223 protein-coding genes, 4 tRNA genes and 2 pseudogenes (2 of these 229 running past the window's edge) are annotated in these 220,962 nt (G+C 69.2%); 127 read left to right on the top strand and 102 right to left on the bottom strand.

What is annotated here, in order from left to right:
- Both AC4GYY_RS04955 and AC4GYY_RS04950 read left to right on the top strand, forming a co-directional pair.
- A protein-coding gene (locus tag AC4GYY_RS04955) for an O-antigen ligase family protein (RefSeq protein WP_491119105.1) crosses the window boundary here: on the top strand, positions 1-1,078 show its 3' portion. Its footprint begins 302 nt before the window's first position; 1,078 of the gene's 1,380 nt are visible here — the last part of the coding sequence; its start codon lies beyond the left edge, outside the window; the stop codon is at positions 1,076-1,078.
- A complete protein-coding gene (locus AC4GYY_RS04950; RefSeq protein WP_491119104.1) occupies positions 1,075-2,277 on the top strand; it encodes a glycosyltransferase family 4 protein in 1,203 nt (400 codons plus the stop codon). Before AC4GYY_RS04955 ends, AC4GYY_RS04950 begins: the two co-directional genes overlap by 4 nt.
- On the opposite strand, the gene AC4GYY_RS04945 is transcribed toward AC4GYY_RS04950, so the two are convergent.
- Positions 2,274-3,119, bottom strand: coding sequence for a DUF1521 domain-containing protein (locus AC4GYY_RS04945; protein WP_491119103.1), 846 nt, complete (start codon positions 3,117-3,119; stop codon positions 2,274-2,276). The two genes, AC4GYY_RS04950 and AC4GYY_RS04945, sit on opposite strands and share 4 nt — an antisense overlap.
- 221 nt (positions 3,120-3,340) lie before the next feature.
- Between AC4GYY_RS04945 and AC4GYY_RS04940 the strand changes: the two genes are divergently transcribed.
- Complete coding sequence (locus AC4GYY_RS04940; protein ID WP_491119102.1) at positions 3,341-5,218, top strand: calcium-binding protein; 1,878 nt, start codon at positions 3,341-3,343, stop codon at positions 5,216-5,218.
- A gap of 16 nt (positions 5,219-5,234) precedes the next feature.
- Here AC4GYY_RS04940 and AC4GYY_RS04935 read toward each other — a convergent pair whose 3' ends face one another.
- A complete protein-coding gene (locus AC4GYY_RS04935; protein WP_491119101.1) occupies positions 5,235-6,146 on the bottom strand; it encodes a JmjC domain-containing protein in 912 nt (303 codons plus the stop codon).
- Complete coding sequence (locus AC4GYY_RS04930) at positions 6,143-7,222, bottom strand: GNAT family N-acetyltransferase (protein WP_491119100.1); 1,080 nt, start codon at positions 7,220-7,222, stop codon at positions 6,143-6,145. Before AC4GYY_RS04930 ends, AC4GYY_RS04935 begins: the two co-directional genes overlap by 4 nt.
- 250 nt (positions 7,223-7,472) lie before the next feature.
- On the opposite strand from AC4GYY_RS04930, the gene AC4GYY_RS04925 reads away from it, so the two are divergent.
- Positions 7,473-7,652 (top strand): hypothetical protein, encoded by a 180-nt coding sequence (locus AC4GYY_RS04925; protein ID WP_491119099.1) that lies wholly within the window; start codon positions 7,473-7,475, stop codon positions 7,650-7,652.
- A gap of 38 nt (positions 7,653-7,690) precedes the next feature.
- Here AC4GYY_RS04925 and AC4GYY_RS04920 read toward each other — a convergent pair whose 3' ends face one another.
- Both AC4GYY_RS04920 and AC4GYY_RS04915 read right to left on the bottom strand, forming a co-directional pair.
- Positions 7,691-7,975 carry a hypothetical protein gene (locus AC4GYY_RS04920; protein ID WP_491119098.1) on the bottom strand — a complete coding sequence of 95 codons (285 nt, stop codon included), beginning with the start codon at positions 7,973-7,975 and terminating at the stop codon, positions 7,691-7,693.
- Between the two features lie 40 nt (positions 7,976-8,015).
- A tRNA-Cys gene (locus AC4GYY_RS04915) sits at positions 8,016-8,089 on the bottom strand.
- Positions 8,090-8,249: 160 nt separating this feature from the next.
- Between AC4GYY_RS04915 and AC4GYY_RS04910 the strand changes: the two genes are divergently transcribed.
- The 6 genes from AC4GYY_RS04910 (at position 8,250) to AC4GYY_RS04885 (ending at position 16,270) form a co-directional block, all read left to right on the top strand.
- Complete coding sequence (locus AC4GYY_RS04910; protein ID WP_491119097.1) at positions 8,250-8,921, top strand: protein-L-isoaspartate O-methyltransferase family protein; 672 nt, start codon at positions 8,250-8,252, stop codon at positions 8,919-8,921.
- 2 nt (positions 8,922-8,923) lie between these two features.
- On the top strand, positions 8,924-10,441 hold the full coding sequence (locus tag AC4GYY_RS04905; RefSeq protein ID WP_491119096.1) for a TolC family outer membrane protein: 1,518 nt from the start codon (positions 8,924-8,926) through the stop codon (positions 10,439-10,441).
- A 71-nt stretch (positions 10,442-10,512) separates the two neighbouring features.
- Complete coding sequence (locus tag AC4GYY_RS04900) at positions 10,513-10,944, top strand: DUF2497 domain-containing protein (protein ID WP_491119095.1); 432 nt, start codon at positions 10,513-10,515, stop codon at positions 10,942-10,944.
- 53 nt (positions 10,945-10,997) lie between these two features.
- A complete protein-coding gene (locus AC4GYY_RS04895) occupies positions 10,998-13,856 on the top strand; it encodes a valine--tRNA ligase (protein ID WP_491119094.1) in 2,859 nt (952 codons plus the stop codon).
- Between the two features lie 278 nt (positions 13,857-14,134).
- Positions 14,135-15,577, top strand: coding sequence for an MATE family efflux transporter (locus tag AC4GYY_RS04890; RefSeq protein WP_491119093.1), 1,443 nt, complete (start codon positions 14,135-14,137; stop codon positions 15,575-15,577).
- 123 nt (positions 15,578-15,700) lie between these two features.
- Entirely contained in the window at positions 15,701-16,270 is a 570-nt protein-coding gene (locus AC4GYY_RS04885) for a hypothetical protein (protein ID WP_491119092.1), read from the top strand.
- On the opposite strand, the gene AC4GYY_RS04880 is transcribed toward AC4GYY_RS04885, so the two are convergent.
- Positions 16,267-17,166 (bottom strand): diacylglycerol/lipid kinase family protein, encoded by a 900-nt coding sequence (locus AC4GYY_RS04880; RefSeq protein WP_491119091.1) that lies wholly within the window; start codon positions 17,164-17,166, stop codon positions 16,267-16,269. The genes AC4GYY_RS04885 and AC4GYY_RS04880 overlap by 4 nt on opposite strands.
- Positions 17,167-17,243: 77 nt before the next feature.
- On the opposite strand from AC4GYY_RS04880, the gene hemB reads away from it, so the two are divergent.
- The 3 genes from hemB to AC4GYY_RS04865 all read left to right on the top strand — a co-directional run bounded on the left by hemB (position 17,244) and on the right by AC4GYY_RS04865 (position 19,321).
- Complete coding sequence (hemB, locus tag AC4GYY_RS04875) at positions 17,244-18,230, top strand: porphobilinogen synthase (protein ID WP_491119090.1); 987 nt, start codon at positions 17,244-17,246, stop codon at positions 18,228-18,230.
- Positions 18,231-18,302: 72 nt separating this feature from the next.
- The gene (locus AC4GYY_RS04870) at positions 18,303-18,758 is read left to right on the top strand and encodes a GNAT family N-acetyltransferase (protein WP_491119302.1); all 456 of its coding nucleotides are present in this window, start codon (positions 18,303-18,305) and stop codon (positions 18,756-18,758) included.
- On the top strand, positions 18,755-19,321 hold the full coding sequence (locus tag AC4GYY_RS04865; RefSeq protein WP_491119089.1) for a GNAT family N-acetyltransferase: 567 nt from the start codon (positions 18,755-18,757) through the stop codon (positions 19,319-19,321). The genes AC4GYY_RS04870 and AC4GYY_RS04865 overlap by 4 nt, the downstream gene beginning before the upstream one ends.
- A gap of 114 nt (positions 19,322-19,435) precedes the next feature.
- Here the strand turns inward: AC4GYY_RS04865 and AC4GYY_RS04860 are convergent, their stop codons facing one another.
- Positions 19,436-21,052 (bottom strand): M20/M25/M40 family metallo-hydrolase, encoded by a 1,617-nt coding sequence (locus AC4GYY_RS04860; protein ID WP_491119301.1) that lies wholly within the window; start codon positions 21,050-21,052, stop codon positions 19,436-19,438.
- Complete coding sequence (locus tag AC4GYY_RS04855) at positions 21,052-21,852, bottom strand: NYN domain-containing protein (protein WP_491119088.1); 801 nt, start codon at positions 21,850-21,852, stop codon at positions 21,052-21,054. Before AC4GYY_RS04855 ends, AC4GYY_RS04860 begins: the two co-directional genes overlap by 1 nt.
- A 113-nt stretch (positions 21,853-21,965) precedes the next feature.
- On the opposite strand from AC4GYY_RS04855, the gene AC4GYY_RS04850 reads away from it, so the two are divergent.
- Positions 21,966-22,328, top strand: coding sequence for a hypothetical protein (locus tag AC4GYY_RS04850; protein WP_491119087.1), 363 nt, complete (start codon positions 21,966-21,968; stop codon positions 22,326-22,328).
- Between the two features lie 2 nt (positions 22,329-22,330).
- Here the strand turns inward: AC4GYY_RS04850 and greB are convergent, their stop codons facing one another.
- Positions 22,331-22,813 (bottom strand): transcription elongation factor GreB, encoded by a 483-nt coding sequence (gene greB, locus AC4GYY_RS04845; protein WP_491119086.1) that lies wholly within the window; start codon positions 22,811-22,813, stop codon positions 22,331-22,333.
- 106 nt (positions 22,814-22,919) lie between these two features.
- Between greB and pdhA the strand changes: the two genes are divergently transcribed.
- The gene (pdhA, locus tag AC4GYY_RS04840) at positions 22,920-23,963 is read left to right on the top strand and encodes a pyruvate dehydrogenase (acetyl-transferring) E1 component subunit alpha (RefSeq protein WP_491119085.1); all 1,044 of its coding nucleotides are present in this window, start codon (positions 22,920-22,922) and stop codon (positions 23,961-23,963) included.
- A 1-nt stretch (position 23,964) separates the two neighbouring features.
- Positions 23,965-25,383, top strand: a complete 1,419-nt coding sequence (locus AC4GYY_RS04835) for a pyruvate dehydrogenase complex E1 component subunit beta (protein WP_491119084.1) — start codon at positions 23,965-23,967, stop codon at positions 25,381-25,383.
- A 16-nt stretch (positions 25,384-25,399) separates the two neighbouring features.
- Here AC4GYY_RS04835 and AC4GYY_RS04830 read toward each other — a convergent pair whose 3' ends face one another.
- Genes AC4GYY_RS04830 through AC4GYY_RS04820 form a run of 3 tightly spaced genes read right to left on the bottom strand, consistent with a single transcriptional unit; the run spans position 25,400 to position 28,694 of the window.
- On the bottom strand, positions 25,400-26,014 hold the full coding sequence (locus tag AC4GYY_RS04830; RefSeq protein ID WP_491119083.1) for a TadE/TadG family type IV pilus assembly protein: 615 nt from the start codon (positions 26,012-26,014) through the stop codon (positions 25,400-25,402).
- Between the two features lie 44 nt (positions 26,015-26,058).
- A complete protein-coding gene (locus tag AC4GYY_RS04825; RefSeq protein ID WP_491119082.1) occupies positions 26,059-26,646 on the bottom strand; it encodes a TadE/TadG family type IV pilus assembly protein in 588 nt (195 codons plus the stop codon).
- Entirely contained in the window at positions 26,643-28,694 is a 2,052-nt protein-coding gene (locus AC4GYY_RS04820; RefSeq protein WP_491119081.1) for a TadE/TadG family type IV pilus assembly protein, read from the bottom strand. The genes AC4GYY_RS04825 and AC4GYY_RS04820 overlap by 4 nt, the downstream gene beginning before the upstream one ends.
- 73 nt (positions 28,695-28,767) lie before the next feature.
- Here AC4GYY_RS04820 and AC4GYY_RS04815 point away from each other — a divergent pair, with 73 nt between their 5' ends.
- Complete coding sequence (locus tag AC4GYY_RS04815; protein WP_491119080.1) at positions 28,768-29,430, top strand: squalene/phytoene synthase family protein; 663 nt, start codon at positions 28,768-28,770, stop codon at positions 29,428-29,430.
- Positions 29,431-29,489: 59 nt separating this feature from the next.
- Positions 29,490-29,996: an EF-hand domain-containing protein gene (locus tag AC4GYY_RS04810; RefSeq protein WP_491119079.1), complete on the top strand. Its 507-nt coding sequence runs from the start codon at positions 29,490-29,492 to the stop codon at positions 29,994-29,996.
- On the opposite strand, the gene trmFO is transcribed toward AC4GYY_RS04810, so the two are convergent.
- Entirely contained in the window at positions 29,945-31,297 is a 1,353-nt protein-coding gene (trmFO, locus tag AC4GYY_RS04805; protein WP_491119078.1) for a methylenetetrahydrofolate--tRNA-(uracil(54)-C(5))-methyltransferase (FADH(2)-oxidizing) TrmFO, read from the bottom strand. The two genes, AC4GYY_RS04810 and trmFO, sit on opposite strands and share 52 nt — an antisense overlap.
- Positions 31,298-31,325: 28 nt before the next feature.
- Entirely contained in the window at positions 31,326-31,844 is a 519-nt protein-coding gene (locus tag AC4GYY_RS04800; RefSeq protein WP_491119077.1) for a DUF3833 family protein, read from the bottom strand.
- Between the two features lie 255 nt (positions 31,845-32,099).
- On the opposite strand from AC4GYY_RS04800, the gene AC4GYY_RS04795 reads away from it, so the two are divergent.
- A complete protein-coding gene (locus AC4GYY_RS04795) occupies positions 32,100-33,113 on the top strand; it encodes an NAD(P)H-binding protein (protein ID WP_491119076.1) in 1,014 nt (337 codons plus the stop codon).
- 6 nt (positions 33,114-33,119) lie between these two features.
- Here AC4GYY_RS04795 and AC4GYY_RS04790 read toward each other — a convergent pair whose 3' ends face one another.
- The 3 genes from AC4GYY_RS04790 to AC4GYY_RS04780 form a co-directional block, all read right to left on the bottom strand.
- Positions 33,120-33,377 (bottom strand): hypothetical protein, encoded by a 258-nt coding sequence (locus AC4GYY_RS04790; RefSeq protein ID WP_491119075.1) that lies wholly within the window; start codon positions 33,375-33,377, stop codon positions 33,120-33,122.
- Between the two features lie 17 nt (positions 33,378-33,394).
- Positions 33,395-33,829 carry a DUF3617 domain-containing protein gene (locus AC4GYY_RS04785; RefSeq protein WP_491119074.1) on the bottom strand — a complete coding sequence of 145 codons (435 nt, stop codon included), beginning with the start codon at positions 33,827-33,829 and terminating at the stop codon, positions 33,395-33,397.
- Between the two features lie 72 nt (positions 33,830-33,901).
- A tRNA-Pro gene (locus AC4GYY_RS04780) sits at positions 33,902-33,978 on the bottom strand.
- 134 nt (positions 33,979-34,112) lie between these two features.
- On the opposite strand from AC4GYY_RS04780, the gene def reads away from it, so the two are divergent.
- The 4 genes from def to AC4GYY_RS04760 all read left to right on the top strand — a co-directional run bounded on the left by def (position 34,113) and on the right by AC4GYY_RS04760 (position 37,271).
- Positions 34,113-34,652: a peptide deformylase gene (gene def, locus AC4GYY_RS04775; protein ID WP_491119073.1), complete on the top strand. Its 540-nt coding sequence runs from the start codon at positions 34,113-34,115 to the stop codon at positions 34,650-34,652.
- A 123-nt stretch (positions 34,653-34,775) separates the two neighbouring features.
- Positions 34,776-36,224: a DNA recombination protein RmuC gene (locus AC4GYY_RS04770; protein ID WP_491119072.1), complete on the top strand. Its 1,449-nt coding sequence runs from the start codon at positions 34,776-34,778 to the stop codon at positions 36,222-36,224.
- Positions 36,225-36,243: 19 nt separating this feature from the next.
- Positions 36,244-36,912, top strand: a complete 669-nt coding sequence (locus AC4GYY_RS04765) for a tetratricopeptide repeat protein (RefSeq protein ID WP_491119071.1) — start codon at positions 36,244-36,246, stop codon at positions 36,910-36,912.
- Between the two features lie 131 nt (positions 36,913-37,043).
- Complete coding sequence (locus AC4GYY_RS04760) at positions 37,044-37,271, top strand: hypothetical protein (protein WP_491119070.1); 228 nt, start codon at positions 37,044-37,046, stop codon at positions 37,269-37,271.
- Here AC4GYY_RS04760 and AC4GYY_RS04755 read toward each other — a convergent pair.
- The 7 genes from AC4GYY_RS04755 to AC4GYY_RS04725 are packed head-to-tail and all read right to left on the bottom strand — an operon-like array spanning position 37,268 to position 42,334.
- Positions 37,268-38,068: a TrmH family RNA methyltransferase gene (locus AC4GYY_RS04755; protein WP_491119069.1), complete on the bottom strand. Its 801-nt coding sequence runs from the start codon at positions 38,066-38,068 to the stop codon at positions 37,268-37,270. The genes AC4GYY_RS04760 and AC4GYY_RS04755 overlap by 4 nt on opposite strands.
- Positions 38,069-38,341 (bottom strand): HPr family phosphocarrier protein, encoded by a 273-nt coding sequence (locus tag AC4GYY_RS04750; RefSeq protein WP_491119068.1) that lies wholly within the window; start codon positions 38,339-38,341, stop codon positions 38,069-38,071.
- Entirely contained in the window at positions 38,338-38,745 is a 408-nt protein-coding gene (locus tag AC4GYY_RS04745) for a PTS sugar transporter subunit IIA (RefSeq protein WP_491119067.1), read from the bottom strand. Before AC4GYY_RS04745 ends, AC4GYY_RS04750 begins: the two co-directional genes overlap by 4 nt.
- A gap of 13 nt (positions 38,746-38,758) precedes the next feature.
- A complete protein-coding gene (gene rapZ, locus AC4GYY_RS04740) occupies positions 38,759-39,667 on the bottom strand; it encodes an RNase adapter RapZ (RefSeq protein ID WP_491119066.1) in 909 nt (302 codons plus the stop codon).
- Positions 39,664-40,077: an HPr kinase/phosphorylase gene (locus AC4GYY_RS04735; RefSeq protein WP_491119065.1), complete on the bottom strand. Its 414-nt coding sequence runs from the start codon at positions 40,075-40,077 to the stop codon at positions 39,664-39,666. Before AC4GYY_RS04735 ends, rapZ begins: the two co-directional genes overlap by 4 nt.
- Complete coding sequence (locus tag AC4GYY_RS04730; RefSeq protein ID WP_491119064.1) at positions 40,074-41,630, bottom strand: sensor histidine kinase; 1,557 nt, start codon at positions 41,628-41,630, stop codon at positions 40,074-40,076. Before AC4GYY_RS04730 ends, AC4GYY_RS04735 begins: the two co-directional genes overlap by 4 nt.
- Positions 41,630-42,334, bottom strand: coding sequence for a response regulator transcription factor (locus tag AC4GYY_RS04725; protein WP_491119063.1), 705 nt, complete (start codon positions 42,332-42,334; stop codon positions 41,630-41,632). Before AC4GYY_RS04725 ends, AC4GYY_RS04730 begins: the two co-directional genes overlap by 1 nt.
- 136 nt (positions 42,335-42,470) lie before the next feature.
- Between AC4GYY_RS04725 and AC4GYY_RS04720 the strand changes: the two genes are divergently transcribed.
- The 3 genes from AC4GYY_RS04720 to AC4GYY_RS04710 all read left to right on the top strand — a co-directional run bounded on the left by AC4GYY_RS04720 (position 42,471) and on the right by AC4GYY_RS04710 (position 46,003).
- A complete protein-coding gene (locus AC4GYY_RS04720; RefSeq protein WP_491119062.1) occupies positions 42,471-44,078 on the top strand; it encodes a phosphoenolpyruvate carboxykinase in 1,608 nt (535 codons plus the stop codon).
- 78 nt (positions 44,079-44,156) lie between these two features.
- Positions 44,157-45,389, top strand: coding sequence for a BtaA family protein (locus AC4GYY_RS04715; protein WP_491119061.1), 1,233 nt, complete (start codon positions 44,157-44,159; stop codon positions 45,387-45,389).
- 20 nt (positions 45,390-45,409) lie between these two features.
- Entirely contained in the window at positions 45,410-46,003 is a 594-nt protein-coding gene (locus AC4GYY_RS04710) for a class I SAM-dependent methyltransferase (RefSeq protein WP_491119060.1), read from the top strand.
- Here the strand turns inward: AC4GYY_RS04710 and AC4GYY_RS04705 are convergent.
- The 4 genes from AC4GYY_RS04705 to AC4GYY_RS04690 form a co-directional block, all read right to left on the bottom strand.
- On the bottom strand, positions 45,993-46,424 hold the full coding sequence (locus AC4GYY_RS04705; RefSeq protein WP_491119059.1) for an NfeD family protein: 432 nt from the start codon (positions 46,422-46,424) through the stop codon (positions 45,993-45,995). The two genes, AC4GYY_RS04710 and AC4GYY_RS04705, sit on opposite strands and share 11 nt — an antisense overlap.
- Positions 46,421-47,404 (bottom strand): SPFH domain-containing protein, encoded by a 984-nt coding sequence (locus AC4GYY_RS04700; RefSeq protein ID WP_491119058.1) that lies wholly within the window; start codon positions 47,402-47,404, stop codon positions 46,421-46,423. The genes AC4GYY_RS04705 and AC4GYY_RS04700 overlap by 4 nt, the downstream gene beginning before the upstream one ends.
- Positions 47,405-47,464: 60 nt before the next feature.
- Positions 47,465-48,262, bottom strand: coding sequence for a M10 family metallopeptidase C-terminal domain-containing protein (locus tag AC4GYY_RS04695; protein WP_491119057.1), 798 nt, complete (start codon positions 48,260-48,262; stop codon positions 47,465-47,467).
- Positions 48,263-48,346: 84 nt separating this feature from the next.
- Positions 48,347-49,189 (bottom strand): hypothetical protein, encoded by an 843-nt coding sequence (locus tag AC4GYY_RS04690; RefSeq protein WP_491119056.1) that lies wholly within the window; start codon positions 49,187-49,189, stop codon positions 48,347-48,349.
- Between the two features lie 88 nt (positions 49,190-49,277).
- Here AC4GYY_RS04690 and guaB point away from each other — a divergent pair, with 88 nt between their 5' ends.
- The 3 genes from guaB to AC4GYY_RS04675 all read left to right on the top strand — a co-directional run bounded on the left by guaB (position 49,278) and on the right by AC4GYY_RS04675 (position 52,572).
- Entirely contained in the window at positions 49,278-50,735 is a 1,458-nt protein-coding gene (gene guaB, locus AC4GYY_RS04685) for an IMP dehydrogenase (protein ID WP_491119055.1), read from the top strand.
- A gap of 124 nt (positions 50,736-50,859) precedes the next feature.
- Positions 50,860-52,035: an RsmB/NOP family class I SAM-dependent RNA methyltransferase gene (locus AC4GYY_RS04680; protein WP_491119054.1), complete on the top strand. Its 1,176-nt coding sequence runs from the start codon at positions 50,860-50,862 to the stop codon at positions 52,033-52,035.
- 33 nt (positions 52,036-52,068) lie between these two features.
- Complete coding sequence (locus tag AC4GYY_RS04675; protein WP_491119053.1) at positions 52,069-52,572, top strand: tetratricopeptide repeat protein; 504 nt, start codon at positions 52,069-52,071, stop codon at positions 52,570-52,572.
- Here the strand turns inward: AC4GYY_RS04675 and rsmA are convergent.
- The 4 genes from rsmA to AC4GYY_RS04655 all read right to left on the bottom strand — a co-directional run bounded on the left by rsmA (position 52,533) and on the right by AC4GYY_RS04655 (position 58,059).
- The gene (gene rsmA / locus AC4GYY_RS04670) at positions 52,533-53,384 is read right to left on the bottom strand and encodes a 16S rRNA (adenine(1518)-N(6)/adenine(1519)-N(6))-dimethyltransferase RsmA (RefSeq protein WP_491119300.1); all 852 of its coding nucleotides are present in this window, start codon (positions 53,382-53,384) and stop codon (positions 52,533-52,535) included. The two genes, AC4GYY_RS04675 and rsmA, sit on opposite strands and share 40 nt — an antisense overlap.
- Entirely contained in the window at positions 53,384-54,379 is a 996-nt protein-coding gene (gene pdxA / locus AC4GYY_RS04665; RefSeq protein WP_491119052.1) for a 4-hydroxythreonine-4-phosphate dehydrogenase PdxA, read from the bottom strand. The genes rsmA and pdxA overlap by 1 nt, the downstream gene beginning before the upstream one ends.
- Positions 54,380-54,383: 4 nt before the next feature.
- Positions 54,384-55,706, bottom strand: a complete 1,323-nt coding sequence (locus AC4GYY_RS04660) for a peptidylprolyl isomerase (protein ID WP_491119299.1) — start codon at positions 55,704-55,706, stop codon at positions 54,384-54,386.
- 115 nt (positions 55,707-55,821) lie between these two features.
- Positions 55,822-58,059: an LPS-assembly protein LptD gene (locus AC4GYY_RS04655; RefSeq protein ID WP_491119051.1), complete on the bottom strand. Its 2,238-nt coding sequence runs from the start codon at positions 58,057-58,059 to the stop codon at positions 55,822-55,824.
- 143 nt (positions 58,060-58,202) lie between these two features.
- Here AC4GYY_RS04655 and AC4GYY_RS04650 point away from each other — a divergent pair, with 143 nt between their 5' ends.
- The 4 genes from AC4GYY_RS04650 to AC4GYY_RS04635 all read left to right on the top strand — a co-directional run bounded on the left by AC4GYY_RS04650 (position 58,203) and on the right by AC4GYY_RS04635 (position 61,195).
- Complete coding sequence (locus tag AC4GYY_RS04650) at positions 58,203-59,651, top strand: leucyl aminopeptidase (protein ID WP_491119050.1); 1,449 nt, start codon at positions 58,203-58,205, stop codon at positions 59,649-59,651.
- Positions 59,652-60,092, top strand: a complete 441-nt coding sequence (locus tag AC4GYY_RS04645) for a DNA polymerase III subunit chi (RefSeq protein ID WP_491119049.1) — start codon at positions 59,652-59,654, stop codon at positions 60,090-60,092.
- A gap of 73 nt (positions 60,093-60,165) precedes the next feature.
- On the top strand, positions 60,166-60,588 hold the full coding sequence (gene ndk, locus AC4GYY_RS04640) for a nucleoside-diphosphate kinase (RefSeq protein WP_491119298.1): 423 nt from the start codon (positions 60,166-60,168) through the stop codon (positions 60,586-60,588).
- Positions 60,589-60,676: 88 nt separating this feature from the next.
- The gene (locus AC4GYY_RS04635) at positions 60,677-61,195 is read left to right on the top strand and encodes a GNAT family N-acetyltransferase (protein ID WP_491119048.1); all 519 of its coding nucleotides are present in this window, start codon (positions 60,677-60,679) and stop codon (positions 61,193-61,195) included.
- Between the two features lie 12 nt (positions 61,196-61,207).
- Here AC4GYY_RS04635 and AC4GYY_RS04630 read toward each other — a convergent pair whose 3' ends face one another.
- The 4 genes from AC4GYY_RS04630 to purM form a co-directional block, all read right to left on the bottom strand.
- On the bottom strand, positions 61,208-61,795 hold the full coding sequence (locus tag AC4GYY_RS04630; protein WP_491119047.1) for a hypothetical protein: 588 nt from the start codon (positions 61,793-61,795) through the stop codon (positions 61,208-61,210).
- Positions 61,792-62,163, bottom strand: coding sequence for an MmcQ/YjbR family DNA-binding protein (locus AC4GYY_RS04625; RefSeq protein ID WP_491119046.1), 372 nt, complete (start codon positions 62,161-62,163; stop codon positions 61,792-61,794). The genes AC4GYY_RS04630 and AC4GYY_RS04625 overlap by 4 nt, the downstream gene beginning before the upstream one ends.
- Positions 62,160-62,711 carry a phosphoribosylglycinamide formyltransferase gene (purN, locus tag AC4GYY_RS04620; protein ID WP_491119045.1) on the bottom strand — a complete coding sequence of 184 codons (552 nt, stop codon included), beginning with the start codon at positions 62,709-62,711 and terminating at the stop codon, positions 62,160-62,162. Before purN ends, AC4GYY_RS04625 begins: the two co-directional genes overlap by 4 nt.
- Positions 62,712-62,852: 141 nt before the next feature.
- Entirely contained in the window at positions 62,853-63,959 is a 1,107-nt protein-coding gene (gene purM / locus AC4GYY_RS04615) for a phosphoribosylformylglycinamidine cyclo-ligase (protein ID WP_491119044.1), read from the bottom strand.
- Positions 63,960-64,022: 63 nt separating this feature from the next.
- Here purM and AC4GYY_RS04610 point away from each other — a divergent pair, with 63 nt between their 5' ends.
- From AC4GYY_RS04610 to AC4GYY_RS04595, 4 genes are read left to right on the top strand one after another with little or no spacing between them, the layout of a single operon-like run.
- Positions 64,023-65,249, top strand: a complete 1,227-nt coding sequence (locus AC4GYY_RS04610; protein ID WP_491119043.1) for a heavy-metal-associated domain-containing protein — start codon at positions 64,023-64,025, stop codon at positions 65,247-65,249.
- Between the two features lie 39 nt (positions 65,250-65,288).
- Positions 65,289-65,903, top strand: a complete 615-nt coding sequence (locus AC4GYY_RS04605) for an HdaA/DnaA family protein (RefSeq protein WP_491119042.1) — start codon at positions 65,289-65,291, stop codon at positions 65,901-65,903.
- On the top strand, positions 65,900-68,098 hold the full coding sequence (locus tag AC4GYY_RS04600; RefSeq protein WP_491119041.1) for an RNA degradosome polyphosphate kinase: 2,199 nt from the start codon (positions 65,900-65,902) through the stop codon (positions 68,096-68,098). Before AC4GYY_RS04605 ends, AC4GYY_RS04600 begins: the two co-directional genes overlap by 4 nt.
- Positions 68,095-69,549, top strand: a complete 1,455-nt coding sequence (locus AC4GYY_RS04595) for a Ppx/GppA phosphatase family protein (RefSeq protein ID WP_491119040.1) — start codon at positions 68,095-68,097, stop codon at positions 69,547-69,549. Before AC4GYY_RS04600 ends, AC4GYY_RS04595 begins: the two co-directional genes overlap by 4 nt.
- A gap of 3 nt (positions 69,550-69,552) precedes the next feature.
- Here AC4GYY_RS04595 and AC4GYY_RS04590 read toward each other — a convergent pair whose 3' ends face one another.
- Both AC4GYY_RS04590 and AC4GYY_RS04585 read right to left on the bottom strand, forming a co-directional pair.
- Positions 69,553-70,035 (bottom strand): RNA pyrophosphohydrolase, encoded by a 483-nt coding sequence (locus tag AC4GYY_RS04590; RefSeq protein ID WP_491119039.1) that lies wholly within the window; start codon positions 70,033-70,035, stop codon positions 69,553-69,555.
- Between the two features lie 63 nt (positions 70,036-70,098).
- The gene (locus AC4GYY_RS04585) at positions 70,099-71,112 is read right to left on the bottom strand and encodes an alpha/beta hydrolase (protein ID WP_491119038.1); all 1,014 of its coding nucleotides are present in this window, start codon (positions 71,110-71,112) and stop codon (positions 70,099-70,101) included.
- Positions 71,113-71,153: 41 nt separating this feature from the next.
- On the opposite strand from AC4GYY_RS04585, the gene AC4GYY_RS04580 reads away from it, so the two are divergent.
- Complete coding sequence (locus AC4GYY_RS04580) at positions 71,154-72,041, top strand: histone deacetylase family protein (RefSeq protein WP_491119037.1); 888 nt, start codon at positions 71,154-71,156, stop codon at positions 72,039-72,041.
- An 86-nt stretch (positions 72,042-72,127) separates the two neighbouring features.
- On the opposite strand, the gene AC4GYY_RS04575 is transcribed toward AC4GYY_RS04580, so the two are convergent.
- Entirely contained in the window at positions 72,128-72,904 is a 777-nt protein-coding gene (locus AC4GYY_RS04575; protein WP_491119036.1) for an SDR family oxidoreductase, read from the bottom strand.
- A 137-nt stretch (positions 72,905-73,041) separates the two neighbouring features.
- Here AC4GYY_RS04575 and AC4GYY_RS04570 point away from each other — a divergent pair, with 137 nt between their 5' ends.
- Both AC4GYY_RS04570 and AC4GYY_RS04565 read left to right on the top strand, forming a co-directional pair.
- Complete coding sequence (locus tag AC4GYY_RS04570) at positions 73,042-75,024, top strand: 2-oxoacid:acceptor oxidoreductase subunit alpha (protein WP_491119035.1); 1,983 nt, start codon at positions 73,042-73,044, stop codon at positions 75,022-75,024.
- Between the two features lie 59 nt (positions 75,025-75,083).
- Entirely contained in the window at positions 75,084-76,103 is a 1,020-nt protein-coding gene (locus tag AC4GYY_RS04565) for a 2-oxoacid:ferredoxin oxidoreductase subunit beta (protein WP_491119034.1), read from the top strand.
- Between the two features lie 41 nt (positions 76,104-76,144).
- Here the strand turns inward: AC4GYY_RS04565 and dcd are convergent, their stop codons facing one another.
- Complete coding sequence (dcd, locus tag AC4GYY_RS04560; protein WP_491119033.1) at positions 76,145-76,699, bottom strand: dCTP deaminase; 555 nt, start codon at positions 76,697-76,699, stop codon at positions 76,145-76,147.
- Between the two features lie 8 nt (positions 76,700-76,707).
- Positions 76,708-77,679, bottom strand: a complete 972-nt coding sequence (locus AC4GYY_RS04555; protein ID WP_491119032.1) for an ATP-binding protein — start codon at positions 77,677-77,679, stop codon at positions 76,708-76,710.
- Between AC4GYY_RS04555 and AC4GYY_RS04550 the strand changes: the two genes are divergently transcribed.
- On the top strand, positions 77,659-78,066 hold the full coding sequence (locus tag AC4GYY_RS04550) for a hypothetical protein (protein ID WP_491119031.1): 408 nt from the start codon (positions 77,659-77,661) through the stop codon (positions 78,064-78,066). The genes AC4GYY_RS04555 and AC4GYY_RS04550 overlap by 21 nt on opposite strands.
- Here AC4GYY_RS04550 and AC4GYY_RS04545 read toward each other — a convergent pair.
- The 4 genes from AC4GYY_RS04545 to AC4GYY_RS04530 all read right to left on the bottom strand — a co-directional run bounded on the left by AC4GYY_RS04545 (position 78,033) and on the right by AC4GYY_RS04530 (position 81,637).
- Positions 78,033-78,752 carry a response regulator gene (locus tag AC4GYY_RS04545; protein WP_491119030.1) on the bottom strand — a complete coding sequence of 240 codons (720 nt, stop codon included), beginning with the start codon at positions 78,750-78,752 and terminating at the stop codon, positions 78,033-78,035. The two genes, AC4GYY_RS04550 and AC4GYY_RS04545, sit on opposite strands and share 34 nt — an antisense overlap.
- A 92-nt stretch (positions 78,753-78,844) precedes the next feature.
- Positions 78,845-79,189 (bottom strand): hypothetical protein, encoded by a 345-nt coding sequence (locus tag AC4GYY_RS04540; protein WP_491119029.1) that lies wholly within the window; start codon positions 79,187-79,189, stop codon positions 78,845-78,847.
- Positions 79,190-79,309: 120 nt separating this feature from the next.
- Positions 79,310-80,095: a thioesterase family protein gene (locus AC4GYY_RS04535; protein ID WP_491119028.1), complete on the bottom strand. Its 786-nt coding sequence runs from the start codon at positions 80,093-80,095 to the stop codon at positions 79,310-79,312.
- Between the two features lie 12 nt (positions 80,096-80,107).
- Positions 80,108-81,637 (bottom strand): class I adenylate-forming enzyme family protein, encoded by a 1,530-nt coding sequence (locus tag AC4GYY_RS04530; protein WP_491119027.1) that lies wholly within the window; start codon positions 81,635-81,637, stop codon positions 80,108-80,110.
- A gap of 68 nt (positions 81,638-81,705) precedes the next feature.
- Between AC4GYY_RS04530 and AC4GYY_RS04525 the strand changes: the two genes are divergently transcribed.
- Positions 81,706-82,491, top strand: coding sequence for an SDR family NAD(P)-dependent oxidoreductase (locus AC4GYY_RS04525; protein WP_491119026.1), 786 nt, complete (start codon positions 81,706-81,708; stop codon positions 82,489-82,491).
- Between the two features lie 145 nt (positions 82,492-82,636).
- Here the strand turns inward: AC4GYY_RS04525 and moaB are convergent, their stop codons facing one another.
- The 3 genes from moaB to AC4GYY_RS04510 form a co-directional block, all read right to left on the bottom strand.
- Positions 82,637-83,164, bottom strand: a complete 528-nt coding sequence (moaB, locus tag AC4GYY_RS04520) for a molybdenum cofactor biosynthesis protein B (RefSeq protein ID WP_491119025.1) — start codon at positions 83,162-83,164, stop codon at positions 82,637-82,639.
- 122 nt (positions 83,165-83,286) lie between these two features.
- Complete coding sequence (locus AC4GYY_RS04515) at positions 83,287-85,050, bottom strand: lytic transglycosylase domain-containing protein (RefSeq protein WP_491119297.1); 1,764 nt, start codon at positions 85,048-85,050, stop codon at positions 83,287-83,289.
- Positions 85,050-85,757 carry a uracil-DNA glycosylase family protein gene (locus AC4GYY_RS04510; RefSeq protein ID WP_491119024.1) on the bottom strand — a complete coding sequence of 236 codons (708 nt, stop codon included), beginning with the start codon at positions 85,755-85,757 and terminating at the stop codon, positions 85,050-85,052. Before AC4GYY_RS04510 ends, AC4GYY_RS04515 begins: the two co-directional genes overlap by 1 nt.
- Before the next feature lie 138 nt (positions 85,758-85,895).
- Here AC4GYY_RS04510 and AC4GYY_RS04505 point away from each other — a divergent pair, with 138 nt between their 5' ends.
- Entirely contained in the window at positions 85,896-87,557 is a 1,662-nt protein-coding gene (locus tag AC4GYY_RS04505; protein ID WP_491119296.1) for an electron transfer flavoprotein-ubiquinone oxidoreductase, read from the top strand.
- Between the two features lie 130 nt (positions 87,558-87,687).
- On the opposite strand, the gene AC4GYY_RS04500 is transcribed toward AC4GYY_RS04505, so the two are convergent.
- The 4 genes from AC4GYY_RS04500 to AC4GYY_RS04485 all read right to left on the bottom strand — a co-directional run bounded on the left by AC4GYY_RS04500 (position 87,688) and on the right by AC4GYY_RS04485 (position 89,232).
- A complete protein-coding gene (locus AC4GYY_RS04500; RefSeq protein WP_491119023.1) occupies positions 87,688-87,894 on the bottom strand; it encodes a DUF2842 domain-containing protein in 207 nt (68 codons plus the stop codon).
- Complete coding sequence (locus AC4GYY_RS04495; RefSeq protein WP_491119022.1) at positions 87,891-88,484, bottom strand: 5-formyltetrahydrofolate cyclo-ligase; 594 nt, start codon at positions 88,482-88,484, stop codon at positions 87,891-87,893. The genes AC4GYY_RS04500 and AC4GYY_RS04495 overlap by 4 nt, the downstream gene beginning before the upstream one ends.
- Before the next feature lie 248 nt (positions 88,485-88,732).
- Positions 88,733-89,041, bottom strand: coding sequence for a cell division protein ZapA (gene zapA, locus AC4GYY_RS04490; RefSeq protein ID WP_491119021.1), 309 nt, complete (start codon positions 89,039-89,041; stop codon positions 88,733-88,735).
- Positions 89,041-89,232, bottom strand: coding sequence for a hypothetical protein (locus AC4GYY_RS04485; protein WP_491119020.1), 192 nt, complete (start codon positions 89,230-89,232; stop codon positions 89,041-89,043). The genes zapA and AC4GYY_RS04485 overlap by 1 nt, the downstream gene beginning before the upstream one ends.
- A 118-nt stretch (positions 89,233-89,350) precedes the next feature.
- Here AC4GYY_RS04485 and gap point away from each other — a divergent pair, with 118 nt between their 5' ends.
- From gap to AC4GYY_RS04320, 33 genes are all read left to right on the top strand, one after another.
- Complete coding sequence (gap, locus tag AC4GYY_RS04480; RefSeq protein ID WP_491119019.1) at positions 89,351-90,358, top strand: type I glyceraldehyde-3-phosphate dehydrogenase; 1,008 nt, start codon at positions 89,351-89,353, stop codon at positions 90,356-90,358.
- 50 nt (positions 90,359-90,408) lie between these two features.
- Positions 90,409-90,972: an MOSC domain-containing protein gene (locus AC4GYY_RS04475; protein WP_491119018.1), complete on the top strand. Its 564-nt coding sequence runs from the start codon at positions 90,409-90,411 to the stop codon at positions 90,970-90,972.
- The gene (locus AC4GYY_RS04470; protein WP_491119017.1) at positions 90,897-92,087 is read left to right on the top strand and encodes a phosphoglycerate kinase; all 1,191 of its coding nucleotides are present in this window, start codon (positions 90,897-90,899) and stop codon (positions 92,085-92,087) included. The genes AC4GYY_RS04475 and AC4GYY_RS04470 overlap by 76 nt, the downstream gene beginning before the upstream one ends.
- A gap of 49 nt (positions 92,088-92,136) precedes the next feature.
- A complete protein-coding gene (locus AC4GYY_RS04465) occupies positions 92,137-92,370 on the top strand; it encodes a ribbon-helix-helix protein, CopG family (RefSeq protein WP_491119016.1) in 234 nt (77 codons plus the stop codon).
- Positions 92,361-92,693, top strand: coding sequence for a type II toxin-antitoxin system PemK/MazF family toxin (locus tag AC4GYY_RS04460; RefSeq protein ID WP_491119015.1), 333 nt, complete (start codon positions 92,361-92,363; stop codon positions 92,691-92,693). The genes AC4GYY_RS04465 and AC4GYY_RS04460 overlap by 10 nt, the downstream gene beginning before the upstream one ends.
- A gap of 36 nt (positions 92,694-92,729) precedes the next feature.
- Positions 92,730-93,629 carry a fructose bisphosphate aldolase gene (locus AC4GYY_RS04455; RefSeq protein ID WP_491119014.1) on the top strand — a complete coding sequence of 300 codons (900 nt, stop codon included), beginning with the start codon at positions 92,730-92,732 and terminating at the stop codon, positions 93,627-93,629.
- Entirely contained in the window at positions 93,629-94,303 is a 675-nt protein-coding gene (locus AC4GYY_RS04450) for an O-methyltransferase (RefSeq protein WP_491119013.1), read from the top strand. Before AC4GYY_RS04455 ends, AC4GYY_RS04450 begins: the two co-directional genes overlap by 1 nt.
- Complete coding sequence (locus AC4GYY_RS04445; protein ID WP_491119012.1) at positions 94,300-94,782, top strand: hypothetical protein; 483 nt, start codon at positions 94,300-94,302, stop codon at positions 94,780-94,782. Before AC4GYY_RS04450 ends, AC4GYY_RS04445 begins: the two co-directional genes overlap by 4 nt.
- On the top strand, positions 94,779-95,459 hold the full coding sequence (thiE, locus tag AC4GYY_RS04440) for a thiamine phosphate synthase (RefSeq protein WP_491119011.1): 681 nt from the start codon (positions 94,779-94,781) through the stop codon (positions 95,457-95,459). Before AC4GYY_RS04445 ends, thiE begins: the two co-directional genes overlap by 4 nt.
- Before the next feature lie 98 nt (positions 95,460-95,557).
- Positions 95,558-96,547 carry a L,D-transpeptidase family protein gene (locus AC4GYY_RS04435; protein ID WP_491119010.1) on the top strand — a complete coding sequence of 330 codons (990 nt, stop codon included), beginning with the start codon at positions 95,558-95,560 and terminating at the stop codon, positions 96,545-96,547.
- Positions 96,548-96,551: 4 nt separating this feature from the next.
- Positions 96,552-97,139 (top strand): murein hydrolase activator EnvC family protein, encoded by a 588-nt coding sequence (locus AC4GYY_RS04430; RefSeq protein ID WP_491119009.1) that lies wholly within the window; start codon positions 96,552-96,554, stop codon positions 97,137-97,139.
- A 61-nt stretch (positions 97,140-97,200) separates the two neighbouring features.
- Positions 97,201-97,764 (top strand): elongation factor P, encoded by a 564-nt coding sequence (efp, locus tag AC4GYY_RS04425; RefSeq protein ID WP_491119008.1) that lies wholly within the window; start codon positions 97,201-97,203, stop codon positions 97,762-97,764.
- Positions 97,765-97,871: 107 nt separating this feature from the next.
- Positions 97,872-98,684, top strand: a complete 813-nt coding sequence (locus tag AC4GYY_RS04420; protein WP_491119007.1) for an inositol monophosphatase family protein — start codon at positions 97,872-97,874, stop codon at positions 98,682-98,684.
- Between the two features lie 99 nt (positions 98,685-98,783).
- On the top strand, positions 98,784-99,158 hold the full coding sequence (gene ndhC, locus AC4GYY_RS04415) for an NADH-quinone oxidoreductase subunit A (RefSeq protein ID WP_491119295.1): 375 nt from the start codon (positions 98,784-98,786) through the stop codon (positions 99,156-99,158).
- A gap of 2 nt (positions 99,159-99,160) precedes the next feature.
- On the top strand, positions 99,161-99,715 hold the full coding sequence (locus AC4GYY_RS04410) for a NuoB/complex I 20 kDa subunit family protein (RefSeq protein WP_491119006.1): 555 nt from the start codon (positions 99,161-99,163) through the stop codon (positions 99,713-99,715).
- A gap of 100 nt (positions 99,716-99,815) precedes the next feature.
- The gene (locus AC4GYY_RS04405) at positions 99,816-100,676 is read left to right on the top strand and encodes an NADH-quinone oxidoreductase subunit C (protein WP_491119005.1); all 861 of its coding nucleotides are present in this window, start codon (positions 99,816-99,818) and stop codon (positions 100,674-100,676) included.
- A gap of 62 nt (positions 100,677-100,738) precedes the next feature.
- Positions 100,739-101,953 carry an NADH-quinone oxidoreductase subunit D gene (locus AC4GYY_RS04400; RefSeq protein WP_491119294.1) on the top strand — a complete coding sequence of 405 codons (1,215 nt, stop codon included), beginning with the start codon at positions 100,739-100,741 and terminating at the stop codon, positions 101,951-101,953.
- Positions 101,950-102,252, top strand: coding sequence for a hypothetical protein (locus AC4GYY_RS04395; RefSeq protein WP_491119004.1), 303 nt, complete (start codon positions 101,950-101,952; stop codon positions 102,250-102,252). The genes AC4GYY_RS04400 and AC4GYY_RS04395 overlap by 4 nt, the downstream gene beginning before the upstream one ends.
- A complete protein-coding gene (locus AC4GYY_RS04390) occupies positions 102,252-102,950 on the top strand; it encodes a complex I 24 kDa subunit family protein (protein ID WP_491119003.1) in 699 nt (232 codons plus the stop codon). The genes AC4GYY_RS04395 and AC4GYY_RS04390 overlap by 1 nt, the downstream gene beginning before the upstream one ends.
- Entirely contained in the window at positions 102,947-104,257 is a 1,311-nt protein-coding gene (gene nuoF / locus AC4GYY_RS04385) for an NADH-quinone oxidoreductase subunit NuoF (RefSeq protein WP_491119002.1), read from the top strand. Before AC4GYY_RS04390 ends, nuoF begins: the two co-directional genes overlap by 4 nt.
- Positions 104,254-104,484 carry a hypothetical protein gene (locus AC4GYY_RS04380; RefSeq protein WP_491119001.1) on the top strand — a complete coding sequence of 77 codons (231 nt, stop codon included), beginning with the start codon at positions 104,254-104,256 and terminating at the stop codon, positions 104,482-104,484. The genes nuoF and AC4GYY_RS04380 overlap by 4 nt, the downstream gene beginning before the upstream one ends.
- Positions 104,484-106,487, top strand: a complete 2,004-nt coding sequence (gene nuoG, locus AC4GYY_RS04375; protein WP_491119000.1) for an NADH-quinone oxidoreductase subunit NuoG — start codon at positions 104,484-104,486, stop codon at positions 106,485-106,487. The genes AC4GYY_RS04380 and nuoG overlap by 1 nt, the downstream gene beginning before the upstream one ends.
- Positions 106,484-107,533: an NADH-quinone oxidoreductase subunit NuoH gene (nuoH, locus tag AC4GYY_RS04370; protein ID WP_491118999.1), complete on the top strand. Its 1,050-nt coding sequence runs from the start codon at positions 106,484-106,486 to the stop codon at positions 107,531-107,533. The genes nuoG and nuoH overlap by 4 nt, the downstream gene beginning before the upstream one ends.
- A gap of 1 nt (position 107,534) precedes the next feature.
- Positions 107,535-108,020, top strand: coding sequence for an NADH-quinone oxidoreductase subunit NuoI (gene nuoI, locus AC4GYY_RS04365; RefSeq protein WP_491118998.1), 486 nt, complete (start codon positions 107,535-107,537; stop codon positions 108,018-108,020).
- A gap of 121 nt (positions 108,021-108,141) precedes the next feature.
- The gene (locus AC4GYY_RS04360; protein WP_491118997.1) at positions 108,142-108,753 is read left to right on the top strand and encodes an NADH-quinone oxidoreductase subunit J; all 612 of its coding nucleotides are present in this window, start codon (positions 108,142-108,144) and stop codon (positions 108,751-108,753) included.
- Positions 108,754-108,761: 8 nt separating this feature from the next.
- Entirely contained in the window at positions 108,762-109,064 is a 303-nt protein-coding gene (nuoK, locus tag AC4GYY_RS04355) for an NADH-quinone oxidoreductase subunit NuoK (protein WP_491119293.1), read from the top strand.
- Positions 109,065-109,066: 2 nt separating this feature from the next.
- Positions 109,067-111,139: an NADH-quinone oxidoreductase subunit L gene (gene nuoL / locus AC4GYY_RS04350; protein ID WP_491118996.1), complete on the top strand. Its 2,073-nt coding sequence runs from the start codon at positions 109,067-109,069 to the stop codon at positions 111,137-111,139.
- A complete protein-coding gene (locus tag AC4GYY_RS04345; RefSeq protein WP_491118995.1) occupies positions 111,136-112,662 on the top strand; it encodes an NADH-quinone oxidoreductase subunit M in 1,527 nt (508 codons plus the stop codon). The genes nuoL and AC4GYY_RS04345 overlap by 4 nt, the downstream gene beginning before the upstream one ends.
- Positions 112,659-114,107, top strand: coding sequence for an NADH-quinone oxidoreductase subunit NuoN (nuoN, locus tag AC4GYY_RS04340; RefSeq protein ID WP_491118994.1), 1,449 nt, complete (start codon positions 112,659-112,661; stop codon positions 114,105-114,107). Before AC4GYY_RS04345 ends, nuoN begins: the two co-directional genes overlap by 4 nt.
- Before the next feature lie 5 nt (positions 114,108-114,112).
- Complete coding sequence (locus AC4GYY_RS04335; protein WP_491119292.1) at positions 114,113-114,811, top strand: biotin--[acetyl-CoA-carboxylase] ligase; 699 nt, start codon at positions 114,113-114,115, stop codon at positions 114,809-114,811.
- 11 nt (positions 114,812-114,822) lie between these two features.
- The gene (locus AC4GYY_RS04330; protein WP_491118993.1) at positions 114,823-115,605 is read left to right on the top strand and encodes a type III pantothenate kinase; all 783 of its coding nucleotides are present in this window, start codon (positions 114,823-114,825) and stop codon (positions 115,603-115,605) included.
- Positions 115,606-115,697: 92 nt separating this feature from the next.
- Positions 115,698-117,335: a ribonuclease J gene (locus tag AC4GYY_RS04325; protein WP_491118992.1), complete on the top strand. Its 1,638-nt coding sequence runs from the start codon at positions 115,698-115,700 to the stop codon at positions 117,333-117,335.
- Between the two features lie 3 nt (positions 117,336-117,338).
- The gene (locus tag AC4GYY_RS04320) at positions 117,339-117,605 is read left to right on the top strand and encodes a DUF1467 family protein (RefSeq protein WP_491118991.1); all 267 of its coding nucleotides are present in this window, start codon (positions 117,339-117,341) and stop codon (positions 117,603-117,605) included.
- Here AC4GYY_RS04320 and AC4GYY_RS04315 read toward each other — a convergent pair.
- Positions 117,599-119,869 (bottom strand): coiled-coil domain-containing protein, encoded by a 2,271-nt coding sequence (locus AC4GYY_RS04315; protein WP_491118990.1) that lies wholly within the window; start codon positions 119,867-119,869, stop codon positions 117,599-117,601. The genes AC4GYY_RS04320 and AC4GYY_RS04315 overlap by 7 nt on opposite strands.
- Before the next feature lie 79 nt (positions 119,870-119,948).
- On the opposite strand from AC4GYY_RS04315, the gene AC4GYY_RS04310 reads away from it, so the two are divergent.
- From AC4GYY_RS04310 to AC4GYY_RS04295, 4 genes are read left to right on the top strand one after another with little or no spacing between them, the layout of a single operon-like run.
- Entirely contained in the window at positions 119,949-120,242 is a 294-nt protein-coding gene (locus tag AC4GYY_RS04310) for an Hpt domain-containing protein (RefSeq protein ID WP_491118989.1), read from the top strand.
- 41 nt (positions 120,243-120,283) lie between these two features.
- A complete protein-coding gene (locus AC4GYY_RS04305) occupies positions 120,284-121,465 on the top strand; it encodes a hypothetical protein (protein ID WP_491118988.1) in 1,182 nt (393 codons plus the stop codon).
- A gap of 36 nt (positions 121,466-121,501) precedes the next feature.
- Positions 121,502-122,533 carry a DUF2336 domain-containing protein gene (locus tag AC4GYY_RS04300; RefSeq protein WP_491118987.1) on the top strand — a complete coding sequence of 344 codons (1,032 nt, stop codon included), beginning with the start codon at positions 121,502-121,504 and terminating at the stop codon, positions 122,531-122,533.
- The gene (locus tag AC4GYY_RS04295; protein ID WP_491118986.1) at positions 122,530-123,867 is read left to right on the top strand and encodes an ATP-binding protein; all 1,338 of its coding nucleotides are present in this window, start codon (positions 122,530-122,532) and stop codon (positions 123,865-123,867) included. Before AC4GYY_RS04300 ends, AC4GYY_RS04295 begins: the two co-directional genes overlap by 4 nt.
- On the opposite strand, the gene AC4GYY_RS04290 is transcribed toward AC4GYY_RS04295, so the two are convergent.
- Genes AC4GYY_RS04290 through gltX form a run of 3 tightly spaced genes read right to left on the bottom strand, consistent with a single transcriptional unit; the run spans position 123,868 to position 126,791 of the window.
- Positions 123,868-124,068, bottom strand: coding sequence for a hypothetical protein (locus AC4GYY_RS04290; protein ID WP_491118985.1), 201 nt, complete (start codon positions 124,066-124,068; stop codon positions 123,868-123,870). It lies immediately after the preceding gene.
- A 4-nt stretch (positions 124,069-124,072) separates the two neighbouring features.
- Entirely contained in the window at positions 124,073-125,356 is a 1,284-nt protein-coding gene (locus AC4GYY_RS04285; RefSeq protein ID WP_491118984.1) for a citrate synthase, read from the bottom strand.
- Positions 125,357-125,378: 22 nt separating this feature from the next.
- Entirely contained in the window at positions 125,379-126,791 is a 1,413-nt protein-coding gene (gene gltX, locus AC4GYY_RS04280; RefSeq protein ID WP_491118983.1) for a glutamate--tRNA ligase, read from the bottom strand.
- A gap of 28 nt (positions 126,792-126,819) precedes the next feature.
- On the opposite strand from gltX, the pseudogene AC4GYY_RS04275 reads away from it, so the two are divergent.
- Positions 126,820-128,376: pseudogene (locus AC4GYY_RS04275) on the top strand (ComEC/Rec2 family competence protein); the annotation flags it as partial.
- A gap of 571 nt (positions 128,377-128,947) precedes the next feature.
- Here the strand turns inward: AC4GYY_RS04275 and lexA are convergent.
- The 3 genes from lexA to AC4GYY_RS04260 all read right to left on the bottom strand — a co-directional run bounded on the left by lexA (position 128,948) and on the right by AC4GYY_RS04260 (position 131,231).
- Entirely contained in the window at positions 128,948-129,601 is a 654-nt protein-coding gene (lexA, locus tag AC4GYY_RS04270) for a transcriptional repressor LexA (RefSeq protein WP_491118982.1), read from the bottom strand.
- Positions 129,602-129,656: 55 nt separating this feature from the next.
- Complete coding sequence (locus AC4GYY_RS04265) at positions 129,657-130,817, bottom strand: molybdopterin molybdotransferase MoeA (RefSeq protein ID WP_491118981.1); 1,161 nt, start codon at positions 130,815-130,817, stop codon at positions 129,657-129,659.
- Between the two features lie 126 nt (positions 130,818-130,943).
- Positions 130,944-131,231 (bottom strand): EF-hand domain-containing protein, encoded by a 288-nt coding sequence (locus AC4GYY_RS04260; protein WP_491118980.1) that lies wholly within the window; start codon positions 131,229-131,231, stop codon positions 130,944-130,946.
- A 188-nt stretch (positions 131,232-131,419) separates the two neighbouring features.
- Here AC4GYY_RS04260 and sdhC point away from each other — a divergent pair, with 188 nt between their 5' ends.
- The 6 genes from sdhC to AC4GYY_RS04230 all read left to right on the top strand — a co-directional run bounded on the left by sdhC (position 131,420) and on the right by AC4GYY_RS04230 (position 136,514).
- Positions 131,420-131,803 carry a succinate dehydrogenase, cytochrome b556 subunit gene (sdhC, locus tag AC4GYY_RS04255; protein WP_491118979.1) on the top strand — a complete coding sequence of 128 codons (384 nt, stop codon included), beginning with the start codon at positions 131,420-131,422 and terminating at the stop codon, positions 131,801-131,803.
- Positions 131,803-132,186 (top strand): succinate dehydrogenase, hydrophobic membrane anchor protein, encoded by a 384-nt coding sequence (gene sdhD / locus AC4GYY_RS04250; RefSeq protein ID WP_491118978.1) that lies wholly within the window; start codon positions 131,803-131,805, stop codon positions 132,184-132,186. Before sdhC ends, sdhD begins: the two co-directional genes overlap by 1 nt.
- Complete coding sequence (gene sdhA / locus AC4GYY_RS04245; RefSeq protein WP_491118977.1) at positions 132,186-133,988, top strand: succinate dehydrogenase flavoprotein subunit; 1,803 nt, start codon at positions 132,186-132,188, stop codon at positions 133,986-133,988. The genes sdhD and sdhA overlap by 1 nt, the downstream gene beginning before the upstream one ends.
- A gap of 7 nt (positions 133,989-133,995) precedes the next feature.
- Positions 133,996-134,856, top strand: a complete 861-nt coding sequence (locus tag AC4GYY_RS04240; protein ID WP_491118976.1) for a restriction endonuclease — start codon at positions 133,996-133,998, stop codon at positions 134,854-134,856.
- A gap of 184 nt (positions 134,857-135,040) precedes the next feature.
- Positions 135,041-135,886 (top strand): C13 family peptidase, encoded by an 846-nt coding sequence (locus AC4GYY_RS04235; protein WP_491118975.1) that lies wholly within the window; start codon positions 135,041-135,043, stop codon positions 135,884-135,886.
- A 52-nt stretch (positions 135,887-135,938) separates the two neighbouring features.
- A complete protein-coding gene (locus AC4GYY_RS04230) occupies positions 135,939-136,514 on the top strand; it encodes an ATP-dependent Clp protease proteolytic subunit (RefSeq protein ID WP_491118974.1) in 576 nt (191 codons plus the stop codon).
- Position 136,515: 1 nt separating this feature from the next.
- Here the strand turns inward: AC4GYY_RS04230 and AC4GYY_RS04225 are convergent, their stop codons facing one another.
- Positions 136,516-137,169, bottom strand: a complete 654-nt coding sequence (locus AC4GYY_RS04225) for a TetR/AcrR family transcriptional regulator (protein WP_491118973.1) — start codon at positions 137,167-137,169, stop codon at positions 136,516-136,518.
- 78 nt (positions 137,170-137,247) lie between these two features.
- On the opposite strand from AC4GYY_RS04225, the gene AC4GYY_RS04220 reads away from it, so the two are divergent.
- From AC4GYY_RS04220 to AC4GYY_RS04205, 4 genes are all read left to right on the top strand, one after another.
- On the top strand, positions 137,248-138,417 hold the full coding sequence (locus tag AC4GYY_RS04220; RefSeq protein WP_491118972.1) for an efflux RND transporter periplasmic adaptor subunit: 1,170 nt from the start codon (positions 137,248-137,250) through the stop codon (positions 138,415-138,417).
- Between the two features lie 6 nt (positions 138,418-138,423).
- The gene (locus tag AC4GYY_RS04215) at positions 138,424-141,612 is read left to right on the top strand and encodes an efflux RND transporter permease subunit (RefSeq protein WP_491118971.1); all 3,189 of its coding nucleotides are present in this window, start codon (positions 138,424-138,426) and stop codon (positions 141,610-141,612) included.
- 1 nt (position 141,613) lies between these two features.
- Positions 141,614-143,044: an efflux transporter outer membrane subunit gene (locus tag AC4GYY_RS04210; protein WP_491118970.1), complete on the top strand. Its 1,431-nt coding sequence runs from the start codon at positions 141,614-141,616 to the stop codon at positions 143,042-143,044.
- Positions 143,045-143,113: 69 nt separating this feature from the next.
- Complete coding sequence (locus AC4GYY_RS04205) at positions 143,114-143,371, top strand: hypothetical protein (protein WP_491118969.1); 258 nt, start codon at positions 143,114-143,116, stop codon at positions 143,369-143,371.
- A gap of 9 nt (positions 143,372-143,380) precedes the next feature.
- Here AC4GYY_RS04205 and AC4GYY_RS04200 read toward each other — a convergent pair whose 3' ends face one another.
- Entirely contained in the window at positions 143,381-146,500 is a 3,120-nt protein-coding gene (locus AC4GYY_RS04200; RefSeq protein WP_491118968.1) for a galactose oxidase-like domain-containing protein, read from the bottom strand.
- 68 nt (positions 146,501-146,568) lie between these two features.
- Complete coding sequence (locus AC4GYY_RS04195; RefSeq protein WP_491118967.1) at positions 146,569-147,336, bottom strand: N-formylglutamate amidohydrolase; 768 nt, start codon at positions 147,334-147,336, stop codon at positions 146,569-146,571.
- A 122-nt stretch (positions 147,337-147,458) separates the two neighbouring features.
- On the opposite strand from AC4GYY_RS04195, the gene AC4GYY_RS04190 reads away from it, so the two are divergent.
- A complete protein-coding gene (locus AC4GYY_RS04190) occupies positions 147,459-150,824 on the top strand; it encodes a trifunctional glycoside hydrolase family 18/polysaccharide deacetylase/glycosyltransferase family 2 protein (protein ID WP_491118966.1) in 3,366 nt (1,121 codons plus the stop codon).
- Here the strand turns inward: AC4GYY_RS04190 and AC4GYY_RS04185 are convergent.
- From AC4GYY_RS04185 to rnd, 8 genes are all read right to left on the bottom strand, one after another.
- Positions 150,785-151,717 (bottom strand): cell wall hydrolase, encoded by a 933-nt coding sequence (locus AC4GYY_RS04185; protein ID WP_491118965.1) that lies wholly within the window; start codon positions 151,715-151,717, stop codon positions 150,785-150,787. The two genes, AC4GYY_RS04190 and AC4GYY_RS04185, sit on opposite strands and share 40 nt — an antisense overlap.
- Before the next feature lie 76 nt (positions 151,718-151,793).
- Positions 151,794-152,012, bottom strand: coding sequence for a hypothetical protein (locus tag AC4GYY_RS04180; RefSeq protein WP_491118964.1), 219 nt, complete (start codon positions 152,010-152,012; stop codon positions 151,794-151,796).
- 66 nt (positions 152,013-152,078) lie between these two features.
- Entirely contained in the window at positions 152,079-153,329 is a 1,251-nt protein-coding gene (locus AC4GYY_RS04175; protein ID WP_491118963.1) for an N-succinylarginine dihydrolase, read from the bottom strand.
- Between the two features lies 1 nt (position 153,330).
- Entirely contained in the window at positions 153,331-154,347 is a 1,017-nt protein-coding gene (locus tag AC4GYY_RS04170; protein ID WP_491118962.1) for an arginine N-succinyltransferase, read from the bottom strand.
- Positions 154,344-155,552, bottom strand: a complete 1,209-nt coding sequence (locus AC4GYY_RS04165; protein ID WP_491118961.1) for a hydrolase — start codon at positions 155,550-155,552, stop codon at positions 154,344-154,346. The genes AC4GYY_RS04170 and AC4GYY_RS04165 overlap by 4 nt, the downstream gene beginning before the upstream one ends.
- Before the next feature lie 23 nt (positions 155,553-155,575).
- Complete coding sequence (locus AC4GYY_RS04160) at positions 155,576-156,469, bottom strand: DUF481 domain-containing protein (RefSeq protein ID WP_491118960.1); 894 nt, start codon at positions 156,467-156,469, stop codon at positions 155,576-155,578.
- Between the two features lie 5 nt (positions 156,470-156,474).
- A complete protein-coding gene (locus AC4GYY_RS04155; RefSeq protein ID WP_491118959.1) occupies positions 156,475-156,816 on the bottom strand; it encodes an I78 family peptidase inhibitor in 342 nt (113 codons plus the stop codon).
- A complete protein-coding gene (gene rnd, locus AC4GYY_RS04150) occupies positions 156,813-157,985 on the bottom strand; it encodes a ribonuclease D (RefSeq protein ID WP_491118958.1) in 1,173 nt (390 codons plus the stop codon). Before rnd ends, AC4GYY_RS04155 begins: the two co-directional genes overlap by 4 nt.
- A 127-nt stretch (positions 157,986-158,112) precedes the next feature.
- Here rnd and aspS point away from each other — a divergent pair, with 127 nt between their 5' ends.
- Genes aspS through AC4GYY_RS04135 form a run of 3 tightly spaced genes read left to right on the top strand, consistent with a single transcriptional unit; the run spans position 158,113 to position 161,869 of the window.
- On the top strand, positions 158,113-159,936 hold the full coding sequence (gene aspS / locus AC4GYY_RS04145) for an aspartate--tRNA ligase (protein WP_491118957.1): 1,824 nt from the start codon (positions 158,113-158,115) through the stop codon (positions 159,934-159,936).
- A gap of 33 nt (positions 159,937-159,969) precedes the next feature.
- A complete protein-coding gene (locus AC4GYY_RS04140) occupies positions 159,970-160,452 on the top strand; it encodes a DUF892 family protein (RefSeq protein WP_491118956.1) in 483 nt (160 codons plus the stop codon).
- A 43-nt stretch (positions 160,453-160,495) separates the two neighbouring features.
- Positions 160,496-161,869: an APC family permease gene (locus tag AC4GYY_RS04135; RefSeq protein ID WP_491118955.1), complete on the top strand. Its 1,374-nt coding sequence runs from the start codon at positions 160,496-160,498 to the stop codon at positions 161,867-161,869.
- A 7-nt stretch (positions 161,870-161,876) separates the two neighbouring features.
- On the opposite strand, the gene AC4GYY_RS04130 is transcribed toward AC4GYY_RS04135, so the two are convergent.
- The gene (locus tag AC4GYY_RS04130; RefSeq protein WP_491118954.1) at positions 161,877-162,506 is read right to left on the bottom strand and encodes a carbonic anhydrase; all 630 of its coding nucleotides are present in this window, start codon (positions 162,504-162,506) and stop codon (positions 161,877-161,879) included.
- A gap of 120 nt (positions 162,507-162,626) precedes the next feature.
- Here AC4GYY_RS04130 and lipA point away from each other — a divergent pair, with 120 nt between their 5' ends.
- Complete coding sequence (lipA, locus tag AC4GYY_RS04125) at positions 162,627-163,550, top strand: lipoyl synthase (RefSeq protein WP_491118953.1); 924 nt, start codon at positions 162,627-162,629, stop codon at positions 163,548-163,550.
- A complete protein-coding gene (locus tag AC4GYY_RS04120; protein WP_491118952.1) occupies positions 163,550-164,026 on the top strand; it encodes a type II toxin-antitoxin system RatA family toxin in 477 nt (158 codons plus the stop codon). Before lipA ends, AC4GYY_RS04120 begins: the two co-directional genes overlap by 1 nt.
- Here AC4GYY_RS04120 and AC4GYY_RS04115 read toward each other — a convergent pair.
- Genes AC4GYY_RS04115 through AC4GYY_RS04105 form a run of 3 tightly spaced genes read right to left on the bottom strand, consistent with a single transcriptional unit; the run spans position 163,969 to position 166,120 of the window.
- Positions 163,969-164,484: a CinA family protein gene (locus tag AC4GYY_RS04115; protein ID WP_491118951.1), complete on the bottom strand. Its 516-nt coding sequence runs from the start codon at positions 164,482-164,484 to the stop codon at positions 163,969-163,971. The genes AC4GYY_RS04120 and AC4GYY_RS04115 overlap by 58 nt on opposite strands.
- Positions 164,481-164,999, bottom strand: coding sequence for a hypothetical protein (locus AC4GYY_RS04110; protein WP_491118950.1), 519 nt, complete (start codon positions 164,997-164,999; stop codon positions 164,481-164,483). Before AC4GYY_RS04110 ends, AC4GYY_RS04115 begins: the two co-directional genes overlap by 4 nt.
- Positions 164,996-166,120, bottom strand: a complete 1,125-nt coding sequence (locus AC4GYY_RS04105; protein WP_491118949.1) for a bifunctional 2-C-methyl-D-erythritol 4-phosphate cytidylyltransferase/2-C-methyl-D-erythritol 2,4-cyclodiphosphate synthase — start codon at positions 166,118-166,120, stop codon at positions 164,996-164,998. The genes AC4GYY_RS04110 and AC4GYY_RS04105 overlap by 4 nt, the downstream gene beginning before the upstream one ends.
- A 90-nt stretch (positions 166,121-166,210) precedes the next feature.
- On the opposite strand from AC4GYY_RS04105, the gene dusB reads away from it, so the two are divergent.
- The 8 genes and pseudogenes from dusB (at position 166,211) to AC4GYY_RS04065 (ending at position 176,161) form a co-directional block, all read left to right on the top strand.
- Positions 166,211-167,209: a tRNA dihydrouridine synthase DusB gene (dusB, locus tag AC4GYY_RS04100; protein ID WP_491118948.1), complete on the top strand. Its 999-nt coding sequence runs from the start codon at positions 166,211-166,213 to the stop codon at positions 167,207-167,209.
- A gap of 50 nt (positions 167,210-167,259) precedes the next feature.
- Positions 167,260-168,249, top strand: coding sequence for a two-component system sensor histidine kinase NtrB (locus tag AC4GYY_RS04095; protein ID WP_491119291.1), 990 nt, complete (start codon positions 167,260-167,262; stop codon positions 168,247-168,249).
- A complete protein-coding gene (gene ntrC, locus AC4GYY_RS04090) occupies positions 168,246-169,661 on the top strand; it encodes a nitrogen regulation protein NR(I) (RefSeq protein ID WP_491118947.1) in 1,416 nt (471 codons plus the stop codon). Before AC4GYY_RS04095 ends, ntrC begins: the two co-directional genes overlap by 4 nt.
- 90 nt (positions 169,662-169,751) lie before the next feature.
- Positions 169,752-172,013: a sensor histidine kinase gene (locus AC4GYY_RS04085; RefSeq protein ID WP_491118946.1), complete on the top strand. Its 2,262-nt coding sequence runs from the start codon at positions 169,752-169,754 to the stop codon at positions 172,011-172,013.
- Positions 172,013-173,383 (top strand): nitrogen assimilation response regulator NtrX, encoded by a 1,371-nt coding sequence (ntrX, locus tag AC4GYY_RS04080; RefSeq protein ID WP_491118945.1) that lies wholly within the window; start codon positions 172,013-172,015, stop codon positions 173,381-173,383. The genes AC4GYY_RS04085 and ntrX overlap by 1 nt, the downstream gene beginning before the upstream one ends.
- Positions 173,384-173,428: 45 nt before the next feature.
- Positions 173,429-173,992: pseudogene (hfq, locus tag AC4GYY_RS04075) on the top strand (RNA chaperone Hfq); the annotation flags it as partial.
- A complete protein-coding gene (hflX, locus tag AC4GYY_RS04070; protein ID WP_491118944.1) occupies positions 173,989-175,290 on the top strand; it encodes a GTPase HflX in 1,302 nt (433 codons plus the stop codon). The pseudogene hfq and the gene hflX, both read left to right, overlap by 4 nt.
- Positions 175,291-175,351: 61 nt before the next feature.
- Positions 175,352-176,161 (top strand): isocitrate lyase/PEP mutase family protein, encoded by an 810-nt coding sequence (locus AC4GYY_RS04065; protein ID WP_491118943.1) that lies wholly within the window; start codon positions 175,352-175,354, stop codon positions 176,159-176,161.
- On the opposite strand, the gene mazG is transcribed toward AC4GYY_RS04065, so the two are convergent.
- The 10 genes from mazG to AC4GYY_RS04015 are packed head-to-tail and all read right to left on the bottom strand — an operon-like array spanning position 176,158 to position 185,351.
- Positions 176,158-176,922: a nucleoside triphosphate pyrophosphohydrolase gene (mazG, locus tag AC4GYY_RS04060; protein WP_491118942.1), complete on the bottom strand. Its 765-nt coding sequence runs from the start codon at positions 176,920-176,922 to the stop codon at positions 176,158-176,160. The two genes, AC4GYY_RS04065 and mazG, sit on opposite strands and share 4 nt — an antisense overlap.
- 30 nt (positions 176,923-176,952) lie before the next feature.
- Positions 176,953-177,561, bottom strand: a complete 609-nt coding sequence (locus tag AC4GYY_RS04055) for a retropepsin-like aspartic protease family protein (protein WP_491118941.1) — start codon at positions 177,559-177,561, stop codon at positions 176,953-176,955.
- Complete coding sequence (locus AC4GYY_RS04050; protein ID WP_491118940.1) at positions 177,558-178,322, bottom strand: MBL fold metallo-hydrolase; 765 nt, start codon at positions 178,320-178,322, stop codon at positions 177,558-177,560. Before AC4GYY_RS04050 ends, AC4GYY_RS04055 begins: the two co-directional genes overlap by 4 nt.
- Complete coding sequence (locus AC4GYY_RS04045; RefSeq protein ID WP_491118939.1) at positions 178,319-179,095, bottom strand: TatD family hydrolase; 777 nt, start codon at positions 179,093-179,095, stop codon at positions 178,319-178,321. Before AC4GYY_RS04045 ends, AC4GYY_RS04050 begins: the two co-directional genes overlap by 4 nt.
- On the bottom strand, positions 179,095-180,633 hold the full coding sequence (gene metG, locus AC4GYY_RS04040; RefSeq protein ID WP_491118938.1) for a methionine--tRNA ligase: 1,539 nt from the start codon (positions 180,631-180,633) through the stop codon (positions 179,095-179,097). The genes AC4GYY_RS04045 and metG overlap by 1 nt, the downstream gene beginning before the upstream one ends.
- A gap of 20 nt (positions 180,634-180,653) precedes the next feature.
- Positions 180,654-181,628 (bottom strand): DNA polymerase III delta subunit-related protein, encoded by a 975-nt coding sequence (locus AC4GYY_RS04035; protein ID WP_491118937.1) that lies wholly within the window; start codon positions 181,626-181,628, stop codon positions 180,654-180,656.
- A complete protein-coding gene (tmk, locus tag AC4GYY_RS04030; protein ID WP_491118936.1) occupies positions 181,625-182,257 on the bottom strand; it encodes a dTMP kinase in 633 nt (210 codons plus the stop codon). Before tmk ends, AC4GYY_RS04035 begins: the two co-directional genes overlap by 4 nt.
- A complete protein-coding gene (locus tag AC4GYY_RS04025) occupies positions 182,254-183,414 on the bottom strand; it encodes a D-alanyl-D-alanine carboxypeptidase family protein (RefSeq protein ID WP_491118935.1) in 1,161 nt (386 codons plus the stop codon). Before AC4GYY_RS04025 ends, tmk begins: the two co-directional genes overlap by 4 nt.
- A gap of 16 nt (positions 183,415-183,430) precedes the next feature.
- The gene (locus AC4GYY_RS04020) at positions 183,431-184,324 is read right to left on the bottom strand and encodes an SPOR domain-containing protein (protein WP_491118934.1); all 894 of its coding nucleotides are present in this window, start codon (positions 184,322-184,324) and stop codon (positions 183,431-183,433) included.
- On the bottom strand, positions 184,308-185,351 hold the full coding sequence (locus tag AC4GYY_RS04015; RefSeq protein ID WP_491118933.1) for a lytic murein transglycosylase: 1,044 nt from the start codon (positions 185,349-185,351) through the stop codon (positions 184,308-184,310). The genes AC4GYY_RS04020 and AC4GYY_RS04015 overlap by 17 nt, the downstream gene beginning before the upstream one ends.
- Before the next feature lie 93 nt (positions 185,352-185,444).
- Here AC4GYY_RS04015 and AC4GYY_RS04010 point away from each other — a divergent pair.
- Positions 185,445-185,534: transfer RNA gene (locus AC4GYY_RS04010), tRNA-Ser, on the top strand.
- Between the two features lie 6 nt (positions 185,535-185,540).
- Here AC4GYY_RS04010 and AC4GYY_RS04005 read toward each other — a convergent pair.
- The 12 genes from AC4GYY_RS04005 to AC4GYY_RS03950 form a co-directional block, all read right to left on the bottom strand.
- Positions 185,541-185,852 (bottom strand): PilZ domain-containing protein, encoded by a 312-nt coding sequence (locus tag AC4GYY_RS04005; RefSeq protein WP_491118932.1) that lies wholly within the window; start codon positions 185,850-185,852, stop codon positions 185,541-185,543.
- 34 nt (positions 185,853-185,886) lie between these two features.
- Positions 185,887-186,117 (bottom strand): 50S ribosomal protein L31, encoded by a 231-nt coding sequence (rpmE, locus tag AC4GYY_RS04000; protein ID WP_491118931.1) that lies wholly within the window; start codon positions 186,115-186,117, stop codon positions 185,887-185,889.
- Positions 186,118-186,220: 103 nt separating this feature from the next.
- Positions 186,221-186,703, bottom strand: a complete 483-nt coding sequence (gene fabZ / locus AC4GYY_RS03995; protein ID WP_491118930.1) for a 3-hydroxyacyl-ACP dehydratase FabZ — start codon at positions 186,701-186,703, stop codon at positions 186,221-186,223.
- A gap of 8 nt (positions 186,704-186,711) precedes the next feature.
- The gene (locus AC4GYY_RS03990; protein WP_491118929.1) at positions 186,712-187,314 is read right to left on the bottom strand and encodes an OmpH/Skp family outer membrane protein; all 603 of its coding nucleotides are present in this window, start codon (positions 187,312-187,314) and stop codon (positions 186,712-186,714) included.
- Complete coding sequence (bamA, locus tag AC4GYY_RS03985; RefSeq protein ID WP_491119290.1) at positions 187,314-190,013, bottom strand: outer membrane protein assembly factor BamA; 2,700 nt, start codon at positions 190,011-190,013, stop codon at positions 187,314-187,316. The genes AC4GYY_RS03990 and bamA overlap by 1 nt, the downstream gene beginning before the upstream one ends.
- A gap of 168 nt (positions 190,014-190,181) precedes the next feature.
- Positions 190,182-191,324 carry a M50 family metallopeptidase gene (locus AC4GYY_RS03980; RefSeq protein ID WP_491118928.1) on the bottom strand — a complete coding sequence of 381 codons (1,143 nt, stop codon included), beginning with the start codon at positions 191,322-191,324 and terminating at the stop codon, positions 190,182-190,184.
- A complete protein-coding gene (gene dxr, locus AC4GYY_RS03975) occupies positions 191,321-192,478 on the bottom strand; it encodes a 1-deoxy-D-xylulose-5-phosphate reductoisomerase (RefSeq protein ID WP_491118927.1) in 1,158 nt (385 codons plus the stop codon). The genes AC4GYY_RS03980 and dxr overlap by 4 nt, the downstream gene beginning before the upstream one ends.
- A complete protein-coding gene (locus AC4GYY_RS03970; RefSeq protein ID WP_491118926.1) occupies positions 192,475-193,287 on the bottom strand; it encodes a phosphatidate cytidylyltransferase in 813 nt (270 codons plus the stop codon). Before AC4GYY_RS03970 ends, dxr begins: the two co-directional genes overlap by 4 nt.
- Positions 193,284-194,015 carry an isoprenyl transferase gene (locus tag AC4GYY_RS03965; protein ID WP_491118925.1) on the bottom strand — a complete coding sequence of 244 codons (732 nt, stop codon included), beginning with the start codon at positions 194,013-194,015 and terminating at the stop codon, positions 193,284-193,286. Before AC4GYY_RS03965 ends, AC4GYY_RS03970 begins: the two co-directional genes overlap by 4 nt.
- Before the next feature lie 76 nt (positions 194,016-194,091).
- A complete protein-coding gene (frr, locus tag AC4GYY_RS03960) occupies positions 194,092-194,649 on the bottom strand; it encodes a ribosome recycling factor (protein ID WP_491118924.1) in 558 nt (185 codons plus the stop codon).
- On the bottom strand, positions 194,636-195,376 hold the full coding sequence (pyrH, locus tag AC4GYY_RS03955; RefSeq protein WP_491118923.1) for a UMP kinase: 741 nt from the start codon (positions 195,374-195,376) through the stop codon (positions 194,636-194,638). The genes frr and pyrH overlap by 14 nt, the downstream gene beginning before the upstream one ends.
- A 64-nt stretch (positions 195,377-195,440) precedes the next feature.
- Complete coding sequence (locus tag AC4GYY_RS03950) at positions 195,441-196,307, bottom strand: aldo/keto reductase family oxidoreductase (RefSeq protein WP_491118922.1); 867 nt, start codon at positions 196,305-196,307, stop codon at positions 195,441-195,443.
- Positions 196,308-196,395: 88 nt separating this feature from the next.
- Here AC4GYY_RS03950 and AC4GYY_RS03945 point away from each other — a divergent pair, with 88 nt between their 5' ends.
- Positions 196,396-197,295 (top strand): LysR family transcriptional regulator, encoded by a 900-nt coding sequence (locus AC4GYY_RS03945; protein WP_491118921.1) that lies wholly within the window; start codon positions 196,396-196,398, stop codon positions 197,293-197,295.
- Between the two features lie 112 nt (positions 197,296-197,407).
- Positions 197,408-198,007 (top strand): hypothetical protein, encoded by a 600-nt coding sequence (locus AC4GYY_RS03940; RefSeq protein ID WP_491118920.1) that lies wholly within the window; start codon positions 197,408-197,410, stop codon positions 198,005-198,007.
- Between the two features lie 67 nt (positions 198,008-198,074).
- Here AC4GYY_RS03940 and tsf read toward each other — a convergent pair whose 3' ends face one another.
- Together tsf and rpsB are read right to left on the bottom strand one after the other, a co-directional pair.
- Positions 198,075-199,025, bottom strand: coding sequence for a translation elongation factor Ts (gene tsf / locus AC4GYY_RS03935; RefSeq protein WP_491118919.1), 951 nt, complete (start codon positions 199,023-199,025; stop codon positions 198,075-198,077).
- A 94-nt stretch (positions 199,026-199,119) separates the two neighbouring features.
- Positions 199,120-199,968, bottom strand: a complete 849-nt coding sequence (gene rpsB, locus AC4GYY_RS03930) for a 30S ribosomal protein S2 (protein WP_491118918.1) — start codon at positions 199,966-199,968, stop codon at positions 199,120-199,122.
- Between the two features lie 316 nt (positions 199,969-200,284).
- On the opposite strand from rpsB, the gene AC4GYY_RS03925 reads away from it, so the two are divergent.
- Positions 200,285-200,515 (top strand): hypothetical protein, encoded by a 231-nt coding sequence (locus AC4GYY_RS03925; RefSeq protein ID WP_491118917.1) that lies wholly within the window; start codon positions 200,285-200,287, stop codon positions 200,513-200,515.
- Here AC4GYY_RS03925 and AC4GYY_RS03920 read toward each other — a convergent pair.
- A complete protein-coding gene (locus AC4GYY_RS03920) occupies positions 200,457-201,257 on the bottom strand; it encodes a CDP-alcohol phosphatidyltransferase family protein (RefSeq protein WP_491118916.1) in 801 nt (266 codons plus the stop codon). The genes AC4GYY_RS03925 and AC4GYY_RS03920 overlap by 59 nt on opposite strands.
- Positions 201,254-201,994 (bottom strand): phosphatidylserine decarboxylase, encoded by a 741-nt coding sequence (locus tag AC4GYY_RS03915; RefSeq protein WP_491118915.1) that lies wholly within the window; start codon positions 201,992-201,994, stop codon positions 201,254-201,256. Before AC4GYY_RS03915 ends, AC4GYY_RS03920 begins: the two co-directional genes overlap by 4 nt.
- Before the next feature lie 109 nt (positions 201,995-202,103).
- Here AC4GYY_RS03915 and AC4GYY_RS03910 point away from each other — a divergent pair, with 109 nt between their 5' ends.
- From AC4GYY_RS03910 to AC4GYY_RS03900, 3 genes are all read left to right on the top strand, one after another.
- The gene (locus tag AC4GYY_RS03910) at positions 202,104-203,324 is read left to right on the top strand and encodes an NADP-dependent isocitrate dehydrogenase (RefSeq protein ID WP_491118914.1); all 1,221 of its coding nucleotides are present in this window, start codon (positions 202,104-202,106) and stop codon (positions 203,322-203,324) included.
- Between the two features lie 73 nt (positions 203,325-203,397).
- A complete protein-coding gene (locus tag AC4GYY_RS03905) occupies positions 203,398-205,167 on the top strand; it encodes a cation:proton antiporter domain-containing protein (RefSeq protein WP_491118913.1) in 1,770 nt (589 codons plus the stop codon).
- A gap of 33 nt (positions 205,168-205,200) precedes the next feature.
- Positions 205,201-206,343 (top strand): glycosyltransferase family 4 protein, encoded by a 1,143-nt coding sequence (locus AC4GYY_RS03900; RefSeq protein ID WP_491118912.1) that lies wholly within the window; start codon positions 205,201-205,203, stop codon positions 206,341-206,343.
- Positions 206,344-206,351: 8 nt separating this feature from the next.
- Here AC4GYY_RS03900 and AC4GYY_RS03895 read toward each other — a convergent pair whose 3' ends face one another.
- A complete protein-coding gene (locus AC4GYY_RS03895; RefSeq protein ID WP_491118911.1) occupies positions 206,352-206,924 on the bottom strand; it encodes a PadR family transcriptional regulator in 573 nt (190 codons plus the stop codon).
- 101 nt (positions 206,925-207,025) lie between these two features.
- Here AC4GYY_RS03895 and AC4GYY_RS03890 point away from each other — a divergent pair, with 101 nt between their 5' ends.
- From AC4GYY_RS03890 to AC4GYY_RS03825, 14 genes are all read left to right on the top strand, one after another.
- On the top strand, positions 207,026-208,345 hold the full coding sequence (locus AC4GYY_RS03890; RefSeq protein WP_491118910.1) for a replication-associated recombination protein A: 1,320 nt from the start codon (positions 207,026-207,028) through the stop codon (positions 208,343-208,345).
- Positions 208,338-208,691, top strand: coding sequence for an MmcQ/YjbR family DNA-binding protein (locus AC4GYY_RS03885; RefSeq protein WP_491118909.1), 354 nt, complete (start codon positions 208,338-208,340; stop codon positions 208,689-208,691). The genes AC4GYY_RS03890 and AC4GYY_RS03885 overlap by 8 nt, the downstream gene beginning before the upstream one ends.
- 49 nt (positions 208,692-208,740) lie before the next feature.
- On the top strand, positions 208,741-209,541 hold the full coding sequence (locus AC4GYY_RS03880) for a hypothetical protein (protein WP_491118908.1): 801 nt from the start codon (positions 208,741-208,743) through the stop codon (positions 209,539-209,541).
- A 22-nt stretch (positions 209,542-209,563) separates the two neighbouring features.
- A tRNA-Thr gene (locus AC4GYY_RS03875) sits at positions 209,564-209,636 on the top strand.
- Between the two features lie 42 nt (positions 209,637-209,678).
- Positions 209,679-210,374 (top strand): endonuclease/exonuclease/phosphatase family protein, encoded by a 696-nt coding sequence (locus tag AC4GYY_RS03870; protein WP_491118907.1) that lies wholly within the window; start codon positions 209,679-209,681, stop codon positions 210,372-210,374.
- Positions 210,375-210,411: 37 nt separating this feature from the next.
- Positions 210,412-212,679, top strand: coding sequence for a patatin-like protein (locus AC4GYY_RS03865; RefSeq protein ID WP_491118906.1), 2,268 nt, complete (start codon positions 210,412-210,414; stop codon positions 212,677-212,679).
- Positions 212,680-212,720: 41 nt separating this feature from the next.
- Positions 212,721-213,029 (top strand): hypothetical protein, encoded by a 309-nt coding sequence (locus AC4GYY_RS03860; RefSeq protein ID WP_491118905.1) that lies wholly within the window; start codon positions 212,721-212,723, stop codon positions 213,027-213,029.
- Positions 213,029-213,703, top strand: a complete 675-nt coding sequence (gene pyrF, locus AC4GYY_RS03855) for an orotidine-5'-phosphate decarboxylase (RefSeq protein WP_491118904.1) — start codon at positions 213,029-213,031, stop codon at positions 213,701-213,703. Before AC4GYY_RS03860 ends, pyrF begins: the two co-directional genes overlap by 1 nt.
- Entirely contained in the window at positions 213,700-214,335 is a 636-nt protein-coding gene (locus tag AC4GYY_RS03850) for a phosphoribosylanthranilate isomerase (protein ID WP_491119289.1), read from the top strand. The genes pyrF and AC4GYY_RS03850 overlap by 4 nt, the downstream gene beginning before the upstream one ends.
- 91 nt (positions 214,336-214,426) lie before the next feature.
- The gene (gene trpB / locus AC4GYY_RS03845) at positions 214,427-215,656 is read left to right on the top strand and encodes a tryptophan synthase subunit beta (RefSeq protein WP_491118903.1); all 1,230 of its coding nucleotides are present in this window, start codon (positions 214,427-214,429) and stop codon (positions 215,654-215,656) included.
- A gap of 115 nt (positions 215,657-215,771) precedes the next feature.
- Positions 215,772-216,560, top strand: a complete 789-nt coding sequence (gene trpA, locus AC4GYY_RS03840; protein WP_491118902.1) for a tryptophan synthase subunit alpha — start codon at positions 215,772-215,774, stop codon at positions 216,558-216,560.
- Positions 216,557-217,417, top strand: coding sequence for an acetyl-CoA carboxylase, carboxyltransferase subunit beta (accD, locus tag AC4GYY_RS03835; protein WP_491118901.1), 861 nt, complete (start codon positions 216,557-216,559; stop codon positions 217,415-217,417). The genes trpA and accD overlap by 4 nt, the downstream gene beginning before the upstream one ends.
- Before the next feature lie 9 nt (positions 217,418-217,426).
- Positions 217,427-218,683, top strand: coding sequence for a bifunctional folylpolyglutamate synthase/dihydrofolate synthase (locus AC4GYY_RS03830; RefSeq protein ID WP_491118900.1), 1,257 nt, complete (start codon positions 217,427-217,429; stop codon positions 218,681-218,683).
- Between the two features lie 61 nt (positions 218,684-218,744).
- On the top strand, positions 218,745-219,182 hold the full coding sequence (locus tag AC4GYY_RS03825) for a DUF6628 family protein (protein ID WP_491118899.1): 438 nt from the start codon (positions 218,745-218,747) through the stop codon (positions 219,180-219,182).
- Here the strand turns inward: AC4GYY_RS03825 and AC4GYY_RS03820 are convergent.
- Entirely contained in the window at positions 219,172-220,488 is a 1,317-nt protein-coding gene (locus AC4GYY_RS03820) for an AmpG family muropeptide MFS transporter (protein ID WP_491118898.1), read from the bottom strand. The two genes, AC4GYY_RS03825 and AC4GYY_RS03820, sit on opposite strands and share 11 nt — an antisense overlap.
- 68 nt (positions 220,489-220,556) lie before the next feature.
- On the opposite strand from AC4GYY_RS03820, the gene AC4GYY_RS03815 reads away from it, so the two are divergent.
- On the top strand, positions 220,557-220,962 hold the start of the coding sequence (locus AC4GYY_RS03815; RefSeq protein WP_491119288.1) for an aromatic ring-hydroxylating oxygenase subunit alpha. The gene runs 731 nt beyond the window's last position; 406 of the gene's 1,137 nt are visible here — the first part of the coding sequence; the start codon lies at positions 220,557-220,559; its stop codon lies beyond the right edge, outside the window.

The following is a 220,962-nucleotide window of genomic DNA, read 5'->3' as shown; positions in this document are numbered from 1 at the left end:
CAGCGATCACAAGACCGAAGGCGTCCACTATTTGGTCAAGTTCGCGACGGCGGTCGGCCCGGCGCTTTGCCTCCTCGTCCTCGCCGACCGCCCTTGGCATCTCCATGCCATCGCCTGGTCCATGATCGCCGCCGGAGTCGTCGCGTCGCTGGTGGTCCTCGTCGAACACAAGACGGGCACGCGCATCTTCTCGACCGCGCCCGCCGCGGTCACCGCCGATTTCGACGGCGTCGCGCGCTCGGCCGGCGCGTCGGACCAGAACCCCACGACCGCCGCGCAATGCCTGATGACGGGGGCCGCGCTCGCGCTCGGGCTCCTGTTCGCGGGAGAGAGGCGCTGGCGAGCCGCGCTGGTCGGCGCGGTCGCGGTCGGCACGGTGGCGCTGGTCTTCATGTCCGCGCGCTCGGCGATCCTCGGCTTCGGCGCGGGTACAGGCGTCGTCCTGCTGTCGCTGCGCCACCACAGGGCGTTCCCGCTGATCCTCGTCGCGGCCGGTGTGATCGCCGTGGCCGGCCTGTTCCTCGCGCCCGCCACGCTATGGGAGCGGTTCGCCGCGATCGGCGACTTCGGCAAGGACCAGACGCTGTTCCGCCGCATCACCTATCTAAGGATCGGGGTCGACCTGATCGGTCAGTCCCCGATCTGGGGGGTCGGCCCGGGCAACTTCCCGCTCCATTACATGCTCTACGAATACCGTTATCTGCCCGGCCGCATCCTGTTCCCGCGCGAGCTCCACAACACCTATCTCGATACGGCGACCGAATACGGCCTGGTCGGGTTCGCGATCTTCGCGCTACTGCTGACGCATTGCTTCTTGGCGCTTCGCCGGGCGATGCAGCCTCTGCCGTTCGTCCCGAGCGAAGTCGAGGGACAGATCAAGGACGATGCCGCGACTACGCTCGGCACGAACGGTGAAGGGGACAAACTCCGCCGCCTCGCCTTCGCCGTGCTGATCGCCCTCGTCGCGCTGCTCGTCGGCTGCGTCTTCATGCCGCACAAGGACCTGCGCTATCTGTGGCTGATCCTCGCGATGGCGATCCAGTGCGGGCGGCTTAGAGCGGGTGGGGCGGTCCAGTGAAGCTGGCCGTCATCGTCACCGAATATCCGAAATCGACCGAGACCTTCATCTACCGCGACCTGATCGCCTTTCATGAGATGGGGTGCGAGGTCGTGCTCTATCCCCTCGCGCCGCTCCGCCGCGATCAGCCGCTCCACGCCTTCGCCCAGCCGACGCGCGAGTGGGTCCGCGAGATCGGCTTCGTCCAGCCGGCGCCCGTCGCGCGCGCGCTTCGCCGTCCGGCACTGGTCGCCGCGCTCGCGCGCATGACGGCGGCCTATGTCCGGCACCCCAAGATCCTGGCCAAGTCGTTCGCGATCGTTCCCAAGGCGCTCGCCATCGCGGAGGATGCGCGGCGGCGAGGCTGCACCCACGTCCATGCAGAGTTCGCCGGGCATCCTGCCACGGCCGCCTGGCTCGGCGCGCGGGCAGTGGGGCTGCCCTATTCGGTCAGCTGCCGCGCCCACGACATCTTCCGGACCCAGGCGCTGCTGACGGAGAAGCTCGGCGAGGCGAGGGCGGTCCGCACCGTCAGCGACTTCGGCGCGGAGTTCTTGCGACAGCGGGTCGCGGGCATGGCCCTGCGCGAGCTCCACGTCATCCATTCGAGCGTCGCCGTCTCGCGGATCGCCCCGGTCGAGACGGTCCCGGCAACCGATCCCTTCCGCATCCTCTACGTCGGCGCGCTCGAGCCCAAGAAGGGGGTCGAGCACCTGCTGACCGCGCTCGCACAGATCGAAGACCGGCTCGGCGACTGGCGCCTCGACGTGATCGGCCAAGGCCCCAGCGCCGACGCGCTCACGGAGCTGGCGACCTCGCTCGGCCTCGCGCGCCGGGTCACCTTCCACGGCGCAAGGCCCTTCGAGGAGGTCGCGGCAGCCTATCAGCGAGCCAGCGTCTGCGTCGCCCCGTCGGTGATCGGACCCAGCGGCCGCCAGGAGGGCATCCCCAACGTCATGATCGAGGCGCTCGCCTACCAGCGTCCCGCGATCGCCACCGCGATCTCGGGCATCCCCGAGTTAATCGAGGATGGCGAAACGGGCCTGCTCGTCGCACAGGCCGATCCGGCGGCGCTGGGACGCGCGCTGATCCGGGTCCGCGGCGATCCGGAAGCCGCGCTGGCGATGGCGAGGCGGGGTCGGGCGCACGTCGAGCGCGAGTTCGATCTCGCGGTCAACGCGCGCCGTCAGCTCGACCTGTTCTTCGGCCCACGCGCTTAGCGGCGGCCGATCTGCTCGCCGCCGTTGTTGATCATCGCGCTCACGACCCCCAGCATCAGGAAGCTCGACAGCAGCTCCTTGATCTCGCCCAGACTCGCCGTGCCGCTCCCCGGGCCATAGGCCCGCCCGGGCTTGGTCGCGTCGAGGTCCGCCTGCGTCGCGACCTGGCCCGTCCACTGCGAACGCCAGCCGGATCCGGAGGCGTTCTCCTTCAGCACGAAGCCGTCGCGGGTCCGGTCGTCGAGCCGGCGGCCGTCGTTCGATTGGGTGATCGAGAGGTCCCCGAGCTGGTTCTGGCTGATCCCCTTCACCTCGATCGCCTGGTTGCCTTTGGTGATCGTCAGCCCGCTGGCGACGTACATGTCGGGATTGCCGGCGAACTGCTCGGTATCGATCGTGATCTTGGTGCCGTTCTCGAGCTGGAAGGTCGTCGTGCCCCAGAAATCGAAGGCGTGCTGACCGTCGACGTTGACGTGCGGGTCGCCCCAGATCTGCGTGGTCTCGCCGGTGGTCGCGTTGTGGATCGTGATCTCGGAATTGGTCTCGTTGAGGTCGAGCGTGTAGCCGTCGCCCAGGTCGATCGCGCCCTTGCCGCCGCCCGACAGCGTGGCGGTCCACTGCGCCGTTTCCACGGGTTCCCGTCCGCCTCCCTGCGGCAGCCGCACGCCCTGGATCTGCACCGTCTTCGGCAGCATCGCCTGCGCGAACGGTCCGGCACCAAGCGCCCGGACGTAGCTGGCGACAATGCCCCTGGCGATCTGCCCGGCGAGCGTTCCCGTCGGCAATGTGCTCCGCGCCGCGCCGAACTGCGCTCCGAACGGATTGCTGGTGATGGCGTTCATGATCGCGTGCTCCCGTTGCAGCGCGGCCGGATGCCGCGTGGTGTTCGGCAGGATCATGCCGCGTCGTGCGCGCGACCGCGCTCAACGATCCGATTAGTCGGTTAGTCGAAACGATTAGCGGGCGGCGCGCGGCCGCCCTCGCGCACGAACGCGATTGCGCGCGCTCGGCATTGACTTGCCACAGTTTTTCGGCTGGGGGCGGCCGGACGGGAGGGGTTCGGATGCGCTACAAGGGTACGGGCGGGGACGACGGCCAAGCGGGCACGGACGGGGTCGATCGGCTCGACGGATATGGCGGCGACGACCGGCTATTCGGGCTTGGCGGACGCGACACCCTGCGCGGCGGCGAGGGGAACGACTTGCTCTCCGCCAACCTCGTCATCGACGGCGAGTTCGCGGCGAGCGGCGGCAGCGACCGCGACGCCGATCTGGTGGATGGCGGCGCCGGGGACGACATCGTCGCGGGCGGCTGGAACGACACGCTGATCGGCGGCGAGGGCACCGACACGCTCGAACTCGACACGCGCGGCTACAACGGCGATCTGGTGCTCGACTTTTCGCGGCTGCCGGGCGGCGGCGTCGTCGCGCTCGGCAAGGGCGCGATCTCCGGGTTCGAGTGGATCGGCGCGCTGCTGCTCGGCGGCGGCGACGATCGGGTGACGCTAGGCGCGCTGGTCCCCGCGCCGCTGCTCGGGCGCTCGATCGACGCCGGGGCGGGCGATGACGTGATCGACGGGCGCGGGCTCCGGATCGATCCGGCGGGTGTGCGCGGACACAATGGCGTGATCATCGGCGGCGCGTACGAGATGTATGGCGGCGCGGGGGACGACCGAATTTACGGCAGCCAGTTCGCCGACCGGCTTTTCGGCGGCGATGGCAACGACTGGATCGGCCTGGGCGGCGGGCGGGACGTCGCCGAAGGCGGCGCGGGACGTGACAAATTCGTGGTGACGATCCCGACTGAATATCCCGGGTACGACTTCCTTGCCACGATCGACGGCGGTGAGGGCCGTGACCAGGTCGTGCTCGACAGCGCGCGCGCCGAGTGGACGGCGCACATCGATCCCTCGGGGCAATATTACCTCTCCCGGTTGTACGAATCGGATGAGAACCGCGAGGACATCGTCCGCATCACCGACATCGAAAGCGTGCGGTTCGCCGACGGCGTCGTCGCATTCCGAGATATCGCACCCGGCCTCGTCATCGGCACCGACGCGGCGGACCGGATCGCCCCCGGCTCCCCGGGTTACGGCGGCACCCGCGTGACGGACGGCGACGACCTGATCCATGGGCGGGGCGGCGACGATGTGCTCGACGGCGGGCGGGGCGCGGACACCTATTACGGTGGCGAGGGCGCCGATAGCGTCCTGTTCGATCAGGCGGGCGACCGCGTGCTGGACGCGAGTGTCGAGGATACGGTGATCGCGTCCGTCGGCTACGCCGATCAGCTGAACGGCAGCTATCCCGGGCATGTCGTGCTCGTCGGCCACGACGCGATCGACGCCACCGCCTTCTTCGCGCTGTCGATCACGGGCAACGACGCCGACAATCGGCTGACCGGACGCGCCGAGCAGACGCTGCTCGAAGGGGGGCTCGGCAACGACACGTTGGCGCGCGGCATCGCCAGCTACGAGCATGCGGCGGGGGGCGTGACGGTCAGCCTGGCCGAGACGGACGTCGCCGAGGATACGGGCGCCGCCGGCTTCGATACGCTCGCCGACACGATCTCGGGGCTGCGCGGCAGCGCCTTCGACGACGTGCTGATCGCGTCCGGCCGCGGGCAGCAGGACGATCTCTACGGCGGACGCGGCGCGGACACGTTCGTGTTCGCCGACGGCGGCAGCGCGAGGCTGCCGGACTTCTTCGTCGGCGATGGCGATCGCATCGACGTCTCGGCGATCGACGCAGATCCCAACGTGGCCGGCGACCAAGCCTTCCACGTCGTGGAGCGCTTCACGGGCGCGGCGGGAGAACTGGTGATCGCGCCGACCGACCATCGCGATGTCCTGCTCGACATCGATGGGGACGGCAGCGCCGACCTGACCGTCGTCGTGTCCGTCCCCGACCAGGCGGCGTTCGCGGACGTCCTCGTGCTTTGAGCCGGGCGGGCGCGGCTCAATAGGCCGATCGGTCGCGCCCCTTGCCCAGCGCCCGCTTGACCAGTCCGGTCGCGCGCTTCCCCGCCTTGTGGAGCGCGACCTTCGCTGCATCCACCTTGGGATCCTCGCCGACCACGCTCGGCGTCAGGCCCACCTTGCGCAGGCCCGCATTGACGCGGTGGACCCGCGCCTCGGCGTCCGACAGCCGCGATCGCCAGGTGATCGAGAAGGAGATCGACGGCTCCGGCCCGTTCTGTACCCAGTGCGGCGCTTTCACCGGGACATAGACCGCGTCGCCCGGACCCATCGCGAAGTCGCGCGCCTTGGCGTCGAAATCGGGCGAGTGGGCCATGTTGCGGTGGCGTCCGCCGCGGTGGAACGCCTCGTGGACCTCCTGCGGCACGATCGTGTCGTCGCCGGCGGGATAGACCTGCATCGTCTTGCTCCCTGCGATCTGGAGCAGGATGTTGTGCTCGGGGTCCATGTGGAAGGGCGTCACCGACCCTGGCGCCGAGATGAAGATGAACGCCTCGCGCCGCAGGTACGCGCCCGTCGCCGGCTCGACCACGCCCGCGATCTCGGCGAGGCATTGGTCGATCAGCGCGGCATAGGCCGGATCGGCGTCGACCTTCTTGAGCACCATCCAGCAGCGATTGGTGGCGATCGTCCGCACGATCTCGGCCGGGTCCAGCGCCGCGCGCGGGATCGCATCGGGGTCCTGGCTGACCGCCAGGTCCCCGCGGCTATGCTCGACATGGCTTTCGGGCAGCCGCCCGGCTAGCCGCGCCAGCGCCTCCCGCGCGAAGAGCGGATGGTGCTGCAGCCGGTGCCGCACCGCTGCCGCGTGGCCGGGATAGGCGCCGGCGAACTCGGCATTCTCGGCCGCGGGCAGCCAGTCCTCGACGGCGGGGGAGGCGTGATGCGTCATGCGGCGTCCTTGTGTCTGCTGCGCCAGCGTCTGGCGGCCGCCTGCGCCGCGACCGCGACCCGCGACGACCAGCGATCGAACGGGATCGCGAGCGACACGATCTCGCGCCGCGCGGGCCAGATCCGGTCGATCATCGGGTGCCCGGCGCGCGCGCAGCTGTCGACCAGTGCCAGGCGGCGCTCGTCAAGCGCGTGACGAAGATACTCCATCTCCACCAGCACGCCCGGCGAGAATTGCGACCACGCCTCGTCGAAGGCGATCTTGAGCTGGACCGCGGTGTCGCCCGGTCCCTCGATGCAGGCGAGCATCGCGATCGGCCGGCCCGCCACCGTCATCCGGTGGACGTCGAGCCGCCCGCGGGCGTGCGCCTGTGTCAGCATCGCCCGGAACGCCGCCTCGACCGCGGGGTCGGCGGCGGCGGCGACGCCGTCGCGTCCCTTCCAGCCGGTCAGCTCCAGCGCGAACAGCGCGTCGATCCACGAGCCGGCGTCGGCGCCGGCCGGCAGCCGGTCGAACAGGAGCGCGCCCCTGTCCGCCAGCCGCGCCCGCAGCCGGCGGTGCTCTTTCAGCACCTTGGCGCGCACATGCTGCTTCGCATGGTCCGCACTCGACGCGCCGCCCTCGAGCACCGCGCGCACGTAGCGCCGCGTCACCGTATACGGCCGCCCGCCTTCGTCCAGCAACGCGGTGAGCGCTTCCGTCGCCCGCGAGTCCGCCGGCAGCGTGGACAGCCGCAGGAACGCGCCGGCGGCGTGCCGGTCGAGGTGGGGCAGCGCGCCCGCCCAGAAGGCCCGCTCGGCTCCTCGCCGGATCAGCGGCTGACCCAGGGCGCGCACCCGCTGATCCCAGTTCTGCGTCGTCGCGGTGACACCAGCGAGGGTGCGTCGCTGCAACGGCAGCAGTCCGGCGAGCGTTACCTGGTCCCACGCCAGCAACAGACTTGCTCCCGCCGCTTCGGGCAAGGCCATCGCCGCCTCCGCCGCCCAGCGTTCGTAGAAGACGTTGTCCGCCTCGGCGCCGAGCGCGTCCCAGGCCGCAGCGGGGCGGTCCGCAAAGTCGACGATCTCGAACCGCACGGGAATGCCTCGCAAGAACGCCGTTGCGACTAGCGTACAGGAGGTTCACAAGACGTTAGCGCGAGGCCGCCGACCTGTCACAATCCCCTGTTACGGGGTCGTTCCGAAAAGGGTGATGGGCAAGGCTCGGTTGGCCCGATTTCGTGTGCAGTTACGCTTAGCTATGGGCGCTTCCATGCCGGGAGATGGGGAGCGATGGGGCACGCCGACGGGGCGTGCGGAATTGGGGTGGGGCACGATGGATAGTCCGATGAGCGCGGTCGAACTGGCGAACGCCATCGCCAGGATGACGGGTCTCGATCCGCTCGCCTATGCGGCCGAGCGGATCGGCGCGCTGCGGAACGGCGGCGACGAGGCGAGCGTACGGCGCCTGACCGAGATCACTCGCCTCGCGGAGCGATCCGGACCGGAAGGTCCGCCGTCAAATTGATGCTGCCTGTAGGCCTGGAGTGGCCCGCGCCCCGCAGGTTATTGCCGCGGCGTCTCGGGCGGAGCCGCACGTCCGGCGTCGAGGTCTTGCGCGATGTTGCGCTCCTGCCGGCCCTCGAGCGGGTGGCGATTGCGCCGCTTCCTCAAGAAGAAGGCCAGGGCCGCGCCGACCACCACAAGGACGATCACCAGCGTCCCTAAGTTGAGCGAAGCCAAGAAGTCCGGAGTTCTCATCGCCGTTTCCTGCCAGATCGTGTCATGATCAAACAGCAGGCATGCGGACCTGTTCCCGACCTTGATCTGAGTTTGGCCGAAACACGCCACCCAGACGCCTTGAACAGGCGAGTCAACGGCGCGAAGCCGCTGGAGGCGCGACCGGGAATCGAACCCGGGTGCAAGGATTTGCAGTCCTCTGCGTCACCACTCCGCCATCGCGCCTCGACGTGCGGGACGCGGGCCATGGCGGGGGCCGGAAGGCGTGTCAAGGCGCGCGCCGTGGTCGATCGGGCGCTTGGCGGAGCGAAAAGCGCACGATACAAGCGCCCGCGGCAGCCTTGTGTGTTGCTAAGCTAAAACAGTTGTGCGACAGGTTCCCGTCATGACCGCTCCCGCTCGATCCCACGCCGTCGACACTGCCGCGCTCCGCATCGCCATGGTCGCCAGCCAGCTCCGCACCACCGGGGTCGGCGACCCGCGCGTGGTCGCGGCGATGGCGGAGGTCCCGCGTGAGCGGTTCCTGCCCGGCGTCGCCCCCGAACTCGCCTATCGCGATCAGCTCGCCCCGCTCGGTCGCGGGCGCGAGGCGAACCTGCCGATGGCGACCGGCAAGCTGCTGACCGAGGCATACCTGCGCGCGAGCGACCGCGTGCTGCTGATCGGCGCCGCCGGCGGTTACGCCGCCGCCGTGCTCGCCCGGATCGTCGCCGAGGTGGTGGCGGTCGAGGTGGACCCAGCACTTGCGGCACACGCCCGCGCGGCCCTCACCGGCGAGGGCCGGGTGACGGTGGTCGAGGGGCCGCTGCCGGAGGGGCATGCCGAAAAGGCGCCCTACGACGTCCTGTTCATCGACGGCGCGGTCGAAACCCTTCCCGAAGGGCTGTGGTCGCAGGTCGCGGTCAACGGCCGGATCGTCGGCGGCATCGTCGATCGGGGCGTGACCCGGCTCGCCTCGGGCGTGCGGTCCGCGGGCGGGCTGGGGTTGACCCATTTCGCCGATGTCGCCTCGGCGATCCTTCCCGGCTTCGCCAAGCCCGCCCGGTTCAAGTTCTGATCGTGCGGACGGCGCTTCTGCTCGCGACGGCCGCCGCGCTTCTCGCCGTGCCCGCGTCGGCGGGGACGCTGCGCGAGGCGCTGCTCAAGGCGTATCAGACCAACCCGACGATCACGGGCAGCCGCGCCGGTCAGCGCGCGACCGACGAAAACGTCCCGATCGCGCGCGCCGCGGGCCGCCCCTCGGTCCAGGCGACGGGCGGGCTGAGCGAGAATCCGGTCAACACGGGCAATTCGTTCAGCAACCCAGAGCGCAGCCTTACCTCGCAGCTCGGCGTCACCCTGCCGGTCTTCAACGGCGGCGCGGTCCGCAACTCGGTCCGCGCGGCGGAGACCCGCGTCGAGGCGGGGAGGGCGGGCCTGCGGGGGACCGAGGCGTCCCTCTTCACCGATGTCGTCGCCGCCTATAACGACGTGATCCGCGACGAGGCGATCGTCGGGCTCAACACCCAGAACGTCCGCGTGCTCGAGACCAACCTGCGCGCGAGCCAGGATCGGTTCCAGGTCGGCGACCTGACCCGCACCGACGTCGCCCAGTCCGAGGCGCGGCTGAGCCTCGCCCGCGCCCAGCTCCAGACCGCGCAGGCGAACCTGATCGCCAGCCGCGAGAATTACGTGCGGCTGGTCGGCGACGCCCCCGGCGCGCTGGACGCGCCGCCGCCGCTGCCCGGCCTGCCCACCACGGCGGACGCCGCGGTCGAGGTCGCGCTCCAGAACAACCCGACGCTCCTCGCCGCGCTCAAGAGCCGCGACGCCACTGCCTACGACATCCGCGTCGCCCAGGCCGCGCGGCTGCCGCAGGTCGGCGTGACCGTCGGCGTCAACTACAACAACTACCTCGGCACGCTCGGCGCCGGCAGCAGCGTCGCCGGGGTCAGCGGGGTCGGCCAGTCGGGCGCGTCCGGCGGGCTCGGGCTCAACCTGACGCTGCCGCTGTTCCAGGGCGGCCGGCCCGCGGCGCAGATCCGCCAGGCGCAGGCGCTGCGCAGCCAGGCGATCGAGCAGGTGACCGAGACCGAGCGGCAGGTGATCGCCAACACCCGTTCGGCCTATGCGATCTGGACGTCGTCGCAGCTCGTGATCCAGTCGTCCGAGCAGGCGGTCAGCGCCAACCGGCTGTCGCTGGAGGGGGTGCGCGCGGAGAACAGCGTCGGCAACCGCACCATCCTCGACATCCTCAACGCCGAGCAGGAGCTGCTGAACAGCCAGGTGACGCTCGTCACCGCCCGGCGTGACGCTTACGTCGCGGGCTTCGCGCTGCTGGCGGCGATGGGCGAGGCGGAGGCCCGTGACCTGAATCTGGAGGGCGGCGCGCTCTACGATCCGGTCGCCAACTTCACGCGCGTGCGCGGCCGCTTCTCCGATTTCGCGACCGATCCCGCGCCGCAGGCGGTCGCGCCGTCGACCCGGGGTACCGCGGCGCAGGACGCCGTCGTCACCCGACCGCTCGACCCCGAGCTGAAGAGCGCGGTTGACAGGACCGCGCCGCTGACCACAGGTGAGAACGCGCCGAACCGCTGATCTTTTCTGTTGTGGAAGGGGGGCGGCCGGCCGGAGATCGCGGGATGGGGGACGTGAGCGCGGAGCCGTCGATGGAAGACATCCTGTCCTCGATCAAGCGGATCATCTCGGAAGAGGCCGATCCCCAGCCGCGCGCGAAGCGTCCCCCGCCCCGCGCCGTGCCCGCGCCGCCACCGCAGGTCGATTACGAGGACGACGACGAGGTGCTCGAACTGAGCGAGCCGGTGCCGGAGCCTCCGGTCCGCGCGACGGCGATCCCCGCCTCGCATCCCGCGCCCGAGTCGATCCTGTCGCGCGGCACCGCCGACGCGACCCGTTCGGCGCTCGACGCGCTCTCCCGCCTGCTCGTCAAGCCCGAGCCCGAGAGCGACGGGACGCTGGAAGGCCTGGTCCGCGAAATGCTCCGGCCGATGCTTCGCGAATGGATCGACGCCAACCTGCCGCAGATGGTCGAGCGCATCGTCGCGCGCGAGATCGCGAAGCTGACCGGCGGGCTGCGCTGATCCTCGCCGCTCCGGCGTGACAATCCGGTCGGCGCGCCGCTAAGGCGCAGCGCATGACCGAGCTCGCCAAGACCTTCGACCCCGCCACGATCGAATCGCGCTGGTACGCGCATTGGGAGGAGAACGGCCTGTTCCACCCCGAGCGCCCCGGTGCGGAGCCGTGGACGATCGTCAACCCGCCGCCCAACGTCACCGGCTCGCTCCACATCGGCCATGCGCTTGACAACACGCTCCAGGACATCCTCGTTCGTCATGCGCGACTAAAGGGCAAGGACGCGCTGTGGGTGGTCGGCACCGATCACGCCGGGATCGCGACCCAGATGGTGGTCGAGCGGCAGATGGCGCTCAAGCAGCAGAAGCGCACCGACTTTACGCGCGAGGAGTTCGTCGCCAAGGTCTGGGAGTGGAAGGCCGAGAGCGGCGGCGAGATCACCCGCCAGCTCCGCCGCCTCGGCTGCTCGATGGACTGGGCGAACGAGCGCTTCACGATGGACGAAGGCTTCTCGAAGGCCGTCCTCAAGGTGTTCGTCGATCTCCACCGCGAAGGGCTGCTGTACCGCGACAAGCGGCTGGTGAACTGGGACCCCGGCCTCGGCACCGCGATCAGCGACCTCGAGGTCGAGACGCGCGAAGTGAAGGGCAGCTTCTGGCGGCTCCGCTATCCGCTGGAGGATGGCAGCGGCTTCATCGAGGTCGCAACGACGCGGCCCGAGACGATGCTCGCCGACATGGCGGTGGCGGTCCACCCGACCGACTCGCGCTACACCGCGCTGGTCGGCAAGCGGGTGCGACTGCCGATCACCGGCCGGCTCATCCCGATCGTCGCCGACGGGCATGCCGATCCCGAACTCGGCTCGGGCGCGGTCAAGATCACGCCGGGGCACGACTTCAACGATTTCGAGGTCGGCAGGCGGGCCGGGATCGAGGCGCGCGACATGCTCAACATGTTCGATGCGCAGGCTCGCGTGGCCCAGGTCGCCGACGGGCTGATCCCCGCCGACCTGCTCGGCCTCGACCGCTTCGACGCCCGCCGCGCGGTCGTCGCGCGGCTCAAGGCGGACGGCGCGCTGATCCCGCACCTCGACAAGGACGGCGTGGAGCACGATGCCGAGCCCCGCACGATCCAGACCCCCTACGGCGACCGCTCGGGCGTGGTGATCGAGCCGTGGCTGACCGATCAATGGTACGTCGACGCCAAGACGCTGGCCCAGCCCGCGATCGAGGCGGTGCGGAGCGGTGCGATCCGGATCGTGCCGAAGACGTGGGAGAAGACCTTCTTCAACTGGATGGAGAACATCCAGCCGTGGTGCGTCTCGCGGCAACTGTGGTGGGGGCACCGGATTCCGGCGTGGTTTGGGCCGGACGGCAAGCATTATGTCGCGCTCACTGAAGCCGAGGCCCAGGCGCAGGCCGGCGAGGGTGTGCCTCTGACGCAGGACCCCGACGTCCTCGATACCTGGTTCTCCTCCGCGCTCTGGCCCTTCGCGACGATGGGCTGGCCAGAGGCGGGGAACGAAAGCGCCACACCTACTCCGTTCGTCCCGAGCGAAGTCGAGGGACATGCCGCGAGCGAACCGCATGGTGTCTCGACTTCGCTCGACACGAACGGGGGAGGGGGCATCGGCTCCACCAGCGAACCGAGCAGCGGTTTACAAAACCGCACCACTCAGCTCGCAGGCCGCTACCCCAACGATGTCCTGATCTCCGGCTTCGACATCCTGTTCTTCTGGGACGCCCGCATGATGATGCAGGGCATCCAATTCATGAAGGACGTGCCGTTCCGCACGCTCTACCTCCACGGCCTCGTCCGCGCCGCGGACGGGGCGAAGATGTCCAAGTCCAAGGGCAACACCGTCGATCCGCTCGGGCTGATCGACAAATATGGCGCCGACGCGCTGCGCTTCTTCATGGCTGCGATGGAGAGCCAGGGCCGCGACATCAAGATGGATGAGAAGCGGGTCGAGGGCTATCGCAACTTCGCGACCAAGCTGTGGAACGCCGCGCGCTTCTGCCAGGCGAACGGCATCGGCGGCGCGACCACGCTGGAACCGCCGCCAGCGACCTCGGCGGTCAACAAGTGGATCGTCGGCAAGGCGATCGCCGCGATCCAGGAGGTCGACCTCGCGCTCGCCGACTACCGCTTCGACGCCGCCGCCAACGCGATCTACCAGTTCGTCTGGAGCCAGTTCTGCGACTGGTATCTGGAGCTGATCAAGGGCTCGATCGACGAGGAAACGAAGGCGGTGGCGGGCTGGGTGCTCGACCAGACCCTGGTCGTCCTCCACCCCTTCATGCCCTTCATCACCGAGGAACTGTGGCATTCGCTCGCCGAGCGGGAGAACGACCTGATCGTGGCGCACTGGCCGATGCCGGACGCGCGGGCGATCGATCCCGAGGCGGCGGCTGAGGTGGAAAGGCTGATCGCGCTCGTAGGCGAGGTTCGCTCCGCCCGAACTGAACTCGGGATTCCTCCCACATTGCCGCTGAAGGCCTTCGCGCTGCTTGAGGACGATCGTGGATTTGAATGGGTGGCTCGCAACCAAAAGCTGGTCTGCAAAATGGCGCGGCTTGAGGTGCTATACCGCCCACTCGTCACCGCGCAGGACGGCAAGGTTATTGGCATGTCTGCTCACCCCCAGCCCGGCCTTGGAGCCTCCACGACATTCTCGCTTCAGAGCATGACCGTGGTGATCCCGCTCGACGGCATTATCGACGTTGAAGCGGCTGAGGCGCGCCTCAGCAAGGCTCTACAGGCCGCTCAAAAGGAGCGTGACGGGCTCGCCGGCCGCCTCAACAACCCCAGCTTCGTCGAGCGCGCCAAACCCGAGGCGGTCGAAAAGGCTCGCGCCGACCACGCAGACAAGGCCGCCGAAGCCGAGCGCCTTTCGGCTGCGCTGGCACGGTTGGGCTAAGTGAGGAGCGTCTTCCGCTTTCTTCCCGCCGGGCTGATCGCGTCGATTTGGCTGTGGCTGGCGGTCTACTTGGCCGACACGCTCAACGCGCCGGCCGAGGTGCAGCCCGCTCGGGCGATCTATTACTTTGGGGTCCCGTTGGTTGTCGGGCTCCTCACGATTGGTCTGCCGATCCTGTGTCGCAAGGACGGCACATGGGCCAACGCAGTTCGCTGGGCGACCCCACTCGTTTCGGTATTCGTACTTCTCGGTTGGGGTATGTCCGCGGGGGGCGGTGTATGAGCGGTTCCCGCCCCCGCCGCGACCTCACCTCCGGCCCGATCACCTCCGCGCTTCTCCTTTTCGCCCTTCCCACGCTGGCCTCGAACATCCTCCAATCGCTAAACGGCTCGATCAACGCGATCTGGGTCGGGCGCTTCCTCGGCGAGGGCGCGCTCGCGGCGACCTCCAACGCCAACATCATCATGTTCCTGATGTTCGGCGCGGTGTTCGGGTTCGGGATGGCGGCGACGATCATGGTCGGCCAGGCCTGGGGCGCGAAGGACATCGACGCCGCGCGGCGCGCGTTCGGCTCGGCGATCGGCCTCGTCCTGATCGCCGCGATCGTCACCGCGACGCTCGGCTGGATCTTCGCGCCGGAGATCCTGCGTCTGCTCGCGACCCCGCCCGCGGCGTTCGACCTCGCGCTCGCCTACCTCCGCGTGATCTTCCTCGCGCTGCCCGCGTCGATGCTGTTCGTGCTCGCTTCGATGGGGCTGCGCGGCACGGGCGATTCGGTGACGCCATTGTGGTTCATGGGGCTGGCGGTGATCCTCGACGCCGGGCTCAACCCGTTCCTGATCCGCGGGATCGGCCCGTTTCCGGCGCTCGGCATCGCCGGTTCGGCGACCGCGACGCTGATCGCCAACGTCGTCTCGCTCGCCGCGCTGGTGGTCTATGCCCGCGCGAAGGACCTACCGCTGCGCCTGCGCGGGGCCGAACTCCGCTACATCCTCCCCGAGCCCAAGCTCGTCCGCACGATCGTCGGCAAGGGGCTGCCGATCGGCGCGCAGATGCTGGTGCTCTCGGTCAGCGCGCTGGCGATGGTCGGGCTGGTCAATCGCCAAGGCATCGACACCGTCGCCGCCTACGGGATCACCCAGCAATTGTGGGGTTACGTCCAGATGCCGGCGATGGCGGTCGGCGCGGCGGTCAGCGCGATGGCGGCGCAGAACATTGGGGCGGGGCGGTGGGACCGGGTGAGCCGGATCACGCGCTCCGGTCTCGTCACCAACGTCGCGCTGACCGGCGCGATGGTGGCGCTGGTCCTGATCTTCGATCGCGCGATTCTCGGTCTGTTCGTGCCCGGCGACAGCCCCGCGCTGCCGATCGCGCAGCACGTCAACCTGCTCGCGACCTGGGGCTTCATCCTGTTCGGCGGGACGATGGTGCTGTTCGGCACCGTCCGCGCGAACGGCGCGGTGTGGGGGCCGCTCGCGATCCTGACGATCGCGATGTTCCCGGTCCGGCTCGGCGCGGCGTTCCTGCTCCATCCATGGCTAGGGGCGGACGCGCTCTGGTGGAGCTTCCCGATCGGTTCGGCGGCGAACGTCACCCTGGCGGCGCTCTACTACCTCTACGGTCCCTGGCGATCCGGGAAGCTGCTCGTAGCGGAGCACGGCTGCGAGGAGCGCAGCCACGCCGATGTCGAGCCCGTCGGGACGCTCCACCCGGCCGGCTGACCCCGTTCGTCGCACGCTCGGCGCGTCGTCGCCACGCGGTCTCACCCCGGCGGACGCGAATCCGGCCGCGGCCTACCCCGTCCCGGACTCCTGACACGGAGCCGATCTGAGGGGAGAACCGCCATGACCTACACCTTCGCCGTCGCCGCCCTGCTGCTTGCGTCTACCGCAAGCGCCGCGCCGGCCGAGTCCGCGGTGCTGCTCCAGCAGCCCGCCGCCAACGTCCTGCGCGCCGGCACGCCCGTCTCGCTCCGCCTGATCGAGGGGCTGACCACCAGGGAGCAGGCCGCCCATCTCAACGACCGTGTCCGCATGGAAGTGGCCGAGGCGGTCAGCGTCAACGGCGTCGTCGTGATCCCCGCCGGCAGCCCGGCGGTCGGCGAGCTGACCGAGGTCCGCAACAAGGGGATGTGGGGCAAGTCGGGGCGGCTGGTCGGCCGCGTCCTGACCGTCAACGCCAACGGCCGCACGATCCGCCTGTCGGGCACGTTCGACAGCAAGGGCGGCTCGGGGACCGGCGCGGCGGTGGCGACCTCGGCGATCGTCTTCGCGCCCGCGGGCTTCTTCATGACCGGCAAGAGTGCCCAGCTTCCCACCGGCTCGATGGTCCGCGGCTTCGTCGACGAGGACGTGCCGTTCGCCGTTGCGCCCGGAGCGCGACCCGCGAGCGCGCCGATGCTGGTGGGGCGCTAGGCCGCTCCGCCGGCGGGCTCGATCGGCGCCATTACCCTGACCGCACCCTTCGCCACCCGCGCCGTCACCGGCGTATGCGCCAGCAGCTCGCCGTCGATCGAGATCGGCAGCGGCGGCTCGGTGCGGATCTTGAGCTCGCGCCCCGTGAACGCGATCGTGTCCTGGTGCCGCGCCTCCAGCCCGAGGAAGCTGGCGCCCCAATTCTTGACGAGCGTGCGCTTGTAATGGCCGCGTACCGCCTGGACGACGATCTCGCCCGACGTGAGCGAGGCCTCGTCGACCACCCACGTGCCGCCGTGATACGGCCCGTTCGAGATGCGGACCTCCACCACCTTCATCCGCCGCTCCTTCTGCCCGTCGTCGACGATCAGCGTGAACGGCTCGAACCGCACATATTGATACGCCGCCCAGCCGAGATAGCCGATGCGCCCCAGCACCTTCTTGAGGGTGTGCGGCACGGTCTCGGCGATCTGCGGGCTGATCCCCATGGCGGCGCAATTGGCGAAGTAATCGCCGTCGATCATGCCGAGGTCGATCCGCTTCGGCCTTCCGTTCGCCAGCACGTCGATCGCGCCGTCGAGATCGAGCGGCAGCCCCAGCGTCCGCGCGAAGCTGTTGGCGGTGCCGAGCGGCAGCACGCCCAGGATCGTCTCGGTGCCCACGATCAGGTCGACCAGCCCGGACATCGTCCCGTCGCCCCCGCCCAGGATCAACAGATCGGGCTTCTTCGCCAGCGCTCGCTTGACCGTCGCCTCCAGCGCGTCGGGATCCTCGACCGCATGCGCGTCGACGGGGTAGGGGAGCTCGCCAAGCCGTGTGCAGGCGCGGCGGAACAGCTTCTGCCCCTTGCGTGACTTGGCATTGATCACGAGTGCGGCGGACTTGATCTCGGTCATGGCGCTCCAACGCATTGCGGACGGTTTCGTCCCCGTAACGCTTGCGCGCGCTCGGGGGCTGCCGCACATCGCGTCGCATGACGAGCTTCCCCGCCCTCCGCATGCGACGAACCCGCGCCTCCGCCTGGTCGCGCCGGCTCCACGCCGAGACCGTGCTGACCCCCGCCGACCTGATCTGGCCGCTGTTCATCGCGGAAGGCAGGCAGGTCGAGGAGCCGATCGCCTCGCTCCCCGGCGTGTCGCGCTGGTCGATCGACCATCTGGTGGAGCGCGCGAAGGAGGCGCGCGATGCCGGCGTCCCCTGCCTAGCGCTTTTCCCGAACACCCCGCGCGAGCTCCGCACCGACGACGGGCGCGAGGCGACCAATCCCGACAATCTGATGTGCCGCGCAATCCGCGCGCTCAAGGACGCCGTGCCGGACATCGGGGTGCTGACCGACGTCGCGCTCGATCCGTACACGACGCACGGCCACGACGGGCTGGTCGACGAGGCCGGCTATGTCCGGAACGATGCCACCGCCGACGTGCTGATCGAACAGGCGCGCGTCCAGGCGGCGGCGGGCGCGGACGTCATCGCGCCCTCCGACATGATGGACGGCCGCATCGGCCGCATCCGCGCCGCGCTGGAGGACGACGGTCACCACAACGTCCAGGTCATGGCCTATGCGGCGAAATACGCCAGCGCCTTCTACGGCCCGTTTCGCGACGCCGTCGGGTCCCGCGGGCTGCTCAAGGGCGACAAGAAGACCTATCAGATGGATCCCGCCAATGCGGAGGAGGCGCTCCGTGAGGTCGCGCTCGACCTTGCGGAAGGGGCGGACAGCGTGATGGTCAAGCCCGGCCTGCCGTACCTCGATATCGTCCAGCGCGTGAAGACCCGCTTCGAAGTTCCTGTCTTCGCTTACCAGGTCTCGGGCGAATATGCGATGATCGAGGCCGCGGTCGCCGCCGGCGCGGCCGAACGCGACGCGGTCGTGCTCGAGACGCTGATGGCGTTCAAGCGCGCCGGCTGCTCCGGCGTCCTCACCTATCACGCGCTCCACGCGGCGAGATTGCTGGGCTGACGGTCGGTGATCGAGACCGAGCGCTTGATCCTGCGTCGCCCCGAACCCCGCGACCACGCTCCGCTTCATGCGATGTGGGCGGATCCGCGGGTGATGGCGGATCTCGGACCGGTCAAGTCGGCGGCCGACAGCGACGCCACCCTGGCCCGCCACGCCGCCTACGCCCCGCTCGGCTTCTTCGCGGTTGAGCGGCGCGAGGACGCGGCCACGATCGGCTTCTGCGGCCTGAAGCCGGGCGCGCCCGACACGCCGATCGCGGGCCTGCTCGAAGTCGGCTGGATGCTCGCGGTGCCATACTGGCGGCAGGGATACGCCGCCGAAGCCGCGGCCGCGGCGATCGCCTGGGGCTGGCGGACCCGCGACGACGACGCGATCGTCGCGATCACCGCGCGGCTGAACGCCAGGAGCCGCGACCTGATGATCCGGCTCGGCATGGCTCATGTCCCCGACCTCGGCTTTCGCCACCCCTTGTTCGCGGCAGACGACCCCCGCGCGGACACGGTGACGTACCGGATCGCCCGCGCGTGATCGCGACCGAGCGCCTGATCCTTCGTGCCTGGCGGGACGCCGACGTCTCGCCCTTCCACGCGATGGGCCAGGATCCGCAGGTGATGCGGTTCATCGGCCCGCCGATGTCGCGCCAGGACGCCGAGGCGGCCGTCGCTCGGCAGAACGCGCTCGCGGACGAGATCGCCGCCTGCTTCTGGGCGATCGAGCGCCGCGACGACGCCGCGTTCCTCGGCTTTTGCGGCGTGAAGCCCGGCCCGGCCGGCACGCCGATCGCGGACCGGCCCGAAATCGGCTGGCGCCTCGCCCGACACGCCTGGGGGCAAGGCTATGCCCGCGAAGCCGCCGCGGCCTGCCTCGCCGACGCCTGGTGCCGAGGGGAGGGGCGGGTGTTCGCGATCACCGTCCCGGCCAACATACGCAGTTGGGGGCTGATGATCCGCCTGGGCATGACGCGGCTGCCCGAGGCAGACTTCGATCATCCTGCGGTCGTCGAGGGCGACCCGCTTCGCCGCCACCTCACCTACGCGATCGATCGGCCGGACGGATCGACGGAGCCGCGCCAGGCCCCGGCTGCCGCTTAGGCGACGGCCGAGCCCGATCCCGGACCGGGTCGGCCCGGGTCCGCGCCGACGACCGGGGGCGACCGACGCCCGCACCCGCGTCCGGCTTCCGTTCGAAGACCGGTGCCGAAGAGCCTATCGCCGCTCCCTTGCGCTCGCTGCCCGCACCTTCGCGAACTCGGACTCCGCTGACCACGTCGGCCAGGCTCCCACGTGCGAGAGCCGCGCTCCGACCGCTCCGAACAGGTCCACGTCCTGCGCCGCGCCGGTCAGATCCCACGCCGGAGACCAGAGGTCGCACGTCTTGTGATAGCAAGCCATGTACGCATCCAGCCAGGCCTGCCCCGCCGTACGTCCGCCCGCCTTCAGTTCGGGCGCCCCGCCCAGAGCCATCAGCAGCAGGGCGGGGACACCGTTGCGGGCGACCGAGAAATGGTCCGCGCGATAGAACAGCCCGCGTTCGCTCGCAGTCTCGGGCGTGATCTTGCGCCCCTGCGCGATCGCGGCGTCCGCCAACATCGCATCCAGCGATGACTGGCCGATGCCGACCTGGATCACGTCGTCCGCCGCGCCCGCGGTCTGGAGGATGTCGAGCGTGAGGTTCGCCGCGGTCTTCGCCAGCGGATAGACCGGATGCGACGCATAATGCTCCGAGCCGAGCAGCCCGCGCTCCTCCCCGGTCCACAGCGCGAAGACGAGCGTCCGCTCCGGCTTCGGTGCGGCCTCGAACCGCCGCGCCAGCTCGAGCACGCCGGCGACGCCCAGCGCGTCGTCGTTCGCGCCGGGCCGGAACGTCCGCCCATGCGCATCCGCCGGCCCTTCGCCGTATGCGTCCCAATGCGCGCCGAACATCACCGTCTCTTGCGGCCGCTTGGTCCCGCTGATCTTCGCCAGCACGTTGGCGCTTTCCACCCGCTCGACCGTGACCGGCAGATCGGCGGAGAAGGTCGTCTTCATCGCCACCGGCCGGAACCCTCGCGATCGCGCCGCGGCTCGCAGCTTGGCGAGGTCCAGCCCCTCGGCGGCGAACAGCCGGTCCGCCGCGTCATGCTCGATCCACCCCTGGAGCGGCACGCGCTCGTCGCCAGCCCCGCGGACAATGTCGTAATTCTCCCCGTTGGAAGCGTTGACCGTCGACCACGGATAGCCCGCGCCGCCGGTGTCGTGGACGATCAGCGCCCCCGCCGCTCCTCGCCGCGCCGCTTCCTCGAACTTGTAGGTCCAGCGGCCGTAATAGGTCATCCGCTTGCCGCCGAACCGGCCCGCGGCGTCGTCGCCCGCCGCCGCCTCGAAGTCCGGATCGTTGATCAGGAACACCGCGACCTTGCCGTGGAGGTCGACGCCCTTGAAATCGTCCCACCCCGCCTCGGGCGCGCTGACGCCGTAACCGACGAACACCAGCGGCGCGTCCTTGATCGCCACGCGCGGCTCGGCGCGCACGGTGGTGACCGCGATCTCCTTGCCCTGTGCCGCCGCGGTTGCGCCGAACGCCATCGTCCCCGCGCCGACCCGTGTGTGGATCAGCGGCACCTTCTGCACCCAAGCGCCGTCCGGACCGCCCGGCTCCAGCCCCATCGCCTTGAAGCGGGCGACCAGCCACTCGACCGTCTTTGTCTCGCCCGCCGTTCCCGGCGCGCGTCCCTCGAACGTCGGCGAGGCGAGCGTCTTCACGTCCGCGGACAGCCGCGCCGGATCGGTCTGCGCGGCGGCGGGGAGCGCGGCGGCGAGCGCCAGCAGCGGCAGGAAACGCATCATCCCTGTTCCTTGAAGCGGACATAGACGTGATTGTCGCGCCGTTCGACCTCCATCGCCGGGATCGCCTCGACCAGGTCGGACAGCCGCTTGAAGCCATAGTTGCGGACGTCGAAACTCGATCGGTTGGCGACCATCTGCCCCAGCGACCCCAGCGCCACGAACCCCCGCGAATCGCGGTTCTGGAGGTCGTAGGCGTCCTTGATCATCTCCAGCAGCTCGGGATCGTTCACACCCCCCGCGGGCTGCCCGGCCTTGGGCGTGGCGGCGCTGATCGGCGGCGGCATGGATTCGCCCAGCGGCACCTCCACCATGCGGGGCGCGGGCGCGCGCTTCGGGCTGGCGTTCGTCGCCATCAGCGCGTCGACGTCGATGAAGCGCGTGCAGGCGGCGCGGAAACCCTCGGGCGCACGGGTGGCGGAGCCGAACCCGTAGACGTCGAGCCCGTCCTGCCGGATACGGGTGGCGAGCGGCATGAAATCGCTGTCCGAGGACATGATCCCGAACGCATGGACCCGTCCGCGATAGAGCAGGTCCATCGCGTCGATCGTCATCTTCATGTCGGTCGCGTTCTTGCCCTTGGTCAGATCGAACTGCTGCTGGGGCTCGATGCCGTGCTTGACCGACAGGTCGCGCCAGCCCTTCAATCCCTCCTTGGACCAGTTGCCATAGACGCGGCGGACGTTGACGCTGCCGAACTCGGCGAGCGCGGTCAGCACGGGGTCGAGCGCGTGATACGAGGCGTTGTCGGCGTCGATCAGCAGCGCGACGCTGCGGCGGGCGAGGTCTTCGGAGGGCATCCCCGCCTAGTCGAGCCGTGCGACGCCCGCGTCAATCACGTTCGGGCGTCACCGATCTGTCGCATGGCACTTCTACGCGGCGGTGCGCCGGTGCTGGTCGAAGAGGTTACGTCATGCGTGTTGCTGTTCTGGTCCTCGTGCTGCTGCTTCAGGGCGGCGCGCCCGCGCTCGCCGCGGCCCCATCGCCGGAGCGCCCGCTCGACGCCTGGAGCCTTTGCGTCTCGGAAGGCGCCGAGCCGACCGGCAAGGCACGCTACGTCTCGGACCCGTTCGAGACCGGGCTCGACGCGATGGATGCGCGCGGCTTCCAGGAATATGTCGAACAGGCGTACCTTCACCGTCGGGAAAGCGATTACACGACCGCCTGCACCGCCTATCCCGGCTACGCCGCCGCGGCCGCGGCGCTGACCGCGGCGCTGAAGCCGGTCGCGGGCGTGACGATCGTCGCCACCAAATGGCGCGCGAACTTCGAATGAGGTCAGCTATCGGGGTAGGCGATCGCCAGCACCTCATATTCGCGCTCGCCGCTGGGCAGCGTCACCCGGCGCACGTCTCCGACCGCCGCCCCGCGCAGGGCGCGGGCGATCGGTGCGCTCCAGCCGATCCAGCCCCGGGCCGAATCGGTCTCGTCGTCCCCGACCAGGGTCAGGGTGCGGCGGGCGTCGTCCTCGTCGGCGACTTCCACCGTCGCGCCGAAGAACACGCGCGTCCGGTCCGGCGCGGCGGCGGGATCGACGACCTTCGCCGCCTTCATCCGTTTCGAAAGCCAACCCAGCCGCCGGTCGATCTCGCGCAGCCGCTTCTTGCCGTAGAGATAGTCGCCGTTCTCGGACCGGTCCCCGTTTCCCGCCGCCCAGGACACGACCTCGACGATCGCGGGCCGCTCGGTCCCGAAGAGCCGGTCGTATTCGGCGCGCAGCGCGGCATACCCTGCGGGTGTGATGTGATTGGGACGGTCCACCCGCGACGTTTCGCTCAACGACTGCGCCAGGTCCACCGCATTGCGCCCGCCGCGCCACCGGGCCTATAGGCGCGCCGTCCTTCCCACGGAAACCAAGGTCCCATCAGTGGCAAAAGCCCCAGAGCGCCGGCCGGCGGAACCGCCCGTCCCCAATCGTGAGCGCCCCGCCGAACCGCAGCCGTACGAAGCCTCGAAGGACGAGCTCCTCCGCTTCTACCGCGACATGCTCCTCATCCGCCGCTTCGAGGAGAAGGCGGGGCAGCTCTACGGCCTCGGCCTGATCGGCGGCTTCTGCCACCTCTACATCGGGCAGGAGGCGGTCGCCGTCGGCCTCCAGTCGGCGCTCTCCGACAAGGACAGCGTCATCACCGGCTACCGCGACCACGGCCACATGCTCCTGTGTGGCATCCCGCCCAAGGACGTGATGGCGGAGCTGACCGGGCGTCAGGCCGGCATCTCCAAGGGCAAGGGCGGCTCGATGCACATGTTCAGCGTCGAGCATAAGTTCTACGGCGGGCACGGCATCGTCGGCGCGCAGGTCTCGCTCGGCACCGGGCTCGCCTTCGCGCACAAGTACCGGCAGGACGGCGGCGTCGCGCTCGCCTATTTCGGCGACGGCGCGGCCAACCAGGGCCAGGTCTACGAAAGCTTCAACATGGCCGAGCTGTGGAAGCTCCCGATCATCTACGTGATCGAGAACAATCAGTATGCCATGGGCACCAGCGTCAACCGCTCTAGCGCCGAGGACCAGCTTTACCGCCGCGGCGAAAGCTTCCGCATTCCGGGCATCCAGGTCGACGGGATGGACGTGCTCGCCTGCCGCGGCGCGGCCGAGGAGGCGCTAGCCTGGGTCCGCGCGGGGAAGGGGCCGATCATCCTCGAGATGAAGACCTATCGCTACCGCGGCCACTCGATGTCCGATCCGGCGAAGTACCGCAGCCGCGAGGAGGTGCAGGCGGTGCGCGACAAGTCCGACCCGATCGAGCACGTCAAGAAGCTGCTCGCCGAAGCCGGGGTCGCCGAAGCGGACCTGAAGGCGATGGAGGCCGAGACCCGCAAGCTCGTGAACGAAGCCGCCGACTTCTCCGAACAGACCCCCGAACCGGAGCCCGCAGAATTGTACACCGACGTTCTGGTGGAGACCTATTGAGATGGGCGTAGACATCAAGATGCCGGCGCTGTCCCCCACCATGGAGGAAGGCACGCTCGCCAAGTGGCTCGTCAAGGAAGGCGACCAGGTGAAGTCGGGCGACATCCTCGCCGAGATCGAGACCGACAAGGCGACCATGGAGTTCGAGGCGATCGACGAGGGCGTCGTCGGCAAGCTGCTCGTCGCCGAGGGGACCGACAACGTGAAGGTCGGTACCGTCATCCTGCAACTCTCCGGGGACGGCGAGGAGCCGGTCGCCACCGGCGAGGGCAAGTCGGAAGCCGAAGCGCCGCGGATCGAGCAGGGCGAGGCCGCTGATCAGAAGGCCGAGGCGACGCCCGAACCCCAGCAGGTCGAGACCGGCGCACGCCAGATGTTCGAGGCGGCGAAGCACGACGCCGAGGTCGCCGACCCCGCGGTCCCGGCGGGTACCGAGATGGTCAAGACGACCGTCCGCGAAGCGCTGCGCGACGCGATGGCGGAGGAGATGCGCCGCGACGACCGCGTCTTCGTGATGGGCGAGGAGGTCGCGCAATATCAGGGCGCGTATAAGGTCACGCAGGGGTTGCTCGACGAGTTCGGCGAGACCCGCGTCATCGACACGCCAATCACCGAATACGGCTTCGCCGGCGTCGGCACGGGCGCGGCGATGGGTGGCCTCCGCCCCATCGTCGAGTTCATGACCTTCAACTTCGCGATGCAGGCGATCGACCATATCGTGAACTCGGCCGCCAAGACCAACTACATGTCGGGTGGCCAGATGCGCTGCCCGATGGTCTTCCGCGGCCCCAACGGCGCCGCCAGCCGCGTCGCCGCGCAGCACAGCCAGAATTACGCGCCGTGGTATGCGAGCGTCCCCGGCCTCATCGTCATCGCGCCGTACGACGCCGCCGACGCCAAGGGACTGCTGAAGGCTGCGATCCGCACCGAGGACCCGGTCGTCTTCCTCGAAAACGAGCTGCTCTACGGCCGCTCGTTCGAGGTCCCCAAGCTCGACGATTGGGTGCTCCCGATCGGCAAGGCGCGCGTCATGCGCGAGGGCAGGGACGTGACGATCGTGTCCTACTCGATCGGCGTCGGCCTCGCCCTCGAAGCCGCGGACACGTTGGCGGGGGAGGGGATCGACGCCGAGGTCATCGACCTGCGCACCCTGCGCCCGCTCGACAAGCAAGCGGTGCTCACGTCGCTCGCCAAGACCAACCGCATGGTCGTGGTCGAGGAAGGCTGGCCGACCTGCTCGATCGCGTCCGAGATCGTCACGCTCTGCATGGAGGAGGGCTTCGACGACCTCGACGCCCCCGTCCTCCGCGTCTGCGACGAGGACGTGCCGCTGCCCTATGCCGCGAACCTGGAAAAGCTGGCGCTTGTCAATGCGGCGAAGGTGATCGAGGCGGTCAAGAAGGTCTGCTACCGCAACTGACGCGCTCCCGCGCCGCTCAGGTGGTGTGTTGGTCGCAACTCATCTTCGTGGACTCGGGCGAGGGGTTGGTCACCGCCTTGCTCAGGTCGCGGTTGTCGCGGACGATGAACGACGCAATCGATTTGAGCTTGGTCGCGCCGACCAGATATTGAGAGAACACGGGCAGATAGTCGTAATTGATCTCGACGAAGATCACCGCCGCTCCCGCCGGCGCGGTGACCTTCGCGCCCGGCTCCCCCATCCCGGCGAAGGTGGTGCTGTCCTTCCCGTCGTCCTCTACCCCGTAAGTCGAATCCCAGCCCGTGCCGCTCTTCAGCCCCAGGCAGCGCTGCCAGTGAATCCACTGGCCGCCTTTGGTGTTCACCTCCAGGCTGGAGATGGTGATGCGGCCGCGCGTGGCGATGTCGAGGTTGGCGCCTTGCAGACGGACGCCCTGCAGCACGTCGTCGATGTCGAACTCGCGCAGTTCCTGCGTGTTGAGCGAGGTGTCCGCGCCGACGCGCGAGGCGTTGTCTGCCAGGGTCAAGGTGATCTGGCTCAGTTTGAGCTGCGCGAGCCCGTAGTTCGAGATTTCGATGCCGTAGAGGCCAATCGGCACCACCAGCGGCAGCGCCAGCGCGAACTCGAGCATGGCCAGGCCACGGCGATCGCCACGCAGGCGGCGGAGCGTGTCGGTTAGGCGCATCGCGTCACCGGGGTCACCGTGTTCTGAGTGGTGTAGGGCTGGTTCTTGAGGATGGTCGTCGAAGAGACGTCCTGCGTCGGGCCCCAGCCCATCAGTCCGGCCATCGGGAACACGTGCGGATAGTGGATGGTCATGGTGTAGACCACGCTGTCCTTTGCGCCGCCGGGGCCGGTCTTCCCCGGGTCGGCGTCCCACTGACTGTTGTTGTTCGTGTCCGAGTAACATTCGCCGGGGTCGCGTACGCCGTTGCCGTTCGCGTCGGTGAACGGTTCCGGACCGATCTTGGTGTAGTCCGAGAACGCCTTGTGCGAGCTTTCCCAAGTCAGGTTCTGCGCCACCTCGCGGACGTTCTTCACGACCGCCGCGTCGATCGCGTCGAGGCCGCCCGGCCCCGATTCGAGCGAGGCGGCGCGCCCGGCCTGCTGCATCGCGCCGTTCAGGATCGCCTGCACGTAGAGACGGTAGGTGAGGTCCATCAGACCCATCAGCATCAGCAGCATGACCGGCGCGACGAGCGCGAACTCGATCAGCGTCGCGCCGCGCCGGTCCGATCTGAGTGCTGGCCGACGACGCTTCATTTCGACACGCGCAGCTTGGCGATGTTCGCGGCGATCGACGCGAACGCCGTGTTGAGTTCCGCTGCGTTGTTCGCCTGGAAGGAGTGCGCTCCGGGGCTGGCGCAACCGCTCAGCAGCGGCGTGAGCGTCGTGCCGAACGCGATGACCCACACGGTCACGTCGCGGTTCTGGGCGGCGAGGCACAGCGCCGTCAGCCGGTTTTCGACGATGGTGGTCTGCTCGGATTCGGTCGGCAGGCGCGACAGCGGAGTGCGGCGTCGATCCAGTGCCGACAGGCCGTAAGCGTCGTAGTCGGCGAAGTTCGTTTCCGTGTCGCCATCCGTCATGAAGATGATGTTGCGGGCGATCTGGCTTCCGTTGGGGGCGGTCTGGTTCTCCGACTTGAACAGGCCCGTCGAGGAGAGCAGGCGCAGCCCCCACAGGAAACCGATATCGTGATAGGTCCGCCCGCCGACCGTGAGCGCGTTCATGTAATTGACCAACGCCGTCTTGGTCGTCACCGCGAGCTTGCGGGCGACGTAGGGGCAGGCCGCATAATCAGCCTTGCCGCTCAGCTGTACGTAACCGCTCGTGGTGCGGATCACCTCGCCGATATCGGTCGGCCAGCCCGACGTGTTGACGTTGGGCGCGTTGGTGCCGGTGCCGTACGAGGTGTATTTCCGCGCGAAGACGAGCTGCGGCAGCCAGGGACGCCACTGCGTCGTCGCGTCGCCCGCGGTCGGTTCCTTGTCGATATCGAGGTCGAGCGCAGCGGCGGGGATGGTGGAATAGTCGCTCTGCCGGACGGTATCGCGCTCCTCGATACACGCACCCCTCATCCCGGAGGATTGCGTCCCCCAGTAGATGTCGGCGTTGGACCAGGCCGATCCGCCACCGCCATTGATCATCGCCTTGAAAGAGCCGCCCGCCATGAGCCCGGTGGCCAGGTTGCCCTTCAGCGTATTCACCGGGTACGTGGACACAGGCTTGTAGTTCCAATAGTAAGTCTTCGTCTCGGTGGTCGTGGGCTTGCCTGCGTCGGGGTTCGGTTTGCGGGTCTGCGTCCGCCGCTCCCGATAGCCGTTGTAGGTCGTCTTGCTGATCTTGCAGGCTGTGCCCACCGCGTAGGTGTCCCCGGTGGTGATCTGATCCCAGGTGCGGGTCTCTCCGCCTTGTCCATCGGGCACCCAACCGGTGTCGGACCCCGGAATCGTGGTCGTCTTCGCGGTATTCGCCGGCGCCACGCAATTCTCCGGGTCGCCATAGGTGTCGCCCGCGGCATCCTTGCTGCCGGAGACGTATTGCCAGCCGGTGTCGGAGGTCGTCAGGTACGCGGGCCCGGTCGACGTGCTGGTGCCTGTGACGACATCCGCCTGTTCGCGGGACTGATAGGTCCAGTTGTCGACCATCCATTCCCGCTTGAGCAGCAGCCCGACGTTGACCGTGGCCGAATAGGGTACGAATCCGTAGCGGGTCTGGGCGGACGCGGTCTTCGCCGCCTCCAGCGTGTCGTAGAAATTGGCGACCGCGGTGCGGAGCGCCGCGATCCGGGTGACGGAGTCCCCAGGATTGATCGAACTCATCGACCCCGTGGTGTCCAGCACGAACATCACGTCGAGGTTCGGGATCTCCAGCTTCGCCTCGCAGGTGACGTTGATCACTGATTCGGCCGCGCCGAAGATCCTCATGATGGTCATGGGCACGGTCGCGCTGGCGGTTCCCGCGACCTGGTTTTCGGCCGTCTTCGAGAACGTCGCGCTCACCGCGGTCGTGCCGTAGATGCCGGATTTGAAGTTGTTGGCGAAAAACGCCTGCGCCTGCGTGTTCGCGTTGGTCGAGTAATCGGTGCCGACCATGAACTTGCGCCCGGCCAGCGCGCCGGCGTCGCACGCCTGCTGAAGGCGGACCTTCACGAAATAGACCCGGCTCGTGTCGATCGCCGATCCGGCGAGCGCCGCCATCGGCACCAGCGCCATCGCCATCATCACCAGCGTGTTGCCGCCCTTGTTCCGCGCCAGGCGGCCCAGGAAGGTCGCCGCGGCCGACCGCGTCTGTCGCCTGAAGATCATTCGATCGCTATCCATGAGACTGGTCCCCGGCAGGCGATCTGCGCCGGGTTCGGATAAGGCGACTTCAAACGAGATGGTTAACCCTGCGGAAATCTTCGGCGTCGATCCCGCAATGGGACACCCCGAGCGCGCGCTCGCGCTGACCTACGCACAACCTGCACTCCGCCAGGCGCTCGCCGCGCTGTTCGCGCTCGATGGCACGCTGGCGACGCTGGCCCGGCGGACCCGCGAGCCGATCGTCGCGCAGATGCGGCTGGCCTGGTGGCGCGACGCGATCGAGACGGTCGCGCGGTCGCCGGTCGCCGGCCAGCCGATCCTCGCCGCGCTTCACCGGGCGGCCGTCCAGCACGGTCTCGAGCCCGCCTCACTCGCGGCCGTGGTGGACGGCTGGGAAGCGCTCGTCGTCGGCGACGTGCCCGCTTACGCGCGCGACCGCGGCCGCCTGTTCGACGCGGCGGCGCGCCTCCTCCGGGCGCGCGACCCCTGGCTGGCGGACGCGGGCGAGGGCTGGGCGCTTGCCGATCTCGCGCTGACCTCACCCGATACCGCGCGGTCTGCGGCGGCGCGCGCGGCCGCGCGGCCCGTACTGGATCGTGTGCTCGCCCACCGCGCCAGCCGCGCCGCTCGCCCGCTCGGCGCGTTGGCGCTGATCGCACGCATGGACCTCGCCGGCGGCGCACCCGGCGATCCGCGTCGGATCGCGAGATTGCTCCGTTACCGGTTCATCGGACGATAGGGCTTGCCTGGTGCGATCCGTTCGATAGCGTGTCGAGAACAAAACGGGGAGATTCGCGGATGTGGAGGTATCTCGCGGGCGGCGTCGCGGCGCTGCTGATGGTCGGCGCGGGCTGGCTGCTGGTGGGCTCGAAGGCGCAGAACGACCGGCTGTTGCCCGCCGCCCCGCGCCAGTTCGCCGCGCAGGCGACCGGCGCAGACGACTCGGCGCTGCCGGATCGCGTTCCCGAAGCGACCGCCAAGACCCGCGAGGAGAAACGCTTCGGCCGCTACGACAAGGACAGGAACGGCCAGGTCACCCGCGATGAATATCTCGCCTCGCGCCGCAAGGCTTGGGCGAAACTCGATACCAACGGCGACGGCCGCCTGTCGTTCGAGGAATGGTCGGCCAAGACGCTGACCAAGTTCGCGACCGCCGACAAGGACGGGTCGGGCGCGATGACGCCCGCCGAGTTCGCGACCACCGCGGTCAAGCGCAGCACCCGCCCGCGCCCGAACTGCCCGCCGCTGACCCGTCAGTCGGCGGCCGCTTCCACCACCGACGACGGCGACGACGACCGCGGCTGATCGGGCAGCCACGCCGCCAGCGCCGCGCGCGCGCGATCGGTGTACATCCGCTTGCGGTCGCCCTTCTTGGTCCGGCCGGGGATCGGCGGGAACAGCCCGAAGTTGACGTTCATCGGCTGGTACGTCTCGGCCACCGCCGCCCCGGTGATATGCCCGAGCAGCGCGCCCAGCGCGGTCTCGGGCGGGGGCGGGGGGAGCGTGTCGCCCAGCAGCTCGGCCGCCGCGAACCGCCCCGCGATCAGCCCGATCGCCGCGCTCTCGATATAGCCCTCGCATCCCGTGATCTGCCCGGCGAAGCGGACGTTCGGCCGCGATTTCAGCCGCAGCTCGCCGTCGAGCAGCTCGGGCGAGCGCAGGAAGGTGTTGCGGTGCAGCCCGCCCAGCCGCGCGAACTCGGCTTTCTCGAGGCCCGGGATCGTCCGGAACACCCGCACCTGCTCGGCATGCTTCAGCTTGGTCTGAAAGCCGACGATGTTCCAAAGGGTCCCCGCCGCATTGTCCTGGCGCAGCTGGACGCAGGCATAGGGCCAGCGCCCGGTCCGCGGATCGTCGAGCCCGACCCCCTTCATCGGCCCGAACCGCAGCGTCTCGACCCCGCGCTCCGCCATCACCTCGATCGGCATGCAGCCTTCGAAATAGGGGACGTTCTCCCACTCGCGATATTCGGTCTTCTCCGCCGCCAGCAGTGCGGCGACGAAGGCGTGATACTGGTCGCGGTCGAGCGGGCAGTTGATGTAGTCGTCGCCGCCCTTGCCCCAGCGCGCCGCGCGCCAGGCGACGGTCATGTCGATGCTGTCGTGGTGCACCACCGGCGCGATCGCGTCGAAGAAGGCGAGCGCGTCCTTGCCCGTCTCGCGCGCCACCGCATTGGCCAGCCTCGCCGCGGTCAGCGGCCCGGTCGCGATGATCGCCGGTCCTTCGGGCAGTGCATCGACCCGCTCGCGGACGAGTTCGATCCGCAAATGCGCCGCCAGCCGCGCCGTCACCGCTGCCGAAAAGCCGTCACGGTCGACCGCAAGCGCCGATCCGGCCGGAACCCGATGCTGGTCGCCCTCGATCAGGATCAGCGAGCGGAGCGCGCGCATCTCCTGATGGAGCAGCCCGACCGCATTCGAGTCGGCGTCGTCCGAGCGGAAGCTGTTCGAACAGACCAGCTCGGCGAGGTTCTCGGTCTGGTGCGCGGGCGTCATCTCGCCGCCCCCGCGCATCTCCGACAGGCGGACACACAGTCCCGCCTCGGCCAGCTGCCAGGCCGCCTCCGACCCGGCGAGCCCGCCGCCGATCACGTGAATGTCATGCATCGGGTCCGCGTTACCCGCGGCGCAGCCGTCAGTCGAGGCGGCGGATCGTCTCTTCGACCTGCGCCCAGTCGGTCCCCAAGCTCTTGATCTGCATGCGGTTGACGACGGTCCGCCGGTCGCGCCGCAGGTACATCCACTGTTCGACCGAAAAGCCGGTGCCCGTCGGATAGCGGACGTGGAGCATGTTGCCCTCCGCGACCGCGGTCAGCGGCCCGCTTCCGTCGGTGATCGTGCCCCGCCACTGGCCCGGCGCCACCTGATGGAGATCGAGCGTGCGGGTCACGGGCGGCATGTCCTGCACCAGGATGCGCTGGGTCAGCAGCAGCCGGCCCTCGACCGCGCGCCCGCTGCCCATGATCACCATCCGCTTCGCGCGGTGGAACACGCGGTGGAGCTTGCCCTCGCCCCGGGTCTCGCCCGCGAAGAAGGCGACGGGGTCGAGTTGCGGACCGTCCGTCCTCGCTTCGATCCCCAGCGGCTCAGTGGTGCACCCGCCGGTGAACGGGACAAGCGCGAGTGCGGCGCCGGCGAGGAGGATCGATCGCATGAGCGCCGCGATGCGCGCGCCCGCGGGGCGGCGTCAAGCGGGATCGATCGTCGACACGGCCGTGGTCACGCTGCTCAGAGCGACCCTTAGCCGACGGCGCTGGTTCATCGCGCGCGTTGGGCGTAGCGAGGACGACTACGGGAGCTCAAGCCATGGTCACGCCCTCGATCTTTCCGTCGGAGTCTTTCGTCGACAGCGGTCGCCGCGTGATCATCCAGCGCGCGACGGGCGATCGGTGATGAGGGCGGCTCGGCGGTGACGCCCAGCCCGATGCCCTCGAAGCGCTTGCGCGTTTGTGTGCTGGGCGCGACGGGCACCATCGGCCGGGCGACGGTCGCCGCTCTCGTCCGGCGCGGCGACGAGGTCGTGTGCTTCGTTCGTCGCCGCGCCACAACCGGCGGCGCGTCGGCTCCGTCCGAAGCCGCGCAGAGCCTTGAGGGCGTCACGGTCAAGCCGGTGCAGGCCGCCGATCCGGTCTCATTGGCTCGCGACGGCTTCGCTGGCGAGCGCTTCGACGCCGTGGTGTCGTGCATGGCCTCGCGGACCGGAAGTCCCGACGATGCGATGGCCGTCGACTACCACGCGAACCGCAACGTCCTCGCCGCCGCCCGGCAGGCCGGCGTGCGCCACTTCGTGCTTGTCTCGGCGATCTGCGTCCAGAAACCGCTCCTCGCCTTCCAGCGCGCCAAGCTCGCCTTCGAGGTGGAGCTGGTCGGATCGGGCCTGCGCTATTCGATCGTCCGGCCGACTGCCTTCTTCAAATCCCTGTCCGGTCAGTTCGACCGCGTCCGCGCGGGTCGCCCCTTCCTGATGTTCGGCGACGGCGCGCTGACCGCCTGCAAGCCGATCAGCGACCGGGACCTGGCCGAGTTCATCGTCGGTTGCCTGACCGACGTGAGCCGCTGGAACCGGATTCTTCCGATCGGGGGTCCGGGGGCGGCGATCACGCCGCGCGAGCAGGGCGAGATGCTGTTCGAGGCGCTCGGGCGCACGCCGCGTTTCCGCGCCGTGCCGGTGGCGCTGCTCGACGGGATCGTGGGCGGGCTGACCGCGCTGGGGCGGGTTGCGCCGCCGCTCGCGCGCAAGGCCGAACTCGCCCGGATCGGCCGCTATTATGCGACCGAATCGATGCTGGTGCTCGATCCGCTGACGGGGCGGTACGATGCGGCGGGGACGCCTTCGACCGGGACGGATCGGCTCGCCGACTTCTATCGCGCGATCGTCGCCGGGGCGCCTCCCCCGGACCGCGGCGACCACGCCGTCTTCTGACGGCGCTCAGAGGCCGATCCGGTCGAGTGCGGTCGCAAGCTCGCCCGTCATGTCGGTGTCGTCCTTGGGCGTCAGCCGAGTGAGCGCCGTCCGGATGCGAGACTGCGCGACGCCGAGCGCCTTGTGCCGCACGTCGCGCGACAGGTTGGTTCGCCAGGAGTCGCTCTGACCCAGCACCGCCGACCATTTCGCCTCCTCCGCCGCCAGGATCGCCAGCGCCAGCCGCAGTCCGTCTCGCCGGCCGCGCTCGTACTCGTCGGCCACCTGTCGCTCCTTCGGCATCAGTCGCCGATCCGCGCGGCGTGCTGATCCAGCACGATCCGCAGCGGTCCCTTGGCCGACAGGCCGGTGACGATCGCCCGGCCCGTGAAGCCGGTGGCGTCGTACGTTCCCGATCGTGCGATCTGGAGCGATGTCCCGGTCTGCTGCGGGCAGGTCAGCGTCTGGGCGTAGCGACCGTCGGCGACCCGCTCGCTTCCGATGCGGCAGCGCGCCTTCGGATCGGGCGCGAGCAGCGCTGCGATGCCGTCACCCGGCCGCAACCGCTTGTGCTCCGCTCGCGACTTGCCGCCGATCATCCGCGCGATGAAGCGCGGGACGCCGGGCACGGCGAACTCGACGACCCGGGATGTCACGTCCCACCGGCCGCTCTGGAGCGTCGTCGACGAGACGGAGACGGAGGCGAGGGCGAGCAGCGGCGTCAGGACCTTGAGCATCCACCCCCGTGTCCCGGAGGACGGCGGCGCGCAACCGCTGAATCGGTCCGACCGGGGCTCTACCCGGTGTCCTGGTCGGGGAGACAGGATTCGAACCTGCGACCCTCTGCTCCCAAAGCAGATGCGCTACCAGGCTGCGCCACTCCCCGACGGTCGTGCGGCGATTAGCCGAGCCGTGCGAGTCCCGCAACCGACGCCTTCGCCGCGGTCGATCCTCGCTGACGCCGCGCCGCACCCACCGCATGAGTTGACCCCCGCGGACCCATCTCTTAGCTCGCGGCCCATGGCCGTCCTTCCCATCGTCGAAATCCCCGATCCGCGCCTGCGTCTCGTCTCCCAGCCGGTCGCCACGGTCGACGACGAGGTGCGCGGGCTCGTCGCCGACATGATCGACACGATGTACGCGGCGCACGGCATCGGGCTCGCCGCGATCCAGGTCGGCGTGGCCAGGCGCGTGCTGGTGATCGACCTTCAGGAGCGCGAGGAGGCCGGCGAGGGCGAGGAGGCCAAGCCCGTCCGCGATCCCCGAGCCTACATCAATCCCGAGATCCTCGCGGTCAGCGACGAGGAGGCCTCGTACAACGAGGGCTGCCTCTCGATCCCGGAGCAATATGCCGAGGTCACCAGGCCTGCGCGCTGCACCGTACGCTGGCTCGACGAGCAGGGGGCCGCCCATGAGGAGGAGCTGTCCGGCCTGATGGCGACGTGCATGCAGCACGAGATCGACCATCTGAACGGCGTCCTCTTCATCGATCACATCAGCCGCCTCAAGCGCGGCATGCTCCTCAAGAAGCTCGACAAGGCGCGCAAGGCGGAGGCCTAGAAGGGTCTGTTCCCCGCCGCACGTTCAAGCTATGTTCCGCGCGGACCCGCAAATCGGCGCGTCGCGTGGAGGACCGAAGTTGAGCCGCTTTCCCGCAGTCTTCGGAACCGTCGGCAGGTCTGAGTGACCGAACTGATCCTCGTCGGCCTCGTCGCGCTCGCGCTGGGTGCGCTGATCGGCTGGCTCATCGCAGGCCGCCGCGCCGCGGCGCTCGCCGGCGATCTCGTCGTCGCCACCTCGCGCGCGGCCGATCTCGACATCGTCCGCCAAGCCCGGGACGCCGTGGAGAGGGAGCGTAACGACGCGGTCCGCGATCTCGCCGCGGTCCGTGCCCAGCATGAGGCGCAGGTGCGCCATGCCGAGCAGCTCCGCGCCGAGCTGGCCGTCGCCCAGGCCGATCGCCACGCCGCGCACACCGAACTCGCGACCCTCAAGGCGCAGGCCGACGGCTTCGAGACCCGGCTCGCCGAGCTGCGCGAGGCCAAGGACGTCATGGCCGCGCAATTCGCCGAGGTCGGCAACCGGCTGCTGTCGGACGCGCAGAAGGCATTCCTCGAGCGTGCCGAACACCGCTTCCGCCAGTCGGAGGAGACCGCAGGACAGAACCTCAAGGCGCTGCTCCAGCCCGTCAGCGAGCGCCTCCAGCGCTACGAGGAGGGCGTCCACAAAGTGGAATCCGAGCGCCGCGACGCTTTCGGCGAGCTGAAGGGCCAAATCGAGGCGATGCGGATCGGGCAGGAGAAGGTGTCGAGCGAGGCCGCGCGGCTCGTCAACTCGCTCCGCAACGCGCCCAAGGCGCGGGGCCGCTGGGGCGAGCAGCAGCTCCGGAACGTCCTCGAAAGCTGCGGCCTCGCCGAGCACACCGATTTTCGCACCGAAGTGTCGATGACGCTCGACGACGGCGCGCGGCTCCGCCCCGACGCGATCGTCCGCGTGCCGGGCGGCAAGAGCCTGGTCATCGACGCCAAGGTCTCGCTCAACGCCTATCAGGACGCCTTCAACGCGATCGACGATGCCGAGCGGATCGTCGGGCTGACCGCGCATGCCGCGTCGATGCGTGCGCACGTCAACGGGCTGGGGGCGAAGGCCTATTGGTCTCAGTTCGAGGACGCGCCCGAATATGTCGTGATGTTCATCCCCGGCGAACATTTCCTGTCCGCCGCGCTCGAACACGATCCGACGCTCTGGGATTTCGCCTTCGAGAAGCGCGTGCTGCTCGCGAGCCCGACCAACCTCATCGCCATCGCCCGCACCGTCGCGGCGGTGTGGCGGCAGGAGAAGCTCGCCGCGCAGGCGCGCGAGATCGCCGCGCTCGGCAAGGAGCTCTACGCGCGCCTGTCGACGATGGGCGGCCACGTCACTCGCCTCGGTAAGAACCTCGATACCGCGATGAGCGCGTACAACGCCTTTGCCGGTAGCCTTGAATCGCAGGTCCTCACCTCCGCCCGCCGCTTCGACGCTCTCAACATCGAGACGCAGGGCAAGACGATCGACACGCCACCGGTGCTCGAACAGTCGGCGCGTCCATTGACGAAGCTGACTGCGATGCCGGAGACTGCGGAACGAGCGTGACGAGGGGAGATACCGAACGATGATCGCGGCGATCTTGCTGATGGCGCAGGCGGCCACGCCGCAGCCGGATTTGGAAGCCGCCCGATCCGCCGCGGTCTCGAGCGCCTATCGTGAGATCGAGGCGAGCAATACGGGCAAGGCGATCGCGATCCTGGAACCGGTAATCGCCGAGGTCGAAGCCGCGACCGCCCGGCGTTCCGGGCAAACCTATTGCGGCATGTCGCTCGCCGAGACCCTGGCCTACATGAGCATGGCGGCGCAGGCGAAGACTAAGGCTGTCGCTATCGGCCGCAGCTACTGCGACGCCTTGTTTCTCAAGGGCTATTCCTTGATCGACCTCGGTCGGCTCGCCGAAGCGCGGTCCTATCTGGAGAAGGCGATCTCCTTCGCCCCGATGCACGCCCACTACATTGTCGAGCTCGGCCAGAGCTACCGCGCCGAACGGAACTGGCCGAAGATGCTCGAGCTGTGCCGATCCGCCATCGGCTACGCCGATCTCGCCGGGGACGAGTTCAAGGTCATCGACAAGGGCTTCGCGCTTCGCTGCGTCGGCTATGCGCTCGTCGAGCAGCGCAAATGGGACGAGGCGGCGGCGCAATACCGCGAATGCCTCAAGATCAACCCGGGCGACACGAAGGCCCGTGGCGAGCTTCAGTACATCGCCGAACAGCGAGGGAAGCGGACCTGAGCATCCTTGGCGGTCCGGTCGCTGCATCCGGCTTGACAGCGCCGGACGACCGTTTCCATTCCGATCGGAACCGGCGGCTGCCGCCGGCGCAAGCCTGCAAGACTATTCAACTCTTACCCGTAGGATTTCTCATGGCCGCCGTCGCCGATTGCATCATCACCAACAGCGTCGAGGGGAAGGGCGCCTACGCCATCCGGACCGACACCGACGAGAACGTCTATATTCCGGTCAGCGTTGCCGAGAAGCTCGACCTGGAGGAGTTCGAGACCGTCAAGGTCATCATGATCAGGAACGATCGGACCGACCCGCCCTGGCGCGCGATCCGCGTCCGCCGCGAGGAAGCCGAAGACGAGGACTAGCCGGGCGGAGCCTGGCGGGCGAGCACCTCATAGGCCATTACCGCGGTCGCGACCGCGGCGTTCAGGCTGTCGGCCTTGCCCAGCATCGGCAGCTTGACGCGGATGTCGCACGCCGCCTCCAGCGACTCGGGCAGGCCCTGCGCCTCGTTGCCGGTCAGCAGGAAGGTCGGGGCAGGGTAGTCCGCCGCGCGGTAATCGTGTGTCGTCCGGAGCGAGAGCCCAACGAGCGTCCCGGGCGCGCCGCGCAGCCAGCCCAGGAACTCGGCCGCGGACGCCCGCGTCACCGGGACCGTGAACAGCGCTCCCATGCTCGCCCTGACCGCCTCCACGGAAAACGGATCCACGCAGTCGTCGAGCAGGATCAGCCCACCCGCGCCCACGGCGTCGCCCGTTCGGAGGATCGTCCCCAGGTTCCCCGGGTCGCGCAGCCGCTCGGCGACCAGCCAAATGCCCGCGCGGGTCCGTTCGATCCCGGCAAGCGGCGTCAGGAACTCGTCGAACACGCCCACGACCGCCTGTGCGTTGTCCTTGCCCGAGAGCTTGGAGAGGATGTCCGCGGTCGTCTCGATCGCCTCGCCGCCCGCCGCCTCGACCTCGGCGACCAGCGCGTCGACCAGCGGATGCCGCGCCGCGGCGAAGAACATCGTCCGCGGAAGCCTGCCCGTCTCTCGCGCCTCGGTGAGGATGCGCAGTCCTTCGGCCAGGAACAGGCCCGCCTCGCGGCGATGCCGCCTGTCGCGCAGGTCGCGGACCGATCGAACGAGCGGGTTGGAGAAGGCGGTGATGGTGCGGGGCACTCAGTCCTCGCCGAACTTGCCCTCGACCAGCCCGCACAGCGTCGCGACCACCGCCTCCGCGCCGTCGCCCTCGGCGGAGATCGTGATCGTGTCGCCTTGCGCCGCCCCGAGCATCATCAGCCCCATGATCGAGGTGCCGGTGACCGATCCGGCGCCGTCCTTGGCCACCTGCACCTCGATCGGCTGCGCGCTGGCCAGCGTGACGAACTTGGCGCTGGCCCGCGCATGGAGCCCGCGTCGGTTCTGGATCAGGACCGTCCGCGAAACCGTCACGCCGCCGCCTCGCCCAGCACCTCGGAGGCGACCGAGATATATTTGCGACCCGCCTCGCGCGCGGCAGCGACCGCCGCGGTGACCGACATCGCCTTGCGCGCCGATTCGAGCCGGATCAGCATGGGCAGGTTGATTCCGGCGATCACCTCCACCCGCCCCCGCTGCATCAGCGAGATCGCCAGGTTGGAGGGGGTGCCCCCGAACAGGTCGGTCAGCACGATTACCCCGCGTCCGGTGTCGACCTCCTCGATCGCGGCGGCGATGTCGGCGCGGCGCGCCTCCATGTCGTCGTCCGGGCCGATCGCGACCGTCGCCACCCGCTCCTGCGGGCCGACGACGTGGACCATCGCGGTCACGAACTCGTCGGCCAACCGACCGTGCGTCACCAATACCAAGCCGATCATCGGATCCCGTCCGTCATGCCGCGGGCTGCTCCGTCACGGATTCGCCCCGCGCCCCCAAGTCGCGGTGCGAGACCGTGGGCGAAAATCCCGCATCGCGCAACCGTGCTGCAATGCGGTGAGCGACGTGGACGCTGCGGTGTCTCCCGCCGGTACAGCCGAACGCGATCGTGACGTAGGACTTCCCCTCCGCCCGGTAGCGCGGGACGAGCAGCAGCAGCAGGTCCTCGATCCGGCTGAGCGCGGGCTCATAAGCCTCGTCCGCCGCGACATAGGCGGCGACGTCGGCGTCCAGTCCGGTCCCCGGCTTCAGCACCGGGTCCCAGTGCGGATTGCGCAGAAAGCGCATGTCGAACAGCAGGTCGGCTTCGGGCGGCACCCCGCGCGCGAACCCGAACGACAGGACCGACAGCGCCGGCTCGCTCAACCCCTCGCGCCCGAAGTCGCTCCGGATCCGATGCGCCAGCGCGGGGGCGTTGAGCCGCGTCGTGTCGATCAGCCGCGCCGCGCCCGTGCGCAGCGGTTCGAGCAGCGTCCGTTCGCGCTCGATCCCGTCGCGCGCGGGGCGGTCGAGCGCCAGCGGATGCCGTCGCCGGGTCTCGTCGTAGCGCCGCTCGAGCTCGGCCGTCGCGCAGTCCAGGAACAGCACGCCGATCCGCTCGCCCGCCGCGCCCAGTTGCGCGACGATCTCAAGGATGCGGGTCGGGTCGAAGTCGCGGGTCCGTGCGCCGACTCCGAGCGCCAGCGGCCGCGGCGTACGCTGCGCGCCAGCCGGGGGCGGTGCCGACAGCAGCCGGTCGAGCAAGGGCAGGGGAAGGTTGTCGACCGTCTCCCATCCCAGGTCCTCCAGCGTCTTGAGTGCGGTCGACACGCCCGCGCCGGAGAGCCCCGTCACCACCAGAATCTCGGTCGGCCCGCCGCTCACGCCGCGAGCACCTTGAGCGCCAATTCGACCTTCAGCGGCGCGCTCGCCTGGAACGGGTCCAGTGCCAGCAGCGGCACGTCGACCTCGGCGAAGGAGCGGAACGCGGGCTCGGGCATGCGCGGCACGATAGCAGACAGGTCGACCGCAAGCACCACCCGCGCCGCTCCGACATGCGGCAGCGGGACGACGCCGATCCCGCGCACCTCGATCAGCCCGGCGATGGTCTCGGGCGGCGACGCGATCAGCCGCCCGCCCTGGACGTCCAGCCGCGTCCGATCGTCCGCGACCAGCACCGCGCCGCGGTCGATCAGCCGCAACGCCAGATCGGATTTGCCCGCGCCGGATGCCCCGATGATCAGCACCCCCCGCGTCCCGATCGCGACCGTGGTGGCGTGGACGGTCAGCGTCATTTCGCCTCGCCCCACGGCAGCCGGACGACGAAGCGCGCGCCGTTGAGCCGGTCCTCGCGCGCCTCGACCGCGATCTCGCCGCCGTGCGCCTCGACGATCGTCCGCGCGATCGCGAGCCCCAGTCCCGAATGCGAGCCGAACGCCTCGCTCGACGGGCGCACCGAGTGGAAACGACGGAAGATCGCCTCGCGCGCTTCTTCGGGCACGCCCGGTCCCTCGTCCTCGATCCTGACCTCGACGCCGCCCTCCGCCTCGGTCGCCGCGACCGCGACCAGGCCGCCGTCGGGCGAGAACGAGACCGCATTGTCGATCAGATTCTCGAACACCCGCTCCAGCCGCGCCCCCTCCGCCGGGACGATCAGCGGCGCGTCGCCGGGCGAGTCGAAGCGCAGCCGCACCCCGCGCGCGATCTCGCGCGCCCGGCGCTGCCCGACCAGCGCGGCGACGAGCGCGCGCACGTCGACCGGCTCGAACTTGGCGCGGCTGAGCTGCGCGTCCAGTCGGCTCGCCTCGGAGATGTCGCTGATCAACCGATCGAGGCGGTGGACGTCGTCGCGCACGATCGCGAGGAGCCGGTCCTGGAGTTCGGCGTCGCGCACCCGTTCCAGCCCCTCGACCGCCGACCGCAGCGAGGCGAGCGGGTTCTTCAGCTCGTGCGTGACGTCGGCGGCGAACGCCTCGGTCGCGTCGATCCGCGCGCGCAGCGCCAGGCTCATGTCGGACAGCGCGCGCGCGAGCATCCCGATCTCGTCGCGTCGGTCGGGCAGCCGCGGCACCACCACTTCCCGTGCGCGCCCCAGCCGGACCCGCACCGCCGCGCGCGCCAGCCGCCGGAGCGGCCGCACGATCGTCCGCGCCAGGAACAGCGACAGCAGCACCGAGACGAGCGTCACCGACGCGAGCACGACGCTCAGCCGGAACCGCTCGACCCTCACCTGCTGGGTGATGTCGCGCGCGTTGAGCGTCATCAGCACCGCCCCGCCCGGGACGCGCGAGGCGGCGGTGATCACCGGCGTCCGATCGGGCGCGCGCCAGACGCTGACGCTCGGTTGGCGAAGGCGGTGCGCGGCGCGGACGTCGGGCCAGTCGCCCGCCACCCGACGCTCCCGGTACAGCGGCGCGCGCGCGGCGCCGACGACCGTATCGATCCCCGCATCGAGGAAGCGCGCCACCGCCTGGTCCCAGGACTGCTTGTCGGGATCGAGCAGTACGACGTTGCGAACGCCCAGCGAACGCGAGTCCAGCTGGAGCGCGCCTTGATGATCATAGACCCGCAGGCGCGAGTTGGTGTCCTCCGCCAGCCGGGCGAGAAGCGCGGGACGGTATCCCGGCCGTGCGGCGGCGATCGCCTCCGCGATCAGCCGCACCTCCTGTCGGGTCCGCGCGACGCGACTGTCGACCTGCCGACTGCGGTAGGAATCGAGATAGAAGAACGCGCCGGCCAGCAACGCCAGCGCGATGATGTTGACCGCCAGGATGCGCCGGGTGAGCGAGACGCGCCCCGACCATTGCAGCGTCAGGTCGCGTTCGTCGGTCCTCGCGGCGGCGTCCATCACTCCTCTGAGAAGCGATAGCCGGCGCCGTAGAGCGTCTCGATCGCGTCGAACTCCGGATCGAGCACGCGGAACTTGCGGCGGATGCGCTTGATGTGGCTGTCGATCGTGCGATCGTCGACGTAGATGTCGTCCTGATAGGCCGCGTCCATCAGCTGGTTGCGCGTCTTCACGATCCCGGGCCGTTGGGCCAGCGTCTCCAGGATCATGAACTCGGTCACCGTCAGCGTGATCGGCTCGCCCGCCCAGGTGACGCGGTGGCGCGCCGGGTCCATCACCAGTCGTCCGCGCTCGATCGGGCCGATCGCCTCGCCCGACTCGGTCCCGGACGTCTGGGCCTGTTCGGTCCGCCGCAGGATCGCGCGCACGCGGGCGATCAGCAACCGCTGGCTGAACGGCTTCGAGATATAGTCGTCCGCGCCCATCGCCAGCCCGAGCGCCTCGTCCAGCTCGTCGTCCTTGCTGGTCAGGAAAATGACCGGCGTCAGGTGCCGCTCGCGGAAGCGTCGAAGCAGTTCGAGCCCGTCGAGCTTGGGCATCTTGATGTCGAAGATCGCCAGATCGGGCGGGTTATCGGTCAACGCCTTCAGCGCGGCCTCGCCGTCCGAATAGACTCGCGTCAGGAAGCCTTCGGCTTGCAAGGCGATCGAAACCGAGGTCAGGATGTTCCGGTCGTCGTCGACGAGCGCGATCGTGGCGGTCATGCGCCTGCGCGTAGGGCAAAGCGGCCGCGCGCTCAATCGCGCGCCCGACGCGGGCGTTTGACAAGCCGCCGAACCCGGATAATCGGAGAGGCAACGCATACGTATGCGGTACGATAGAATAGGTAGGGGTAGGACTGTGAGTGATCGGATTCCGGACGCCGGGCTGGAGAGCCAGGGCATCGAGACGCGCGCGACCTTGCACTGGAACCTGGTGACCGCCAGGCTGGTCGAGACGGCGGTCGCCAAGGGCGAGGGCAAGCTCTCCGCCGACGGGCCGCTGGTGGTCGAGACAGGGCCGCACACCGGCCGCAGCGCGCAGGACAAGTTCATCGTGCGCGACGCGGAAACCGAATCGACCGTCTGGTGGGGCAAGACCAACAAGGCGATGGAGCCCGCCCATTTCGCCGCGTTGAAGGAGGATTTCCTCGCGCTGCTCCGCGAGAAGGAGGACCTCTACGTCCAGGATCTGTTCGGCGGCTCGCAGCCGGGCCACCGCGTCCGCGTGCGCGTCATCAACGAACTCGCCTGGCACAACCTGTTCATCCGCACGATGCTGGTCCGGCCCGAGGAGAGCCAGCTCAAGGACTTCGTCGCCGATTACACGATCATCGATCTGCCCAGCTTCCGCGCCGATCCCGCGCGCCATGGCACCCGCAGCGAGACGGTGATCGCGGTCAACTTCTCCGAGAAGCTCGTGCTGATCGGCGGCACGCGCTACGCGGGCGAGATGAAGAAGTCGGTCTTCGGCATCCTCAACTACCTGCTGCCGCCGACCGGGGTGATGCCGATGCATTGCTCGGCCAACATGGGCGAGGACGGCAAGACCGCCGTGTTCTTCGGCCTGTCGGGCACCGGCAAGACGACGCTGTCGGCCGATCCCAAGCGCACGCTGATCGGCGACGACGAGCACGGCTGGTCCGACACCGCGGTCTTCAACTTCGAGGGCGGCTGCTACGCCAAGATGATCCGCCTCTCGCCCGAGGCGGAGCCCGAGATCTTCGCGACGACCAAGCGCTTCGGGACCGTGCTCGAGAACGTCGTGATGGATCAGGTGACGCGCCAGCTCGACCTCGACGACGCCAGCCTCGCCGAGAACAGCCGCGGCGCCTATCCGATCGATTTCATCCCCAATTCGTCCGACGAGAATATGGGCGGGGTGCCGTCGAACATCGTCATGCTCACCGCCGACGCCTACGGCGTCCTCCCGCCGATCGCGAAGCTGACGCCCGACCAGGCGATGTATCATTTCCTCTCGGGCTACACCGCGCGCGTCGCCGGCACCGAGATCGGCGTGACCGAGCCCGACGCGACCTTCTCGACCTGCTTCGGCGCGCCGTTCATGCCGCGCCACCCGTCCGTCTACGGCAACCTCCTCAAGGAGCGGATCGCGCGCGGCGGGGTCGACTGCTGGCTGGTCAACACCGGCTGGACCGGCGGCAAGTACGGGGTCGGCCACCGCATGCCGATCAAGGCCACGCGCGCGCTGCTCGACGCGGCGCTCGACGGCAGCCTGAAGGACGCCGAGTTCCGCACCGATCCGAATTTCGGCTTCAAGGTGGCGGTATCGGTCCCCGGCGTCGACGCCGCGATCCTCGATCCGCGCGGGACCTGGCCCGACACGGCCGAGTATGACGCGACTGCCGGCAAGCTGGTCGATCAGTTCAACGAGAACTTCGCCCAGTTCGCCGAGCACGTCGATCAGGGCGTGCGCGAGGCCGCGCCGAAGGTGCCGCAACCGGCCTGACGCCGAACCGTCACCGAACCGACCCTGCCGTGTCACGCCGCGCCCCTAAGCGCGGCCAACTCGGCAGGGAGGTTCGGTTTGGCCGCGATTGCAGACGGGTTGCCGCGAAATCATGCGGTTCGCGCAGCTGTTCATCGCCATGGGCGATGGTCCACGCAAGGTATCGCCGAGCGCGCCTTCACCTTCGCCTTTCGCGGCCTCGTCTATCCGCAGATCTGGGAAGATCCGGAGGCCGATCTCGAGGGGTTGGCGCTGACCCCGGAAAGCCGGGTGATCGCGATCGCCTCGGGCGGCTGCAATGTCCTGTCTTACCTCACCGCTGCCCCCGCCGCGATCACCGCGGTCGACCTCAACCCGGCGCATATCGCCCTCAATCGCCTCAAGACCGCGGCCGCGCGCCGCTTGACGCAGGAGGAGTTCCACCGCTTCTTCGCCCGCGCCGACGATCGCCGCAACGTCGAGACCTATCGCGCCAAGCTCGCCCCGCATCTCGACGAGACGACCCGCGCCTATTGGGAGGCGCGCGCGCCGCTTCGGCCCCGGATCGAGGCGTTCGCCCGCGGCTTCTACCGCGGTGGACTGCTCGGCCATTTCATCGGCTTCGCGCACCGGCTCGCCCGGCTTCACGGTATCGACCCGCGCGTGATCCTCACCGCTCGCAACCGCGCGGAGCAGCGCCGGATCTTCGACGAGACGTTCGCGCCGCTGCTCGACTCGCGTCTCGTCCGCTGGCTGTGCGACCGTCCCGCCGCGCTCTACGGCCTCGGCATCCCGCCCGCGCAGTTCGGGGAGCTGACCGGCGGCGCGAAGATGGCCGACGTGCTCCGCCACCGCCTCGAGAAGCTCTCGTGCGACTTCGACCTGAAGGACAATTACTTCGCCTGGCAGGCGTTCGCGCGCGAATACGGGCGCAGCCCGGATGCGCCGCTACCGCCATATCTACTGCCCGCGAATTTCGAGACGATCCGCGCGCGCGCGCACCGGATCGACATCCGCCACGCCAACCTGACCGAGCATCTCGCGACGCTTCCCGCTTGTGCGCTCGATCGCTTCGTGCTGCTCGACGCGCAGGACTGGATGACCGACGAACAGCTCACCGCGCTCTGGACCGGGATCACCCGCGTCGCCGCACCCGGCGCGCGCATCCTCTATCGCACGGCCGGCGTTCCCGACATCGTCCCCGGCCGCGTCCCGTCCGCCATTCTTGCGCGCTGGACCTACCAGGCGGCCGAGTCGAAGCGGCTCGGCGAGCGCGATCGTTCGGCGGTCTACGGCGCCACCCACCTCTACGTGTTGGGAGACGCCGCCTGAGCGCCGATCACGCCGCGGCGATGGACCGGATGTACCGGCTCCAGCGTCACCTCTACGACGCCACGCGCAAATATTACCTGCTCGGCCGCGACGCGCTGATCGCCGACCTCGCACCCCCGCCGGGCGGGACGGTGCTGGAGATCGGCTGCGGCACCGGGCGCAACCTGATCGCGGCGGCGAGGCGCTGGCCCGAGGCGCGCTGCTACGGCCTCGACATCTCCGAGGCGATGCTCGCCACCGCTCGCGTCAAGGCGGCGCGCGCAGGGGCGGCGATCACCTTCGTCGCGGGCGACGCGGCCGGCTTCGATCCCGCGCCGTTCGGTGTCGTCCGCTTCGACCGCATCTTCATGAGCTACACGTTGTCGATGATCCCGCCCTGGGAAGCCGCGATCACCCACGCCCGCACGCTCCTCGCGCCAAGGGGAACGCTCTCGATCGTCGACTTCGGCCAGCAGGAGGCGCTCCCTCGCTGGTGGCGCGCGGCGCTGATGGGCTGGCTCGCCAAGTGGCACGTGACGCCGCGCGCCGGTCTGCGCGAAACGGTCGAGCGGATCGGCGGCGAACTGCGACCACTCTACGGCGGTTACGCCTGGAGCGCGCGGGTCAACCGCTGACCGGTTCCACCTCGACCATCGCGCCTTCCACCGCGACGATCCGCACCCGGGCGCCCGCCGCCGCATCCGGTCCTCGCGCCGGCCACGTCCCGTCGCCGATCCGCACCCGGCCGCGCCCGCCCGCGATGGCCTCCTCGACGGTCACCACCGCGCCGATCATCCTCGCCGCACGATCGTTGAGCAGCGGATCGCTCGTCTCGACCGGATAGTCGCGGTACCAGCGCCGTCCGATCGCGACCGCAACCGCGCTCCACACCGCGAAGCTGCCGAGCTGCGCCGCCAGCGGCAGCGCCGGCAGCGCGAATAGCGCCGCGCCGGTGATCGCCGCCGCCAACGCCAGGAACACCAGGAACACGCCGGGGACCAGCAGCTCGGCGATGCCCAGCACCACCGCCAGCCCCAGCCAGAGCGCAGGGCTCACGACTGGGAGGGGAAGACCGGCGGCGCGCTCGTCCGGCGCGCCGGCGGGGCAGGGGGCGCCGCCTGCGCTTGCGCCGCGCCGAGCGCATCCTTCGCCAGCTCGCCGATCCCGCCGAGCGTGCCGATCAGCTGCGTCGCCTCCACCGGGAACAGAATGGTCTTGGCATTGGGCGATGTCGCGAACTTGCCCACCGCCTCCACATACTTCTGCGCGATGAAGTAGTTGAGCGACTGGCTCGATCCAGCCGCGATCGCGTCCGAGACGAGCTGGGTCGCCTTCGCCTCCGCCTCCGCCGCGCGCTCGCGCGCCTCGGAATCGCGGAACGCCGCCTCGCGCCGGCCCTCGGCCTCGAGGATCTTCGACTGCTTTTCCCCCTCGGCCCGCAGGATCGCGCCGGCGCGCGCGCCTTCCGCGTCGAGGATGTTGGCGCGCTTCTCGCGCTCGGCCTTCATCTGCCGGCCCATCGCCGAGACGATGTCCGCGGGCGGGCGGATGTCCTTGATCTCGACGCGGGTGATCTTGACTCCCCACGGCACCGTCGCATGATCGACGACCGACAGTAGCCGCGCGTTGATCTCGTCGCGCTTCGACAGCGTCTCGTCGAGGTCCATCGAGCCCATGACGGTGCGCAGGTTGGTCGTCGTCAGCTGGAGCAGCGCAACATAGAGGTCGCTGACCTCATAGGCCGCCTTGGCCGCGTCGAGCACCTGGAAGAACACGATCCCGTCGGTCGAGACGATCGCATTGTCCTTGGTGATGATCTCCTGACCCGGGATGTCGATCACCTGCTCCATCATGTTCACCTTCCGGCCGACACGGTAGAAGAAGGCAGGGTAGAAGTTGAAGCCGGGCGCGGCGGTGACGGTGTACCGCCCGAAATGCTCGATCGTGTAGCGATAGCCCTGCCGCACGATCTTGATGCTGGCGAACAGGTAGAACAGCACCAGGATCAGCAGCAGCCCCGCGAACGTCGTCACCATCTCATATCCTCCGCTCTCGCGGTGCCTAGCACCGGGCGGGGGAGGGGCCTAGCGGAACCGTCAGACCAGCAGCCCGTGCTCGTGCGCGAACGCGGGCGCGTGGTGAGCGCTCGCATCGGTCTGGAGCGGCATGAAGGTGACGTCGCTCGCGTGGAGGTCACGCGGCAGCACGCCCTGCAACGTCACCGAGCTGGAACTGTCCGGCGTCCGGATGATCAGGCCGACCCGCGTGCGTTCGATCAGCAACTGGTCGAACGACGTCACCGAGTCGGTGACGAAGGTCAGGTGGTCCTCGCCCGGGTGGAAGTCGGTGATGTTGTCCTTGCCCCAGGTATCGCCATCGGCCGTCGCCTCGAACACGAAGGTGTCCCCCCCCTCGTTTCCGGTCATCAGGTCGTTGCCCGCGCCGCCGTGGAACTCGTCCGCGACACCGCCGCCGATCACCGCATCCTTGCCGTTCGAGCCGAAGAACAGCAGCGATGCGTCGCGCTCGGGCTGCCAGTCGAGGAAGACGCTCGATGGCTGGAACGGGTCGCTCGACGATCCGGCGCCGTAGACCGTGAAGGTCGTGCCCGCCGCGGCGACCGAGTCGTCGACATAGACCTCGAACGCGCCCTTGCCGCTCATCGCCATCTGCTCGAACCCGGTGAAGCGGTCGTGGCCCAGATTGTAGAAGCCGCCGTCCTGGAGGATCGCGAGGTCGTAGGACCCCTTGCCGGCGTCGATCCGATCCTCGCTGTCGAACGTCGTCGCGCTGAGGCGGACGATGTCGTTGCCGCCGCGCATCCGCACGGTGTCGGCCTCGCCGTCGGTCAGCGTGTAGAAGTCGTCGCCGTTCGTGCCCTTGTACTTGGCCATGATCGCTGATCCTCTCGTTCGATGCGCCGCAGCTACCCGTCCGTCCGGGAGGCGGCAAGCCGGTGGCGGCGCGCGGCTGAGGGATCAGACCAGGAGCCCGTGCTCGTGCACCGCCATCAACGGATGCGTGACCGCCTCGTGCAGCGGCGCAAAGATGACGTCGCTAGCGTGGAGGTCGCTCGCGTGGACGCCCGTCAGAAAGATTGAGCTGGTGCTGTGCGGAGTCCGCACCAGCGCGCCGCCTGCCGAATCGGTTATGATCAGACGGCGGAAAGCGTGCACCGAGTCGGTGACGAAGAACAGATGGTCCTCGCCCGGACGGAAATCGCGGATGATGTCCTTGCCCCAAGCGTCGCCGCTCTCGTCGGCGACGAACAGGAAGGTGTCGCTGCCGCCGTTCCCGACCAACTGGTCGTCGCCGCGGCCGCTGTCGAACAGATCGGCGTTCGGCCCGCCGTTCAGCTGATCGTTGCCCCCGCCCGTATGAAGCGCCAGCGCCCCGATCGTGCTCGCTCCGGTAAACGCTACGTCAACCGCCTTCGAGGTGGGGTCAATTAATGGGTCAAGGTTAAGCGACAGCGTCTGGTCGTCTGTCATGGTCGGATCGAATACTGAGAGGCTGAAATGGCCGGTCCCGGTCAGAACGATCGCCTCGAACCTGATGAAATGGAAATTGGCGAGCGTATAATAACCGCCACCGACAAGGAACGCCGTATCATAGCCGTCCCCGCCGTCGAAGCGGTCATTCCTGTCAAGCGCCGCATCGCCCAGGTACAGCGAGTCATTGCCGCCGAGCAGCCGGACCTTGTTCTGAATTCCCTCGACGACCGTATAGCTGTCGTCGCCGTCGGTGCCCCTGTACTTCGCCATGGCTTTATCTTTCCCAGGATGCCGCGCAAAACTACCAGATTGCCCGGTCGGCGGCAAGGCGAGCAGCCGCCCGCACGCCCCTAGCGAAACCCGCCGCCCGCGGTTACATGGCGCGCCACCTCCCGCTTCCCGGACACTGGCACCTATGGACATCCGCCTCGGCCTTACCTTCGACGACGTGCTGCTCGTCCCCGCCGAGTCGGACGTGCTGCCCAGCACCGCCGACATCCGCACGCAGGTGACCCGCGGAATCGCGCTCAACATCCCGATCCTCTCCGCGGCGATGGACACCGTGACGGAGGCCGACATGGCGATCGTCATGGCGCAGCTCGGCGGGCTCGGCGTGCTGCACCGGAATCTGACCGTCGAGGAGCAGGTCGCCGCGGTCCGCCAGGTGAAGCGGTTCGAAAGCGGGATGGTTGTCAACCCGATCACGATCGCCCCCGACGCGACGCTCGCCGACGCGCAGGCGCTGATGAAGGCCAACCGGATCAGCGGCATCCCGGTGGTGGAGCGCGACGGCAAGCTCGTCGGCATCCTCACCAACCGCGACGTGCGCTTCGCCGAGAACCCCAGGCAGCCCGTCCGCGAGCTGATGACGCACGACAATCTCGCGACCGTCTCGGTCGGCGTCTCGCAGGAGGAGGCGCGGCGCCTCCTCCACCAGCGCCGGATCGAGAAATTGCTCGTGGTCGACGAGGCCTATCGCTGCGTCGGCCTCGTCACCGTCAAGGACATCGAGAAGGCGGTCACCTATCCCGACGCGACCAAGGACGGAGCGGGACGGCTCCGCGTCGCCGCCGCAACCACCGTCGGCGACAAGGGGTTCGAGCGGACCGAGGCCTTGGTCGACGCCGAACTCGACCTGGTCGTCATCGACACCGCGCACGGCCACAACCGCGACGTCGCCCGCGCGGTCGAGCGGGTGAAGCGGCTGTCGAACTCGGTCCAGGTCGTCGCCGGCAACGTCGCGACCGCCGAGGCGACGCGCGCGCTGATCGACGCGGGTGCGGACGGGATCAAGGTCGGGATCGGCCCCGGCTCGATCTGCACGACTCGCGTCGTCGCCGGCGTCGGCGTCCCCCAGCTCACCGCCGTCATGGACTGCGCCGAGGAGGCGTGGAAGGCCGGTGTGCCGGTGATCGCCGACGGTGGCCTGCGCACCTCGGGCGATCTCGCCAAGGCGCTCGCCGCAGGAGCGGGGGCCTGCATGGTCGGATCGCTGCTCGCCGGCACAGAGGAAGCGCCGGGTGAGACCTTCCTCTATCAGGGCCGCGCGTACAAATCGTACCGTGGCATGGGCTCGGTCGGCGCGATGGGCCGCGGCTCGGCCGATCGCTACTTCCAGGGCGACATCAAGGATCAGATGAAGCTCGTCCCCGAGGGGATCGAGGGCCAGGTCGCGTTCAAAGGCCCCGCGCGGGACGTGATCCACCAGCTCGTCGGCGGCATCAAGGCGGCGATGGGCTACACCGGCTCGGCGACGATCGAGGCCCTTCGCGAGCGCGCCAACTTCGTCCAGATCACCGGCGCGGGGCTCAAGGAAAGCCACGTCCACGACGTCACGATCACGCGCGAGGCCCCCAATTATCCGACGCGGTGATGCCGCTGTCCTGTGCCGGCGGAATGTGTCATGCTGCATCGCAGCTCGCGGGCATGATGTTCGCGCCCCATGCGTCAGGGTAGACCGGTCTGGGCACCATTTTCGCGACTTTTCGGACCGCCTCATGACCCCAGCCGCCCGCACCCAGGCCGCCATCGAGCTTCTCGACAGGATCGTCACCGCCGCACGCGAAGGCGGAGCTTCGGCGGATACGCTGATCGCCCGCTACTTCGCCGAGCGCCGCTACGCCGGGTCGAAGGACCGCCGCGCCGTCCGCGAGCTCGTCTACGCCGCGATCCGGCAGGCGGGCGAGCGGCCCGCGAGCGGCCGCGCCGCACTGCTCGGCCTCGCCGCGAACGACGAGGCGCTGAGCGCCACCTTCGACGGCTCGCCGCACGGCCCCGCCGCGATCGCCGTCGACGAGCCGGCCGCCAAGCGCGGCGTCGCCCCCGCCTGGCTGGTCAAGCGGCTCAAGGACTCCGCGCTCGATCATGACGAGATCGGCGCGCTCATCGGTCGCGCCCCGCTGGATATCCGGGTCAACCGACTCCAGGGTGCGCCCGAAGACGTCGTCGCCCGGATCGACGGCGCAGAGCCGATCTCCGGCCTTGCCGCCGGTCTTCGCCTCCCCGCCGGGAGCGACGTCTCCGGTCTCGCGGGCTTCGTCGAGGTGCAGGACGCGGGCAGCCAGATCGTCACGCTCGCCGCAAAAGCCCGGCCGGGGATGCGCGTGGTCGATCTGTGCGCCGGCGGCGGCGGCAAGACGCTCGCGCTCGCCGCCGCGATGGCGAACGAGGGCCGCATCCTCGCGACCGACACCGACCGCACCCGGCTCCAACGGCTGCCGCCCCGCGCCGAGCGTGCCGGCGTCTCGATCGTCGAGATCAGGCTGCTGGATCCCGGCGAGGAGTCGAGGATCCTGGCCGATGAAGCCGGCAGCGCCGATGTCGTCCTGATCGACGCCCCGTGTTCGGGCACGGGCACCTGGCGGCGCAACCCGGAGGCGCGCTGGCGACTCACCCCCGATCGGCTCGAGCGCCTGGCGGAAACGCAGCGCCGGGTGATGGCGATCGGTGCGCGTCTGGTGAAGCCGGGCGGCGCGCTGGTCTATATCGTCTGCTCGCTGCTCGACGACGAAGGCGCGGCGCAGGTCTCGCGCTTCCTTACCGCACATCGTGACTGGAAGGCGACGCCGCTCGATTTACCCGCGGGTCGCCCCCACGGCGCCGGCGTCCGCCTCACCCCCGGTCACGACGCAACCGACGGTTTTTTCGTCGCGCGCCTCGTGCGGTCGTGCTAGCCGTCTGAGATCGTGCCGAAGCTGGAGCCGATCATGCGTTTCACCAGTGTCGCCTTCGCCGCTTCGCTGGCGCTGCTGTCCATCTCGACCTCGTTGTCGGGACAGGTGACCCGCGCGCCGGTCGATCCGAAGTCCGCGCAGCTGGTGGCCCAGGCCAAGGCCGCGCGCGCGGCGGGGCAGCTCGATGCGGCGGCGGACCTGCTCGAGAGCGCGGTCGCGGTCGACCCGGCGAACGACCGCGCCTTCGTGCTGCTGGGCGAGGTCTCGGCGGCGCGCGGCCTGCCGGGCAAGGCGATCCGTTATTATCGCGAGGCGCTGGCGCTCGTTCCGGGCGACGTCGAGACGCTGGGCGCGCAGGGAAGTGCGCTGGTCCAGAAGGGCGCGATCGAGCAGGCGCGGGCGAATCTGGCGAAGATCAAGGCGCTCTGCCGCGGCGCCTGCGCGCCCGCCACCACGCTCGCGGCGTCGATCGCCAAGGGTCCGCCGATCGCGACCGCTCAGGTGGCCAAGCCCAGGCCCGTCTCCGCCGCCGAATAGCGCGCCAGTTCGCACCATTCGGCGACGCTGACCGTTTCCGCCCGCCGGGTCGGGTCGATGCCGACACCATCCATCGCCGCCGCCGCTCCCGCGACGCCTCGCAGGCTCTGCCGCAGCATCTTGCGTCTTTGCCCGAATCCCGCCGCCGTCAGCCGCTCCAACGCGCGCAGATCGACCCCCGCAGGTGCCTCGTCCGGCACGATCGCCACGACCGCCGACATCACCTTGGGGGGCGGCGTGAAGGCGGATCGGTGGACCGGCATCGCGATCCGCGCCTTGCTCCGCCACTGCGCCAGCACCGCCAGCCGTCCATAGGCCGAGCCGCCGGGCGGTGCGACGATCCGATCCGCCACCTCACGCTGGAACATCAACGTGAGGCTCCGCCACCACGGCGTCCATGGCGCGGACAGCCATCGCACCAGGAGCGCGGTGCCGACATTGTACGGCAGGTTCGAGACGATATGCGCCGCCCCGTCGAACAGCCCCGCGTGATCGATCTCCAGCGCGTCGCCTTCGATCACCCGCAACCGTCCAGGGAATGCCTCCGCCAGTTCGCCCAGCGCCGGAATGCAGCGCCGGTCGCGCTCGATCGCGGTCACCCGCGCTCCCGCGGCGAGCAGCGCGCGCGTCAGTCCTCCGGGGCCCGGCCCGATCTCCAGCACCTCCTGCTCCAAGAGATCGCCCGGAAGCGCCGCGATGCGGGCAAGCAGTTGCGCATCGAACAGGAAGTTCTGCCCCAACGCCTTGGACGCCGCGAGCCCGTGGCTGGCGATGACCTCGCGGAGGGGCGGCAGCGGGAAGGCGGGTTCGATCACTCGACCGCGGCGGCGCTGCGCTGGCGCGCGGCCTCGCCCGCCATCCGGATCGCCGCGATCATCGCTCCCGGCTCGGCGAGGTCCTGCCCCGCGATCGCGAAGGCGGTGCCGTGATCGGGTGAAGTCCGGACGATCGGCAGCCCCAGCGTCATGTTGACGCCTTCGTCGAAGTGCAGCGTCTTTATCGGCACCAGCGCCTGATCGTGATAGGCGCACATCGCCACATCGTACCCGGCGCGCGCGCGCGGATGGAACATCGTGTCCGCGGCGAAGGGACCGGCGGCATCGACGCCCTCGTCGCGAAGCTGCGCGACGGCGGGTGCGATCACGTCGATCTCCTCGCGCCCGATCGCGCCGCCCTCGCCCGCGTGCGGGTTGAGCCCTGCGAAGGCGAGCCGCGGCTCGGCGATCCCGAAGTTCTTGCGAAGCCCCCGCGCCGTTGCATGGCCCTTTGCCACGAGCAGGTCGATCGTCAGCAGCCCGGAGACGCTGGCGAGCGGGACGTGGGTCGTGATCGGTACGACCTTCAGGGTCGGCCCGGCGAGCAGCATCACCGCATTCTCGGGCGCGATCCCGCAGCGTTCGGCCACGAACTCGGTCTGCCCGGGATGCGTGAAGCCGATGTCGTAGAGCTGCGCCTTGGAGACCGGCGCCGTCACCAGCGCGGGCGATGCGCCCGATCGCGCCAGTCCGACCGCGATCTCCAGCGCATGGAGCGCGGCGCGCGCGCCGTCGAGATCGGGCCGACCCGGCGTGATCTCGCCCGCGTCCTCGACATGCAGGATCGGCAGTGCGCGTCCGAACGCCTCGGCGGCCCCGGCGAGGGTGTCGACGCGCTCGATCGGCCCGCTCCACACCCGCTCGATCGCGCGTGCATCGCCGATCGCAAGGAACGGCCAAAGCGAATGGACCTCCCGCGCGCCCCATGCCTTGGCGATGATCTCGGGGCCGATCCCCGCCGGATCGCCGATCGACACCACCAGCGGCGACATGCGCTCAGCGATACTCGATGACCGCGTCGCGCCGCAGATCGCGCAGCGCGGTCTGGGCGCGCAGGTTCACCCGCTCCTGTTCGAGCTGACCCTGGATCTGATCCGCGCTCGGCAATGCGCCCGTCTGCGGATCGTCGCGCCCGCACAACACCAGCGCGCGCACGCCCTCGCCCGGCGAGCCGAACGGCGGCGTCGCCTCGCCGACCTGGAGCTTCAGCATGATCGTCTGGAGGGGGGCGGGCAGCTGGCGGATCGTGATCGTGTCGTTCGAGACGACTTCGGCGCCCAGCCCCGCCGCGACCTTCTCGACCGAACCGCAGCCCTGGAGCGACTTCAGCGCGTTGGCGAAATCCGCGGTCCGCGACGTCGCCTCCGCCTGGCTCACCCCGGCGCGGAAGTTCACCGTGATCTGCTTGAGGCTGAGCTTCGCGTCGCGCGGGTCCGCCATCAGCACCTGGCGCTTGTCCTGGAGGTAGAGGATCGAGAAGCCGCCCGGCAGCGGGATCGGCCCCGCGACCTGACCGACCTGCATCTCGCGCACCGCATTCGCGAGCGCATCGGGCAGGGTCGCGAGCCGGACCCAATCGAGATCGCCGCCGGTCGCCTTCGTCGACGCCTCGGAGAAGTTGCGGGCGAAATAGGCGAACGGCGCCTTGCCCTGCTGCACCTGCTGGAGGATCTGGCGCGCCTGGGCGAAGACCTGGTCGGCGCGGTCCGGGGTGGCGGCGAGATAGATCTCGCTGAGGTGGTATTCCTCGGTGCCCTTCGCCTGCTGGATCCGGTCGATGATCGCCTTCACCTCCTCGTCGCCGACATTGACGAGCGGCTCGATGCGACGGCGCAGGTACCGCTGCCAGGCGAGTTCGCCTTCGATCTGGCGACGAATCGAGCGCTCGGACGAGCCCTTGTCGCGCAAATAGGTCCGGAATTGCGCCGGCGTCATCTTGAAGTTGTTCGCGACCCGAGCAAAGCTCTGGTCCAGCTCGTCCGCGGCGATCGTGATGTCCGCGGTCTTCGCCTGCTGGATCTGAAGCGTCTCGTCGATCAGCTGGCGCAGCACCTGCAACCGGAGCCGCTCGAGGTCCTCCTTGGTCGGCGTGATGCTGTTGGCGGCGAGGATCAGCGCCATGCGCTGGTCGACGTCGGTCGCGGTGATCACGCTGTCGTTGACGATCGCGGTGGCCTTGCGGACGTTCGGGTCGACCTTGCCGAAGATCTGAAGGTTCTGCGGGATGTCGAGGTTGGTCTCCGGCACGTCGCCGTCGCGCACCGTACGGTCCTGCGCCGGCGTCATCGTCGCCGTCGCTGCCGCGAGGATCGCGCCCATCATCGCATGGCGCACCGCGCGCTTGCCGATCACTGCCTTCACGTCTGGTGGAATCCTCTTGCCCTGAACTGGGCGACTAGCGCCGCGATGTGGCGAAACTTGGCTGAACCGCCGCTTAGCGCCCCAGATTCTTGAACGCCAGCGTCAGCAGATAGCTGTTGCCCGCCTTCGCGTCCCCGACATTCTGATAATCCCGCTTGAACGTGAAGCCGAGCGTCAGGCAGTCGTCCTCATATTGCACGCCGATCCGGTGGCGCAGGGGATCGAAGCCGTCCGCGACCAGCAGCGTGTCCTCGTTCCGGTCGGTCAGATCGACGATCGTCGAGGCGAACGCGGACCAGAAGCGCGAGATCTGAACCCGACCGGCGAGGCGGATCTCCTCGCGGTCCTGCAGATCCTCCAGATCGAAGATGTTCCGGTTCAGGCGCAGGTAGCCCGCCAGAACGTAGGTCGACCGCGAACCGACCGTCGCGTCGACCTCGTTCCGCCGGATCGCCAGATCGTCCTTGTCGAGCCGGTAGCGGTGGATCAGCGAGACGAAATCGTCGTAGCGGATCTCGGTCCTCCCGACGATGTCGGAGAAGCGGTCCGACAGGCCGGTGCCGGGCGGCAGGATGGAGGGGCGCTCGTCCAGCCGGTAGCTCTGCCCGACCACGGTGTTGATCGTCACGCCGGGCAGGGTCAGCGCCCATTCCGCGCCGTAGGTGACGCGGCTCGAATCCTCCCACCGATCGTATCCGGGGAAGCGGTTGAGCGCGAACAGATTGGAATCCTCGAGGTCCACGGCGCGCGCGTCCTCGTTCGGGATCGCGAGGTTGGCCGTCTTGGGCGAGGCAACGATCTGGAGCCGCGGGGTCAGCCGCTGGGTGCCGCCGAAGAGCTCGCCGACGAACGGCCATTTCACGTCCGCCGCCAGCGCCCCGATCGCCCGCCCCCGGAAGCCGTCGAGTCCGCGGTAGAGCGGCGTCGCGGTCGAGAGCGTGTCGGCGGTGTTGTAGGCGTCCACCCGGCCGTAGGCCGTCAGCGTCACCTCCTGCCCCCACCGGGTCAGCCGGGTGAGGTCCCAGCGCAGGCTCGCGAAGGCGCGCTGGGTGTCCTGCCCGTCGCTGCGCGAAAGGGCGAGCGTGTTCGCCTGGACCTGGATGTTGCCGCCGAGCAAGGCATCCCGAAAGATCCGTCGATAGTCGAACTCCGGAAGGGCGACCGGCTGCATCCCCTGCCGATCGTCGACCCGGAGCGTCTGCACCGCCCAGCCCGCCAGCGACAGGTAACTGTCGGCGTCGATCCGCTCGAGCGCGGCGGTGGTTCGCAGCCGGTCGTCGTTGCTGATGTCGTAGCGGCGCAGGAAGGTGCGGTCCGTCGTCAGGCGGAGCGATCCCGACAGGCTCCACTCGGGGGTGAGCTGGAAGCGACCGACCCCGTCGAGATAGCCCCGGAACGCCTCGCTGGTGTCCGACGTGTCCGAATTGAGGTCGTCGCTGCGGCGGCTGACCGTGCCGTAGCCGGTGATCGTGTACGCGCCCTTGGCGCTCAGCGAGCGATAATTCGCCTGGAGCATCGGCAGCACGTCGGTGAAGACATGCGGAGTGATCGTCAGGCCTTGGTCTTTGCCGAGCGCGAGATAATAGGGGATCGCGACTTCGAAGCCGTTGACCCGGTTGATCCGGATCGTCGGCTGGAGCAGCCCGCTGTCGTTCGCGCCGTCGAAGCTGTGCGAGAAGCTGGGAAGCGGTACCGCGGGCAGCCCGAACAGATGGAAACGCGCGCCCGCATAATAGATGCGGTTGCGCTCCGGCCGGTAGGTGACCCGGACGGCGGTGATCTTCCACGACGGCTCCTTGGGGCAGTTGGCCAAATCGACGACCGGGCAGGCGGTGTAGGCCGCGTCGACCAGCGTCGCGTCGCCATTCTCCTGCCGCGTCCCGCGCTCCGCGGCGATCCGGCCGCCGCGCTTCAGCACGATCAGCATGTTGTCGACGACGCCGCCCTTGAGCGTGTCGGTGAGCTCGACCGAATCGCCATAGGCGATGTCGCCATTCGCGTTGGTCACCGCGACATCGCCGCGCGCGGTGACCTTTCCGGTGTTGCGGTTCCACACCACCGTGTCCGCCCGCAGCCGTTCGCTCTGACGCGCCATCCGGACCTCGCCCTTGGCGGTGACGACGTCGGCGTTGGTGTCATATTCCAGCGTGTTCGCGCTGAAGCCGATCTGATCGTCGCCCGCGGGCGCCGGAGCCTCGGCGGCGGCGGGCGGCGGCTCGGCCCGGTCGCCGAGCTGCTGCGCCCGCGCCGGGGTCGTCGCGAGCAGCAGCAGCGGCCCGGCGCAGGTCGCCAACAGATGGAAGCGCGTCACGATCGTCGTCGAACCCTTTTCACCGCGCGACCGCGATGTCCTGCGTGTGCGCCTATCGCATCGCGGCGAGGACATGAAGCCCGGCTTTACCCGGCGGCCGGGACGGGCCTAGAGCGAAGGGGATCTCATTAGGACCGTGACGCATGAACATCGACTTTCAGACCTCGCCCGCCGCCGACGCCGCGGTGATCGCGGTGCCGGTCCGCAAGGGCGCCGCGCCGGCCACCGCCGGTCTGGACGCTTCGACACAGGCGCTGGTCGCCGCCGCCGTCGCCGGGCAGCGGTTCGAGGGAGACTCCGGTTCGGTCGCGGACGTGTTCGTGCCCGGCAAGCGGCTGGTGCTGATCGGTGTGGGCGACGGCGATGGCGCCGCCTGGGAGAAGGCCGGCGGGGCGCTGACCGCGCGGCTGCTGCTCTCGGGCGCGACGGCCGTGACGATCGACCTCACGGGCGCGGACGCGAGCGCCGACGCGGCGGCGCGGCTCGCCGCGGGAGCGCTCCAGCGCGGCTGGCGGTACGACGCGCTCAAGACCAAGCTGACCGACAAGCAGAAGCCGACGCTGGCGACGGTGACGATCGCCGGCGCGCCCGACGGGACCGACGCCGCCTGGGAGAAGCTGGCGGCCGTGACTGCCGGCCTCGACCTCACCCGCACGCTGGTGACGCTGCCGGCGAACCTCCTCTACCCCGAGAGCTTCGTCGAGATGGTGACGAAGAGCGTCGAGGGCCTCGGCCTCGAGGTGACCGTGCTCGACGAGCCGGCGATGCAGGACCTCGGCATGGGTTCGCTGCTGAGCGTCAGCCAGGGGTCGCGGCGCGAGGCGCGGCTGCTCGCGCTCCGCTGGAACGGCGGCGGCGATGCCGAGCCGATCGCGCTGATCGGCAAGGGGGTGACGTTCGACACCGGCGGCATCTCGATCAAGCCCGCCGCCGGCATGGAGGACATGAAGTGGGACATGGGCGGTGCGGGCGCGGTCGCGGGCGCGATGAAGGCGCTCGCCACCCGCAAGGCCAGGGCCAACGTGATCGGCGTCATGGGGCTGGTCGAGAACATGCCCGACGGTCAGGCGACGCGGCCAGGCGACGTCGTCACCTCGATGTCGGGACAGACGATCGAGGTCATCAACACCGACGCCGAAGGGCGGCTGGTGCTGTGCGACTGCATCACCTGGGTGCAGCGGACGCACGGGGTGAAGACCATCGTCGATCTGGCGACGCTGACGGGCGCGATGATCGTCAGCCTGGGCAACGAATACGGCGGGCTGTTCGCGAACGACGACGCCCTCGCGACCGCGCTGATCACGGCGGGGGAGGAGGTCGGCGACAAGCTCTGGCGCTTCCCGCTCGCCGACGCCTACAACAAGCTCATCGACAGCCAGATCGCCGACATGAAGAACGTCGGGCCGCGCGGGGCGGGGTCAATCACCGCCGCGCAGTTCCTCCAGCGCTACGTCGAGGAGGGAACCAAGTGGGCGCACCTCGACATCGCCGGCATGGTGTGGAGCGACAAGGACGGGCCGACCTGGGCCAAAGGCGCGACCGGCTACGGCGTGCGCGTGCTCGACCGCTTCGTGGCCGACCGCGAGGGGTAGGTGCAGGTCGACTTCTACCACCTGACCGCGACCCCGCTGGAGCGCGCGCTGCCGCAGATCGCGACGCGGGTGGTGGAGGGCGGCGGGCGGCTGCTGATCGTCGCCGACGACGAGGCGCGGCTGGCCGCGCTCGACCGGCTGCTCTGGACCTTCTCGGCCGAGAGCTTCCTGCCGCACGCGCGGGCGGGGCAGGGGAACGACGCGGCGCAGCCGGTGCTGCTGGCGACGGCGGTCGAGCCCGCGAACGGCGCGCGCAACGTCGCGCTGGCCGACGGCGTGTGGCGCGACGAGGCGCTCGCGTTCGACCGCACGTTCCACTTCTTCGACGAGGACCGCATCCTCGATGCGCGGCGGGCGTGGACGGGGCTGGCCGGGCGCGAGGGCGTCGAGCGACGGTATTGGAAGCAGGACGACGCCGGACGGTGGCAGCAGGCGGCGTAGTTGCTTCCGCCGCTCGTGGCGGCTAGGGGCGCGCCAGTTTCCCGCAGTTCCAGCACAGGAGCCCGTGACCGTCATGGCCGCGACCCGTACCTTTTCGATCATCAAGCCCGATGCCACGCGCCGCAACCTGACCGGCGCCGTCACCAAGATGCTGGAGGAGGCCGGCCTGCGCGTCGTCGCGTCCAAGCGCATCCGGATGACCCGCGAGCAGGCCGAGGGCTTCTACGCGGTCCACAAGGAGCGGCCGTTCTTCGGCGAGCTCGTCGAGTTCATGATCTCGGGGCCGGTGGTCGTGCAGGTGCTGGAGGGCGAGGACGCCATGCAGCGCAACCGCGACATCATGGGCGCGACCAACCCGGCGAACGCCGAGCCCGGGACGATTCGCGCCGAACTGGCCGAGTCGATCGAGGCGAATACGGTTCACGGCTCGGACTCGGACGAGAATGCGGCGACCGAGATCGCCTATTTCTTCAAGCCGGAAGAGATCGTCGGCTGATGCTTATTCCGTTCGCCCCGCGCGAAGTCGAGGGGTCGGACGTCAGCCGTTGCCACGACTGCGCCCGGCACGACCGGGTGGCGGACTGATGCGTTGGGCGCTGCGGCAGGCGGTTCCGGCCGACGCTGCGGCGCTTTCGCTGGTCGCCTCGGCGACCTTCCTGGAGGCGTTCGCGGGCGTTCTCGACGGCGGCGACATCGTGGCGCACTGCGCCGCGAACAGCAGCGCCACCAAATTCTCCGGCTGGATCGGCGACTTCGACAGCGTCGTCGTGCTCGCCGAAGCGGAGGCGGGTGGAGCGCCCCTCGGCTACACCGTGCTCACCGCGCCCGACTTGCCGGTGGAGCCGCAGGACGCGGACATCGAGCTCAAGCGGATCTATGCGCTCGCGCCCACGCACGGGGGCGGGCTCGGACCGGCACTGATGGCGCGGGCGATCGACGACGCGCGCGCACGCGGACGGCGGCGCGTGCTGCTGGGCGTCTATGGCGGCAACGCGCGGGCGCAGCGCTTCTACGCCAAGCAGGGGTTTGCGGTGATCGGGACCCGCAAGTTCCTGGTCGGGCAGACCTGGCATGATGATCTGGTGTTCGCGCGCGACGTGTGACCCCTTGGCGCGCTAATCGCGCCTGCGCCGAGCCCAGGCCGTGTCGAGCGCCGCCGGCGAGGAGGTGCGGTCCGCCAGCGCGATCCCGGTCAGATCCACCTTGCGGCCCTGGAGCATCCGCCCGTGGGTGCTCCACAAGAGGTCGTACCGCGCCGTCGAGGTGCGCTTTGCGTCGCCGTCCCACCAGCCGACCGTGATCAGCACCGGCAAGCGACCGGTCTGTTCGTCGCGACCCTTGTCGGTCGCGGCCAGAAGGGCGGGCGCGAACCAGCTCGCCTGGATCGCCGGCCCGGGCATCGCGTCGTGCGCGGCGACCTTGAGCGCGGTCGGGAACCGCACGGTCGCCTCGGTCAGCGTATGCGCGGCATCGGTGAGCGCGAGCGTATCGCCGCCGCGCTGCGCCGCGCCGGTCAGGGTGGCGGTCGACTTGGTCTTGCTCTCATTCGCCTCGGCCCGCGCCTTCTCCGTCCTGTCCTCGCGCCAATCGGCCCATTTGAGATACAGTCCCAGCGCCCCGATGAGCAGGCCCGCGACCGCGACGAACTCGGCGAGGCTGATCCAGCGGCGGCGGGTGCGGGCCTGGTCCGAAGTCTCGCTCATCGTCCTCCGGCCTCCAGCAACCGTTGCGGGGCGACCAGTTCCCAGCTGGTCGCGATGCGATCGGCCACGCGGTTCCAGTCGGTGTCGTCGCGGTTCAGGCGGATCGACACCCAGCCCGACGGCCCCAGATAGGGCGGACGGAAATAGGCGTCGGGATCGTGCTCGATCAGCATCGCCTGTTCCTCGATGCCGCTGGTCTTGACGATCACCACCGTCTCGCCGTCGCCGTGATGGTTGTGCCAGAAATAGGCGAAGAACCGGCCCTTCTCGATGTGGAAGCCGGGCGAGCCGTGGCTCGGCCGCTCGGCGGCTTCGGGAAGCGCGAGCGCGATCTCGCGGATGCGGGCGAGGGCTTCGTCTGGGGTCATCGTGCGAGCCATTCCGAGAGAACGCGAGGGTAGAGCCGATGCTCCGCGGCGAGGACGCGCGCGGCGAGCGTCTCGGCGGTGTCGCCGGGTTCGATCGGCACACGCTCCTGACCGAGCACCGCGCCGCCGTCGAGCTCCTCGGTGACGAGGTGGACCGAGCAGCCCGCCTCGGCGTCGCCCGCGGCGATGGCGCGGGCGTGGGGGTCGAGCCCCTTGTACTTCGGGAGCAGCGAGGGGTGGATGTTGACGATCCGCCCGCGCCAACGCGCGACGAATTCGTCGGAGAGGAGGCGCATGTAACCGGCCAGCGCGATCGCCTCGACCCGGGCGTGGCGGAGGGCGGCGTCGAGCGCGGCTTCGTAGGCGGGCTTGCCGACGTCCTTGGGCGAGAGCGTGAAGGTGACGATCCCGCGCTCGCGAGCAAGCGCGAGGCCGGGGGCGGCAGGTTTGTCGGAGGCGACGAGGGCGACCTGGTAGCCTGTCGCCTGATCGATCAGCGCGGCCATGTTCGAGCCCCGGCCGGAGAGGAGGACGGCGATGGAGGTCATGATCGATCCTCCCCGGCATGGGGAGGTGGCAGGCGCAGCCTAACGGAGGGGGCTCTCCCCTGGCGATCCCGCCTGCGGAGAGCCCGCTCCACCATTCGCTGAATGCTCATGGTCCCCCTCCCCGTGCCGGGGAGGATTGTGTCAAGCATGGTGCGTCGCCGTCCAATCCGCCCTCGCGCTCCACGTCTCGATCGAGCCCCTCACCGTGCAGCCGCGCTGCCCCGCCTCGATCGTCCCAATCGCGTGCACCTCCTCGCCCGCTTCCTCCAGCACTTCGGCGACGGCGTCCGCTTGATCGAGGCTCACCACCACCGCCATGCCGATCCCGCAGTTGAAGGTGCGCGCCATCTCCTCGGGCTCGATCGCGCCCTGCGCCTGGAGGAAGCCCATCAGCCGCGGCTGCGGCCAGGCGTCGGCGTCGATCGTTGCGTGGGTGCCGCCGGGAAGTACGCGCGGGATGTTCTCGAGCAGCCCGCCGCCGGTGATGTGCGCGAGGCCCTTGATCCGGCCGGCGCGTAGCAGCGGCAGCAGGCTGGCGACGTAGATGCGGGTCGGCGCCATCAGCGTGTCGATAAGCAGCCGATCCTGATCGAACACCGCCGGGCGGTCGAGCCGCCAGCCGCGATCGGCGGCGAGGCGGCGTACGAGGCTGAAGCCGTTCGAATGCACCCCGGTCGAGGCGAGGCCCAGGACGACGTCGCCGGGCGCGATCTCCGCGCCGGTCAGCAGCTGGTCGCGCTCGACCGCGCCGACGCAGAAGCCGGCCAGGTCGTAGTCGCCGGGGGCGTACATGCCCGGCATCTCCGCGGTCTCTCCCCCGATCAGCGCGCAGCCCGCCTGACGGCAACCTTCCGCGATCGAGGCGATCACGCGCTCCGCGATCCCCTCGTCGAGCTTGCCGCTGGCGTAATAGTCGAGGAAGAACAAAGGCTCGGCGCCCTGGACGATCAGATCGTTGGCGCACATCGCGACCAGATCGACGCCGACGCCCTCGTGCCGGTCCCATTCGATCGCGAGCCTCAGCTTGGTGCCGACGCCGTCGTTCGCGGCGACGAGCAGGGGATCGAGGAAGCCCGCAGCCTTCAGGTCGAAGATGCCGCCGAAGCCGCCGAGGTCGGCGTCCGCCCCGCTCCGCCGGGTGGCGCGGGCCAGCGGGGCGATCGCGCGGACGAGTGCGTTGCCCGCGGCGATCGACACCCCCGCGTCGGCATAGGTGTAGGGGCGGTTGCGGCGGGGGTCCTCGGTCATCGGACTGCGACTACCCATAACGCGCTTGGATTTCCACGCCCGGTTCGCCAGAAGCGCCGGCACATGCGTTCGCGTCTCCTTCTCGCCGCCGCCGCCGTCGCGCTCGCGACGGCCGGCGCGGTCTATGCCCAGATCGAAGGCGGCGATCGCGGGGTGGTGCCGATCGCGAACACCGGCGACTATGAGGTGTCGAACATCCTGGTCGACGTGTCCGCCAAGACGCCGGAGGCCGCGCGCTACGCCGGATGGCGGATCGCGCAGCGCAAGGCGTGGCAGCAATTGTCGCAGCGGCTCGGCGCGGGGGTCGGGCTCGTCAGCGACGGCACGCTCGACTCGGTCGTCACCGCGATCGTCGTCGGCAGCGAGCAGATCGGACCGACCCGGTACATCGCCCGGCTGGGCGTGTCGTTCGACCGGGCGCGCGCGGGCGCGATCCTGGGGGTCGCGGACGCTGTCCAGCGCTCCGCCCCGATGCTGGTCGTGCCGATCGAATGGTCGGGCGGGGTGGGGCAGGTGTTCGAGGGGCGGACGCGCTGGCAGGAAGCGTGGGCGCGCTATCGCACCGGCAACAGCGAGATCGACTATGTCCGCCCGGCGGGCACCGGGGCCGACGGGCTGCTGCTCAACGTCGGCCAGGCGGAGCGGCCCGGGCGCGGCTGGTGGCGGACGATCCTGGACCAATATGGCGCGTCGGACGTGCTGATCCCCGTGGTTCGGCTCGCCCGGCAATGGCCCGGCGGTCCCGTGATCGCGACGTTCGAGGCGCGGCACGGGCCCGACAACACGCTGCTGACATCGTTCACGCTGAAGGTCGGCTCGGCGGCGGGCCTGCCCGCTCTGCTCGATGCCGGCGTCAAGCGGCTGGACGTCGCCTTCGCGCAGGCGCAGCGCGAGGGGCTGCTCGGCCGCGATCCCGGACTGCGGCCGCCGCCCGCGATCGAGGCGACACCGACCGACGACGCCGTTCCCGACGAGGCGGTCGTCGGCGATGCGGGCGTGGCGACGGTCGCGATCACGCTCCAGTTCGACACGCCGGGCGCGGGCGCGGTCAACGCCACCGAAGGCGCGGTGCGCGGGATCCCCGGGGTATCGGCGGCGGCGACGAGCAGCCTCGCGCTGGGCGGGGTGTCGCTGATGGCGGTCACCTACGGCGGTCCGCCCGAGGCGTTCAAGGCGGCGCTGGAGGCGCGCGGCTGGCAGGTGTTCGGATCGGGGACGACGCTACGCATCCGGCGCGCGCCTCAATTGCTCCCGCCGGATATCGCCGCCGACAATGCGACGGCCGGGTGATCCGTTCATGTCCGTTCGCGTTCACGAACGGTCGGGGCGATGAGCAGCCAGATCGCGCTGCCGCTGGAATGGCCCGCCGATCCGCGCGACGATGATTTCCTGGTGACCGGATCGAACGCCCGCGCCGTCCATGTCCTGGAGCATTGGGCGGCATGGCCGGTGATGACCGCCGTCCTCGCCGGGCCGCGCAAGTCGGGGCGCAGTCTGCTCGCGCGGATCTTCGTGGGTAAGACCGGCGGGGCGATGATCGACGACGCCGAGTCGCGATCCGAGACCGAGCTGTTCCACGCCTGGAACCGGGCGCAGGCGGATCGTCGGCCGCTGGTGCTGGTGGCCGATGCGCCCCCGCCCGAATGGCAGGTCGGCCTTGCCGATCTGCGCTCGCGACTGGCGGCGAGCCCGGTCGCGCGGATCGGACCTCCGGACGATGCGTTGGTGGCGGCGTTGCTGCGGCGGCAGTTCGGCCGTCGCGGGCTCGATGCGCGCGAGGAGCTGATCGCCTGGCTGGCCGCGCGGATCGAGCGGAGTCATATCGCGGTCATGAGAACCGTCGATGTGCTCGATGAGGTGGTGCTCGCGGGGCGCCGCCGCCTCACCGTACCGCTCGCGCGGCGAGTGCTGACCGAAGCCGCTCTGATCGAAGGAACGCCGTGACCGCCCCCGTCCACATCCAGCGCACGCTGACCGACGAGGAGCCGTTCGCGGCCCCGGACGGAGAGCGCTACTTCAATCGCGAGCTGTCCTGGCTCGCGTTCAACCGCCGGGTGCTGGAGGAGGCGTGCAACCCCGCGCACCCGCTGCTCGAACGGGTGCGCTTCCTGTCGATCTCGGGATCGAACCTCGACGAGTTCTTCATGGTCCGGGTCGCGGGGCTCAAGGGCCAGCAGATGCAGGACGTCGAGCAGCGATCGACCGACGGGCTCACTCCGAATCAGCAGCTGGCGGCGATCACCGCGGAGGCGGACCGGCTGCTCGCGAGCCAGCAGGAGGTGTGGCACACGCTGAGGCGCGAGCTGGCGGAGGCGGGGATCACCGTCCTCGGCTCGCACTCGATCGGAGCGGCGTTGGGAACTGAGGATTCAGCCTGGCTCGAGACCCATTTCCGCGAGCAATGGTTTCCCATCCTCACCCCCCAGGCCCTCGACCCCGCGCATCCGTTCCCGTTCATGCCGAACAAGGGGCTGGCGGTCATGTTCGACCTGGTCCGCCTGTCCGACCAGGAGCCGATCCGCGAATTGGTGATGCTGCCGGCCACGACCCCGCGGTTCATCCGGCTGCCGGGGGAGACGGCGCGCTACGTCGCGATCGAATCTCTGCTCAAGCGGTTCTCGGGGATGCTGTTCCCCGGCTATTCGGTGACCGGCGCCGCCGAGTTCCGGGTGCTGCGCGACAGCGATATCGAGATCGAGGAGGAAGCGGAGGACCTGGTCCTCACCTACGCCCGCGCGATCAAGCGGCGGCGGCGCGGTCGCGTCATCAGGCTCGAGCTGGAGACGGGGATGCCGGAGGCGCTGTCGTCGGTGCTCCGCGACGAGCTCGGCGGTGACGCGATCGTCACCGAATCGGGCGCCTTCCTCGGGATCGACGACCTGTCCGCCCTGGTTGACGAGGACCGGCCGGACCTCAAGTTCACCAGCTACACCCCGCGCTTCCCCGAGCGCGTCCGCGAGTTCGACGGCGATTGTTTCGCGGCGATCAAGGCCAAGGACATCGTCGTCCACCATCCGTACGAGACGTTCGACGTGGTGCTCGCCTTCCTCAAGCAGGCGGCGGCGGACCCCGACGTGGTCGCGATCAAGCAGACGCTGTACCGTGCGGGCAAACAGTCGGCCGTCATCAACGCGCTGATCGCCGCGGCGGAGGCGGGCAAGTCCGTGACCGCGGTCGTCGAGCTCAAGGCCCGGTTCGACGAGGAGCAGAACATGCACTGGGCGGCGGCCCTGGAGCGCGCGGGCGTCCAGGTCGTCTATGGGTTCATCGACTGGAAGACCCACGCGAAGGTGGCGATGGTGGTGCGGCGCGAGGCGGACGGGTTCAAGACCTACTGCCACTTCGGCACCGGTAATTATCATCCGGTGACCGCGAAGATCTACACCGACCTGAGTTTCTTCACCGCCGATCCGCGCGCCGGGCGCGATGCGGCGAAGATGTTCAACTACATCACCGGCTACGTCGAGCCGCAGGGGATGGAGCTGGTCAGCCTGTCCCCGCGGAACCTGCGCGAGACGCTGCTGGCGCGGATCGACGCCGAGATCGCGTTCGCGCGGGAGGGCAAGCCCGCGGCGGTCTGGGCCAAGATGAACAGCCTGGTCGATCCGGCGATCATCGAGAAGCTGTATGACGCGAGCGCTGCCGGGGTCGAGATCGACCTCGTCATCCGCGGCATCTGCTGCCTGCGCCCTGGCGTCCCCGGCATGTCCGAGCGGATCCGGGTCAAGTCGATCATCGGGCGCTTCCTGGAGCACAGCCGGATTGCAGTGTTCGGCAATGGCGAGGCGCTGCCGGGCGACCATGCCGTCGTCTACATCTCGTCGGCGGACTGGATGCCGCGCAACTTCGACCGGCGCGTCGAGTACATGCTGCCGATCGAGAACGAGACGGTTCACGACCAGATCCTGGATCAGGTGATGGTCGCCAACCTGCTCGATACCGAGCAGAGCTGGGAGCTTCAGCCCGACGGCGGCTATCTCCGCGACGAGCCGGGCGACAAGCCCTTCAACCTGCACCGCTATTTTATGATCAACCCGTCGCTCTCCGGGCGCGGCGCGGCGCTGGAGGCCGGGGTCGAGGTGCCGCACCTGTCGTTGCGGCGCCGGACCAAGGACCGGAACGAGGATGGGGGCGCTTGAGCGAGCGGCGCACTGCGATCATCGACATCGGATCGAACTCGATCCGTCTCGTGGTCTATCAGGGGCCGCCGCGGCTGCCGGCGATCCTATTCAACGAAAAGGTGCTCGCCGGGCTGGGACGCAGCTTCGCGGCGACGGGCGCCATCGACGCCGAGGCGATGACGGTCGCCGCGACGGCGCTGGCGCGGTTCGCCGGGGTCGCGCGCGAGATGGTCGCGGACGAGGTGCGGACCGTCGCCACCGCCGCGGTCCGCGACGCTAGCAACGGCGGAGAGCTGATCGCGCTCGCGGCCAAAAACGGGCTCACCGTCGAGCTACTGACGGGCGAGCAGGAGGCGACGGCGGCGGGATACGGCGTGCTCTCCGGCATCCCCGACGCGGACGGGATCGTCGGCGACCTGGGCGGGGGCAGCCTGGAGCTGGTGCGCGTCGTCGCGGGCACCGTGACCGATCGCGCGTCCTTTCCACTGGGCGTGCTGCGGCTCGGCGCGCTGCGGGACGGGACGACGAGCCGGCTCGCCGCGACGACCGCGCAGCTGCTCGCCGACGCAGGGTGGACCGACCGGGCCAAGGGGTTGCCGCTGTATCTGGTGGGCGGATCGTGGCGGGCACTGGCGCGGCTCGACATGGAGACGACCGGCTATCCGCTCCCCGTCATCCACCAATATGCGCTGCCGCCCGCCACGGTCGCACGGCTCGCGCGGACCGTGCCGCAGATGGCGAAGGCACGGCTGAAGGACGTGCCGGGGCTGTCGTCCGGACGCATCCCGACGCTCGCCGATGCGGCGGCGCTGCTTGCGGTGCTGATCAAGGAGCTGCGGGCCGGCGGAACGATCGTCTCGGCTTACGGCCTGCGCGAGGGGTTGCTCTACGGCGCGCTGGATCCGGCGACGCGCAGCCAGGACCCGCTGATCGTCGCCACGCGCAATGAGGGCGAACGCTTCGGACGGTTTCCCGAACATGGCACGCTGCTGGACGAGTGGATCGCGCCGCTGTTCGAGGGCGACGCGCCCGAGGCGGCGCGGCTGCGCGAGGCGGCCTGCCACCTGGCCGACGTCGGCTGGCGCGCGAACCCGGAGTTCCGGGCGGAGCGCGGGGTCGAGATCGCGCTGCACGGCAATTGGGTCGCGATCGACGCCGCCGGACGGGCGCGGATCGCGCAGGCGTTGTGGACGAGCCTGGGCGGAGCGTCGACCAGTCCGGAGCCGATCGGCCGGCTGGCGGACGCCGCCGGGCTCGCACAGGCGACGCGCTGGGGCTTGGCGATGCGGTTGGGGCAACGGCTGAGCGGCGGGCTCGCGGGCCCGCTCCAGCGATCGAGCCTCAGCGCCGCCGACGGCGCGGTGCGGCTGCATCTGCCCAGCGCCGATCGCGCGCTCTACGGCGAAGCGGTCGCCAAGCGCCACGTCGCGCTGGCGCAGGCGATGGGGCTGCGGGCGGAGCTGGCGTAGGACTCAGGCTCGCAGGTGGTCCGCGAACGCCGCCAGCACCTGCTCGTACAGCACGCGCTTGAACGGCACGATGATGTGCGGAAGGTCCGCAGGGTCCGCCCAGCGCCAGGCGCGGAACTCCGGTTGCTCGGTCGCGATGGTCACGTCGGCATCCTCGCCGGAGAAGCGGTAGAGGAACCAGCGCTGGCGCTGGCCCCGGTACTTGCCCTTCCAGACCTTGCCGATCAGCTCGGGCGGAAGGTCGTAGGTCAGCTCGTGCGGAGCCTCGGCAACCAGCTCGAGGTGCTCGGGGGCGATCCCCGTCTCCTCGCCGAGTTCGCGCACGGCGGCGTCGCGAGGGTCCTCGCCGGGGTCGATCCCACCCTGCGGCATCTGCCACGCCTCCAGCGTGTTGTCGATCCGCTGGCCGACGAAGACCTTGCCCTCGCGGTTGAGCAGCATGACCCCCGCACAGGGGCGGTAGGGGAGGGTGGCGGGATCGGTCATGCAAACGTCCGTTCGTGTCGAGCCAAGTCGAGACACCAACGGCGAGGGGGCGTCAACCGATCCTCATCCCGCCGCCTGCCGCATCACGCGCGCGCCTTCGGCCTCGACGATGACGTCCTTGAGCGCGGCGAGATAGCCGGCGACGTCGCCCTGGCTCGAGGGGATCGCCTGGCGCAGCGTGATGAAGCCGTGGACGTTGCCCACCGCCTCGCGGAACGTCACCGGCACCCCGGCGAGGATCAGCGCGGACGCATAAGCGCGGCCTTGGTCGCGGATCGGATCGAGGCTGGCGGTGACGACCACCGCGGGCGGCAGCCCGACGAGGTCGCCCACCATCGGCGACCCTTTCACGTGCGTCGCCTCGGCCTGATAATGGTCGGCGAACCAGATCATCGTGTCGCGGGTGAGCAGATAGCCGTCCGCGAACTCTCCGAAGGACGGATATTCCTTGGTCATGTCGGCCGCGGGGTAGAGCGGGGCCTGGGCGATCACGGGGACGGCGGCCGGATCGTCGCGCAGCGTCATCGCCGTGACGATGGCGAGATTGCCGCCCGCGCTGTCACCGGCGAGGACCAGGCTGGTCGCGGTGCGGCCGAGGTCCGCGGGGTTGGACGCGACCCAGCGCGCCGCCGCCTCGCAATCGTCGGGCGCCGCCGGCCATTTCGCCTCGGGCGCGAGGCGGTAGTTGACCGAGACGACCGGCAGGTCGAGCTGGCGCGACATCTCGGCGGTAAAGCTGGCGTGGGTGTCGATGTCGCCGATCACGAAGCCGCCGCCGTGGTAGAAGACGACGACCGGGCCGGGCTCGCGCGTCGCCCGGCAGTCGAACAGCCGCGCTTTGACCGCGCCGCCGGGCCCGGGGATGGTGAGGTCGACGATGGTGGCCAGCTCGCCGACGGGGGGATCGGCCACGTCCTTCATCGCATGATACATCTGACGGGCCGTGGCCGTGTCGAGCTCGTGCGTCTTCGGGCCGGGGACGCTGTTGAGGTAATCCAGGAAGGCGCGCACGTCGGGGCGGACGAAGGGGCCGCTCTCCGCCGTCGTCTGCGGGCGTTCGATCGTCGTGTCGGTCATGCGGCTCTCCTCCGTCTCGATTTGCGACCTACCTTAGCGTGGTGATCCGAGTCGTCCACCACCCCGCCTACGTCGCCGAAGCGCCGGCGCGGTCCACCTACCGCTGGGGCAAGAACGGCGCGATCCGCGACCTGCTGTGCGAACGAGGCGACGTGGCGTGGCACGAACCCGAGGCGATGCCGCGCGCCTGGCTCGAGGCTGCGCACGACCCGGACTATGTCGAGGAGGTGCTGTCCGTGCAGGTGCCGCGCGCAAAGGAGCGGCGGATCGGCTTTCCGGTCACCGAGGCGGTCGCGCGGCGCGCGGCGATGGTGCCGGGCGGGACCTATCTCGCCGCGCGGCTGGCGCTGGAGCATGGCTTTGCAGCGAACACCGCGGGCGGGAGCCATCATGCGTTGGCGGACACCGGCGCGGGCTATTGCGTGTTCAACGACCTGGCCATCGCTGCGATCCGGCTGGCGGACGAGGGGGTGCGCGTCGTGGTGGTGGATGCCGACGTCCATCAGGGCGACGGCACCGCGGCGCTGTGCGCGGGGCGCGCGGGGATCGCGACCTATTCGATCCATGCGGAGAAGAACTTCCCGGCGCGTAAGGCGCGATCGACCGTGGACGTGCCGCTGGCGGATGCGATGGGAGACGACGCCTATCTCGAGGCGCTGGGGGCGACGCTGACGCCGTTTCTGGACGAGCACCGGCCGGCGCTGATCCTGTATCAGGGCGGAGTCGATCCGTTCGGGGGCGACCGGCTCGGCCGTCTGGCGCTGTCGGACGAGGGGCTGGCGCGACGCGACCGGCTGGTCGCGTCGCTGGCGCGCGCGCGCGGGCTGCCGCTCGCGAGCACGGTCGGCGGCGGCTACGGCGACGACGTGCTCGCCATTGCGCGGCGGCACGTCGACGTCATCGTCCGGTTGGCGGAGGCGTTCGAGTAGCGCGGCGTCCCCGCGAAGGCGGAAGCCCGCAGCCGCGAGCGGTGCGTCCCGTAGCGCTTGGTCCCCAAATCCGCGAGCGGACCTGCTCAGCTGCCGGGCTGCGCCGCCCGCGCCGCCCGCGCACTCTCGTTGAGCATCCGGAAGGTCTGGTCGAAACGGCCTTCGGCCTCCGCCGAGCGCAGCATCGCCGCCCGCTCGACCGGGATTTCCTTGGGCGTGGGCTGCTTTGCGAACTTGGCCATTGCTTCGTCCAGGAACGCCTCGAGCGGCATGTAGCCGGGGCGGTTCTCCTGGCCCGGCGTCAGCCCGGTCTGGACGCCGGGAGGCGACAGCTCGATCACCTCGACGCGGCCCGCCAGCGCATCGCGGAGCGAGACCGAATAGGAATGCATCGCCGCCTTGGTCGCGCAATAGACGGCGGCGTCGACCAGCGGCACGAAGGCGAGGCCTGAGGTGACGTTGACGATCGCGGCGTTGGGCTGCTGCTTCAGGTGGTCGACCAGCGCGTCGATCAGTCGGATCGGACCGAGCAGGTTCGTGGTGATCGTCTCCTGGGCGGAGGTGAGATCGCGCTTGGCGTCGATCGGCTCGATCCGCATCACCCCGGCGTTGTTGACCAGGACGTTCACCTCCGGATGGGCGGCGAGCAGACGCCCGGCGAGATCCGCGATCCCCTCGGCGCTGTCGACGTCGAGAACCAGCGCGTGCATGCGCTCGCGGCCCGCGCACGCCCGCTCGAGCGCCTCCCGGCGCCGGCCGGCGACGATCACGGTATTGCCGGCATCGTGCCACCGATGCGCCAGCCCTTCGCCGATCCCCGATCCGCCGCCGGTGACCAGGATCGTGTTGCCGCTCGTCCTCATCGTCTCGCTCCTTGCTAGGCGGCGGGCACTTGGGAGCGAAAGCGAAGGTTGCAAGCCCATCGCATCGTTCTACCTTGTTCGAGCAGTGGTCCGCATCCTAGAGGACGCCCCGAGCAGACGTTCCACAGGACAATTGAATGGCGACCGCCGCCCACGAAGTGACGCCCGCGGAGGCATCCGCACACCCCCAAGCCGAATCGATCGTTGTCCGCTTCGCCGGGGATTCCGGCGACGGGATGCAGCTGACGGGGGGACAGTTCACGCTCTCGACGGCACTCGCCGGCAACGATCTGGCGACCTTCCCCGATTTCCCCGCCGAGATCCGCGCGCCAATCGGCACGCTGTTCGGCGTGTCGGCGTTCCAGATCAACTTCGGCTCGACCGCCATCGAGACCGCGGGCGACGAGCTCGACGTGCTGGTCGCGATGAACCCCGCCGCGCTCAAGACCAACGTCGACGGGCTGAAGCCGGGCGGGCTGATCATCGCCGACGCGGGCGAGTTCACGAAGCGCAATCTTGAGAAGGCCAAGTACGACGGCGACCCGCTGACCGACGGAAGCCTCGCCAAGTGGCAGGTGCTGGCGTTCGACATCTCGGCGCTGACGATCGACGCGGTCAAGCCGTTCGGGCTGGGCAACAAGGACGCGCTGCGCTGCAAGAACATGTGGACGCTCGGGCTGGCGCTCTGGATGTTCGACCGCCAGCGCCAGCCGCTGATCGACTGGCTGAAGGCGAAGTTCGCCAAGGCGCCGACGCTGGCCGAGGCGAACATCGCCGCGCTCAACGCCGGCCACGCCTATGGCGAGACAGCGGAGCTGGCCGGGCCGATGAAGCAGCATCACGTCGCCGCGGCGCCCGTCGAGCCGGGGCTGTACCGGACGGTGACCGGAGCCGAGGCGATCTCGATGGGGCTGGTCGCGGGCGCGCAGCTCGCCGGACTGCCGATGTTCTTCGGCGGCTATCCGATCACCCCGGCGTCGGCGATCCTTCACTATCTTGCGCGGCTGAAGGAGTTCGGCGTCACCACCTTCCAGGCGGAGGACGAGATCGCCGCGATCGCCTCGGCGATCGGCGCGTCCTACGCGGGGCAGCTCGGCGTCACCTCATCGTCGGGGCCGGGCATCGCGCTCAAGGGTGAGGCGATGGGGCTGGCGATCATGACCGAGCTACCGCTGGTCATCGTCAACTCGCAGCGCGGCGGCCCCTCGACCGGGCTGCCGACCAAGACCGAGCAGTCGGACCTCTACCAGGCGGTCTATGGCCGCAACGGCGACGCGCCGATGCCGGTGATCGCGACCCGCTCCGCGAGCGATTGCTTCGACGTCGCGATCGAGGCGGTGCGGATCGCGACTCGCTACATGACCCCGGTGATGATCCTGACTGACGGTTATATCGCCAATGCCGCCGAGCCGTGGAAGGTGCCGGATACGAGCGCATACGAATCGTTTCCGGTGACCTTCCTCGAGGAGGTGCCCACCGAAGGGTTCCAGCCCTATTCGCGCGACGAGAAGCTCGCGCGGCCCTGGGTCAAGCCGGGCACGCCGGGGCTACTCCACCGTATCGGCGGGATCGAGAAGAAGCAGGGCACAGGCAACATCGACTATTCGCCCGCGAATCATCAGGAGATGACCGACACGCGGCGGTTGAAGGTGGAAGGCATCGACGTGCCCGACCAGAAGGTCGAGCTGGGCGAGACCTCGGGCACGCTGGCGGTCGTCGGCTGGGGGTCGACCTTCGGGCCGATTCACCAGGCAGTGCGCCGGGCGCGGCGGCGTGGCCTGGACGTGACGCATATCCACATCCGTCACATCTGGCCGATGCCGAAGAATATGGGTGCGTTGTTGGGAAATTTCGATCACATCCTGGTCCCGGAGATGAACACGGGACAACTCAAGACGGTGTTGCGCGACCAGTTTCTTGTCGACGCCAAGCCGCTCAACAAGGTGTCCGGTCAGCCCTTCCGCATCAGCGAGATCGAAGCGGCGATCGCTGGCTATTTCGGGGGCGGCGAGGCGTTTGCAGGCGGCGAAGTGGCGGCGGACACGGCGCAGCTGCCCGATCCGGTGGCGGGGCACGACGACGGCTCGTTGCGGGAGCACCACTCGCCGCAGTCCGCCTGACTTGATCGCCGGGGCGCGCCGCTTGCGTCGTTATCCCGGAAACTTCGGAAACTTCGACCATGAACGACATGACCCCGATCCGCACCACGACGCCTCGCGACTGGGAGACCGACCAGGAGGTGCGCTGGTGTCCGGGCTGCGGCGATTACGCGATCCTGAAGGCGGTGCAGCGCACCATGCCGGAGATCGGCGCGCGGCCGGAGAACACCGTCTTCGTCAGCGGCATCGGCTGCTCGTCGCGCTTTCCCTATTACATGGAGACCTACGGCTTCCACACCATCCACGGCCGCGCGCCGGCGGTGGCGACGGGGGTGAAGCTCGCCAATCCCGAGCTCGACGTGTGGATCATCACCGGCGACGGCGATGCGCTGTCGATCGGCGGCAACCACACGATGCACCTGCTCCGCCGCAACCTCGACTGCCAGGTGCTCTTGTTCAACAACGAGATCTACGGGCTGACCAAGGGGCAGTATTCGCCGACCTCGCGCGTCGGCACCAACTCGCCATCCACCCCGTTCGGCTCGGTCGACCGCCCGGCGAACCCGTGCGCCTTCGCGCTCGGCTCGGGCGCGCGGTTCGTCGCGCGGGGGATCGACGTCCACAAGAATCTCGTCGGCGTGCTCAAGGCCGCGTACGCCCATAAGGGTACGAGCTTCGTCGAGATCTTCCAGAACTGCATCGTCTACAACGACGACGTGTTCGCGCCCTTCACCGAGAAGAAGAGCGCTGCCACCGGTCAGCTGTGGGTGGAGCACGGCAAGCCGATGCTGTTCGACGGCGGCACCCAGGGCATCGCGCTCGATCGCGCGACGCTCGCGCTGAAGGTCGTCGCGGGCGACGATCCCGAGGTGCTGGTCCACGACAAGACCAACCGCACGATCGCGCATCTGCTGGTCGAGATGCCGTTCGGGGCGTTCCCGATGGCGCTCGGCGTGATCTACGAGGACCCGGCGCCGACCTTCGAGAGCGCGGTGATCGAGCAGAACGCGGCTGCCGCGGCGGGCAGGAAGCCCGATCTCCAGACGCTGCTGTCCAAGGGCCAGACCTGGATGGTGGACAAGCAGCCGCACCTCGTCTGAAGCGCCCGTCATCCCCGCCTTCGCGGGAATGGCGGGCCCGCTCACAGCTTCGGAAGCGTCACCCCGCGCTGACCCATGTATTTGCCCGCGCGGTCGGCGTAGCTGACCTCGCAGGGTTCGTTCCCCTGGAGGAACAGGAACTGGCAGGCGCCTTCGTTGGCATAGACCTTCGCCGGCAGCGGCGTGGTATTCGAGAACTCGAGCGTGACATGCCCCTCCCAGCCGGGCTCGAGCGGAGTCACGTTGACGATGATCCCGCACCGCGCATAGGTCGACTTGCCCAGGCAGATGACCAGCACGTCGCGCGGCACCCGGAAATATTCGACCGTGCGGGCGAGCGCGAAGCTGTTGGGCGGGATGATGCAGACGTCGGTCTTCCGGTCGACGAAGCTGTTGTGCGCGAAGTCCTTGGGGTCGACGATGACGCTGTCGATGTTGGTGAACACCTTGAACTCGTCGGAGACCCGAGCGTCGTAGCCGTAGGACGACAGGCCGTAGCTGATGCAGCCGTCGCGCCGCTGCGCCTCGACGAACGGCTCGATCATCGTATCGGCGACCGCGCGCTCGCGGATCCAGCGGTCGGAGAGGACGGACATCGGGGTTCCTAACGGGGCAGCGTGATCCGCGCTTCCAGCCCGCCTTCGCGGCGGTTGGCAAGCGTGATCTCGCCCCCGGCCTCGCGGACGATCGCCTGGGCGAGCGCCAGGCCCAGTCCCGCGCCGCCGGTCTCGCGGTTGCGCGACGTCTCCAGGCGCGTGAACGGATCGAAGACGTCGCGCAGCCGGTCCTCGGGAATACCCGGTCCCTGGTCGCAGACCGCGATCGCCACGGACGCGGGCTCGATCTTCAGCGAGACCTCGGCGGCATGGCCGTATTTGATCGCATTCTCGATGAGATTGCGGACCGCGCGGCGCATGAGGGAAGGGCGCAACCGGATGGGCAGGCGCGGCGGCTCGGCGAAGGCGACCGGCGCTTCGAGATCGCGGAAGTCCTCGACCACCGCCTCCACCAGCGCGCCGAGGTCAACCTCGACCGGCGGCTCGCTCGGGCGTCCCAGCCGCGCAAGCGAGAGGATGTCGTCCAGCGTCTGGCTCATTTCGTCGATCGTCTCCGCCATGCGGATGCGGTCGTCGTCATCCTCGACCGATTCGATGCGGACGCGCAGCGCGGCCAGCGGCGTGCGCAGATCGTGCCCGATCGCGCCGAGCATCCGGTCCTTCTCCGACAGCATCGCCGTGACCCGCAGGCGCAGCGCGTTGAAGGCGGCGGTGACCGCGCGGACGTCGGCGGGGCCGCCCTCCGCCAGCGGAACGGCGGCGTCACCGGGCGTGAAGGTCCGCGCCGCCTCGCCAAGCGCACGGAGCGGCCGGGACATCCGCCGTGCGATCCAGAGGACAGGGACCAGCACGACCAGGTACAGGACGAGGGTCTGCGCGACGATCCGCCAGATCAGCCAGCTCTCGTCGCCCGGCCACGGGCCGCGAAGCACCAGCCAGTCGTGGCCGGGTTGCTCGACCGCGACGATCAGTTCGACCGGTGAGAGCGGACGGTGACGATGCGCCTGCGACCAGGACATGCGATCGGCGGACGTTGGCTGGAGCGCGGCGTCGATCCGCCCCGCGGCGATCCCGAGCGCGGCGAGTTTCGCGCGCAGCTCGCTCGCGATCTCCGGCCGGCGCTCGAGGACAGGGGGGATCGGGTTCGCGTCGACCCGCCGCAGCCGACCGCCCCGTTCGCCGCGCAGCCTTCGCCCCGCCGCTTCGCGTTCCAGTCCGTCGGCGATCCGGGTCGCGGCGGGACCGGTCGCCTGCTCGATCCGGACGGCCGAGCGTTCGCGGAGGATCAGCGCGAGGTTGACCGCCTGCGCGGCGAACAGCGCCAGCGCGATCAGCAGCGCGAGCTGGCCGGCGAGCGAGCGGGGTCCGCGGGTCAGAGGCGCGTCACCTCGGCGGCGAGCGTGTAGCCGCCGCCCCAGACGGTCTTGATGATGTCGGGGGTCTTCGGGTCGGGCTCGATCTTGCGGCGCAGGCGGCTGACCTGGTTGTCGATCGCGCGATCGAACGCCGCCGCCTCGCGGCCCTGGGTGAGGTCGAGCAGCTGGTCGCGGGTCAACACTTGGCGCGGACGGGTGACGAGTGCGAGGAGGAGGTTGTACTCGCCGGTCGACAGCGGGACGGTGACGCCGTCGCGATCGACGAGCGTGCGTTCGCCCGATTTCAGCACCCAGCCGGCGAAGGCGTAGGAGCCGCTCTCGGGCGCATGCTGGCGCGCGCCGCCGGCCTGGAGCCGGCGCAGGACGACCTTGATCCGGGCGGCGAGCTCACGCGGGGAGAATGGCTTAACGACGTAATCGTCGGCGCCCATTTCCAGCCCGACGATGCGGTCGGTCTCCTCGGTGCGGGCAGTGAGGAGGATCACCGGGGTCTCGCTGGTCTCGCGGATATGGCGGCAGAGCGACAGGCCGTCCTCGCCCGGCATCATGATGTCGAGCACGACGAGATCGATCGCATAGGCCGCGAGCCGCGTCCGCGCCGCCTCGGCGTCGCCGACCTGGGTGACGCGGAAGCCGTGCTTGGTCAGATATTGCGCCAGCGGCTCGCGGATCGAGCGTTCGTCGTCGACGAGAAGCAGATGCGGAGTGTCGCCCATCGGGGCATCGTCTAGCATGACCGACCTGCCGCGAAAGAGGGGTGAGCCGGGCGGGCGAGGAGGAGGAGGAGCCCGCCCGGCTCGTTCGGGATTCAGTAGGAGCGAGGAGGCGGAGGCGGCGTCATGTCGCCGCCACCGCGCAGACCGCGGCGCCCGCCGTGACGGCCACCCTTGGTCATTTCGTCCGGCGTGAGGCGACCGTCGCGGTTGCGATCGAGCTTGGCGAACCGGCGCGAAGCCGCGTCCAGATACTCCTGCCGGGACACCACGCCGTCGCCGTTCCTGTCCGCCTTGATGAAGGCGCGGCCGGGTCCGTCGGACGGCGCGCCGCCGTTGCGGGCAGCGGCGGGCGGAGTCTGCGCCTGAGCCGAGATCGCGAGGCCGCCCGAGAGGACGGAAGCGGCGAGCGCGGCGGCGAGGATGAGCTTGCGGGTCATGATCGCGTCCTTGGTTGGGGCGGGTCCATCCCGTCCGTGTGACTTGAGTGGACGCCTGCTGTCGCAGCGATGTGCCGCGCCGCGGCAGAAGTGTCGCAAACCGTGTCAGGCGATGCGCGTTCAGGCGAACAGCGCGACTGATTGCATCTGCTCGGCGACCATCTCTCCCCGTGCGTTCCAGATTCCCATGATCTGGGACGAGCTGCCCGCCCGCGCATAATCGGCGTTCGACCGGAGCAGCCACCAGCCATCGTCGGTCGCCGGCGCGGGGCCGAGGACGTTGAGGATCCAGGTCAGCGAGCTCATCGGCACGTTCCGGCCGAGCAGGCGGAGAGCGGCGGGCGGCAGGCAGTCGCCGACCGCGATCAGTTCGACCATGGGATCGATCCCCTCGCGTTCGTTGAGGCGGGTCCAGCGCAGCCATTCGGCGGGAAGCAGCTCTGCGCCGTCGCGGCGATCGACGAACTCGAAATTCTGGGTGAAGGCGACCTGCGGCAGGCCCTTGTAGGTCTTCTCCCCGGGCTCCGGCTTGGGAAAGGCGGGAAGATGGGTGGTCTGATAGTCCACCTCGCTCTCGATCGCGCGCATGAAGACGAAGGTGCAGCGTAGCCCCAATCCCGCCTCGCTCTCCACGTCCGCCTGGATGAAGGCGGCATTCTTGCCGCGGCGCAGCCGATGCGCGGTCACCATGATCGGGCCGGCGAGCGGACCGACGAAGCTGACCTGAGCGGAGCGGAGCGGAGGAAGATCGTCGTCCGACATCATCGCGCAGTGAAGCGCGATCGCGGCGCTCAGCCCGCCGTAGGAGGTGCGGCCCTGAAGCCAGCCGTCGGGGATCGTGCCGCGCCAGGCGGGCGCGTCGGGAAGCGGTTCGAGGCCGTCGAGGATCTGGCGGAGGGACGTCATTTCGGCTCCAGGTTACGCGAACTCGCCTGCGGCGTGGCGGTCACGGAGTTCGCGCTTCAGGACCTTGCCGATCGCGCTCCTGGGCAGGTCCTGGGCGAGGTGGAGGGCGGAGAGTCGCTGCGTCTTGCCCAGCTTGGCGTTGGTCTCGGCCAGCACCTGTCCCGGGTCGGCGCTGGCGCCCTCGCGGGGAACGTAGAAGCCGACCGGGGTCTCGCCCCAGTCCTCGCTCGGCACGCCGATCACCGTGCAGTCGGCGACCGCGGGATGGGTCGCGAGCACCGCTTCCAGATCGGACGGATAGATATTGAAGCCGCCGGAGATGATCATGTCCTTCTTCCGGTCCATCAGGATCAGGAAGCCGTCCTCGTCGAAGCGACCGACGTCGCCGTGACGGAGCCAGACGTTGCCCTCCGCATCGCGCCATTCGGCGGCGCGGGTGGCGTCGTCGCGACGGTGATAACCGTTCATCATCGTCGGCCCGCGACCGACGATCTCGCCGGTCTCGCCGGGCGCGACCTCCCGCCCGTCGTCGTCGATCAATTTCGCCTCGTTGCCGGGGCCGAGCCGCCCGACGGTGTGGAGCTTGTCGGGGAACTCGGTGCAGTTCAGCATGAACGAGGCCCCGCCCTCGGTCATGCCGTAATATTCGACGAGCAGTCCGGGCCAGCGCTTCAGCACGTCTGCTTTCAGCTCCGCCTTGAACGGTGCGGACGTGCAGGTCTTCAAGCGGAAATTCGACAGATCGAACGAGTCGAAGTCGGGCAACGCCATGATCCGCTGATACTGGATCGGGACCAGCATCGTGTTGGTCGCGCGATACTGCTGTGCCAGCTCGAGAAAGCGGCGGGCGTCGAATTTGGCCATCAGCACGACCGTCCCGCCCCAGGCGAGCGTCGGCAGGAAGCTGACGAGCGTGGTGTTCGAATAGAGCGGCGTCGCCAGCAGCATGATCGCGCTGTCCAGCTTCGCCCCGGCGTTGCGGGCGAGGTGCTGCCAGCGCATCGCGTGGCTCTGGACAATTCCCTTGGGAATGCCCGTCGTGCCCGACGAATAGATGATGTTGAAGCCGTCCGACGGGGCGATCGCCACCGCCGCGGGCCGCGCGTCCTCGCCCGGTAGCCAAAGTTCCAGGGCTTCGAGCATGACGACGCGGGCGGCCAAGTCCCGATCCGCGAGCGCGTCGGCGTTCGCGTGATCGAGGAAGACGAGGTCCGCGCCGCTGTCGGCGATCATTCCGGCGATCTGTTCCGGTGTTGCCGAGGGCTGGATCGGCGCCGCGACCGCGCCGGCGCGAAGCGCGCCGAGGAACACCACCGCCTGCGCGACCGAAGGATAGCTGACCATCGCCACCGCTTGCCGCTGCGCGGTGCCGCGCTGGAGACCGGCGGCGACACGATCCATGAGGTGATCGAGCTCGGCATAGGTGACGTGACCATCGCCATCCGCGACCGCGATCTTGTCGGGCGTGGCTGTGGCGTTGGCGCGGATCAGATCGGGCAGGGTCGCGAACTCGGTCGCGAGCATCTCGGCTGCAGTCCTCATCGGGCAAACGCTAGGCGAACCGGCGGCGCGATGCCATACCCGATCCTCGAACGACGAAGGAGAGGGATATGGACGGCTCGGTCGCGATCGTGACGGGCGGCGGCACGGGGATCGGCGCGGCGGTGGTCCGGCGGCTCGCCGCGCGCGGCGTGCGCTGCGTCATCAACTATGCATCGAGCCGCGACGATGCCGAGGCCCTCGCCGCAGAGGTCGGCGGCGGCGCGATTGCGGTCCGGGCCGACATCGTCGAGGACGCGGCGTGCAGGGCGCTTACGGGCGCCGCCATCTCGGCGTTCGGCCGGATCGACTTCCTCGTCAACAACGCCGGACGCACCAAACACGTCGCCCACGAAAAGCTGGACGATCTCGATGCCGAGGATTTCGTTGACATCTACCGCCTAAACACCGTCGCCGCCTTCCAGATGACGCGCGCGTGCGCCGAGGCGATGCGAGCGGGGCCGCATTCGGCGGTGGTCAACGTCGCCAGCGTCGCGGGCGTCCAGGGGATCGGCTCGTCCATCGCCTATGCGGCGTCGAAGGGCGCGATACTGACGATGACCAAGAGCCTGGCGCGCGTGCTCGCGCCGCGAATCCGCGTCAACGCGGTCGCGCCGGGCTATGTCGGGACCGGCTGGTTCGAGAAGATGCTGGGCGAGGACGGCAAGGCGCGGCTCGACGCGCGGATCGCCGGCGCGACGCCGATGGCGATGGCGGCGCAGGCCGACGACATCGCCGGCCCGATCGTGATGCTGCTCGACCCGGCCTCGCGCGTGATCACGGGGGAGACCGTGCTGCTCGACGCGGGCGCGCACCTCGACACCGGGCTGAGCCGGCGGCCGGGGCGGGAGGGGTAGGCCCTCTCGCTCGTCCTGAGTAGCCGCTGAGCGCAGCGAAGCGGCGTATCGAAGGACCTGAGGCGGGCTGTCCTTCGATACGGGCCTTCTCCCGGCGCACGGCCGGAGTCAGTCCCTACTCAGGACGGACGGAAATCTCGCACGTTCACCGCTCCGTCAGCCGCGGCATGAGTTCGACGAAGTTGCAGGGGCGATGGCGGCTGTCGAGCTGGTCGCGCAGGATGCCATCCCAGGCGTCCTTGACCGCGCCGGTCGAGCCGGGAAGCGCGAAGACGTAGGTGCCCCGCGCCACGCAGGCGCAGGCGCGGCTCTGGACGGTCGAGGTGCCGATCGTCGCATAGCTCTGCCAGCGGAACAGTTCGCCAAAGCCTGGGATCATCTTCGTCGCCACGCGCTCGACCGCCTCGGGCGTGACGTCGCGGCCGGTCACGCCGGTCCCGCCGGTCGTGAGGATGCAGTCGACCTCCGGATCGTCGACCCAGACGTTCAGCCGGGCGACGATTGCGTCGAGGTCGTCGCGGACGACCTCGCGCGCGGCGAGCAGGTGACCGGCTTCGGTCAGCCGGTCGGCGAGCGTATCGCCGGAGCGGTCGTCGGCGAGCGTGCGGGTGTCGGAGACGGTGAGGACCGCGATCCGGACGGGGAGGAAAGGGCGGGTGTGGTCGAGGGGCATGGCGCGAGCTTAGGAAGTCACGCCTGTCGGTTCTACCCTGGTGCCTCCGCGCAGGCGGCGACCCAGAGCCTCAAACGTCGCGTCTGGCCCTTCGAGCGCCCGCCTCCGCAAAATCACGGGGCTCAGTCGCTCAGCGTGCTCGCACCGCCCACCGTGTTGCTCGCCGTCGCCGTCGCCGCGGGTCTGGCGTTCATACGAACTGCGGTCGCGCCGGCCATGCCCGGGAAGCGGGGCCACATGCCTTGCGCGAGCGCCGACCGGCTGGCGCTCCTCGCCTTGCCGCCCTGCGCCTCGTACATCCAGTAATTGCGGAGCACCGTCACGACATAGCCGCGGGTTTCCCAATAAGGGATGCTCTCGATGTAGAGCAGGGGGTCGCCGTTGTCGCGGACGAGGGTGTTCCAGTCCTGGACCGGCTTCGGCCCGGCGTTGTAGGCGGCGATGACCTTGGGCAGCAGCCCGCCGGTCAGCCCCATGTCGCGCAGCTTCTCGAGATGGCGCTGGCCGATGTCCATGTTGGTCGAGGGCTTGGTGAGCGCAGACTTGTCGAGCGTGACGCCTCTTTCGCGCGCGAAGTCGGTCGCGGCGGCGGGCATGATCTGCATGAGGCCGTAGGCCCCGGCTGGCGAGACGACCTTGTTGCGGAAACCCGATTCCTGGAGCGTGTGCGCGTAGACCAGCGCCTTGTCGACGCGCCAGCCGCTGTCGGGAGTCCAGTTCGGGGCGGGGTAGCGCGCCTCGGCGGTGGCCGTGATCCCTTGCGGGCAATTGTGCGCGAGCCAGACGACGCTCGCCGGGAGATCGAGCTGCTCGGTCAGCCGGACGAGGCTGCCGAACTCGGACGGGCTGCCGATCTTCGCCTGCTGTCGGATGACGTCGTCGGCGTCGTCGACGTCGCCGATCTCGACCAGCGCGGCGGCGACCCGGACGTTGGGCCGCTTCTCCAGCGCGGCCCAGTCGCCGGTGACCTTGGCGGTCGAAGGCTTCTGCACCTTGAGGCCGAGCGCCTGACGGGCGAGGAGGCCATAGAAGGTCTCGCCATATTGCGCCGCGTTCTTGAGCCGGCCCTCGACCTTGTCGGGGCGGCCGCAGACCATGTCGGCGCGGCTCGCCCAATAGAGGCCGGCGGCGCGCAGATCGGTGTCGGGGGCGCGCGCGGACACCGCCTCGAATCCGGCCTCGGCGGTGAGGCAGTCGTTCTGACGCCACGCGGACAGCGCCGACGTCCAGCGGCCCTGGATCGCCCAGTCGCCCGAACCGCTCGCCGCGAGATCGCCGAGGCGGCGCGCATCGGCGTCCATCCCCTGGAGGAAGTAGATCCAGGCGATCTTGGCCTGCCATTCGGTCTGCGCTTCGGGCGAGAGGCCCGCGGTGTCGCCGAGCAGCGCCTCCGCCTCGCGGCCCATGTCCGCTTTCACGAAGGGCTGCATCTTGGTGAACAGATCGGCGGCGATCTGGTCGCTCTTCGTCGTCTTGGCGCGGACGCGCGCCGGCGCGCCGTCCTGCCAGATCAGCCGCTGCTGATAGGGAAGCGGCGGCAGATCGGTGGCGCCGCGCGCCGTCGCAAGGCGCTGGAGCGCCTCCGCCTGCGGCAGCTCGGGCGCCTCCGTCAGCAGCCTGACGAGCTGGTCGACCTCGACCTTGGGCGAGCCCTTGGCGGTGTAGAGCTCGGCGCGGGCGAAGGCGTGCAAGGGGCCGGGCGCCATCGTGTCGAGCTGGATCTGCGCATCCTGCCAGCGGCTTTCCCGGATCGCCGCGAACACCTGGCGATAGGCGGCGCGCTGCTCGGCGCTGAGCTGCGCGGGAATGCCCGCCGGGGTCGGGTCGGCGGCGGCGAGCGCCGGCGTGAGCGCCAGCACGGCGGTCGCCGCGAGCAGGGTCCGGATCAACGCTGTTCCCCCATCACCATCTGAAGGTCCTTCCACGCATCGGCCTTGCAGGCGGGCTTCTCGAGGAGGAACCTCGGATGGAAGCTCGCCGCGACCGACGTCGTCTTTCCGCCGTCATGGTTAAGCGCGCGTAAACTGCCGCGCGCATTCGTCAATTCCGCCGAGAGCAGCGCCCGGCTCGCCGCGTTGCCCAGCACCAGCAGCCGCGAGGGCGCAACCAGCGCGACGTGGTGGCGGGCGATCTCGGCGAGACGTGCCTCCGTCTCGCGCGGCATCCGGCCCGCGGTGGGGCGGGCAGCGCAGACAGAGGCGAGGTGCACGGTCGTGCGGGTCCGGCCGATCGCGGCGAGCATCCGGTCGAACAGCCGCCCCGCCGCGCCGCCGAGCAAGCTGTCGCGATCGTCGCGCTCGGGGCAGTCGACCAGCACCATCAGATCGGCATCGACCGGTCCGGACGCGGCGATCAGCGGCGCGCCCCACTTGGCCTCGGGAGCTTCGACGCCGAGCCGCCAGGCGGCGAAGGCGTCGAGCGTGTCGGGGAGAGCGCTCGCGACCGCCGCTTCGTGGGTGGGCGTCGGCGCGCCGGCGCGACCCAGCCAATCGTACGCCTCGTCCTCGACCAGGACATCGACCCCGGCGGCTTGCCACCAGTCGAGCGCGCTCGCCGCCGCCTTCGTCCAATCGATATGCTGGTCGGCCCCCATCGTACACACCTTAGCCGCATGGTTGACGCCGCCGTCAATCCGCTCGACAGACCTCTGGAGACCAAGCGTTATCCGCGCGCGCCCGGACGCCCGAACGGCTCCGGCGGCCATGCCGTAGCGGCGGACCGGGAGATGGACATGACGACGCGCGAATCGATGCCTTACGACGTGGTGATCGTCGGCGCGGGGCCGGCCGGCCTCAGCGCGGCGATCCGGCTGAAACAGCTCGCCGCCGAGAAGGAGGCGGAGCTGTCCGTCTGCGTGCTGGAGAAGGGCTCCGAGGTCGGTGCGCATATCCTGTCGGGCGCGGTGATCGATCCCCGCTCGCTCGACGAGCTGCTGCCGAACTGGCGCGAGGACGGCTGCTCGCTCGCCGAGGTGCCGGTGACCGAGAACATCCACTGGGTGCTGACGAAGAAGGGCAAGGTCAACCTTCCCCACCTGTGGACGCCGCCGTTTCTCCACAACAAGAACACCTATACCGGCTCGCTCGGCAATCTGTGTCGCTGGCTGGCGGGCAAGGCGGAGGAGCTGGGCGTGGAGATCTTCCCCGGCTTCGCCGCCGCCGAGATCCTGTTCAACGACGACGGCAGCGTGAAGGGCGTGGCCACCGGCGACATGGGCGTCGCGCGCGACGGGACGCACAAGCCCGACTATCAGCCCGGGCTGGAGCTCCACGCCAAATATACCTTCTTCTCCGAAGGATGCCGCGGACATCTGTCGAAGGAGCTGATGCGCATCTTCGATCTGCGCGCAAACTGCGACCCGCAGACCTACGGCCTGGGCATCAAGGAATTGTGGGACATCGCGCCGGATAAGCACGTTCCGGGTCGCGTCATCCACACTCAGGGCTGGCCGCTCAGTGAGACGGACGGCAACAATGGCGGCGGCTGGATCTATCACCAGGCGAACGGCCAGGTCTCGATCGGGTTCGTCACCTGGCTCAGCTACACCAACCCCTATGTCTCGCCGTTCAACGAGATGCAGAAGTGGAAGACCCATCCCGAGGTCGCCGCGCTGCTCGAGGGCGGCAAGCGCGTCAGTTACGGCGCGCGCGCGATCAGCGACGGCGGGCTCCAGTCGATCCCCAAGCTGGTGTTCCCGGGGGGCGCGCTGATCGGCGACAGCGCGGGCTTCCTCAACGTGCCGCGGATCAAGGGGACGCACACCGCGATGAAGAGCGGGATGATGGCGGCCGAAGCGGCAGCGGACGCGATCCTGTCGCAGCGCCAGCACGACGAACTAGTGGCCTATCCCGCGGCGTTCGAGACGTCGTGGGTGAAGAAGGAGCTGTCGATCGTCCGCAACGTCGCGCCGCTGGTCAAGAAGTGGGGCGACTTCATGGGCTCGGGCCTGTCGGGCGCCGCGATGTGGATGGAGCATCTCGGGCTCAAGTGGCCGTTCACGCTCCGCAATCATGCCGACCACGAGACCTTGTGGCGCAAGGACCTCGTCAAGCCGCCGGTCTATCCCAAGCCCGACGGGGTGCTGACCTTCGACCGGCTGTCGAGCGTGTTCCTGTCGAACACCAACCACGAGGAAGACCAGCCCGTCCACCTGACGCTCAAGGACTCCGACGTGCCGGTCAAGTACGACCTGCCGATGTACGACGAGCCGGCGCAGCGTTACTGCCCGGCGGGAGTGTACGAGATCGTGGGCGAGGAGGAAGGCGACCCGAAGTTCGTGATCAACGCGCAGAACTGCGTCCACTGCAAGACCTGCGACATCAAGGACCCGACGCAGAACATCAACTGGGTGGTGCCGGAGGGCGGCGGCGGGCCGAACTATCCGAATATGTAGCGCGGCGGGCAAGGCGTAGCGCAGCTACGCCGAGCCTCCAGCCGCGCTCGGCCGGCGGCGCGCCGAGCGCCGTCCGACGACGCGGCTTTGCCGCGGCGCGACCTACTTGCTTCGACAATGAGGCGACGGCTCACCGCCAGCGCCCCGTCTCCATCCACCGGAGCACCGGCCCCAGCGGCGCGATCCAGATCACGCCGGCGACCAGGTAGAACGCCAGCTGCGCGACCGCGGGCCAGCGGCCGATCGTCCCCGACAGGCTCGCGATGAGCACACACCACACGATCGTCAGCGCGAGGATGCCGAGCGCCCCGGCAGGCTTGCGCCAGCTCGGCGTCATCGTTCGAACCAGCCCTGTTCGGTGATCACCGCGTCGAGCGGGACGTCCCACAATTCGGGCGGGATGCGATCGACCTGCTGGACCGAATAGGCGACGCCGATCCGCTTCGCCTGCGGGAAGCGCGCGAACACGCGGTCGTAATGCCCCGCGCCCTGGCCGATGCGGTTGAGCGCCGCGTCGAACGCTACGAGCGGGGTGAGGATGATGTCGGGCGTGCGATCCTCCGCCGCATGATGCGGCTGGTGGAGCCCGAACGGGCCGGGGTGAAGTGCCGCCATCGGCGCCCACGCCAGGAAACGCATCGGTGTCTCGCGATTGACGATATAGGGCAGGGCGAGCTGCGCACCACGATCGAGCGCGGCGAGCGCGAGCAGCGAGGGATCCGCCTCGTACCGGACCGCACGGTAGCTTGCGACGGTGTGTCCGCTTTCGAGCAGTGCGACGAACGCGGCGGGGGGATGGATCGCATGCGATCCGAACGCGGCCCGTGCGGCCCGGGCCTGCTTGCGGAGGGCCTGCTTGGCCGCGGTGGGGGATGTGTCGTCAGCCACGGTGCAGAGCTGCCCCGCGGCGAAGCTGAACCGTGACATCGGACGGCACGCCCCGCTCGGGCGACGGCAGGGCGGTTCCCGCAGCAGGCGGCTTCATCGCTCGTCTTCGCGGCTGGGCGGTGGCGGGACCGCTATGGTCGTTTGCCGGGTTATCCACTGACGCACGGTACGTCAGGTGGGGACCATGTGCGTCGGGCCAGGGCCCGGGCAGGGACAGCCCCCAATGGATGATGAATAGCCTCAGGGATAATAAGAGCTCGTGCCCAGCAGTACCCGCCGCCTGACACTTAGGCGTTCGCCGCGTCCGCCTCAAGGGCATCGGCGAGAGTTTCGAGCCGCGCCGCGACCGTCGCCAGCGTCTTGTCGTCGGCGATCGCCGCGGGGGGCGGCGCGTTGAGCGTCTCGTCGAGCGAGTCGGCGAGCATCAGCGCGATCAGCAGCATCTCGCGCTCCGTGCCCTGCGCGCCGGCGGCGCGACGCGCGGCGGGCCAGCGCTCCGCGAGCATCGCGCCGAGCGCCTGGACCCGCGCCTCGCCGCCGTCGGCGCAGGCGACCGTGTGGGCGCGGTCGCCGACCTGAAAGGTGACCTGCGCCATCAGCCGGCCCCGACGTCGCCGCGCGCAAGCACGTCGTCGAGCGCGGCCACGGCCTCGCTCATCCGCGCCTTGAGAGCGGCGTGACGCGCCCGGATCGCCTGTGCCTCGCGCTCGCGGCGGGCGGCCGCCGACTCGATCCGCGCCAAGGCGGCGTCGATTCGGGCGAGCGGGGAAGCGTCGACATCAGCCATTCCCATACGATTAGCACCCCACCCCCGGTCGGCAAGCCGCTTTCGCGCCCGGCGGTTGACGTGCGCGCCGCCCAACCGCAAAGGCTTGCCGCAGCTGCGAACGGGAGGAGATGCGCGCGTGACCAAGGTGGCGATCAACGGCTTCGGACGGATCGGGCGCCTTGTCGCCCGCGCGATCCTGGAGCGGGGGGGCAGCGACCTCGATCTCGTCGCGATCAACGACCTCGCCGACGCGAAGTCCAACGCCTGGCTGTTCAGCCGCGACAGCGTCCACGGCAGGTATCCGGGGACGGTCGCCGCCGAAGGCCAGGACCTGGTGGTCGACGGCAAGCGCATCCGCGTCACGGCCGAGCGCGATCCCGCGAACCTGCCGCACCGGGAGCTGGGGGTCGAGCTGGTCCTCGAATGCACGGGGTTCTTCACCGACCGCGCCAGTTGCCAGAAGCACATCGACGCGGGCGCCAAGAAGGTGCTGATCTCCGCGCCGGGCAAGAACGTCGACCTGACCGTCGTCTACGGCGTCAACCATGACAAGCTCGAGGCCGCGCACACGATCGTCTCGAATGCGAGCTGCACCACCAACTGCCTCGCCCCCGTCGCCAAGGTGCTGAACGACACGCTCGGGATCGAGCGCGGGTTCATGACGACGATCCACGCCTATACCAACGACCAGAAGATCCTCGACCAGATCCACCCCGACCTGCGCCGCGCGCGTGCCGCGGCGATGAGCATGATCCCGACCACCACCGGCGCCGCCCGCGCGGTGGGCGAGGTGCTTCCAGAGCTCAAGGGCAAGCTCGACGGCTCGTCGGTCCGGGTCCCCGTGCCGGACGGGTCGCTCGTCGACCTGACCTTCACTCCGAAGCGCGCGACCACGCGCGACGAGGTCAATGCGTTGCTCAAGGCGGCGGCGGAGAGCGGGCCGCTCAAGGGTGTGCTCGACTATTCGGAGGATCCGCTCGTCTCGATCGACATCGTCCACACGCCGGCAAGCTCGACGGTGGACAGCCTGGAGACCGCAGTGATCGACGGGACGCTGGTCCGTGTCGTCTCGTGGTACGACAACGAATGGGGCTTCTCCAATCGTATGGTGGATACCGCCACGGCGATGGCCAACCTGGGGTGAGCCGAGGCCATCCTCCGTTCGCTCCGAGCGAAGTCGAGGAGCATTGCGCTTTGCCGCGTGTCTCGACCTCGCTCGACACGAACGGTCGGGCGGGTCGGCTCCTCGGCATTGCGCGGCACGCTTATCCCAAGGCGCCGATGGAGGTGATCGAGGCTGTCGACGTGTCCTGCGCGAGCGGCATCCACGGCGACTATCGCGGAGCGATGAAGGGCAGGCCGCACAAGCGGCAGGTGACGTTGGTCGAACGCGCCGACTGGGACGCCGCGTCGGCCGAGGTGGGCGCGGCGCTGCCCTGGCAGGAGCGGCGGTCGAACCTGCTGGTCGACCTCGACCTGCCGCAGACGCCCGGCGCGCTGGTGCGGATCGGGGCAGAGGTGGTGCTGGAGATCACGCGCGAGACCGACCCGTGCGAGCGGATGGAGGCGCTCGCGCCCGGCCTCAAGGCGGCGCTGCTGCCGGACTGGCGGGGCGGGGCGTGCGCCAAGGTGGTGACCGGCGGGCGGATCGTCGTCGGTGACGCAATCAGGATCGAGGAAGCATGGCCAAGTCTTTTCGAACGCTCGACGATCTCGGCGACATCCGGGGCAAGCGCGTCCTCGTCCGCGAGGATCTGAACGTTCCCTTCGCCGATGGGGCGGTCACTGACGACACGCGGCTGCGCGCGACGGTTCCGACCGTCGCCGAACTCGCCGACAAGGGGGCAATCGTGCTGGTGCTCGCGCACTTCGGGCGGCCGCAGGGCGTACCGAGCCCGGAGTTCTCGCTCGCGCAGGTGGTACGGCCGTATCAGGAGGTGCTCGGCCGCCCGGTCCGCTACATCGACTGGGAGGGCGACACCGCGGCGGTCGCGACGATGCGAGCAGGGGACATCGGCGTGCTGGAGAACACCCGCTTCTTCGGCGGCGAGGAGAAGAATGCACGCGAAGTGGTTGAGAGGTTTGCCGCATTGGGCGACCTCTACGTCAACGACGCCTTCTCCGCCGCGCACCGGGCCCACGCCTCGACCGAGGGGCTCGCGCACCGGCTTCCGGCCTATGCCGGCCGTGCAATGCAGGCGGAACTCGAGGCGCTGGAGAAGGCGCTCGGCGTCCCCGAACATCCGGTCGGCGCGGTCGTCGGCGGAGCGAAGGTCTCGACCAAGCTCGACGTGCTGAAGCATCTGGTCGGCAAGGTCGATCATCTGATCATCGGCGGCGGTATGGCCAACACCTTCCTCGCCGCGCGCGGGGTCGATGTGGGCAAGAGCCTGTGCGAGCACGACCTCACTGGCACCGCCGAGGAGATCCTCGACGCCGCCGACACGGCCGGCTGCACCGTCCACCTGCCGTACGATGTCGTCGTCGCCAAGGAGTTCAGGGCCAACCCGCCGACGCGCACCGTCAATGTCCACGAGGTCGCCGCCGACGAGATGATCCTCGACATCGGCCCCGCCGCGACCGAGGCGCTGGGCGACGTCCTCAAGACCTGCCGCACGCTCGTCTGGAACGGCCCGCTCGGCACGTTCGAGACGCCGCCGTTCGACGCGGCGACGGTGGCGCTGGCCCGGACCGCGGCGGCGCTGACGAAGGAGGGCGGGCTGGTCTCGGTCGCCGGCGGCGGCGACACCGTTGCGGCGCTCAACCAGGCCGGCGTCGCGGGCGACTTCACCTTCGTCTCGACGGCGGGCGGTGCCTTCCTCGAATGGATGGAAGGCCGCGAGCTGCCGGGGGTGGCGGCGCTTTCGGCTTGAGACCGTCCTGAGCCGGTGCTACGTTTAACTCGTTAAACGGAGGGCGGCTATGCTTGGCGTTCGACTCGACGACGATCTTGAACAGCGGCTCACCGCTGTCGCCCGGACGCAGGGTCGCAGCAAGAGCGACATCGCGCGCGATGTGATCCGCCGCTACGTCGACCTTCACGACGCCGCGCTCCGGGCTGAGGCCAAGCGGCAGTCGCTTTCGGCGGCGGCGCTCGATCGCGCCGAGGACTATGCGTTCTGGGAGGCGATCGAAGCCGAGGATCAATGGAAGTAGCGCGCGGAGCCGTCGTGCTCGCCTCCGGCCCCGGGGAGTACAGCCGCAAGCCGCGCCCGTTCCTGGTGGTGCAATCGGACCTGTTCAACGAAGCGCACGGCTCTTTCTCGCTGTGCCCGATCACTTCGATCCTGACGCGGAACCCGCTCTTTCGCGTGCCGGTCGCATCGGAGTTGTCGAACGGGCTCCTCGAGGACAGCGAGGTGCAGGTCGACAAGATCCAGTCGCTCCGCCGCGAGCGCATCGTGCGCCGGCTGGGTGACGTCAACGCGGATCAGATGGAGCAGGTCGACCAGGCGCTCCGCCGCTGGCTGGCGCTCTAGCGAACACCGATCACAACAACCTTCTGGGGACAAGACATGGCCGACACTCGTGACGTGATGATGGCGCAGATGGTAAGCGGGGCGGGGTTCATCGCCGCGCTCGACCAGAGCGGCGGGTCCACCCCCGGCGCGCTCAAGGCGTATGGCGTTCCAGAGGGCTCGTGGTCGGGCGACGAGGAGATGTACCGGCTGATCCACGAGATGCGCGTCCGGATCATCACCGCGCCCTCGTTCAACGGGGCGAAGGTCCTCGCCGCGATCCTGTTCGAGCGGACGATGGACGGGGAGGCGGACGGCGTGCCGGTGCCGACCGCGCTGTGGAACCGCGGCGTCGTCCCGTTCCTGAAGATGGACAAGGGGTTGGAGGCGGAGACGGACGGCGTTCAGCTGATGAAGCCGATCGACGGCCTCGACACATTGCTCAAGCGGGCGAGGGGACTCGGCGTCCTCGGCACCAAGATGCGCTCGGTCGTGAAGAGCGCTTCGGCCACCGGGATCGCCGCGATCGTCGAGCAGCAGTTCGAGGTCGGCCAACAGATCATCGCCGCCGGCCTCCTCCCGATCCTCGAGCCCGAAGTCTCGATCAAGGCCGAGAACCGCGCCGAGATCGAGCGGATGCTCGCGGGCGAGATCGCCAAGCGGCTCGATACGCTGACCGGCGACCAGCGGGTGATGCTCAAGCTTTCGATCCCGGCCGAACCCGACGCCTATGCCGCGCTTGTCGGCCACCACCGCGTCGCGCGCGTCGTCGCGCTGTCGGGCGGCTTCCCGCGCGACGAGGCGTGCGAGCATCTGGCGAGGAACCACGGCATGATCGCGAGCTTCAGTCGCGCGCTGCTCGAAGACCTGCGCCACGGCATGGACGACGCGCAGTTCGACGCGGCGCTGGGCGCGGCGATCGACCAGATCTACGCCGCGTCCACGATCAAACGCTGATGGTCGACCGGCATCACGAGCCCGAACGGGCCTGGGTCGCCGTCGACGGCTATGTCGAGGCCAAGCTCCTCGGCCCTGACGCTGCGCTGGCGGCAACGCTGGCGGCGAACGCCGCAGCCGGGCTGCCGGACATCGACGTCTCGCCGCCGCAGGGCAAGTTGCTCCACCTGCTCGCGCGGATGTGCGGTGCGACGCGCGTGCTGGAGGTGGGGACACTCGGCGGCTATTCGACCCTCTGGCTGGCGCGCGCCGTGGGCGAGGGCGGGACGGTCGTGACGCTCGAGATCGACCCGCATCACGCAGAGGTCGCCCGCAGAAACCTCGACCAGGCCGGGGTCGGCGAACGGGTCGAGGTGATCGTCGGGCCTGCGGTGGAGACCCTGGCGGCTCTGTCCGGGTCGTTCGACTTCGTGTTCATCGACGCCGACAAGCAGGGCAATGTGGCGTATCTGCGCGAGGCGCTGCGGCTGTCGCGGCCGGGCGCCGTGATCGTCGTGGACAACGTGATCCGCGAAGGCGGGGTGCTGGACGCGGAGAGCGACGACCCACGGATCCAGGGCACCCGCGCGCTGTTCGACGCGGTCGCCGCCGAGCCGCGGCTCTCGGCGACCGCCATCCAGACGGTCGGCGCGAAGAAGTGGGACGGGTTCCTGATCGCGATGGTCTCCGGGTGAGCGTTCCGCGCGAGTTCGCCTATCACCGCTCGGTCGCGCCGATGATGTGGGTGCTGGTCGCGATCGCCTCGGTCGAGCTGATGGTGACCCACCTGCTGGTCGCGCTGCTGATCGGGCGCACCGTCGCGCTGATCCTCTCCGCCCTCACGCTCGCCGCGGTGATCTGGCTGGTGGGCGTGATCGCGTCGATGCGGCGGCGGCCGGTGCTGCTCGACGACACGATGCTGACGATGCGGGCGGGTTCGCTCAAGCAGATCGCGGTGCCGCTGACGAATGTCGCAGGACTGCGGGCGAGCTGGGACGCGGCGGCGGTGAAGCAGCCGACGGTCCGCAACCTCGCGCTGATCAGCTACCCGAACGTCGTCGTCGATCTGAAGGAGGCGCTGCCGGATCGGCGGGCGACCCGGGCGATCGCGCACCGGCTCGACGATGCCGCGGCTTTCGCCCGCGCGCTCGAGCGGCTAGTCGCGGCGCGATGACCGAAGACGATCCGCTCGGCCCGCTCGATCCCGAGTTCGCCGCCAGCTTCCGACGCGACGACAGGCGGCCACCGTGCCAGCTCTACCTGATCTCGCCGCTCGATGTGGGCGGCGCCTTCCCGGACCGGCTCGCCCGCGCGCTCGATGCGGGGCCGGTCGCGGCATTCCAGTTCCGCGTGAAGGACATCGACCAGCACGCCGCTGCGGCATTGGCCGAACCGCTCCAGCGGATTTGCGCCGAGCGCGAGGTGGCGTTCCTGGTCAACGACAGCGTCGCGCTGGCCAAGCGTCTCGGCGCGGACGGCGTTCATCTTGGGCAGGAAGACGGCGACCCGCGTGAGGCGAGGGCGGCGCTGGGGCCGTCGGCGCAGATCGGAGTCACGTGCCACGACAGCCGGCACCTGGCGATGGAGGCCGGGGACGCCGGCGCCGACTATGTCGCGTTCGGCAGTTTCCATCCGACCAAGACGAAGGCGGTGCGGCACCACGCCGAGCCGGTGATCCTGTCGTGGTGGTCGGCCCTGTTCGAACTGCCCTGCGTCGCGATCGGCGGCATCACCCCGGCGAACGCGGCGCCGCTGATCGCCGCCGGCGCGGACTTCCTGGCGGTGTCCGGGGCGGTGTGGAGCGGGGACGAAGCGGCAGCCGTGCGCGCGTTCACCGCGCTGCTGACGTGATGCGCTCGGCTCCAAGGTAACGATTGTTCGGGGCTGCGCGGACCCTCGCCCGCGATGAACCGTTGTTCCGCCTGCGTATCTGTTCAGCGAGGTCTTGAATGCGGTGGTTCCTTCCGGTTGCGGCGGCGGCTCTCTCGATCCCGGCCATCCAGGCGCAGGCGGCGCCCAACCCGCCGCTCGATCGGAGCGTCCTTCACGTCCAGGTCATCCTCGACATGCTCGGCTTCGGTCCCGGGGTGCTGGACGGGCGCGGCGGACAGTCGCTGGTGGCGGCGCTCAAGGGGTTCCAGGAGAGCCGAGGGCTGCCGATCACCGGCAAGCCCGACGCGGCGACGCTGCGCGCGCTCTATCCCTACCGCGCCAAGCGGCCGACCGCCACGATCGCGCTGACGCCGGAGATGCTCGCCGGACCCTTCTACCAGATCCCGAAGGACTATGCGCTCCAGTCGAAGCTGCCCACGCTCGGATACAAATCGCCGATGGAGAAACTTGGGGAGATGTTCCACACCACTCCCAAGGTGCTGATCGCGCTCAACTCGCCTCAGACCCGGCTCGCGCCGGGCGTCAAGATCGTCGTTCCCAACGCGCTGCCCCGCACCCGGGACTACGACCCGAAACTGCGGCCCGACTGGCGACAGACACTCGCGACCCTCAACGTCGACTCGACCCAGCCCAGGGCCGATCACGTCGTGGTCGACAAGTCCGACGGCGTGCTCCGCGTGCTCGACGCGCAGGACAAGCTGGTGGCGCAATTCTCGGCGACGATGGGATCGGAGCACGATCCGCTGCCGATCGGCACGTGGAAGATCTACGGCGCGGACTACAATCCGAAGTTCCACTACAATCCCAAGCTGTTCTGGGACGCGAAGAAAGGGAGCGATCCCGCGATGCTGCCGCCGGGGCCGAACGGGCCGGTCGGGGTCGTGTGGATGGATCTTTCGAAGGAGCATTACGGCATCCACGGCACCCCGAACCCCGAGACGATCGGGCGCGCCGAGAGCCACGGCTGCATCCGGCTGACCAACTGGGACGCCGCGCGGCTGTCGATGATGATCAAGCCGGGCACCAAGGCGGTGTTCCAGGATTGACGTCATGACCCGGCTCGGTTGGACAATCCTGGCGATCGTCCTGATCGCGGCAGTGGCGTTCGGATCGATGCTGTCGTTCGGCCCTGGACGGCCGGCGAACGTGCCGCGTCCGCCGGCCGGGCCTCCGACGGGAGCTGCCGACGAAGCCGGCCCACTCGTCGTGCCTGTCGAAGGAGTCGCCCGAACCGCGATCCGCGACAGTTGGGGAGAGGCGCGCGACGGCGGCGCGCGGGCGCATCATGGCACGGACATCCCCGCCCCCGCCGGCGCGCGCGTGGTCGCGGCGGGCACGGGGACGGTGGAGAAGCTGTTCCAGAGCCGGCTGGGCGGGACGACGCTCTACGTCCGTACGCCCGGCGGCGGGTGGATCCACTATTACGCGCATCTCGCCGGCTACGCCCCTGGCGTTCGTGAGGGATTGAGGGTCCGGGCGGGGCAGCCGCTCGGGTTCGTCGGCGACACTGGCGATGCGGGAGCGGGCAATTACCATCTTCACTTCGGCCTCCAGCGGATGCGCCCGGGTGAGCGCTGGTGGCAGGGCGAGGACGTCGATCCGTACCCGCTGCTTGCCCGAACCGCGCCCGCCCGCTAGATCGCGCCGGATCGGCCGCGCCGGCGCGTGCGGCCTCACGCTCTTTCCAGCAGGGATCCCCATGAAGATCAGCGGCGTGGACATCCGTCCGGGCAACATCATCGAGTACGAAGGCGGCATCTGGCGCGCGGTCAAGATCCAGCACACCCAACCCGGCAAGGGCGGCGCGTACATGCAGGTCGAGCTCAAGAACCTGATCGACAAGCGCAAGAACAACGTCCGCTTCCGCTCGGCCGAGACGGTGGAGCGGGTGCGGCTGGACACCAAGGACTTCCAGTACCTGTTCCGCGACGGCGATCAGCTGACCTTCATGGACAAGGACACCTACGAGCAGATCACGCTGGACGCCGATATCCTGGGTGACGCTGCGGCGTTCCTTCAGGACGGGATGGACGTGGTGCTCGAACTCTACGACGAGCGTCCGATCTCGGTCGAGCTGCCGAGCACGGTCGAGGCGTTGATCGTCGAGGCCGACGCGGTGGTAAAGGGCCAGACCGCCTCGTCCAGCTACAAGCCCGCGGTGCTCGACAACGGCGTCCGCGTGATGGTGCCGCCGCACATCGGCGCGGGGACGCGGATCGTGGTGGACGTGTACGAGCAGACCTACGTGCGGCGAGCGGATTGAGACGGATAGCGCAGCGATCCGCACGGTCGGCCGCTCGGTCGGCGAGCGCCAGTTCGGCCGACGGCGCGGCCTCGCCGCGACGCCCCTTCTTTGATCCCGAGTAGCCCATGCCCTCCCATTCCGGTCTCCTCACCGTCATCGACCGCGCCGCGCGCAAGGCGGCGCCCCGGCTGCGGCGCGATTTCAACGAGGTCCAGCAGCTCCAGGTCTCGCGCAAGGGGCCGGCCGATTTCGTGTCGATGGCGGACCAGCGCTGCGAGCAGACGCTCTACGAGGAACTGTCGCACGCGCGCCCGGACTGGGGGTTCCTGATGGAGGAGCGCGGCGAGATCGCGGGCGATCCGGACAAGCCGCGCTTCATCGTCGATCCGCTCGACGGCACGTCGAACTTCCTGCACGGGATTCCGCACTTCTCGATCTCGATCGCGGTCGAGGAGACGCTACCGAGCGGCAAGCGCGAGGTGACGACGGGTCTCGTCTACCAGCCGCTCACCGACGAGAGCTTCTGGGCCGAGAAGGGCCGGGGCGCGTGGGTCCAGTCGGAGCGGCTGCGGGTCTCGGCGCGACGGGACCTGTCGGAGGCGCTGATCGCGACCGGCATCCCGTTCCTGGGTCATGGCGACTTCGCACAGTGGACCCGCATCTTCGGCGCGGTCGCGCCGCAGGTCGCGGGAATCCGCCGGCTCGGCTCGGCGGCGCTCGACCTGGCCTGGGTCGCGGCGGGGCGGTATGACGGCTATTGGGAAAGCGACCTGAAGCCATGGGACGCGGCGGCGGGCATCCTGCTGGTCAAGGAGGCGGGCGGTTTCGTCACCGACTTCCGTGGCGGCGACCGCGCGATCGAGCGCAGCGAGTTCCTGGCCGCGAACGACGCGCTCCATTCCAAGCTGCACAAATTGGTCGCGGGTGCGCTGCGCTGATCGGGTCTTGCGATTCATTCTCAAGGGTCAGCAGCCTTGCCCGACTAATGGGGCGGGCCTAAAGCGACCCCGTTCCGTTCGCACTTGCGAGATGACGCTTTGGTCGACCTGTCACAATATCTGCCGATCCTGATGTTCCTCGGGGTCGCGCTGGCGCTATCGAGCCTCTTCGTCTTCCTGCCGATCGCGGTGGGGCGGCTGACGGGCGCGCACAAGCCGACCGTCGAGAAGCTCAGCGAATATGAATGCGGCTTCCCCGCGTTCGAGGACAGTCGGGCCCAGTTCGACGTTCGTTTTTATCTCGTTGCCATCCTGTTCATCATCTTCGATCTCGAGGCCGCGTTCCTATATCCTTGGGCGGTCACGGTTTTCACGCTCGGATGGACGGCATGGATCAGCATGATGATCTTCATCGGCGAACTGGCCCTGGGGCTGGTCTACGCCTGGAAGAAGGGGGCTTTGGATTGGGAGTAGAGATGCACTCCGGCCCCGTCGAACTGCTGCGCCCGGCGACCCCGGACGGAGTGGTGCTGCCCGATCAGGGCTTCTTCGACAGCCTCAACGGCGAGCTGACCGACAAGGGCTTTCTTGTCACCTCCGCCGAGGAATTGTTCCAGTGGGCGCGCACCGGCTCTTTGTGGTGGATGACCTTCGGGCTCGCCTGCTGCGCGGTCGAGATGATCCACGTCAATATGCCGCGCTACGATCTGGAGCGGTTCGGCGCAGCCCCGCGCGCGTCGCCGCGCCAGTCTGACGTGATGATCGTCGCGGGCACGCTCTGCAACAAGATGGCTCCGGCGCTGCGCCGCGTGTACGATCAGATGTCCGAGCCGAAGTACGTGATCTCGATGGGATCGTGCGCCAACGGCGGCGGGTATTATCACTATAGTTACAGCGTCGTGCGCGGCTGCGACCGGATCGTGCCGGTCGACATCTACGTCCCCGGCTGCCCGCCGACCGCAGAAGCGTTGCTCTACGGCATCATGCAGCTCCAGCGGAAGATCCGCCGCAGCGGGAGCATCGAACGGTGAGGGCCAAGACCATCCGTTCGTGTCGAGCGAAGGCGAGACACCCCGCCGTGGCACTCTGCACCTGTCCCTCGACTTCGCTCGGGACGAACGGAGACGTGGCATGAGGGCGCCCGCTCCCGCCTTCCTCGCGGACCTAAACGACGAGACGATCGAGGCGGCGCGCGCGGCGATCGGCGCCGGGTTGACCGACGCCTTCGAGCGCGCGGGCGAGGTCCAGCTGTGGGTCCACCGCGACGCGATCGTCCCCGCGCTCACCGCGCTACGCGATACGCCGGGTCTCGAATATCAGCAGCTCATGGAAATTGCGGGCGTCGATTATCCCGATCGTCCCGAACGGTTCGAGGTCGTCTATTGCCTGCTGTCGCTGACGCGGAATCACCGGCTCCACGTCCACGTCACCACCGATGACGAACAGCCGGTGCCGAGCGTCACCGGGCTATGGCCGGTCGCCGGCTGGCTGGAGCGCGAGATCTTCGACATGTACGGGGTGCTGTTTACCGGCAACCAGGACCTGCGCCGCATCCTGACCGACTACGGCTTCCGCGGACACCCGTTCCGCAAGGACTTCCCGCTCTCCGGCTATGTCGAGATGCGCTACTCCGAAGAGGCGAAGCGTGTCGTGTACGAGCCGGTGAGCCTGGCGCAGGACTTCCGCACGTTCGATTTCATGAGCCCGTGGGAGGGCGCCGAATACGTGCTGCCCGGCGACGAGAAGGCGAAGGGCGCCGCGCTGCCCGAGGCGAAGGGGGCGCCGACGCCGGTGACCGCCTCGCAGGTCCAGAAGGCGGACACGGCGGAATCGAAGACGCAGGCGCCGGCCGCGCCGAGCGAGGGCTACGCCAAGAAGGACGCGCCGAACACGACCGCGACCGGGGAGGGCGCGCATCAGCCGGACGTGTCGGCGGACCGCAGACCTGATTCCCGCGACGTGATCCCGGGCAAGGGAGGGCAGAACCAGTGACCGACACCCTCGCGATCAAGGATGAGCCAATCGATCGCTCGGTCGATCCCGCGGTCGACAAGATCGTCCACGCGACCGACGGCTCGCACCCGGAGACGGGCGACGTCGCGATCCAGAACTACACGATCAACTTCGGCCCGCAGCACCCGGCCGCGCACGGCGTGCTCCGCCTCGTCATGGAACTGGACGGCGAGATCATCGAGCGGATCGATCCGCACGTCGGTCTGCTTCATCGGGGCACCGAGAAGCTGATCGAGTACAAGACTTACGCGCAGGCGATCCCGTATTTCGACCGGCTCGATTATTGCTCGCCGATGTGCATGGAGCACACCTTCGTGCTCGCGATCGAGAAATTGCTCGATCTGGAAGTGCCGATCCGCGCGCAATACCTCCGCGTCTTCTTCGCCGAGCTGACGCGCATCTCGAATCATATGCTCAACCTCGGCAGCCACGTGATGGACGTCGGCGCGATGACGCCGAACCTGTGGCTGTTCGAGGTCCGCGAGGATTGCTACGGCTTCCTCGAGCGCGCGTCGGGCGCGCGGATGCATCACAATTACATGCGGCCGGGCGGCGTGCATCAGGACGTGCCGCTCAAGCTGCTGACCGACATCGCCGAATGGCTCGACACCCGCCTGCCGCGGCTGTTTGAGGACGCGATCAGCCTGGTCGCGGACAACCGCATCTTCAAGCAGCGCAACGTCGACATCGCGACGGTGAGCCGCGACGACGCGATCGCCTGGGGCTTCTCCGGCCCGATGATCCGTGCCGCGGGCATTCCGTGGGACCTGCGCAAGCAGCAGCCCTACGACGTTTATGCGAAGATGGACTTCGAGGTGCCGGTCGGCACCCGCGGCGACTGCTACGACCGCTTCATGGTGCGCGTCGAGGAGGTCCGCCAGTCGGCGCGGATCATGAAGCAGTGCCTGCGCGACATGCCCGAAGGCCCGATCGCCTCGCTCGACCGCAAGGTGGTTCCCCCCAAGCGCGCCGAGATGAAGAGCTCGATGGAAGCGCTGATCCATCACTTCAAGCTCTACACCGAGGGCTATCACGTCCCCGCGGGCGAGGTGTACGTCGCGACCGAGAGCCCCAAGGGCGAGTTCGGGGTGTATCTGGTCGCGGACGGCAGCAACAAGCCGTACCGCTGCAAGATCCGCCCGACCGCCTTCTCGCACCTCCAGGCGATGGACTTCATGGCGCGTGGGCACATGCTGGCCGACGTGACGGCGATCCTGGGAGCGATGGATATCGTGTTCGGGGAGTGCGACCGGTGATGTCGCGGCGTCGTGAAATCGGCGATACACTCGACGCATCGATGGAAATGCCGGAGCAGTATGGCTCGCGCCCGTTATGGCGATACCAGCGGGTTAGTGCATTGATCGGTTTCGTTGTGTTGCCGATTGCTCTGCTGCTAAATGGCGTCGGCATCCCAGAATATCTCCAAGATGCGGCTGGCATCGGCTTGATGATATTGATGGTCGTGGTCGCAGTGTACTTTATCCGCCGGGATCACCTTGTCCAGAAGCGAATTGATGAAACGGGCTCACCCCTTGCTGACAAAGAGCCGTACTAATGGCTGACGCCCCCACCATCCCCGACGAGGCCGAGACCCGCGCGCGCTGGGGCGCGTTCGCCTGGTCCGACGAGAGCCGCGCCAAGCGCGACGCCATCCTCGCCCGCTATCCCGCGGGCCGCGAGCAGTCCGCGTCGATCCCGCTGCTCGATCTCGCCCAGCGCCAGGTCGGCGCCGAGACGCAGACGCAAGGGTGGCTCCCCGTCCCGGTGATCGAGTTCGTCGCGCGCGAGATCGGCGTGCCCTACATGCGCGTGTACGAGGTCGCGACCTTCTACACGATGTTCAACCTTGCCCCCGTCGGCCGCTTCCACGTCCAGGTCTGCGGCACGACGCCGTGCATGCTGCGCGGCTCCGACGACGTGTTCGCGGCGTGCAAGAACAAGGGGTTGGTCAAGGGCCGCACCACCCCCGACGGGCTGTTCACGCTGACCGAGGTCGAGTGCATGGGCAATTGCGCCTCCGCGCCGATGGTCCAGATCAACGACGACAACTACGAGGACCTCGACTACGACCGCACGATCGCGATCCTCGAGACGCTCGCAGCCGGCGGCAGCCCCAAGCCTGGGACTCAGGAGCCGGGACGGCATACGGTTGAGCCGTACGGCGGGGTGACCTCGCTGCATGCGATGGTGACCGAGAATCACGATTACAGGCCCGAATGGGGCAGGGCGGAGCCGGCGGGAACGGACGCATGATCACCTCGCTGACCGACAAGGACCGCATCTTCACCAACCTCTACGGCTTCCAGTCGTGGCGGCTCGACGCCGCGCGTGCGCGTGGGGATTGGGACAACACCAAGGCGCTGCTCGACATCGGGCCGGACAAGATCATCGACATCGTCAAGGCGTCGGGCCTGCGCGGGCGCGGCGGGGCCGGCTTCCCGACGGGAACGAAGTGGGGCTTCATGCCCAAGGAGCCCAAGCCCGACCGCCCCAATTTCCTGGTCATCAACGCCGACGAGTCCGAGCCCGGCAGCTGCAAAGACCGCGAGATCATCCGTCACGATCCGCACAAGCTGATCGAGGGCGCGCTGGTCGCGGGCTTCGCGATGCGCGCGCGGGCGGCATACATCTATATCCGCGGCGAATATATCCGCGAGGCCGAGACGATGTTCGCGGCGATCCAGGAGGCGTATGACGCCGGGCTGATCGGCAAGAACGCCTGCGGCTCGGGCTACGACTTCGACGTCTTCTGCCACCGCGGCGCCGGCGCCTACATCTGCGGCGAAGAGACCGCGATGCTGGAATCGCTCGAAGGGAAGAAGGGCCAGCCGCGCCTCAAGCCACCGTTCCCCGCCGGGGCCGGCCTCTACGGCTGCCCGACGACGGTCAACAACGTCGAGAGCATTGCGGTCGCCCCGACCATCCTGCGCCGCGGCGCGGAATGGTTCTCCAGCTTCGGTGCGGAGAACAACAAGGGCACCAAGCTCTTCCAGATCAGCGGCCACGTCGAGAAGCCCACCGTCGTCGAGGAAGCGATGTCGATCAGCTTCCGCGAGCTCATCGAGAAGCATTGCGGCGGCATCCGCGGCGGCTGGGACAATCTGCTCGCGGTGATCCCGGGCGGCTCGTCCGTCCCGCTGGTCCCGGCGGCGGAGATCATCGACTGCCCGATGGATTTCGACGGGCTGAAGAAGGTCGGCTCGGGCCTCGGTACGGCGGCGATCATCGTCATGGACAAGTCGACCGACATCGTCCGCGCGATCAGCCGCATCAGCTATTTCTACAAGCACGAGAGCTGCGGCCAGTGCACCCCCTGCCGCGAGGGCACCGGCTGGATGTGGCGCGTGATGGAGCGGCTGCGTACCGGCGACGCCGAGATCGGCGAGATCGACATGCTCCAGCAGGTCACCAAGCAGGTCGAGGGCCACTCGATCTGCGCTTTGGGCGACGCCGCGGCCTGGCCGATCCAGGGCCTGATCAAACACTTCCGTCCCGAACTCGAACGCCGCATCCGCGAGCGCGGCGGCGATCTCGCCCCGATGCAGGAGGCGGCGGAGTGAGCGACGACCGCAGCCAGATGATGTTCGACATCCTGATTGGGATCCAGAAGGACCTCGGCGAGATCAAGCGCGATATCTCGTCGCTGAATGTGCGCGTGTCCGCCCTGGAGGATCATTTCCGGGGCACTCTTACCACTCTCTACGGCATTCAGGCCGACACCGGTCACCTCAAGGTGCGTGTCGATCGTATCGAGCGCAGGCTCGGTCTGAACGAGGTCGAACACTAATGCCCAAGCTTAAAGTCGACGGAATCGAGGTCGAGGTCCCGCAGGGCGCCACCGTGCTCCAGGCCTGCGAGATCGCGGGCAAGGAAATCCCGCGCTTCTGCTACCACGAGCGCCTCAGCATCGCCGGCAACTGCCGGATGTGCCTGGTCGAGGTGAAGCCCGGGCCACCCAAGCCGCAGGCGTCGTGCGCGCTGCCGGCCGCTGACAACCAGGAGGTCTTCACCACCACGCCGATGGTGAAGAACGCCCGCGAGGGGATCATGGAGTTCCTCCTGATCAATCACCCGCTCGATTGCCCGATCTGCGACCAGGGCGGCGAGTGCGACCTCCAGGACCAGGCGATGGCCTATGGCCGGGGCCACAGCCGCTTCGCCGAGAACAAGCGCGCCGTCACCGACAAGTACATGGGGCCGATCGTCAAGACGATCATGACCCGTTGCATCCAGTGCACGCGCTGCGTTCGTTTCGCCGAGGAGGTCGCGGGCGTCGAGGAGATCGGCGCGATCTACCGCGGCGAGAACATGCAGATCACCACCTATCTCGAACATGCCGCGACCAGCGAGCTGTCGGGGAACGTGGTCGATCTGTGTCCGGTCGGCGCGCTGACCTCGAAGCCGTACAGCTTCGAGGCGCGGCCGTGGGAGCTCAAGAAGACGCTGACGATCGACGTCATGGACGCGGTCGGCACCAACATCCGGCTCGACGCGCGCGGGCGGCAGGTGCTGCGCTGCGTCCCGCGAGTGAACGAGGACGTCAACGAGGAGTGGGCGCACGACAAGACCCGCCACCATGTCGACGGGTTGGTCCGTCGCCGGCTCGACCGGCCCTATGTCCGGGTCGGCGGCAAGCTGATCCCGGCGAGCTGGGACGAGGCGTTCGCCGCGATCAGGCAAGCGGCCGATGCGGCGGGCGACAGTGTCGCCGCGGTTGCCGGTGATCTGATCGACTGCGAGACGATGTTCGCGGCCAAGGCGCTGCTCAAGGAACTCGGCTCGTCGTGGCTCGAGGGGCGGCAGACGGGGATGGATTACGACACGTCCAGCCTCGCCGCGGTCAATTTCAACTCGACGATCGCGGGTGCCGAGCGCGCCGACGCGATCCTGCTGGTCGGCACCAACCTGCGCTGGGAAGCGCCGCTGGTGAACACGCGGCTGCGCAAGGCGATCAAGCGCGGCGCGAAGGTGTTCGCGGTCGGGCCGGAGACCGAGCTGACCTATAAGGTCGACTGGCTCGGCGCGGATCTCGCCGTGCTGGGCGATCTGCCTGAGCGGGTCACCGAAGCGTTCGGCCAGGCCGAGCGGCCGATGGTGATCGTCGGCGGCGGGGCGCTCAAGGGCGCACACGGCGCGGCGCTGGCGTTGGTCGAGCCGCTCAAGCTGGTTCGCGAGAACGGTTGGAACGGTTTCAACGTCCTCCACATGGCGGCGTCGCGGATGGGCGGGCTGATGCTCGGCTATGCGCAGAAGGGTGGCATCGCCGATCTGCACGACGCAAAGCTCACCTTCTTCCTCGGCGCCGACGAGTGCGACTTCACGAAATTCGGCGGGTTCAAGGTCTATGTGGGCCATCACGGCGATCGCGGCGCGCATCATGCCGACGTGATCCTGCCGTGTGCCGCTTATTCCGAGAAGTCCGGTACTTGGGTGAACCTCGAGGGGCGCGTTCAGCGCGGCGAGCGCGCCGCCTTCGCACCGGGCGATGCCCGCGAGGAATGGGCGATCTTCCGCGCGTTGTCCGAGGTGCTGGGCAAGACGCTGCCGTTCGACAGCCTGCCGGAGCTGCGCGCGGCGATGGCGCTCGACTGCCCGGACCTCGCTCAGCTCGGGCTGGTCCAGTTCCCCTGGAGCCCGCCCGCGCTCGACGCCGCCGCGTCGGGCGTGATGGACGGCTATCCGATCAAGGACTTCTATCTGACCAACGCCATCTGCCGCGCCTCGCCGACGATGCAACGCTGCTCGGCCGAGCTGATCCACGGCGAAGCCTTCGCGGAGGCGGCGGAATGACCGCATTCTTCAACACCTCGCTGGGCATGCCCTATGGAGCCGCCTGGTTCCTCGCCACGCTCGCGGGCATCCTGCTGATCGCGCTGCCGGTCATGCTTGCGGTCGCGATGATCATCTACGCCGATCGCAAGATCTGGGCGGCGATGGCGCTGCGGCGCGGGCCGAACGTGGTGGGGCCATGGGGCCTGCTCCAGTCCTTCGCGGACGGGCTGAAGGTCTTCCTCCAGGAGACGATCATCCCGTCGGCGGCGAACCGCGGGCTGTTCCTGCTCGCGCCGATCATCACCTTCACGGTGGCGCTGATCGTCTGGGCGGTGGTGCCGTTCCAGCCGTCTGTCGTGCTCGCCAACATCAACGTCGGGTTGCTCTACGTTCTCGCGGCGTCGAGCCTCGGGGTCTACGGGATCATCCTCGCGGGGTGGTCGTCGAACTCGAAATATCCGTTCTTCTCGGCGATCCGCGCCGCGGCGCAGATGGTCAGCTACGAGGTCGCGATCGGCTTCATCCTGATCTCGGTCGTACTGTGGTCGGGGACGTTCAACCTCACCGGGATCGTCGAGGCGCAGAAGGGCGTGCTGGGGACGCCGGTCAACGGCTTCTTCCTCAACCCCCTGTTGTTCCCGATGGCGGTGATGTTCTTCATCTCCTCGCTCGCCGAAACCCAGCGCGCGCCGTTCGACCTGACCGAGGCGGAGTCGGAGCTGGTCGCGGGCTACCAAACCGAATATTCGTCGATGGCCTTCGCGCTCTACTGGCTCGGCGAATACGCCAACGTCATCCTGATGTGCGCGCTGAACGCGACGCTCTTCTGGGGAGGCTACCTGCCCCCGCTCGACTGGGCACCGCTCTACCTGGTGCCCGGCATCATTTGGCTGTTCGCCAAGATGCTGTTCTTCTTCTTCTGCTTCAGCTGGGTGAAGGCGACGGTTCCCCGGTATCGCTACGACCAGCTGATGCGGCTGGGCTGGAAGGTGTTCCTGCCGGTCAGCCTGTTCTGGGTGTTCCTCGTCTCCGGCGTCCTGATGGCCTACCGGGTGGGATTCTGAAATGACGATCGCTTCAACCCTCAAGGCCTTCACTTTGTGGGAGTTCATCGGCGCGCATGCGAAGACGCTGAAGTACTTCTTCAAGCCCAAGGCGACGATCAACTATCCGTTCGAGAAGAACCCGCTGTCGCCCCGCTTCCGCGGCGAGCATGCGCTGCGGCGCTATCCGAACGGCGAGGAGCGCTGCATCGCGTGCAAGCTGTGCGAGGCGGTCTGCCCGGCGCTCGCGATCACGATCGAGGCCGAGCCGCGCGACGACGGCAGCCGCCGCACGACCCGCTACGACATCGACATGACCAAGTGCATCTACTGCGGCCTGTGCGCCGAGGCGTGCCCGGTCGACGCGATCGTCGAGGGGCCGAACCTCGATTTCGCGACCGAGACCCGCGAGGAGCTGATCTACGACAAGGCCAAGCTGCTCGACAACGGCGACCGCTGGGAAAGCGCCATCGCCGCCAACCTTGCCGCCGACGCGCCCTACCGTTAATGCGCGCCGACTTCGATTCCGACTTCCCGACACCGTTCGTGTCGAGCGTAGTCGAGACACGCTTCACTGGGGATACGTCTCTCGACTTCGCTCGAGACGAACGGAGGTTTGAGGTTCGCTCGTGATTCAGGCCATCGCCTTCTACCTGTTCGCGGCCGTCACGATCGCGAGCGGGGCGCTGACGATCTCGTCGCGCAATCCGGTCCATAGCGTGCTGTGGCTGATCCTCGCCTTCTTCAACGCGGCGGGGCTGATGGTGCTCGTCGGCGCCGAGTTCATCGCGATGCTGCTCGTCATCGTCTACGTCGGCGCGGTCGCGGTGCTGTTCCTGTTCGTCGTGATGATGCTCGACATCGACTTCGCCGAGCTGCGCGCCGGCTTCATCCGCTACGCCGGGCTGGGTCTCGCGCTTGCGGTGGCGTTGGTGTGCGAGATCTTCATCGGCATCGGCGCCTGGAGCGCGGGCGGGGTCGAGCTCGCCCGCCGCGCCGCCCCGACGCAAGCAGAGGTGTCGAACATCGCCGCGATCGGCCAGCTGCTCTACACCCGCTACCTGTTCGTGTTCGAAGGCGCAGGGCTGGTGCTGACCGTGGCGCTGATCGGCGCGATCGTGCTGACCCACCGCCAGCGCTCGGGCTCGCGCTACCAGAACATCGCCCGCCAAGTCGCCCGCCGCCCGCAGGACGCGACCCGCAACGTCAAGCCCGTGGTCGGGCAGGGGGTGTCGCTGTGAACGCGCAGATCGGGCTGATCCACTATCTCGTGGTCGCCGCCATCCTGTTCACGATGGGGGTGCTGGGCATCTTCCTCAACCGCAAGAACATCATCGTCATCCTGATGGCGATCGAGCTGATCCTGCTCGCGGTGAACCTGAACCTCGTCGCCTTCTCGGCGGCGCTCCATGACCTCGTCGGACAGGTGTTCGCGATGTTCGTGCTGACCGTCGCGGCGGGCGAGGCGGCGATCGGGCTCGCCATCCTCGTCATCTTCTTCCGCGGCCGCGGCTCGATCTCGGTCGACGACCCGAGCCGGATGAAGGGCTGAACGTGATCTCCATCATCGTCTTCCTGCCGCTCGTCGCGGCGATCGTCGCGGGTCTCGCCAACAAGGCGATCCCGGCGGCCATCGCCAAGGGGATCACGACCGGCGCGCTGTTCGTCTCGTGTGCGCTGTCGTGGCCGATCTTCATCGATTTCCTGTCGGGATCGCTGACCTCCACCGTCACCCCTGTCCTCCACTTCATGACCTCGGGCAGCTTCGACGTATCGTGGGCGCTCCGCGTCGACGCGCTGACCTCGGTCATGCTGGTGGTGATCACCAGCGTCTCGGCGCTCGTCCACCTCTACTCCTGGGGATATATGGACGAGGACCCGGATCAGCCGCGGTTCTTCGCCTATTTGTCGCTGTTCACCTTCGCGATGCTCATGCTCGTGACCGCGGATAACCTCATCCAGATGTTCTTCGGCTGGGAGGGCGTCGGCCTCGCCAGCTACCTGCTGATCGGCTTCTGGTTCCGCAAGCCCAGCGCCAACGCCGCCGCGATCAAGGCGTTCGTCGTCAACCGCGTCGGCGATCTCGGCTTCATGATGGGGATCTTCGGGACCTATCTGGTCTTCAACACCGTCTCGATCCCCGAGATCCTCGCCGCCGCGCCGCACATGGCGGGGTCGACGATCGGCTTCCTCGGCACCCGCTGGGACACGATGACGGTCCTGTGCCTGTGCCTGTTCGTCGGTGCTATGGGCAAGTCGGCGCAGCTCGGGCTTCACACCTGGCTGCCCGACGCGATGGAGGGACCGACCCCGGTGTCGGCGCTGATCCACGCGGCGACGATGGTGACCGCGGGCGTCTTCATGGTCTGCCGCCTGTCGCCGATGTTCGAGACCTCGCCGTTCGCGCTCAACGTCGTGATGGGGGTCGGCGCCGCCACCTGCATCTTCGCCGCGACGATCGGCACGACCCAGACCGACATCAAGCGCGTCATCGCCTATTCGACGTGCTCGCAGCTCGGCTACATGTTCTTCGCCGCGGGCGTCGGCGCGTATGGCGCGGCGATGTTCCACCTGTTCACGCATGCCTTCTTCAAGGCGCTGCTGTTCCTCGGCGCGGGCTCGGTCATCCATGCGATGCACCACGAGCAGGACATGCGCTTCTACGGCGGGCTGCGGAAGGAGATCCCGATCACGTTCTGGGCGATGCTGCTGGGGACGCTGGCGATCACTGGGGTCGGCATCTACGGGGTCGGCGGGTTCGCGGGCTATCACTCGAAGGATGCAATCCTTGAGGTGAGCTATGCCTCCGGCCGCGGGGTTGGGGCCTTCTGGGTCGGCACCTTCGCGGCGCTGTTGACCAGCTTCTATTCGTGGCGGCTGATGTTCCTGACCTTCTGGGGCAAGCCGCGCTGGGCCGGGTCGGAGCATATCCAGCACGCCGTCCACGACGCCCACGGTCATGGCCATGACGGGGCGCACGGCCACAGCGACGCCGCGCAGGAGGATGCCGGCCACGCACCCGACGCGCACTCGCGCGGTGCGGATCAGGTCCCGACCGGCACCGCGGGCTACCATCCGCACGAGAGCCCGGTGACGATGCTCGTTCCGCTGATCGTGCTCTCGCTCGGCGCGGTGTTTGCCGGCTTCCTCTTCCACGGCTGGTTCATCGAGCCGGACGCGGGCGAGCGCTTCTGGAAGGGCTCGGTCGCGTTCAACGAGCATCTGATGCACGCGATGCACGGCGTCCCCGTATGGGTGAAGCTGGCGGCGACGGTCGTCATGCTGCTCGGTTTCGCCGGCGCCTGGCTTGCCTATATCCGCTCGACCGACATCCCGGCGAAGTTCACCAGCACGTTCGAGGTCCTGTACGATTTCGTCGCGCACAAATGGTATTTCGACGAACTGTACGACCTGCTGTTCGTCCGCCCCGCCTTCGCGATCGGTCGGCTGCTGTGGCATGCGGGTGACGAGGGAACGATCGACCGCTTCGGTCCCAACGGCTCGGCATGGCTGGTCGGCGTCGGCAGCCGCATGGCCGGGCGGCTCCAGAGCGGGTATCTCTACACTTACGCCTTTGTCATGCTGATCGGGCTGACCGCGGCCGTGACCTGGGTGATCGCACGGTGACCTTCCCTATCCTCTCCCTGATGCTGGCGATCCCGGCGGTCGCCGCGGCGGCGTGCCTGTTCCTGTCGCCCTCGGCGGCGCGCTGGACGGCGCTGGGCGCGACGCTCGCCGATCTCGCGCTCGGCGTCGTCCTCTGGGCCGGCTTCCATGTCGGGGGCGACCAGTGGCAGTTCGTCGAGAGCGCGCCGCTGTTCGGGCGCTTCAACTGGGCGCTCGGGATCGACGGCTATGCGCTGCTGCTGATCGAGCTCAGCGTCTTCCTCATGCCGATCTGCATCGGCGCCTCGTGGAACGCGATCCAGCAGCGCGTCCCCGAGTACATGGCGATGTTCCTGTTCACCGAGGTGCTGATGCTCGGCACCTTCGCGGCGCAGGACCTGTTCCTGTTCTACATCTTCTTCGAAGCCGGCCTGATCCCGATGTTCCTGATCATCGGCATCTGGGGCGGGGCGAACCGGATCTACGCGAGCTACAAGTTCTTCCTTTATACGCTGCTCGGCTCGCTGCTCATGTTCATCGCGATGCTCTACATGAGCGTCACCGCGGGGACGACCAGCATCCCGGCGCTGATGGCGTATGATTTCCCGCCGCACGTCCAGACCTGGCTGTGGCTCGCCTTCTTCGCCTCGTTCGCGGTCAAGATGCCGATGTGGCCGGTCCACACCTGGCTCCCCGACGCGCACGTCCAGGCGCCAACCGCGGGCTCGGTGATCCTGGCGGGCGTCCTGCTGAAGCTCGGCGGGTACGGCTTCCTGCGCTTCAGCCTGCCGATGTTCCCCGAAGCCTCGGCGCAGCTGACCTGGCTCGTGTTCGCGCTCTCGGCGGTGGCGGTCATCTACACCTCGCTCGTGGCGCTGGTGCAGGCTGACATGAAGAAGCTCATCGCTTATTCCTCGGTCGCGCACATGGCGATCGTCACGATCGGGCTGTTCGCGTTCAACGCGCAGGGGATCGAGGGCGCGATGATGGTGATGCTGGGCCACGGCCTCGTCTCGGGCGCGCTGTTCCTGTGCGTCGGCGTGATCTACGACAGGCTCCACACCCGCGAGATCAGCCGCTACGGCGGACTGGCGATCAACATGCCGCGCTATGCTGTGTTCTTCCTGCTGTTCACGATGGCGTCGGTCGGGCTGCCCGGCACGTCCAACTTCGTCGGCGAGCTCTTGAGCCTGATGGGGACCTATCAGGTCTCGACCTGGATCGCCTTGCTTTGCACCACCGGCATCATCCTGGGCGCGGCCTACATGCTCTACCTTTATCGCCGCGTCGTCTTCGGCGAGATCAAGTCGGAGGAGGTCCGCGCGATGCCCGATCTCTCCAGCCGCGAGCTGTGGCTGCTCGCACCGATCGCCGCGGTCGTGCTGTGGATGGGAGTCTATCCGGAGAGCTTCCTCGCTCCGATGCGCGCCGACACCGCCCGCCTGCTCGCCCGCGTCGACCGCGCGCGCCCCGTCGGGGATGCGGCCCCGACCGCGGGCAAGACCGTCATCCCCGTTTCCGTCCATGCGGAGACGCATCCGTGAACTACGCCGCTCAGCTCGCGATGACCCTGCCCGAGGTCGTCCTCTCGATCGGCGCGTTCGCGCTGATGCTCGCCGCCGCTTGGGGCGGTCCGTCATCGACCCGCGCGGTTTCGTGGACCGCGGTTGCGGTGCTGATCGGCGCGGGCTTCGCGCTGGTCGGCCCGGCCTCGTCGGGCGGCGACGCCTTCGACGGCCTGTACCGCGCCGACGCCTTCGCCGCCTTCGCCAAGGTGCTGATCTTCATCGCCTCGGCGGTCGCGATCGTGCTCGCGCCGAACTTCTTCGCGCGGACGGCCGGCGACGACCTGCGCCCCGAATATCCCGTGCTGATCCTGATGTCGGCGGCGGGCATGTCGATCATGGTGTCGGCGTCGGACCTGCTGACGCTCTACGTCGGCTTGGAACTCCAGAGTCTCGCCGCGTATGTCCTCGCCAGCTTCATGCGCCGCGATCAGCGTTCGGCTGAGGCGGGACTCAAATATTTCGTGCTCGGTGCGCTCGCCAGCGGTATCCTGCTTTATGGGATCAGCCTGGTGTACGGCTTCACCGGCTCGACGCTGTTCTACGAGATCGCGGGCGCCTATGGGGCGGGCGGGACCAAGTCCATCGGTCTGATGTTCGGTCTGGTGTTCGTCTTCGCCGGCCTCGCCTTCAAGATGTCGGCGGTCCCGTTCCACATGTGGACGCCCGACGTCTACGAGGGCGCGCCGACCCCGGTCGCCGCCTTCTTCGCCTCCGCCCCCAAGGTCGCGGCGATGGCGCTGGCGGTCCGCGTCGCCGTCGGCGCGATGGGACCGGCGCTGTTCGAGTGGCGGCAGATCGTGATCTTCGCGGCGCTCGCGTCGATCGTCCTCGGCGCCGTCGGGGCGATCGGCCAGACCAACATCAAACGGCTGCTGGCCTATTCGTCGATCAACAACGTCGGCTTCGCGCTGATCGGCCTCGCCTGCGGCACCCGGGAGGGCGTGGCGGCGGTGCTGACCTATATGGCGATCTACGTCGCCATGACCCTGGGCTCGTTCCTCGTCGTCCTCCAGATGCGCGACGATCGCGACATTCCGGTGGAGACGGTCGCGTCGCTTTCCGGTCTCTCGCGGACGCGGCCCGGACTGGCGGCGGCGCTGGCGATCTTCATGTTCTCGCTTGCGGGCATCCCGCCGCTGTTCGGCTTCTGGGCCAAGTTCGCGGTGTTCGACGCCGCGGTCCGCGCCGGGCTGTTCCCGCTGGCGGTCATCGGCATCGCGCTGAGCGTGGTCGGCGCATATTATTACCTTCGTGTCGTCAAGACGATGTACTTCGACGAACCCGCTGCGGCATTCGGACCGAGTGACCCGGTCGAGGGCGGGCTGATCGCCGTCGCCGCGGTCGCGGTGTCGCCGCTCGGCTATCTGGCGATCCCGATCCTCTCCGCCTGGACGCTCGCCGCCGCAAAGGCGCTGTTCTGACGCGGATCGTCGCGGTCGCGGAAACGGGATCGACCAACGCCGATCTGCTGGCGCTCGCCCGGAGCGGCGCGGAGGAGGGTCTTTGGCTCCGCGCCGATCGCCAGCATGCCGGACGGGGACGCCAGGGACGCGAGTGGCGCTCGCCCGCCGGCAACTTCTACGGCAGCACGTTGGTCCGCCTGCGGAGCGGCGATCCGCCTGCGGCCACGCTCGCGCTGGTCGCCGCAGTCGCGCTGGAGGAAGCGGTGGCGGGGCTGGTCGATCGGGCGAAGCTCCGGCTCAAATGGCCCAACGATCTGCTGCTCGATCGCGCCAAGGTGTCGGGTATCCTCCTCGAGCGCGCGGAGGACGCGGTCGTCATCGGGATCGGCGTCAACCTGGCGTATCATCCCGATCTCCCCGACCGCGTGACTACCAGCCTGGCGCAGCACGGCGCGGCGGTCACCCCGACCGAATTCGCCGGGCGACTGGCCGATCTGTTCGCCGCCTGGCTCTTCCTGTGGCGCCTGGACGGCGTCGTTCCCGTCGCGCAGCGCTGGAGCGCGCGGGCGCATCCGCCGGGAACGCGCCTCGTCGCGAACCTGCCCGACGGCGAGATCGTGGACGGCGTGTTCGTGCGTCTCGCCGCCGACGGCGCGCTGGTGCTCGGCTTGGCGGATGGCGCGGAGCGTGTCATCCACGCCGCCGACGTGTTTCCCGTCTGAGGAGAGGGCCGATGCTGCTGGCGATCGATGCGGGGAATACGAACGTCGTCTTCGCGCTCGTCGATGGACGGACGATCAAGGCGCGGTGGCGGATCGCCACCGACCCGCGCCGCACGGCCGACGAATATGCGGTCTGGCTGACCCAGTTGCTTCAGATCGAGGGATACGCCCGCGAGGACATCTTGGCGGTGATCGTCTCGACCGTCGTGCCGCGCGCGCTCCACAACCTTCAGGTCCTCGCGACCAAATACTTCAAGACGGAGGCGCTGATCGCCGGGCGGGCGCCGGTGGAGTGGGGCGTGATGATCGACGTCGACGAGCCGGCGTCGCTCGGCGCCGACCGCGCCGTCAACACGATCGCCGCGCACGCCCTGCATCCGGGCGATCTGATCGTGATCGATTTCGGCACGGCCACAACCTTCGACTGGGTGGACTACCGCGGCGCCTACAAGGGCGGGATCATCGCGCCCGGCATCAACCTGTCGCTGGATGCGCTGGTCACCGCCGCCGCCAAGCTGCCGCGCGTCGCGATCGAGGCGCCCGAGGGGAACCTGTCGGTGATCGGGCGCAACACCGTCGATCAGATGAACATCGGCATCTATTGGGGTTACGTCGGACTGATCGAGGGGCTGGTCGCGCGCATGAAGGCGGAGGTCGGGCGGCCCTGTACCGTGATCGCGACGGGCGGCCTGGCGACGCTGTTCGAGCGGCAGACGAGCGTGTTCGACGCCATCGAGCCCGACCTGACGATCCAGGGACTGGCGATGTTGGCCGAGCGCGCCCATATTTCATGACAATGACGCGGCCCGCCCGCGTTCTCCCTCTTCCTGAACGGCGAAGGCCGTTCTCGCCCGCACCGTTCGCGCGGCGCTACGATTGGACCTGAATGACTCCGCAAGACGAATTGATCTTCTGCGCGCTCGGCGGCTCGGGCGAGATCGGCATGAACGTCAACCTCTACGGCTGCCGCGGCAAATGGCTGATGGTGGACATGGGCGTGACCTTCGCCGACCACAGCTATCCCGGCATCGACCTGGTCCTGCCGGACCTCCGCTTCATCGAGGAGCGTGGCGAGGCGCTGGTGGGTATCGTGCTGACGCACGGGCACGAGGATCATATCGGCGCGCTGCCGTATCTGGCGGAGGACCTTGGCGTGCCGCTCTACGCGACGCCGTTCACCGCAGGGCTGATCCGGGGGAAGCTCGAGGAGGAGCGGATCGCCGATCGGGTCACGCTGCGCGTGATCACGCCGGGAGAGCGGTTCTCGGTGGGGCCGTTCGCGATCGACTATGTGCCGATGGCGCACTCGATCCCCGAGGCGAACGCGCTGTTGATCGAGACGCCGTTCGGTCGCGTGTTCCATTCGGGCGACTGGAAGTTCGATCCGGCCCCGGTGCTCGGCGCGCCCGCGACGCTCGAGCAATTGGAAGCGATCGGCGATGGCGGGATCGACGTGCTGGTCTGCGATTCGACCAACGTCTTCAACGCCGAGGCGTCGGGCAGCGAGGCTGACGTCTATGCCGGGCTGAAGGGCGCGGTCGCCGCGGCGAAGGGGAGGGTGGTCGTCACCACCTTCGCCTCGAACGCGGCGCGACTGCATACGCTCGGCGAGGTCGCGAAAGAGACCGGACGTCAGCTGTGCGTCACGGGGCGCTCGCTCGACCGGATCATCCGTGTCGCCAAGGCGACCGGCTATCTACGCGACCTGCCGCCGACGATCGACGCGGAGGCGGCGATGCGGCTCCCGCGCAATAAGGTGCTGATCGTCGCCACTGGCGGCCAGGGCGAGGCGCGCGCCGCGCTCGCTCGGATCGCCGAGGGCTCGCATCCGGTGAAGCTCGACGACGGCGACACCGTGATCTTCTCGTCCAAGCAGATCCCCGGCAACGAGGTCGCGATCGGCCGCATCCAGAACATCCTCGCCGGTCGCGGCGTGGAGATGGTCACCGAGAAGCAGGCGCATGTCCACGTTTCGGGCCATCCCGGACGGCCCGAATTGGCCGAACTCTACCGCCGGCTTCGGCCGCGCGTGCTCGTGCCGGTCCACGGCGAGATGCGCCACCTCCAGGAGCATGCGCGCTACGCGGAGGCGCAGGGGGTGCCCGAGGCGCTCGTGCAGACCGATGGCGACATCATCCGGCTCGCCCCCGGCGAGCCGCGCCGCATCGGCACGGCCGAGGTCGGCCGGCTGGTGCTCGACGGCGACGTGATCCTGCCGGCGGACGGCGCGACGATGAACGAACGGCGTAAGCTGGGGATCAACGGTCAGATCTCGGTCGCGTTGGCGATCGGGAAGGGGAATCGTCCGCTCGGCACGCCGGAGCTGCGGCTACAGGGTGTGCCGCTGGAGGAGGACCGCGAGGCGTTCCTGGCCGAGGCAGCGCAAGCGGCGGTCCAGGCGGCGACGAAGGGCGGCCGTGATCTCGACCGGCTGCGTGAGGACGTCCGGCTGGCGATCCGTCGCACCGCGACGCGCTGGACGGGCAAGAAGCCGATCGTCGACGTTCTGCTCGTGCGCGTCTGAGCCATGCGCCCGGCGTCGCTCGTCGCGATCTATATCCTGTTCTGGGTGTTTTCGGTGTTCCTGGTGCTGCCCTGGGGGGTTCGAACCTCCGCAGAGGCGGGAACTCAGCCGGTGCCGGGACAGGCGGAGAGCGCGCCGCACGAGTTTCGGCCGGGCCTGATCGCGGTGCGTGTGACGGCCGTCGCGACGGCGCTGTTCGCGTTATTCGTCGCCAACTATCATTACGGCTGGATCACGGCCGAAAGCCTGAACTTCTACCGCGATCAGTGAAGCCGGTCGGTCGCCTGGGCGAGGGCGACATAGAGCTTGCCGACATCGGAGGAGAGCAGCGTCACGGCGAGCGAAGCGCCGTCCCCTTGCGCCAGGACGATCCGCAACATCGTCTCGAAATCGTGGATGTAGCGGTTCACCACCTCCCGCACGGCCGGATCGACGTCGCACACTCCGGCGATCCGGCGCTGCTCCTCGGCGTCGAGCAGCCGTACCGCCCGGCGGGTGAACACCCCGCGATCGCCTTTGAGATACGCCCCCCAAGCGGTGTCGGACACCTCGCGCCCTAAGCTGCGGTCGATGTCGATTGCCGCCGAGTTCAAGGCCTCGATCAGCAAGGAGGCCCGTCTCGCGAAACTCTCGCGCCCGCTGACCTCGGCTTCGTCGATCTGTGTGCCGAGGATCGCGGCGGCTTCGCGGACGCGGGTGAGCTGCGCTTCGAGCCGGTCCGCGGCCCGCGTCGCTGCGGCGACCGCGGCTTCCGCCACTTCGGCAACGGCGGCGACCTGATGCTGCACCCCGGCCCCCGCCGCGCGCCGGAAGGCGTCCTCGCTGGCGAGCTCCAGGGCATGCGCGGCCTCGGGGATCACCTCCGCCAGGGTGTCGCGCGCCTTGTCGGCGGCGGAGAGCGCGGTCTCCTTGACCCGCAGCAGCGCCTCGACCAGCCGCGGGGCGGCCGATTCGACGAAGCCGTCGACCCGCTCGATCGCCGAGTCGACGGAATGTTCGAGGCCGGCAACCTTGTCTCGGCCGCGGGCAAGGCCGTCGGCGAGGGTTGCGGCGACCGCATCCGCGCTCCGGCGCTGTTCGGCAAGCGAACCCGCCACCGCATCGATCGCGGCATGGGTGCTCTCCGCCGCTCCGACCAGCGCCATCAGCTCCGGCTTGGTGGCGGCGATCCGCTGGCGGGTGGCGTCGGTTCGGGCGTCCAAGCGCGCCAGGGCGCCGGGCAGGGTCTCGTCGAGCTCGCGAGCCGCCGAATCGAGGGCGATCAGCAACGTCTCGGCGCTGGCGATCGCCTTGAGCGCCGCTCCCTCGCCCTCGCGCAGCGATGTCGTCATCGCATCGGCGGTGCCGCCGAGCGCCGCGATCGACTGGGCGAGCGCCTGAGCGCGCGCCGCACCGTCGCGCTGGAGTGTCGCCAGCCGCTCCTCGGCGCGTGCGACCCAGTTTTCGGTATCGCGCGCCAGTTCGTCGCTTGCGCTCCGCTGCTCGCCGAGCCGCTTGGCGAGCCGTTCGATCACCATCTCGACGATCTCGATCCGTTGGGCGAGGCCTTCCGCGCTGTCGCGAGCAGCGGTATCGAGTGCGGCCTGATGCGCGCCGAGCATCGCCAACATCGCTTCGCCTTGCGCGTTCATCCCCGCGCGGGCGCCGTCCATCGCGGCCGCCGCACGGCCGAGCAGGGCGTCGACCTCGCCCGCCATCTGCTCGGTGACAGCGGTGAGCCTCGCGCCGGCCACCTCGCTGCCGGTCTCCATCCGAAGGAGGTGCGCGGCGAGAGTCTGCGCCGCGCCGCCGGCGGTCACCTCCGCCTCGCGTCCGCGTTCGCTCAGAGCGGCGAGGCGACCGTCAAGCGCAAGCAGGTGCTCCCCGACTGCCAACGCGACTCCGTCGAGCTTGCCGGCGAGCGATGCCACCTCGCTCTCGGCTCTCGGCAACGCAATAAGGAGCGCCGCCAACCTGTTCTCGGCCGCGTCGACGCTGTCGCCGAGCGCGCCGGCGTGACGATCGGCGACAGCGACCTCGTCCGAAAGCCGGCTGCCGATCGCCTCCAGCTTGGCGGTGGCCGCATCGCCGACCGCGGTGAGCGCGCGGATCTGCTCGGCAACCATGGCGCGCCGCGACTCGAGAACGGCGTCGAGCGCAACAACCGCTCGCTGGAGCGCGTCGGCCTCGCCGCGCAATCCCCGCGCGGCGCCGACCAGCCGTTCCGCGTGACGGCCTCCTGCGATCGCCCCGATCAGCCAAGCAACCCCGAGCAAGAGGGGCACCGACACCGCGACCACCGCGAGCAGCCCGATCCGGTCCGGCCCCAATGGGCTGGTCGACCGGGCCGACCAGATCGCCACCGCTCCGATCCAGATCAGCGCCGCGGCGACCAGGACACCGGCGACGATCCTGCCGTCCCCCTGTGGAGGCGGCATCTCCTCCTCGCCCGCCGAATGGACCTCCTGCACCCATGTCGGCGGTCTCGACGGAGGCCGCCCGGCTTCCGCATATGCTTCGGCGTCGTCGCCGACCCAGACCTGCCCCCCGCTCATGAGCCTTGCTTATCACGAATCGGTCCCGCGCAAAGCCGGCTCAACGTTCGCTTAACCCTGTCGGACGTAATCGCCGGAGATGGCGTTCGATCCGGGTGCGATCAGTTCCAACCTGGCCGCGGCCGTGGGCGACGAGCCGGCGCTGATCGCCGAACTGAAGCTCGCGTTCGCCGAAAGCGCCGAGCGGGTTCTCGCCGCGATGCAGGCGGCCGAAGATCGCGAGGCGTGGATCGTGGCGGCCTCGCGGCTCAAGGGCCTGACCGCAAGCTTCGGCGCCGTCTCGCTGATGGCGCTCGCGGAACAGGCGCTCACGGCCGAGCGCCCCGACGCAATCGTGCTGCGCAAGATCCGCCACGCCGTCCGACGCTTGTAGCGCCCTTTGCCATGCCGCGCGCGTTTCCCTAACAGCGCGCGATGCTGGCCGGTCTGCTGTTCGCCACTCACGACGCCGAGGACCGTGCGGGCACGCTCGCGGCGACGCTGCCGTTCGGCGGATTGACGCTGATCGAATATCAGGCGCGACTCCTCGTCTCACTCGGCGCGTCGCAGATCGTCGTCGTGGTTCACCGGTTGACGCCCGAGCTGCTCGGGGCGCTCGCGCGGATCGGGCGAAGGGGCGTGCCCGTCGATGCGGTCCGGAGCGCGTCCGAGACCGTGGCCAAACTCCATCCGCTCGCGCGCGTGTTGATGCTGGGCGACGGCCTCGTCACGACCGCGGCGGCGATCGGCCCCCTCGCGGTCGAGGGTGGCGATGCCTTGCTCACGCTCGACGCCGCTCAAGCCGCTTCCGGACTCGAGCGCCTGGGCGGAACCGTCGTGTGGGCCGGGGCCGCGCGTCTGCAGATCGAACGAGTCGCCGAGGTCGCGGCGATGCCGCGCGATTACGACATGCAATCGGCGCTGGTCCGGGTGGCCGCACAGGCGCGCGCTCAGAACCTGATGCTCGCCCCGGGCGAGGCGGCAGCCGGGCATGGTGTCGAGCGGAGCGCGGCGGCGCTCGACGCGCGCGGGCGCGACGTGATGAGCGCGACGCTCGCGCGGCGCCCCGGATGGTTCGAACGCTGGATCGTCGCCCCGATCGCCCGTCCGGGCTTGGGGGTGATGATGCGTGGCGGCGTGTCGACGACGGCCCTCGCAGGCGTCGCGGGAGCGGTGGCGGCCGGTGCACTGATCGCGCTCGACTTCGGCTTCTCCTTGGCCGGAATGATCGGAGCGCTGGCCGCGACGATGGCGGCCTCGGCCGGGTCCACGATCGCATGGCTGCGCGACGAGACGTTGCTACGGCGCGCCTTCGCCGCGACGGAAGCCCTCTTGCCGGCATTGGCGGTACTGCTGCTCGGCCACGGGCTCGATGTCGCCCGAGGCGGGACGATCGGCGTCGTCCTTGCGCTGGGGTCGATCCTTCTCGCCGGGCTCGATGCGCGCGCGGGGCAAGGGCGCGCGCGTGCCGACTGGCAGGGCGGCCCGGGCGCATACCTGGCGGTGGCCACGCTGCCGACCCTGCTCGGCTGGCCGATCACCGGCCTGGCGCTCGCCACCGTCTATGCCGCGGGATCGCTCGCCGCGGCGATCGAGACGCTTCGCCGCGGCGCTTAGGCGGGCCTTAAGGAGAGTGCGGGTAGCGCCTCCACCATGTCGATCGACGCATCCGACCTGTCGACCTCCAGAGCCGCGGCGATCCTGGTCCGCGCCGGGAGAGCGGATGCGGTCGAAGCCCGGCGGCTGAACGCCGCGCTCGACGATTTCTTCCTTCCTGACGATGCACGCCTCGACGATCAGATGCGGGCGGCGCTCGCCGCGGGGCTGGCGCGCGCGGTCGAGGCGGTCGTACGAGAGATCGCCGCCTTCGCCGAGCGTTCGACGGGACGTGCGGTCCTGGGCGATGTCCTGCCGCGGCTGCTTGATTCGGGGTTGCTTCGCGACGCGCCGCTGTTGGCGGACTTGATCGGCGGCGCTCGCCAGGATCTCCTGGCGGAGGCGCTGCGCCGGACGGTCGCTCCGGCCGATCAGTCCAATCTGCTCGCGCGCTTGGCCGAGAGCCCCGACGGCGTGGTCGCCGCGGCCGCTGCGGACCTGCTCACCGCCGAGAACCGGGCGCGCGATGGGCGACGCGAACTGGCGCGGTCCGTGCACCAGCGGCTCGTCTGGTGGGTCGCGGCCGCGCTCCGCGAGGTTGCGGACGATGGCGCGGCGATCGAGCGTGCGCTCGCCGATGGCGCCGCGCGAAGCATCGCCGCCAATGCCAGCGCCGACCGGCTGGACGCTGCGGCGATGCGAGTGGCGAAGGCGATCGACCCGCGGCCCGCGGAGCTGGGCGAGCTGTTGGCGTCTTCGCTCGCCGATGCGCGTCCCGTCCTGGTCTTCGCGCTGGTGGCGCACTCGGCGTCTCTCGAGTTCGGCGAGGCGCGCAGCGTCGTGCTCGATCCCGACGGCGACCGGCTGTGGCTCCTGCTGCGGGCGCAGGGGCTCGATCGCGGAGAGATCGCGCGGATCGGCCTGATGCTGAGCGAGGCCGACCACCGCCGCGATGTCGAGGCGTTCGCCGACGTCCTCGATGCGATCATGGGTGTCGACCGCGAGGCGGCAGCCGACGCCTTGGCGCCGATGCGGCTTCATCCCGAGTTCCGCTCGGCGCTCCGGGCGCTGGCGAGGAGCAGGGCGTGACATCGCTCCTGACCAGTCTCGTCGGTCACGTCGACGCCCGGGACCGCTTCGTCGGCGGCGACGAAGCGTTCGCCGCGCTCAATGCGCGGGCGGGAGGAGCGATCGGCGCACCGCTCGCCACCCCGCAATTGGCGACGGTCGCGCGACTGGCGCGGCGGCTTGCGATCCCGGTCGCGCGACCCGTGACGATCGCCGATGTCGACGCCGATCTCGACTGCTGGGTCCGCGCCCGGCCGACCGCCGAGGGTGTGACGATCACGCTGGTGGAGGTGCGGGAACGTGCGCCGGCGCCCCGGCCGGCCTGGTCGGCGCCGACCGCCGCGGCGCCACCGGGCTGCGACTGGACCTGGGAGGTCGACGCCTCGCTCCGGTTCCGCAGGATCGACGAGGACGGCGCGGCGCGGTACGCGCTCGACCCCGCCGCGCTGCTCGGTCAGCCGCTGACCCGGACCTTCGCGCTGGAGCCGGGCCAGGGCGGGACGATGCCCCTGCTGGAGGCGTTCGCCGACCGACAGGATTTCGACGGGCAGCGCGCGACGGTGGGCGGCGCGCGTGCGGTCCGTCTCGCGGGGACAGCGATCCGCGACGCCACGCAGACCCTGCTCGGCTATGTCGGCGGTGTGTTCGAGGACGCGCCCGCCGATGCGTCGCTTGAGGCTCCGGGCGGCGAGAGCTTCAACCTTCAGCTCGAAGCCGCACTGCGCGCGCCGCTGTCGCGGATCGTGGCCGAGGCCGATGCCATGAACGCCGAAGTCGATGGCCCGCTGGCGCCCCATTACGTCGAATATGCCGCCGACATCGCCAGCGCCGGCCGGCACCTGCTGGCGCTGGTCGACGATCTCGCCGATCTGAATGCGATCGAGCGTCCCGACTTCAAGGTCGAACCGGACGAGATCGATCTGGCGGACGTGGCGCGCCGGGCCGGCGGTTTGCTGTCGGTCCGCGCGTCCGACTCGGGCGTGACGATCACCCGGCCTGCGCCCGACGTCAGCGTCGCCGTCTCGGGCGAGTTCCGCCGGACGTTGCAGATCCTGGTGAACCTGGTCGGGAACGCCGTGCGCTACTCGCCGCGCGGTGCGGGCGTCGTGATCGACGTCGAGCGGCGGGGAGACCGCGGGATCGTCAGGGTGGCCGATCAGGGCAAGGGCATCGCCCCGGAAGATCAGGCGCGGATCTTCGACAAGTTCGAGCGGGTCGACCCGAGCGAACCGGGGGGAAGCGGGCTGGGCCTCTACATCGCGCGGCGATTGGCGCGCGTGATGGGCGGCGAACTGTCGGTCGAGAGCGCGCCGGGCGAGGGCGCGCGGTTCACGCTCGAGCTGCCCGCGCGCTGATCACCGCCAGCGGCGGGCGGCGATGATCATGAGCAGGCCGACGACCGCCAGACCGGCGCCATAGTCGGCCCAGACCCGTTGACGGAGCATGAAGCTCGATCGAGGCCAGTCGACGTAGCCGAGGCCCTGCCCGATCCAGAGCACCCCCATCAGCGTCAGGACGACGCCGAGCGCAATCAACGGAGCGCGTGCGCGGCGCACCGCCTCAACGCTCCCCGGCCGGAACATAGGCGCGCTGGGCCGGCCCGGCATAGAGCTGACGCGGACGGCCGATCTTCTGATCGGGATCGGTGATCATCTCGTTCCACTGCGCGACCCACCCGACGGTGCGCGCCAAGGCGAACAGCGCGGTGAACATCGAGGTCGGGAAGCCGATCGCCGACAGGATCACGCCAGAATAGAAGTCGACGTTGGGGAACAGCTTCTTCTCGACAAAGTAATCGTCGCTCAGCGCCAGCTCCTCGAGCCGCAGCGCGGTGTCGAACAGCGGGTCGTTGACCTTGAGCGCGTCGAAGACCTCGCGCACGGTCTTCTGCATCACGGTCGCGCGCGGATCGTAATTCTTGTAGACCCGGTGCCCGAAGCCCATCAGGCGGAACGGATCGTTCTTGTCCTTGGCGCGTGCGATGAACTCCGGGATGCGATCGGGTGTGCCGATCTCGCGCAGCATGTTGAGCGCCGCTTCGTTCGCGCCCCCGTGCGCCGGGCCCCAGAGGCAGGCGATCCCCGCCGCGATGCACGCGAACGGGTTGGCGCCCGACGAACCCGCGAGACGGACGGTCGAGGTCGAGGCGTTCTGTTCGTGATCGGCGTGGAGGATGAAGATGCGATCCATCGCCTTCTCGACGACGGGGTTGACCTCATACTTCTCGGCCGGGACGCCGAACGTCATCCGCAGGAAGTTGCCGGTGTAGCTCAGCGAATTGTCCGGATAGAGGAAAGGCTGACCGACGCTGTACTTGTACGCCATCGCCGCGATCGTGGGCATCTTGGCGATCAGCCGGTGGCTGGCGATGGTGCGCTGGACCGGATCGTGGATGTCGGTCGAGTCATGGTAGAAGGCGGACAGCGCGCCGACCACGCCGCACATGATCGCCATCGGATGGGCGTCGCGCCGGAACCCGCGGAAGAAGCTCGCGAGCTGTTCGTGGACCATCGTGTGTCGCGTGATCGTATCGATGAAGCCGTCGAGCTCCTCGCCCTTGGGCAGCTCGCCGTTCAGGAGGAGGTAGCAGACCTCCATGAAGCTCGACTGTTCGGCCAGTTCGCCGATCGGGTAGCCGCGGTGGAGCAGCACGCCCGCGTCGCCGTCGATATAGGTCAGCTCCGACCGGCAGCTCGCGGTCGAGGTGAAGCCGGGATCGTAGGTGAAGGCGTCGGTCTGCGCGTAGAGCTTGCGGATGTCGATGACGTCCGGCCCGACCGTGCCCGAGAGGACGGGATAGTCGAAGTCCTTGCCCGAGAGCGAGAGCTTGGCGGTGTCGGTCATGGGATACTCCGAGTGAACTTCGTCAGGACAGGCGGTCGGCGATCCGGGCCAGGCTCTCGTCGCGCCCGAGCAGTTCGAGCACGTCGAAGATTCCCGGCGACGTCCTGCGTCCCGTGAGCGCGGCGCGGAGCGGCTGGGCGGCCTGGCCGAGCTTGACGCCCGCCTCCTCGGCCACCCGACGGACCGTGTTTTCGAGCGCCTCCGTATTCCAGTTGTGCACCGCGTCAAGAGCGGCGTGGAGAGCGGCCAGGACCGTCAACGCATCCCCCGCGAGAAGCGGGGCGGCATCCGCCGCGATCTCGATCGGGCGCTGCGCAAACAGAAAGGCGGCGCCGTCCACGAGCTCGTTCAGATTGGCGGCCCGCGGCTTCAAGGCCGGCATCGCTCGCGTGAGCAACGGGTCCGCATCCAAGCGGCCGAGTCGCTCGGCGACGAGCGCAGCGAGCCGCGAATCGTCCGCCTCGCGAATGTAATGGCCGTTGAGATGCTCGAGCTTCTTGAGATCGAACCGCGACGCCGACTTGCCGACCGCGTCCAGATCGAACCAGGCGATCGCCTCGTCGCGGCTGATGATCTCCGCGTCGCCGTGCCCCCAGCCGAGACGGAGCAGGTAATTGCCGAGCGCCTCGGGCAGGATCCCGAGTTCGTCGCGATACGCCTCGATCCCGACGGCGCCGTGGCGCTTGGAGAGCTTCGCCCCGTCCGCGCCGTGGATCAGCGGGATGTGCGCGTAAACCGGCTCCGGCCAGCCGTTGGCGCGATAGATCGGCAGCTGGCGGAAGGCGTTGTTGAGATGGTCGTCGCCGCGGATCACGTGGGTGACGCCCATTTCGTGATCGTCGACGACCACCGCGAGCATGTACGTCGGCGTCCCGTCGGAGCGGAGCAGGACGAGATCGTCGAGCTCGGCATTCTGCACGGTGACCTCGCCCTGGACGCGGTCGTGGATCGTGGTCGCGCCCTGGGTCGGGGCGCGGAGGCGCAGGACGTAGGGCTCGCCTTCTGGCCAGTCGGTCCGATCGCGCCACGGCGAGCGGATCCGCAGCGGCTGCTTCGCCGCCTGCGCCGCGGCGCGCATCGCGTCGATCTCCTCCGCGGTCATGTAGCAGCGATAGGCGTGGCCGCTCGCGACCATTGCATGCGCGATCTCGGCATGGCGATCGGCGCGCGCGAACTGGAACACGACGTCGCCGTCCCAGTCGAGCCCGAGCCAGCGCATCCCCGAGAGGATCGCGTCGATCGCGGGCTGGGTCGAGCGCGCGCGATCGGTGTCCTCGATGCGCAGGAGGAACGTGCCGCCATGGTGGCGCGCAAACAGCAGGTTGAACAGCGCGGTCCGCGCGCCGCCCAGGTGGAGGAACCCGGTCGGCGAAGGCGCGAAACGGGTGACGACAGGCGCCGCGGGGCCGCCCGCGGGATCGGTGGTTGCGCTCAAGCGCGCTTGCTCCCAGGCTGGAATCTCGATGGCCAGTTCAGCCGCAGCCGCCCGTAGCACGGCGTTCGAACCGCTTCAAACCAGCGGGCGGCGGTGGCGCGAGCCGGTGGAGCGCTGGCTGGAGGCGGAGCGCGACCAGCTGCCGCTCTGGTTGCCGGTGATGCTGGGCCTCGGCGTCGCCGCGTGGTTCGCGCTGCCGACCCGGACCGGATGGCTGGCGGCGATCGCGGCGGCGCTGGCGGTCGGCTGCCTGGGGCTGACCGCATGGCGCGGGGGGCGCGCGGGGCTTGCGGTCGCGGCAGCGGGTGGCGCGGTCGCGCTGGGAGTCGCGCTCGCCTGGGCGTCGGCGGAACGGGCGCGCGCGCCGGTCCTCGCCGCTCCGGTCGTCGCCGCGGTCGAAGGGCGGGTCACGCGCGTCCAGCATCTGCCGGCGCGCGAGCTGGTGCGGGTGACGATGATCCCGACGCGGATCGCGCCTACGGGCCGGCAGACCACCGTGCCGACGCCCAGGTCGATCCGGCTCAACGTCGCTGTCGGCGACGCCCCACCCGGGCTGACCGCCGGAGCGGTCATCCGACAGCGGGCTCGGCTGATGCCGCCGCCGTCGCCGGCGGTGCCCGGCGCGTACGATTTCGCCCAGGTCGCGTGGTTCGCCCGCCTGGGCGCGACGGGCCGGGCGTTCGCGCCGGTGACGGTGATCTCTCCCGGCGTTGCCGAAGACGGCCTGCGCTCGCGACTGAGCCGGCTGATCGAGGCGAGGGTGCCCGGCAGCGAGGGCGGGATCGCGGCGGCGCTGGCGACCGGCGACACGGGTGCGATCGCGGACGACGACTCGGAAGCGATGCGGCGGGCGGGGCTGGCGCACCTCCTGTCGGTCAGTGGCCTCCACATCACCGCGGCGGTGGCGCTGACGATGTGGCTGGTGCTCCGCGTGCTCGCGCTCAGTCCGGCGCTGGCGTTGACCGGGCGGCTGCCGCTGGTGGCAGGTGGCGCAGCGGCGCTGGTGGCGATCGGCTATACGCTCTTGACCGGCGCGGAGGTGCCGACGATCCGCAGCTGCGTCGCGGCGCTGCTCGTGCTCGCGGCCATGGCGGTCGGGCGGCAGGCGGTGACGCTGCGGCTGGTCGCGGCGGGGGCGGTCATCGTGCTGCTGGTCTGGCCCGAGTCGCTGGCGGGTCCAAGCTTCCAATTGTCGTTCGCGGCGGTGACCGCGATCATCGCGCTCCACGAGCACCCGAAGGTGCGTGCCTGGTTCCTGCCGCGCGACGAGGCCAGGTGGCGAAGGGTCGCGCGCGAAGGAGGGTCGCTGCTGCTGACGGGGCTGGTGGTCGAGGCGGCGCTGATGCCGATCGCCGTCTATCACTTCCACAAGGCCGGGCTGTACGGGGCCGTCGCCAACATCGTCGCCATCCCGCTGACCACCTTTGTCGTGATGCCGCTGGAGGCGTCGGCGCTCGTCTTCGAGCCGACGGGCCTGGCAGGGCCGCTGTGGTGGCTGCTCGAGCGGACACTGGCGCTACTGCTCTGGCTTGCCCACCGGGTCGCCGCCGCGCCGGGGGCGGTGGCGGCGCTGCCCGCGATGCCAGGCGGAGCGTTCGCGCTGATGGTCGCCGGCGGCCTGTGGACGGCGTTGTGGCGGACGCGCTGGCGCCGGCTCGGAGCCGCACCGTTCGCGGCGGGGCTCGTCTGGGCGCTGCTGAGCCCGACTCCGGACCTGCTGGTGACCGGCGACGGACGGCATCTCGCGATCCGAACCGCAGCGGGCGTCGCCGTGCTGCGCGACCGGGCGGGAGACTATACGTTGGACACGCTGGCGGAGAACGGCGGGGTGGACGGCGATCCGGTGTTCCTGGTCGATCAGCCCGAGGCGCGATGCACGCGCGACCTGTGCATCGTCGACCGTGAGGCGGGCGGGCGGCGGTGGCGCGTCGTGGCGACGCGAAGCGCCTACCGGGTCCCCATCGACGAGTTGATCGCGGCCTGCCGGGGCGCCGACATCGTCATCAGCGAGCGTCCGCTGCCGTGGCGATGCCGGCCGTCATGGCTACGGCTCGACCGCGACGTGCTGGCGACAACGGGCGGCGTGGCGGTGACGCTCGCGGCCGGGCGGGTCGCCACCGTCCTCCAGCCCGGCGACGAACATCCGTGGCGGGCAGTCAGTCGTAACGGCGGAGCAGCCCCGACAGCTTTCCCTGAACGCGGACCTGCGAGGGCGCGTAGCGCTGGGGATCGTAGGCGCGATTGGCGGGATCGAGGCGGATCATCGCACCCTCGCGACGGAAGTATTTGAGCGTCGCCTCGCTGTCCTCGATCAGCGCGACCACGATCTCGCCGTCGCGCGCGACCTCCTGACGGCGGATCAGCGCGAAATCGCCATCGAGGATGCCCGCCTCGACCATCGAATCTCCCGAGACCTCGAGCGCGTAATGCTCGCCCGAGCCGAGCAGCGCGGCGGGGACGGACAGCGTGGTCGAGCCCTCGAAAGCCTCGATCGGGGCGCCCGCGGCGATGCGGCCGTGCAGCGGGATCTCGACGGTGTCGTTCGCCGGCTCGGGCCGGGGCGTGGCGGCGCGCGTCGGCTTCTTCGCCTCGGCGCGCTCGGGCATCTTGATCACCTCCAGCGCGCGGGCGCGATTGGGCAATCGGCGGAGGAAGCCACGCTCCTCGAGTGCGGAGATCAGGCGATGGACCCCCGACTTCGACTTGAGGTCGAGCGCGTCCTTCATCTCCTCGAACGAGGGCGAAACCCCGGTCTGGGTCAGGCGATCGTCGATGAAACAGATGAGTTCGTGTTGCTTGCGCGTGAGCATGATCGGCCTCGCTGGCGAACAGACGACGAACCTTTACGGAACGCTCTTGCACACGTCAAGCGATCATCAGGATCTCCGCCGAGTCGCCCGTGACAGTGGGCGGTGCATGCGCCGGTCGCACGATCAGGCAGTTGGCGCGGGCGAGCGTGAGGAGCATCGAGCTGTCCTGAATCGCGGCGGCGAAGAGGCGGCCATCACGCAGCTCGGCACGTAGATAATCGGTGCGGGCGCCGTTGCCGGGCAGATCCTCCCCGAGCGTCCCGGTGGTGGTTCGCGGCATGGGATCGCGGGCGCCTGCCAGTGCGGCGACGAGCGGTCGCGCGAACAGGATGGTGGTCACGAAGGCCGAGACCGGATTGCCGGGGAGGCCGAGCACCTGCGCGTCGCCAAGCCGACCGGCCATCATCGGCTTGCCCGGTCGCAGCGCGATCCGCCAGAAGTCGATGGTCGCCCCTGCCGTCTCCAGCGCCGGCCGGACCAGGTCGTGATCGCCGACCGACGCGCCGCCGGTGGTGAGCAGCAGGTCGCAGCGGACCGCCGCGAAGGCGTCGCGCAGGGTGGCGAGATCGTCGCGAAGGATGCCGAGATCGACGATCTCGACCGGCAGATCGGCGAGCAAGCTGCGCAGGAGTAGGCGGTTCGACTCCGGCAGGCCTCCATCGGGGATCGGCTGACCGACCTCAACCAGTTCGTCGCCCGTGCTGGCGATCGCGACACGGACCGGGCGGCGGACGGTAACCGCAGCGACGCCGGCGGTGGCCGCGACCGCCAGGCGAGCGGGAGTCAAGCGTTCGCCCGCGGCGACCAGCTCCTGACCGTCCGTAAAATCGAGGCCGCGACGACGGACGTTGCGGCTCGGCCCCGTCGGACCTTCGCCCGTGAGGATCAGCCGGTCCTCGTCGCGCCGCGCCTCTTCCTGGATCAGCACCGCGTCAGCGTCCGCGGGCAGGGCGGCGCCGGTGAAGATCCGGGTCGCCTCGCCCGGGCCGATCCCTCCGGCGAAGGGTCTGCCTGCCGCGCTTTCCCCGATCACCCGCCAGGGCCCCGGCAGGTCGGCGGCGCGGATCGCATAGCCGTCCATCGCCGACAGGTCGGCGGCGGGCTGGGTGCGCCGGGCGATCACGGGCGCCGCCGTCCACCGGCCGAGCGCGTCGGCGATCGCGACGACTTCGCTCGAGACCGGACGTGCGGCGGCGACCAGGCGTTGCTGCGCCACGGCGACGGCGAGAAGGTGAGGCGGAGCTTCGAAGGTCACACTTGGGTTCACATCATCGCGAGCGGGCGGGCGCGTCACGCCGGGGCCGGCCGAAGGTTGCGGAAGGCGACCCGCCGAGCGGCGCTCTCAGCGCCGACGACCTGCCCCGAGCTCGTCCGCCGAGAGCTTGCCGTCGTGGTCGGTGTCGAGCCGGTCGAAGCGGCGCTGCATCCGCTCGGGCGCCTCGCTCTTCTCGACGAAACCGTCGTTGTTGGTATCGAGTCGTTCCAGTCGACCGCCGCGGTCGCCTCGGCCTCCGCGATCCCCTCGGTCGCGGCGCTCCTTGCGATCCTGCCGATCCGACGATGTGCCGTCGTGCTGCGAACACGCCGCGAGCGAGGTCGCGATGAGCGCGGCGGCGAAGATTATGCGCATGGTGGTCCCTCCAGTCCGGTTCCCGGCGACCCCCAAACGCGGAACCCGCCGTGCGGATGCATCGGTCCGTCGCATCATGCCGCAGCGCACCCCAATGCTTGCATAGGTCGCCCGGAGGATTATGGACGCTGGCAACCCTGAAGGACATGCCCTTGGCCAGCAAAGCCGCTCCCGTTCGAACGCGCCCGATGTCGCCCCATCTCCAGATCTGGAAATGGGGTCCGCACATGACGGTCTCGATCCTGCACCGCGTGACCGGATCGGGAATGGCGACGGTGGGCGCGTGCCTGCTGGTCTGGTTCCTGGCCGCGCTCGCCACGGGGCCGCAGGCCTATGCCACGTTCGTGGACGTTTTCACGCTCTCCTCCGGCCGGCTCAACATCCTGGGCTGGATCGTCGGCGTCGGGCTGACGCTGTCGTTCTTCCAACACATGTCGAGCGGCGTCCGCCACCTCATCATGGATACCGGCGCGGCGTTCGAGCTGAAGACGAACAAGACGCTCGCCTATCTGACCTTCGCCAGTTCGATCACGCTCACCGTGCTGTTCTGGCTCGTCGTGGAGCTGCGCTGATGGGTACCGGGACGCAACTCGGCCGCGTGCGCGGCCTCGGCTCGGCCCACGCGGGAGTCGAGCATTGGTGGCGGCAGAAGCTGACCGCTGGATCGAACTTCCTGTTGATGGCGTGGCTGCTGATCTCGGTGGCGACCCGACCGAGCTACGGCTACCCGGCGATGCGGGCGTGGCTGGCGTCGCCCTGGGCGGCGGTGCCGATGCTGCTGTTGATCGTCAGCGTCTTCTATCACTTTCGCCTCGGATTGCAGACGGTGATCGAGGATTATCAGCACAATGAGAGCCGCGTCGTCGCGATGGTCCTCCTCAACTTCTTCGTTGTCGCGACCGCCGGCGTCGCCATCTTCTCGATCCTCAAGATCGCGTTCGGAGCATCCGTGTAATGCCTGCCGCTTATCAGATCATCGACCACACCTATGACGCGGTGGTCGTCGGAGCGGGCGGCAGCGGGCTGCGCGCGACGATGGGGATCGCCGAGAGCGGGCTGAAGACCGCCTGCATCACCAAGGTGTTCCCGACGCGCAGCCACACCGTCGCGGCGCAGGGCGGGATCGCCGCGTCGCTCGGCAACAACTCGCCGGATCACTGGTCCTGGCATATGTACGACACCGTCAAGGGCTCCGACTGGCTCGGCGACCAGGACGCGATCGAGTATATGGTGCGCGAGGCGCCGGCCGCGGTCTATGAGCTCGAACATGCTGGGGTGCCGTTCAGCCGCAATGACAACGGCACGATCTATCAGCGGCCGTTCGGCGGGCACATGCAGAACATGGGCGAGGGGCCTCCCGTCCAGCGCACCTGCGCCGCCGCGGACCGCACCGGCCATGCGATGCTCCACGCGCTCTACCAGCAGAGCCTGAAATATGACGCGGACTTCTACGTCGAATATTTCGCGCTCGACCTGATCATGGAGAACGGCGCGTGTCGGGGCGTGATCGCCTTGTGCATGGACGACGGCTCGATCCACCGCTTCCGCAGCCATGCGGTCGTGCTGGCGACCGGCGGCGGCGGGCGCGTGTACCAGTCGGCGACCTCGGCGCACACCTGCACCGGCGACGGCAACGGCATGGCGCTGCGCGCGGGCCTCCCCCTGCAGGACATGGAGTTCGTCCAGTTCCACCCGACCGGCATCTATGGCGCGGGTGTGCTCATCACCGAGGGCGCGCGCGGCGAGGGCGGTTACCTGACCAACTCCGAAGGCGAGCGCTTCATGGAGCGCTACGCCCCGTCGGCGAAGGACCTGGCGTCGCGTGACGTCGTCAGCCGCTCGATGGCGATGGAGATGCGCGAGGGGCGGGGAGTCGGCGCGGAGAAGGACCACATCTTCCTCCATCTCGACCATATCGACCCCGCCGTGCTGCACGAGCGGCTGCCCGGCATCACGGAGACGGGCAAGATCTTCGCCGGCGTCGACCTGACCAAGACGCCGCTGCCGGTGACTCCGACGGTCCATTACAACATGGGCGGGGTGCCGTGTAACTGGCGCGGCCAGGTGGTCCAGAACAAGGATGGCGACCCGGACAGCGTCGTTCCGGGCCTGTACGCCGTCGGCGAGGCGGCCTGCGTGAGCGTCCACGGCGCCAATCGCCTCGGATCGAACAGCCTGATCGACCTCGTGGTCTTCGGGCGGGCGACCGGGATCCACCTGAAGGAAACGCTTAAGCTCAATACCCCGCACAATCCGCTGCCCAAGGGCTCGGAGGAGATGGCGCTCGGCCGGCTCGACCATTTCCGCCACGCGAGCGGCGGCTCGAAGACCGCGCAGATCCGGACCGAGATGCAGAAGACGATGCAGCGCCACGCCGCGGTCTTCCGCGATACCGCGCTGCTCGCCGAGGGCGTCGCGAAGATGGACGGGATTTATCGGCGGATGGAGGACGTCGGCGTCACCGATCGCAGCCTCATCTGGAACACCGATCTGGTCGAGACGCTGGAGCTCGACAACCTGATCAGCCAGGCGGTGGTGACGATGCGATCGGCGGAGAACCGCAAGGAAAGCCGCGGCGCGCACATGCACGAGGACTTCCCCGACCGGAACGACGCCGAGTGGATGAAGCACACCGTCGCGACCTTCGAGGGCTGGGGCGGCAAGGGCGGCACGGTCGGGATCGATTACCGGCCGGTGCACGATTACACGCTGACCGACGACGCCGAGTACATCAAGCCGAAGAAGCGGGTGTATTGAGGAGATAATGCTGGACGTTCCGTCCTATGACGCCTTGATGTGGCCAGTGATATCGGCACTCAGGAAAACAGGAGGATCGGCTTCAAACGAGGAGCTTCTGAACGCGATCATAGAGTTCGAGAGTGTTCCTGATGTGATCGCGTCCATTCCGCATACCGATGGACGTCAATCGAAGCTGAGCTACAATTTGGCATGGGCGAAGACGTATTTGAAGAAGGCGGGGGCGCTCACGAATAGTCAGAGGGGCGTGTGGTCGCTAACCGAGTTTGGAGAGGCCGTCTCACCGATCCAGGTCGGGACGTTTCCAGCGCTGGTACGAAAGGCGGATCAGGAGCGGAAGCTCGCGCACCTGACCGCGGGAAATGCCGACAACGATGCTGAATCGACTCCCGACGCGGCTGGCGAGCTAGCTACTTGGAAAGACGACCTTCTTGCGTCGCTGCTATCTATGAGCCCGGCGGCTTTTGAGCGACTCGCTCAACGTATTTTGCGAGAGGCCGGATTTACAAAAGTGGAAGTTACAGGAAGGGTAGGGGACGGCGGGATAGATGGGGTCGGAGTACTCCGCCTTAACCTACTTAGCTTTGTGACTTTGTTTCAGTGCAAACGCTATAGCGGCACAGTAGGCGCTTCTACCGTTCGCGACTTTCGAGGCGCGATGGTCGGTAGGAGTGATAAAGGATTAATTATCACCACTGGAACATTCTCGGCTGACGCGAGACGCGAATCGACCCGCGACGGCGCACCCGCAATAGATCTGATAGATGGCGATCAACTCTGCGAGTTGCTTAAGTCACTTAAGCTGGGTGTGACGACCGAACTGGTCGAGCGGGTGGTGGTAGATGGAACCTGGTTCACTCAAGTTTGAGACCGCTACCGATACCCGTCCAGGGCTATCGTACCGAGTAGATCACGTCCCCTGGATTCGTTATCTAATTCTTGTTCTTGCCCTTTCTCTCCCCGGCGTTCCTACCGCCGCGTTCGCCCAGTTCGCCGACCCCGCGCCGCACACGCGGCCCGCGCCGCTCTATAGCGGCGCGAACGAGCAGCAGGTGCGTCAACTCGCCGACGCCGCCACCACCGTGGAACACGATCGCGACCCGAGGTTCGCGCTCGCCGAGCATCGGCGGCTCGAGCGCGCGCTGTCCGCGATTCAGCCGCAGCGCAAAGGGACCGTGGACGCTTATGTCGTCGTCGCGGCGCTCGACAGCGACGGGGTGTTCGGGCGCGAGGCCCGCGAGGCAGGGCGCGTGCTGGCGCGGCGATACGATGCGGCCGGGCGCACGATCGTGCTCGACAGCGGCGGCGAGGACGCGCGCGGCTCGCCCGACAATCTCGCCGCGGCGCTCGCGCACGTGGCGGAGGCGATGGATCCGAAGGAGGACGTCCTGGTCCTCTACACCACCAGTCACGGCGCGCCGTGGGGCGTGGTCTACAACGACAGCGACAGCGGCTTCGGGGCGATCTCGCCGACGTGGCTGTGGCTGACGCTGCAGACGCTCGGTATCCAGAACCGGCTGCTGATCCTCAGCGCCTGCTACTCCGGGGTGTTCGTGCCGATGCTGCAATCGGACACGACGGCGATCCTGACCGCGGCCTCCGCAGAGCGGAGCTCGTTCGGATGTCAGGCGGATGCCGACTGGACCTTCTTCGGCGACGCGCTGATCAACCATGCGCTGCGCAAGCCCCAGACGCTCGCGGCGGCGGCGGCGGAGACCCGGCGGACGATCGCATCCTGGGAGAGGCAGGGCAATCTGCTCGCGTCGGAGCCGCAGGTGTCGATCGGGCCAGGGGCGGGCGTCTGGCTGGCGGCGCTGGAGCGACGGACGCCGGACGAGACGAGCGCGCCGGTGGGCCGCCCCGCCACGACGATCCTGGGTCAGATCGGGGATCGCTGAGAATCTTTGCTGCGACGCGGAACTTGGCTGCCGCGCCTCCGTTCGCCGGGCCATGACCCAGCCCAGCAACCAGGCGAGCCGCTATCCGCTGCTCGCGAACCCGCACATCCAGCTCCACGGCACCGTCGACGGGCTGATGTACGCCAACTTCCAGGCGCAGCTCGCCAACGCTCCCAAGGACGGGCCGCTGGTGGTGAGCATCACGACCCTGGGCGGCGACCCCGAAATGGGGCGGGCGATGGGCGACGACATCCGGCTGCTCCGCGACTATACCGGCCGCGAGACATTGTTCCTGGGGAAGGTCGCGGTCTATTCGGCGGGCGCGACGTTCATGTCTCACTTCCCGGTGGAGACCCGCTTCCTCACCGCCGGGACGCGACTGATGCTTCACGAGCGGGGAATGACCAGCACGATCAACCTCAACGGTCCGCTCACGACCTTGCCCGCGGTGCTCAAGGCGAAGCTCAACGAGATCGAACAGTCGATCAAGATCCAGAACGAAGGCTTCGCCGCGATCGTCGCCGGCAGCCAGGTCACGCTGGAGGAGCTGAAGGCGAAGGCCACGTCGAACTGGTATATCGAAGCCGAGGAAGCGCGCGCGCTGGGCCTGGTGCTCGACGTGATCTGACTCAGGCGGCGACCAGCGAGTCGATCTCGCGTTCGACGAGCGCGGTCAACCGTTCGGCCACCGCCGGGTCGAGGTCCGCGCCGTCGCTGGCGCCGACATGGAAGATGCCCCCGCCGATGGTGAGGATCACCTCGACAGTGAGCGCCCGCGCCGCCGCATGCTCCGCCCCGGGCGCGAGCGCCTCGAGCGCGCGGGTCAGGCCGCACCGGACGCGCTGCTGGATCGCGCGGTACACCGCCGCGATCCGCGGATTACGCATCGACTCGGCCATGATCTCGCAGGCGAGCCGACGATCCTTCTTCGCCTTGCCGGCCACGAAGTTCCGGATCCAGGCGCGCACCGCCGCGGTGTCCCGAGCCTCCGCCGCGCGCGCGAGTTCGTCCTCCACCAGGAAGTCCTCGAGATCGCGCGCGGCGATCGCGGCGACGATCTCCTCCTTGTTCGCGAAGTCGCGGTAGATCTGGCCGACCTTCACGCCGGAGGCGCTCGCAATCTGGGCGACTCCGGTGCTGTGAAAGCCTCGTTCCGCGAACAGCGTCCGCGCCGCGTCCAGCAGCTTGTCGCGCCGGGCGTCAGCGCGTGATGGTGCGGTGCAGCAAAAAACCCGCTCGATCCCGTTGCTTACGCGATTCTCCGGTTCGTCGCTTGCGTTCATCGGCCCTTCGCATTAGTTGAACGGGTGAGTGAGCGTTCATTCACGTACGTGCCCGTACACGATCCCGGCAGAACCCGCATGCATTTTCTTCGTACCGCGCCGCTGGCGTTCTCCATCCTGCTCGCCGGTTGCGGCGACAAACAGCAGCAGCAGGCTCCGCAAGGGCCGCCGCAGGTCAGCGTCGTCGCGGTCCAGCCGCAGTCGGTGACGCTCACCACCGAACTCCCGGGCCGCACCAACGCCTACGAGACGTCCGAGGTCCGCCCCCAGGTCAGTGGCCTCGTCCTTTCGCGGCTGTTCGTGGAGGGCGATCAGGTCCGGAAGGGTCAGCCGCTCTACCGGGTCGACCCGCAGCCTTATGTCGCCGCGGTCGCGCAGGCGCGCGCGGCGCTCGGGCGTGCCCAGGCATCGATCGCGTCCAGCGCGGCGCTCCAGCGGCGCTACGGCGAACTGGTCAAGATCAACGCGATCGCCAAGCAGGATTACGAGAACGCGACCACCACCGCGCAGCAGGCGCGGTCCGATGTGGCGGCGCAGGCCGCGGCGCTCCGAACCGCGCAGATCGATCTGGCGCGCACCACGATCCGCGCGCCGATCAGCGGGCGGATCGGGCGTTCGGTCGTCACCACCGGTGCGCTGGTCTCGTCGGGGCAGACGACCCCGCTGACCACGATCCAGCGGCTCGACCCGATCTACGTCGACGTGCCGCAGTCGAGCGCGGACCTGTTGCGGCTGCGGCGGCAGATCGCCGACGGATCGGTGTCGCGCGGCGGGCAGGCGGCGCGAGTGCGGCTGCGGCTGGAGGACGGATCGGTTTATCCGATCGAGGGAACGCTTCAGTTCGCCGACGTCACCGTCGATCCGACCACGGGCACGCAGACCATCCGGGCGGTTTTCCCCAACCCGAAGTCGCTGCTGCTTCCGGGCATGTACGTGCGCGCCGAGCTGGTCGAGGGAACTCAGGCAGAGGCGCTGGTGGTGCCGCAGCGCGCCGTCAGCCGCGACGAGAAGGGCAACCCGACCGTGCTGGTCGTCGGCGCCGACAACACGCTGGCCCCGCGTGTGATTGTGGCACCGCGGACGATCGGCGAGAACTGGCTGGTCACTTCGGGGCTGAAGGCGGGCGACCGCGTGGTCGTCGAGGGCGCGATGATGCTGCGGCCCGGCACGCCGGTGAAGCCGGTGCCGTGGAATCCGAAGGCGAAGCCCGCGCAGGGCGGGACGCCCGCACAGACTCAGGCGAAGTAGGCCCTCATGTCCCGCTATTTCATCGATCGGCCCATCTTCGCATGGGTCATCGCGATCGTCCTGATGCTCGGCGGCGTCCTCGCGATCCGGACGCTGCCGATCGCGCAATTTCCCGCGATCGCGCCGCCGGCGGTCTCGATCACTGCGACCTATCCGGGCGCGGACGCGCAGACGCTGGAGAACACCACCACCCAGATCATCGAGCAGCAGCTGAAGGGGATCGACAACCTCCGCTACTTCTCGTCGGTCTCGTCCTCCGCCGGCACGGTCACGATCACCCTGACTTTCGAGCAGGGGACCGATCCGGACATTGCGCAGGTCCAGGTCCAGAACAAGCTCCAGGCGGCCACGCCGCTGCTGCCGCAGGAGGTCCAACGCCAGGGCATCCTGGTCGCCAAGGCGACGCAGAACTTCCTGATGTTCGTCGGGCTCTATTCCGAGACGGGCCAGCACGACGACAGCGATCTGTCGGACTATGTCGCGTCGAAGCTCCAGGACCCGCTCGCCCGCGTGGCGGGAGTGGGCGACACCCAGCTGTTCGGGTCGCAATATGCGATGCGGATCTGGGTCGATCCGCTCAAGCTCAACAATTACGCGCTGACGATGACGGACGTGACGTCCGCGATCACCGCGCAGAACGCGCAGGTGTCGGCCGGGCAGATCGGCGCACAGCCGGCGCCCAAGGAGCAGATGCTCAACGCGACGGTCTCCGTCACGTCGCGGCTGACCTCGCCCGAAGAGTTCGCGAACATCCGGCTGAAGACCGGCACCGACGGCTCGGTGGTGCGGCTGAAGGACGTCGCGCGCGTCGCGATCGGGGCGGAGAACTACACCTTCCAGTCGCAGTGGAACGGCAAGCCGGCGTCGGGCATCGGCATCAAGCTCGCGCCGGGCGCCAACGCGCTCGACACCGTCCAGCTGGTCAAGGACCGGGTGAACGCGATCGCCAAGCAATTCCCGCCCGACGTCAAGGTGATCTACCCGTACGACACGTCGCCGTTCGTTCGGCTGTCGGTCGAGCAGGTCGTCCACACGTTGGTCGAGGCGATCGTCCTCGTCTTCATCGTGATGTTCCTGTTCCTCCAGAACTGGCGCGCGACGCTGATCCCGACGATCGCGGTGCCGATCGTGCTGCTGGGCACGTTCGGCGTGCTGGCGGCGGCGGGCTATTCGATCAACACGCTGACGCTGTTCGGGACGGTGCTGGCGATCGGTCTGCTGGTCGACGACGCGATCGTCGTGGTCGAGAACGTCGAGCGATTGATCCAGGAGGAGCATCTTTCCCCCAAGGACGCGGCGCGCAAGTCGATGGACGAGATCAGCGGCGCGCTGATCGGCATCGGGCTGGTGCTGTCGGCGGTGTTCCTGCCGATGGCGTTCTTCGGCGGCTCCACGGGCGTGATCTACCGTCAGTTCTCGATCACGATCGTCTCGGCGATGGTGCTGTCGGTGCTGACCGCGCTGATCCTGACGCCGGCTTTGTGCGCGACGATCCTGAAGCCGCACGATCCCGACCGCAACGAGGGCAACGGTCCGCTCGCGCGCTTCTTTCGCTGGTTCAACGACACGTTCGAGCGTGGGCGCAACCGTTATGAAGGCGGGGTGCGGACGATCGCGCGCGGTTGGGGTCGCTCGCTGCTGATGTATGCGCTGATCGTCGGGGCGATGGCGTTCGTGTTCCTGCGGCTGCCGACCGGGTTCCTGCCCGAGGAGGACCAGGGGATCATGTTCTCGCTGGTGCAGGGCCCGCCGGGCGCATCGAGCGCGCGCACCCAGGTCGCCCTCGACACGGTACGCGACCATTTTCTCCAGAAGGAGGGCGGCAACGTCCAGGGCGTGTTCACCGTCAACGGCTTCAGTTTCGCGGGCGCGGGGCAGAACAGCGGCATCGCGTTCATCCCGCTCAAGGCGTGGGATCAGCGTTCGGGCGCCGAGAACAAGGCGCAGGCGATGGTCGGACGCGCATTCGGCGCCTTCGCCGGGTTCAAGGACGGGATGATCTTCGCCGCGACCCCGCCGGCGGTGCAGGAGCTGGGCAACGCCACGGGCTTCGACCTCCAGCTCGTCGACGAGGCCGGGGTTGGTCACGCCAAGCTGCTCCAGGCGCGCAACATGCTGCTCGGAATGGCGGCGGGCGACAAGACGTTGACGGGCGTGCGCCCCAACTCGCTCGACGACGCGCCGCAACTCAAGATCGAGGTCGACCAGGACAAGGCGCGGGCGCTGGGCCTCGACCTGACCGAGGTCAACCAGACGATCGCGACCGCCTGGGGCGGCAGCTACGTCAACGACTTCATCGACCGGGGCCGCGTCAAGCGCGTCTATATCCAGGCGGACACGCCGTACCGGCTGGCGCCCGAGGACCTGAACGACTTCTACGTTCGCGGGACCAGCGGGCAGATGTCGCCGTACAGCGCCTTCTCAACGCTGTCGTGGTCGCAGGCGCCGGTGCAGCTCACGCGATACAACGGACTGCCCTCGATGGAGATCCTGGGCACGCCCGCCCCGGGGACGTCGTCGGGTGCGGCGATGAAGGCGGTGGAGGCGATGGCCAAGAAGCTGCCGCCCGGGATCGGCCTCGAATGGACGGGGCTGTCCTATGAGGAACGGCTGTCGGGTGGGCAGGCGCCGTTGCTCTACGGGCTGTCGCTGCTGATCGTCTTCCTGTGTCTCGCCGCCCTCTACGAGAGCTGGTCGGTGCCGATCGCGGTGATCCTGGTGGTGCCGCTGGGCGTGCTGGGCGCGGTCCTGGCGGCGTGGCTGACCGGGCTCAACAACGACATCTACCTCCAGGTCGGGCTGATCACGACGATCGGCGTGTCGGCGAAGAACGCGATCCTGATCGTCGAGTTCGCCGAGGAGAAGATCGCCGACGGGATGAGCGCGTTCGATGCGGTGATCGAGGCGGCGAAGCTCCGCCTTCGGCCGATCCTGATGACCTCGCTCGCGTTCATCTTCGGCGTGCTGCCGCTGGCGGTCTCCACCGGGGCCGGTGCGGGCGGACAGAACGCGATCGGGCGCGCGGTGGTGGGCGGGATGATCTCGGCAACGGTGCTGGCGATCTTCTTCGTGCCGATGTTCTTCGTCGTGGTGCTGCGCCTGTTCGGACAGGGGGGGCGTACCGAGCCCGTGGCCGACGACGAGCCGGACACTCGCGACAGTCGCGCCGGCGCGGCCGCGCCACAGGGAGCTTGACGTGAAGCGTTTGCTGTTCGCCGCGCTGGTCTCGACCGCGCTCGCCGGGTGCAATCTCGCGCCCGAGTACAACCGTCCGGCGCTGGCGACGCCGCCGGCGCTGCCCGAGGGCGGTGTCTATCCGGTCGCCGCGACCGATGCGCCCGACGTGACCAGGATCGGCTGGCGCGACTTCTTCCTCGACCCGCGGCTCCAGGCGGTGATCGCGACGGCCTTGGACAACAATCGCGACCTGCGGATCGCGGCGGGGAACGTGCTTCAGGCGCGCGCGCAATACCGCGTGCAACGGTCCGACCTCGTGCCGACGACGTCGCTGTCCGCCGGGGCGACCTATACCAACACGCTCACCGGGGCGGGTGGGACGACGACCGGTACGGGGACGTCGACGAGCGTGACCTCGCAGAACCTGGAATATTATCAGGTCGGCGTGGGATTTTCGTCCTTCGAGCTGGATCTGTTCGGCCGCGTCCGCAATCTGACGCGCGCGGCGCAGGAGCAGGTGTTCGCCTCCGAGGAGGCGCAGCGTTCGACCCGGATCAGCCTGATCGCCGAGACCGCAACCGCGTGGCTGACGCTCGCCGCCGATCAGGAGCAGTTGAGGATCAGCCGCCAGACGCTCTCGACGTTCGCCGAGACGCTGCGCCTGACCCGCGAGCAGTTCCGGATCGGCGTCGCCTCCGAACTGGAGGCGCGGCAGGCGGAGACCAACTATCAGGCGGCACGGAGCGACATCGCGGCGCTCGAGACTCAGGTCGCGCAAGACCAGAATGCGCTGAATCTGCTGGTGGGGGCGACCGTCCCGACCGATCAGCTGCCCGCCGGAATGGGAGCGGAGGCGGCGACGCGAGACGCCATTCCGGGCGATCTCTCGTCGCAGGTGCTGCTGCGCCGACCCGACGTATTGCGGGCCGAGCACCAGCTGATCGCCGAATACGCCAATATCGGCGCGGCGAGGGCGGCGTTCTTTCCCGCGATCTCGCTGACCGCCACCCTCGGGACGATCGCGCCGGCGCTGTCCGGGCTCTTCTCGGGCGGCAGCTTCACCTACACCGGCGCGCCGTCGGCGGCGCTGCCGCTGTTCGACGGCGGGCGGCGACGGGGCAACCTGGATTATGCGCGCGCGTCGCGGACGGTGGCGGTCGCGACCTATGAGAAGGCGGTACAGACCGCCTTCCGCGAGGTCGCCGATGCACTCGCCCAGCGGGGGCGCATCGACGAGCGGGTCGCGGCCCAGCAGGCGCGGGCCGAGGCGGCGACCGTGGCGGCCAGGCTGTCCGACGCGCGGTACCGCGCCGGCGTCGATTCGTTCCTCGTCGCGCTGGACGCGCAGCGGACCTCCTATGCGGCACAGCAGCAGCTCGCGACCACGCGGCTGGCGCGGGCGAGCAACCTCGTGGAGCTGTACCGCGCCCTCGGGGGCGGCCTGAACTAGCGTCTAAGCGTCTTGCTTTAGTCCGAAAAGGGCGTACCCTCTCTTCAAAATCAAGAGGAGAGACGGACGATGCTGCCCGATGCGCGCGCTGGAGACGAGACCCTCGTCATCCTCCAGAGTCTGTTGTGCCTGCTGCGTGAGAAGAATCTGCTCACCCGCGCCGATATCGAGACCCTGTGCGAGCGGGTGGCGATGCGGGCGGCGCAGGCCGAGCGAGACCCGCTTCCCTGCTGCACCGAGGCGACCGCCGCGGCCGCAACCGAGATGCAGCGGATCGGCAGCTATATCGGCAAGCAATATGGCGGAAAGCACCGCCGCGGCTTCTGATCCTGCCTTCTAGGCGAGGCAAAGATGGATCGGGCTCTCGAACGGCGGATGAGCCGTCCCGGTGTGGACATGATCGCCAAGCTCACTCCGCGATGATCCGCTGATCCCCGACGTGGGCAGCATCGCGAAATCGTTGTGCGTGAGCGTGAAGATGCCACTCACCCCAATCTCCTGGTCGGCCCTACCGTCACCGTCCTCATCGACCTGGATCAGGGTGATCGCGTCCGCCGCAATGGAACGGATCTCGCCGGCGCGGCCGCTGAAGCTGGCACTGCCCAGGAACAGTCCCGGCGATCCCGAAGTGGCGATCCGGTCCGCGCCCTGCGTGAAATCGAGGATCATGTCCCGGTCCGGCCCCGCCCGGCTCGCGCCGGAGCCGAACACGAACAGATCGCGCCCTTCGCCCCCCGTCAGCAGGTCGTGACCGCGACCGCCCTCCAGACGGTCGTCGCCGCCGCCGCCCGCGAGCGTGTCGTCGCCGTCACCGCCTTGCAGCCGATTGGATGCATCGCTGCCGATGATATGATCCGCTCCGCGCCCGCCGATCACGTTCTCGATGTGCACGAAGCGGTCGGTCCCGAGCTTTCCGACCTCCTGCGGCGTGGTGAGGCGAAGATCGAGCGTGAGACCGTCGCTCGTCGCCGAATAGTCGACGGTGTCGACGCCGCTGCCGCCGTCGAGCCGATCGGACCCGCGGCCCCCGATCAACACATCGTCGCCTGCGCCGCCTTCGAGCACGTCGCGGGCGGCGGCTCCGGTCAGACGATCGTTACCGTCCATCCCCATGATGTAGTCAGCGAGCGGGGTCCCGATCAGCACGTCGTCCCCCATCGTACCCATGATGTGATTGGGTTCGACGTTGGCCCGACCGGGCGGTCCGAGCAGGACGACGGTGTCGACGAGGGCGCCGACCGCGTCGGTATCGCCACTCACCGCGCGGAGCGTGACCGTGTCGTTGCCGCTGCCCATGAAGCTGAAATCGTAGCGCCGCCAGGCGGCGTTGGTCGGGGTGATGGTGGCGATGACCGCGCCGTTCACCAAGACCTCGAGCTGAGAGGAGGCGACGCCGTTCGGGTTGCCGGCGACGTCGATGCCGAGCGTATAGTCGGCGTGCATCACCGTCGCGACGGTTTGCGAGAGTGCGCCGGTGACGCCGTCCACCTCTGCGAAGGTGTGACCGCTGCGGGCGTGCAGGTCGAGGTCGCCGTCGGGATGGATCTCGGCCGCGCCGACGCTGGTCCAGCCGGGCAGGGCAGGGGCATTCGGCGCGCGTTCGAGCGAGCCGTTCGCGAGCAGGTTGTCGATGACCCCGTCGAACGTCAGCTGGCGCGTGGCGAAGGCGTCGCCCGACCAGTCGAGGTCGATCTTGCCGGTCTGCGCCCCGGTCGCCAGCGTACGCAGCTCGGCGGAGTGCGTGCCCGACGCCAAACTGAGCGTCACCGTGCCCGCGGCGGACAGGACGATCACCCCGTCGATCGAGAGGTGGGCCGCGGCGTCGGCGGTGAGCGTGAAGGTATAGCTGCCGGACTGCTGCACCACGAACGCGCCGGCGAAGCGGGTCGCGACCGATCCGGTCGCCTCCGCGACCCGGTCGACCAGTTCGCGGGCAACTGGGAGGGCGGTGAAATCGACCTGATCGAGCATGGTCACGCCGGGGTCGACCGCGAAGGTGTCGGCCGTCAGGTCGCCGATACCGTCGAACGGTGCGGCCGTGGGCTCGACGGCGATGATCGGCGCGACCGAAGGCACGCCCGCGGCATTCCACGCGAACAGCATCCATGAGCCCGCGGTGATCGCGGTCGCGTCCGGCGGCAGCCTCACCTCGAGCGTGTGGGCGTCGACATGGGTGAAGGACAGGATGGTCCCGCGTGCGTCCATGTTGAGGTTGTGGGTGACCGCGCCGGTCTTCTCGAAGGAGAGCTTCGTGATCGCGTCGGCGTCGTCGACCGAGATCCGGAAGGTGTCGCCGGGGGTGAGGCTGGTCGGCGCGGCGGTGACCACCGGGCGGACGGCGTCGGAGCCGTCGTCCGCGAAGAGGTAGCCGGGGCGGAAGATCTGCCCGTCGAGATAATCGTGCTCCGCGTTCTTGGCCGAGCCGCCGCCGAGCGACAGCGCCGTCCCGTCGGGCAGCAGGATCGTCGAGGAATGATAGAGTCGTGGGTGCGCCTCTTCGCCGACGTCGGTCAGCGAACGGTCGGCCGGGTTCCAGATCAGCGCGGTCGTGTCGGCATAGGCTTCGAGGTTGTCGACCCCGGTTCCGCCGTTGATCAGCACGGTGCCGTCGGCGAGGACGGTCATGTTCGAGTAATTGCGGTCCTGCGACAACTCGGCGACATGCGTGAGGGTCGGCGCGGCGGTGGTCAGGTCGAGCGTGTAGAGCCCGGTGCGCCAGTCGTTGATGAGGACATGCCCGGTCTCGTACATGATCGAGGGGCTCATCCAGTCGAGATAGAAGGGCAGCCGCATCACCTCGCGGATCGAACCGTCGCCGGAGGGATCGAGCGCCATCAGCTGGAGGCGGTTGTCCGGGCCGTCGCCGTTGGCGAAATAGAAGATCTCGCCCGAAGGTCCGACCCACATCTTCGGGTAATAGTTCACCGCCACGACGTCGGGATCGAACGCGCCGTCGAGCAGCCGCCAACCCTCTCCCGGGGTGTAGATCTCGGGCGTGCCCTGTCCCTGACCGTTCGCGTCGATCCCGCCCATCACGATCACCTGCCCGGTCGGGAGATTGACGACGGTCGGATACCAGCGTGCGACGTTCATCGTCCCGTCCGCCGCGGGCATGATCATCTGGGACTCGTCGTCGTACAGGTTGACGTCGTCGACACCGTTGTTGGGATTGCCGTCCGGCCGCGCGTCGCCGCCGGCGATGAGGATCTTGTTCGTCCCCGGCAGGATCACCGCAGCCGCGCAGAAGATGTCGGTCGGCGTGTCCATGTGGTGATCGATCAGGTGATGCTCGTTGGTCACCGGATCCCACAGGTCATGGACCATCGACCCGCCCTGGCTGCCGTCGGTGTTGGTGCCGAACGTAAGGAGCTTGCCGCTTTGCGTCAGCACCGCATGGATGCCGACGATCGGCCACGAGAACACGTCGCTCCACCTGCCGCCGAACGCCATGCTCATCCTCCCCGTCCCGAATGCCGGGCGGCGGCATGCCACGACTGGAGATCGGAAGCGGTCAATCGACGTGGTTAAATCGCGGATGTCTCGTCGTGGGACGACCGCGCGCCCGCGAGCGAGCCGGCGAGACGACCGGTCCAGAGCGCGATCCCCGCGTCGTCCGCCAGGAGGTCCTGGCGGACCTCGACCTCCACATACGGCAGGGAGGGGTAGGCGTGCCGCGGAACCGTATAGTCGATCCCGTCCATCGCATACGGTTCGTTGTCGCCGACGACGAGGTCGGGATCGCGGCGGAGGGCGGCGAGCATCGGCGCGACGAAACGGGTGTCGCCGAGGTGGTGGAGTAATCCCGCGTGCCATGGCCGCACCGACCCGCCCATCACGGGCGTGAAGCTGTGGAGAGCGACGAGGATCGTCTCGCGACCGGCGGCGCGGCGTTCGGCTAGGAGCGCGGCGATCGCCCGGTGATACGGGTCGTGGATCGCCGAAACGCGGGCGCCGCGATCCGCATCCGACAGTCCCGCGTTGGCGGGGATCGGCGTTCCGTCGCTGATCGCCGGAATGGCGTCGGGCCGCTCCGGGCTGCGGTTGCAGTCGATGACGAGGCGCGAATACCGCTGCTCGACGAACGGCGCGTCGAGCGCGGCGGAGAGCCGGTTGCCGAGCGCCGAGACGCCGATGTCCCACCCGATATGGCGGGTGAGTTCGCCCTCCGAGAGGCCGAGATCGGCGAGCGCGGCGGGGATCAGCCGTCCGGCGTGGTCGCCGATCAGGACGAAGGGGGAAAGGCCGTCGGGGTTGGTGACCCGGACGGGCGAGGGGTCGTGCGCGGTGAGCATCCCGCCGACTTAGCTCGGGCGCCTGTCGCATCAATCCTCGTGGCGCCTGCGAGGCCGCTCCATGACGCTCTTGTCATGTCGGGGTCACTGCGGCGTCCGGGACGATCGTGTAGGAACCGACGATGCGGCCGATCTTCTACGATCCCTCGGGGCGGCGGAAACGCTGGTCTCAACTCGGTGTCGGCCTGCTGGTGCTCGCCGTTGCGGCGGTGGCGGCGGTGTTCGCCGTCACCATCGTCGCGGTGCCCGCTGGCGCGCCGCTGCCGATCCGCTACGAGCGCGCCAGCCCCGCGCCGCTGAAGGTGCAGGTGGCGGGCGCGGCGCGGCGGGTGCGGTCCGGGCTGCGCTGGATCGGCTGGCTGCCCAAGCCCACCAAGGCCGCGCCCGGCACGCCGCTGACGGTCGGCTTCTACGTCCCATGGGACGAGACCAGCCGCACCGCCCTGGCGAAGCGGATCGGCGGGCTTGACTGGGTGGTCCCCGCGCAGATGAGCGTGGTCCGCGGCCGGCTGTCGATCGCGCCCGATCCGGCGTTCGATCGGATCGTGGCCGCCGCGACCAAGCGGCCGACCGTGCTGCCGATGGTCCAGAACATCGCCGGCGGCGCGTGGGACGGCAAGGGCGCGGCCGCGTTGCTCGCGTCGCCCAGGGCGCGCGCGGCGCTGCTCTCCGGCATCGAAGCGCAACTGGCGCGCGAACATGCGGGCGGGGTGACCTTCGACTTCGAGGACCTGCCGAAAGGCGCGCTGCCCAGCTACCTGGCGTTGTTGCGGGAAGCGAACCAGCGGCTCCAGTCCGATCACCGCGAGGTCGCGGTCACCGTCCCGGTCGGCGATCCCGACTGGAACCTGACCGCGTTCGCCAAGGCCGCCGACCACGTCTTCCTCATGGATTACGACGAGCATTGGCAGGGCGGGCAGGCCGGGCCGATCGCGAGCCAGGGGTGGTTCGTCCAGCAGCTCCGTGACGCGGTCAGACGGATCGGGCGCGACAAGCTGATCGTCGCGCTCGGCAGTTATGGCTACGACTGGCATGGGGGGCACGCCGACGCGCTGACGATCGAGGAGGCCTGGCTGGCGGCGCATGACAGCGCGGCCCCGATCGTGTTCGATCCGGCGAGCGGGAACGCGACCTTCGGCTATACCGACGAAGACGGCGACCACCGGATCTGGATGCTCGACGCCGCGGCGACCTGGAACCAGCTGCGCGCGATGAAGGCGCTCGGGCTTCAATCGGTGGCGCTGTGGCGGCTCGGGAGCGAGGACCCCGGCGTATGGACCGACCTGGCGGCGTGGCGGCAGGGGACCGCTCCCGATCTGCGCCCGCTGACCGCGACCTCCAGCACCGACGTCGAGGGTGTGGGCGAGATCCTGCGGGTCGCGGCGACCCCGACCAGCGGCCGCCGCAGGCTGGCGTTCGACGGGGCCGGGCTGATCCGCGGCGAGCGCTACGACGTGCTCCCGACGCCATATGTGGTCCAGCGCGTCGGCGCGGCGACGAAGACGATCGCACTCACCTTCGACGACGGTCCGGATGCGGACTGGACTCCGCAGGTGCTCGACGTGCTCGAACGCGAGCATGTGCCGGCGACCTTCTTCATCGTCGGCGAGAACGGGCTGGCGCATCCTTGGCTGCTCCGCCGGATCGTCGCGGACGGCGATGCGCTGGGGAACCACAGTTACACCCACCCGAACATGGCGGAAGTCTCCCAGCGGGGCGTGTCGCTCGAACTCAACGCCACCCAGCGGCTGATCGAGGCGTACACCGGTCGCTCCACCCGGCTGTTCCGTGCGCCCTATTTCGGCGACGCCGAGCCGACCACCGCCGACGAGCTGGGCCCGGCGGTGCAGGCGCAGCCGCGCGGCTATACCGTGGTCGGGCTTCACGACGATCCGGGCGACTGGAAGCGGCCGGGCGTCGACACGATCGTCGACCAGACCATCGCGCAGGCCGAAGCGGCGACGTCGGATCGATCGGCCAACATCGTCCTGCTTCACGACGGCGGCGGCGACCGCCGACAGACGGTGGCGGCGCTGCCGCGGATCATCGCGGGACTGCGCGCGCGGGGCTATCGCTTCGTGTCGGTCGCGCAGCTCGCGGGTCTCTCGCCGGATGCGGTCATGCCGCCGATCGCGGGCAGCGACCTGCTGGCGGTGCGCGCGGACGTCGGCGTGTTCGCGATGCTGGCGGGGCTCGCCTGGCTGCTGGTCTGGCTGTTCTTTGCCGCGATCACGTTGGGGATCGCGCGCGCGGTGATCATGGCCGCGCTGGCGGTCTGGAATGCGGCGCGCGAGCGCGATCGCGTGATCCCGCCGCTTCAGCCCGAGCGGCTCGTCTCCGTGATCATCCCTGCCTATAACGAGGAGCGGGTGATCGTCTCCTCGGTGTCGCGCGTACTCGCGTCGACCGACGCCGCTATCGAGGTGATCGTCGCCGACGACGGTTCGAAGGACCGGACGAGCGTGCTGGTGAGCGAGGCGTTCGGGGGCGAGCCGCGCGTCCGGCTGCTGACTTTGGTCAACGGCGGCAAGGCGGCGGCGCTCAATCGCGCGCTTCAGGTCGCGACCGGCGAGATCGTGGTCGCGCTCGACGCCGATACCCAGTTCGAGCCGAGCACGATCGCGCGGCTGGTCCGCTGGTTCGCCGATCCCGCGGTCGGCGCCGTCGCCGGCAACGCGAAGGTCGGCAATCGGGTCAACCTCGTCACGCGGTGGCAGGCGGTCGAGTACGTCACCGCGCAGAACGTCGAGCGGCGCGCGCTGGCGCAGTTCGAGGCGATGACGGTGGTGCCGGGCGCCGTCGGCGCATGGCGGCGCGCGGCGCTCGATGCGGTCGGGGGTTATCCGGAGGCGACGCTGGCCGAGGACCAGGACCTGACGATTGCGGTGCAGCGGGCGGGCTGGCGGGTGGCGTACGACGTCGATGCGGTCGCCTGGACCGAAGCGCCCGAGACCTTCCGCGCCTTGGCCAAGCAGCGGTTCCGCTGGGCGTTCGGGACGCTGCAATGCCTGTGGCGGCACCGAGCGGTCGTGCGCCAGCGGCGGCCGGCGGGGCTCGCGCTGATCGGCATTCCGCAGGCGTGGCTGTTCCAGATCGCGTTCGCCGCCATCTCGCCGGTGATCGACCTGTCGCTGGTGCTCTCGATCGCGGGCACCGCGGTCCGCGTCCACCAGCACGGCTGGGCGCAGACCCAGACCGACGTGATCCGCATGGCGATGTACTGGTTCTGCTTCACCGCGATCGACGTGGTCTGCGGCTGGATCGCCTATCGACTGGAACCGCGGGAGAAGGGCTATCCGGCGCACCTGCTGGTGGCGCAGCGCTTCGCCTACCGCCAGTTGATGTATTGGGTCGTGCTGAAGGCGATCGCGGCGGCGGTCGGCGGCGTCGGGATCGGCTGGGGCAAGCTGGAGCGGAGCGGGCGGATGACCGCGAGCGCCCTCGCGCCTCAGGCGCCGTCGTCGGAGATGGCCGGCTCGGCGGCATAGCCCGCGGGCCCGTCGACGTTGCGATGGACCCGGACGCCGGCGGTCGTGGTCAGCTGCGCGACAGGGACGAGCCCGCCCTCGGGAGCGGCGCCGTGATGGACGACGACCGAGCTTTCGGCCTCGCTCCCGCCGAAGTGGATCGTCACGCCGGCGGCGATCGAGTCCGGGCTGGCGACGGGCAGCGCCGCGCCGATCTCGGGCTCGTAGCCTGCATAATCCTGGCGGAAGGCGAGCGCGCGTTCCAGTCCGCTCTTCCAGCGATAGAAGATCTGGCTGCCGATCAGCCCGATGCGGGTCAGGCTAGGCGCCCACCAGGGCACCATATAGCTCGCGTGATAATGGGTCGCCGAGCCCGCGGGGGCATAGACGTAGCCATCGAGTGCGGCGTCGGCGACGAGCTTCGAGCGATCCCATGCCGCCTCGTTGCGGCGGCGAAGCATCGAGCCGTCGCAGGTGAAGCTGAACTGGCAGCCGGTGCTGCGCTCGTGCCCTTGATAGACGACGCCGCAGACCGTCTTCGGAAAGGCGCGGTCACGAACGCGGTTGAGGACGACCTGAGCCACCGCGCGCTGGCCGTCGAGCGGCTCCGAGCGCGCCTCATAGTAGATCGCCGCCGTCAGACAGTCGCTCGCGCGGGCGCGGTCGTCGGGATTCTGTCCCGGCACGAAGAACGCCGGCGCGGCCGCGGGGCGCGCCATCAGGTCGACGACGCTCTCCGGCTGGTCGGCGAGCGCGGCGACGTCGTCGGGAACGGCCAGGTCCAGCTTCCGGAGCAACTGACGCGGATCGGACACGATCTGCGGCTTCGGCGGGGCGGCCGGCGGCTCCGGCTGCGGGACGCAGGAGGTGGCGGTGACGATCGTCAGGACACCCAGGAGGGTTCGAAGGAACATGGATGTCCGGCGCGGTTCAACTCCACGCTCGGATAGCCTGGCGAGGTAAGGACGAGGTTAAAGGGCGCGACCCCGGTCAGTCGTTCCGTTCGCGTTCCAGCGAGTCGAGGATGCGGGCGCCGGCCATGAACACCGCGGTGGGACAGACCGCGAACAGCAGCTTGCCGCCGAGCCCTGGATATTGCGCGAGATAGTGGACGCCGCGCTCCACCGCGCCGAGCCCGAGCCCGTAGATGACGAGGAACGCCTCGAATTTGGTCTTGATGACGAACAAGCGGGCGACACGCGCGAACATGCGCCGAAGTTAAGCAATTCGCGTACCAGCGGCGGAAAACCGACACGCCCGCATCAACGAACTTGGTTAGCTGTCAATTAACCCGACAAGATCGAGCTCCTCGAGTAGGGCACGACGGGCGGACTCGATCCGGCCGATGAGCGCCGCATCGCCGATCGCGCCGGGCGCGATCGCCTCGGGCCAATGCGCCTCGACCACCCTGGCGATCCGCTCGAGCCTGGCATCGTCGACGAGGAAACGCGGGTCGATCGTCGCGCGATCGGCGACGACGCGCAGCCGTAGGCACGCCGGGCCGCCGCCGTTCGCCATCGACTCGCGGACGTCGACCACCTCCACCCGGCGGATCGGGCCGTTGCCCGCGAGATGGTCCTGAAGCCAGCGCCAGACACGAGGGTTCTCGCGGGCCTCGCCGGGCACGATCAGCGTCGAGACGCCTCCGGCGGTGATCAGCTGCGCGTTGAACAGATAGGAGCCGATCGCATCATCAAGCGAGACGAGATCGGCCGGGACCTCGACGATCTCGACCTCGGGCAGCCGCTCGCGCAGATCGGCGTAGAACGAGTCCTTCGCGTCGAACGCCTGCTCGTGGGCGAACAGGACGCGCTCGTTGGCGACGGCGACGACGTCGTTGTGGAATGCGCCGGCGGCGATCGCCGCGTCCGACTGCCGGACGAACAGAGTGCGCGCCGGATCCAGGCGGTGGGCGCGCGCGACCGCCTCGGACGCCGCGCGGTGCTGGCGGGCGGGAAAGGGACCGCCGGCGACGCCATAGACGAAGACCTCGACGCCGGGCGATCCGTGATCGGCGCAGAGCCGCATGTGGTTCGCCGCGCCCTCGTCTCCGAACGGCGCCGGCACCGGGCCGTGGACGCGAAACTCCGGGTCGGCGAAGGCGAGGGTCAGCTGTCGCAGCGTATGACGCGCCTCATGGCTGCGGTGCGGCATGGTCTGGAGGTTGGCGACGGTCAGGTGACAGACCCCGTCCCCCGCGTCCGGCGCCGGGCTGACGGTCGCCGCATTGGCCGCCCACATCGCCGAGGCCGAGAGGGCCTGCGCCTTGAGGTGAGGCGGAGCCGACGCATAGTCGGTGGCGAGCGCGCCCAGCCAGAAATGGTCGGGGCGGGGATGGGGCAGCAGAATGCCCTGGGTCAGACCGAGCGCGAGATTGGCGCGCATCTTGGCGATCCCCTGGAGCGCGGCGGCGCGCGGGTGGGACGTCGCCCCGGCGTTGCGGGTAGCGGCAAGATTGCCGGGGGAGAGGCCGGCATAATTGTGGCTCGGCCCGACGATGCCGTCGAAGTTGATCTCGGTCAGCATCTCACACCCGCGGCACGTGGAGCACGGTCGCATCCTCGCCGATCCCGAGCGTCCTGGCCCCGTCGCCGCCGATCACGAGCCCGTCATGACCGACTTCGCGGACGGTGGCGTAAGCGCAGCGCCACTCGGCAAGGCGGCCCGTCGCGACCAGCGCCTGCTCGCCGCCCTCGTCGACCGCGATCACGCGGCATTCGTGCGCGCGCTGGATGGTGCGCACCGTGTCGGTCTTGGCGGTCATCGTCGGACCGCCGTCGAAGATGTCGACATAGTTCTCGAACGCGAAGCCTTCGGTCTCGAGCATCCGCATCGCCGCACGGCCCGAGGGATGGGGAAGACCGATCGCGGCGCGCGCGGTCTCGGTCAGCATCGCGGTGTAGATCGGGTGCTTGGGCATCAGATCGGCGATGAACTGGTGGCCGTTGACCGCGTTGAACTGGTCCGCATCCTGGAAGTTCATTCCGAAGAAGCGCCCCGCGAGGCCGTCCCAGAAGGGCGAGCCGCCGGCCTCGTCGATCACGCCGCGCAGTTCGGCGAGGATGCGGTCGGCGAAGCGCGCGCGGTGCGCCTTGATGAACAGGTAGCGGCTGCGGGCAAGCAGCATGCCCAAGCCCCCGGCGCGCTCGCCGGGATGAAGGAAGAGTCCGCCCACCTCGCTCGATCCTTCGAGATCGGTGGTGAGCGACAGCATTTCGGCGCGGAAGGTGCGGCCGAGTTCCTTGCTCGTCTGGGTGAGGGTGCCGATCCGGTAGCTGTAGAAGGGATGGCGCTGGCCGACGAGGGTGAACACCTGGCAGGTGCCGCGGACCTCGCCGGTCGCCGTGTTCTCCAGGATCAACACGAACAGCTCGTCCTCGACGTCGCCGTCCGGCCGCGCGAAGGCGGCGTGGCTGCGATCGAGCTTGGCGGTGAGCGCGCGCCGGTCCGGCGGCAGGTTGGTGAACCCCCCGCCGGTGAGCTTGGCCATCTCGTACAGATGCTCGAGATCCTCGTCCCGAGCGGCGCGCACCACGAACGTCACAGTCCCCCCTTCTCCGCGATCCTGAGGATCGTCAGCACCGACAGCGCCGCGCGCTCGGCAAGGCTGTCGACGATCAGATATTCGTCCGCCGAGTGGATCGCGCCCCCGCGCGCGCCCATCGTGTCGACCACCGGCACGCCCGCCTGGGCGATGTTGTTGCCGTCGCACACCCCGCCGGTGTCGCGCCAGCCGATCGAGAGGCCAAGGTCTCCCCCGCTCGCGCGCACGAGATCGAAAAGCTTGGCCGCGCCTGCGTCGATCGGCTTGGGAGGCCGATTGAAGCTCCCGTGGACGTCGACGCGCACGTTGCGCTCGGCGGCGACTGCGGCGGCGATGGCCTCGATCTCGCGACCGGCGCGCGCGATCTCGTCCGCAGCGCTGGGCCGGAAGTTGACCCGGAGAACGGCGAGGTCGGGAACGACGTTGTTCGGCCCGCCGCCGTCGATCTTCGCGGGGTTCACCGACAGGCCGGGGCCGCCGATCGCGGCGAGGCGGAGCGCGATGTCGGAGGCGGCGACGACGGCGTTGCGCCCCTCTTGCGGATTGCGCCCGGCATGGGCGGCGCGGCCGCGGACCACGACCGAGAAGTTGCCGGTGCCGCCGCGCGCGCCCGCCAGCGTGCCGTCGGGCAGCGCCGGCTCGTAGGTGAGCGCCGCGACCTTGCCGCGCGCGGCCCGGGAGATGAGCGCGGCGGATGCGAAAGAGCCGGTCTCCTCGTCGGAGTTGATCACGACCTCGTAGCCGAGACGCCCGGCCGCGGGGGCCGCCTCGATGGCCTGGAGCGCGGCGAGGAGAAGGGCCAGGCCGCTCTTCATGTCGGCGACCCCCGGCCCGTTGATCGTCCCGTCCTCGCGGCGGGTGACCGCCTGGAACGGATGATCGGGGGGATAGACCGTGTCCATATGGCCGGTGAACAGCATCTGCACCGGCGCGCTTGGGCGGACGCGCAGATGGAGGTGACGGCCGTGCTCGAGCGTGACGACCTCGCCCGCCGGATCGATCCGCTCCGCAGGGGCGGCGTCGACCAGCGCAAGCTCGCCCGGCAGGGTGCCGAACGCCTGCGCAAGGCGGCCCGCCACCTCTTTGAGGCCGACGAGATTGCCGGTGCCGGAGTTGATCGCCGACCAGGCGAGCGTGTTCCCGAGCATCGGCGCGTCGGCGAGGCGCGCGATCGCATCGCGCTCGATCGTGGTCGGGCCCTCCATCCGGCGTGGTTAGCCGGGAAGCGTCAGAACGTATAGACCAGCGAGGCGCGCCCGATCGTGTCCGTACCGACCCGTCCGGTCGGTGGATCGCTCTCGTACTGGACGTTGTAGGAGACCGACGCCGCGAGCGGTCCCAGCACGCGCGCGGTCATCGCCGTGGTCGAGCTGATGGTGCTGTTGAACCGCTCCAGATAGATGGCCGCGTCCTGGCTCAGCGCGACGCCTGGCGTCAGCGTCCAGTCGAAATCGACCGAGCCGCGCGAGGCGAGACTCGACTGCTCGCGTCCGTCGGTGAAGCGGGTGTGGCGGAACGCGGGGCCCAGCTCGAGCGAGAGCGTCATGGCGGACTTGCGGATCACGCCATAGCCGGCCCCGAGCGCGGCCGAATAGCGCTCATGATAGCCGAGGAACGGATCGCTTTCGAACAAGGCGGTGCCGGCGACGTAGCGACGATCGTCGATCTTGTAGTTGGGCTGCCACTGCGCAAGCGCATGGCGGCGGTTGGTGACGCCCAGCGCCTCCGAGTAATCCGCCTGGACCAGGAACTTCTGCCGCCACTTCAGGCCCTCGCGTGTCGCATCGACGATCGCGGTCGCGCCGAAGGTGTCGGAATTGCCGGTGGTGATGGTGCCGCCGAGCTCGACCCGGCCGGTCCAAAGATCAAGGAAGCTCGCCTGTTCGATCACGACGGTCTTCTCCCGCGCGCGGTCGTTCGCCCAAGCGGCGGCGAGCGCCTGCGCGGCGTCGCCGCTGGCAGGGTCCGCGATCCGGGCGTATTTGACGACCGTCGCGATCTCGGCGTCGTTGCCGCCGGCGATCGCGGCGTCGAGCATCGCCTTGATCGGCGGCGGGATCGTCGCGGGGTCGGCGTTGGCGAGAAGGAGGGAGCTGAGGAGCGCGATGAACAACCGGCGCATGGGACCTATCCGCAGGCGAAACTCTTCACGACGTTGGCGCGGCTGAGCTTGATGTTCAGCCGGTCGGGCTGGAGGTCCATCGTCACGACGTCGCCCGGATGCATCCAGCGCACGCTGCGCGCGCCCGAAAGCTGGAGCGCCTGGGCGGCGAGGACGGCGCTCCCGAGGCGACCCTCCAGCACCTTGAGCAGATCGAGCCGGCATTCCGCCATGCCGGGCTCCATCGACCGGGCCGGCGCCGGCGCCGAGCCGGTGGGGCTCGTCACCGGGTGATGGTGGCGGAAGGGCACGAGGGCGCATCCCGCCAGCACGGCGGCGCCGGCGAGGGCCGCGAGCGTCCGGGTCATTCCGCCTCCGTCCGGGTCATCGTCAACTTGCCTTCCTTCACCGTGAAGCCGAGCCGACCCTCGACCAGGTCGAGCGCGTCGCGCCCGAACTGGTCATAGCGCCAGCCGTCGAGGATCGCGAGATCGCTCCGCTGCCCCGCGGCGAGCAGTTCGAGCTCCTCGCCGCGCGCGAGCAGCCGCGGCGCCACGTCGATGTCGCGCGCGCGGATCTTGAGGAGCAGCTTCAGCAGATCGGCGACGAGCGATCCCTCGCGGCCGAGCCCCGGCTTGCGATCGTCGCGCGGCGGCATCTCGTCCGCAGGCAGCGGCCCCGCCGATTCGATCGCCTCGATCAGCCGGCGGCCGATGTCGTTGGACGCCCAGGTGGCGGTCAGCCCGCGGACCTTGGCGAGATCGGCCTGCCGCCGCGGCGGATGACCCGCGAGGTCGGCGACGGTCTCGTCCTTGACGATGCGGCCGCGGGGGAGATCCTTGCCCCGCGCCTCGAGCTCGCGCCAGCGGGCGATCGCCTTCAGCCGGCCGAGCACGTCCGCCTTCCGGCTGGCGACGCGCACTCGCTTCCACGCCAGGTCGGGGTCGTTGGCGTAATTCGCGGGATCGCCGAGCCGCTCCATCTCCTGGTCGAGCCAGGCTCCGCGCCCGGTCTTGCGCAGCCGCTCGAGCATCTTGGGGAAGATCGTCGCGAGGTGGGTGACGTCGCCGATCGCATATTCGATCTGGCGCGCATCGAGCGGCCGACGCGCCCAATCGGTGAAGCGCGCGCCCTTGTCGATCTGGATGCCGAGCCAGCTGTCGACCAGATTGGAGTAGCCGATCTGCTCACCCTGGCCGAGCGCCATGGCAGCGATCTGGGTGTCGAAGAGCGGAAACGGGGTCTTGCCGGTCAGATTGTAGATGATCTCCAGGTCCTGTCCGCCGGCGTGGAAGACCTTGAGCACGTCCTCGTTGTTCACCAGCAGGTCGAGCAGAGGGGCCAGATCGAGCCCCGGCGCCATCGGATCGATCGCGGCCGCTTCCTCGGTGTCGGCGATCTGGACCAGGCAGAGCTGCGGCCAGAACGTGCTCTCGCGCATGAACTCGGTGTCGACGCAGACGAAATCGGCGTCGGCGAGGCGGGCGCACAGGTTCGCGAGGGTCGCGCTGTCGGAGATGAGCGGATGGACGTGCATAAGCGCGCGGCCATAGACCGGTGCGGCGGGTTGACAAAGGGGGGGATGGCGGGGAAGCGCCCGGCCCTCCACGAGGTCAGGAACCCACCGTCGGCGTCGAGGCTGCGGTGGATGACAGGAAAGTCCTATGCACGCCTATCGCACCCACACCTGCGCCGCGCTGACCGCGGCGAACGTCGGCGAGACCGTCCGCCTGTCCGGCTGGGTCCACCGCCGCCGCGATCACGGAGGCGTGCTGTTCGTCGACCTGCGCGATCACTACGGGATCACCCAGATCGTCGCCGACGGCGATTCGCCCGCGCTGCCGATCCTCGAATCGCTCCGGGTCGAATCGGTCGTCACGATCGACGGCGTGGTGAAGGCGCGCTCCGAGGCGACCGTGAACCCGAACCTCGCCACCGGCGAGGTCGAGGTCTATGCCCGCGGCGTCACCGTCCAGAGCGAGGCGGCCGAGCTGCCGATGCCGGTCTTCGGCGATCAGGAGTATCCGGAGGAGATCCGACTGCGGAACCGGTTCCTCGACCTTCGACGCGAGAAGCTCCATGCCAACATCATGTTGCGGTCGAGCGTGATCGCCTCGATCCGCCGCCGGATGGTGGGGCAGGGGTTCACCGAGTTCCAGACCCCGATCCTGACCGCCTCCTCGCCCGAGGGCGCGCGCGACTATCTGGTCCCCAGTCGGGTCCATCCGGGCAAGTTCTACGCGCTCCCCCAGGCCCCGCAGATGTTCAAGCAGCTGCTGATGGTGGCGGGGTTCGACCGCTATTTCCAGATCGCGCCTTGCTTTCGCGACGAGGACGCGCGCGCCGACCGTTCGCCGGGCGAGTTCTACCAGCTCGACTTCGAGATGAGCTACGTCACTCAGGACGACGTGTTCGCGGCGATCGAGCCCGTGCTCCACGGCGTATTCGAGGAGTTCGCCGACTGGCAGGGCAAGGGCCGCACCGTGTCGGCGCTGCCGTTCCGGCGTATCCCGTTCGCCGAGTCGATGCTGAAGTACGGCAACGACAAGCCCGACCTGCGCAACCCGATCCTGATCTCGGACGTGTCGGATCACTTCCGCGGCTCAGGCTTCGGCCGGTTCGCGTCGATCGTCGAGGCGGGCGACGTGGTGCGCGCGATCCCGGCGCCGGGGACGGCGGACAAGAGCCGCAAGTTCTTCGACGACATGAACAGCTGGGCGCAGGCCGAAGGCTTTGCGGGACTCGGCTATGCGACCCGGAAGGGCGGCGAGTGGGGCGGCCCGATCGCCAAGAACCATGGCGAGGACAAGATGTCGGCGATGGCCGGCGCGCTCGGCCTTGGACCCCACGACGGGCTGTTCTTCGCCGCGGGCAAGGAAGCGCAGGCCGCCAAGCTCGCGGGCCTCGCGCGGACGCGCGTCGCCGAGCAGCTGGGGCTGATCGACAAGGGCCGGTTCGAATTCTGCTGGATCGTCGACTTCCCGATGTTCGAATATGACGAGGACGCCAAGAAGATCGACTTCAGCCACAATCCCTTCTCGATGCCGCAGGGCGAGCTGGCGGCGCTGGAGACCAAGGACCCGCTCGAGATCCTCGCCTATCAGTACGATATCGTCTGCAACGGCATCGAGCTGTCGTCTGGCGCGATCCGGAATCACCGGCCCGAGATCATGTACAAGGCGTTCGAGATCGCCGGCTATTCGCAGGCCGAGGTCGACACCAATTTCGCGGGCATGATCAACGCCTTCAAATACGGCGCGCCGCCGCACGGGGGCTCCGCGCCGGGCATCGACCGGATCGTCATGCTGCTCGCCGACGAGCCGAACATCCGCGAGGTGATCGTCTTCCCGATGACGCAGAAGGCCGAGGATTTAATGATGGGCGCGCCGAGCTTCGTGTCGGCGAAGCAGCTGAAGGAGCTCAACCTGAAGTCGACGGCGGAGTTGCCGAGGGATGCGGCCGCGGCGGTCGCGCCGAGCGCGGGGTAGGGAACCGGCGCGGCGGCGAAGCGCTTGCTGGGGATGACCCGCACCGCCACCGCCGCCGCGCTGCTTCACGTCGCCATCCAGGACCTTCACGCGGGAAAGGCGATGCAGGTCGAGCGGCTCGGCACGCTCGCGGATGCTGCGACCGACCCGTTGCTCGACGCCCTGTTGACCGACGAGATCGTCCGAGCCGGGACGCAGCGCGACCGGCTGGCCGCTTTGGCGGACGTCAGCGGCGCCCCCGAGAACCTGTGGATGACCGGCGTGCTCGACGACGCCGAGCGCGACACGAGGAGCCACCTGCCCGGACGCCTCGTGGACATCGCGGTGATCGGCGCGGTTCGAAAGGCGAAGGCGGCGGAGATCGTCTCGAGCGAGACCGCGATCGCGCTGGCGGCCTCCCAGGCGCCGGCGATGCTCGCGGCGTTGCGCGCGAACCGCGAGGAGGAGATCGCCTCGGACCGCGAACTCAAGGCGCGGCTCTTGGCGTCGACCCAGGCCGACGACGACTTGTTCTAGCCGGTTAACCACGTCATCACCCGCCGCCGATTAGGGGAGGGCGATGGCAGCGACTGGACCTACCCCGCTCACGCGCAGTCTCGGCGTGCTCGGCGTCCTTTTCCTCATTCTGTCGGTGACCACCCCGGCCTCGTCGGTGTTCGTGATCGTGCCCGGCATGCTCCAGGTCGCGGGCACCGGCGCGGTGTGGGCGACGCTGATCGCCGCGATCGTCTGCGTCGCGACGGGCTATATCTATGCCGAACTCTCGTCCGCCTGGCCGGTGGCGGGGGGCGAATATGTGATGGTCGCGCAGACCCTGGGGCCGCTCGCGGGGTTCGTGATGCTGGGCGTCAACGTGTTCAACAACCTGATCTTCCTGCCGGTCGCCGGGCTGGGGATCAGCGAGGTGCTCTCCGGCGTGCTCCCGGGGCTGCCGCAGATACCGACCGCGATCGCAGTGGTTGGAGCGTCCACGTTGCTGGCGCTGCTCAACATCCGGGTGAACGCCTGGATCACGGGCCTCTTCCTGATGGTCGAAGTCGCGACGCTCGTCATCGTCTCCATCTGCGGGTTGATCGGCGCGCAGCGGAGTCCGCTGGCGTTCCTGACCGATCCGGTCGCGGCGAGCGCGACTGCGCTGACGCCTGCGACCTTCACCGGTGTCGGGCTGGCGGCGTCGATCGCGATCTTCGCGTTCAACGGATACGGAGCCGCGGTCTATTTCGGCGAGGAGATGCACGAGGCGCCGAAGCGCATCGCGCGGGCCGTCATGCTGGCGCTCGCGTTCACGCTGCTGCTCGAGGGCGTGCCCTTGATTGCCGGGCTGGTGGGGGCGGTCGATCTCCGGTGGTTCGTCGCGTCATCCAATCCCTTCGGCGAGCTGGTCGGCGCGGTCGCGGGCCCACGGGTGAGCGGCGCGGTGGCGCTCGGCGTCGCGCTGGCGATCGTCAACGCGATCATCGCCTGGGTGCTCGCCTGCGCGCGCTTCTTCTACGGGACGGCGCGGGACGGATCCTGGGGCCGGCCGCTCGACGGCTGGATGACGCTGATCCATCCGCGGTGGCGCAGCCCCTGGGCCGGAACGCTGATCGTCGGCGCGGTCGGCATGGCGCTGTGCCTGCTGCCGATTCGCTTGCTGGAGGTGTGGAGCGGCGCGGGGCTGATCGCGATCTACGCCGGGATCGCCTGGTCGGCGATGATCGGCCGCCGGACGGGAACCACCGCGCACGCTCAATACCGGATGCCGTTCTACCCGCTCGCGCCGCTCGTCACCTTCGCGGCGCTGGCGCTGATCACCGTCGCCGCATGGCTCGATCCGGGAGAAGGGCGGGCGGCGATCTTCGCGACCCTCGCGCAGATCGCCGTCGCCGCCGGCTATTACTGGCTGGTGCTGCGCCCTAAGGGCTGGTCGGCGATCGTCCCGGACCGTCCCTGAGCGGCTCTCACGCCGCCTCGAACGTGCCGTCGTCGCCCAGCACGCGGAGCTTGCCGTCGGCGATCGCAAAGACCGCGCCGTGCAGGCTGAGCGTTCCCGCGGCGACGCGCTCGGCGACGAACGGGAAGGTCATCAGATTCGCCAGGGAGACCTTGACCCCTTCCTGTTCCAGCGCTTTCTGGCCTTCGTCTCCCGTCCCGCACCTGTGGACGACCTGCTCGCGCGCGTCGTCCAGCAGCGAGATCCAGCTGGCGACGAAGCCGCCTTCGCCGGGCTCGGTGTTCGCGAGGCTGCGGGTGAGCGCCGCATTGACGCCGCCGCACGCGCCGTGCCCCAACACCACGACCTCCTCGACGTTCAGCTTGGTGACCGCGAACTCCAGCGCCGCCGACACGCCGTGGTATCGCCCGCCGGTCTCGTACGGCGGGACGAGAGCGGCGACGTTGCGGACCACGAAGACCTCGCCCGGCCGGGTGCCGAAGATCGTCGCGGGATCGACCCGGCTGTCCGAGCAGGCGATGATCATGACCCGCGGGCTCTGGCCCTCCGCCAGCTCGGCCCAGCGGGCCCGCTCCTCGAGCCACTCGTTGCCCCGGAAGCGGTAGTAGCCGTCGATCAAATCCGTGAAGCCGGTCATCGTCGTTCCTCGTTGCTGGTCCGCCCGCGAGATAGCGCGCGGGGCGGACGGTTGCGTGAAGCGCGCGTAAGGTTTCGTGTCAGGTTGTGCCGGGCCGAAGGCCCGCTTATCTCGCCTGCCATGAACGATCTGACCCCGCTGGCGCGTCCGCAGCGCGCACGCAAGCCCGACTGGATCCGCGTCAAGGCCCCGACCGGCCTCGCCGTCGCGGAGACCCGCGGGCTGATGCGGCGGCTGGGCCTCGCCACCGTGTGCGAGGAGGCCGCCTGTCCGAACCTGGGCGAGTGCTGGACCAAGAAGCACGCGACGGTGATGATCCTGGGCGACACCTGCACCCGGGCCTGCGCCTTCTGCAACGTGAAGACGGGGATGCCGCGCGCGGTCGATCCGCTCGAACCCGAGCACGTCGCCGTGGCGGCGGCGGAGCTGGGGCTCCAGCATATCGTCATCACCTCGGTCGATCGCGACGATCTGCCCGACGGGGGCGCGTCGCAGTTCGTGAAGGTCATCGAGGCGCTGCGGCGGAACACGCCGGGCACCACCATCGAGATTCTCACCCCTGACTTCCGCAACAAGCACGTGGCGGCGGTCGAGGCGATCGTCGCGGCACGGCCCGACGTCTATAATCATAACCTCGAGACGGTGCCGCGGCTCTACCCGACGATCCGGCCGGGCGCGCGCTACTACGCCTCGCTGCGGCTGCTCGAGTCGGTCAAGCGGCACGATCCGTCGATCTTCACCAAATCGGGGGTCATGCTCGGCCTGGGCGAGGAGCGGCTGGAGATCCATCAGGTGATGGACGACATGCGCTCCGCCGACATCGATTTCCTGACCATGGGGCAGTATCTCCAACCGACGCCGCGGCACGCCAAGGTCGCGGATTTCGTCGCGCCCAAGGCGTTCGACGCTTATGCCGCGATCGCGCGAGCGAAGGGCTTCCTGCTGGTCGCGGCCTCTCCGCTGACCCGGTCGAGCTACCATGCAGGCGACGATTTCGCGAAGATGCGCGCGGCGCGACAGGCGAAGCTCGCCGCGGCAGGCTGATGCCAAAGCATTCCGAGACGCGGCGGCTGCCCTACACGCCCGAGCAGATGTTCGATCTGGTCGCGGACGTTCGGCGCTATCCTGAGTTCCTCCCTTGGGTCACCGCGATGCGGGTCCGCAAGGATGCGCCGGAGGAGACGCTCGCCGACATGATCGTGGGCTTCAAGGGCCTGCGAGAAACGTTCACCTCGCGCGTGACCAAGGATCGCCCGGCGACGATCAAGGTCGAATATATCGAGGGTCCGCTCAGGTATCTGCGCAACGACTGGATGTTCCGCGCCGCACCGGGCGGGTGCGACGTCGACTTCGCCGTCGACTTCCAGTTCAAGAACAGGGTGTTCGAGATGCTGGCCGGGCAGGTGTTCGGAATGGCGCTGCGGCGGATGATCGGCGCGTTCGAGGATCGCGCCAAGGCGCTCTACGGCGCCTCGTCGCCGACGGGCAGCAGCAGCTCGAGCGCGCACAGCGCCGCTTGAAGGCGGACGCCCGCACGCCCCAGATCGCCGAACTCGCGCTTGTCGGCGACGACGTCGTGCGGGTCGGCGCCCCGTTCGGCCCGGGCGAAGATCACGGTGCCGACCGGCTTCTTCTCCGAGCCCCCGCCGGGCCCGGCGACGCCGGTGATGGCGACGGCGACATCGGCACGACTGCGCCCGATCGCGCCCTGCGCCATCGACCAGGCGGTGGCGATCGACACCGCGCCGAAGGTCTCGATCACGTCCGCCGAGACGTTCAGCAGATCCGACTTCGCCTCGTTCGAATAGGTCACGAAGCCGGCGTCGAAGACGTCCGACGAGCCCGCGACCTCGGTCAGCGCGGCGGAGACGAGGCCGCCGGTGCAGCTTTCGGCGACGGCGACCCGACGCCCGAGCGCCCGGTTGGCGTCGAGGACGCGGATCGCGGCGTCGATCAGTTCGGGGGGGAGATTGGTCATTTGGCGCACACCGGGAGATCGGGCAGTGCGGCGACCGCGCTGTTGCCACGCGCTTTCTCGCGCTTGAGGAACTGGAGCGTGGTGACGACCAGCCCGGCCGTGTTGCGCGGAGGCAGCGGCTCGACCAGGGTCGCGAAGCGGTCGATCGTCGGGCAGTCCGCCACCGCGATCCGCCCGACCAGCAGCGGAACCAGCAGCGCGGACAGCACCGGGCGCGCATAGTCGGACTGGAGGAGCAGCGCGACCTCCGGCTGCGACAGCTTGGCGATGGCCAGCCGCGCTTCGGGCCAAGCCCGGTCGGCCGCAGCCGCATATTTCGCCGCGAAGGCGCCGGAGGTGCGGCGAACCAGGCTGGTCGCCGGCAGTTGCGCTCGGCAGATCTCGCCGGACGTGCGGATCAGGTCCGGCAGCGCGACCAAGGCGATCGTCTCCGCCTCGCGCGTGGTGAGGCAATGCTGCGCCGCGGCCGGGGTGGCGACCGCAAGGGCGGCGGCGAAGGCGAGGACGGCCTTCACAACGCCAGTCCCGGCAGCCGGATGGTGGCGATCGCCTGGGCGGCGATCCCCTCGCCCCGACCGGTGAAGCCGAGACGCTCGGTGGTGGTCGCCTTGACGCTCACACGGTCGGCAGAGAGCCCGGTCAGCTCGGCGATGCGGGCGACCATCGCGGCGCGGTGGGGACTGATTTTGGGGGCTTCGCACATCAATGTGAGATCGACGAAGGTGACCTTGCCGCCCTTCGCCTCGACCAGTCCGACGGCGTAGCGGAGAAACTGACCCGATTCCGCCCCCCGCCACTTGGGGTCGCTGGGCGGAAAGTGGGTGCCGATGTCGCCCGCAGCGATCGTCCCCAGCACCGCGTCGGTGATGGCGTGGAGCGCGACATCGGCATCGCTGTGGCCGCTCAGCCCCTGGTGATGAGGGATCAGCACGCCGCCGAGCCATAGCTCCTCCCCGTCCTCCAGCCGGTGAACGTCGAAGCCGCTCGCCGAGCGCGTCTCCCAGGCGAGCAACGCCTCAGCGCGCGCGAAATCCTCTGGATAGGTGACCTTGTCGAGCATAGGATCCCCCTGCACCAGCGCGACCGATCCGCCAAGCGCGCGCACCATCTGCGCGTCGTCGGTCGCCTCGCCCACCCAGGCGGCGTGGGCGCGGACCAGCGCCTCGGTGCGGAACGCCTGGGGGGTCTGAACGCGGTGGAGACCGGCGCGCGGCTCGATACTGGCGAGCGTGGCGTCGCCGCGCGCGAGGGTGTCGGCGACGGGAAGCACCGGGGTCGCGCCGTCATGCTCGTCGAGCGCGGCGAGCAATCGATCGATCACCGCGGCCGAAAGGAAGGGGCGGGCAGCGTCGTGGACGAGGATGCGGTCGTAGCCGGCGAGGGTCTTCAGACCCGCGGCGACCGAGTCGCGGCGTTCCGCGCCACCGTGGACGTAGGCGCGGCCCTCGACATAGGCCTCCTGACCGGGGGCAATCGCAATGAGCACCGTATCGATGCCGGGATGAGCCTCCAGCACGGCCACGCTCCACTCGAGCATTGGGCGCCCGCCAAGCGGGGCGAATTGCTTGGGCATCGCGGAGCCGCTGCGCAGGCCCTTGCCGGCGGCGACGACGAGCGCGGCGGTTGTGAGTGCCATGTCGCGGCGTCGCCTAGCCCAGCGGCCTCACCGTCGCCAGCCTTGCGTCTCGCAGACGGCTCCCCTAGTTGCCTGTTTTTCAGGCATAGCATGACCCGTCTCGCTCCCATCCAGATCGGCCCCGTGCGGATCGACACGCCGGTCGTGCTGGCGCCGATGACCGGCGTCAGCGACCTGCCGTTCCGCACGCTCGTCCGCCGCTACGGCTCGGGCCTCAACGTCACCGAGATGATCGCCAGCCAGGCGGCGATCCGCGAGACGCGCCAGTCGCTCCAGAAGGCGATGTGGCACCTCTCCGAAGAGCCGGTGTCGATGCAACTGGTCGGCTGCACGCCTTACGAGATGGCGGAGGCGGCGAGGCTGGCCGAGGACAAGGGCGCGGCGATCGTCGACATCAACATGGGGTGTCCGGTCCGGAAGGTGACCAACGGCGATGCCGGATCGGCGCTGATGCGCGATCTGCCGCTCGCCGCCTCGCTGGTCGATGCGGTGGTGAAGGCGGTCCGCGCACCGGTGACGCTGAAGATGCGGATGGGCTGGGACCACGCCAGCCTGAACGCGCCCGAACTGGCGCGGGTCGCCGAGGACCTGGGCGTGAAGATGATCACCGTCCATGGGCGGACCCGCAACCAGATGTACAAGGGCGAGGCCGATTGGGCGTTCGTCCGGCGGGTGAAAGCGGCGGTGACCGTGCCGGTGATCGTCAACGGCGACATCTGCTCGGCCGACGACGCGGTGACCGCACTCGATCAGTCGGGCGCGGACGGCGTGATGATCGGGCGCGGCAGCTATGGACGGCCGTGGCTGCTCGGGCAGGTGATGCGGTTCCTGGAGACGGGCGAGCGCGTCGCAGACCCGTGCCTGGACGAGCAATATCGCGTGATCGCCGAGCATTACGAGGCGATGCTCGCGCACTACGGCCCGGTCACCGGGGTCAACATGGCCCGCAAGCACATCGGCTGGTACACCAAGGGCCTGCCCGGATCGGCGGAGTTCCGCAACGTGGTGAACCAGGAGCCCGACGCCGCGCGGGTCAAGGCGATGCTCGCCGACTTCTATGCCCCCCACCGCCTGCGCGAGGCGGCGTGAGCGAGCGTCCGAGCGGCGCGGACATCCTGGCGTCGCTGCCGATCGCGGTCATGGTGATCGATCCCGACCGCCGCATCGCGCAGGCGAACGCCGAATGCGAGTCGCTGCTGAACCTTTCGGAGCGGGCGCTGGTCGGCCAACCCTATGACGCGATCGCAGCGGTGCCCGCAGACCGCCGCGACAGCCGGGTGTTCGCCGCCTTCGACACCGAGATCGAAGCGCCGCGCGGCGGCCGCATCCGCGTGGACTACGTCGATTCGGCGATCCCTGACCACCCAGGCTGGCGCACGGTCGCGCTGCGCAGCACCGCGCCGTCGCGGCGGATGGGGAAGACCGCGGAGCGCGCGTCGGCGGCGCGGTCGGCGGTCGGCGCGGCGGCGATGCTGGCGCACGAGATCAAGAACCCGCTGTCGGGCATCCGCGGCGCGGCGCAACTCATCGAGGACGGCGCGTCCCCCGGCGAGCTCACCCGGCTCATCACCTCGGAGGTCGACCGGATCGCCTCGCTGATCGACCGGATGGAGGATTTCACCGACACCCGCCCGTTGGAGGTCGAACCCCTCAACATCTACCCGCTGCTGGCGCACGCCCGCGACCTCGCGCGCGCCGGGTTCGCGCGCGACATCCACTGGGAGGAACGCTTCGATCCCTCGCTGCCCGCGGCGCTGGGGAACCGCGACGCACTTCTCCAGGTGCTGCTCAACCTGCTCAAGAACGCCGCGGCCGCGCTCGGCTCGCGGGGCGAGCGGCGGATCACGCTCGCGACCGCCTATCGCCACGGCATGTCGGTGAGCGCGCCGGGCCGGCCGCTCCGCCCCTTGCCGATCGAGATCTGCGTGCTCGACAGCGGCCCCGGCGCGCCGGAGGACATCGCCGAACACCTGTTCGATCCGTTCGTGTCGAGCCGGCCGGAGGGGAAGGGGCTGGGGTTGGCGCTGGTCGACAAATTGGTGCGCGGGATGGGGGGAATCGTCCAATATTCGCGCGAAGGGTCCCCCCATCAGACGGTGTTCCGCATCCTGTTGCCGAGAGCGGCATGAGCGCCGACATCCTGCTCGTCGACGACGACGCCGCGATCCGGACGGTGGTGGCGCAGGCGCTCCGGCGCGCCGGCTATGCGGTGCGCGCGGCGGCCACGCTGGCCGAAATGCGGCGCGAGCTGGCGGCGGCGACGCCCGACGTGCTCATCACCGACGTCGTCCTCCCCGACGGCGACGGGCTGGACGCGGCGGCAGGCCTGGCGACGACGCATCCCGGGCTGCCGATCCTCGTCCTCTCGGCGCGTAATACGCTGGCGACCGCGGTGCGCGCGGCGGAGGCGGGAACGTACGAATATCTCCCCAAGCCGTTCGACCTCGATGCGCTGACCGCCGCAGTCCGTGCCGCACTGGCGGGTCGGGGCGGAGGCCGCGCCGGGCCTGCCGAAGAGGAGGAGCCGCAGCTGCCGCTCATCGGGCGCTCGCCCGCGATGCAGGAGGTGTACCGGGTGATCGCGCGGGTCGTCTCGAACGACCTCACAGTGCTCGTGTCGGGCGAATCGGGGACGGGGAAGGAGCTGGTCGCGCGCGCGATCCACGATCTCGGGCGCCGCCGCGCGGCCCCGTTCGTCGCGATCAACATGGCGGCGATCCCGCGCGATCTGATCGAGGCCGAGCTGTTCGGCCACGAGCGCGGCGCGTTCACCGGAGCGCAGGCGCGCACCTCGGGCCGGTTCGAGCAGGCCGCCGGGGGCACGCTGTTCCTGGACGAGATCGGGGACATGCCGATCGAGGCGCAGACACGGCTGCTCCGTGTCCTTCAGTCGGGCGAGTTCACGACCGTCGGCGGGGCGCGGACCATCCGCGCGGACGTGCGGATCGTCGCCGCGACGAACCGCGACCTGGGGCAGGCGGTGGCGTCGGGCGAGTTCCGCGAAGACCTGTTCTATCGGCTGAACGTGGTTCCGATCACGCTCCCGGCCCTGCGCGAGCGCCGGGGGGACATCGCGATGCTCGCACGGCATTTCCTCGAGCGCGCGGCGGCCGAGGGGCTCCCGCGCAAGACACTCGACGACGATGCGGTCGACCAACTCGAGGCGCATGAGTGGCCCGGCAACGTCCGCGAGCTGGAGAATGCGATGCGGCGGCTCGCGGCGCTCTCACGAGATGCCTGGATCGGCGCGGCCGAGGTGCGCGGCGCGCTGGGCGAGGCGAGCGCGCCGCCGTCCACCAGCGATGTCGCGATCGACGCGGCGGTGCGAGCGCGGATCGAGCGGTTCGCGCGCGAGGAGCCGCGCGCGCTGGAGGACGGCACCTTGTACGAGCGGATCATCGCCGAGGTCGAGCGACCGCTGATCGCCGCGATGCTGCGACGGCATGGCGGCAATCAGCTGCGGGCCGCCAAGGCGGTGGGTCTCAACCGCAACACGCTGCGAAAGCGGCTCGACCTGCTGGGGATCGACCCGGCGGGATGAGGGATTGGCACGACGTGTTGCAGGATCTGCGCCCTGCCGCGACAATTCTGTGTTTTCCATGCAACAGTTAGGGTGTAAGCGCGTCGCCGAATGAACGGAGGCGCCGCTCTCCACGCCGAAGCCGACGTCAGACGCTTCACCGTCACGCCGATCGTCGAGATCGCGGTGGTGGCGCTCGCGGCTGCGGTGGCGGTCGCCAGCTATCTCGTCGTCGCCGGCCAGCATCAGCCGCAGCGCCTGCTCGCGCCGCCCCTCGTCGCATCGCTGCTCGTCGCCAACCTGCTGTGCGGCATCGCGCTGATGATGCTGCTCGGACGGCGGATCGCCCGCCGCCGCGCCGCGCTGTCGCCGTTGGGCGGGGAGGGGCGGCTGCACGTCCGCCTGGTCGCGCTGTTCTCGACGGTCGCGGCGGTGCCCGTGCTGCTGGTCACGATCTTCGCGTCGCTGCTGTTCCAGTACGGCGTGCAGTTCTGGTACGGCGACCGCGCGCGGTCGGTTTTCGAGAACGCGACCGTGCTGACCCAGCAATCCTACCAGGCGATCCTGCAGCGGTGGGAGGAGGCGACCGTGACAATGGCGGGGGACCTCGCCGCAGAGATCTCGGGCTCCCCGGTCGCGCGCAAATCGCTCGAGGGCTATCTCGAGAGTCCGGCATTCGCCGACTATTTCGTCCGGCAGGTCTATTACCGCAGCCTGTCGGAGGGCGCGCTGTTCGCGGTGTCGCCGACCAGCGGCATCCAGACGATCGCGATCATCAACCCGTATGAGGCGGATTTCCAGCGTCTGATCACCCCGGCTTCAATCGCGAAGCTCAGGGGCGACCAGCGCAGCGTGGTGGTGGTGACGGGAAACCGAATCCAGACCTTCACCCGCATTCCAGGGTCCGATCAGCTGTTCCTCTACGCGGCGCGGGTGGTGCCCAACCCCGAGCAGATCGTCGGTCAGACCGAACGGGCGGTGGCGGCGCAGAAGGACTATCGCGCGCTGTTGAACCAGGCGCGCAGCCTTCAGCTGAAGTTCAATGCGGCGCTGCTGCTGGTGTCGTTGCTGATCGTCGGCGTCGCCGTCTGGATCGCCCTGACCGTCGCCGACTTGCTGGTGCGGCCGGTCGGCGAACTCGTCGATGCGGCGCGGCGGGTGGAGCGGGGCGACCTTTCGGCCCGGGTGACGCAGACCAAGGAACGCGACGAACTCGGCACCTTGTCCAATGCCTTCAACCGGATGACCTCGCAACTTCAGGAGGGGAATCAGGCGCTCGTCTCCGCCAACGCGCAAGCCGAGAGCCGGCGCGCGCTGATCGAGGCGGTGATGTCGGGGGTGTCCGCCGGCGTCATCTCGATCGCCGAAGACCGTACCGTGCGGCTGATCAACAGCTCGGCGGAACGACTGCTCGCGCTCGACGCCTCGCCGATCGGGCGGCGGCTGCGCGAGCTGTCGCCCGAACTGGAGACGCTGCTGGACGGCAGCACGCGCGAGGCGATCGTCCAGGTCGTGGCGGGAGGGGAGGAGCGTACGCTGGCGGTCCGGATCACCCGCGACGGAACCGGGCCGATCCTCACCTTCGACGACATCACCCAGCAACTGCTCGATCAGCGACGCGCCGCCTGGTCCGACGTCGCGCGGCGGATCGCCCACGAGATCAAGAATCCGCTCACCCCGATCCAGCTCGCCGCCGAGCGCCTGCAACGCCGCTACGGCGCGAAGGTGGGCGAGGGCGACACCGTGTTCGAGCAGCTGACCGGAACGATCGTGCGGCAGGTCGGCGACCTGAGGCGGATCGTGGACGAGTTCTCCTCGTTCGCCCGGATGCCCAAGCCGGTGTTCCGCGAGGAGACGGTGGTGGACCTCGCCCGTCAGGCGTTGTTCCTCCACGAGGTCGCGCACCCGACGATCGCCTTCACCCTGGTCAACGACGAGCCCGGGCCGACGCTGGTCTGCGACCGCCGCCAGATCGGCCAGGCGCTGACCAACATCGTCAAGAATGCGGTCGAGGCGATCGAGGGCAAGGGCGGGGACGGGCGTGGAGCGGTGATCATGACGCTCGCCGAGGCGCCGGGCACGGTGACGATCCGGGTCGAGGACGACGGTGTCGGACTGCCCGTCGAACGCCACCGGATCGCCGAACCCTATATGACGACGCGAGCACGCGGCACCGGCCTTGGGCTCGCGATCGTCAAGAAGATCGTCGAGGACCATGCCGGCGCGATCGCCTTCTCCGACCGCGACGGCGGCGGGACGGCCGTCACCATGACGTTCGACACGACCCTGCTGTCCGCGCTCGAGGCGGACAACGACGCGAACGAACCCCTCGCCGGCGAGCCGCTCGCCGCGCTAACCCGGACCCGTGGCTGATGGCGCTCGACATCCTGATCGTTGACGACGAGGCCGACATCCGCGAGCTCGTCGCGGGCGTCCTCGAAGACGAGGGCTACGGCACCCGCACCGCTGCGGACAGCGACGCCGCCCTGGAAGCGATCGCGGTCCGGCGGCCGAGCCTGGTGCTGCTCGACGTCTGGCTCCAAGGTTCGCGGCTCGACGGGCTCGAACTGCTCGACGAGATCAAACGCCGGGACACCTCGATCCCGGTCCTGGTGATCTCCGGTCACGGTAGCCTCGACACCGCGGTCGCCGCAATCCGCAAGGGTGCCGCCGACTTCATCGAGAAGCCGTTCCAGGCCGAGCGGCTGCTCCTCCAGGTCGAGCGTGCGACCGAGACCGAACGGTTGCGCCAGGAAGTCGAGTCGCTGCGCGCGTCGGTCGGCCGAAACGACGACCTCACGGGCGCTTCGGCTTCGATCAACGGCGTGCGCGCGACTCTGAAGCGCGTCGCCGCGACCGGCAGCCGCGTGCTGATCACCGGGCCCGCGGGGGTCGGCAAGGAGGTCGCCGCGCGCCTGCTCCACGGCTGGAGCCAGCGCAGCGGCGGATCGTTCGTGGTCGTCAGCGCGGCGCGGATGACCCCCGACCGCATGGAGGAGGAGCTGTTCGGGGTGGAGGAGGGCGGGGACCTCGTCCGCACCGGGCTGCTCGAACAGGCGCATGGCGGCACGTTGTTCCTCGACGAGATCGCCGACATGCCGATCGCGACCCAGGCGCGGATCCTGCGCGTGCTGACCGACCAGAGCTTCACGCGCGTGGGCGGCACCCGGATCGTCAAGGTCGACGTCCGCGTGGTCTCCGCGACCTCGCGCGACCTGAAGGAGGAGATCGCCGAAGCACGCTTCCGCGAAGACCTTTATTACCGGCTGAACGTGGTGCCGGTTCCGATCCCCGCCCTCGCCGAGCGGCGGGAGGACATCCCGGCGCTCGTCGAGCATTTCGTGGCCCATTACGCGGCCGAACGTCGGGTCCGGACTCCCGAGGTCGCCGCGGATGCGATGGTGGCGCTGCAGTCCTACGATTGGCCGGGCAACGTCCGTCAGCTGAGGAACGTCGTCGAGCGCACGGTGATCATGACGCCGGGCGACCGGATCGCCCGGATCGACCTCGATCTGCTCCCGCCCGAGGTCTTGGGCGACCAGGAGATGGGACCGGGTGCGACCGCCATCATGGGCGCGCCGCTGCGCGAGGCGCGCGAGACGTTCGAGCGCGAGTATTTGCGCGTCCAGATCCGCCGCTTCTCCGGCAACATCAGCCGGACGGCCAGCTTCATCGGAATGGAGCGATCGGCGCTGCACCGGAAGCTCAAGCTGCTGGGGATCACCGACACCCGGGACGAGTGAGGGTGGACGCGGGGCCGGACGCTTCCTAAATCTGGGCGGCGACGACGGTCGCCTCCGACGCCGGGGAACGGCGCAGATGCGGCCCACGCGCCGCCAAGACCAAGGACACGCATGATGGCCGAGAAGCAGGCTTCGCTGCAGGACGTCTTCCTCAACTCGCTTCGCAAGACCAAGACCCCGGTGACGATGTTCCTGGTCAAGGGCGTCAAGCTGCAGGGGATCGTCACCTGGTTCGACAATTTCTCGGTGCTGCTGCGCCGCGACGGTCAGAGCCAGTTGATCTACAAGCACGCGATCTCGACGATCATGCCGGCGGGTCCGATCGACCTCGCCGCGATCTCGAACGCGATCCCGCCCGAGGCGCCCAAGAAGCAGCCGATGCTCCAGGACGTGTTCCTGAACGCCGTGCGAAAGTCCGACGACAGCGTGACGATGTTCCTGGTCAACGGGGTGATGCTCCAGGGCCATATCGTCGCGTTCGACCTGTTCTGCATGCTGCTGCTGCGCGACGGCATGGCGCAGCTGGTGTACAAGCATGCCGTGTCGACCATCCAGCCGGCGCGTCCGCTCAACCTCGCCGAAGAGCAGAGCGGCGAGGAGGAGGATTGAGCATCCCGAGCTCCGGCGGCGGTTTCGAGAGGGATCGGGACGAGTTCGCGCGCGGCGCGAAGGCGATTGTGGTCTATCCCGAGCTCGGCGCCTCGTCGCGCGATCCCTCGGCGCGCCTGGCGGAGACCGCCGGCCTCGCGGCTGCGATCGGCGTCGACGTGGTCGGGCGCGAGGCGCTGCGCGTCCGTGCGCCGCGCGCGGCGACGCTGATCGGCAGCGGCCAGGTCGAGGCGCTCGCCGCCACCGGACGGATGGAGGACGCCGAGCTGTTCGTGTTCGACGCGACGCTCACCCCCATCCAGCAGCGCAATCTGGAGACGGGACTGGGCGCCAAGGTGCTCGACCGGACCGGACTGATCCTCGAGATCTTCGGTGAGCGCGCGGCGACCGCGGAAGGGCGCCTCCAGGTCGAGCTGGCGCACCTCGACTACCAGGCCGGCCGGCTGGTGCGGAGCTGGACCCACCTCGAGCGCCAGCGCGGCGGCTTCGGCTTCCTGGGCGGCCCCGGCGAGACCCAGATCGAGGCCGACCGACGGTTGATCCGCGACCGGATGGCGCGCTTGAAGCGCGAGCTGGAAAGCGTGACCCGTACCCGCGGTCTGCACCGTGAGCGCCGCCAGCGCGCGCCCTGGCCGGTGATCGCGCTGGTCGGCTACACCAATGCCGGCAAGTCGACGCTGTTCAACCGCCTGACGGGCAGTGACGTCATGGCGGAGAATCTGCTGTTCGCGACGCTCGATCCGACGCTGCGGCAGCTCAGCCTCCCGGGGATCGACAAGGCGATCCTGTCCGACACGGTCGGCTTCGTGTCCGAGCTGCCGACCCAACTGGTCGCGGCGTTCAAGGCGACGCTGGAGGAGGTCGTGTCGGCGGACCTGCTGATCCACGTCCGCGACGTCGCGCATCCCGACACGTTGGCGCAGAAGGCCGATGTCGAGGGCGTGCTCGCCGAGATCGGGGTGGCCGAGGGGACGCCGGTGATCGAGGCGTGGAACAAGCTCGACCTGCTCGACCTCGACGAGCGCGAGGAACTGATCGGCGAGGCGACGCACCGCGGCGACGTGGTCGCGATCTCGGCGCTCAGCGGGGAAGGGATGGACGAACTGATCCGGGTCGTCTCGGACCAGCTGACCTCAGCGCATATCCGCTACACGATCACCCTCGACGCCGGCGACGGAGCGGGCGCGGCGTGGCTCCACCAGCACGGCGAGGTGCTGGCGCAGGAGGTATCGGGGGACGAGGCGGTGTATGAGGTACGGCTGTCGCCGGCAGATTACGAGCGGTTCGCGGGGCGGTAATCGACGCTTGACTCGATCCAAGCCGGGAACGAAAAGGGTACATCGCGAAGGGAGAGTCGTGATGGCCCAGTCCGAAGCCTATGCCCGGTTCAAGCTGTTGCACGAGGGTGAGGGACCCTTCGTCATGCCCAATGCGTGGGACGGCGGATCGGCGGCGCTGCTGACCGAGGCCGGGTTTCAGGCGCTGGGGAGTTCGTCGGCGGCGATCGCCTGGGCGCTGGGGCGGAACGACGGGATGCGTGCGGTCTCGCGCGAGGCTGCGGTGGCGAATGCGCGGCTGCTGGGCGCGGTCAGCGGGCTGCCGGTCAACGGCGATCTCGAGGACGGGTTCGGCCCCGATCCGGCGGACTGCGCCGATACCGTCGCGGCGGCGATCGCGGGCGAGCTCGCCGGGCTGGGGATCGAGGATACTACCGCCGATGCGGGCGATCCGATCCACGGCTTCGATCATGCGGTCGCGCGGGTGCGGGCGGCGGCGGACGCGGCGAAGGGGCGGATCCTGCTGACCGGGCGGACCGACCTGCTGCTCCACGTCTTCGACGACATGGACGAGGTGGTGCGACGGCTGGTCGCCTTTGCCGAGGTCGGTGCGGATGTGCTGTACGCGCCGGGACTGGCGACGATCGAGCAGGTGCGGACGGTCGTGCGCGCGGTCGCGCCCAAGCCGGTCAACGTGCTCGCGAGCACAGCGCTGCCGCTCCACGTCTTGGCGGAGGCGAGGGTGAAGCGCGTGAGCCTGGGCGCGACGCTTTATACCGCAGCGCTGGGCGGGCTGTCGGTTGCCGCGAAGGCACTGGCGCGCGGCGACATGCGTGAGGGGGCGAAGGGGTTTCCGGTCGGACAGATCCTAAGCCGGTTCGGCGTGGCCTAGTCGGCCGGCTCGTCGCTCTGCTTCACTGACCGCCACAGAGCCTCCTTGGCGTCGAGATCGCGCGATGCGAAATCCGTCGACTGCTCCATCGCCCTGAACCGCCGCTCGAACTTCGCGTTCGCTCCGCGCAGCGCCGCTTCGGGATCGACGCCGCGGTGGCGGGCGTAGTTGGCGACCGAGAAGAGCAGGTCGCCGATCTCGTCCTCGACGTCTGCCGGCGTCGTTGCCCTTTCGATTTCCGCCAGTTCCTCGTCGATCTTGGCGCGCGGACCCTCGGCGTCGGGCCAGTCGAAGCCGACGCGGGCGGCGCGTTTGCCGAGCTTCTCGGCACGGGTCAGCGCGGGGAGGCCGAGGGCGACGCCGGCGAGCGCGCTTGGATCCTCCTTCGTTGCGCGCTCCTCGGCCTTGATCTGCTCCCAGAGGTGATGCCCACCATTCTGCGCGTCGCCGAAGATATGCGGGTGGCGGCGCTCCATCTTGTCGGCGATCGCGGTCGCGACGTCGTCGAACGCGAAGGCGCCGGCTTCTTCAGCGATCCGCGCATGGAAGACCACTTGGAGGAGCAGATCGCCGAGCTCGTCCTTCAGGTCCGCCATGTCGTCCCGCGCGACGGCATCGGCGACCTCGTACGCTTCCTCGATCGTGTACGGCACGATCGTCGCAAAGGTCTGCGCCACGTCCCACTCACAGCCGTGCTCCGGATCGCGGAGGCGGCGCATGATTGCCAGCAAGCGGTCGAGAGAGGCCTTCGTCTCGGGCATATCTAATCTCGATAATATATATTATGTAAACTACAAAGCGGATTTGGGAGGTTGGAGAACCAAGGTCCTTCCCTCGACCCGCCACGACGCGAGCTGCGCCAGGAAGTTCATGCCGATCAGATCGGTATCGCCGAGTTCGGGCGACACGGTCACCGCGAGGTCGTGCGCGACGATGCCGCCGACCCGCAGCTCCCTGATACGACCCCGGTTGGCGACGATCGTCCCATTGGCGGTCTGGATCATCTCGCCGAAACCCGAGCGATCGACCTCGACCCCGGCGGCTTGCGCCGTAGCCTCCGACAGAGCGGTCACGGTCGCGCCGCTGTCGATCAGCATCCGCCGGGCGGTGCCGTTGATCCGGGCGCTCGCGTAATAATGACCGTCCGGTGCTACCGCGATGCGGACAGTGTCGCCGACCAGCTGCTGATCGTCGCCGACCAAGGTCTGGACCGCTCCCTCCCACAACGGGCGCAATCGCTCACGCTGGCCGACCAGAATCAGGCCGAACCCGAAGATCGCCGCCCACGCCAGCGCCATCTTCATCGTCTGGCCGAACGGGATGCGGCGGGCGAGCAGCGCCGACAGCGGCAGCATCAGCGCCAGCGCGTAGAAGGCCGCGTCCGCCGCGCCGCCGTTCACGACATGAACTCGAGACCGTCCCAGCCGGGTTCGACTCCCGGGGGCAGTTCGGCGCACAGACTGCGGTAATCCATCGATTGATCCATGTGGATCAGCGCGGTCCTGCCCGGTGCGAGTTGGCTGCGCCAGCCCAGCACCTCGTCGAGCGTGGCGTGCGACGGGTGCGGGCGTCGGCGCAGCGCGTCGACGATCCAGACGTCGAGGCCGGCGTAGAGCGCGCGCATGTCGTCGGTCATGACGTTGAAATCGGTCGCATAGCCGATCGACATGCCGCCCGCCTCGAAGCGCAGCCCGGCGGACGTGATGCGGCCGTGCGGCTGATCGACGACGCGGATAGCGATGCTCCCGATCGTCAGCGCGCCGGGCAGCGGCGCGGCCGTGATCGTCGGCGGATAGCCTCCGCGACCGTGGAAGACATAGCCGAACCGCTGGTCGAGGATCGCGAGCGTTTCCGGGCGCGCGTAACCGGGAACAGGACTGCCGCGGGCATGAAAGATCTGCCGCACGTCGTCGATCCCCATCGTGTGGTCGGCGTGGTCGTGGGTCCAGATGATCGCGTCGACCACACCGACGTCGGCCGCCAGCAGTTGTTCGCGCATGTCGGGGCCGGTATCGACGAGGACGCGGACACCGCCGTGCTCGACCAGAAGCGAGGCGCGGGTGCGGCGGTTGCGCGGGTCGGCGGGGTCGCAGTCTCCCCAATCGTTGCCGATGCGGGGCACGCCGGACGACGTGCCCGATCCGAGGATCCGGACCTTCATCCCAGCGTCTTTGCAAAGAGACGGTGGAAGTTGCCGGCCGTCACCTCCTGAAAATGCAGTCGGTCGTCGCCGCGCAGATCGGCGAGGAAGGCGGCGGTGTCGGCGACGAAGGCGGGTTCGCCGGGCTTGCCGCGGTGCGGCACCGGCGCGAGGAACGGCGCGTCGGTCTCGACCAGCAGCTGCTCCAGCGGGATGTCGCGCGCGGTGTCCTGAAGGTCGCGGGCGCTCTTGAACGTGACGATTCCGGAAATCGACACGAAGAAGCCGCGGCTGAGCCCCCATTCCGCGAGTGCGCGCGAGCCGGTGAAGCAGTGAAGGACTGCGGCATAGGCCCCCTTCCCCAGCTCCTCGTCCATGATCGCGATCGTGTCCGCCTCGGCGTCGCGGGTGTGGACGACGAGCGGAACGCCGGCCTCGCGCGCGGCGGCGATGTGCGCGCGGAAGCTCGCGGCCTGTCGTGCGCGGTCCGAATGATCGTAATGGTAATCGAGGCCGCTCTCGCCGATCCCGACGACGCGCGGATGGCGGGCGCGTTGGACCAGCCTGGCGGTGTCGACGTGCGGGTGCCCATCCGCCTCGTGCGGATGGATGCCAACGGTCGCCCAGACGTCAGCCTCGCGTTCGGCGGTTGCGAGCACGTCGTCCCACTCGCTTTCGCGGGTGGCGATGTTGAGCATCGCCGTCACCCCGCGGGCGCGGGCGCGTTCGAGCACCGCCTGCTGTTCCTCGACCAACCCCTTGTAATTGAGGTGGCAATGACTGTCGGCGAGCATCAGGCGGCCTCCACCGGCAGATCGAGCCGCGGGAAGGCGCCGGTCGGGGCGACGATGCGGAAGCCGCTCCCGGCCTGGCGATCATACCACCCGTCGTCGTCGATCGCGGCGTGATCGCGCTCGTCCGCACCGAGCTGATCGAGAACCTTGCCGGCCGCTTCCGGCACCACCGGCAGGATCGCGATCGCCAGCATCCGGATCGCGCGGACGAGCGTGCGGAGGACGGCGTGCATCCGCTCGGGATCGGTCTTGCGGAGCGACCAGGGCGCCTGCGCGTCGATATATTGGTTGCAGGCGGTGACCCCGCGCAGCCACGCCTCGACGCCTTGGCTGAGCATCAGATCCTCGAAGGCGCTCCGCAGCCCGGCGCAAGCGACGACGACCTCCTCGATCAGCACCGCGTCGGCGTCCTCGGCGCGGCCGGGTTCCGGAAGAACCCCGTCCAGGGTCTTGGCGATGAAGGACAAGGTCCGCTGCGCGAGATTGCCGAAGGCGTTGGCGAGTTCGGCATTGACGCGGGTGACGATCGCCTCCGCGGAATAGCTGCCGTCGCTGCCGAAGCTCACTTCCCGGAGCAGGAAATAGCGGAGCGCGTCGACCCCGAACGCCTCGCCGAGCGCGATCGGATCCACCACATTGCCGATCGACTTCGACATCTTCTCGCCGCGGTGAAGCAGGAAGCCGTGCCCGAACACCGATTTGGGGAGCGCGATTCCGGCGGACATGAGGAAGGCGGGCCAGTAGACCGCGTGGAAGCGGACGATGTCCTTGCCGATCAGGTGCACGTCCGCAGGCCAATATCGCATGTCGCCCGGGTAGCCTGCGCCCGTCAGATAATTGGTCAGCGCGTCGACCCAGACGTACATGACATGGCCCGGACTGCCGGGCACCGGCACCCCCCAGTCGAAGCTGGTGCGCGACACCGAAAGGTCACTGAGCCCACCCTCGACGAAGCGCATCACCTCGTTGCGCCGGGTCTCGGGACGGATGAAATCGGGATTGTCGCGGTATAGGTCGAGCAAAGGCTGCTGGTAGTTCGACAAGCGGAAGAACCACGTCTCCTCGGCGGTCCACTCGACCGGGGTCCCCTGCGGCGAGCGCTTCCCCCCCTCCACGTCGACCAGTTCGGCCTCGTCGTAGAAGGCCTCGTCCCGGACCGAATACCAACCTTCGTAGCGGTCCAGATACAGGTCCCCGCGGTCCGCCATGGCCTGCCACAAAGATTGGCTGGCGGCGTGGTGATCGGCGTCGGTCGTGCGGATGAAGCGATCGTAGGAGACGTTCAAAGCATCGCACATCTGCCTGAAATGACCGGACATCTCGTCGGCGAGCGCACGCACGTCGACGCCGCGGTCGCGGGCCGTCTGGACCATCTTGAGCCCGTGTTCGTCGGTACCCGTCTGAAAGCGGACATCGCGTCCCGCCTGGCGCTGGAACCGCGCGATCGCGTCGGCGGCGATCGCCTCGTACGCATGGCCGATGTGCGGGCGGCCGTTGGGATAACTGATCGCGGTGGTGATGTAGAAGGGCTCGGCCATATCTGCCGCCCTAAAGCGCGTTACCCTCTACCCGCAAGCCGTGCGATCAGCCCGGTCATCTCGAACACGGTATCGGCGGGCACCAGCGAATTGACGCGGGCGGCGCGGGCCAGTTCCCGCGCCTCGGCATAAGCGTCGAGCGCACGCGAGAGGTCTTCGCCGTGGCGCGCCCGCGCGCCTTCCGCGATCAGCGTCGGCGCATGGTCCAGGAACGCCTCGTAACGCGGCTGCGCGGCCTTGAGCGACAGTTCGCGCGAGAGGCGAAGGCGCTGTCGGTTGTCCGCATCCCCCTGCGCCATCACCGAGCGGAGCGCGGCGTCGATCCCGCCGAGATCGAGTCCCGCATAGCGAAGCGCGCGACCCGGCGATCCCTCCCCCGCCCGGACCAGCGCGGCGATCTCGTCGGCGGTCGCCTCGGGTTGCGCCTCGCGGAGCGCGGACGTCATGTCGGCATCGGCCAGCGGCTCGAACCGCAGCGTGCGGCAGCGCGAACGGATCGTGGGGAGCAGCCGCCCCGGCGCATGGCTGACCAGCAGGAAGATCGTTCCCGCCGGCGGCTCCTCCAGCGTCTTGAGCAAGGCGTTGGACGCCCCGGGGCGCTCGACGTCGTCGATGCTGTCGATCAGGACGACGCGGCGAGGACTGAGCGACGGCGTCGTCGCGAACAGTGGGCCCAGCGCGCGGACCTGCGCGATCGGGATCGACCGCGCGAGCTCGCCGTCCTTCTTCTCGTTGGGCAGCCGGGTGAGCAGGCGAAAGTCGGGGTGCGCGCCAGAGCCGAGCAACGCGGCGGTTCGGCTGCCTTCGGCCAGGTCGAAGTCCCCGACACCGCGCTCGCCCGCCGCCTCGGCGAGCAGGCGCGCGGCGACAAGGCGGGCGAAGCTCGCCTTGCCGACTCCCTCCGGTCCGGCGAACAGCCAGGCATGGTGAAGCGACCCGCCCGACATCGCGGCGCGAAACGCGGCATGGGCGACGGCGTTACCCAGCGGCGTCATGGCAGCCAGTCATGAAGCGCGGCGAGGAGATCGGCGGTGATCGCTTCGGCGGCGCGCGCCCCGTCGACCAGCCGGACCCGCCCGGGCTCGCGTGCGGCGATGGCGGCGAACGCTTCGCCGACCCGCTCGTGGAATGCGGCGCCGCGTCGGGCGAAGCGATCCGCCATCTCGGCGTCGCGCAGGCTCGCTCGACGTTCGCCTTCTGCGACGGGGACTTGGAGGACGAAAGTGCGATCGGGCATCAGCCCGGCCGAGCCGAAGGCGTGGAGTGACAGGATCGCGGCGTCGTCGATCCCCTCGGCTCCGCCCTGATAGGCGCGGGTGGAATCGACGAAGCGATCGCAGATCACCCACGCATCCTTGGCGAGAGCGGGCGCGATCACGCGCTCGACATGGTCCGCGCGGGCCGCGGCGAACAACAACGCTTCGCTGCGGGGGCTCCAGCGGGCGGTCTCGCCCGAGAGCAGCAATGTCCGGATCGCCTCCGCCCCCTCGCTGCCGCCGGGCTCGCGGGTGACGACCACGCGCAGCCCTCGCGTCTCCAGTGCGGCGGCGAGCGCGCGGGCCTGGGTCGACTTGCCCGCTCCCTCGCCGCCCTCAAGCGTGACGAAGCGGCCGGCAAAGCTCATCCGAACAGCCCGGTCAGCCCCGCCCAGGCACGGCCGAAGAAGCCGGCCTCGCCCACATCCTTGTCCGCGACCAGCGGCAGGGTCTGCTCGGGAAGGCCCGGCGACGTGATCACCAGATCGGCGACATGCTGCCCGGCCTTGATCGGCGCCTTGATCGGCCCCTGATAGACGACCTTGCCCGCGAGCTGCGGCACCGCGCCCGAGGGCAGCGCGACGGTCAGATCCTTGGGAGCGACAAGGCCGACGGTCGAGGCGCTGCCGAGCTGGACGTCGGCATCCGCGACCTTGCGCCCCGACTTGACCAGCGGCTTGGCCTGCCAGGCGCGGAAACCCCAATCCATGAAGCGAACCGATTCGGAGGCGCGCTGCCCGAAGCTGGTCAGTCCCGCCAATACCATCACCAGCCGCCGCCCGCCCTGCTCGGCCGAGCCGGTGAAGCCGTAGCCGGCCTCGTCCGTATGGCCGGTCTTCAGTCCATCGGCGCCGGCGACGCGCCCGAGCAGCGGATCGCGATTGGCCTGGGTGATGTCCGCGCCGCTGCCCAGCGTCTTCCCCCAGGTGAAGTCGCGACGCGAGTAGAATTGCTTGTAGAGCTTCGGGTGGTCCTCGATCGTCGCCGCGGCGAGCTTCGCCAGATCGCGCGCCGTGACGTAGGTGACCCCGTTGTCGGGCCAGCCGTTGGAGGTGCCGAAATGGCTGTTGGCGAGACCGATCTTCTTCGCCGCCTCGTTCATCCGATCTACGAAGGCGGGCTCGGTTCCGGAGATCCCCTCGGCCAGCACCACGCAGGCATCGTTGCCCGAAAGCGTGACGATCCCGTAGAGCAGGTTGGCGACGCTCACCCGCTCGCCCGACGACAGGAACATCGTCGAACCGGCGGCGGGGCCGTGCCATTTCGCCCACGTCTCCGGCCGGACGTCGAACTGCTGGTCGAGCTTCAACTCGCCGCGCTTGATCATGTCGAACGCGACATAGACCGTCATCATCTTCGCCATCGACGCCGGCGGCATCCGGCGATCGGCGTCGCGCGCGAACAGGACCGCGCCGGAGGACAGGTCCTCCATGAACGCGACCGGCGCCGGCGTGTCGAACACCGGGGCGGCGGCGGTGAGCGACCCGAACAGCAGCGGGACGGCGAGAAGGGCGAGCTTACGCATGAGAACGGGTCCGAAATCAGGAGGTCGGGATGATCTGCGCGCCCGCATAGCCGCGACGATGGGCGTCGTCACGCGCCCGCTGCGCCGATGCGAGATCGCGAAACGGCCCGAGGCGGACGCGCCACAGCGCCCCGGCGGGCTGGATCGAACCGCCGAGCGAGCGCGCGAGCGCGGCGGCGCGAACCTGTGTCGAGAAGGCAGCGATCTGGACGACGTAGCGTCCGGCCGCAGCCGGAACCGGTGGAGGAACGGGTGCGGGAGGGCGTGGCCGCGGCGGAGTGACCGCCTCGTGCGTGGGGCGGGGGTAAGGCGCTCCCCGTGACGACAAGACCGTCGGCACCGCCGCGGGCTTCTGTCTGCCCGTCGCCGCACCGGCCGACGCGGGCAGCTGCCGGCGCAACGCCGCGAGCAGCGCGGGCGGCGCATCCATCCGAGCCGATGCGGCCTCGCCCCGCGCCAGCGCCGAGGCGTCGGCCGCCGACGCCGTCACCGCACGGACGCGGACCGGGGTCGCGCCGCGGCCGGCGCCGAGCAGCGCCGCCGCGCCGCGGGTCAGGTCGATCTCGTAGCGCGCGTCACCGGGACCGCGACCGGCGATGCGCACGAGGATCGTCCGGCCGGTGTCGAGTGCGGTCACCTCCGCGATGCTGCCGATCGGGAGCGTGCGGTGCAAGGCGGTCGCCGCCCGGTCGCCCGCGAGTTCGTCGGACGAGGTCGCAAATCCTACAGCGTCATAGGCCTGGACGCCGACGCCGGCGGTCCCGCTGGGTCCGTCGCTCGCCGGGACGCCCGGGGGCAGCGGCGTGGACTGGCGCGTGAGCTCGCGGGCGATCGGCGCTCCGCCATCCGCGACCTGGGGCGATCCGGCGGCCGCCGCGAGCAGAAGCAGCAGGCTAGCGCTCGACGGCATCGGCCAGCAGCCCCACTGAGAGCGCATAGTAGTTCGAGCAATTATAGTCGAGGATAACCCGGTAGTTCCCGGTCAGGAGATAGGCGGTCTGCCCAGGGCCGTCGGCCTCGAACAAGGTCGCCTGGACGCCGTCCGCCGGCCAGGCGCGGTCCTGCGGCACGATCCCCATCGCGCGCCACTCCGCCATGGTCCGCCACGCGCTGTGGCGCTGGAACACGCGCGGGCAGCGCGGGCTGACCAGGCGGTTCTGGACGCGCGAGCGGTCGAACCCGGCGGGAACGCTCACCGCAAATCCCCAGGGCTGGCCGCGCCGCCAGCCCGCGTCCGCGAAGTAAGCGCCGATCGAGGCGAGCGTGTCGGCCGAGCTGCCCCAGATGTCGGCGCGGCCGTCCCCGTCGGCATCGCGCGCGAGCCGCAGGTAGATCGACGGCAGGAACTGCGGGTTGCCGGTCGCGCCCGCCCAGCTGCCCTTCAACCGATCGCGCGGTACGCCGCGGTCGAGCATCTTGAGCCCGGCGATGAACTCGCCCGCGAACAGATCGCGTCGCCGCCCTTCGTAGGCGAGCGTGGCCAAGCTGCGGAGGAGATCGAAATTGCCGGTGTACGATCCGTAATTGGTCTCGTGTCCCCAGATCGCGACCATCACCGACTCGGGAACGCCGGTCTCCGCCTCGATCCGGGCGAGCCGCGCACGGTTGGCGAGATAGGTCGTGCGCCCCCGCGAGATGCGTGCGGCGTCGACGTGCGCCGCGCGGTAAGGCGCGAACAGCGAGGGGGCGGCGTTGGGGTTCGCGCCAGGCTGCTGGCGGTCGAGATCGACGACGCGCTGGTTGTAGGTGAGCGTCGGGAACACCGCGTCGGCGGTCGCGCGGCTCACGCCCTGCGCGAGCGCCTGGGCGCGGAGCTGCGGAAGATAGGCCTGGAACCCGGCCTCGTCCTGCGCCTGCGCCGGCGGCTGGAGTGCCAGGCACGCCGCCGCTGCAAGCCCAAGGCGAAGACCGCGACCGACTGTTTTACGCCCCCACATGCGGACCGATGTGACACAGCCCCGCCGTTCGCGGAAGCCGCGATCATCCCGCGACTTGCACAAAATGGCGCAGCGGCTAGTCGCAGCCGGGCCGGACAGGTGGCCGAGTGGTTTAAGGCAGCGGTCTTGAAAACCGCCGTGGGCGGAAGCTCACCGTGGGTTCGAATCCCACCCTGTCCGCCAAGCCTCTCAGCGGGTCGCCAGCTTCTCGAACGCGACCGTATCCAGGGGCTCGCGGAACTGGCAACCGGCGGTGAAGTCGTCGGCCCACATCACGTCGGCGGCGACGGGGCCGATCTCGGGGAGATTGAGCCAGATCGTCGCGCCGCGCTTGAGCGCCGAATAGGTCGACAGCCGCGCGCCGTGGATCGACAGGTCGACGACCTTGCACAGGGTGCGGCCCAGTCCGCCCTGACCGATCCCGGCGTCGAACGACACCGGCGCGCGGGGAGCGCGTCGCCGGCCGTCCTTCTGAGCAGGTTCGAACTCGGCAGCGAACATCACCGAATGCTAACCCGCGCTGGTTAACGATGTGTTACTTGCGGAGCGTCAGCCCGCCACCGAAACGCTTGTTGAAGCGCGCGACCTGGCCGCCCTGATCGAGCAGCTGCCCGCGGCCGCCGGTCCAGGCCGGGTGCGCCAGCGGGTCGATCTCGAGCGTCATCGTGTCGCCCTCCTTGCCCCAGGTGGAGCGGGTCTCGTACACGGTGCCGTCGGTCATCTGGACCTTGATCATGTGATAATCGGGGTGCGTGTCGGCTTTCATGGGTCTTCAAGCTCCTGGAGGCGGCTGGTTTCCGACCAGCCCGAAAGGAAGCGGCGCGCCTAGCGCCTCGCCCTTGGAATGTCAAAAGTGGCGGGAGTGATCGCTAGAGCGTCGGCGGGCTCGCGATCATCGCGGTGAAGCTCGCCTCGGCAGCGACCTGCCCGTCGATCTTCGCCCGGCCCGTGAACTTGCAGACGGTCGTCCGCTTCTGGACGAACTCGGCCTCGAGCCGCAGCAGAACGCCGGGCTCGACCGGCTTGCGGAACTTCGCGGCCTCGATCGCCATGAAATAGACGAGCTTGCCCGAGCCCGCGAGGCCGAGGCTCTCGACCGCGAGGATGCCCGCGGCCTGCGCCAGCGCCTCGACGATCATCACCCCGGGCATGATCGGGCGCCCGGGGAAATGCCCCTGGAAGAACGCCTCGTTCATCGTCACCGCCTTGATCGCCACGATCGACCGGTCGAGGACGATCTCCTCGACACGGTCGACCAGCAGCATCGGATAGCGGTGGGGGATCGCCTGCATCACCCGCTGGATATCCAGCGGGCCCAGCGTTCCCCTGCCCTCGCCTTCGGTGTTGGTCACTGGGTCGCTCAGCGACCCTGCGGCCGGGTGGTCGCCGGGGCAGCAGGCGCGGCCTGCGCGGGCGCGGTAGTGCTGACGCTGGGGAGCTGGGTGTTGAGCTGGGCGAGCACCGCATCGGTGATCTCGACCGCCGGCGCCGAGTAGAAGACGCTGCCCTTGTCCATCGCGAGCGTCGCGCCACGCTGCTGCGCGACTTGCGAGATGATCGGGCCGAGCTTGGCGCCGATCTGCTGGCGGACATAAGCGACGTTGCGCTCCAGCGTCTGCTGCTGGGTCGCGATCTGCTGCTGGGCGGCATTGCGCTTGGTCTCGAACGCGGTGATCCGCGCCTGGAGCGCGGCGTCCGGATTGCCCTTGGCGGCGGTCACCGCGGTGCGGAGCGACTGCTCCTCGGTCTGGAGCGGCGCGCTCAGCGACTGGGCCGAGCTGCGCAGCTGGGTCGACTGGCTCTGCAACTGAGTGTTCGCCGCCTTGCAGGCGGTGCAGTCGCGGAAGATGCGGTCGCTGTCGACCACCGCGATCTTCGAGTCCGGAAGCGCCTGGGCGAACGCCGCCCCCGCGGTCACCGCCGAGGCGACGGCGGCGAGCGCCATGAGAGAATGCTTGGTCATCAGAACTGTGTCCCTACGTTGAAGGTGATGAGCTTCTTGTCGTCGCCCTTCTGGCTGAGCAGCGCCTTGGCGACGTCGATGCGCAGCGGGCCGAACGGCGAATTCCAGTTGACGCCGACGCCGATCGACAGCCGCGGCTTGGCCGAATTGCCGAGATACTGCTCGATGAACGGCGTCGTCGCGGTCGTGTAGATCGAGTTCGGGATGGTGCCGATGCACGTCCCGGTCGCATCCGGCGTTCCGACCGCGCAGATGGTCGTGAGCGTCGACGGCGTGTTCGTCGTCGGATCGGTGGTCGTGTAGGTGTACAGCGCCTGCCCCGCGGAGTTGAACTGCTGCGTCAGGATGTTGCCGTAATAGGTGCTGCCGGTGGTCGCGTCGGTCAGCTGCGGAATGCAGCTGAGCGTCTCCCCCGCGCCGCAGATGTCGACCGTCGGGTTCGGCCGGGTGATGTTCCACAGGCTGCCCGCCTGGACATAGACCGACGGGCGCAACCCGAGCTCGCGCGCACCCGCGCCCAGCGGGATCTCGAGCTCGACGCGGCCGAGATAATAAGCGCGGCCGCCGAGCGCATCGTCGACGACCTGGTCCTTGCCGGTCAACAGCACCTGCGCCGGGGACGCATCCGAATAGAAGGTGCGCTGCACACGCGGGCCGACACCACGGATGTCGAAGCCGCGGAACTGCGGCTCGCCCAGATAGAAGCGGTCCGTGATCCGCACCGCATCGACGCCGGGCGCGGGCGAACCCTCCAGCGGATGGATGTACCCGCCTTCGCCGACCGCGGAGACCACGAAGCCCGATCGGCCGAGACCCCAGTATTTCGCGCCCTCGATCCGGCTGCGCAGATACTTCACGTCCCCGCCCAGCCCGGCGAAGTCCTGGCTGAAGCTGAGCCGCTGGCCGCGGGTCGGCCGCAGGTTGCTGTTGAGGCTGTTGTAGATCAGCGAATAGCCGACCGACGACGTCCAGCGATTGCCGAGCGAATCGCACAGATAGCGGCCGGCGAGCAGCGCGTTGCACTGGCCGCCGGTGAAATAGCTCTGGTCGAGGCTGACCTCGTCATACGACAGGCCGTAGCGGCCGGAGAGCGACCAATATTCGGTGAGCGGCACGCCGGCGCGGACCTGGAAGCCGGTCGAGGTCTGGCTGTAGGTCGTGTTGCGGCTGTCGCCGACGTAGTTGAACGCATTGTAGTCGCGCCGGAACAGGTCGATGCCCACCGCGATGTTGCGATCGAACAGGTACGGCTCGGTGAACCCCGCTTCGATGGACTTCGAATAGCTCGAGTAATTGACCCCGAACCGTGCTTCCTGGCCCTTGCCGCGGAAGTTCGACTGGGTGATGTTCGCCTGGATGATGAACTGTTCGAGGCTCGAATAGCCCGCCGACAGCTGGAGCTGGCCGGTCGCCTTCTCCTCGACGTTGGCGTCGAGCACGACGCGGTCGGGCGCCGAGCCCGGCGTCTGCTTGATCTCGAACTTGTCCTGGAAATAGCCCAGGCTGTTGATCCGGTCCTGCGAGCGCTTGACCTGGAAGCTGTTGAACGCATCGCCCTCGGCCAGGCGCACCTCGCGGCGGACCACCTTGTCCTGCGTCTGGGTGTTGCCCGTCACGTTGATGCGCTCGACGTAGGTCCGCTTCGATTCGCCGATGTGGAAGTTGATCCCCATCGTCAGCGTATCGCGGCTGCGGTTGAACTCGGGGTTCACGTCGGTGAAGGCGTAGCCGAACAGGCCGGTCGTGCTCTGCAGGCTCTCGACCGAATCCTCGACCGCTTTGGCGTTGTACCAGTCGCCCTTCTTGATGACGAGGTTGGCGGCCAGCTTCTTGTCGTCGAAGTCGCGGATGTCGCTGTCGACGGTCACGTCGCCGAACTTGTAGCGCGGCCCCTCCTCGACCACGTAGGTGATGATGAAGTCGCGCTTGTCCGGGGTCAGCTCGGCGACGGCCGAGGTCACGCGGAAATCGGCATAGCCTTCGGTTAGGTAGAACTGCCGCAGCTTCTGCTGATCGTAGGCGAGCCGGTCCTGATCGTAGGACGTGTTGCCCGACAGCAGACGGAAGAAGCGCGCCTGCTTGGTGGCCATCTGCTCGCGCAGCTTGTCGTCGGAGTAGATCTGGTTGCCGATGATGTTGATCTGGCGGACCTTGGACTTCGCGCCCTCGCTGATCTCGAACACCACGTCGACGCGGTTCTGGTCGAGCGCGACCATCTTGGGATCGACGCTCGCCGCGAAGCGTCCCTGGCGGCGGTAAAGCTCGATGATCCGCGCCACGTCCTGGCGGACGGCGGAGCGGGTGAAGATCTGCCGCGGCTTGAGCTTGATCTCCTTGGTGATCTTGTCCTCCTTGAGGCGCTTGTTGCCCTCAAGGATCACGCGGTTGATGATCGGGTTCTCGCGGATGCGGAGCACGATGTCGCCGGTCTCGGCACCCGCCACCTGGACGTCGGCGAAGAGATCGGACGCATAGAGGTCCTTGATCGCCTGATCGAGCGTCTCGTTGGTGTAGGCGGCGCCGACGCGCAGCTTGGTATAGCTGAGCACCGTCTCCGGCTCGATCCGCTGCGAACCCTCGACGCGCAGGGTCTTGATCGTGCGCGCGGCCGCCGGAACGGCAACCGGGGTCGCGGCAGGCGACGGCGCCGGAGCCGTTGCGGACGACGCCTGCGCCAGCACCGGAACGCCGGCGAGCATGGATGCGCCGAGCAGGCTTGCGCCGAGCGACCTGGCCCCCACGATCAGGGGGCCGCGCGCGTAAGTGGTTGCCTTCAAAACCGTCACCAATCCCAACCCCGGAGAACCAACACGCGCCCTGCGGGCCGCCCCTGCCCTAACCGCCGAACCCGATCAAGCCAGCCGCGATCAACCCGCCGCCCCGACCAGCCCGGCGAGCCCGCGCCAGAGCCCGAGATTGCCGAGATCGTTGAAGGTCACCACCAGCATCAGCGCGACGATCGCCGCGAAGCCGCCGCGATACGCCCATTCCTGCGCCTCCGGCGGAACCGGCTTCCGCCGCGCCGCCTCGATCGCGTAGAACATCAGGTGCCCTCCGTCGAGCATCGGCACTGGCAACAGGTTGATGAACCCCAGATTGATCGACACGAGCGCGATGAGGAAGACGAAGGCGTCCGGGCCGAGCGTGATCTGCTCGCCCGACACCTTCGCAATTTGCAGCGGACCGCCGAGATCGCGCATCGAGCGCCGGCCGGTGACGACCTGGCCGATCGTCTCGACCATCATCGACACGATCTCGCCCGTCCGGCGGATCGCGACGACCGGCGCCTCGAAGACGCCGACGGGAACGATCACCGGCTTGGGCGGCGCGATCCCGAGCAGCCCCACCCGGTAGACGTTGCCGAAGCGATCCCGCTGCTCGAGCGTCCCGATCTTCGCGCCGACCGACGCGGTCACGTCGCCGCGCCGATAATCGATCCGGACCGGCTCGCCGGCACGGATCTTCACGTAGCGGACCATGTCGTCGAACGTGTCGATCGGGCGTCCGCCGAGCGACACGATGCGGTCACCCGCCTGCAGACCGATCCTCGCCGCGACCGTCCCCGGCACCGCCCGGCCGACGGTCGCCGGGGTCCGCCCGTCGCCGTAAGCGAGCGCGAAGCCGGTCAGGATCAGGATCGCGGCGACGAAGTTCACGACCGGCCCGGCGGCGACGATGATCGCACGCTGCCAGACGGACTTCGCCTGGAACGTGGCGTTGCGCTCCTCGGCCGGAAGCGCCAGCCACTCCGGGGAGGGCTGCGACACCGCGTTCATGTCGCCTGCGAACTTGACGTAGCCGCCAAGCGGCAGCCAGCCGACCTTCCACCGTGTCCCACGCCGGTCGGTCCAGCCCGCCACCTCGCGGCCGAAGCCGATCGCGAAGGTGTCGGCCTTCACCCCGAACATCCGGCCGGCGAGATAATGGCCCAGCTCGTGGATGAAGACGAGCGGCCCGATCACCAAAGCGAAGGCGAGGACGGTCAGCAGCAGGCCCGGACTCTGGATCAAGCGACGCCTTCCTCTACCCGCTCCGACGCCAGCGCCCTCGCCTCGGCATCGACCGCGAACACCGCGTCGAGCGTCGCCGGCGCGGGCGGATCGTAGCGCGTCAGCGTATCCTCGACGATTGCGGCGATTTCGAGGAAGCCGACCCGGCCGCCCAGGAACGCGGCGACCGCCACCTCGTTGGCGGCGTTGAGGATCGCCGGCCGTGCGCCCCCTGCCTCGACCGCCGCCCGCGCCAGGCGGAGCGCCGGGAACCGGACCGGATCGGGCGCTTCGAAATCGAGCCGACCGACCTTGACGAGATCGAGCGGTTCGCCGGGCGTCGTCATCCGATCGGGCCAGGCGAGCGCGCAGGCGATGGGCGTGCGCATGTCGGGGGTGCCGAGCTGCGCCAGCGTCGAGCCGTCGACATATTCGACCATCGAGTGGATGACCGACTGGCGGTGGACGACGATCTCGATCTGCGCGGCCTCGACCGGAAACAGGTGGAACGCCTCGATCAGCTCGAGGCCCTTGTTGAACATGGTGGCACTGTCGACGCTGATCTTGGCGCCCATCGACCAGTTGGGGTGGGCGACCGCCTGCGCCGGGGTGATCGCGCGCATGTCGGCGAACGCGCGGTCGCGGAACGGTCCTCCGCTCGCGGTCAGGATGATGCGGCGGATGCGGGCGGCGTGGCGGGGCTCCAGGCATTGGAAGATCGCCGAATGTTCGCTGTCGACCGGAAGGAGGGTCGCGGCGTGGCGCATGACCGCCTGCTTCATCACCTCGCCCGCGGAGACCAGCGCCTCCTTGTTGGCGAGCGCGAGGATGCCGCCCTGCTCGACCGCCGCCAGCGCGGGCTTCAGCCCGGCGGTGCCGACGATCGCGGCGACGGTGACGTCTGCTCCCATCGCCGCCGCCTCGCACACCGCATCGGCGCCGCCCCCGGCCGCGATCCCCGTGCCGGCGAGCGCATCGCGGAGCCCGGGCAGGCAGCGCTCGTCGGCGACGACGGCGCGCTCGGCCCGCGTGCGGATGGCCGCGGCAGCGAGCTTGGCGACGTCGCAATTGGCGGTCAGCGCGACGACCCGGAACCGATCGGGCGCACGCTCGACCAGATCGAGGGTCGAGGTTCCGACCGAGCCGGTCGCCCCCAATATGGTGACGGTCTTCATCGTCCGATCAGTCCATAGAGGTGCGGCAGAACCACCAGCAGCGCCGCCGCGGGCGCGACCGGGACCAGGCCGTCGAGCCGGTCCATCAGCCCGCCATGGCCCGGCAGGATCGTCCCGGAATCCTTCACGCCCGCACGGCGCTTGAGCCAGCTCTCGTACAGATCGCCCCCCTGCGCCAATACCGCGAGCACCGGGGTGGCGAGGGTCATGCGGAGCGGCAAGCCGTAGCGGGCGTGCAGGACCGCACCGAACGCGCTCGCCAGAACGACGCCGCCGACCAGCCCGGCCCAGGTCTTGTTCGGGCTGAGCCGCGGCGCGAGCTTGGGCCCGCCGATCGCGCGGCCGGCGAAATAGGCACCGATATCGGTCGCCCAGACGAGCGCCAGCGCCCAGAGGGTGTACACGATCCCCTCGTTGCCCAGGTGCTGACGCCGGCAGATCATCAGCGCGATCACCGGCAGCCCGCAATAGAGCAGACCCAGAGCGAGCCGCGGCGTGCGGGTGACGATCACCACGAAGAACGCCGCTCCGGCGAGCAGCCCCAGCGTGAAGAAATCGTGGATCTGGAGGACCAGCGACGCGGGTGCGGTGATCGCGAGCGGGACGGACAGCGCATATTGGGCGAGCCGCTTGTGGCGCAGCGGCACGTTCTGGAGGTCCGCCCATTCTGCCATCATCAACAGCGCGACGACGACCATCAGCAGCCAGAAGGCGACGCCGCCCAGGATCACCGCCGCCAATGCGACCGCGATCATCGCCGCGCCCGCCAGCGTGCGGACCGCGAGCTCGCTCGATCGCTTACCGGTCACAGGCCGCCGTACCGCCGCTGCCGCCGCGCGAACGACTCGACGGCGGCACGCAGCTCGTCCGGGCCGTAATCGGGCCAGAGCGTGTCGACGAACAGCAGTTCGGCATAAGCGGACTGCCAAAGCAGGAAGTTCGACAGCCGCTGCTCGCCCGAGGTGCGGATCATGAGATCGAGCGGCGGCAGCTCGCGGGTCTCCAGCTCCGCCTCGATCGTCTCGGCATCGATCGCGGCGGGGTCGATCTCCCCGGCCACCGCACGCAGCGCGAGCCGCTGCGCCACGCCGGCGAGTTCGGCCTGCGCGCCGTAGTTGAGCGCGATCGCCAGGATCGGCCCGGTGTTCGCCGCGGTCCGCGCCAGCGAATCGTCGAGCAGCGCCACCACGTCCGCCGGGAAGCGGCGGTAGTCGCCCAGGATCCGCAGTCGGACGTTGTCGGCGACGAGTTCGGCGATGTCGGCGCGGATGTAGAGCTTCAGCAGCCCCATGAGATCGCCGATCTCCGCCTCCGGCCGCCGCCAATTCTCGCTCGAGAAGGCGTAGAGCGTGAGCGCCTCGATCCCGAGCGCGCGCGCGGCGCGGCTCACCCGGCGCACCGCCTCCACGCCCGCGCGGTGTCCGGCGGCGCGCGGCAGGAATCGCTTCTTCGCCCAGCGGCCGTTGCCGTCCATGATGATGGCGACGTGGCGTGGGAGCGCGGCGCCCGGGTCGGCGAAGGCGGGGGCGGTGCTCATGCGGTGGCGCCGCCCCTCCGAGCGAAGCGCCGCTCGTGCCCCCGGCACGAGCCGAACAGCTGACGCTGTTCGCGCTTCACTTCCCCATGATCTCCTTTTCCTTCGCGCTCGCCACCGCATCGACCTCGGTGATCGTCGCGTCGGTCAGCTTCTGGACCTCGGCCTCGTGGCGCTTGCGCTCGTCTTCGCCGAACACACCCTTCTTCTCGTCGGTCTTGAGCGCGTCCATGCCGTCGCGGCGGACGTTGCGCACGGCGATCTTCGCCTTTTCCGCGTACGAGCCCGCGAGCTTCGCCAGCTCCTTGCGGCGCTCCTCGGTCAGATCGGGGATCGGCAGGCGCAAGGTATTGCCGTCGTTGATCGGATTGAGGCCCAGCCCCGCCGAACGGATCGCCTTTTCGACCGGGCCGACATTCTGCTTGTCCCAGACCTGGACCGAGATCATCCGCGGCTCGGGCACGCTGACGGTCGCCACCTGGTTGAGCGGCATGTTCGCACCGTAAACGGTGACCATCACCGGATCGAGCAGCGACGTCGAGGCGCGCCCGGTCCTGAGACCGCCGAGATCGCTCTTGAGCGACTCCACCGCGCCCGCCATCCGGCGCTCCAAATCCGCCTTGTCATACGCCGGCATCGATCGTCTCCTGCTGCTGAACGACCGTTGATGTCCCCTCGCCGCGCAGCACCGCGGCGAAGTTGCCGTGTTCGCGGATGTTGAAGACGACGATCGGGATGTTGTTGTCGCGGCACAGCGCCACCGCGCTCGCGTCCATGACCTTCAGGTCCTCGGCGAGGACCGTCGAATAGCTCACGGTCTCGAAGCGGCGCGCGCTCGGGTCCTTCTTGGGATCGGCGCTGTAGACGCCGTCGACGCTGGTGCCCTTGAAGAGCGCGTCGCACTTCATCTCGGCGGCGCGGAGCGCCGCGCCGCTGTCGGTCGTGAAATAGGGCGAGCCGACGCCGGCGGCGAAGATCACGACGCGGCCCTTCTCCAAATGCCGCTCGGCGCGCCTCCGGATCACCGGCTCGCACACCTCGTCCATCGAGATCGCCGACTGGACGCGCGTATCGATGCCGATCTGCTCGAGCGCGTTCTGCACCGCGAGCGCGTTCATCACCGTCGCGAGCATGCCCATGTAATCCGCGGTCGCGCGCTCGAACCCCTTCGCCGCGGCCGCGAGTCCGCGGAAGATGTTGCCGCCGCCGACGACGACGCACAGCTCGTACCCTTGCGCCTTCACGTCGGCGATCTCACCCGCGACGCGCGCGGTGACGGCGGGGTCGATCGACAGCCCGCCCTCCCCCATCAGGACCTCGCCCGAGAGTTTCAGGAGGATGCGTTTGTAGGTGCGGGGAGTCATTCGGGTCCGTCGGTTCGGGAGCGCCGCGGACCTTAGGCGGGGGCGGTATCCCCCGCAACCTTTGTCAGCCCCCGATCCGGTCCAATGTCGCGATCGCCGCCTCGGGCAGATCGAGCCCGGCCGCCGCCAGGTTTTCGCGCAGATGCGCGACCGACGACGTCCCCGGGATCAGCAGGAGATTGGGCGAGCGTCGCAGCAGCCAGGCGAGCGCCACCTGCATCGGGGTGTGACCGAGGCTTGCCGCGACGTGCGACAGCGCATCCGACTGAAGCGGGGTGAAGCCGCCGAGCGGGAAGAACGGGACATAGGCCACCCCCTGCCCCGCCAGCGCATCGATCAGCGCGTCGTCCCCGCGATGGGCGAGATTATACTGGTTCTGGACGCAGATCACCGGCGCGATCCCCTGCGCTTCGCGGACCTGCGCGGCGGTCGCATTGCTGAGACCGAGATGGCGGATCAGACCCTGCTCGCGAAGGTCGGCGAGCGTCTCGAACTGCGCTGCGATCGAGCCCTCGCTTGGCGCGTGGACATCGCCCATCACGCGCAGGTTGACGACATCGATCGCCCCGACCCCGAGATTGCGAAGATTGTCGTGGACCGCGGCGCGGAGCTCGTCGGGCGACTGCGCCGGCAGCCATGAGGCGTCGTCGCCGCGGCGTGCGCCGACCTTGCTGACGAGGACGAGATCGTCGGGATAGGGCGAGAGCGCTTCGCGGATCAGCCGATTGACGACGTGCGGGCCATAGAAATCGCTGGTGTCGATGTGATTCACTCCGGCCTCGACCGCGGCGCGGAGCACGGCGCGCGCCCCATCCGGATCGCGCGGCGGCCCGAACACACCCGGCCCGGCGAGCTGCATCGCTCCGTAGCCCATCCGGTTTACTGTGCGGTCGCCGAGGGTGAACAGCCCGGCGTTGTCGATCGTGCGCATGTTGGTCTCCTTCGCCTCCTGATCTAGGGGACCGCGATCGTGCCGATAATCGGTGCGATCCCGCACAGGCCGTGCGGAAGGACGGACAATGCGCGCGGAGCTCGGTGATCTCGACGCTTTCCTTACGGTTGCCAAGGCAAGGGGATTCCGCGACGCGGCGCGGGCGAGCGGCGGCAGCGCGTCCGCGTTGAGCGCAGCGGTGCGCCGCCTTGAGGCCCGGCTCGGCGTCCGCCTGCTCCATCGCACGACGCGCAGCGTCTCGCCGACCGAGGCGGGCGCCGAGCTGCTTGCCCGGATCACTCCGGCGCTAGGCGAGGTCGAGGCGGCGCTCGAGGTGGCCGGGGAACGGAGCGGGCGTCCGGCGGGCACGCTGCGGCTCAACGTCCCGATCAGCGCGGCCCGGCTGGTGCTGCCCGCGATCGTGCCGGGCTTCCTCGCCGCTTATCCCGAGATCCGGCTCGACGTGGTGGCCGAGGACAGCTTCGTCGATGTCGTGGCGTCGGGGTGCGACGCCGGGATCCGCTACGACGAGCGGTTGGAGCAGGATATGATCGCCGTCCCGATCGGCCCGCGAATCCAGCGCATGGCGACCGCGGCGGCGCCCTCATATCTCGTCGCACACGGCTACCCCCGGCATCCGCGCGACCTCCTGGACCATTCCTGCATCCTCGGCACCTTCGAGGGCGGGCGGCGTGCGACCCCGTGGGAATTCGAGCGCGATGGCGAGGCGGCGCGCGTCGAGCCGACCGGGCCGCTGACCGTGCAGGTGTCCGCGTTCGACCTTGCGCTCGACGCGGCGATCGCGGGCGTCAGGGTGATCAACCTGTTCGAGGACTGGTTGCGCCCGCATCTCGCCAGCGGTGCGCTCAAGCCGGTGCTGGAGGACTGGTGGGAGGCGTTCTCCGGTCCGTTCCTCTATTATTCGGGGCGGCGACTGGTGCCGCCGCCGCTCCGCGCCTTCCTCGACCATATCGCGGCGATCCGGTGAAACGATCACTGCCGGCCTGCTGCGGGTGGCATCGAACTCGGACAAAGCGGCGATCGCGCGCTTGAATGCCCAAACTGAGGCATGCATCACGGATCAGAACGAGGAGACGACGATGCCGTTCATCAGCGAGGAATACGGGCGCTATCTTATCAGGGCCGGCCCGCGCTCGGGAATGTTCCAGGCGAACGCCTATCGTCGCAAGCTCCTAGTCACCCAAGCGAGCGGAGCGACGCTCGAAGCGGCAGTGAAGTCGCTAAAGATTCTTCTCGACGAACTAGATCGGCGCGCAACCGACGGGTACGACGATGAAGGAGCGCTGGCCGCGGAGGTTTACCGCGATGCGTTCGTCGTCCTGCTTCCCGACCTGCCCCCCGCCTATGTCGCGATGCTCCGCGCCCACTTTGCCGCGCCTGACTACCTCCTATCGGCGACCAAGCTGGCCCAGGCGGCCGGCTATTCGGGATATGAGGGAGCGAATCTTCATTACGGAAAGCTCGGCTACCGTGTTGCACAGGAAATCGGCTTCACGCCTCCGCGGCGCGACGACGGTAGCGAGATCTGGACGGCAGCGATTGCGCGCGATCCGGCCCTCGACAAGGAGTTCCCCCAGACATCCTTTCTCGAGTCCGTGATGCGCGAGCCGGACGTCGCGCATTACGAGTGGCAATTGCGACCGCAAGTGGTGGAGGCGCTTCGCTCGCTCGGGTGGTGATCGCGAAAGGGAAAGGGGCCCCGGCTCGCGCCAAGGCCCTCGCTGTCTCGTCCGAAGCGCGACCTGCTCACGCGGTCGGCTCGGGCTCCTTCTTCTGCGGAACGCCCGAGGCGGCCGCGACTTCGGCGGCGAAGTCGGACGCTTCCTTCTCGATCCCCTCGCCCAGCTGGAAGCGGACGTAGTCGACCAGCTTGATCTCGGCGCCCGCGTCCTTGCCCGCCTTGGTGACGACGTCGCTGATCTTGGTCTTGCCGTCCATCACGAACAGCTGGCTGACCAGCGCATGCTCCTTGCGGTACTTGGCGATCGTGCCCTCGACCATCTTCGCGATGATGTCGGCGGGCTTGCCGCTCTCGCCGGCCTTCTCGGTCGCGATCGCGCGCTCGCGCTCGATCTCGCCCTCGTCGAGCTGGTCCTCGAGCAGCGCCTTCGGGAAAGCCGCGGCGACGTGCATCGCCAGCTGCTTGCCGAGCGTCTGGAGCACCTCGGCGGGTGCCTCGCTCTCGAGCGCGACGAGCACGCCGATCTTGCCCATGCCGGGGGCCTGCTGGTTGTGGACATAGCCCACCACCGCGCCCTTCGACACTTCCAGCCGACGCGCGCGGCGCAGCGACTGGTTCTCGCCGATCGTCGCGATGTTGTTGGTCAGCGTCTCCTCGACGGTCCGCTCGCCGAGCGAAGCCGCCTTGATGACCGCCAGATCGTCGCCCATCTCGAGCGCGACCGAGGTCACGTCGCGGACGAACGCCTGGAACTGATCGTTCTTGGCGACGAAGTCCGTCTCCGAATTGACCTCGACCGCGGCGCCCCTCGTGCCGCTGACCTCGACACCGACCAGACCCTCGGCCGCGGTGCGGCTCGACTTCTTGGCGGCGGCGGCGAGACCCTTGGTCCGCAGCCAGTCCATCGCGGCGTTCATCTCGCCGCCGGTCTCGTTCAGCGCCTTCTTGCAGTCCATCATGCCGGCGCCGCTCTTCTCGCGCAGGTCCTTGACCATCGCTGCCGTGATCTCGGCCATCGTTTCAGTCCTTCACATGAGATGGTTCGAATATGGGTGCGGGCGGGGCGGGGCCAAATCGCCCTGCCCCGCCCGCATGACGTTTCAGCGACGATCAGGCGTCGATCTGGCGCTCGCCCTCGGCCGCCAGCTCGGCGGCGATGTCCGCATCGGCGGCGCCGGCGGTGGTGACCGCAGCGGCCTCCGGCTCGACGGTCAGCGCTTCCTCGACCGGCGGTTCGGCCATCGCACCGATGTCGTGGCCGCGACGCGACTGCTGTTCCTGGCCGCCACGGGTCGCGGCGATGGCGATGGCCTCGCAATAGAGCCGGATCGCGCGCGCGGCGTCGTCGTTCGCCGGCACCGGGAAGGCGATGCCGTCGGGCGAGACGTTCGAATCGAGGATGGCCACGACCGGGATACCGAGCGTGTTGGCTTCCTTGATCGCGAGTTCCTCCTTGTTCGCGTCGATCACGAACATGACGTCGGGAACACCGCCCATGTCGCGGATGCCGCCGAGCGAGTTCTCGAGCTTGTCGTGCTCGCGCGTGAGGTTCAGCACCTCCTTCTTGGTGAGACCGGCGGTGTTGCCCGACAGCTGCTCCTCAAGCGCCTTCATGCGCTTGATCGAATTGGAGATCGTCTTCCAGTTGGTGAGCATCCCGCCCAGCCAGCGATGGTTGACGAAATGCTGCCCGGCGCGGCGCGCGGAATCGGCGATCGGCTCCTGCGCCTGGCGCTTGGTGCCGACGAACAGGACCTTGCCGCCCGAGGCGACGGTGGAACTGACGAACTCGAGCGCGCGCGCGAACAGCGGCACGGTCTGCGACAGGTCGATGATGTGGACGCCGTTGCGGTCGCCGAAAAGATACGGCTTCATCTTCGGGTTCCAGCGGTGGGTCTGGTGGCCGAAGTGCGCGCCGGTCTCGATGAGCTGCTGCATGGTGACGACAGGTGCCGCCATGGTCGTATTCCTTTCCGGTTGAGCCGCTGGGAGGCGGATGACGCATGGCCTGAAAGGCCGGCGCACCGGTTTTCGATGCCTCCCATGAGGGATTGAGGGCGCGGCGCTACCGCAAATCTTTTTTCCGCGCAACCATTGACGTCGCCGAACAGAAGTGGAACAAGGGCGTGGAACGAAGCGGGAACTTAGTGCTTCTTGCGGCGAATTGCCCTTGAGAGCCGACGGTACACCCGTTTCGCTGGCGTAATTACGGGAACAGTTTGGGTCAGCAAGGGTTGCGGATTCGTCTGAGTCCCGCGACTCAGGGAGATGCAAGATGTTGATGGTGCTAGATTCTTTGATTTTCGTCGGAGCGGCGGCAGCCTCCGGTTATGCGATCGTCGCGACGGTCAAGCCGAATCTGTCGAAGATTCGTGACGCTCTCGTCGTGGGAGGTCCGGAATTGACGTCGTTCGAGAAGCTGGTTCACGCCGAGCGGCGGATCGCGGTCAGGCGCTGGTCGGCGGAGCCGCGGCCGGCAGTTGCCCGCCTGCGCGAAGCCGCTTGACCCGGGCGTAGCTCAAGACGCTGAACGGCATCGCCAGCAGATAGGCGACGCACAGTCCCGTCGCGGTGTGCCAGGGTGCGGACACCGCCGCCGCGCCGACCGCCACGACGATCAGGATCGCCTCGAACCGGACCGTGCGACGCAGACGCAGCGAGGTCCAGGACCAGGTGGCGAGGTTCGAGACCATCAGTCCGGCGACGACGACCATCCACGGCGCGACGAGATAGGGCGAGCGTAGCCACCATAATTGTTCGTCGGTTGCCAGCCACGCGAACATCGGCAGCAGTGCGAGGCTGGCACCCGCCGGGGCGGGAACCCCGGTCAGGAAGCCCGCCGACTTGTGCGGCTGATCGTCGGCGTCGATCGCCGCGTTGAACCGCGCGAGGCGGAGCGCGCAGAACACCGCCAGCAGCAGCGCGGCGATCCAGCCGAACCGCGGCAGCTCGCGCGTCGACCAGAGGAACAGGATCAGCGCCGGCGACACCCCGAAGCTGATCGCGTCCGACAGCGAATCGAGCTCGGCCCCGAACCGACTCTCGCCGTGAAGCATCCGCGCCACCCGGCCGTCGAGCCCGTCGAGCACGCCCGCGACCAGCACCATCGTCACCGCGACCCACCATTTCTCGTCAATCGCGAAGCGGATGCCCGACAACCCGGAACAGAGCGCGAGCGCGGTCACCGCATTGGGCGCGACGGCGCGGAGCGGCAGGCCGCGGGGAACGCGGCGCGGCCGCAGGCTCATTGCGACAGGCCGGAGACCGGCGCGCCGCCGACCCGCCCGATCACGGTCTCTCCCGCGATCGTCCGCTGGCCGAGCGCGACCTGACAGACGCAATCGTCGGGCAGATAGACGTCGACGCGGCTGCCGAACCGGATCAGCCCGACCCGCTGCCCCGCCGCGACCATGTCTCCGGGCTTGGCGAAGGTGACGATCCGCCGCGCGACCAGCCCGGCGATCTGGGTGAAGCCGACGCGGCGGCCCGTATGCCCCTCGACCACGAAATGCTGACGCTCGTTCTCCTCGGACGCCTTATCGAGATCGGCGTTCAGGAACTTGCCGGAGATGTAGACGACCTGGCGGATCACGCCGGCAATCGGGGTGCGATTGATGTGGACGTCGAACACGCTCATGAACATCGACACCCGCACGCGCTCGCCGCCGCCTCCCAGTTCCGCCGCGATCTCGCGCGGCACGGGCATCCGCTGGATCATCGTCACCAGCCCGTCGGCGGGGGCGACGATCAGGTCGTCGCCGACCGGGGTGGTGCGAACGGGATCGCGGAAGAAGGCGGCGACCCAGATCGCGAGCCCGACCAGCGGCCAGAACAGGACCTTCCACACCGGCAGCGAGATGAGCGCGACCGCCCCGGCGATCGCGACGTATTTGCGCCCTTCCGGATGCATCGCGGGGAAGCGCCACTTGACGGTCGAGGTGACGGGCACGCCGCCGACCTGCGGCGGTTTTTCGAGTGAGGCCATGATGCGGTCTAACCCTCCCGCTCCGGCGTGACAACGGGCGAGCCCCGTTGATCCGGCATCGACCCTCCCCTATCGGCTCCCCAATCCCTCCCCCCAAGGACACGATCGCATGGCCAAGATTCAGGTGAAGACCCCTGTCGTCGAGATCGACGGCGACGAGATGACCCGCATCATCTGGGAGTGGATTCGCGAGCGCCTGATCAAGCCGTATCTCGACATCGACCTCGACTATTACGATCTCGGCATCGAGCATCGTGACGCGACGGACGACAAGGTGACCGTCGACAGTGCGCTCGCGACCCAGAAGTACGGCGTCGCGGTGAAGTGCGCGACGATCACGCCGGACGAGGCGCGCGTCGAGGAGTTCGGCCTCAAGAAGATGTGGAAGTCGCCCAATGGCACGATCCGCAACATCCTGGGCGGGGTGATCTTCCGCGAGCCCATCGTGATCCGCAACGTCCCTCGCCTGATCCCCGGCTGGACCCACCCGATCGTCGTCGGCCGCCACGCCTTCGGCGACCAGTATAAGGCGACCGACTTCGTCGTGCCCGGCAAGGGCAAGCTCACGATGACCTGGGAAGGCGAGGACGGCCAGCGGATCGAGCACGAGGTGTTCGACTTCCCCGCCGCCGGCGTCGCGATGGGGATGTACAACCTGGAGGAATCGATCCGCGACTTCGCCCGCGCGTCGATGAACTACTCGCTCGGCCGCGGCTGGCCGCTCTACCTCAGCACCAAGAACACGATCCTCAAGGCCTATGACGGGCGCTTCAAGGACATCTTCGCCGAGGTGTTCGAGGCCGAGTTCAAGGACGCCTTCAAGGCCGCGAACATCGTCTACGAGCACCGGCTGATCGACGACATGGTCGCCAGCGCGCTCAAGTGGCATGGCGAGTTCGTCTGGGCGTGCAAGAACTACGACGGCGACGTCCAGTCGGATCAGGTCGCGCAGGGCTTCGGCTCGCTCGGGCTGATGACCTCGGTGCTGATGACCCCCGACGGCAAGACGATCGAGGCCGAGGCCGCGCATGGCACCGTCACCCGCCACTTCCGCCAGCACCAGCAGGGCAAGGCCACCTCGACCAACCCGATCGCCTCGATCTTCGCCTGGACCGGCGGCCTCAAGTACCGCGGCAAGTTCGACGACACGCCCGACGTCACCCGCTTCGCCGAGGAGCTGGAGCGCGTCTGCATCGAAACGGTCGAGAACGGCGACATGACCAAGGACCTGGCGATCCTGATCGGCCCCGACCAGAAGTGGATGACGACCGAGCAGTTCTTCGAGGCGGTGCGCGCGAACCTCGAGACGAAGATGGCGACCTGGGCCTGAGCCCCGCCGCGCGCTGCCCGCCGCAACGAAACGTCGCTGACAAAGCCGGCCCGCCCCGCCAAGGTGGCCGGTGATGGCGATGCGGCTCGACAATCCCGGCTTTTCCGACGCGCTGGTGATCCTGGGCGCGGCGGGGATCGTGATCCCCGCCTTTGCGCGCTTCCGGATCAGCCCGGTGATCGGCTTCATCCTGGTCGGGATGCTGGTCGGGCCGTTCGGGCTCGGCCGGCTCGTCGGCGCGGCGCCGTGGCTGTATTACTTCACGATCTCCGAGCCGCACGCGATCGAGCCGTTCGCCGAGTTCGGGATCATCCTGCTCCTGTTCTCAATCGGGCTGGAACTGTCGTTCAAGCGGTTGTGGACCATGCGGCGGCTGGTGTTCGGCACCGGCGCAGCCGAACTGATCGGATCGGCGGCGATCATGGGCGTCGCGTTCCATCTGATCGGGCAGAGCTGGCCCGGCGCGATCGGGCTCGGGCTGGCGGTGTCGCTCTCCTCGACCGCGCTGGTGCTGCCGCTGGTCGGGACGACCAGCCCGGTCGGGCGCGCCGCCTTCGCGATGCTGCTGTTCGAGGACCTGGCGCTCGTCCCGATCATCTTCGCACTCGGCGCGATGGCCCCGAACGCCGGGGGCGGGCTGGCCGAGGTCGGCGCGACGGCGCTGCGCGGCCTGCTGACGGTCGCCGCGCTCTACCTGGTCGGCAAGGTCGTCCTCTCGCGGCTGTTCGGGCAGGCCGCGCGGACGAAGAGTCCCGAGCTGTTCCTCGCCGCGTCGCTGCTGGTGGTGATCGTCGCGTCCGTCGCGACCACCGCCGCCGGGCTGTCGCCGATCGTCGGCGCGCTGCTCGCCGGGCTGCTGATCGCCGAGACCGATTATCACACCGAGGTCGAGGTAATGACCGCGCCCTTCAAGGGCCTGGCGCTCGGCGTGTTCCTGATCACGGTGGGGATGAGCGTCGACCTGCGCTCGATCGTCGAGAGTTGGCCGACGCTGCTGGCGGCGGTGGCAGGTGTCGTCGCGGTGAAGACGATCGTGACCTTCCTGCTGCTCCGCGTCGCCGACGTCCGCCGCGGCGTCGCCGCCGAAACCGGGCTGTTGATGGCGAGCCCGTCGGAGACGACGCTGATCGTGCTCGCGACGGCCGCCCAGGCGGGGCTGATCCTCGCGCCGACCGCAGCCTTCTGGCAGACGGTGACCGCGGTCGGGCTGACGATCACGCCGCTGCTCGCCAAGCTCGGCACGCTCGTCTCGCGGCGGATCGAGATCGGTGACGGCGAGGACATCGCGGCCCCGGCGGAGGACGGGCGGACGGTGATCATCGGCTTCGGCCGGGTCGGACGGATGGTCGCGGAGATGCTCGCCGCCCACGGCCAGCCCTATGTCGCGGTCGAGGCCGACGTCGATTCGGTCAAGTCGGCGCGCGCCGCGGCGCATCCGGTGATCTTCGGCGACGCCTCGCGCGGCGAGCTGATCGACCGGCTCGATCTCGGCTCCGCGCGCGCGCTGGTGCTGACGATGGACGATCCGGTGCTCTCGGTGCGGCTCGCGCGGCGGGTCCGGGCGAGCGCGCCCGACCTGACCATCGTCGCCCGGGCGCGCGATCCGCGTCACGCCGCCGAACTCTATCGCGCCGGGGTGACCGACGCGGTGCCGGAGACGCTCGAAAGCTCGCTCCAGCTGTCGGAGGCGGTGCTGGTCGATCTGGGCGTCGCGATGGGACCCGTCATCGCCTCGATCCACGAGAAGCGCGACGAGCTGCGCACCGCGATCCGCCGCGAGGCGGAGCTCGAGCGCGAGCCGCGGATCCGGCGGGTGCGCCGGACGGGCGAGGTGGCGGGCTAGCGTCCGCTCCGATCCCCGCCTACCCGCATCCGTATGGCCAAGCCTCGCGTCGCGCTGTTCAGCGGCAACTACAATTACGTCCGCGACGGCGCGAACCAGGCGCTCAACCGGCTGGTCGGCGCGGCGCTGGCGGACTGCTTCGCGATGCGGGTCTATTCGCCGACGGTGCCGAACCCCGCGTTCGCGCCGACCGGCGACCTCGTCGACGTCCCCGCGGTGCCGATGATCGGCGGCCGCGGCGAGTACAAGATCGCGCGCGGTCTGCCGTCGCAGATCCGGGTCGACCTGGACCGCTTCTCGCCCGAACTGGTTCACGTTTCCGCGCCCGAGATCCTGGGCCACCGCGCGGTCACCTGGGCGCGGGCACGTGGTCTGCCCGTCGTGGCGTCGCTCCACACCCGGTTCGAGACCTATCCGCGTTACTACGGGATCGGGTTCGTCGAACCGCTGCTGATCCGATTGCTCACCCGCTTCTACAACCGCGTCGACCGGGTGCTCGTGCCCAGCCCCAGCATCGCGGCGCTGCTGCGCGACTGGGGCGTGACCACTCCGACCAGCATCTGGTCGCGCGGGATCGACCACGATCGGTTCACCCCTGATCGCCGCGATCTCGCCTGGCGGCGATCGCTCGGGATCGGCGACGGCGACATGGTGGTCGGCTTCCTCGGCCGGCTGGTGAAGGAGAAGGGGCTCGACGTCTTCGCCGCGGTCGCCTGCGAGCTGGCGCGACGCGGCGTCGCGCACCGCATCCTCGTCGTCGGCGAGGGCCCGGCGCGCGACTGGTTCGCGGCGCAGGTGCCGAAGGCGGTGTTCACCGGCTTCCAGTCGGGCGACGACCTCGGCCGCGCGGTGGCGGCGATGGACGTGTTCTTCAATCCCAGCGTCACTGAGACGTTCGGCAACGTCACGACCGAAGCGATGGCCGCGGGGGTGCCGGTGGTCGCCGCGCGCGCGACGGGGGCGGTCGATCTCGTCGAGGAGGGGCTAACCGGCTTCCTCGTCCCCCCGCGCGACATCGCGGCCTATGCCGATGCGATCGCGCGGATCGTCCGCGATCCGGCGCTGCGCCACGCCATGGGCAAGGCCGGACACGAGGCCGCCGCGCACTACCGGTGGGACCGGGCGAACGCGGCGGCGTTGGCGGCGTGGCGGGCGCTCCTGGAGACGCACGCCTGAGCGACGGCTTACCGGAGCCGCTCGATCTTCTGCGCGACCTCGTCGATCAACGCGGCGACGTCGTGGAGCGTGTCCTGCGAGAAATCGCCGCGTGACAGCCGCTCCTTGAGCGCGATCGAGAGATTGCCCATCGCCCGGCGGATCGGCGCGCCGTCGGGGCGTTTCGCCTCGGCGCCGACCCCTTCCAGCCGCGCCATCAGCGCCTCGACCTGCTCGCGATTCTCCTCGAGGTGCATCGTGCCTTCGGGGGTAACGGCAAAGCGCTTGCGGCTGTCCGTCGAGGGCTGCTCGGCGATCAGCCCCATCTCGGCGAGCATCGACAGCGTCGGATACACCACGCCGGGGCTCGGCGCATATTGCCCGCCGGTCAGCTCCTCGATCGCGCGGATCAGGTCGTAGCCGTGGCGCGGCTCGTCGGCGATCAGCTTGAGCAGCACGAGCCGGAGCTCGCCGCCGTCGAACATCCGCCGGCTGCGGCCGCCGTCCTGCGCGCCCCAAGGGCCGGAACCCCAGCTGCCCCGCGACCAGCCGCCGGTGCGGGCGGAGCCGCAGCTGCGGCCATGCATATGGTGGTGAAACATCGTCGGTCCTTTCTACATCACGATAGCATGGAGATATATCTTGATAGCGGAACGACAATCCCTGCTGCGAAAAAATTCCCCGACCCCTATCTTAACCGGCGATGCCCGACCTGTTCACCGCACTGGAGCCCGCCGCCGTCGATCCCGCGCCGCGCGCCGCTTCGCCCCTCGCCGACCGGCTGCGCCCGCACGCACTGGCCGAGGTCGTGGGGCAGGAGCATCTGACCGGACCAGAAGGCGCGATCGGCCGGATGGTGGCAGCGGGCAAGCTGTCGTCGATGGTGCTGTGGGGACCGCCCGGCACCGGCAAGACAACGATCGCACGGCTGCTTGCCGACGCGGTCGGCCTGCGCTTCGTGCAGATCAGCGCCGTCTTCTCTGGCGTCGCCGATCTCAAGAAGGCCTTCGCCGAGGCGCGCGACCACGCCCGCATCGGCAAGCGGACCCTCCTGTTCGTGGACGAGATCCATCGTTTCAACCGCGCGCAGCAGGACGGCTTCCTTCCTTATGTCGAGGACGGGACGGTGACGCTGATCGGCGCGACGACCGAGAATCCGTCGTTCGAACTCAACGCGGCGCTGCTCAGCCGCGCGCAGGTCCTGGTGCTCCGCCGGCTCGATCACGACGCACTCGAACTGCTGCTGGAACGCGCCGAGGTCTTGGAGGAGCGCCCCCTCCCCCTCGACGCCTCCGCCCGCGAGGCTCTGGTCGCGAGCGCGGACGGCGACGGGCGTTTCCTGCTCAACCAGGCGGAGACCCTGTTCTCGGTCGGGTTGAACGAGCCGCTCGACCCGGCCGGCCTGTCGGCTTTCCTCCAGCGCCGGGTCGCGGTGTACGACAAGGATCGCGAGGGGCATTACAACCTCATCTCGGCGCTCCACAAATCGATCCGCGGCTCGGACCCGCAGGCGGCGCTCTACTATCTCGCGCGGATGCTGACCGCGGGCGAGGAGCCGCTCTACCTGCTCCGCCGCCTGACCCGCGCAGCGGTGGAGGACGTCGGCCTCGCCGACCCGCAGGCGCTGGTCCAGTGCATCGCCGCCAAGGATACCTACGACTTCCTCGGCTCGCCCGAAGGCGAACTCGCGATCGCCCAGGCCTGCCTCTACCTCGCCACCGCCCCCAAATCGAACGCCGCTTATGCCGCGCAGAAGGCGGCGTGGCGGACCGCGAAGGAGACCGGCAGCCTCCAGCCCCCCGACAACATCCTCAACGCGCCCACCAAGCTGATGCGCGATCTCGGCTATGGCCAGGGCTACGAATACGATCACGATGCGGACGGCGGCTTCTCGGGTGCGAACTACTGGCCCGCCGAACTGCCGCCGCAGACCTTCTACGAGCCGACCGAGCGCGGCTTCGAGAAGCGGATCGCCGAGCGGCTGGCCTATTGGGACGAGCTGAGGCGCGACCGCCGTGGCTGATCGGCTCGCAACCTGGGACGAGGTCGCCGCATTCGCGCTGACGCTGCCGGACACGGAGCTGTCGACCTCCTACCGCCAGCCCGCGGTCAAGGTCCGCGGCAAGCTGATCGTCTCGGCCGGGCACGAAGGAGGAAGCTTCCACGTCGTCGCCAGTCATGAGGAGAAGGCTGTCCTGATCGAGACCGATCCCGACACCTTCTGGCAGACCCCTCATTATGAGGGTTGGCCGGGTCTGCTTGTCCGTTACGGCGGCGCCGATCCGGCGCGCATCCGCGTCGTGATCGCGCGCGCCTGGTGGGACCGCGCGTCGCAGGCGCAGCGCAAGGCGTTCGGCGATCGCCCCTGATCGCTTCCGGCAATTCGTCGCGATCGACTGGTCCGGCGCCGTCGGCGCGGTGCAGCCCGGCATCGCGGTGGCGATCGCCGAGCCGGGCGACGCCGCGCCGCAGCTGATCCACCGGCGCTGGTCGCGCGAGGCGGTCCGCGACTGGCTGGCGGCCGAGCTGCCGTCCGACAGTCTCGTCGGTCTCGATCTCAGCCCCGCCCTCCCCTTCGCCGATGCGGGCGCCTATTTCCCCGGCTGGAGTCGTACGCCTGCGGACGCCCGCGCGCTCTGGCGGCTGGTCGACGACGTCTGCGCTGGCGAGCCCAACCTGGGCGTGTCCGGCTTCGTCGATCATCCCGAGGCCGCACGCCACTTCCGCCGCCACGGCGGGCGGCTCGGCGACCGGTTCGGCGCCGGTCCAGGGCGGTTCCGCGCCACCGAACTGGCCCAGCGCGCCATGGGTCTCACTCCGTACAGCAGCTTCAACCTGGTCGGCGCGGCGCAGGTCGGCAAGTCGAGCCTCACCGGCATGCGGATGTTCCACCGCCTGCCCCTCCCGCTCTGGCCTGTCGATCCGCTGCCGCCTCGCGGGTCCGTCCTGGTCGAGATCTACACGACGATCGCCGCGCGGGCTGCGGGGATCGCGAAGGGCCGCAGCAAGATGCGCGACGAACGCGCGCTCGCCGCCGCGCTGGCGGCGCTCGGCAGCCGCCCCGTCGCCCCGCTCGCCCGCCACGACGACCATGCGACCGACGCCCTGCTCACCGTCGCCTGGCTGCGCGCCGTCGCGCACGAGCCCGCGCTCTGGTCGCCGCGCGCACTGACCGCCGACATTGCGCGCACCGAAGGCTGGACCTTCGGCGTCCCCTGACGCATGGGCGTGGGTGCGGACGGCCGGTTTAGCTCAGCTGGTAGAGCAGCGGTTTTGTAAACCGAAGGTCGCGGGTTCGATTCCTGCAACCGGCACCGCCGGCAACCGGGAGAGTGTATGGACGTTGCACCCCCCGAATGATCAGGGTCGCCAGCTACAACATCCACAAGGGGATCGGCCTCGATCGGCGCCGCAATCCCGAACGGATCCTCCATGTCCTGGGTGAGATCGGAGCGGACGTGATCGCGCTCCAGGAGGCGGACCGGCGATTCGGGGCGCGCGAGGCGGTGATCACTCCGCGTCTGCTGGAGGAGCATAGCGACTGGAAGCCGGTCGGCTTCGGCGTCCGCGCCGGCAGCCTGGGCTGGCATGGCAATGCGCTGCTGGTCCGCAAATCGGCCGAGATCGTCGGCTGCGAGGTCATCCACCTGCCCGCGCTCGAGCCCCGCGGCGCGGTTATGGCGGAGATCGCGACGGGCGCAGGGACGATCCGGGCCGTCGGCATGCACCTCGATCTGTCCGGATTGTGGCGCCGCCGCCAGGCGGCGACGATCATGAGCCATGTCGACTCGTGCGTGAACCGCCACCCGACGGTGCTGATGGGCGACCTCAACGAATGGAGCGCGGCGCTCGGCTGCCTGCGCGACTTCGCGCATCGCTACGCCTTCGCGGCGACCGGCCCCAGCTTCCATGCGCGGCGGCCCGTCGGCCGGCTCGACCGGATCCTCGTCTCCCCCGGGCTGACCGTCGCGGCGTGCGGCGTCCATGCCAGCGCGACCGCGCGGGTCGCCTCCGATCACCTGCCGATCTGGGCGGACCTCCAGCCCGCATGAGCGGCCCGAATGACTGGCCCCGTATGACTGGCCGCGCATGACTGGCGGCGTCGAGCTACGGCTGGCGCTGGTCTGCTACGGCGGGGTCAGCCTGGCGGTGTATATGCACGGCATCACCAAGGAGCTGTGGCACGTCGTCCGCGCCAGCCGCAGCGTGCGCGAGGGCGAACCGCCGCCCTCGCCGACCGCGGCGGTCTATGCCGATCTGCTGGACGAAATGGCCGAGCGGTCGGGAACGCGCCTGCGCGTCCTGATCGACATCGTCGCGGGCGCCAGCGCGGGGGCGATCAACGGCGTGTTCCTGGCGCAGGCGATCGCGACCGGCCAGTCGCTCGATCCGCTGACGGAGCTGTGGCTGACCTCCGCCGATGTCGAGGCGTTGATCGCTCCGGCCGCGGCGCCGCACTCGCGCTTCTCGCGGGTTTGGGCGCTGCCGGTCGCCTGGATGGCGGCGGGGCGCAGCGGCGACGCGCTGGAGACGGTCGACGAAGCGACGCGCGAGGAAGTCCGCGCGAAGCTCGCGCATTTCGTGCGTTCGCGCTGGTTCGAGCCGCCGTTCTCGGGCGAGGGCTTCACCGGCCTGCTGCTCGACGCCTTCGCGGCGATGGCGCAGGCGCCCCGTGGCGGGCGTCTGCTCCCCCCGGGCCAGCCGCTGGACCTGTTCGTCACGGTCACCGATTTCACTGGTCATCCGGAACGGCTGCGACTGAACTCGCCGCCCGAAGTGGTCGAGACCGAGCACCGTCTGGTCCTCCCCTTCTCCGACCATGGGCGCCCGTGCGACACGCTCGCCGATCATGCCGAACTCGCGTTCGCCGCCCGCGCGACGTCGAGCTTCCCAGGCGCGTTCCCCCCGTTCACGGTCGAGGAGTTGGACCGGACGCTCGCCGAGCGTGGGCAGCGCTGGGCCGGGCGACGGCCCTTCCTTGCGCGCGTGCTGCCGCGGCAGGCGGCGGCAGGCACCGCCGAGCGTACCGTGCTGATCGACGGTTCGGTGCTCGCCAACGCGCCGTTCGGGCCGGCGATCGATGCGCTGCCCGCGCGACCCGCCCGGCGCCCGGTCGATCGCCGGTTCCTGTACGTCGATCCTTCGCCGGGTGAGAAATATCGTCTCGCAAGGTCCGGCGAAGGCTCGCCGGGCTTCTTCGGCACCATCCTCGGCGCGCTCAGCGACCTGCCCCGCAAGCAGCCGATCCGCGACAATCTGGAGGCGATCGCCCAGCGCTCCGAGCAGATCGAGCGGATGCGCGAGATCGTCGCCGCGATCCGGCCGGAGGTCGAGGCCGAGGTGCAGTCGCTGTTCGGGCGCACCCTGTTCCTCGATCGTCCGACGCCGGCGCGGCTGATGGCGTGGCGCCGTCGCGCCCAGCAGGGCGCCGCCGCGAGCGCGGGCTATGGCTATGCCGCTTATGGCCACCTCAAGCTGGCGGGAGTCCGCGACGCCGTCACCGCGTCGCTGGTCGCGCTGGCGCGGGTGTCGGGCGAGGCCGGACGCGCCCGGCTGGAGCAGCGGCTCGGGCGAGAGTTGGCGGCCAAGGGACTCGACCGGGCGGTGCTGGCGCCGGCGACGAGCGACGCGGCGATCGACTTCCTGCGCCGCTTCGATCTTCGCTTCCGGATCCGCCGCTTACGCCTCCTCGCGCGTCGGCTGGACGAGGTCGGCGACGCCGCCGCGCAACCGATGCGCAACGCCGTGTACGATTCGCTCGGCGCGTATCTCCAGGCCGAGCAGCCGGAGAGCCATGTCGCGCTACGAGCGCAGGTGCGCGGGGGCGAGGGCGCGATGCTCGATGCCTTCTCCGCCTCGCTCGACCTCACGCGCCTCGACGCGGAGGCGGATCAGCGCATCGCGGCGGCGCTCGCCGGTTTGCCCAAGGAGGCGCGGCGGACGTTGCTGCTCGCCTATCTCGGCTTCCCCTATTTCGACGTCGCGACGCTGCCGCTGCTCCAGGGCGAAGGGCTGGACGAGTTCGACCCGATCAAGGTCGACCGGATCGCTCCGGACGACGCGCGCGCGATCCGGGGCGGCGGCGCCGAGGCGACGCTCAAAGGCATCCAGTTCGGCAATTTCGGCGCCTTCTTCAGCCGCGCCTACCGCGAGAACGATTATCTTTGGGGCCGCCTGCACGGGGCGGAGCGCGCGATCGACATCATCGTCTCGACGCTTCCCGCCGAGCGCCGGCAGCGCGCGGGCCGGGTCGCGGCGATCAAGCGCCGGGCCTTCCTCGCGGTCCTGGACGAGGAGGAGCCGCGGCTGACCGCCGTCGCCGACCTGTTCGTGGCGCTCCGGCGCGAGATCGGTTGAGGCTGGCCAAGAACCGGGCGTCCGGTTAGGCTCTCGCCCCGATGCAATTCTTGAAGATCCTGTTCTGGTCGCTGCTCGCGTTCGTGGGCGCGCTGTTCACCTTCGGCAATTGGTTCAGCGTCCCGGTCCGCCTCGGCGGCGGGCTGGTGGCGGACATCAATCTACCCTTCCTGTTGCTGGTCACGTTCCTGTTGGGCTTGCTGCCGACGCTCGCCTGGCAGCATACGGTCCGCTGGCGGCTGCGCAGCCGTCTCGCCGCGGCCGAACGGACGATCGGCGAGTTGCGCCCGACGTCCGCTCCGGTCGTGGTCGAAGCCGCGCCCGCCGAAACGCATCCGGCGACGCTTTGATGTCCCGACGGATCTACGTCGCGATCGACACCCCGGACCTGACGCGCGCGAGGGTGATCGCCGATCGGGTGCGCGATCATGTCGGCGGACTGAAACTGGGGCTGGAGTTCTTCTGCGCCAACGGGCCCGACGGCGTGCGCGAGATGGCGGAAATGAAGCTTCCGATCTTCCTCGACCTCAAGCTCCACGATATCCCCAACACCGTCGCGAAGGCGGTCCAGGCACTCGCACCGCTGAGGCCGGCGGTGCTGACCGTCCATGCGAGTGGCGGACGCGCGATGCTCGAGGACGCTAAGGCGGCGGCCCATCCGGATACGAAGGTGGTCGCGGTGACCATGCTCACCAGCCTCGACGCGCACGATCTCGCGGCGACGGGTGTCGGCGGCTCGGCGCACGATCAGGTCCTCCGCCTCGCCGAACTGGCGCGAGGAGCCGGGATCGACGGCGTGGTCTGCTCGGGCGAGGAAGTCGCCGCGGTTCGCGCACACTGGCCCGAGGGGTTCCTGATCGTCCCCGGCGTCCGCCCGGCCGACGGCGCGATCGGCGATCAGAAGCGCGTCGTCACGCCCCGCGCCGCCGTCGACGCCGGCGCGTCGATCCTCGTGATCGGCCGCCCGATCACCCAGGCGGAAGACCCGGTGGCGGCCGCCCGCGCGATCGAGGCGACGCTCTGACGATCGCGGCGAAGATTTGCGGAGTGTCGACGATCGGGGCGCTGGACGTCGCGGTCGCGCACGGCGCGTCGCACGTCGGCTTCGTCTTCTTCCCGCCGTCGCCGCGCGCGCTCGACCCGGCGCAGGCGGGTGCGCTGGCGGCGCGGCTGCCCCGGGATGTGGGCGGGGTGGGCGTGTTCGTCGACCCCGACGACGAACTCGTCGCGCGCGCGGTCCGCGACGCTCACCTGACCGCGATCCAGCTGCACGCGACCGCCCCCGCGCGGGTGGCCGAGCTGCGCCGGTCGAGCGGGGTCGAGACGTGGGCGGCGGTCGCGGTCCGGACCCGCGCGGACCTTAGCGCGGCGCATGCTTATGCCGGCGGGGCCGACCGCATCCTCTACGACGCGAAAACGCCCGCCGGGTCCACGCTCCCCGGCGGCATGGGGCTGCGCTTCGATTGGGCGCTGCTCGACGGCTTCGCCCATCCGCTGCCCTGGCTTCTCTCGGGCGGGCTCGATCCCGACAACGTCGCCGAGGCGATCCGCCGCACCGGCGCACGCGCGGTCGACGTCTCGTCGGGGGTCGAGCGCGCGCCGGGCGTCAAGGACGCGGACAAGATCGCCGCATTCCTCGCCGCTGCGGGGGGATGATCTCCACCCGTTCGTCCCGAGCGAAGTCGAGGGACCGGCGCGCCACGGTGTCTCGACTTCGCTCGACACGAACGGCTAGGGGACACGGTCTATGACCGCCCTCAATTCTTTCCGCACCCTCCCCGACGAGCGCGGGCACTTCGGCGCGTTCGGCGGACGTTACGTCGCCGAGACGCTGATGCCGTTGGTTCTCGAGCTCGACACCGCCTATCGCGCGGCCAAGGCCGACCCGGCGTTCACCGCGCAGTTCGAGGATCTGCTCGAACATTACGTCGGTCGCCCTTCCCCGCTTTATTACGCCGAACGGCTGACCGAGGCGCTGCGGGAAAGCGCCGACGGGGGCATGGGCGCGGAAATCTGGTTCAAGCGCGATGAGCTCAACCACACCGGCGCGCACAAGATCAACAATTGCATCGGCCAGATCCTGCTGGCGATGCGGATGGGCAAGACGCGGATCATCGCCGAGACCGGCGCAGGCCAGCACGGCGTCGCCACCGCCACCGTCTGCGCGCGCTTCGGGTTGCCCTGCGTAATCTACATGGGCGCGAAGGACATCGAGCGGCAGGCGCCCAACGTCTTCCGGATGAAGCTGCTCGGCGCCGAGGTCCGCGCGGTGACCTCGGGCGCGCATACGCTGAAGGACGCGATGAACGAGGGGATGCGCGACTGGGTCGCGAACGTCCACGACACCTTCTACATCATCGGCACCGCCGCCGGCCCGCACCCCTATCCGGAGATGGTCCGCGACTTCCAGAGCGTGATCGGCCGCGAGGCGCGCGAACAGATGCGGGCGCGGACCGGCAAGCTTCCCGACCTGCTGGTGGCGGCGATCGGCGGCGGATCGAACGCGATCGGGCTGTTCCACCCCTTCCTCGACGACGCCGACGTGGCGATGCTCGGGGTCGAGGCGGCGGGCGAAGGGCTCGACAAGCGGCATGCGGCGTCGCTCGCGGGCGGCTTCCCCGGCGTGCTCCACGGCAACAAGACCTATCTGCTCCAGGACGACGACGGCCAGATCGCCGAGGCCCATTCGATCTCGGCGGGGCTCGACTATCCGGGGATCGGGCCGGAGCATTCGTGGCTCAAGGAGATCGGCCGGGTCGAATACACGTCGGCGACCGACGTGGAGGCGCTCGACGCCTTCCAGCTGCTGTGCCGGACCGAGGGGATCATCCCCGCGCTCGAACCCTCGCACGCCATCGCCGCGGTGGCGAAGCGCGCGCGCGAGATGCGGCGCGATCAGGTGATCCTGGCGAACCTGTGCGGGCGCGGGGACAAGGACATCTTCACCGTCGCCGACGCGCTGGGGGTGGCGATATGAACCATTCCTGTCATGCCGGAATTGTTCCGGCACCCACCGCGGTCCGAGCCAATCGACCGGGTCATTCAGACCACGGTGGACCCCGGGACAAGGCTGGGGTGACGAGGTGAGTGCAATGACCCGCCTCGCCACCGCGTTCCCGCACGACCGCGCCGCGCTTGTCGCGTTCGTCACCGCCGGTGACGGTCCCACCTCGGCGATCCTCGACGCGCTGGTAGCGGGCGGAGCGGACGTGATCGAGCTGGGGATGCCCTTCACCGATCCGATGGCGGACGGCCCCGCGATCCAGGCGGCGAACATCCGCAGCCTCGCCGCGGCCACCACCACCGCCGCCATCCTGACGATCGCGAAGGACTTCCGCGCCCGCCACCCCGACGTGCCGCTGGTCCTGATGGGCTACGCCAACCCGATGCTCCGCCGCGGGCCGGAATGGTTCGCGAACGCCGCGCGAGACGCCGGCGTCGATGGCGTCATCTGCGTCGACATCCCGCCCGAGGAGGACGACGCGCTCGGCCCCGCGCTCCGCGCCGCGGGCGTCGCTCCGATCCGCCTCGCCACCCCGACCACCGACGCGGGCCGGCTGCCAACCGTGCTCGATGGCGCGGGCGGGTTCCTCTATTACGTCTCGGTCGCCGGGATCACCGGGCTGCAACAGGCCGCGCAGGCCTCGATCGAGGACGCCGTCGCGCGCCTGAAGGCCGCGACCGACCTGCCCGTCGCGGTCGGCTTCGGCGTCCGCACACCGGAGCAGGCCGCGGCCATCGCCAAGGTCGCCGACGGCGTCGTCGTCGGCTCGGCCATCGTAGAGCTGGTCGCCCAGCACGGCGAGGATGCACCGACCGCCGTCCGCGCCTATGTCCAAAGCCTCTCCGCGGCGATCGCCGGGGCAAGGAACACGAAATGAGTTGGCTCACCAACGTCCGCAACGCGCTCGCGTACGTCGTCCCCGTCAAGAAGGAGACGCCTGACAACCTCTGGCACAAGTGCAAGGGCTGCGGGCAGATGGTCTTCACCAAGGAGCTGGAGGAAAACCTCTACGTCTGCCCCCGGTGCGACCACCACGAGCGGATCGGGCCGAAGGAGCGCTTCAAGCAGCTGTTCGACGACGGCAGCTGCGCCGAGCTCCCCGCCCCCAAGGCGCCCGAGGACCCGCTCAAGTTCCGCGACTCCAAGCGCTACGTCGACCGGCTCAAGGCCGCGCGCACCGATACCGGGGAGACCGACGCCTTCGTCAACGCGCGCGGCTCGATCTCCGGGCATACCGTCGTGGTCGGGGTACAGGACTTCGCCTTCATGGGCGGATCGATGGGCCAGGCGGTAGGGGAGGCGTTCATCGCGGGGATCGAATGCGCGATCGCGAACCGCTGCCCGTACGTCGTCTTCACGGCGAGCGGCGGCGCGCGGATGCAGGAGGGGATCCTCAGCCTCATGCAGATGCCGCGCTCGACCGTGGCGATCCAGATGCTCCACGACGCCGGGCTGCCCTATGTCGTTGTGCTGACCGATCCGACCTCGGGCGGGGTCATGGCGGCCTATGCGATGCTGGGCGACGTCCAGATCGCCGAGCCCAAGGCGACCCTCGCCTTCACCGGTCGGCGGGTGATCGAGAGCACGATCCGAGAGAAGCTCCCCGACGATTTCCAGACGAGCGAATATTATCTCGAACATGGGCTGATCGACATGGTCGTCCACCGCCGCGACCTGCGCGAACGGCTGGCAACGGTGATCGGCTATCTGTGCGGGGAGCGGAAGGCGGCGTAACGGTCAGGCATGGCCGACCACGCTCGTTCCACTAACCCCGCCGTCCAGCGCCAGCTCGACCGTCTATGGTCGCTCTCTCCCGGCGCGGACATCCTCGGCCTCGAACGGATCACCGCGCTCCTCGCCCGCATCGGCGACCCGCACCTGCACCTGCCGCCGGTGTTCCACGTCGCCGGGACGAACGGGAAGGGCTCGACCTGCGCCTTCCTGCGCGCCGCGCTGGAGGCGGCGGGGCACAAGGTCCACGTCTACACCAGCCCGCACCTCGTCCGCTTCAACGAGCGCATCCGCCTCGCCGGGCGGCTGATCGAGGACGCGGACCTCGCCCCGCTCCTCGCCGAAGTCCTCGACGCCGGCGGCGATATCGGCGCGAGCTTCTTCGAGGTCACCACGGCGTGCGCCTTCCTCGCCTTCAGCCGCACCCCGGCCGACGCCTGCGTGATCGAGGTCGGACTCGGCGGCCGGCTCGACGCGACCAACGTGATCCGGAACCCCGCCGTCTGCGGGATTGCCGCGCTCGGCATCGACCACCAGGCGTTCCTCGGCGACACGCTGGAGCAGATCGCCGCCGAAAAGGCCGGCATCGCCAAACCGGCAGCGCCGCTGGTGACGATGCGCTACCCGCCGGAGATCGCCGCGATCGTCGCCCGGATCGCCGCGGAGGCGGGAGCGCCCGTCACGGTCGTCGGCGAGACCGACCTGCCCACTCCCGCCCTCCCCGGCGACCACCAGCGAGACAATCTCGCGCTCGCCGCCGCCATGCTCCGCGCGCAGTCCACCGTCCTGGTTCCAGACGCAGCGATCGTCACCGCGGCGACCAGCGCGACCTGGCCGGCCCGGCTCCAGCGCCTATCGCCCGGTCCGCTTGCCGACCTGCTGCCGGAGGGCCGCGCGCTCTGGCTTGACGGCGGACACAATCCCTCGGCCGGTGCAGCCCTTGCCGACGCGATGAACCGCATCGCGCCCGAAGGTCAGATCGGCGTCGTCCTCGGCATGCTCGCCAACAAGGATGCGGCAGGCTTCCTCGCGCCGTTCGCGGATCGGATCGCGCGGCTCGTCGCGATCCCCACCCCCGGCCACGATCACCACGCGCCGGCAGCGCTCGCCGCCGTCGCCGGTGACCTCGGTGTGCCGGCGACCGGAACCGCGCCGGATCTTCCCGCCGCGCTCGCGATCCTGGCCCCACCTCCCGATCCCATCCTCATCACGGGCTCGCTCTACCTCGCCGGCGAGGCGCTCACCCTCAACGACGAGCCGCCCGTCTGAGTTGCTATTGACTTGCAATAACGGACACGGGACAAGGTCGCGACGCCAAGGAGTCGCGCCGATGACCGTTCCCGTCACCTCTCCCGCTGCCGCCCGGGCGCTGCCGCACGGGCTTCCGGACTGCGAGAACGCGCGCGTCGCGCTGTTCGCGCTGCGCCGCATCGGCGGGCACGGCCTCGCCGACGCCCGCGCCGCCCATGCGCTGTTCACCGCGTTCGGTGAGGGCTTCCGCCGCCCGTTGACGCTGCTGCGCGCGTTCATGGCCGACCTCGCCCGGTCGGCCACGGCGCCGATCTCGATCGCGCCGTGCTGCTGCCCGCGCATGACCGCGGCGGAGGACGCGCTGCTGACGGTGCTCGCTCGCGCCGAGACCCGACCGGACGCCGCCGGGCTCCTGCTTGCCGACCTCCTCGACGTCCGCCGCGCCGACGGCGTCCTCGCCAGCGCCACCGCGGTCGCCGCCGCATTCGCCGACGAGGGTCGCCCGATCATCCGCTAGGCGGTCGGCCCTCGCGCGCGTCACCGTCGCCATCGACGCCCGCGCTCCCGATCGAGCGGTCGACCAGCCCCGTGCGGCTCATCCACCAGAACAGCAGCACGCCGGGAAGCGCGATGACGGTCGTCAGCAGGTAGAAATTGACGTAGCCCATCGTCTCGATCAGCCCGCCTGCCGTCGTGCCGGTGACGAGCCGCCCCACCACGCTCGCCGCCGCCGAGATCAGCGCGTACTGCGCGGCGGTGAAGCGCAGGTCGGTCAGCGCCGAGAAATAGGCGACGACGCACACCCCGCCGAAGCCGCTGGCGATGTTCTCGAACCCGATCGCCCCCGCCATGCCGAGGTTCGAATGTCCCGCCGCCGCGAGCCCCGCGAAGCTGAGGTTCGAGACCGCCATCAGCACCAGCGCCAGCGACACGCTGCGCTTGAGTCCCATCTTGGCGTAGAGGACGCCGCCCGCGAAGATGCCGATCAGATACGCCCAAAAGCCGACGCCGACATCGTAGAAGGCGATCTCGTCGTTCGAGAACTTCAGATCGTCGAACAGCAGCCGGAAGGTGAGGTTCGCCAGCGTGTCGCCGATCTTGTGGACCAGGATGAAGGCGAGGACGATCAGCGCGCCCGGCCGCGCGAAGAACTGGACGAAGGGCCGCCAGATCGCGTCGAGAACCCCGGTCGACGCCGCGCGCTCGCGCCGCCGCCCGGGTTCCCCGACGATCAGCCCCGCCAGCATCGCCGGCAGCGCTAGCGCGGCGCAGGCGAGATACGCCGCCTCCCACCCGCTGCGCGCCGCGACCACCAGGGCCAGCGCGCCCGCGCCCGCCGAGCCGATCCGCCAGCCGTACTGGCTCATCCCCGAGCCGACGCCGAGCTGGCGCGGTTCGAGGATCTCGATCCGATAGGCGTCGATGACGATGTCGAAGGTCGCGCCGGCGATTCCCACCAGGATCGCCGCGGTCGCGGTCGCCCCGATCGAGGCGGCAGGATCGACCAGCGCCAGGTTCACGACCGCTGCGATCACCAGCACGCCCGCGACCAGCAGCCACGACACCCGCTGCCCAAGCCGGCCCAGGACGGGCACTCGCACGCCGTCGACGACCCAGGCCCACAGGAACTTGAGATTGTAGACCAGGAAGGCGAGGCTGAACGCGGTGACGGTCTTCTTGTCGATCCCGTCCTGCGCCAGCCGCGTCGTCAGCGTCGCGCCGATCATCGCATAGGGGAAGCCGGACGACACGCCGAGCGCCAGCGCGGCGAGCGGCGCCCGCTCCAGGTAAGGCCTGACCCCGTCGATCCAGCTCCGCTCCACACTTGCTCCCCGCACCGTTCGGGTCGACACTAGCCGCAAACGTCGGAGAGGATAGTCCTGTGAACGTGATGACGGCCCCGTCGCGGCTCGAACCCACCACAGGCCAGCTCGCGCTGGCCAAGCAGCTCGCCGATGGCGGGCGGACGCGGGAGGCGATGGTCAGCCATGTCGATGCCGCCGCCTATACGTCGCCCGATCGCCATGCCGCCGAGCAGGCGCGGATCTTCGCGCGGACCCCGCTCGTCATCGCCCCCTCCGCGCTGCTGCCCGAGCGGGGGATGGCGGTACCGCATGACGGCTTCGGCAAGCCGCTGCTGATCACCCGCGATAGGGAGGGCAAGGCCCACGTCTTCCTCAACGTCTGTCGCCACCGCGGCACGCGACTGGTCGAGGGGCAGGAGATCGCCTGTACGCCGCGGCTCGTCTGCCCTTACCACGCCTGGGCCTACGCGCTCGACGGCCGGCTGGTCGGCG

This window comes from Sphingomonas sp. SP6 (assembly GCF_058313435.1).
The sequence above is the reverse complement of the archived record's forward strand: the minus strand, read 5'-3'. Positions and strand labels throughout refer to the sequence as shown.

Excerpts from the sequence above, each read along its gene's own strand:
- AC4GYY_RS04700 (WP_491119058.1), bottom strand. The coding sequence starts at position 47,404 with ATGGTGACGACGTTCGCGGGGCTGCTGCTGATCCTGGTGCTGTTCTAC.
- AC4GYY_RS04830 (WP_491119083.1), bottom strand. The coding sequence starts at position 26,014 with ATGCTCGAGTTCGCGCTGGCGCTGCCGCTGGTGGTGCCGATTGGCCTC.
- rnd (WP_491118958.1), bottom strand. The coding sequence starts at position 157,985 with ATGCACGTCCATCCGCTCATCTCCGACAGCGCGACCCTCGCGAACCTG.
- AC4GYY_RS04900 (WP_491119095.1), top strand. The coding sequence starts at position 10,513 with ATGGAAGACATCCTGTCCTCGATCAAGCGGATCATCTCGGAAGAGGCC.
- AC4GYY_RS04710 (WP_491119060.1), top strand. The coding sequence starts at position 45,410 with ATGGACCGGATGTACCGGCTCCAGCGTCACCTCTACGACGCCACGCGC.
- AC4GYY_RS04565 (WP_491119034.1), top strand. The coding sequence starts at position 75,084 with ATGAACGACATGACCCCGATCCGCACCACGACGCCTCGCGACTGGGAG.
- AC4GYY_RS04105 (WP_491118949.1), bottom strand. The coding sequence starts at position 166,120 with ATGGCACTCACAACCGCCGCGCTCGTCGTCGCCGCCGGCAAGGGCCTG.
- AC4GYY_RS04555 (WP_491119032.1), bottom strand. The coding sequence starts at position 77,679 with ATGTCCTGGTCGCAGGCGCATCGTCACCGTCCGCTCTCACCGGTCGAA.
- AC4GYY_RS04260 (WP_491118980.1), bottom strand. The coding sequence starts at position 131,231 with ATGCGCATAATCTTCGCCGCCGCGCTCATCGCGACCTCGCTCGCGGCG.
- AC4GYY_RS04180 (WP_491118964.1), bottom strand. The coding sequence starts at position 152,012 with ATGTTCGCGCGTGTCGCCCGCTTGTTCGTCATCAAGACCAAATTCGAG.
- AC4GYY_RS03905 (WP_491118913.1), top strand. The coding sequence starts at position 203,398 with ATGGCGATGCGGCTCGACAATCCCGGCTTTTCCGACGCGCTGGTGATC.
- AC4GYY_RS04730 (WP_491119064.1), bottom strand. The coding sequence starts at position 41,630 with ATGGACGCCGCCGCGAGGACCGACGAACGCGACCTGACGCTGCAATGG.
- moaB (WP_491119025.1), bottom strand. The coding sequence starts at position 83,164 with ATGCCCCTCGACCACACCCGCCCTTTCCTCCCCGTCCGGATCGCGGTC.
- AC4GYY_RS04310 (WP_491118989.1), top strand. The coding sequence starts at position 119,949 with ATGGCGTTCGATCCGGGTGCGATCAGTTCCAACCTGGCCGCGGCCGTG.
- nuoF (WP_491119002.1), top strand. The coding sequence starts at position 102,947 with ATGATCACCTCGCTGACCGACAAGGACCGCATCTTCACCAACCTCTAC.
- AC4GYY_RS03830 (WP_491118900.1), top strand. The coding sequence starts at position 217,427 with ATGGCCGACCACGCTCGTTCCACTAACCCCGCCGTCCAGCGCCAGCTC.
- trmFO (WP_491119078.1), bottom strand. The coding sequence starts at position 31,297 with ATGCATGACATTCACGTGATCGGCGGCGGGCTCGCCGGGTCGGAGGCG.
- AC4GYY_RS03910 (WP_491118914.1), top strand. The coding sequence starts at position 202,104 with ATGGCCAAGATTCAGGTGAAGACCCCTGTCGTCGAGATCGACGGCGAC.
- AC4GYY_RS04880 (WP_491119091.1), bottom strand. The coding sequence starts at position 17,166 with ATGACCGAGATCAAGTCCGCCGCACTCGTGATCAATGCCAAGTCACGC.
- AC4GYY_RS04115 (WP_491118951.1), bottom strand. The coding sequence starts at position 164,484 with ATGACCAATCTCCCCCCCGAACTGATCGACGCCGCGATCCGCGTCCTC.
- AC4GYY_RS03865 (WP_491118906.1), top strand. The coding sequence starts at position 210,412 with ATGACTGGCGGCGTCGAGCTACGGCTGGCGCTGGTCTGCTACGGCGGG.
- AC4GYY_RS04945 (WP_491119103.1), bottom strand. The coding sequence starts at position 3,119 with ATGAACGCCATCACCAGCAATCCGTTCGGAGCGCAGTTCGGCGCGGCG.
- AC4GYY_RS04470 (WP_491119017.1), top strand. The coding sequence starts at position 90,897 with ATGGCCAAGTCTTTTCGAACGCTCGACGATCTCGGCGACATCCGGGGC.
- AC4GYY_RS04605 (WP_491119042.1), top strand. The coding sequence starts at position 65,289 with ATGAGCAGCCAGATCGCGCTGCCGCTGGAATGGCCCGCCGATCCGCGC.
- AC4GYY_RS03890 (WP_491118910.1), top strand. The coding sequence starts at position 207,026 with ATGCCCGACCTGTTCACCGCACTGGAGCCCGCCGCCGTCGATCCCGCG.
- dusB (WP_491118948.1), top strand. The coding sequence starts at position 166,211 with ATGACCCGTCTCGCTCCCATCCAGATCGGCCCCGTGCGGATCGACACG.
- AC4GYY_RS04695 (WP_491119057.1), bottom strand. The coding sequence starts at position 48,262 with ATGGCCAAGTACAAGGGCACGAACGGCGACGACTTCTACACGCTGACC.
- AC4GYY_RS04860 (WP_491119301.1), bottom strand. The coding sequence starts at position 21,052 with ATGCGTTTCCTGCCGCTGCTGGCGCTCGCCGCCGCGCTCCCCGCCGCC.
- AC4GYY_RS03950 (WP_491118922.1), bottom strand. The coding sequence starts at position 196,307 with ATGCGCACGATCGACAACGCCGGGCTGTTCACCCTCGGCGACCGCACA.
- AC4GYY_RS03945 (WP_491118921.1), top strand. The coding sequence starts at position 196,396 with ATGCGCGCGGAGCTCGGTGATCTCGACGCTTTCCTTACGGTTGCCAAG.
- AC4GYY_RS04410 (WP_491119006.1), top strand. The coding sequence starts at position 99,161 with ATGCACTCCGGCCCCGTCGAACTGCTGCGCCCGGCGACCCCGGACGGA.
- AC4GYY_RS04660 (WP_491119299.1), bottom strand. The coding sequence starts at position 55,706 with ATGGGCGCGATCCTCGCGGCAGCGACGGCGACGATGACGCCGGCGCAG.
- AC4GYY_RS03940 (WP_491118920.1), top strand. The coding sequence starts at position 197,408 with ATGCCGTTCATCAGCGAGGAATACGGGCGCTATCTTATCAGGGCCGGC.
- AC4GYY_RS03900 (WP_491118912.1), top strand. The coding sequence starts at position 205,201 with ATGGCCAAGCCTCGCGTCGCGCTGTTCAGCGGCAACTACAATTACGTC.
- pyrH (WP_491118923.1), bottom strand. The coding sequence starts at position 195,376 with ATGACTCCCCGCACCTACAAACGCATCCTCCTGAAACTCTCGGGCGAG.
- lexA (WP_491118982.1), bottom strand. The coding sequence starts at position 129,601 with ATGCTCACGCGCAAGCAACACGAACTCATCTGTTTCATCGACGATCGC.
- AC4GYY_RS04535 (WP_491119028.1), bottom strand. The coding sequence starts at position 80,095 with ATGACGTCCCTCCGCCAGATCCTCGACGGCCTCGAACCGCTTCCCGAC.
- purM (WP_491119044.1), bottom strand. The coding sequence starts at position 63,959 with ATGACCGAGGACCCCCGCCGCAACCGCCCCTACACCTATGCCGACGCG.
- sdhD (WP_491118978.1), top strand. The coding sequence starts at position 131,803 with ATGGGTACCGGGACGCAACTCGGCCGCGTGCGCGGCCTCGGCTCGGCC.
- dxr (WP_491118927.1), bottom strand. The coding sequence starts at position 192,478 with ATGAAGACCGTCACCATATTGGGGGCGACCGGCTCGGTCGGAACCTCG.
- AC4GYY_RS04300 (WP_491118987.1), top strand. The coding sequence starts at position 121,502 with ATGTCGATCGACGCATCCGACCTGTCGACCTCCAGAGCCGCGGCGATC.
- AC4GYY_RS04200 (WP_491118968.1), bottom strand. The coding sequence starts at position 146,500 with ATGAGCATGGCGTTCGGCGGCAGGTGGAGCGACGTGTTCTCGTGGCCG.
- AC4GYY_RS04935 (WP_491119101.1), bottom strand. The coding sequence starts at position 6,146 with ATGACGCATCACGCCTCCCCCGCCGTCGAGGACTGGCTGCCCGCGGCC.
- AC4GYY_RS04225 (WP_491118973.1), bottom strand. The coding sequence starts at position 137,169 with ATGAACGCAAGCGACGAACCGGAGAATCGCGTAAGCAACGGGATCGAG.
- AC4GYY_RS04065 (WP_491118943.1), top strand. The coding sequence starts at position 175,352 with ATGGCCCAGTCCGAAGCCTATGCCCGGTTCAAGCTGTTGCACGAGGGT.
- nuoG (WP_491119000.1), top strand. The coding sequence starts at position 104,484 with ATGCCCAAGCTTAAAGTCGACGGAATCGAGGTCGAGGTCCCGCAGGGC.
- AC4GYY_RS04095 (WP_491119291.1), top strand. The coding sequence starts at position 167,260 with ATGGTGATCGATCCCGACCGCCGCATCGCGCAGGCGAACGCCGAATGC.
- AC4GYY_RS04635 (WP_491119048.1), top strand. The coding sequence starts at position 60,677 with ATGCGTTGGGCGCTGCGGCAGGCGGTTCCGGCCGACGCTGCGGCGCTT.
- AC4GYY_RS04450 (WP_491119013.1), top strand. The coding sequence starts at position 93,629 with ATGGTCGACCGGCATCACGAGCCCGAACGGGCCTGGGTCGCCGTCGAC.
- AC4GYY_RS04855 (WP_491119088.1), bottom strand. The coding sequence starts at position 21,852 with ATGCCCTCCGAAGACCTCGCCCGCCGCAGCGTCGCGCTGCTGATCGAC.
- AC4GYY_RS04530 (WP_491119027.1), bottom strand. The coding sequence starts at position 81,637 with ATGAGGACTGCAGCCGAGATGCTCGCGACCGAGTTCGCGACCCTGCCC.
- AC4GYY_RS04085 (WP_491118946.1), top strand. The coding sequence starts at position 169,752 with ATGAACGGAGGCGCCGCTCTCCACGCCGAAGCCGACGTCAGACGCTTC.
- AC4GYY_RS04895 (WP_491119094.1), top strand. The coding sequence starts at position 10,998 with ATGACCGAGCTCGCCAAGACCTTCGACCCCGCCACGATCGAATCGCGC.
- AC4GYY_RS04330 (WP_491118993.1), top strand. The coding sequence starts at position 114,823 with ATGCTGCTGGCGATCGATGCGGGGAATACGAACGTCGTCTTCGCGCTC.
- AC4GYY_RS04745 (WP_491119067.1), bottom strand. The coding sequence starts at position 38,745 with ATGATCGGCTTGGTATTGGTGACGCACGGTCGGTTGGCCGACGAGTTC.
- AC4GYY_RS04455 (WP_491119014.1), top strand. The coding sequence starts at position 92,730 with ATGGCCGACACTCGTGACGTGATGATGGCGCAGATGGTAAGCGGGGCG.
- trpB (WP_491118903.1), top strand. The coding sequence starts at position 214,427 with ATGACCGCCCTCAATTCTTTCCGCACCCTCCCCGACGAGCGCGGGCAC.
- AC4GYY_RS03925 (WP_491118917.1), top strand. The coding sequence starts at position 200,285 with ATGTTGATGGTGCTAGATTCTTTGATTTTCGTCGGAGCGGCGGCAGCC.
- rpsB (WP_491118918.1), bottom strand. The coding sequence starts at position 199,968 with ATGGCGGCACCTGTCGTCACCATGCAGCAGCTCATCGAGACCGGCGCG.
- AC4GYY_RS04870 (WP_491119302.1), top strand. The coding sequence starts at position 18,303 with ATGTGGGCGGATCCGCGGGTGATGGCGGATCTCGGACCGGTCAAGTCG.
- AC4GYY_RS04320 (WP_491118991.1), top strand. The coding sequence starts at position 117,339 with ATGCGCCCGGCGTCGCTCGTCGCGATCTATATCCTGTTCTGGGTGTTT.
- AC4GYY_RS04190 (WP_491118966.1), top strand. The coding sequence starts at position 147,459 with ATGCGGCCGATCTTCTACGATCCCTCGGGGCGGCGGAAACGCTGGTCT.
- AC4GYY_RS04165 (WP_491118961.1), bottom strand. The coding sequence starts at position 155,552 with ATGGAGGGCCCGACCACGATCGAGCGCGATGCGATCGCGCGCCTCGCC.
- hemB (WP_491119090.1), top strand. The coding sequence starts at position 17,244 with ATGACGAGCTTCCCCGCCCTCCGCATGCGACGAACCCGCGCCTCCGCC.
- AC4GYY_RS03990 (WP_491118929.1), bottom strand. The coding sequence starts at position 187,314 with ATGACCAAGCATTCTCTCATGGCGCTCGCCGCCGTCGCCTCGGCGGTG.
- guaB (WP_491119055.1), top strand. The coding sequence starts at position 49,278 with ATGGACATCCGCCTCGGCCTTACCTTCGACGACGTGCTGCTCGTCCCC.
- AC4GYY_RS04005 (WP_491118932.1), bottom strand. The coding sequence starts at position 185,852 with ATGTTCGCTGCCGAGTTCGAACCTGCTCAGAAGGACGGCCGGCGACGC.
- AC4GYY_RS04650 (WP_491119050.1), top strand. The coding sequence starts at position 58,203 with ATGAACATCGACTTTCAGACCTCGCCCGCCGCCGACGCCGCGGTGATC.
- ndk (WP_491119298.1), top strand. The coding sequence starts at position 60,166 with ATGGCCGCGACCCGTACCTTTTCGATCATCAAGCCCGATGCCACGCGC.
- AC4GYY_RS04240 (WP_491118976.1), top strand. The coding sequence starts at position 133,996 with ATGCTGGACGTTCCGTCCTATGACGCCTTGATGTGGCCAGTGATATCG.
- frr (WP_491118924.1), bottom strand. The coding sequence starts at position 194,649 with ATGCCGGCGTATGACAAGGCGGATTTGGAGCGCCGGATGGCGGGCGCG.
- AC4GYY_RS04325 (WP_491118992.1), top strand. The coding sequence starts at position 115,698 with ATGACTCCGCAAGACGAATTGATCTTCTGCGCGCTCGGCGGCTCGGGC.
- AC4GYY_RS04390 (WP_491119003.1), top strand. The coding sequence starts at position 102,252 with ATGGCTGACGCCCCCACCATCCCCGACGAGGCCGAGACCCGCGCGCGC.
- AC4GYY_RS03965 (WP_491118925.1), bottom strand. The coding sequence starts at position 194,015 with ATGAGCACCGCCCCCGCCTTCGCCGACCCGGGCGCCGCGCTCCCACGC.
- efp (WP_491119008.1), top strand. The coding sequence starts at position 97,201 with ATGAAGATCAGCGGCGTGGACATCCGTCCGGGCAACATCATCGAGTAC.
- AC4GYY_RS04220 (WP_491118972.1), top strand. The coding sequence starts at position 137,248 with ATGCATTTTCTTCGTACCGCGCCGCTGGCGTTCTCCATCCTGCTCGCC.
- AC4GYY_RS04630 (WP_491119047.1), bottom strand. The coding sequence starts at position 61,795 with ATGAGCGAGACTTCGGACCAGGCCCGCACCCGCCGCCGCTGGATCAGC.
- lipA (WP_491118953.1), top strand. The coding sequence starts at position 162,627 with ATGAACGATCTGACCCCGCTGGCGCGTCCGCAGCGCGCACGCAAGCCC.
- AC4GYY_RS04215 (WP_491118971.1), top strand. The coding sequence starts at position 138,424 with ATGTCCCGCTATTTCATCGATCGGCCCATCTTCGCATGGGTCATCGCG.
- AC4GYY_RS04890 (WP_491119093.1), top strand. The coding sequence starts at position 14,135 with ATGAGCGGTTCCCGCCCCCGCCGCGACCTCACCTCCGGCCCGATCACC.
- AC4GYY_RS03915 (WP_491118915.1), bottom strand. The coding sequence starts at position 201,994 with ATGGCCTCACTCGAAAAACCGCCGCAGGTCGGCGGCGTGCCCGTCACC.
- sdhC (WP_491118979.1), top strand. The coding sequence starts at position 131,420 with ATGTCGCCCCATCTCCAGATCTGGAAATGGGGTCCGCACATGACGGTC.
- AC4GYY_RS04675 (WP_491119053.1), top strand. The coding sequence starts at position 52,069 with ATGCGTTTCACCAGTGTCGCCTTCGCCGCTTCGCTGGCGCTGCTGTCC.
- AC4GYY_RS04485 (WP_491119020.1), bottom strand. The coding sequence starts at position 89,232 with ATGGCTGATGTCGACGCTTCCCCGCTCGCCCGAATCGACGCCGCCTTG.
- nuoI (WP_491118998.1), top strand. The coding sequence starts at position 107,535 with ATGACGATCGCTTCAACCCTCAAGGCCTTCACTTTGTGGGAGTTCATC.
- AC4GYY_RS04035 (WP_491118937.1), bottom strand. The coding sequence starts at position 181,628 with ATGACGCCGCTGGGTAACGCCGTCGCCCATGCCGCGTTTCGCGCCGCG.
- AC4GYY_RS04315 (WP_491118990.1), bottom strand. The coding sequence starts at position 119,869 with ATGAGCGGGGGGCAGGTCTGGGTCGGCGACGACGCCGAAGCATATGCG.
- AC4GYY_RS04570 (WP_491119035.1), top strand. The coding sequence starts at position 73,042 with ATGGCGACCGCCGCCCACGAAGTGACGCCCGCGGAGGCATCCGCACAC.
- AC4GYY_RS04500 (WP_491119023.1), bottom strand. The coding sequence starts at position 87,894 with ATGACGCCGAGCTGGCGCAAGCCTGCCGGGGCGCTCGGCATCCTCGCG.
- AC4GYY_RS04435 (WP_491119010.1), top strand. The coding sequence starts at position 95,558 with ATGCGGTGGTTCCTTCCGGTTGCGGCGGCGGCTCTCTCGATCCCGGCC.
- AC4GYY_RS03860 (WP_491118905.1), top strand. The coding sequence starts at position 212,721 with ATGCAATTCTTGAAGATCCTGTTCTGGTCGCTGCTCGCGTTCGTGGGC.
- AC4GYY_RS04130 (WP_491118954.1), bottom strand. The coding sequence starts at position 162,506 with ATGACCGGCTTCACGGATTTGATCGACGGCTACTACCGCTTCCGGGGC.
- AC4GYY_RS04550 (WP_491119031.1), top strand. The coding sequence starts at position 77,659 with ATGCGCCTGCGACCAGGACATGCGATCGGCGGACGTTGGCTGGAGCGC.
- AC4GYY_RS04140 (WP_491118956.1), top strand. The coding sequence starts at position 159,970 with ATGACCCGCACCGCCACCGCCGCCGCGCTGCTTCACGTCGCCATCCAG.
- AC4GYY_RS04760 (WP_491119070.1), top strand. The coding sequence starts at position 37,044 with ATGGCCGCCGTCGCCGATTGCATCATCACCAACAGCGTCGAGGGGAAG.
- purN (WP_491119045.1), bottom strand. The coding sequence starts at position 62,711 with ATGACCTCCATCGCCGTCCTCCTCTCCGGCCGGGGCTCGAACATGGCC.
- AC4GYY_RS04465 (WP_491119016.1), top strand. The coding sequence starts at position 92,137 with ATGCTTGGCGTTCGACTCGACGACGATCTTGAACAGCGGCTCACCGCT.
- nuoH (WP_491118999.1), top strand. The coding sequence starts at position 106,484 with ATGACCGCATTCTTCAACACCTCGCTGGGCATGCCCTATGGAGCCGCC.
- aspS (WP_491118957.1), top strand. The coding sequence starts at position 158,113 with ATGCACGCCTATCGCACCCACACCTGCGCCGCGCTGACCGCGGCGAAC.
- accD (WP_491118901.1), top strand. The coding sequence starts at position 216,557 with ATGAGTTGGCTCACCAACGTCCGCAACGCGCTCGCGTACGTCGTCCCC.
- AC4GYY_RS04910 (WP_491119097.1), top strand. The coding sequence starts at position 8,250 with ATGACCGCTCCCGCTCGATCCCACGCCGTCGACACTGCCGCGCTCCGC.
- AC4GYY_RS04545 (WP_491119030.1), bottom strand. The coding sequence starts at position 78,752 with ATGGGCGACACTCCGCATCTGCTTCTCGTCGACGACGAACGCTCGATC.
- thiE (WP_491119011.1), top strand. The coding sequence starts at position 94,779 with ATGACCGAAGACGATCCGCTCGGCCCGCTCGATCCCGAGTTCGCCGCC.
- pyrF (WP_491118904.1), top strand. The coding sequence starts at position 213,029 with ATGTCCCGACGGATCTACGTCGCGATCGACACCCCGGACCTGACGCGC.
- zapA (WP_491119021.1), bottom strand. The coding sequence starts at position 89,041 with ATGGCGCAGGTCACCTTTCAGGTCGGCGACCGCGCCCACACGGTCGCC.
- AC4GYY_RS04230 (WP_491118974.1), top strand. The coding sequence starts at position 135,939 with ATGACCCAGCCCAGCAACCAGGCGAGCCGCTATCCGCTGCTCGCGAAC.
- AC4GYY_RS04835 (WP_491119084.1), top strand. The coding sequence starts at position 23,965 with ATGGGCGTAGACATCAAGATGCCGGCGCTGTCCCCCACCATGGAGGAA.
- AC4GYY_RS04050 (WP_491118940.1), bottom strand. The coding sequence starts at position 178,322 with ATGAAGGTCCGGATCCTCGGATCGGGCACGTCGTCCGGCGTGCCCCGC.
- AC4GYY_RS04160 (WP_491118960.1), bottom strand. The coding sequence starts at position 156,469 with ATGCGCCGGTTGTTCATCGCGCTCCTCAGCTCCCTCCTTCTCGCCAAC.
- AC4GYY_RS04765 (WP_491119071.1), top strand. The coding sequence starts at position 36,244 with ATGATCGCGGCGATCTTGCTGATGGCGCAGGCGGCCACGCCGCAGCCG.
- ntrX (WP_491118945.1), top strand. The coding sequence starts at position 172,013 with ATGGCGCTCGACATCCTGATCGTTGACGACGAGGCCGACATCCGCGAG.
- AC4GYY_RS04680 (WP_491119054.1), top strand. The coding sequence starts at position 50,860 with ATGACCCCAGCCGCCCGCACCCAGGCCGCCATCGAGCTTCTCGACAGG.
- metG (WP_491118938.1), bottom strand. The coding sequence starts at position 180,633 with ATGGCCGAGCCCTTCTACATCACCACCGCGATCAGTTATCCCAACGGC.
- AC4GYY_RS04460 (WP_491119015.1), top strand. The coding sequence starts at position 92,361 with ATGGAAGTAGCGCGCGGAGCCGTCGTGCTCGCCTCCGGCCCCGGGGAG.
- AC4GYY_RS04725 (WP_491119063.1), bottom strand. The coding sequence starts at position 42,334 with ATGACCGCCACGATCGCGCTCGTCGACGACGACCGGAACATCCTGACC.
- AC4GYY_RS04135 (WP_491118955.1), top strand. The coding sequence starts at position 160,496 with ATGGCAGCGACTGGACCTACCCCGCTCACGCGCAGTCTCGGCGTGCTC.
- rpmE (WP_491118931.1), bottom strand. The coding sequence starts at position 186,117 with ATGAAAGCCGACACGCACCCCGATTATCACATGATCAAGGTCCAGATG.
- AC4GYY_RS04155 (WP_491118959.1), bottom strand. The coding sequence starts at position 156,816 with ATGACCCGGACGCTCGCGGCCCTCGCCGGCGCCGCCGTGCTGGCGGGA.
- mazG (WP_491118942.1), bottom strand. The coding sequence starts at position 176,922 with ATGCCCGAGACGAAGGCCTCTCTCGACCGCTTGCTGGCAATCATGCGC.
- trpA (WP_491118902.1), top strand. The coding sequence starts at position 215,772 with ATGACCCGCCTCGCCACCGCGTTCCCGCACGACCGCGCCGCGCTTGTC.
- AC4GYY_RS03895 (WP_491118911.1), bottom strand. The coding sequence starts at position 206,924 with ATGTTTCACCACCATATGCATGGCCGCAGCTGCGGCTCCGCCCGCACC.
- tsf (WP_491118919.1), bottom strand. The coding sequence starts at position 199,025 with ATGGCCGAGATCACGGCAGCGATGGTCAAGGACCTGCGCGAGAAGAGC.
- AC4GYY_RS03825 (WP_491118899.1), top strand. The coding sequence starts at position 218,745 with ATGACCGTTCCCGTCACCTCTCCCGCTGCCGCCCGGGCGCTGCCGCAC.
- AC4GYY_RS04305 (WP_491118988.1), top strand. The coding sequence starts at position 120,284 with ATGCTGGCCGGTCTGCTGTTCGCCACTCACGACGCCGAGGACCGTGCG.
- AC4GYY_RS04285 (WP_491118984.1), bottom strand. The coding sequence starts at position 125,356 with ATGACCGACACCGCCAAGCTCTCGCTCTCGGGCAAGGACTTCGACTAT.
- AC4GYY_RS04735 (WP_491119065.1), bottom strand. The coding sequence starts at position 40,077 with ATGACGCTGACCGTCCACGCCACCACGGTCGCGATCGGGACGCGGGGG.
- AC4GYY_RS04590 (WP_491119039.1), bottom strand. The coding sequence starts at position 70,035 with ATGACCGATCCCGCCACCCTCCCCTACCGCCCCTGTGCGGGGGTCATG.
- AC4GYY_RS04510 (WP_491119024.1), bottom strand. The coding sequence starts at position 85,757 with ATGGGGGCCGACCAGCATATCGATTGGACGAAGGCGGCGGCGAGCGCG.
- sdhA (WP_491118977.1), top strand. The coding sequence starts at position 132,186 with ATGCCTGCCGCTTATCAGATCATCGACCACACCTATGACGCGGTGGTC.
- ntrC (WP_491118947.1), top strand. The coding sequence starts at position 168,246 with ATGAGCGCCGACATCCTGCTCGTCGACGACGACGCCGCGATCCGGACG.
- AC4GYY_RS04825 (WP_491119082.1), bottom strand. The coding sequence starts at position 26,646 with ATGAAGCGTCGTCGGCCAGCACTCAGATCGGACCGGCGCGGCGCGACG.
- AC4GYY_RS04610 (WP_491119043.1), top strand. The coding sequence starts at position 64,023 with ATGCGTTCGCGTCTCCTTCTCGCCGCCGCCGCCGTCGCGCTCGCGACG.
- AC4GYY_RS04810 (WP_491119079.1), top strand. The coding sequence starts at position 29,490 with ATGTGGAGGTATCTCGCGGGCGGCGTCGCGGCGCTGCTGATGGTCGGC.
- AC4GYY_RS04185 (WP_491118965.1), bottom strand. The coding sequence starts at position 151,717 with ATGTTCCTTCGAACCCTCCTGGGTGTCCTGACGATCGTCACCGCCACC.
- dcd (WP_491119033.1), bottom strand. The coding sequence starts at position 76,699 with ATGTCCGTCCTCTCCGACCGCTGGATCCGCGAGCGCGCGGTCGCCGAT.
- AC4GYY_RS04495 (WP_491119022.1), bottom strand. The coding sequence starts at position 88,484 with ATGTCACGGTTCAGCTTCGCCGCGGGGCAGCTCTGCACCGTGGCTGAC.
- AC4GYY_RS03870 (WP_491118907.1), top strand. The coding sequence starts at position 209,679 with ATGATCAGGGTCGCCAGCTACAACATCCACAAGGGGATCGGCCTCGAT.
- bamA (WP_491119290.1), bottom strand. The coding sequence starts at position 190,013 with ATGCTCGCCGGCGTTCCGGTGCTGGCGCAGGCGTCGTCCGCAACGGCT.
- AC4GYY_RS04575 (WP_491119036.1), bottom strand. The coding sequence starts at position 72,904 with ATGAGGACGAGCGGCAACACGATCCTGGTCACCGGCGGCGGATCGGGG.
- AC4GYY_RS04505 (WP_491119296.1), top strand. The coding sequence starts at position 85,896 with ATGACGACGCGCGAATCGATGCCTTACGACGTGGTGATCGTCGGCGCG.
- AC4GYY_RS04195 (WP_491118967.1), bottom strand. The coding sequence starts at position 147,336 with ATGCTCACCGCGCACGACCCCTCGCCCGTCCGGGTCACCAACCCCGAC.
- tmk (WP_491118936.1), bottom strand. The coding sequence starts at position 182,257 with ATGAGCTTTGCCGGCCGCTTCGTCACGCTTGAGGGCGGCGAGGGAGCG.
- AC4GYY_RS04885 (WP_491119092.1), top strand. The coding sequence starts at position 15,701 with ATGACCTACACCTTCGCCGTCGCCGCCCTGCTGCTTGCGTCTACCGCA.
- AC4GYY_RS04820 (WP_491119081.1), bottom strand. The coding sequence starts at position 28,694 with ATGATCTTCAGGCGACAGACGCGGTCGGCCGCGGCGACCTTCCTGGGC.
- AC4GYY_RS04800 (WP_491119077.1), bottom strand. The coding sequence starts at position 31,844 with ATGCGATCGATCCTCCTCGCCGGCGCCGCACTCGCGCTTGTCCCGTTC.
- AC4GYY_RS04940 (WP_491119102.1), top strand. The coding sequence starts at position 3,341 with ATGCGCTACAAGGGTACGGGCGGGGACGACGGCCAAGCGGGCACGGAC.
- AC4GYY_RS04420 (WP_491119007.1), top strand. The coding sequence starts at position 97,872 with ATGCCCTCCCATTCCGGTCTCCTCACCGTCATCGACCGCGCCGCGCGC.
- AC4GYY_RS04015 (WP_491118933.1), bottom strand. The coding sequence starts at position 185,351 with ATGTGGGGGCGTAAAACAGTCGGTCGCGGTCTTCGCCTTGGGCTTGCA.
- AC4GYY_RS04045 (WP_491118939.1), bottom strand. The coding sequence starts at position 179,095 with ATGCTCGCCGACAGTCATTGCCACCTCAATTACAAGGGGTTGGTCGAG.
- AC4GYY_RS04585 (WP_491119038.1), bottom strand. The coding sequence starts at position 71,112 with ATGACCGACACGACGATCGAACGCCCGCAGACGACGGCGGAGAGCGGC.
- AC4GYY_RS04925 (WP_491119099.1), top strand. The coding sequence starts at position 7,473 with ATGAGCGCGGTCGAACTGGCGAACGCCATCGCCAGGATGACGGGTCTC.
- AC4GYY_RS04025 (WP_491118935.1), bottom strand. The coding sequence starts at position 183,414 with ATGCGTAAGCTCGCCCTTCTCGCCGTCCCGCTGCTGTTCGGGTCGCTC.
- AC4GYY_RS04205 (WP_491118969.1), top strand. The coding sequence starts at position 143,114 with ATGCTGCCCGATGCGCGCGCTGGAGACGAGACCCTCGTCATCCTCCAG.
- AC4GYY_RS04785 (WP_491119074.1), bottom strand. The coding sequence starts at position 33,829 with ATGCTCAAGGTCCTGACGCCGCTGCTCGCCCTCGCCTCCGTCTCCGTC.
- AC4GYY_RS04120 (WP_491118952.1), top strand. The coding sequence starts at position 163,550 with ATGCCAAAGCATTCCGAGACGCGGCGGCTGCCCTACACGCCCGAGCAG.
- def (WP_491119073.1), top strand. The coding sequence starts at position 34,113 with ATGGCCGTCCTTCCCATCGTCGAAATCCCCGATCCGCGCCTGCGTCTC.
- AC4GYY_RS04430 (WP_491119009.1), top strand. The coding sequence starts at position 96,552 with ATGACCCGGCTCGGTTGGACAATCCTGGCGATCGTCCTGATCGCGGCA.
- pdxA (WP_491119052.1), bottom strand. The coding sequence starts at position 54,379 with ATGTCGCCGCTGGTGGTGTCGATCGGCGATCCGGCGGGGATCGGCCCC.
- AC4GYY_RS04625 (WP_491119046.1), bottom strand. The coding sequence starts at position 62,163 with ATGACCCCAGACGAAGCCCTCGCCCGCATCCGCGAGATCGCGCTCGCG.
- AC4GYY_RS03920 (WP_491118916.1), bottom strand. The coding sequence starts at position 201,257 with ATGAGCCTGCGGCCGCGCCGCGTTCCCCGCGGCCTGCCGCTCCGCGCC.
- AC4GYY_RS04175 (WP_491118963.1), bottom strand. The coding sequence starts at position 153,329 with ATGCTGACCGAGATCAACTTCGACGGCATCGTCGGGCCGAGCCACAAT.
- AC4GYY_RS04525 (WP_491119026.1), top strand. The coding sequence starts at position 81,706 with ATGGACGGCTCGGTCGCGATCGTGACGGGCGGCGGCACGGGGATCGGC.
- AC4GYY_RS04540 (WP_491119029.1), bottom strand. The coding sequence starts at position 79,189 with ATGACCCGCAAGCTCATCCTCGCCGCCGCGCTCGCCGCTTCCGTCCTC.
- AC4GYY_RS04850 (WP_491119087.1), top strand. The coding sequence starts at position 21,966 with ATGCGTGTTGCTGTTCTGGTCCTCGTGCTGCTGCTTCAGGGCGGCGCG.
- AC4GYY_RS04405 (WP_491119005.1), top strand. The coding sequence starts at position 99,816 with ATGAGGGCGCCCGCTCCCGCCTTCCTCGCGGACCTAAACGACGAGACG.
- AC4GYY_RS04815 (WP_491119080.1), top strand. The coding sequence starts at position 28,768 with ATGGTTAACCCTGCGGAAATCTTCGGCGTCGATCCCGCAATGGGACAC.
- AC4GYY_RS04020 (WP_491118934.1), bottom strand. The coding sequence starts at position 184,324 with ATGCCGTCGAGCGCTAGCCTGCTGCTTCTGCTCGCGGCGGCCGCCGGA.